Annotated in this window: 161 protein-coding genes, 1 tRNA gene, 2 pseudogenes, 2 riboswitches and 1 other annotated feature (1 of these 167 only partly in view); of the genes and pseudogenes, 50 read left to right on the plus strand and 114 right to left on the minus strand. The window is 48.6% G+C overall.

Annotated features, from left to right (window positions below; all coding sequences use genetic code 11):
* Positions 1–430: the 3' portion of a dihydrofolate reductase family protein gene (locus L6H98_RS05580; protein ID WP_236413513.1), read on the plus strand. It extends 104 nt beyond the left edge of the window; only the last 430 of its 534 coding nucleotides appear in the window; its start codon lies off the left edge, out of view; its stop codon occupies positions 428–430.
* A 79-nt stretch (positions 431–509) separates the two neighbouring features.
* Here L6H98_RS05580 and L6H98_RS05585 read toward each other — a convergent pair whose 3' ends face one another.
* From L6H98_RS05585 to L6H98_RS05600, 4 genes are all read right to left on the minus strand, one after another.
* Entirely contained in the window at positions 510–1,352 is an 843-nt protein-coding gene (locus L6H98_RS05585) for a hypothetical protein (RefSeq protein ID WP_236413514.1), read from the minus strand.
* Positions 1,353–1,386: 34 nt separating this feature from the next.
* Positions 1,387–2,508 carry an SGNH/GDSL hydrolase family protein gene (locus L6H98_RS05590; protein WP_236413515.1) on the minus strand — a complete coding sequence of 374 codons (1,122 nt, stop codon included), beginning with the start codon at positions 2,506–2,508 and terminating at the stop codon, positions 1,387–1,389.
* A gap of 54 nt (positions 2,509–2,562) precedes the next feature.
* On the minus strand, positions 2,563–3,060 hold the full coding sequence (locus L6H98_RS05595) for an SRPBCC family protein (protein WP_236413516.1): 498 nt from the start codon (positions 3,058–3,060) through the stop codon (positions 2,563–2,565).
* Positions 3,061–3,267: 207 nt separating this feature from the next.
* On the minus strand, positions 3,268–4,581 hold the full coding sequence (locus tag L6H98_RS05600; RefSeq protein ID WP_236413517.1) for a sensor histidine kinase: 1,314 nt from the start codon (positions 4,579–4,581) through the stop codon (positions 3,268–3,270).
* A gap of 306 nt (positions 4,582–4,887) precedes the next feature.
* On the opposite strand from L6H98_RS05600, the gene L6H98_RS05605 reads away from it, so the two are divergent.
* Positions 4,888–6,255 (plus strand): DUF2252 family protein, encoded by a 1,368-nt coding sequence (locus tag L6H98_RS05605; protein ID WP_236413518.1) that lies wholly within the window; start codon positions 4,888–4,890, stop codon positions 6,253–6,255.
* A gap of 184 nt (positions 6,256–6,439) precedes the next feature.
* Here L6H98_RS05605 and L6H98_RS05610 read toward each other — a convergent pair whose 3' ends face one another.
* From L6H98_RS05610 to L6H98_RS05625, 4 genes are all read right to left on the minus strand, one after another.
* Complete coding sequence (locus L6H98_RS05610; RefSeq protein WP_236413519.1) at positions 6,440–7,150, minus strand: SDR family oxidoreductase; 711 nt, start codon at positions 7,148–7,150, stop codon at positions 6,440–6,442.
* Between the two features lie 31 nt (positions 7,151–7,181).
* Positions 7,182–7,742 (minus strand): NAD(P)H-dependent oxidoreductase, encoded by a 561-nt coding sequence (locus tag L6H98_RS05615; protein ID WP_236413520.1) that lies wholly within the window; start codon positions 7,740–7,742, stop codon positions 7,182–7,184.
* 68 nt (positions 7,743–7,810) lie between these two features.
* Entirely contained in the window at positions 7,811–8,389 is a 579-nt protein-coding gene (locus L6H98_RS05620) for a TetR/AcrR family transcriptional regulator (protein WP_236413521.1), read from the minus strand.
* 206 nt (positions 8,390–8,595) lie between these two features.
* Entirely contained in the window at positions 8,596–9,273 is a 678-nt protein-coding gene (locus L6H98_RS05625) for an HAD hydrolase-like protein (RefSeq protein ID WP_236413522.1), read from the minus strand.
* A gap of 217 nt (positions 9,274–9,490) precedes the next feature.
* On the opposite strand from L6H98_RS05625, the gene L6H98_RS05630 reads away from it, so the two are divergent.
* Positions 9,491–10,210, plus strand: a complete 720-nt coding sequence (locus L6H98_RS05630) for a class I SAM-dependent methyltransferase (protein WP_236413523.1) — start codon at positions 9,491–9,493, stop codon at positions 10,208–10,210.
* Between the two features lie 292 nt (positions 10,211–10,502).
* Here the strand turns inward: L6H98_RS05630 and L6H98_RS05635 are convergent, their stop codons facing one another.
* Positions 10,503–11,387 (minus strand): AraC family transcriptional regulator, encoded by an 885-nt coding sequence (locus L6H98_RS05635; protein ID WP_236413524.1) that lies wholly within the window; start codon positions 11,385–11,387, stop codon positions 10,503–10,505.
* Positions 11,388–11,609: 222 nt separating this feature from the next.
* A complete protein-coding gene (locus tag L6H98_RS05640; RefSeq protein WP_236413525.1) occupies positions 11,610–13,727 on the minus strand; it encodes a TerD family protein in 2,118 nt (705 codons plus the stop codon).
* A 352-nt stretch (positions 13,728–14,079) separates the two neighbouring features.
* Here L6H98_RS05640 and L6H98_RS05645 point away from each other — a divergent pair, with 352 nt between their 5' ends.
* Entirely contained in the window at positions 14,080–15,159 is a 1,080-nt protein-coding gene (locus L6H98_RS05645) for a hypothetical protein (protein ID WP_236413526.1), read from the plus strand.
* A 208-nt stretch (positions 15,160–15,367) separates the two neighbouring features.
* Positions 15,368–18,373, plus strand: coding sequence for an ATP-binding protein (locus tag L6H98_RS05650; protein WP_236413527.1), 3,006 nt, complete (start codon positions 15,368–15,370; stop codon positions 18,371–18,373).
* A 25-nt stretch (positions 18,374–18,398) separates the two neighbouring features.
* Here the strand turns inward: L6H98_RS05650 and L6H98_RS05655 are convergent, their stop codons facing one another.
* Complete coding sequence (locus L6H98_RS05655; protein ID WP_236413528.1) at positions 18,399–19,235, minus strand: helix-turn-helix domain-containing protein; 837 nt, start codon at positions 19,233–19,235, stop codon at positions 18,399–18,401.
* A 378-nt stretch (positions 19,236–19,613) separates the two neighbouring features.
* On the opposite strand from L6H98_RS05655, the gene L6H98_RS05660 reads away from it, so the two are divergent.
* Positions 19,614–20,063: an SRPBCC family protein gene (locus tag L6H98_RS05660; protein WP_236413529.1), complete on the plus strand. Its 450-nt coding sequence runs from the start codon at positions 19,614–19,616 to the stop codon at positions 20,061–20,063.
* A gap of 113 nt (positions 20,064–20,176) precedes the next feature.
* On the opposite strand, the gene L6H98_RS05665 is transcribed toward L6H98_RS05660, so the two are convergent.
* The 11 genes from L6H98_RS05665 to L6H98_RS05715 form a co-directional block, all read right to left on the minus strand.
* Positions 20,177–24,106 (minus strand): collagen binding domain-containing protein, encoded by a 3,930-nt coding sequence (locus tag L6H98_RS05665; protein ID WP_236413530.1) that lies wholly within the window; start codon positions 24,104–24,106, stop codon positions 20,177–20,179.
* A gap of 280 nt (positions 24,107–24,386) precedes the next feature.
* Entirely contained in the window at positions 24,387–25,187 is an 801-nt protein-coding gene (locus L6H98_RS05670; protein WP_236413531.1) for a transglutaminase-like domain-containing protein, read from the minus strand.
* A 13-nt stretch (positions 25,188–25,200) separates the two neighbouring features.
* Positions 25,201–25,289: riboswitch (cyclic di-GMP riboswitch) on the minus strand.
* A gap of 60 nt (positions 25,290–25,349) precedes the next feature.
* Positions 25,350–25,437: riboswitch (cyclic di-GMP riboswitch) on the minus strand.
* Between the two features lie 245 nt (positions 25,438–25,682).
* On the minus strand, positions 25,683–27,197 hold the full coding sequence (locus L6H98_RS05675) for a malate:quinone oxidoreductase (protein ID WP_236413532.1): 1,515 nt from the start codon (positions 27,195–27,197) through the stop codon (positions 25,683–25,685).
* A gap of 255 nt (positions 27,198–27,452) precedes the next feature.
* Positions 27,453–27,818 carry a dihydroorotate dehydrogenase (quinone) gene (locus L6H98_RS05680; RefSeq protein WP_236413533.1) on the minus strand — a complete coding sequence of 122 codons (366 nt, stop codon included), beginning with the start codon at positions 27,816–27,818 and terminating at the stop codon, positions 27,453–27,455.
* A 15-nt stretch (positions 27,819–27,833) separates the two neighbouring features.
* Positions 27,834–28,256, minus strand: a complete 423-nt coding sequence (locus tag L6H98_RS05685) for an Imm7 family immunity protein (protein ID WP_236413534.1) — start codon at positions 28,254–28,256, stop codon at positions 27,834–27,836.
* A 38-nt stretch (positions 28,257–28,294) separates the two neighbouring features.
* A complete protein-coding gene (locus tag L6H98_RS05690; protein ID WP_236413535.1) occupies positions 28,295–28,750 on the minus strand; it encodes a hypothetical protein in 456 nt (151 codons plus the stop codon).
* A gap of 376 nt (positions 28,751–29,126) precedes the next feature.
* Positions 29,127–30,854 (minus strand): GGDEF domain-containing protein, encoded by a 1,728-nt coding sequence (locus tag L6H98_RS05695; RefSeq protein ID WP_236413536.1) that lies wholly within the window; start codon positions 30,852–30,854, stop codon positions 29,127–29,129.
* Between the two features lie 299 nt (positions 30,855–31,153).
* Positions 31,154–31,936 carry an AAC(3) family N-acetyltransferase gene (locus L6H98_RS05700; RefSeq protein ID WP_236413537.1) on the minus strand — a complete coding sequence of 261 codons (783 nt, stop codon included), beginning with the start codon at positions 31,934–31,936 and terminating at the stop codon, positions 31,154–31,156.
* A gap of 148 nt (positions 31,937–32,084) precedes the next feature.
* Entirely contained in the window at positions 32,085–33,509 is a 1,425-nt protein-coding gene (gene araA, locus L6H98_RS05705; RefSeq protein ID WP_236413538.1) for an L-arabinose isomerase, read from the minus strand.
* 66 nt (positions 33,510–33,575) lie between these two features.
* Positions 33,576–34,271, minus strand: a complete 696-nt coding sequence (locus tag L6H98_RS05710; protein WP_236413539.1) for an L-ribulose-5-phosphate 4-epimerase — start codon at positions 34,269–34,271, stop codon at positions 33,576–33,578.
* Between the two features lies 1 nt (position 34,272).
* Positions 34,273–35,889, minus strand: coding sequence for an FGGY-family carbohydrate kinase (locus L6H98_RS05715; RefSeq protein ID WP_236413540.1), 1,617 nt, complete (start codon positions 35,887–35,889; stop codon positions 34,273–34,275).
* 440 nt (positions 35,890–36,329) lie between these two features.
* Here L6H98_RS05715 and L6H98_RS05720 point away from each other — a divergent pair, with 440 nt between their 5' ends.
* Both L6H98_RS05720 and L6H98_RS05725 read left to right on the plus strand, forming a co-directional pair.
* Positions 36,330–37,421: a GntR family transcriptional regulator gene (locus L6H98_RS05720; RefSeq protein ID WP_236413541.1), complete on the plus strand. Its 1,092-nt coding sequence runs from the start codon at positions 36,330–36,332 to the stop codon at positions 37,419–37,421.
* A gap of 39 nt (positions 37,422–37,460) precedes the next feature.
* Positions 37,461–37,769, plus strand: a complete 309-nt coding sequence (locus tag L6H98_RS05725; RefSeq protein WP_236413542.1) for a hypothetical protein — start codon at positions 37,461–37,463, stop codon at positions 37,767–37,769.
* Here the strand turns inward: L6H98_RS05725 and L6H98_RS05730 are convergent.
* The 3 genes from L6H98_RS05730 to L6H98_RS31360 all read right to left on the minus strand — a co-directional run bounded on the left by L6H98_RS05730 (position 37,736) and on the right by L6H98_RS31360 (position 40,952).
* The gene (locus tag L6H98_RS05730; RefSeq protein ID WP_236413543.1) at positions 37,736–38,959 is read right to left on the minus strand and encodes a HAMP domain-containing sensor histidine kinase; all 1,224 of its coding nucleotides are present in this window, start codon (positions 38,957–38,959) and stop codon (positions 37,736–37,738) included. The two genes, L6H98_RS05725 and L6H98_RS05730, sit on opposite strands and share 34 nt — an antisense overlap.
* A 378-nt stretch (positions 38,960–39,337) precedes the next feature.
* A complete protein-coding gene (locus L6H98_RS05735) occupies positions 39,338–40,801 on the minus strand; it encodes a class I adenylate-forming enzyme family protein (protein WP_236413544.1) in 1,464 nt (487 codons plus the stop codon).
* A complete protein-coding gene (locus L6H98_RS31360) occupies positions 40,770–40,952 on the minus strand; it encodes an AMP-binding protein (protein WP_356722654.1) in 183 nt (60 codons plus the stop codon). The genes L6H98_RS05735 and L6H98_RS31360 overlap by 32 nt, the downstream gene beginning before the upstream one ends.
* 514 nt (positions 40,953–41,466) lie before the next feature.
* Between L6H98_RS31360 and L6H98_RS05740 the strand changes: the two genes are divergently transcribed.
* Both L6H98_RS05740 and L6H98_RS05745 read left to right on the plus strand, forming a co-directional pair.
* A complete protein-coding gene (locus L6H98_RS05740; RefSeq protein ID WP_343261346.1) occupies positions 41,467–41,976 on the plus strand; it encodes a sigma-70 family RNA polymerase sigma factor in 510 nt (169 codons plus the stop codon).
* A 19-nt stretch (positions 41,977–41,995) separates the two neighbouring features.
* A complete protein-coding gene (locus tag L6H98_RS05745) occupies positions 41,996–43,417 on the plus strand; it encodes a DUF4179 domain-containing protein (protein ID WP_236413545.1) in 1,422 nt (473 codons plus the stop codon).
* Between the two features lie 84 nt (positions 43,418–43,501).
* Here L6H98_RS05745 and L6H98_RS05750 read toward each other — a convergent pair whose 3' ends face one another.
* Positions 43,502–43,855 carry a helix-turn-helix domain-containing protein gene (locus L6H98_RS05750; RefSeq protein WP_236413546.1) on the minus strand — a complete coding sequence of 118 codons (354 nt, stop codon included), beginning with the start codon at positions 43,853–43,855 and terminating at the stop codon, positions 43,502–43,504.
* Positions 43,856–43,993: 138 nt separating this feature from the next.
* Here L6H98_RS05750 and L6H98_RS05755 point away from each other — a divergent pair, with 138 nt between their 5' ends.
* Positions 43,994–44,353 (plus strand): DoxX family protein, encoded by a 360-nt coding sequence (locus L6H98_RS05755; protein WP_236413547.1) that lies wholly within the window; start codon positions 43,994–43,996, stop codon positions 44,351–44,353.
* 342 nt (positions 44,354–44,695) lie between these two features.
* Positions 44,696–45,544, plus strand: a complete 849-nt coding sequence (locus L6H98_RS05760; RefSeq protein ID WP_236413548.1) for a hypothetical protein — start codon at positions 44,696–44,698, stop codon at positions 45,542–45,544.
* 222 nt (positions 45,545–45,766) lie between these two features.
* Here the strand turns inward: L6H98_RS05760 and L6H98_RS05765 are convergent, their stop codons facing one another.
* From L6H98_RS05765 to L6H98_RS05780, 4 genes and pseudogenes are all read right to left on the minus strand, one after another.
* The gene (locus L6H98_RS05765; protein ID WP_236413549.1) at positions 45,767–46,648 is read right to left on the minus strand and encodes a phosphotransferase; all 882 of its coding nucleotides are present in this window, start codon (positions 46,646–46,648) and stop codon (positions 45,767–45,769) included.
* A 73-nt stretch (positions 46,649–46,721) separates the two neighbouring features.
* Positions 46,722–47,246 carry a hypothetical protein gene (locus L6H98_RS05770; protein ID WP_236413550.1) on the minus strand — a complete coding sequence of 175 codons (525 nt, stop codon included), beginning with the start codon at positions 47,244–47,246 and terminating at the stop codon, positions 46,722–46,724.
* Positions 47,247–47,385: 139 nt separating this feature from the next.
* Positions 47,386–48,390 (minus strand): annotated as a pseudogene (locus L6H98_RS05775) (SMI1/KNR4 family protein); the annotation flags it as partial.
* A gap of 65 nt (positions 48,391–48,455) precedes the next feature.
* Positions 48,456–48,815 (minus strand): MerR family transcriptional regulator, encoded by a 360-nt coding sequence (locus tag L6H98_RS05780; RefSeq protein WP_236413552.1) that lies wholly within the window; start codon positions 48,813–48,815, stop codon positions 48,456–48,458.
* A gap of 120 nt (positions 48,816–48,935) precedes the next feature.
* On the opposite strand from L6H98_RS05780, the gene L6H98_RS05785 reads away from it, so the two are divergent.
* Complete coding sequence (locus L6H98_RS05785; RefSeq protein WP_236413553.1) at positions 48,936–49,574, plus strand: nitroreductase family protein; 639 nt, start codon at positions 48,936–48,938, stop codon at positions 49,572–49,574.
* Positions 49,575–49,699: 125 nt separating this feature from the next.
* Positions 49,700–50,125 (plus strand): exosporium protein C, encoded by a 426-nt coding sequence (locus tag L6H98_RS05790; protein WP_236413554.1) that lies wholly within the window; start codon positions 49,700–49,702, stop codon positions 50,123–50,125.
* 157 nt (positions 50,126–50,282) lie between these two features.
* On the opposite strand, the gene L6H98_RS05795 is transcribed toward L6H98_RS05790, so the two are convergent.
* Entirely contained in the window at positions 50,283–51,161 is an 879-nt protein-coding gene (locus tag L6H98_RS05795) for a helix-turn-helix transcriptional regulator (RefSeq protein ID WP_236413555.1), read from the minus strand.
* 205 nt (positions 51,162–51,366) lie between these two features.
* Between L6H98_RS05795 and L6H98_RS05800 the strand changes: the two genes are divergently transcribed.
* The gene (locus tag L6H98_RS05800; RefSeq protein ID WP_236413556.1) at positions 51,367–51,669 is read left to right on the plus strand and encodes a Dabb family protein; all 303 of its coding nucleotides are present in this window, start codon (positions 51,367–51,369) and stop codon (positions 51,667–51,669) included.
* A gap of 196 nt (positions 51,670–51,865) precedes the next feature.
* On the opposite strand, the gene L6H98_RS05805 is transcribed toward L6H98_RS05800, so the two are convergent.
* Positions 51,866–53,245 carry an FAD-binding oxidoreductase gene (locus L6H98_RS05805; RefSeq protein ID WP_236413557.1) on the minus strand — a complete coding sequence of 460 codons (1,380 nt, stop codon included), beginning with the start codon at positions 53,243–53,245 and terminating at the stop codon, positions 51,866–51,868.
* A gap of 277 nt (positions 53,246–53,522) precedes the next feature.
* Between L6H98_RS05805 and L6H98_RS05810 the strand changes: the two genes are divergently transcribed.
* Positions 53,523–54,287, plus strand: coding sequence for an SDR family oxidoreductase (locus tag L6H98_RS05810; protein WP_236413558.1), 765 nt, complete (start codon positions 53,523–53,525; stop codon positions 54,285–54,287).
* A 158-nt stretch (positions 54,288–54,445) separates the two neighbouring features.
* On the opposite strand, the gene L6H98_RS05815 is transcribed toward L6H98_RS05810, so the two are convergent.
* Entirely contained in the window at positions 54,446–56,245 is a 1,800-nt protein-coding gene (locus L6H98_RS05815; RefSeq protein WP_236413751.1) for a hybrid sensor histidine kinase/response regulator transcription factor, read from the minus strand.
* A gap of 203 nt (positions 56,246–56,448) precedes the next feature.
* Between L6H98_RS05815 and L6H98_RS05820 the strand changes: the two genes are divergently transcribed.
* Genes L6H98_RS05820 through L6H98_RS05830 form a run of 3 tightly spaced genes read left to right on the plus strand, consistent with a single transcriptional unit; the run spans position 56,449 to position 59,047 of the window.
* Positions 56,449–57,360: an ABC transporter ATP-binding protein gene (locus L6H98_RS05820; protein ID WP_236413559.1), complete on the plus strand. Its 912-nt coding sequence runs from the start codon at positions 56,449–56,451 to the stop codon at positions 57,358–57,360.
* Entirely contained in the window at positions 57,357–58,292 is a 936-nt protein-coding gene (locus L6H98_RS05825; protein ID WP_236413560.1) for an ABC transporter permease subunit, read from the plus strand. Before L6H98_RS05820 ends, L6H98_RS05825 begins: the two co-directional genes overlap by 4 nt.
* Before the next feature lie 44 nt (positions 58,293–58,336).
* Positions 58,337–59,047, plus strand: a complete 711-nt coding sequence (locus L6H98_RS05830) for a DUF4097 domain-containing protein (RefSeq protein ID WP_236413561.1) — start codon at positions 58,337–58,339, stop codon at positions 59,045–59,047.
* Between the two features lie 203 nt (positions 59,048–59,250).
* On the opposite strand, the gene L6H98_RS05835 is transcribed toward L6H98_RS05830, so the two are convergent.
* The gene (locus L6H98_RS05835; RefSeq protein WP_236413562.1) at positions 59,251–59,697 is read right to left on the minus strand and encodes a MarR family transcriptional regulator; all 447 of its coding nucleotides are present in this window, start codon (positions 59,695–59,697) and stop codon (positions 59,251–59,253) included.
* Positions 59,698–59,872: 175 nt separating this feature from the next.
* Here L6H98_RS05835 and L6H98_RS05840 point away from each other — a divergent pair, with 175 nt between their 5' ends.
* The 4 genes from L6H98_RS05840 (at position 59,873) to L6H98_RS05855 (ending at position 63,351) form a co-directional block, all read left to right on the plus strand.
* Positions 59,873–60,625 (plus strand): SDR family oxidoreductase, encoded by a 753-nt coding sequence (locus tag L6H98_RS05840; protein ID WP_236413563.1) that lies wholly within the window; start codon positions 59,873–59,875, stop codon positions 60,623–60,625.
* Between the two features lie 57 nt (positions 60,626–60,682).
* The gene (locus tag L6H98_RS05845) at positions 60,683–61,603 is read left to right on the plus strand and encodes an alpha/beta fold hydrolase (protein ID WP_236413564.1); all 921 of its coding nucleotides are present in this window, start codon (positions 60,683–60,685) and stop codon (positions 61,601–61,603) included.
* A gap of 291 nt (positions 61,604–61,894) precedes the next feature.
* Positions 61,895–62,632, plus strand: a complete 738-nt coding sequence (locus tag L6H98_RS05850) for a glycosyltransferase family 2 protein (RefSeq protein WP_236413566.1) — start codon at positions 61,895–61,897, stop codon at positions 62,630–62,632.
* On the plus strand, positions 62,632–63,351 hold the full coding sequence (locus L6H98_RS05855) for a glycosyltransferase family A protein (RefSeq protein WP_236413567.1): 720 nt from the start codon (positions 62,632–62,634) through the stop codon (positions 63,349–63,351). The genes L6H98_RS05850 and L6H98_RS05855 overlap by 1 nt, the downstream gene beginning before the upstream one ends.
* An 88-nt stretch (positions 63,352–63,439) precedes the next feature.
* On the opposite strand, the gene L6H98_RS05860 is transcribed toward L6H98_RS05855, so the two are convergent.
* Positions 63,440–64,381: a YafY family protein gene (locus tag L6H98_RS05860; protein WP_236413569.1), complete on the minus strand. Its 942-nt coding sequence runs from the start codon at positions 64,379–64,381 to the stop codon at positions 63,440–63,442.
* Positions 64,382–64,506: 125 nt separating this feature from the next.
* Between L6H98_RS05860 and L6H98_RS05865 the strand changes: the two genes are divergently transcribed.
* Positions 64,507–65,280: an alpha/beta hydrolase gene (locus tag L6H98_RS05865; RefSeq protein WP_236413571.1), complete on the plus strand. Its 774-nt coding sequence runs from the start codon at positions 64,507–64,509 to the stop codon at positions 65,278–65,280.
* Positions 65,281–65,335: 55 nt separating this feature from the next.
* On the opposite strand, the gene L6H98_RS05870 is transcribed toward L6H98_RS05865, so the two are convergent.
* The 7 genes from L6H98_RS05870 to L6H98_RS05905 form a co-directional block, all read right to left on the minus strand.
* The gene (locus L6H98_RS05870) at positions 65,336–66,007 is read right to left on the minus strand and encodes a YdeI/OmpD-associated family protein (RefSeq protein ID WP_236413573.1); all 672 of its coding nucleotides are present in this window, start codon (positions 66,005–66,007) and stop codon (positions 65,336–65,338) included.
* A gap of 161 nt (positions 66,008–66,168) precedes the next feature.
* A complete protein-coding gene (leuA, locus tag L6H98_RS05875) occupies positions 66,169–67,833 on the minus strand; it encodes a 2-isopropylmalate synthase (RefSeq protein WP_236413575.1) in 1,665 nt (554 codons plus the stop codon).
* 79 nt (positions 67,834–67,912) lie between these two features.
* Positions 67,913–68,177 (minus strand) — a binding site (T-box leader).
* Between the two features lie 62 nt (positions 68,178–68,239).
* Positions 68,240–69,091 carry an alpha/beta hydrolase gene (locus L6H98_RS05880; protein ID WP_236413577.1) on the minus strand — a complete coding sequence of 284 codons (852 nt, stop codon included), beginning with the start codon at positions 69,089–69,091 and terminating at the stop codon, positions 68,240–68,242.
* A gap of 517 nt (positions 69,092–69,608) precedes the next feature.
* Positions 69,609–70,388 carry a class B sortase gene (locus L6H98_RS05885; protein WP_236413578.1) on the minus strand — a complete coding sequence of 260 codons (780 nt, stop codon included), beginning with the start codon at positions 70,386–70,388 and terminating at the stop codon, positions 69,609–69,611.
* 19 nt (positions 70,389–70,407) lie between these two features.
* A complete protein-coding gene (locus L6H98_RS31255; protein ID WP_290371421.1) occupies positions 70,408–76,788 on the minus strand; it encodes a carboxypeptidase regulatory-like domain-containing protein in 6,381 nt (2,126 codons plus the stop codon).
* 720 nt (positions 76,789–77,508) lie between these two features.
* On the minus strand, positions 77,509–78,078 hold the full coding sequence (locus L6H98_RS05900; RefSeq protein ID WP_236413753.1) for a YdeI/OmpD-associated family protein: 570 nt from the start codon (positions 78,076–78,078) through the stop codon (positions 77,509–77,511).
* Between the two features lie 98 nt (positions 78,079–78,176).
* Entirely contained in the window at positions 78,177–78,641 is a 465-nt protein-coding gene (locus L6H98_RS05905; RefSeq protein WP_236413579.1) for a VOC family protein, read from the minus strand.
* A gap of 100 nt (positions 78,642–78,741) precedes the next feature.
* On the opposite strand from L6H98_RS05905, the gene L6H98_RS05910 reads away from it, so the two are divergent.
* Positions 78,742–79,650 (plus strand): YafY family protein, encoded by a 909-nt coding sequence (locus L6H98_RS05910; RefSeq protein WP_236413580.1) that lies wholly within the window; start codon positions 78,742–78,744, stop codon positions 79,648–79,650.
* 18 nt (positions 79,651–79,668) lie between these two features.
* Here L6H98_RS05910 and L6H98_RS05915 read toward each other — a convergent pair whose 3' ends face one another.
* The 5 genes from L6H98_RS05915 to L6H98_RS05935 form a co-directional block, all read right to left on the minus strand.
* Positions 79,669–80,268, minus strand: a complete 600-nt coding sequence (locus L6H98_RS05915) for a uracil-DNA glycosylase (RefSeq protein ID WP_236413754.1) — start codon at positions 80,266–80,268, stop codon at positions 79,669–79,671.
* Positions 80,269–80,445: 177 nt separating this feature from the next.
* The gene (locus L6H98_RS05920; protein ID WP_236413581.1) at positions 80,446–81,852 is read right to left on the minus strand and encodes a PLP-dependent aminotransferase family protein; all 1,407 of its coding nucleotides are present in this window, start codon (positions 81,850–81,852) and stop codon (positions 80,446–80,448) included.
* Positions 81,845–83,113, minus strand: coding sequence for an MFS transporter (locus tag L6H98_RS05925; RefSeq protein ID WP_236413582.1), 1,269 nt, complete (start codon positions 83,111–83,113; stop codon positions 81,845–81,847). The genes L6H98_RS05920 and L6H98_RS05925 overlap by 8 nt, the downstream gene beginning before the upstream one ends.
* 272 nt (positions 83,114–83,385) lie before the next feature.
* On the minus strand, positions 83,386–83,931 hold the full coding sequence (locus tag L6H98_RS05930) for a 50S ribosomal protein L25 (RefSeq protein WP_236413583.1): 546 nt from the start codon (positions 83,929–83,931) through the stop codon (positions 83,386–83,388).
* Positions 83,932–84,152: 221 nt separating this feature from the next.
* Complete coding sequence (locus L6H98_RS05935) at positions 84,153–85,055, minus strand: AraC family transcriptional regulator (RefSeq protein WP_236413584.1); 903 nt, start codon at positions 85,053–85,055, stop codon at positions 84,153–84,155.
* 217 nt (positions 85,056–85,272) lie between these two features.
* Between L6H98_RS05935 and L6H98_RS05940 the strand changes: the two genes are divergently transcribed.
* Together L6H98_RS05940 and L6H98_RS05945 are read left to right on the plus strand one after the other, a co-directional pair.
* Complete coding sequence (locus L6H98_RS05940) at positions 85,273–85,527, plus strand: Atu4866 domain-containing protein (RefSeq protein ID WP_236413585.1); 255 nt, start codon at positions 85,273–85,275, stop codon at positions 85,525–85,527.
* A gap of 26 nt (positions 85,528–85,553) precedes the next feature.
* The gene (locus tag L6H98_RS05945; RefSeq protein WP_236413586.1) at positions 85,554–86,291 is read left to right on the plus strand and encodes an SDR family oxidoreductase; all 738 of its coding nucleotides are present in this window, start codon (positions 85,554–85,556) and stop codon (positions 86,289–86,291) included.
* Positions 86,292–86,532: 241 nt separating this feature from the next.
* Here the strand turns inward: L6H98_RS05945 and L6H98_RS05950 are convergent, their stop codons facing one another.
* The 3 genes from L6H98_RS05950 to L6H98_RS05960 form a co-directional block, all read right to left on the minus strand.
* A complete protein-coding gene (locus L6H98_RS05950) occupies positions 86,533–87,000 on the minus strand; it encodes a PAS domain-containing protein (protein WP_236413587.1) in 468 nt (155 codons plus the stop codon).
* A gap of 1 nt (position 87,001) precedes the next feature.
* A complete protein-coding gene (locus L6H98_RS05955) occupies positions 87,002–87,841 on the minus strand; it encodes an alpha/beta hydrolase (protein WP_236413588.1) in 840 nt (279 codons plus the stop codon).
* A 261-nt stretch (positions 87,842–88,102) separates the two neighbouring features.
* The gene (locus L6H98_RS05960; RefSeq protein WP_236413589.1) at positions 88,103–88,741 is read right to left on the minus strand and encodes a TetR/AcrR family transcriptional regulator; all 639 of its coding nucleotides are present in this window, start codon (positions 88,739–88,741) and stop codon (positions 88,103–88,105) included.
* A 194-nt stretch (positions 88,742–88,935) separates the two neighbouring features.
* Between L6H98_RS05960 and L6H98_RS05965 the strand changes: the two genes are divergently transcribed.
* Together L6H98_RS05965 and L6H98_RS05970 are read left to right on the plus strand one after the other, a co-directional pair.
* The gene (locus L6H98_RS05965; protein WP_236413590.1) at positions 88,936–89,694 is read left to right on the plus strand and encodes an SDR family oxidoreductase; all 759 of its coding nucleotides are present in this window, start codon (positions 88,936–88,938) and stop codon (positions 89,692–89,694) included.
* 157 nt (positions 89,695–89,851) lie between these two features.
* Positions 89,852–90,718, plus strand: coding sequence for an SDR family NAD(P)-dependent oxidoreductase (locus L6H98_RS05970; protein WP_236413591.1), 867 nt, complete (start codon positions 89,852–89,854; stop codon positions 90,716–90,718).
* 381 nt (positions 90,719–91,099) lie between these two features.
* Here L6H98_RS05970 and L6H98_RS05975 read toward each other — a convergent pair whose 3' ends face one another.
* Complete coding sequence (locus L6H98_RS05975) at positions 91,100–91,849, minus strand: SDR family oxidoreductase (RefSeq protein WP_236413592.1); 750 nt, start codon at positions 91,847–91,849, stop codon at positions 91,100–91,102.
* A gap of 229 nt (positions 91,850–92,078) precedes the next feature.
* Between L6H98_RS05975 and L6H98_RS05980 the strand changes: the two genes are divergently transcribed.
* Entirely contained in the window at positions 92,079–92,906 is an 828-nt protein-coding gene (locus L6H98_RS05980) for a helix-turn-helix transcriptional regulator (protein WP_236413756.1), read from the plus strand.
* A 153-nt stretch (positions 92,907–93,059) separates the two neighbouring features.
* Here the strand turns inward: L6H98_RS05980 and L6H98_RS05985 are convergent, their stop codons facing one another.
* Together L6H98_RS05985 and L6H98_RS05990 are read right to left on the minus strand one after the other, a co-directional pair.
* Positions 93,060–93,965 (minus strand): AraC family transcriptional regulator, encoded by a 906-nt coding sequence (locus tag L6H98_RS05985; protein WP_236413593.1) that lies wholly within the window; start codon positions 93,963–93,965, stop codon positions 93,060–93,062.
* Positions 93,966–94,224: 259 nt separating this feature from the next.
* A complete protein-coding gene (locus L6H98_RS05990) occupies positions 94,225–94,644 on the minus strand; it encodes a VOC family protein (protein ID WP_236413594.1) in 420 nt (139 codons plus the stop codon).
* A 220-nt stretch (positions 94,645–94,864) separates the two neighbouring features.
* Between L6H98_RS05990 and L6H98_RS05995 the strand changes: the two are divergent.
* A pseudogene (locus L6H98_RS05995) lies at positions 94,865–94,993 on the plus strand (IS3 family transposase); the annotation flags it as partial.
* A 100-nt stretch (positions 94,994–95,093) separates the two neighbouring features.
* On the opposite strand, the gene L6H98_RS06000 reads toward L6H98_RS05995, so the two are convergent.
* From L6H98_RS06000 to L6H98_RS06020, 5 genes are all read right to left on the minus strand, one after another.
* The gene (locus L6H98_RS06000) at positions 95,094–96,167 is read right to left on the minus strand and encodes a hypothetical protein (RefSeq protein WP_236413596.1); all 1,074 of its coding nucleotides are present in this window, start codon (positions 96,165–96,167) and stop codon (positions 95,094–95,096) included.
* 79 nt (positions 96,168–96,246) lie between these two features.
* On the minus strand, positions 96,247–97,320 hold the full coding sequence (locus L6H98_RS06005) for a hypothetical protein (protein WP_236413598.1): 1,074 nt from the start codon (positions 97,318–97,320) through the stop codon (positions 96,247–96,249).
* A gap of 115 nt (positions 97,321–97,435) precedes the next feature.
* Positions 97,436–98,497, minus strand: a complete 1,062-nt coding sequence (locus tag L6H98_RS06010; protein WP_236413599.1) for a hypothetical protein — start codon at positions 98,495–98,497, stop codon at positions 97,436–97,438.
* Positions 98,472–99,059 carry a sigma-70 family RNA polymerase sigma factor gene (locus tag L6H98_RS06015; RefSeq protein WP_236413600.1) on the minus strand — a complete coding sequence of 196 codons (588 nt, stop codon included), beginning with the start codon at positions 99,057–99,059 and terminating at the stop codon, positions 98,472–98,474. Before L6H98_RS06015 ends, L6H98_RS06010 begins: the two co-directional genes overlap by 26 nt.
* A gap of 230 nt (positions 99,060–99,289) precedes the next feature.
* Positions 99,290–99,625, minus strand: coding sequence for a helix-turn-helix domain-containing protein (locus L6H98_RS06020; protein ID WP_236413601.1), 336 nt, complete (start codon positions 99,623–99,625; stop codon positions 99,290–99,292).
* A gap of 105 nt (positions 99,626–99,730) precedes the next feature.
* On the opposite strand from L6H98_RS06020, the gene L6H98_RS06025 reads away from it, so the two are divergent.
* Positions 99,731–100,114 (plus strand): RidA family protein, encoded by a 384-nt coding sequence (locus L6H98_RS06025; RefSeq protein ID WP_236413602.1) that lies wholly within the window; start codon positions 99,731–99,733, stop codon positions 100,112–100,114.
* An 85-nt stretch (positions 100,115–100,199) separates the two neighbouring features.
* Here L6H98_RS06025 and L6H98_RS06030 read toward each other — a convergent pair whose 3' ends face one another.
* The gene (locus L6H98_RS06030; protein WP_236413603.1) at positions 100,200–101,948 is read right to left on the minus strand and encodes an ABC-F family ATP-binding cassette domain-containing protein; all 1,749 of its coding nucleotides are present in this window, start codon (positions 101,946–101,948) and stop codon (positions 100,200–100,202) included.
* Between the two features lie 103 nt (positions 101,949–102,051).
* Positions 102,052–102,519: an SDR family NAD(P)-dependent oxidoreductase gene (locus tag L6H98_RS06035; RefSeq protein WP_236413604.1), complete on the minus strand. Its 468-nt coding sequence runs from the start codon at positions 102,517–102,519 to the stop codon at positions 102,052–102,054.
* Positions 102,520–102,763: 244 nt separating this feature from the next.
* Between L6H98_RS06035 and L6H98_RS06040 the strand changes: the two genes are divergently transcribed.
* Together L6H98_RS06040 and L6H98_RS06045 are read left to right on the plus strand one after the other, a co-directional pair.
* On the plus strand, positions 102,764–103,627 hold the full coding sequence (locus L6H98_RS06040) for a helix-turn-helix transcriptional regulator (RefSeq protein ID WP_236413605.1): 864 nt from the start codon (positions 102,764–102,766) through the stop codon (positions 103,625–103,627).
* Positions 103,628–103,723: 96 nt separating this feature from the next.
* Positions 103,724–104,596 (plus strand): SDR family oxidoreductase, encoded by an 873-nt coding sequence (locus L6H98_RS06045; protein ID WP_236413606.1) that lies wholly within the window; start codon positions 103,724–103,726, stop codon positions 104,594–104,596.
* A 288-nt stretch (positions 104,597–104,884) separates the two neighbouring features.
* Here L6H98_RS06045 and L6H98_RS06050 read toward each other — a convergent pair whose 3' ends face one another.
* The 6 genes from L6H98_RS06050 to L6H98_RS06075 all read right to left on the minus strand — a co-directional run bounded on the left by L6H98_RS06050 (position 104,885) and on the right by L6H98_RS06075 (position 110,315).
* On the minus strand, positions 104,885–105,838 hold the full coding sequence (locus tag L6H98_RS06050; protein ID WP_236413607.1) for an alpha/beta hydrolase: 954 nt from the start codon (positions 105,836–105,838) through the stop codon (positions 104,885–104,887).
* An 80-nt stretch (positions 105,839–105,918) separates the two neighbouring features.
* A complete protein-coding gene (locus L6H98_RS06055; RefSeq protein WP_236413757.1) occupies positions 105,919–106,884 on the minus strand; it encodes an alpha/beta hydrolase in 966 nt (321 codons plus the stop codon).
* A gap of 439 nt (positions 106,885–107,323) precedes the next feature.
* Positions 107,324–107,962: a peroxiredoxin-like family protein gene (locus L6H98_RS06060; protein ID WP_236413609.1), complete on the minus strand. Its 639-nt coding sequence runs from the start codon at positions 107,960–107,962 to the stop codon at positions 107,324–107,326.
* A gap of 18 nt (positions 107,963–107,980) precedes the next feature.
* Positions 107,981–108,412, minus strand: a complete 432-nt coding sequence (locus L6H98_RS06065; RefSeq protein WP_236413611.1) for a MarR family transcriptional regulator — start codon at positions 108,410–108,412, stop codon at positions 107,981–107,983.
* A 796-nt stretch (positions 108,413–109,208) separates the two neighbouring features.
* Entirely contained in the window at positions 109,209–109,487 is a 279-nt protein-coding gene (locus L6H98_RS06070; protein ID WP_236413758.1) for an alpha/beta-type small acid-soluble spore protein, read from the minus strand.
* A 393-nt stretch (positions 109,488–109,880) separates the two neighbouring features.
* A complete protein-coding gene (locus L6H98_RS06075) occupies positions 109,881–110,315 on the minus strand; it encodes an Lrp/AsnC family transcriptional regulator (RefSeq protein ID WP_236413613.1) in 435 nt (144 codons plus the stop codon).
* Positions 110,316–110,485: 170 nt separating this feature from the next.
* Between L6H98_RS06075 and L6H98_RS06080 the strand changes: the two genes are divergently transcribed.
* Positions 110,486–110,950 (plus strand): VOC family protein, encoded by a 465-nt coding sequence (locus L6H98_RS06080; protein ID WP_236413614.1) that lies wholly within the window; start codon positions 110,486–110,488, stop codon positions 110,948–110,950.
* 288 nt (positions 110,951–111,238) lie between these two features.
* On the opposite strand, the gene L6H98_RS06085 is transcribed toward L6H98_RS06080, so the two are convergent.
* Positions 111,239–111,475: a hypothetical protein gene (locus L6H98_RS06085; RefSeq protein ID WP_236413615.1), complete on the minus strand. Its 237-nt coding sequence runs from the start codon at positions 111,473–111,475 to the stop codon at positions 111,239–111,241.
* Between the two features lie 448 nt (positions 111,476–111,923).
* Between L6H98_RS06085 and L6H98_RS06090 the strand changes: the two genes are divergently transcribed.
* On the plus strand, positions 111,924–113,372 hold the full coding sequence (locus L6H98_RS06090) for a serine hydrolase domain-containing protein (protein ID WP_236413616.1): 1,449 nt from the start codon (positions 111,924–111,926) through the stop codon (positions 113,370–113,372).
* A 104-nt stretch (positions 113,373–113,476) separates the two neighbouring features.
* On the opposite strand, the gene rlmH is transcribed toward L6H98_RS06090, so the two are convergent.
* The 4 genes from rlmH to L6H98_RS06110 all read right to left on the minus strand — a co-directional run bounded on the left by rlmH (position 113,477) and on the right by L6H98_RS06110 (position 116,980).
* Positions 113,477–113,956 (minus strand): 23S rRNA (pseudouridine(1915)-N(3))-methyltransferase RlmH, encoded by a 480-nt coding sequence (gene rlmH / locus L6H98_RS06095; RefSeq protein ID WP_236413617.1) that lies wholly within the window; start codon positions 113,954–113,956, stop codon positions 113,477–113,479.
* A gap of 463 nt (positions 113,957–114,419) precedes the next feature.
* Positions 114,420–114,587, minus strand: coding sequence for a CxxH/CxxC protein (locus tag L6H98_RS06100; RefSeq protein ID WP_236413618.1), 168 nt, complete (start codon positions 114,585–114,587; stop codon positions 114,420–114,422).
* Positions 114,588–114,816: 229 nt separating this feature from the next.
* Complete coding sequence (locus L6H98_RS06105) at positions 114,817–115,344, minus strand: hypothetical protein (protein WP_236413619.1); 528 nt, start codon at positions 115,342–115,344, stop codon at positions 114,817–114,819.
* 364 nt (positions 115,345–115,708) lie between these two features.
* Positions 115,709–116,980: a trypsin-like peptidase domain-containing protein gene (locus L6H98_RS06110; protein ID WP_236413620.1), complete on the minus strand. Its 1,272-nt coding sequence runs from the start codon at positions 116,978–116,980 to the stop codon at positions 115,709–115,711.
* A gap of 690 nt (positions 116,981–117,670) precedes the next feature.
* Here L6H98_RS06110 and L6H98_RS06115 point away from each other — a divergent pair.
* A complete protein-coding gene (locus L6H98_RS06115; RefSeq protein WP_236413759.1) occupies positions 117,671–117,856 on the plus strand; it encodes a hypothetical protein in 186 nt (61 codons plus the stop codon).
* Here the strand turns inward: L6H98_RS06115 and L6H98_RS06120 are convergent.
* The 26 genes from L6H98_RS06120 to rpsF form a co-directional block, all read right to left on the minus strand.
* Positions 117,825–118,631 (minus strand): MBL fold metallo-hydrolase, encoded by an 807-nt coding sequence (locus L6H98_RS06120; protein WP_236413621.1) that lies wholly within the window; start codon positions 118,629–118,631, stop codon positions 117,825–117,827. The two genes, L6H98_RS06115 and L6H98_RS06120, sit on opposite strands and share 32 nt — an antisense overlap.
* Positions 118,632–118,637: 6 nt before the next feature.
* Positions 118,638–119,381 carry a two-component system regulatory protein YycI gene (yycI, locus tag L6H98_RS06125; protein ID WP_236413624.1) on the minus strand — a complete coding sequence of 248 codons (744 nt, stop codon included), beginning with the start codon at positions 119,379–119,381 and terminating at the stop codon, positions 118,638–118,640.
* Between the two features lie 56 nt (positions 119,382–119,437).
* A complete protein-coding gene (gene yycH, locus L6H98_RS06130) occupies positions 119,438–120,718 on the minus strand; it encodes a two-component system activity regulator YycH (RefSeq protein WP_236413626.1) in 1,281 nt (426 codons plus the stop codon).
* The gene (gene walK, locus L6H98_RS06135; RefSeq protein ID WP_236413628.1) at positions 120,702–122,552 is read right to left on the minus strand and encodes a cell wall metabolism sensor histidine kinase WalK; all 1,851 of its coding nucleotides are present in this window, start codon (positions 122,550–122,552) and stop codon (positions 120,702–120,704) included. The genes yycH and walK overlap by 17 nt, the downstream gene beginning before the upstream one ends.
* Positions 122,552–123,283 carry a response regulator YycF gene (gene yycF / locus L6H98_RS06140; protein WP_236413630.1) on the minus strand — a complete coding sequence of 244 codons (732 nt, stop codon included), beginning with the start codon at positions 123,281–123,283 and terminating at the stop codon, positions 122,552–122,554. Before yycF ends, walK begins: the two co-directional genes overlap by 1 nt.
* Positions 123,284–123,803: 520 nt before the next feature.
* Positions 123,804–125,339, minus strand: coding sequence for a peptidoglycan DD-metalloendopeptidase family protein (locus L6H98_RS06145; RefSeq protein WP_236413632.1), 1,536 nt, complete (start codon positions 125,337–125,339; stop codon positions 123,804–123,806).
* Positions 125,340–126,086: 747 nt separating this feature from the next.
* Positions 126,087–126,854, minus strand: a complete 768-nt coding sequence (locus L6H98_RS06150) for a hypothetical protein (RefSeq protein ID WP_236413634.1) — start codon at positions 126,852–126,854, stop codon at positions 126,087–126,089.
* Positions 126,855–127,030: 176 nt separating this feature from the next.
* Entirely contained in the window at positions 127,031–128,317 is a 1,287-nt protein-coding gene (locus tag L6H98_RS06155) for an adenylosuccinate synthase (protein ID WP_236413636.1), read from the minus strand.
* A 421-nt stretch (positions 128,318–128,738) separates the two neighbouring features.
* Positions 128,739–130,100 carry a replicative DNA helicase gene (gene dnaB / locus L6H98_RS06160; protein ID WP_236413638.1) on the minus strand — a complete coding sequence of 454 codons (1,362 nt, stop codon included), beginning with the start codon at positions 130,098–130,100 and terminating at the stop codon, positions 128,739–128,741.
* Position 130,101: 1 nt separating this feature from the next.
* On the minus strand, positions 130,102–130,545 hold the full coding sequence (gene rplI, locus L6H98_RS06165; protein WP_236413640.1) for a 50S ribosomal protein L9: 444 nt from the start codon (positions 130,543–130,545) through the stop codon (positions 130,102–130,104).
* Complete coding sequence (locus L6H98_RS06170) at positions 130,542–132,533, minus strand: DHH family phosphoesterase (protein ID WP_236413642.1); 1,992 nt, start codon at positions 132,531–132,533, stop codon at positions 130,542–130,544. The genes rplI and L6H98_RS06170 overlap by 4 nt, the downstream gene beginning before the upstream one ends.
* A gap of 11 nt (positions 132,534–132,544) precedes the next feature.
* A complete protein-coding gene (locus tag L6H98_RS06175) occupies positions 132,545–133,456 on the minus strand; it encodes a DUF2232 domain-containing protein (RefSeq protein ID WP_236413644.1) in 912 nt (303 codons plus the stop codon).
* Between the two features lie 5 nt (positions 133,457–133,461).
* Complete coding sequence (locus L6H98_RS06180) at positions 133,462–133,764, minus strand: MazG-like family protein (protein WP_236413646.1); 303 nt, start codon at positions 133,762–133,764, stop codon at positions 133,462–133,464.
* A 170-nt stretch (positions 133,765–133,934) separates the two neighbouring features.
* The gene (locus tag L6H98_RS06185) at positions 133,935–134,366 is read right to left on the minus strand and encodes a CBS domain-containing protein (RefSeq protein WP_236413647.1); all 432 of its coding nucleotides are present in this window, start codon (positions 134,364–134,366) and stop codon (positions 133,935–133,937) included.
* A 182-nt stretch (positions 134,367–134,548) separates the two neighbouring features.
* A complete protein-coding gene (locus L6H98_RS06190; RefSeq protein ID WP_236413648.1) occupies positions 134,549–135,583 on the minus strand; it encodes an LCP family protein in 1,035 nt (344 codons plus the stop codon).
* Between the two features lie 374 nt (positions 135,584–135,957).
* Positions 135,958–137,547, minus strand: coding sequence for an MFS transporter (locus tag L6H98_RS06195; RefSeq protein ID WP_236413649.1), 1,590 nt, complete (start codon positions 137,545–137,547; stop codon positions 135,958–135,960).
* Positions 137,548–137,805: 258 nt separating this feature from the next.
* Positions 137,806–138,696 (minus strand): D-alanyl-D-alanine carboxypeptidase family protein, encoded by an 891-nt coding sequence (locus L6H98_RS06200; protein ID WP_236413650.1) that lies wholly within the window; start codon positions 138,694–138,696, stop codon positions 137,806–137,808.
* Positions 138,697–138,981: 285 nt separating this feature from the next.
* Positions 138,982–140,814: an oligopeptide ABC transporter substrate-binding protein gene (locus L6H98_RS06205; protein WP_236413651.1), complete on the minus strand. Its 1,833-nt coding sequence runs from the start codon at positions 140,812–140,814 to the stop codon at positions 138,982–138,984.
* Positions 140,815–140,832: 18 nt separating this feature from the next.
* Positions 140,833–141,738, minus strand: a complete 906-nt coding sequence (locus L6H98_RS06210) for an ABC transporter permease (RefSeq protein WP_236413652.1) — start codon at positions 141,736–141,738, stop codon at positions 140,833–140,835.
* Between the two features lie 28 nt (positions 141,739–141,766).
* Positions 141,767–142,729, minus strand: coding sequence for an oligopeptide ABC transporter permease (gene opp4B / locus L6H98_RS06215; RefSeq protein ID WP_236413653.1), 963 nt, complete (start codon positions 142,727–142,729; stop codon positions 141,767–141,769).
* 7 nt (positions 142,730–142,736) lie between these two features.
* Positions 142,737–143,669, minus strand: a complete 933-nt coding sequence (locus L6H98_RS06220) for an ATP-binding cassette domain-containing protein (RefSeq protein WP_236413654.1) — start codon at positions 143,667–143,669, stop codon at positions 142,737–142,739.
* Positions 143,670–143,673: 4 nt separating this feature from the next.
* Positions 143,674–144,672 (minus strand): ABC transporter ATP-binding protein, encoded by a 999-nt coding sequence (locus L6H98_RS06225; RefSeq protein ID WP_236413656.1) that lies wholly within the window; start codon positions 144,670–144,672, stop codon positions 143,674–143,676.
* A gap of 717 nt (positions 144,673–145,389) precedes the next feature.
* A complete protein-coding gene (locus L6H98_RS06230) occupies positions 145,390–145,986 on the minus strand; it encodes a M15 family metallopeptidase (RefSeq protein WP_236413658.1) in 597 nt (198 codons plus the stop codon).
* Positions 145,987–146,156: 170 nt separating this feature from the next.
* Positions 146,157–146,429, minus strand: coding sequence for a 30S ribosomal protein S18 (gene rpsR, locus L6H98_RS06235; protein ID WP_062327715.1), 273 nt, complete (start codon positions 146,427–146,429; stop codon positions 146,157–146,159).
* A 56-nt stretch (positions 146,430–146,485) separates the two neighbouring features.
* Positions 146,486–146,974, minus strand: a complete 489-nt coding sequence (gene ssb / locus L6H98_RS06240) for a single-stranded DNA-binding protein (protein ID WP_236413659.1) — start codon at positions 146,972–146,974, stop codon at positions 146,486–146,488.
* A gap of 49 nt (positions 146,975–147,023) precedes the next feature.
* Positions 147,024–147,314 carry a 30S ribosomal protein S6 gene (rpsF, locus tag L6H98_RS06245; RefSeq protein ID WP_236413660.1) on the minus strand — a complete coding sequence of 97 codons (291 nt, stop codon included), beginning with the start codon at positions 147,312–147,314 and terminating at the stop codon, positions 147,024–147,026.
* Between the two features lie 200 nt (positions 147,315–147,514).
* Between rpsF and L6H98_RS06250 the strand changes: the two genes are divergently transcribed.
* On the plus strand, positions 147,515–147,709 hold the full coding sequence (locus L6H98_RS06250; RefSeq protein WP_236413661.1) for a YjzC family protein: 195 nt from the start codon (positions 147,515–147,517) through the stop codon (positions 147,707–147,709).
* 405 nt (positions 147,710–148,114) lie between these two features.
* Here L6H98_RS06250 and L6H98_RS06255 read toward each other — a convergent pair.
* The 4 genes from L6H98_RS06255 to L6H98_RS06270 all read right to left on the minus strand — a co-directional run bounded on the left by L6H98_RS06255 (position 148,115) and on the right by L6H98_RS06270 (position 149,737).
* Positions 148,115–148,205: transfer RNA gene (locus L6H98_RS06255), tRNA-Ser, on the minus strand.
* Between the two features lie 95 nt (positions 148,206–148,300).
* On the minus strand, positions 148,301–148,528 hold the full coding sequence (locus L6H98_RS06260) for a DUF951 domain-containing protein (protein WP_236413663.1): 228 nt from the start codon (positions 148,526–148,528) through the stop codon (positions 148,301–148,303).
* Positions 148,518–149,459 carry a mechanosensitive ion channel family protein gene (locus L6H98_RS06265; protein ID WP_236413666.1) on the minus strand — a complete coding sequence of 314 codons (942 nt, stop codon included), beginning with the start codon at positions 149,457–149,459 and terminating at the stop codon, positions 148,518–148,520. The genes L6H98_RS06260 and L6H98_RS06265 overlap by 11 nt, the downstream gene beginning before the upstream one ends.
* 14 nt (positions 149,460–149,473) lie before the next feature.
* Positions 149,474–149,737: a DUF3343 domain-containing protein gene (locus L6H98_RS06270; RefSeq protein WP_236413668.1), complete on the minus strand. Its 264-nt coding sequence runs from the start codon at positions 149,735–149,737 to the stop codon at positions 149,474–149,476.
* Between the two features lie 96 nt (positions 149,738–149,833).
* On the opposite strand from L6H98_RS06270, the gene yyaC reads away from it, so the two are divergent.
* Positions 149,834–150,439 (plus strand): spore protease YyaC, encoded by a 606-nt coding sequence (gene yyaC, locus L6H98_RS06275; RefSeq protein WP_236413670.1) that lies wholly within the window; start codon positions 149,834–149,836, stop codon positions 150,437–150,439.
* On the opposite strand, the gene L6H98_RS06280 is transcribed toward yyaC, so the two are convergent.
* The 12 genes from L6H98_RS06280 to rpmH form a co-directional block, all read right to left on the minus strand.
* Positions 150,414–150,914, minus strand: coding sequence for a DUF4446 family protein (locus L6H98_RS06280; protein ID WP_236413671.1), 501 nt, complete (start codon positions 150,912–150,914; stop codon positions 150,414–150,416). The two genes, yyaC and L6H98_RS06280, sit on opposite strands and share 26 nt — an antisense overlap.
* Before the next feature lie 245 nt (positions 150,915–151,159).
* Positions 151,160–152,314 (minus strand): aminotransferase class V-fold PLP-dependent enzyme, encoded by a 1,155-nt coding sequence (locus L6H98_RS06285; protein ID WP_236413760.1) that lies wholly within the window; start codon positions 152,312–152,314, stop codon positions 151,160–151,162.
* Positions 152,315–152,455: 141 nt separating this feature from the next.
* Entirely contained in the window at positions 152,456–153,301 is an 846-nt protein-coding gene (locus L6H98_RS06290) for a ParB/RepB/Spo0J family partition protein (RefSeq protein WP_236413672.1), read from the minus strand.
* On the minus strand, positions 153,294–154,055 hold the full coding sequence (locus tag L6H98_RS06295) for an AAA family ATPase (protein WP_236413674.1): 762 nt from the start codon (positions 154,053–154,055) through the stop codon (positions 153,294–153,296). Before L6H98_RS06295 ends, L6H98_RS06290 begins: the two co-directional genes overlap by 8 nt.
* A gap of 185 nt (positions 154,056–154,240) precedes the next feature.
* Positions 154,241–155,059, minus strand: coding sequence for a nucleoid occlusion protein (gene noc / locus L6H98_RS06300; RefSeq protein ID WP_236413675.1), 819 nt, complete (start codon positions 155,057–155,059; stop codon positions 154,241–154,243).
* Positions 155,060–155,971: 912 nt separating this feature from the next.
* Entirely contained in the window at positions 155,972–156,697 is a 726-nt protein-coding gene (gene rsmG / locus L6H98_RS06305; protein ID WP_236413677.1) for a 16S rRNA (guanine(527)-N(7))-methyltransferase RsmG, read from the minus strand.
* The gene (mnmG, locus tag L6H98_RS06310; protein ID WP_236413679.1) at positions 156,697–158,586 is read right to left on the minus strand and encodes a tRNA uridine-5-carboxymethylaminomethyl(34) synthesis enzyme MnmG; all 1,890 of its coding nucleotides are present in this window, start codon (positions 158,584–158,586) and stop codon (positions 156,697–156,699) included. The genes rsmG and mnmG overlap by 1 nt, the downstream gene beginning before the upstream one ends.
* Before the next feature lie 69 nt (positions 158,587–158,655).
* Entirely contained in the window at positions 158,656–160,032 is a 1,377-nt protein-coding gene (gene mnmE, locus L6H98_RS06315; protein WP_236413681.1) for a tRNA uridine-5-carboxymethylaminomethyl(34) synthesis GTPase MnmE, read from the minus strand.
* 146 nt (positions 160,033–160,178) lie between these two features.
* Complete coding sequence (jag, locus tag L6H98_RS06320) at positions 160,179–160,880, minus strand: RNA-binding cell elongation regulator Jag/EloR (protein WP_236413683.1); 702 nt, start codon at positions 160,878–160,880, stop codon at positions 160,179–160,181.
* Complete coding sequence (locus L6H98_RS06325) at positions 160,877–161,752, minus strand: YidC/Oxa1 family membrane protein insertase (RefSeq protein ID WP_236413684.1); 876 nt, start codon at positions 161,750–161,752, stop codon at positions 160,877–160,879. Before L6H98_RS06325 ends, jag begins: the two co-directional genes overlap by 4 nt.
* A gap of 74 nt (positions 161,753–161,826) precedes the next feature.
* Positions 161,827–162,177, minus strand: a complete 351-nt coding sequence (gene rnpA, locus L6H98_RS06330; protein WP_236413685.1) for a ribonuclease P protein component — start codon at positions 162,175–162,177, stop codon at positions 161,827–161,829.
* A 315-nt stretch (positions 162,178–162,492) separates the two neighbouring features.
* Positions 162,493–162,627 (minus strand): 50S ribosomal protein L34, encoded by a 135-nt coding sequence (gene rpmH / locus L6H98_RS06335; RefSeq protein WP_019914530.1) that lies wholly within the window; start codon positions 162,625–162,627, stop codon positions 162,493–162,495.
* Positions 162,628–163,251: 624 nt separating this feature from the next.
* On the opposite strand from rpmH, the gene L6H98_RS06340 reads away from it, so the two are divergent.
* From L6H98_RS06340 to gyrB, 9 genes are all read left to right on the plus strand, one after another.
* On the plus strand, positions 163,252–163,926 hold the full coding sequence (locus L6H98_RS06340) for a GntR family transcriptional regulator (protein WP_236413686.1): 675 nt from the start codon (positions 163,252–163,254) through the stop codon (positions 163,924–163,926).
* 196 nt (positions 163,927–164,122) lie between these two features.
* The gene (locus L6H98_RS06345; protein WP_236413687.1) at positions 164,123–165,484 is read left to right on the plus strand and encodes a GntP family permease; all 1,362 of its coding nucleotides are present in this window, start codon (positions 164,123–164,125) and stop codon (positions 165,482–165,484) included.
* Between the two features lie 49 nt (positions 165,485–165,533).
* Positions 165,534–167,087 (plus strand): gluconokinase, encoded by a 1,554-nt coding sequence (gene gntK, locus L6H98_RS06350; RefSeq protein WP_236413688.1) that lies wholly within the window; start codon positions 165,534–165,536, stop codon positions 167,085–167,087.
* 639 nt (positions 167,088–167,726) lie between these two features.
* Positions 167,727–169,073, plus strand: coding sequence for a chromosomal replication initiator protein DnaA (gene dnaA, locus L6H98_RS06355; RefSeq protein WP_236413689.1), 1,347 nt, complete (start codon positions 167,727–167,729; stop codon positions 169,071–169,073).
* A gap of 235 nt (positions 169,074–169,308) precedes the next feature.
* Positions 169,309–170,451 carry a DNA polymerase III subunit beta gene (gene dnaN / locus L6H98_RS06360; protein ID WP_236413690.1) on the plus strand — a complete coding sequence of 381 codons (1,143 nt, stop codon included), beginning with the start codon at positions 169,309–169,311 and terminating at the stop codon, positions 170,449–170,451.
* Positions 170,452–170,467: 16 nt separating this feature from the next.
* On the plus strand, positions 170,468–170,692 hold the full coding sequence (gene yaaA, locus L6H98_RS06365; protein WP_236413692.1) for a S4 domain-containing protein YaaA: 225 nt from the start codon (positions 170,468–170,470) through the stop codon (positions 170,690–170,692).
* A gap of 54 nt (positions 170,693–170,746) precedes the next feature.
* Positions 170,747–171,859 carry a DNA replication/repair protein RecF gene (recF, locus tag L6H98_RS06370; RefSeq protein WP_236413694.1) on the plus strand — a complete coding sequence of 371 codons (1,113 nt, stop codon included), beginning with the start codon at positions 170,747–170,749 and terminating at the stop codon, positions 171,857–171,859.
* Between the two features lie 14 nt (positions 171,860–171,873).
* Positions 171,874–172,122 (plus strand): extracellular matrix regulator RemB, encoded by a 249-nt coding sequence (gene remB / locus L6H98_RS06375; RefSeq protein WP_017691405.1) that lies wholly within the window; start codon positions 171,874–171,876, stop codon positions 172,120–172,122.
* A 96-nt stretch (positions 172,123–172,218) separates the two neighbouring features.
* The gene (gyrB, locus tag L6H98_RS06380) at positions 172,219–174,129 is read left to right on the plus strand and encodes a DNA topoisomerase (ATP-hydrolyzing) subunit B (RefSeq protein WP_236413696.1); all 1,911 of its coding nucleotides are present in this window, start codon (positions 172,219–172,221) and stop codon (positions 174,127–174,129) included.
* A gap of 119 nt (positions 174,130–174,248) precedes the next feature.
* On the opposite strand, the gene L6H98_RS06385 is transcribed toward gyrB, so the two are convergent.
* Complete coding sequence (locus L6H98_RS06385) at positions 174,249–175,259, minus strand: YheC/YheD family protein (protein WP_236413698.1); 1,011 nt, start codon at positions 175,257–175,259, stop codon at positions 174,249–174,251.
* A gap of 350 nt (positions 175,260–175,609) precedes the next feature.
* On the opposite strand from L6H98_RS06385, the gene gyrA reads away from it, so the two are divergent.
* Positions 175,610–178,159: a DNA gyrase subunit A gene (gene gyrA, locus L6H98_RS06390; protein WP_236413700.1), complete on the plus strand. Its 2,550-nt coding sequence runs from the start codon at positions 175,610–175,612 to the stop codon at positions 178,157–178,159.
* 213 nt (positions 178,160–178,372) lie between these two features.
* A complete protein-coding gene (locus L6H98_RS06395; RefSeq protein ID WP_236413702.1) occupies positions 178,373–179,485 on the plus strand; it encodes an HD-GYP domain-containing protein in 1,113 nt (370 codons plus the stop codon).
* Positions 179,486–179,701: the final 216 nt, after the last annotated feature.

A 179,701-nucleotide genomic window follows, 5' to 3' on the forward strand; every position in this document is an offset into this window, starting at 1 on the left:
CGGGGATAACGGCTATGGGGCCTTTTACGCCAGGATCGGAACGGTGGTCATGGGGCGCAGCACCTATGAAGAGGTGCTCACACTTACGGATGATTTCCCTTATGCGGGTAAACCGACATATGTCCTGTCCCGTACGCCTCAGCCTCCCGCTCCGCATGTGCAATTCACGGACGAAGACGTCGCGACCCTCATCCCGAAGCTGCAGCAAATCTCCGAAGGCGATGTCTGGATTGTCGGGGGCGGGAAGCTCGTACAGACGATATTGGAAAAAAGACTGCTGGACGAGATGGAAATTGCCATCATCCCGAAAATTTTAGGCAATGGCATCCCCTTGTTCCCTGTGGGTACCCTCCCCAGCGTCTGGACGATGGTCGGCACGCAAACGTTGGGACAGATCGTATCGGTCCGGTATCAATCGAAGGCAAACTAGGCGGGGAATCCCGCCTTTTCGTTGGGGAATACATCCGTGCCGCGCTACGTCCAATCCATCGATCTCGGGGGGCGCCAGATCAAAGGCTCGGATATTTATCCAGCTTAAGCCAATCGCCCATCTGTTTCCGGGTCAGCTTGCGCACAGGTTTGACCTTGCTGCTCTTCGTGTCATACCGGAACAGAGTGAAGCGGTCAGACGGATGCTCGCTAATAAAATCGAAGGCTTTCCCGTTCTTATGCCACAAAATCAGGCTTGTGCTGATATAGTTGGTCGTCCGGGGCAGCCGAAGTACGCTGTCTTTCGCGGCATCATAGATCGCAAGGGTGCTTTTGGACGGATCTCCATAGGAAAAGGCGATCTGCTCTCCGGTCGGGGACCATTGATATGCCGTAATGGTTTCGAGGGTTCCCTTCACCTCTTGTTGCAGGCGGTCGTTCAAGACGATGCTTTCCCCCGTGTCCAGGTTAACCAGCAGCAATGATGCCCCGGCGCTGCGGCTTGCCTGAATGGCCACCCATCCCGTGGCAGGCGATTCGGCGACGCTCGCAAGGTCCAGCCAGGAATCGTCGTAATCGGCCGTGTCGATCTCGTGCCGAACTGCGCCCTTCTGGATCACGATGGATTCGATGACGTTCTGTTCAAAGTCCGCTTTATCTTCCTTTACAACGGTATGCGCGGTTACGGTCAAGCCTTTGCCTGTCCAAACGATGCTTCCGGGTGCTGTTTTTTTGGCATATTGGGTTACGTTCTGGTACACCACTGACGAAGCAGCGCTGACCTGGGATACAGCCTGCTTTGACGTCTGCCCTTGTGCCGATGCCGCTAGCGTTGAATTAGGGATTGTCCCCAACACTCCCGCCATAACGACAGCTCCGCACAATAACAGCACCGACGCCTTTCTGATCGCCACGTATTTCATTGGCCAACTTCCTTTCTCCACCGAAATTATAGGTTTAGATGATGCCTTCGAGATAATCGCTTAACGCTTCGGCCGCCCTGCGATGGGACGACTCCCCTGGATGGCTTCTGGCTCCCATCGTTGCTTGCGTCGTGTCGGGAAGCTGGAAAATGGATACCTTGCGGTCTCCCGTCCGGTGGACATAACGATCCACAGCACGGTAAATCGCCGGCATCATCGGCGAGCCGAGCATGCCGTAAGCCCATACGATCCAGGCCTTGGCATTGTTGTCGCGCAGCTTGTCGAGAAACCGTTCAGCCGCCCGTTCGAACGCGGCCAGATCATCCTCGTTAAAGGAGCCGTCGTCATTCAATCTTTGCTTATGCACCTGCCCTGTCACCGGGTCCTTCCATGCCGGCGTCCGAAATGCGCCGCCATCGTTGCTGCCCAAGTTGACCACAATGACATCGGGCTGCCATGACGAAAAATCGTGAAGATTGGCTGCGCCCAGTTCCCGGTTGGTCTCTCCTGTGAGCAAGCCGCATACTTGCTCATAGTAATCCGGGATGTTGCCGTGCGGATTGTTGTCCCAACTCGTCATCACGCCCCACCCGCTCTGGGAAATGACCCGATACTCCGCATCCAGCGCAGCTGCGGTCAGGAACGTGTAATTTTGTATTGCGCTGAACCACATCGGAATCCAGTCTTCTTCCTGCCTGGCACCGATGGCACCCTCTCCGGAAGTGATGCTGTCTCCAATGAATTCGATCTTGCGCGGGCGTTCGCGCACCGGCAGAAATTCGCCATCCGTTCGCACGGCATGCATTTGCAGTACGCAGCCGGGATCGGCACTCATGGCCTGCACCTCCTTGACGATCCGCACGTTTGTCGCTTTGAGCGGATTCATTCCCCGAAAGAGGCAGATCCAATTCCGGCCTTCAGCCAGCATCTGCCTGCTGACCGGCACACCGTTCACCAGCACGCTGATCCAGGACTCGTATAGTTCATAACGCGACTCGACCTCAAGCCACAGCTCGCTTCCTTGCACATTCAATTCCAGTGCGCTTCCCGTCCAGAACAGGGTCAAGGGCGACAAATTTCCCGTCGTGCGGCCATGCACCTTGAGATGTTTCACTTCTGTTAGCTCGAAATGCTGCAAACGATCATTGGACTTCACGCTAAATCCTCCCGCCGATATAAAATCTATCCCTACCCTAGTAAACAACAAATATTATGATTCGTTGCCATTCGTTGATATATAACGCTGAAAAAGCAGCTTGTACTTTTCATACCAGTGCTGCCATTCCTCTGTTCGAGGCTCTACCGTCCGCCCGTCAAGAAGCTCTTCAATGACGCGGAGGCAGACATGCCAGCCCGCAACGTCTTTGGGCGTATGGCTTGTCACACGGCCGATCGATTCCTGCAGCAAGAGGCGGCAGCCTTCCGTTTCAGGGTATAGTTCAAATCTCACCAGATCCTCGCCCCATGTAAATTCGAGCACCGAGTTCGCCTGGACTTCCGTAATCTTCATTTCCTCAAACGTGCCGTCCTGCATGTCAAACCGGATGATACCGCCGGCATCCAGTTCCATGACCTCCAACTCGGGAAACCACCATTTTAGTTTGTCATTGTCCGTTAGATACGACCACACGTTTTGAACCGAATGCTTCCATAGACGTTCGAATCGAACAACCACGCCCTCCGGAGTTTGCTGCACTTCCGCGATCATGATCGGCCTCCTTATTTGTATTTTCATGCGGCATGTTCAACGGTTGCTTGAAATCGCGCTTGCGAACGAATCCACCCGCCAATATCATCCATATATTGGTGGATTTTGTTTGTCCTGATTGTTGCACAGCCCTGGCGTAAAAGCAATACAGCGCTTTCGGCCTTTCCGGAGCTCGTGACACCCCGCGATCTGCCCTGCCTGCCCTATCTACTCTGAACCAAACGTATCGTGCATCTCAGATGACTTCAGCAGCTTCGCCTTCGGTATGCATACATCGAATTTGGCCCCCTGCTCCCCTTCCACACCGTCGCTGACCGTGATGCTTCCACCCAGGGACTGCACGATATCCCTCACATGGGATAGACCGATACCGGTGGCCGCAATGCCTGCCTCATTGAACTTTGTCGTGTAACCCGGCTCGAAAATGACTTCGCGTTTGGCAGCGGGAATTCCCTTTCCGGAATCCATGACGGTGACATGCAGGTTCTCCCCCCGCTCCAGCACGCGGATGTCGATGGTGCCGCTTTTGTCGACGGCCTCTACGGCGTTCGCCAACAGATTGTTCACTACCGTCAGCAGCGGTATGTAATAGGCCGTCTCGCAATCCATCTGCTGCTGTACGCGGATCTGAATCCGTTTGCCCAACATTTCGCCGTATTTCCGGTTTCCCCTTATCGCAAAATGAATAACCTCCGACACGCTCATATGGACGGCTTTCCCGTTATCGTACAGTTTCAACAACCCCGCCAGTATGCGTTGCGAATCCTTCTTGACCTCATGAATCTGCTGAGCAATTCCCAGCATGCGCTGGCTGTACTGCCCCAGCCCCTGCTCACGCAGATCGCGATAAAGCTCATAGCTGTCTGCGGCGATGCTTTCGATCGTTTTCATCGACTTCTTAAGGTAAAACACTTCACCATACAGGCCCGAGTCCACGCTGAGCATCTGCTCCATCCGCTTTTCCTGCTCCGCATGGAGAAGGCGCATCTGTCGTACGGTGATGCTGCTATACAGACCAATCACGAAGTAGCTTCGCAAGCAGGCTACCACAAGCAGATACAGCCATCCGCGGATGGAAAATATATCCGATCCCACCAGCACACCTCGAAAAAGAAGCTCCACGAGGTTGGAGGAAAAGTCGATGACGGCAATCATTCCTCCCAGCAAAAGCGGCTGCAGCTCGTTAAAGCGATACTTGAGCTTGCTCAGCATCCACGCGAATACGATGTAATACATGCCGGCCCCGATATTGTTCAGCACGCCTTCCAAAATGGCCCAGTCATGCTGCTGGAGCAGCCAATCACCCGTCTGGAATGCAAAGCTGGCAGCCCCCGTGGTGATTCCGGTCTTCAGGTAAGGCAGATTGGGCAGAATCATCAGCAGCAGTAAAAAAATGCTTACGCCCAGACCGATGCGAAACACATCTTCCCGAAAAGGGTAAATTCTGAATTGTGCACCGACTGCCGTAGCCAAGGCTACCGCACTCATCTGCACATTTTCGTTCCTGAACCAATTGCGCATAAGATCCTCCGACGATTTCTTGTTCCACGCCGCTGTGTACACAGCGACTATGAGATTACACCATCTAATATACAGCAGTCTTAGCATGATCAAGCAAAAAATAAGTGTCGCGCATCGCGTAATCGTTAGAAATTTTCCGAAAACCTTGTTATGCTGCACAGGAATCGGGCTTCTTTTGTCCAATATTTCTCAATATCTGGTTTGCCTTCCGATTTCCCAGGTCCAAAAGAGCGTGTATGATGAAGGTAGAAAGTTCAGTTCAGATTCTCGGCTTAACATGTCCAGTTACATAAGGGAGAGATGAAGATGGTGCATGAATCGATTACAGAAGGCGTTATGCGCACGCGCAGCAAGCTGCGGAAAGATTTGCTGGTTTCGGTTTTTAACGAGTTCGACGAAAGCATGATGCAACTGGACTCTCTTAAACGAGAGGAGAAGTACCGCAAAATGTCGCTGTCTCCGTTTTCTTTTTTCCGGGGAAGTGCCTACCTGTTCTATTTCGATGCCACGCGGCAGTATTTCCCCTATCACACGCGGGCGGACCGTCCAACCTGGATTCAGGGCGACCTGCACTTCGAGAACTTCGGCGCGTTCCATATTCAAGGCAGGCAGATCGTATACGACGTCAACGACTTTGATGAAGGGTACCTGGGCAGTTATCTGTATGACGTGCTCCGCATGTCCAGCAGCGTGGCTCTTGTGGGCAGGCAGTTCGGTTATGCCGAGGCGGAGCAAAAGGAACTGATTCAAACCTATCTCCGCGCCTACGCGAAACAGATTCGCCGTTTTGCCGCCGGAAAGGACGACCCCGCCACCTTTATGATGAACGTACAGACGGCGAAGGGTCCTGTACGCAAGCTGCTGCGCAAATTAGAAAAACGCAAGCAAGCCCATTTTCTCGAAAAGGTTACGGCACAGATGCAGGACGGCCGCGCATTCCTGGAAAATTCCGAGCTGGTCGTGCCGGAAGCATCGGAACAACGCCGGTTGGAGCAAGCTTGGACCGATTATCTGGATACGGTGGCGGAGCGGCATCCCGACGATGGCCATTATGCCATTAAAGATGTTGCGGTCAAACACGGCTCAGGCACGGCTTCCATCGGCCTTGATCGGTATTATCTGCTGATCGAGGGCGAGAAGGGCCATAACGATGAGGACGATACGATTCTGGAGGTCAAAGAGGTTCGCGTGCCGGTTCCCGCCTATTTCCTGCCCTATTCCGAGTCGTTCTGGGCGCATTTCGGACATCAGGGCAAACGTGTGGTTACCACCCAGCAGGCGATGCATCATCAGGCCGATGCTTATCTTGGCTATCTCACCGTCGAAGGCCGCGATTTCTATGTCCGGGAACGCTCGCCTTACAAAAAACGGCTCAAGCCGCAAAACATCCAGAGCATTCAGGATATGCGCCAGGTACTTCGAGCCATGGGCAAATTAACGGCCAAAATGCACGCCCGCGCCGACATCGATGTCGCGAGCGGCATTCTTTCTTACCATAGCGAGCAGGAAATCGCCCACGCCATAGGAAGCGATACAGATGCTTTTGCCCGCTATATCGCGGACTGGAGCTATCTGTACGCGAATCAAGCGGAGCGGGACTATGCCTTGTTTACCGAGTGGATTGAGGAACGGTTCGGCATTGCCAAAGAGGAGAAGCTTGTGCCTAACATGTAGGTTCTGTCATCTTCAAAAAAACAGTGGTTGCCTGTAGGAAGCGCTATGCCTCCCCGGCAACCACTGTTTTTTCATGATCATCCCGTATTTCCTAAGGCTCCGCAGGTCAATTCGGCAATTCGGGGCACCGGGACGTCAGCCCCATTCAGCACGGGAGGGTGCATTTACTGCAAAAGCATAATTATCACCACGGAAGCTCGTTATCCATATAGTAGAATCCGCCGGTAGGGCCGTCCGCAGGCAAGGTCGCGAGGCGAACCGCCGTTGTCGCCCCTTCCTCTGGCGACAATTCCGCTTTGTTCCCGCCCATCTGCGTTTTCACGAGGCCCGGATGTACAGAGTTGACCTTCACGTTGGTTTCTGCTGTTTTCTGAGCCCAGTAGGCAGTCAGCATGTTAAGCGCGGCTTTGGACGCTGCATAGGCCGGCGTGCCAATCCGCTGCACAAGCGCTTCCGTGGACATCATGCGGATGGAGCCGATGGCACTGCTCTGGTTGACGATTCTGCCCGCTTCGCTCTTGAGCAGCAAGGGGAGCAAGGCCTCCGTAATGTAATAGGGAGCGAACGCGTTGACTTCAAATGTATCCCGGAACGCATCCCCTGCGTAATCTGCATTTTCAAGCCATACCCCTGCATTGTTCACCAAAATATCGAGTCGGCCATACGTGCTTGCGATATGCTCGGCCAGCGCTTCGATATGGGCAGCATTGGTGACTTCAAGCTCCACTCCGCTCGCCGCAATTCCTTCTTCCCGGAGCCTGGCTGCGGTTTCGTCCGCCGCCGCTTGGGTTCGAGCCGCAACCAGTACCGTAATCCCTTGCTGTCCCAACTGTCTGGCCACCTCGTAGCCGATGCCTTTATTCGCTCCGGTAATTAATGCGATTTTATTTTCCATTTCAATCTCCTCCTCTATGTTTAACCACGTTTTATTTGTTGATGGTGATCAGACCGCCTGTTTGAACATGACGGACATGCTTCAGATGGCTTGCATAGGCGATTTGGCTTTCCTCGATCTGTTCGTCTGAAATGTGGTTGGCATTATGCACGGCAAAAGGCGGCAAATAATGTGCGCTCACATAGTTGGCCAGCGCCTCCATCGGCTTCGCGATATCGCGAATGGTGAACAGATTGTATCCTCCAGGCTGATATGAAGCCGCTGTGCCCGCCGTCGAGATGGCGATGCCGATTTCCTTGCCTTTCAAATGTTCTCCCTCCGGGCCAAAAGCCCACCCGTATGCCAGCACTTCGTCGAACCATTGCTTCAACAACGGTGGCGTGCTGTACCAAAACAACGGGTATTGGAAAATGATCCGGTCATGGCTGTCCAGCAGTTCCTGCTCACGTTCCACGTCAATCTTGCCATCGGGATAAGCTGCATATAGATCGTGTACGACAATGTCCGTTTCTTTTTGTATGGCTTCAACCAAAGCGCGGTTGACGCGGGAATGCTGTAAGTTCGGATGGGCAACGACAATCAAGGTGTTCATGGTTATCTCTCCTTCACATTTTATCGAGAACGATCATTCTAATTGGGCGAAAAAAAATTGGTCTCTGCTTATTTCTCTAAAATTCGCATAGCCTGATTGGCAATCCGCTCAATCTTTTCCTTGGAAACCGAGGTCCGAACCATCACCCGAATGCCGGTCATGGCATTGTGCAACGATTCAGCGAGTTCCTTTGCTTCATAATCCGTGGTGAATTCGCCGTTTTGCTGGCCCCATGATACGATTTCGGTGAGCAGCCCTTCCGACTTTTCGAATGCGCACACGGCTTTGGCATCCACTTCGCCATCCCGCATCGCCAGCTCTGCCGCAGAATTCACGATCATGCAGCCTGGCGGGACGTCTTCTTCGCCGTAAATCATGAAATCAAACACGAACCGAACCGCTTCCTTCGCCGTCTTCGACCGCTTTACCCCAGCCGTTAATCTGGCGCTAATACGCTCGTCGAATCGATCGATGGCTCTCAGGAACAACGTGTGTTTGTCCGTAAACGTGTCGTATAGGCTCCTGCGGTGAATGCCCATATGTTCGACGAGATCGTTCATTGACGTTTTCTCGTACCCTTGTTCCCAGAAAAGCTTCATGGCCTTATCCAATACGGCTTGCTCTTCGAACTCTTTGCTTCTGGCCATTTCATTTCCCTCCAGTGATCTCATCTTAGCATATTGGGAACGATCAGTAAAGAATTATTTTTACTGCTCGTTCTAATATTGCACTCTAGCCATTGGTGTCAGACTTTTACATCTATATACGCCACACTAATTAATCACACAAGGCCACTGCGAGTGCAGTACCATCTTCCGATCGCTGTTATCTCCAGATTGGTTCTGCCTCTCCGTTAACGTGTGTTTTTTTGCAATTTATATAGCTTCGGCAAAACGGTGAGCAGTTCCCGCAAGTCATTGATCACAATGTCCGCTTGAGCCAACTCGTCTTCTTGGGCAAAGTCGAAGCTGCACCCAATGGCCGTCAGTCCGTTGTCTTTGGCGGCTCGGATATCCGATAAACGGTCGCCGACTACGGCCCCCTGATCGATCTCGTATTTTCGCAAGATACTGCCTACCAGATCCGACTTATTCAAGGATGGAATGCGCTCAATGCTGAACACTTCCGTAATCCAGCGAGTCAGATCATAGTGATCCACGATGGTTTTCAAGTATTTTTCCAATCCGTTGCTGGCTATAAAAATGGAATATTGCTGTGCCCGCAGGCCGCGGAATACCTCCTCGACATGGGGATACAGTTCTCCCTTGCCCGCCTCGATATTCGAAATTAACCTTTCTAGAAAAAAACCGTCCGTCTGGGCTCGTACATGCTGATCGTGCTCCGGCAACAATGTTTCCCACACTTTTGGCAGGGGAGCTCCCATGATTTGACGGTACTGATCGATCGGCGTCTCTCCAACCCATACACCCATGGAACGCAAACGTTCAAACGTGTCTTCCAAAGAACATTCCAGAATCTTATCGGTTTGAAACAACGTCCCGTCCATATCGAATATGATCGATTTCTTCATGCTGCTCTCTTCCCTTCATATGGATACGGATAAACGTATCGCTCACTATTTGGTGTTCATCATTAGATTATATTTTTTGATGATTTAGAAGATATCCCCATACTATCATTTAACGTAAATATACAAGGTGGATTTCAGAAAAAAATCATATGAAGCAAACTGTTTTTTCGATATAGTATCTCTGGGGAGTTGAGAAATATGGAATGGAGGGCTGTCTTTGGAGCCATTGAAACATCTCTTGGAAACGCGGTCAGCCGGACACCTGTTGGACATTGGAACAGGAACGGGAAAATTCATCCCCACCCTGCTGAATGCATTTCGGAATGATTATGCTCGAATTACAGGAATCGATACCGATATCCGAGCCATAGAACAGGCTAATCAGCAATACAGCGATGACGGTAACATCCATTTCCTCGTCATGGATGTGGAGAGTTTGCAGTTCGGCGAGCATACCTTCGACACCGTGTGTATATCGAACACCTTGCATCATTTGCCCACCCTCACAAACGCTCTGACCGAAGCCGTCAGGGTGCTTAAACCCGATGGCCTGATGTTGATCAATGAAATGTTCCAGGATCACCAGACGGAGGCACAACAAAATCATGTCCTGTACCATCATCTGGAGGCGGACATCGATTCGGCCCTGGGCATCTTGCATAGACACAACTACAAGAAGCAGGAAATTCTCGATCTGATCGAAACGCTGAATGTAACGATTATCGATACGATAGAGTACGTGGAGCCCAAATCAGACTTAAAAAATGAGCAGGAAATGACCATCGTGGCACATGCCTGCGACAACCATGTTGCTCGAACCATTCACCTGCCCAACCACGAGCATTTCAAACGACGGGGCGAAGAATTCAAAGCGAGACTCCGTGCATATGGCATTCTGCGCGCTACGCAGTTGGTTGTAATATGTACGAAACACTAAATAAGAGTTCGAGGGGCGACGCTGCACCTTGTCGCTGCGGGAACCTACGGTTCCGCTTATGAAAAGAAACGCCCATTCCTAAGGAATGAGCGTTTCTGCCGTGACCTTTACTATATAGATTGAACCGTAAATTTACACGATAACGAAGAGGGCAGAAAGAATCTGGAGAAGCGAAGCGGTCGCATTTATCGCCGGATTTTCCCCTTGAAAAAGGGGATCAAAGAAATCAGGGGATAAGAGCGATCGAAAGATGGTTCTGACCGCGTAGTGACTCTGTGTAAAAATCATTGGTTCAACCTATATAGCTCTTTTTCTGTACAGGTATCCAAATCTCGCTTCGATATTGCGGCGAAGTCACGTCCGGGTGTTCATTCCACAGCATTTCCGGTCCTTCCGCCAATTCAAAATTCGATGAAGGAAGCCATTCCGCAAAGATTCGCCCCCATACCTCCTGAAGCGTATCGGGAAAAGGACCAACGGCAGTAAACACCGCCCACGTTGAAGCCGGCACCTCCAATGCTGCCAAACCCTCCGGAGCTTTCAACGTCGTCGCCGCTCCTATGAAATGATCCAGCTCGCCCTTCTCCTCCATCCTTCCCTCACCAAAGTGAGAAGAAGCACTGATGATGCCTGAAGGTTCGATATTGGACAATCCCTTGATCGTGCCGATCAGCTCCGGCGTCAGGCTCTGGTACATTGCAGCGATATCCGGGTTCACTCCATGAAACACGATAGGTACCCTTTTGCTGATGCCCACGATGCGAAATGCTTCCTTTTGCTCCACACGGTAATTCATTTCTCCGCCTCCCTGAATGGTCAATTGAAATGTCATCCGCGGGAAGGCTTTGAGCGATGAACCACGGCCCCTAGCCTCGGAGGGCGTAACCCCATGCACGGCCTGAAAAGCTCTCGCAAACGAATCCGGCGAAGCGTATCCGTATTTGATCGCAACGTCAATAACTTTGCTGCCGTCCCGGCTTAGATCGAATGCAGCCAGCGTCAACCGCCGGCGCCGGATATATTCGGATAACGTCATTCCGCTGAGAAAGGAAAACATGCGCGTGAAATGGTATTCGGAACAGCAGGCAATCCGAGCCACCTCTTTCATATCCAGCGTGCTGTCCAGATTCTTTTCCACGTACTTCAAAGCTTCGTTTAATCGAGCCAGCATATCCATGCCCTCACCTCCCCGTACATTCAGCATAACAAAGCCGTTCGCTGCCGACCCGACATTCCCTGCACCATTTTGCAGGCTGCACCGCTTTTGTTGCCGACTCAAACGGTATGAATAAACCAGGCGGATACAGAAAGACAGGCAAAAGAGCAGCCTTGCAGCAACGCCCGAATGCCTGTTTTGCCTTCGCAATGATTTTTGACAAATCTCAAATCTCTCGCAATTTCATATCAAATACTCTGCCATGATCCGCTCAATTTCAAATGGTGTGATTCCTTGATCCACCGCATAGACGGTATCGGCCTGATCCGCTGCATCCACCAGTTCACCCCGGGCCTTGGCATGCATCATGAACAGCTGGTACAGGTCCGGCTTACGCAGTGACGTCATCGCTTTGCCGATCAGCACCATACCTTTCTGGTTGCCTTCGACGTTGTTGGAATACTGGGGTTGGCTCGTCAGCGCCAGATCGGTCCAAATGACCGTTCGCTCTACCAGATCGAGAATGACGGGGATCGCAATCTGGGTGTCGGCTGCAACGTCGATTTTGTTCGATACCGTCTTCGGCTCAAACGCCTCGCCGGAACCCGGCTTTTTGCGCATCATCCAGCCCACGAAGCACTCCGGCAGGTCGCAATACGGATGGCTGGTGTACGAGAGCAAACTCGCCACGACATAACGCCCGCCATACTGGACGATCGAAGGAATATGCAGATCGATGAACTCGCACGCGCCATGTGGCGCAGTCACGATATCGCCGCTGTGGACCGCCTTGTACTTGGAAGAGCGCAGGTTCGTATATGAAATATGCTCGACGTAGTTCCACTGGTCGTCATACATTACCGCAGACAGGTCAATATCGACACGTCCGGTGTCCTGTCCATTGACCTTGCCTTCTTTCCACCAGCTGAAAAAACGGATGGTGTCCCCCTCAGCCATCGGCATCCGAGACCCGCGTACGACTGTGTGCAGTGCCTTGCTTGCGGATCTTTGAGAAAATGGCACAACATAATCATTCAGACGCGGATCAACATACGTCTTCCCAAGCGCAGGCAGGTCAGTGAATCGCCTGATCAGTGCCTGCTCGCACAACTCGACCACGTCCCGGCAGGTCTCCTCATCGATGACAGGCAGCTCATCCGGAATGGCAAACGCTTTGGCGACATTGCCTTTCGGGAAAAACACTCGTAAATCCTGCGGTTCATTCCTGCGCGCAAAATGCTCCTTCACCTGCAGCAATACAGGTGTCGATACCTGATGCACGACTTCACCAAACGCCAGCAGCACATACACCTTGTCTTCGGTTAACCGCAACAGCTGATCCAGTCTTCTCGCAAATTCGCCAGGGCGCTGCGACAGCAGGTCGATCAGGCTCCACACATTTTCATACTGGAACGCCAACTCTACACTACCGTTAAACGTGGTGAAAGGTTTATCGTTCCGCAGGACGTCAAAAGCCTCCTGACAGCGCGGATAACGATGCCTATACTCGGAAGGATGCAAAATCTCGCCGAGGCGAATCCAGCGTTCTTTATAACGAAGCATATCCTCGGTCATTGAACCGCATTGCTCCAGTAATCCAAGCAAAAAGCGCCGCTCACGGCGTTTGAATTTGCGAAAGCGCGAAGCCGAGGCAAGGCTCACGTCGCCATCCGACCAAGCAACGGCCAATCGCAGAACATCCGTGGCTGTTTTGAAATAACCCCCGACGAGGTCCATGCTTGCCTTTTCGTGTCTCAATAATGCTGCTACGACGAATCCGGCGTTTTCCTTGAACGGGATCTCGTCAGGCAATAACGCCTGCAGCTGTTCGGGACCGGCTTGCTCCAGCACCGCATCAATGTCTTTTTTGTCCGTTTCCGAGATGGAGCCCTTTGCTTCGATCAACTGGCGGATCAGGCCAATGAAATGATACTCGCTTCCCAGGTCGATGACTTTCAAGTCCACACGTTCCAACAATGGCAGCGGCTCTCGTTTTGACACCTTCTGTTCCGGCAGGATATTCGTCAGATAATGAAGGATGGCATTCAGGTATAACTCGGCTTCGTCCGCCTCCATGACTTGTGCCGGAAATCCGGCATACATCGGTTTGTACTTCACATGCGCTCCGACCATAAGCTTCAAATCGACGACAAGCTGCTTAACCAACGCTTCGAATTGATCCTGGGAAAGCTGGCGAACAGCCTGGATTAACTGATCCGAGAAGGTGAAACCAAGCGACTCGATATTTTTCAGGGCAGTGGCCAGCATGTCGTTTGCCACCCGGTTCTCCTTGTTCGTTTGTTCTATATACGGTTCTACAATAAGTTTTTTTGCTCTTCTTACATAAATGGTATTCATCATGATTAAAGAGTCCAGGAAAGCCATGTCCCTATCAAACATAAAGGTTTTGGGTTAGAAGGAAGGAACATGATAGCCTGGACGCCTCCTCTCTGAAACAGAATCTTCAGGAGACCTGCAACCCTAAATCTCCAATGATGTAGAAGGAAGGATCGCAATAGCCTGAAGACCAAAGACCCGAAGCTCGTGGTCCGAACCTTTGATGAACCCATCTTCCCATATTCCTGCAATTCCCAACAGGGCAAAAGTATTACGACTCGAAATGGACGCTCATGGTTTGATGACGATGAGGGATTCATGTACACTTTTAGATGTGATTTCCAATGAATCTGATAAGAATCGAGGATAAGATTCGATGCATATACAACATCTGTATCATAGTTATTTGAATATGAAATACAACCGGGCGCTGCCGTTACTGGAAACCCGACCATTCGAGTACGCTTTATGCGAAGACGGCGGGGCGGAACTGTTTTTCACCGATCACCCGGAAGAAACGTTTGCAGAGTGGCTGTCGGAGCTGCAGCCAAGAGATCCGAATTACGTTGCAAACCCGGATTGGAAGCCCATGCTTCATGAGCAATTTGCGCAACTGGACGTTTATGAGGAGCTGATTCTGTATTATCTGCTGTACACCATCAACGCCACAACGTCGATCGCCAGCCTGAATCCGTACAATGCCATGAACGACTTTATGAAAAACTATGCTTTCTTTCAACTCAACCCATTGACGGGCATAAGCAGACTCAGCGATGAGCAAAAAGGACAGTTAAGGGAATTTTTCTTCTTTTTCTATCTCTACGCCCATCCCGTAAACGAGGAGACGTTATACGCCTTTTCGTTCAAGGGGCATACACTCGTCCATAACAAGACTAATATCGAGGTAGAACGGTATATTTCCGCCTTCCATGACCATTGCATCCACAACTTTGCGGATTTCGAAGACCAGCTGTCCATTCTCCCGTCCAACATCAAGGCGTGCAAACAACTCACGCTGGAATTGCTGCGATCCATTGAAGGCCATGCGCCCAAGCTGACCATGCCGCCGGAAGAGGGAATCGAGCCCATATTGCGCCTCATCAACGACGTCGATGAAATGCTGCGCATGCATTCGGAGAACAACGCCGAGTTGTTTGCGGTGATGCGTGATTTTATGGAGAACAACCCCGGCGCTTCAACTCCCTATTCCGAACACTGTTTCCGCATCCTGTTGCAAAACTATGTTTCGTACATCCTCTTTTTTAACTTCGATGCCATTCGTGATCTGGTGAAGTACTTCAAGGATGACCCGCTGTGGGGCAAAACGATCATCAACCATATGTTCACGGACGCGATTTTGATTCAAAAAATCATGCGGCAGCTCCGGATTGATCTTGCCTTCTACCCGGAGGTCACTGCATTGTTCGAGGAGCAGGCGCGCCGGATTTATTTGTGAGTCCGTCCTTATTCCTTAAAGCGCATTCCCTCCAAAAGACGTTTGAAAGGATGGCTCTTTATATGCAGGATTTTGGCTTATTATGTCGAAAAGCATGTGTACTATGAAACCATTAAAACGTATGCCCATCCCTAGATATGTAGTCTTGTCCATCCTGTTTCTAACCCTTTTGCTTGGATCCCGCTTCGTTTGGTCGGAAGGCTTCACCATGCCGCCATCGCCGCAGCCGGTGAATGGCACCTTGGATTTGCGCGGCTGGGATCTATCATCCGCATCGCCTGTTTCGTTGGACGGGGAGTGGATGTTTTACCCGAACGCCCTGTTTTCCCTCCAGAAATTACTCTCGTCCCCCAATCCACCCCGATCGATTACCGTGCCCGGCGATTGGCAGAGCGAGATGTCCACCTCATCTTCGTCGTTCGGGTATGGAACGTATCGGCTGCGCATCCTTATCGACTCTTCGGTGAAGGACGTCGCCCTCTGGGCCCAAAAAATCCAGGCCTCCTCCATCGTGGAAATCAACGGGAATACCATCGCCGGATTCGGCCGTCCTGCCGTCCGCGAGCAGGACTACAAACCCGAAAGGACAGCCTTCACGGCAACTTACGCCACGAACGGAGCCACGGAGCTTGAGCTTCTCGTGCAAGCGGCGAACTTCGATGATCCGTATAGCGGCGGTTTAACGCGCTCGCTCTATTTCGGCACCCCGGAGGCTATTGCCCGTGATCACGGTCTCTCGGTCGATTTGCAGAAAATCACGTTTGCCATTTTGCTCTTGCATAGCTTGTATGCCCTTGCCATGTTTTTTTTCAATCGCAAACAACGCGCATTGCTGACATTTTCCCTATTGACCTTTTCAGCGGCGCTTACTGTCGTATCCGACCATGACGGCTTATTGCTGAGCTGGCTGCCGCTTAATTTTACTTGGATGGTCAAGGCCAAGGCGCTTTCCTATCCGTTGTTTTCGTTTTTCATGCTGCTGCTTGCCAGAAGCTTTTCCAATAGCTCCAAAGCCATTTCGATATTTCGCATGTATGCTGGATTGCTTGGAGCCCATTGTGCATTTTTGCTGGTTGCTCCGGTGCGCAGCATCTATTTCTGGCTCGAAACCGGAATATCCGATGTGCTATACCTGTTCCCGATCGCATGGTCGGTCGTTCTGTTCATGAAAATGGCTGCCGACAAACGGGATGACGCGACATTCCTTCTCTTTGCAGCGACAAGCAGTCTGTCCAGCGTGTTATGGGGAATGGTTAATTCGCATAACGAAATTACCAACGTCTACTATCCCATCGACGTCATCGCTGCCATATTCGGTTTTTCCGCGTACTGGTTCAAGAAGTATTTCCGAAACGCGTCGAAAATCCAACATTTATATGATCAGCTCAAAGAAGAAGACGCGCAAAAAGATCAGTTTTTGGCCAACACGGCCCACGAGCTCCGCACGCCGCTGCACGGCATGATCAACATTGCCGAAAGCATTGCCGGGGAGGAGAGGCGCCGTACCGGAAAAGCGCATTCGGAAGACATGAAATTGTTGATTACGATTGGCCGACGGATGTCGCAGCTGGTCGACGATTTGCTTGACGTTATTCGGCTCAGGGAGAAACGCATCGAGCTGCAGTATAAAGACGTGTCCCTTGCCTCAGTCGTTTCGGGCGTGGTCAGCATGTTCCGATATATGGCTGAGGGCAAGCCAGTCAACATCGTCATGGAAATTCCGGATACGCTGCCGCTTATTCAGGCAGACGAAAGAAGACTGGTTCAAATCCTGTACAACCTGCTGCACAATGCCCTCAAATTCACCGATGAAGGGACGATTACCGTTGCCGTCGAAGCAACGATGGGAGTACATGCAACCATGCGGGTCTCCGATACGGGCATCGGCATGAGCGAAGAGATGCAAAACAGGATATTCGACGCTTATGAACAAGGGACTTCCAGTGCCCGCCTGAGCGGAGGACTTGGATTAGGGTTGAGCATTTGCAAACAACTCGTTGAGCTGCACGGAGGGAGCATTGCGGTACATTCCGTTCTTGGACAAGGTTCTACCTTCGTCGTACATCTCCCATTGGGGCAACCGGCTGCTCAGATTATTCCACCGGGACAACGGCAAACGCCAATCCGCCATGAACCCACGGAGACCAGTAATCGTTTGGATGATGAAAACACATTTCCCCAGCCCCACCCTTTCAACGCAGAATCCCATGAAAGGGCGGCAGCTCGAATTCTCGTCGTCGACGATGACCCCGTCAATCTGCGTGTGCTCGTATCCATGTTATCGAGCGAGTCTTATCTGATCCAGCCTGCGGCCTCTGCGCGGCAGGCCCTCGAATGGTTAGAGGGAAAACATTGGGATTTGGTCATTGCCGACGTTATGATGCCGCAAATGTCGGGTTATGAACTGACGGAGAAGCTGAGGGGACGATTCTCGGCTTCAGAGCTTCCAATTCTGCTGTTAACGGCCCGAAACGAACCAGCCGATATTTATGCAGGCTTTCTGGCAGGAGCTACCGATTACGTGACCAAGCCGGTAGATGCCATGGAGCTGAAACATCGTATCCGATCGCTGGTCGATTTGAAACAGTCCGTCGATGAAAGGTTCCGGATGGAGGCCGCGTATTTGCAAGCCCAAATCCAGCCCCACTTCCTGTTCAATACGCTGAATTCCATCATGGCGCTGAGCGACCTGGATACGGAACGGATGCAGAAGCTTGGCGATGCTTTTATTTCATATTTGCAGACGAGCTTTGACTTCCTGAATTCCGAAAACCTGGTTCATATCCAGCATGAACTGGAACTTGTCCGGGCCTACCTGTACATCGAGAAGGAGCGCTTCCCTGACAGACTCAACATCGTATGGGACATACCGGATACCATTGACGTGCTCCTGCCCCCGTTAACGATCCAACCCCTCGTTGAAAATGCGGTGAGACACGGCGTTCTTAGCCAAGCAGAAGGCGGGACGCTTCGCATTCAAATGGAGGAGCAAAAGGACGGAATTCTCATTGAAATCCAAGATGACGGCGCAGGCATGGACGAGTCCCGGATTGCACAAGCACTTACTTGGCCCAAGCCAAGAACCGGGCAACCGGGCGGGATTGGATTAACCAACACGAATCGAAGGCTCAACCAGATTTATGGTCAAGGGCTTCATATCGTCAGCAAACCAGGGAAAGGTACGAAAGTTTCCTTCATCATTACGAATGGTTGAGATGTGCTCTCAACTTCAGATCATTTTAAAGCCTCAATGTCTGCTCCAATAAATACCGCTCAGGCGTTTTGCCGATCACAGTCTTGAAATCTTTGCTGAAATGCGCCTGATCATGATACCCCAGCTCCACGGATAAACGCGCGAGGTCGGTGACCTGTCCAAGGTCCATCGCCTCCGCTGCGTTCTGCAACCGAAACAGCCGAATCACCGACTTCGGGTTAACGCCAACGTATTTCGAGAATAGGCGCTGCAATTGCCGGAGGCTGATATCAAAGCACTGCCCCAGCTGCTCCACTTTCGTGATCTCCCGGTTTCCTTCCATATGGTCGATGATCTGGTTAACAAGCGTAATGTTCTCGTCATACCGCGGCACTTTGGCTGCGAAACAGTCATCCAACACCTTGACCATCCCCGCATCATTGGACTGTGCCAGTACCCTCTCTTCCAATTCGGAACCCTGGATTCCCAGTACAGCAACCACGTCGATGGGTTTAACGATACATTCCGACATCTCCCTTTTTATATACGGGTAAAGCCCTCCCGGTCTGAATTTGGCACCAAAAACGACTCCTCTCCCTTCCAAACGCTGGGTGTATCGCTCCTTTGCCGGCCCATAGAAACACGTTTTCCCTTTTTCCACCACCAGGTTGGCGCAAGGGTTGGGGACAACATCTTGAAGGTGAGGCTGCTCCCCCTCCAAGTTCCATTCGACGATCCAGTAATGCTTGATGAATGGGGATATCGGTCCCGTAGCGGGATAACGATCCAAACGGAATTTGCCCCCGGCTCCGTAAAGTCCAAGAACGCCCATACTTGGGCGGGATTTCGAAATGCCCATGCTTTCTTCGCTCCGTTCCGTCAAGATTGTGATCCTTCAGTAATAGGGACAAGTTTCTGTCGCGTTTTTACAATACGTCTGCGTAAGGGTCAATTTATAATGAGTGTACCACACAGCCTCTGACAAACGCAGAAGTTATCTATATAAACCGCATAAAACAAACACACGTTAACGGAGAGGCAGAACCAATCTGGAGAAGCGAAGCGTTCGTCTAAAAGCTTTCTGAAAGAAAGCTGCATCGGAAGCATAGGCCTATCACCGGATTTTCCCATTGAACAAGGGAATCGAAAAAATCTGGGGATAACAGCGATCGGAAGATGGTACTGCACTCGCAGTGCCTTAGTGTGAATGATTAGTGCGGTTTATATAAAAAAAGTTGCACACTTAAGGAGGAGCATGATTATGGAATTACAGTACATTTTTTATATCGGCGCAACGCCAGAAAACGTATGGAATACCCTGGTGAGTCCGGAGGGCACGCGCAGCACGTTTTTCGGCGCTGCCCTCAACACAACCCTGGAACCGGGAGCGGCTTTCCAGTATGTAGGCCCGGGCAACGACGGGGACGAGACGGTGCATGTCTACGGCACCATCCTGCAAGCCGTTCCCGGGAAGGTGCTCAGCTACCTTGAACATCCCGGAGCATCCTACCGTGACAACCACGCCGATCTTGAATCACGGGTAACTTTTACCTTGGAACCCGTAGGCGGCTGCACCAAACTGACATTGACCAATGACCAATGGACCCCTGGGCACCCGTCCTTTGCCAATGCAAAGGAGCATTGGTGGATGATACTTAGCAGCATTAAAACGTATGCCGAAACGGGAAAAACGTTGGACTTCGGCTGGTAACGGACGGGATCAAACGTATTGACGCTGGACCTGCGTTGATTATGAATTAATACGTCAAATAAGCCCCTATGTCCTGTCTAACAGAACAAAGGGGCTATATTCAATGCACAATGTTATGATTTCATAGCTTTTCGTTGAAGACCTAACCATGCTCCGATCAAAATCAGCCCCACACCCGCGAAATAAAACGGATATCTGCTTGCTTCGCCCGTTTGCGGAAGCGTCTTGATCGTAATTTCCGATGACGGTGTTTGTGGTATTGCAGTCTGCTGATCCGGTGTTTGCGGTTTCGCAGGCTGCTGATCCGGCGTTTTAGGTTCATTCGTCTGCGGTTCCGGCTCAACGCCGCCGCGCGGAATCTCACCCTCCTCGATCTCGATGGTCGGTGTCTCCGGATCGTTCGTCGAAGGCGTTTCTGGTATCGACGGTTCACCTCTCGGGGTCTCTTCATCCGGTACGTCTACTTCATCAGTCGGCGTTCCTGGCGTTGATGGTGTCCCCGGATCCGGCGTATTTCCAGGAGTTCCCGGGTTAACCGGAGTACCTGGATCCGTTGGTGTGCCCGGATGGGTAGGATTCGTTGGATCCGTCGGGTTCGTCGGATTTGTTGGATCCGTTGGGTTCGTTGGATCTGTCGGATCCGTTGGGTCCGTTGGGTTCGTTGGATCTGTCGGATCCGTTGGGTCCGTCGGATCTGTTGGATCCGTTGGGTTCGTTGGATCTGTCGGATCCGTCGGATCTGTTGGATCCGTTGGGTCCGTCGGATCAGTTGGATCCGTTGGATCCGTCGGATCAACAGGCTCTTCTTTTTCGTTCGTTACAGTTAATTTCACGACATTGCCCTTACTCACGATACTGGAGTCAATCTTGACGTCCCAAGTTGATTGACCAATCTTATATCCTTCCGGAGCCGCAAGCTCCTCCAACACATAATCGTCATAGAGCAGTTTCGTAAACAGGATCTTTCCTTCTTCATCCGTCGTTTTCACCATTGGGGCGCGTTTGCCTGCTTTGTCGTAAAGCACGAATTTCGCTCCTGCCAACAATTTCGTATCGTCATCCTTATCCACCTTCGTCACTTCCAGGCTGCCTGTTACGCCGCCGCCGGAACCCGAACCCGAAGAGGTACGAACGATGATTTCTTTCGTCGTTTCCCGCATCTCCGTCTTCAGCTGGTCGCCTTCAAGTGCCACCTTATTTCGCACGGCTTCCTTGTCTGCGGCAATAATGAATGACTGATATTCCAGAATATAGGCTGAAGAGATATCGTTCTTGAATTTCAACTCGAATATTTCCTGATCGCCTTCAAGTCTCGTGAACGTTAACGTATAATCTTTTCCTTCAGTCAACTCTCCGGCTTTGACCGCTTCTCCATTCTTATTAACGGATGTTGCATACAAATGGAAAGAGTCCTCGATCAAGATCTGATTTGCACTCGGCTCGTCAATGATCTTGGCGTTTGAAATATGGGATTGGCCTTCATTGATACGAATCGACCAATCGATTTTATTTCCATTTTGGGCACCGCTTTTTGTTACATACTCACCGCCGTGAGGAACAGATACCTTAGCATTCCAGGTAGCGGCTTTGTCGCCAACATTCCACAGTTCGGCCGTGTTATTCATGTCTTTGGTGATCACTGTGCCTTGCAGCGACGTTTTGAACTCGATCCAATACGCCGAGGAGGTTGGACCCTTGAAATGAACGGACAACTCGTTGCCATTCGTTTCGGTAGGTTCGGTTACTTCATACTCGGAAGCCGGTACCTCGGCGCCTTTCGAAACACCGTTCCACCACCCCAGCAGCTTCATCTCGTATACTTTGACCGAGTTCGGGACAAGCTTTTGCCCATCCTTCAGAACATCCTTCACAATCGCATCATTCAACGTGTTGAGGTTGTAGTTCATCTTGATGTTCCATGTGATTTCCTTGTCGACAGGATTGTAGCTACCATCTTTCCCGCCGTTGTTTTTGGTATATCCGTCGGAGGCAAAGCTCGCATCCCTTTGAATGGGTCCTTTATCCACTCCGTTTTCGCTCCAAGTCATTGAAGCCCGGTTCATGTAATCCAAATTGCTTTTCGTCAACCATTCAATATTAAACTTGGTTTTGTATTCAATGGTGTATGTGGTCTTTATGGTATTGAGGAACTTAATGACAAAACCCTGACGAGCATTATCATACGCGACCTCATATTCACGATCGGAAACCTTGGTCCCATCCGCCTTAATGATCACCGAATCGGGAATAAATTCAAGACCGCCCTGCGGGAACGTATCTTTAATGACCACGTTTTCCATATGGTATTTGCTGCCGTCCGGTTTGCTGTCGCTGTTAACCGTAATCATCCATGTTGCCGTTTTGCTGGCAAAATCGATGTTCCATGTTCCTTTCGTCAGCGCACGGCTGCCTTGAGCCGGAACCGTCACTTCTTTAATCGAATCGCCGGAGGTGACTTTATTTCTGACCTCTTTGCCGTCGGCAGTCGAACGATCGACCGGTTGGGTTTGGTAAACGATAGTGTATGCGGAATCAACATCATTATTAAATTGAAGTTTGAATCCGTTCGTTCCCACGGGCACGGCTTTATATTCCGTCGATGCCAACAAATTCTTCGCGTCGGTAGAATTGCCGTTATACACTTTCAGCGAATCGGCAACCCATTCATGAACGTTGCTGAACTGATCCGTGATGACCGCCTGCTCTTGTGGAACGTGCTTTCCATTGAAATTATATTTGACCGTCCAAGTGATAACCCCTGTGTCGTTATTTTGCTTATATGTCTTATCCAGGAATTTCCCCAAATCCACCGTTACCGTTGCGGTCGCTTGGGCATCCTCGATGCCTTCGCCGGACAATACGGCCTTATTCTCAAAGCGGGCCTGTTCGCCGATTCGATTCGTCGTAAAACGAATTTCATACGCCTTGTTGATCGATTCGTCCTGGAATGCCAGTTCCAGCTTGGTGCCGCCGTTCGATTCAACCGTGTACTTTCCGGCGTCTACTTTGCCCCCCAGGACGGTCGACCCGTCACCATTCACCTGCAATTGATACACCTCGACAGTGTCGGCTGCAAGCTCCAGACCTTCAGGCATGACGTCGGTAACAACCGCATGGTTGATCTTATTCAACGATTTGTTGATTTGAATAGTCCAATCAATGCGATCTTTACCAACCGCTTTCCCCTGTTTCTCGATCAATTTGCCGCCTTGCGGCTTCAGGTTCACGATAATCGTCTGAACTCCGCTTCTGACCGGAATAGCGATAACGACCTCCGTGCTCCCTGTAAGAACTTCTTTTTTGAATTCCGTGCGGATTTCCAGTTTGCCGCTGATGTTGGAATGACTCTCGACGTATTCATTGAAAGTCATCACCACTTTGCCGCTCCGGTCCACCGTGAATCGGCCGACTTCGCCTTGGTCAGCAACGAGCGGTTCGTCGATCTCCGTGTAAATTTCGAACTGCTGCGGCAGATCAAACGTAAACGTACTGCCATTCTTATACCCGTGTCCGTTCGGGAGTTCCCATTCGTAACTCAGGTTTACCGCTGCGCCAATGTCCAAAGTGCTGTCTGGATTATATACTGCATCAATGACGGTACCGTTAATATCGGTTAGTACCAGTTTGGTTAAAATATCGTCTGAAACCGGAATTGTCGTATCGTCGTTGTTACCAGCTTCCGGTTTCTTGATTTCTTCATCTACCGCCTCGTTCGTATCACTGCCCGGTTCTGCGGCATCCACAGATCCCTCAGTGCCCTTGCTCGGATCTTCTGTTTCATCTACCGACTCATCGGTGCCCGTACTCGGGTCTTGAACTTCGTCTACCGATTCATCCGTACTGCTACCGGGTTCCTGATCATTGTCAACCGATGGTTGGACGCCTCCCGGTACTTGATCGCCATTTTCCAATTGCTGGGCCCCGACATCCGTTCCCTGCCCCTGCACGTTTTCCGCTGCACTGGCGATCCCAACAGATGCGCCAAACAGCGTTTGGATCATAAGCAGCAGTACCATTACGATTCCACTTACTTTTTTCTTCATAATCTCTCCCTCGGACTCGTCATTACCCTCGTTTTTTCGGTTCCAATCTCGCTTTTGGTGCGCAATTCGAGACATGTATCCAGTGAACTACATGCCTATAAGGGACGTCTGAGTCCATCACCTCCACCTCGTTCAATTGGCGCACGATTCAAATGGTGTCTATATTTTCGTTCAGAACCAAATGGGCTTCCTGCATTATAACGCCATCGCATAGACATTTTCTTAACAAACCCGAAAAAGCCTTGGACATGTGCGTCCAAAGCTTATATTCACGAGAATATTAGTAAATTTTCGATGCTGTGTAGTGCGAAGCGTCTTTAATCATTTTGAACGAAGTACCTTGCGTTTTCCAAGCGGCATCGACGGTAGTATCGATGGTGATCCACTGCCCGTTGAGGTAAACTTCATTCCATGCATGGTATACATCTACATAATCCGAAGTACCCATTACCAATTTGGTCGGTATATCGAGACTCCGCAGCATGGATGCAAGCAAGGAAGCATAATCGTAGCACATCCCTTTGAGATCCATGATCGTGCGGACGTTATCTGGAAGATAGTCCGTTAACTCTCTCGATGCAAGTACTTTGTCATAACGAATGTTACCGATCACATAGTCGTATACAGCTTGTACTTTTTCTTGGTCCGTTTTTGCAGACCGGGCTAACTTTTTAGCAAGCTGTGCAGCTTGTTCATTATCAGACCAATCAATATTCTGAATCGAGTTCAGATATACGTTGTTGCTGTCCTTCAGATGAAGCTTGACGGCTCCTTCTTGAACGACCTTGTATTTGGTGCCGCTGACTTGTTCCAACACAGTGATTGTATAGTCTCCGTTCCCCATTTGCAGCGGGAAAACGTCCCGAGACTTACCCGGCAGCAGCGTATATGTATATTTTTCCTGTCCTTTGGCGATCATAAGCTTAGTCTTTACATCGGATTTCACGTCATAATGGATGACAACTGCTCCGCGATCAAGCTGGTCCAAACCCAGCCAATCTTCAGACTGCGCAGCTTGTACAACCGGTGCGTATAAGAGTAAGACAAATAGTCCTACCATGGCGAACACAGCGTTACGCATGCTGTAAACCCCCTTCGGTAGCCAGGCTGCCATTTGATCATGCATCAAGAAGGCCCTATAGCTTTGCGTCCCTGCCTTTCGACAGGTTTGCCATTATCGTTATTGAGTTTTACTGCGTTTTAGTGGATATTTGTCCAATAAAAAACAAAAAAAGCACTTTCGTTCGGTAGCTGGCTGCCATTTGACAATATGTCAAGAAGACCCTGTAGCTTTGCGTCCTTGCCTTTCGACAAGTTTGCCGTTATCGTGATTTGCTTTTGGTGATTACATCATATCAAATACCGCCCCATTCGACAAGTAGAAATCTTCCAAATCGCGCCGCTTTTGTCGAATAATCAAGGTTACATTTCGAACGTTCCCATCTCATAGACCAATGGTATGCTGCCAGGGAGGAATTGTTGGGAGATTCGAACCATTAATATAAAAAACAAAGAGCTAAACGCGGCTTGAAACCGGCTTAGCTCTTTCCTTGTATATGCACTTCAACGACAACGGTTACCCGTTCATCACCGAACTGGAGCCCCTCTTCTCTGCCAGGCCTAGGGCTTTGGCGGTCGAAGCATGAATTCTGTTGAGCAATTCCACGTTCTCCACCAATGACTGGCCGTAGGAAGGGATCATCTCTTTGATCTTAGGCTCCCATGCGCTTATATGCTGCGGGAAGCAGCGCTGAAGGATTTCCAACATGACATGCACAGCAGTGGATGCCCCCGGAGAAGCCCCCAGCAAGGCAGCGATCGAACCATCCGACGCAGTCACTACTTCCGTACCGAATTGAAGCGTGCCTTTGCCGCCTTGAGCGGTATCCTTGATTACCTGCACGCGCTGGCCGGCAACGACCAAATCCCAGTCCTCGCTTTTGGCATCCGGTACAAAGTCACGCAATTCTTCCATGCGCTGCTCTTTGGACAGCATCAGCTGCTGGATCAGATACTTCGTCAGCGAAATCTCCTTCACGCCGGCTGCCAGCATGGTCAACAGGTTATGCAGTTTCACCGAGGTGATCAGGTCAGTCATTGAACCGGTCTTCAGGAACTTCGGCGAGAAACCTGCAAACGGCCCGAACAACAACGACTTTTGGTTATCGATGTAGCGGGTGTCCAGATGCGGCACCGACATTGGCGGGGCACCTACCGAGGCTTTGCCATATACCTTGGCATGGTGCTGCTCGACGACCTTCGGGTTTTTGCAAGCCATGAAAATACCGCTTACCGGAAATCCACCGATGTGTTTGCCTTCCGGAATACCCGACTTCTGCAGCAAATGCAAGCTGCCTCCGCCCGCTCCGATAAAGACGAACTTGGCCCTGTGGCGCTCGGTCGCCCCGCTCTTGAGGTTTTTCACCGTCAATTCCCATAAGCCATCGCTCGTACGTTTCATGTTTTTGACGCTATGCTGATAGTGGATACCCACATTGCTTTTCTTCAATTGTTCCATCAGCATACGCGTTAAAGCACCAAAGTTAACGTCCGTACCCGAGTCAATTTTGGTCGCTGCAATCGGCTCGTTTCCGGTACGCCCTTTCATCATCAGAGGAATCCATTGCTTCAGCTTCGCCGGATCGTCCGAAAACTCCATGCCTTTGAACAAAGGATGGTTCGACAAGGCTTCATAACGTCTTTTCAGAAACTGGACGTTCTGCTCGCCATGCACGTAACTCAAGTGGGGAAGCGGCATGATGAAATCCTGCGGATTTCGAATCAGGCGGCTGTTGACGAGATAAGCCCAAAATTGCCGTGAAATCTGGAATTGTTCGTTAACCTTAATGGCTTTGCTTATATCTACGGAACCGTCCGGCCGTTCGACGGTATAATTGAGTTCACATAGCGCAGCATGCCCTGTTCCGGCGTTATTCCATTCGTTGGAGCTTTCTTCTCCCGCAGTGGCGAGCTTTTCAAATACCTTTATCTTCCAGTCGGGTTCCAATTCTTTCAGCAAGGTTCCCAATGTTGCACTCATAATTCCGGCACCAATCAAGATCACATCTGTACTCGTTTGTCCGTGGCTCATTATTAACCGTCCTTATACCCTAAGATTTGCCGAAAGGATGTAAGCGCTGTCGATATGGCATTGAAGCAAGCCGGTCTGTGGAGCTGGCTCACACCTTTTCTGTATAAATAATGTTCTACACATAGTGTATCAATATTATGGATAGAGTTAAATATGTAATTTGAAGATATTTGCTCTAATAGTTAGTATACTCTAATTTGTTCCCCTCCGCTAACCCGCTTATATCCCTGAAAGATTTCTTTTTTCAAGTGAAGCTTACTCATCAGCAATCCATACAGATTCGTTTGATTCCCAGGAGTTGGACAATATATTACAAAGCTCTACAAGTAAGTCCTTGGCCTCCGCATTCAAATGCTCGGTTTTTATTTCTTGTAGCTGTTTTAATACGATTTGTATATTTGGAATCTTCCATGGTTTTCCCCACCAAGGCTCTTCAACATGGTAATAATATGCCAAACCTGTCCACCCGTCTTGCTCCGGCTGTATTCCCCCCATTATTTCGTCAAAATAACCATCCCATATTCTTATTACATACTTATCTCCATTTGAGAAGTGCCTTATAAACTGTATTTCTCCTTCGCCCTCATAACCTTCATAATATTTACTGTTTATTATTTCCATAGTCCTATCTCCTTGTTACGGGTATGATTCTGAAAGACATTCTGGGTCCGGGTCTTCTAACTTCGGTATAAACGGCGATAGAAACGGATCATCATGCCCCCTTACTTCTCCTCGAATTAGTGTATACACCTTAAATATATTAAATGACTCAACGTCATCACTATCCCTTATGTACAAAATTCCGTATGAACCCGGAGCCACATCTCCAATCTTCTTGAATACATTGATCGGATCAACTCTTTCCGAAGGCTTATGATTATCTAGCCCAGCGATCCAAACTTGGAAATCCCCGTTTACTGCCCTAATATCCAACACGCCGCTAGTCCAATTCATTTCATGAATGTAATCTTGTATTTCTTGAACAATCGGGGCTTCATCCATATCATTATCAAAAGAAGCACTCGCTCGAATTGTCGCCCAACCATGGTACTCATACATCGCATTTTCACCCTTCCACGCTTGTAGATGCTTACTATTTAACTCTCAATCATATCGATCGCTACGATTGTTTCGTTTATCCAATCTTCGAATAGTTCCGCATGTCCTTGATCCATGACGCCTCGGTGTCTTTTATATTGAACATTTCTCTTGGCCCACACAAGAATTATTCTCATGTATTCTACTGTATCAATAGTACACGTAGAATCTTCCACGCCTTCTTCAGCGAATATGTCTTCAAAGGTAGTGTACTTCGCATCAGAATGGATTAGGTTCACATTGCCACCGCCGCCATGAAAGGTTGCTTTCCCGGTAAACAGCTCGAGTAACCCTCTGATCTCTTCCTGAATAGCAGCAAAATCTCCAAAGATATCAGTCCCTAGCGAATTAGTGATCAGATAACCATTTTTTAATGACTTATCCAAACTAAAATCGAGTATCACTTCGTTGAAATGCTCATTATATTCAATACTGTATATATATCTAATATTCATACTCCCCCCAAAACCAAAACTCACCCTTTTAGTGCTTGTATTTTATAAAATAAAAAGTAAAACACGGGTAACTGACGCATCTCTAACTCTCGAATATTGGGCGCAATCTTTAGAATGCATAAGCTGCTGACCCTAATGGTATATCTGAGCGCTTTATTGATTCACCTAGACGTATGCCTCCTATTTTTTTGTCAGTTGGTGAGCTAGTGAGATGGGTAAGGCTCCTGAGACCATCCCGTCTTGTCACAAGCATATTCTGATACAACGAAAAATACAGGCCAATTCTTTGACGAATGGCCTGTAAATAACAAAATAATGCTTTCATCACAGCGGCTTTATCACCATAGACCACAGTCCCGTCGGCAGCCTTCACTTCTCAAGAGACTTCCGTCTCAGACGAACCATCTCCCGCTGCAATCCATTTCAATTCCGCAAATTCAACTCGATTTCGTCCGTTATGCTTGGCTTGGTACAAGGCTTTGTCCACGGCGGCGAACAATTGAACCAAAAATCCTTCCGGACTGTCAGGCACTTGAACGGTTTGGAAATCCTCCACCGATAAAATTCCCATACTCACTGTTATGGAAACCGGTTCCTCGTCCTCCCCCAGTGCCATAGGATTTCTTTCCACCGATAATCTCACGCGTTCCGCGACCTGTTTGGCCAAATTGCTGCCTGCATGCGGAAGATAGATCATAAATTCCTCCCCGCCGTACCGGGCCAGAATATCGGTGCTGCGGATGGACTGTTTGACGATGAGCGCCATGCGATGGAGAACTTCGTCGCCGATGACGTGCCCGTGCTTATCATTAATCCCTTTGAAGAAATCAATATCAAAGAGAATCATTGAAAACGGGATTCTGTACTGCATGTTAGTGATCACTTCATGCGTCAACTGCTGGGTCAAGTAACGGCGATTATAACTGTCCGTCAAACTGTCCGTAACGACCAGTTCTTCCAGCTTCTGATTAGCTTTGGACAACTCGCTGCTAATGCGGTCCAATGAATGGTTTCGTTCTTGAAGCACTATGTTCTGTCGATTCAATTCTTCAACGAGATAACGCTCCTGCGAAACATCCTGAAACGTAAGGATATGTCCGATAGGGACAAGGCGCGAATCAACGATTGGCGAGGATTGCAAAATAAACCGGCGAACAAAGTCCCTCTCCACGATGATTTCGATCTGGGACAAAATGTTTTCTTTTCGTTTGTAATGTTCCGCAAACTCGCGGACCTTGCCCTCCGCCCGCACGGATTCCAAAAACGCATCCAAATCAAACGTATCGCCCACGTTCATATCCATGAATGACCGCAGTGCCTTGTTGACTTCAACAATGGTTTCGTTCTCGTCCAATACAAGAATTCCATGGGGAATGGTGTTAATGACATCCTCGTGCGCAATGGAGACGAGATCAAACACATTGTATTTTTTAATGACATAGACAAAGAACAACCCGGACAGAAAGATGCCCAATGAGGTCAGTCCCGGAATAATCGGCAGCCATGGTCTGAATACGACGTTAAGCAGGGCATCCAAACCGGCGAAAGAAGCCAGCACGAAGAGACCCCACAATGTGAAAACGACCTGCTTCTTGATCGCAGGCAGCGTCCGGGAAGAACGAAGCGCTCCGAACAAGACGGAGAGGGATGCCAGAAAGTAGCTCACGAGAATTGCAAGGATCACCCAAAACCATGGGCCGTAGGAACGTTCTGCATATCCGCCGCCCAGCGGCGTCACGAACCAGTTCCACGGATTCAGCACGACGCCTGTAGCTCCAATGACCGCAGGGACGAACAAAAAGACGGTTTTCCTTTTCCTATTCCTTAATCGATCTGTTTCGCCTGTCAGGAAATAGGTTAGCAACAACCACCCGCTTCCGAGGAGCGATACGGCAACAAAGGAAAGCGTCACGTAAAACCATTGCAAGCTGAGATTGCCCGTCAGGTCAATGGCAAACTGGCAGAACGGCCAGATCATCATCAAACCGTGAAAAAGAAAGTACACCTTATGTAAGTTCGTAATTCTAACGGTAACAAAAACATAGACATATAACGCAAACAAGAGGACGAATAGAAAGAGATCATACCACGCTGATGGGCTCACAAATCTTCTCCTTTGTCGATTCAACAACTACGATATCATGGAACAGTATACTCCTTGAATCTGAAATGAACCTTTAATAAGACTTCAATAGCCTTCAGAAAGGGATTGCCTCACAGTTGTTATTGGTTAATTAAACCACATCTTATCACACCGCAAAGGGACTGAGTAGCCCACACAATGGCAGTCCAGCCAACCTCTGAGCATTTCTGAAATCAATTCCGTGAAGTTTTGACGACTTTTGAACGTTTCAAACCAGGCTTGGCACACCCGGAGGAAATTCCGCGATTCATGGTCCTCCGTTACCGCGTATGGTCGTACAAATCGTCTTTCAGCGGTTCATTATCCGAGAACAGATCGGGATTTTCCCGCAGCATCCCTGTGATCACCTCTGCTACTTTTGCAGCATTACAAACCCTCACCACCGCATCGCCAAGTTTCCCCTTGTACATCGCCCCTTCTCGCTCCAGCACCTCGTCCACCTTCCAAAAGTGCTCGGACCAGGACAATCCGCAATGTCTGCGTGAAGGTACCCGTATCTTCGTTCCATCGGGCAGAACGGTGCATAACGGTTCATGTCCGTCCGTCAACCGGCCTGGGATGTCCACCCACTCCTCAACGCCATGGATAAACGTATTCCGTTTCAGATCTACGCCCACCAAAATAATGGTCGCTTGCCGATCCAGCAGTTTGCCCCATGCCGAACCTCTCGCACAAGGCGTGTCGAACAGATGATCATCTTTCGTAAACGCTTCTGCATCCCGACCGAGAGCGGCTACCGAGTGCGTCGGATGCCATGAACGAACCACGCCAGGGCGTTTGCGGAAAAGCTCTGGCAAAATGCCGACGCAGCATGGCGATGATTCCACGTGGAACATTGGGTTGCTCGCATTGATCGTGGACCACGTATGCGTGGGCAAAACGAGCAGTCCCTCTTTCATGTATTCGGTTAACGCATCAAGTACCGTGTCGGCTCCGCCCTCGACTTCACCTATGCTTTTCATGGAAGAATGCATGAGCAACGTGCCCTTGCCGTCGATGCCGAGCTGTTGGAGCTGCTGAAGCAAGCTTGCTTGAGTATGCATAACTATCAATACCTCCTTTTAAGTATTATAAAAGAAAACCGTTGACCGTTGTACAATGGAAGGATAAATTATCCAACCACATAAGAAAGGGCCGGAGGGTTGCCTCCGGCCGCTTCATAAGAAATCGTATGCGTGAATGATGGCCAAATTACTTAATGACCACGTACTCCAAATTAACCAGTTTGGCATAGGTCACGATTTGATCTGTCGTCAAATTCAGGGATACCACGGTATGATGACCGCCGCCATTTTCGATCCAGGCTTTGACCCCATCCTGGAAGTTCGGCTTCACGTTCCAAAGCACGCGGGCCACCGGCAGTTTTGGAGCCGGAACCGTCGGTTCGAAGGCAGAGACTTCGTTAATCAACAATTTGTAGTGTGTCCCGAAGTCAGCCATGGAAACAACTACGCCTTCGCCGGCTTTACCGTCAAATACGAGACGTGCCGGATCTTCGCGATCGCCAATCCCAAGTGGGGACACGATGATTTTTGGCTTGTTGCTCGCCAGCGTCGGATCAACTTCAAGCATGTGGGATTGCAGAATCGCTTCCTGACCTGCTGCCATCTCGTAGGTGTAGTCTTCCATGAAACCGGTGTTTTCGTTATGAGCCATCACTTTCAGCAAACGGTCAAGCGCAGCCGTTTTCCAGTCGCCTTCGCCGGCGAATCCATAGCCTTGGGCCATCAAACGTTGAACGGCCAGACCCGGCAGCTGCTTCATGCCGTGCAGGTCTTCGAAGTTTGTCGTGAAAGCGGTGTATCCGCCATCATCCAAGAAACGTTTGATCGCGATCTCGTAGCTCGCTTGCACGCGCACGCTGGCTTCCCAATCTTCTTTACTGTACGTGCCGTAGTCGAATTCATACAGCTCTGCATACTCGCTCATCAGATCGTCGATCTCTTGCTCGGTCACAGCATTCACGTACTGCACGAGGTCGCCGATGCCGAAGTAGTCCACGGTCCAGCCGAACTGGATTTGGGCCTCCACTTTGTCGCCTTCCGTAACGCCCACGTTGCGCATGTTGTCGCCGAACCGAGCCACTTTAATGTTGAAGCTTTCGTTATAAGCAACGGCTACGTCCATCCAATCCGCGACTTGCTTCTGCACTTCAGGACGCTCCCAGTAGCCAACGACGATTTTATTTTGTTTTTTCAGGCGGGCATTGATGAACCCATACTCGCGGTCGCCATGCGCCGCTTGGTTCAAGTTCATGAAGTCCATGTCGATCGTCGCCCAAGGGATGCTCTCATTGAATTGGGTTGCCAGATGGAGCAGCGGCTTTTGCAGCAATTTCGTGCCGCGGATCCACATTTTCGCCGGGGAGAACGTATGCATCCACGTGATTACGCCCGCCACCTCGTCGCGATAGTTGACTTCCTTCATGATGCTTGTGATTTTGTCCGCGCTGACGGCCAGATCCTGCAATACGAGCGGGTATGGCAGAACGCCGCTTGCGTTCAGGGCATCCGCGATTTTTTGTGCATTCGCTTTAACCTCGCCCAGCGCCTCATCCCCGTACAGATGCTGCGAACCTACAACGAACCAAAATTCTTTAGCTGCTGTTGCTGTCATATCGATCATCCTCTTTTCCATGGTTTATGTTTTTCAAACATTGTTCCGCTTGTGCTGATGTCCGATTTATTTCTGCCCGTAATAGGCGTCTTTGCCGTGTTTGCGCAAATAGTGTTTATCCAGGATGCCTTGCGGCAGCTCCTTCGCAAAGTTGTTCAATTGACGGGCGTACAGATTCATTTTGCACACTTCCTCCAGCACGACACTGTTCACGACCGCCGACTTGGCATCTTTGCCCCAAGTAAACGGTGCATGGCCATGAAGCAGTACCGCCGGGATCGCCATGACATCCAAACCGCGTTGCTCGAAAGTTTCAATGATGACGCGGCCGGTTTCGGCTTCGTACCCGCGGTCGATTTCCTCCTGGTTCAAAAAGCGTGCGCAAGGCACGGGGCCATAGAACGTGTCTGCATGCGTCGTACCCATCACCGGCACGTCCAGTCCGGCTTGCGCCCAGATCGTCGCCCATGTGGAGTGGGTGTGCACGATACCGCCGATCTCCGAGTAATGCTTATACAATACGGCATGCGTCGCCGTATCGGAGGAAGGTCTCATCTCGCCTTCCACCACGTTGCCGTCGAGATCGACAACGACCATGTCGCTTGGTTTCATTTTGTCATAGCTGACGCCGCTCGGTTTGATGACGAACAGACCGCTTTCCCGATCGATCGCGCTGACATTGCCCCAAGTGAATTTGACGAGGCCGTGCTTCGGCAATTCCAGATTCGCCTCGTAGACTTCCTGTTTCAGTTGTTCCAACATGTTAGTCCCTCCCGTTCTCTACCAGATGGTCGACGGCGGCCTGCTCGATGGCCAATCCCTTCCGGTAGCGCTCGATAAATGCTTCGAATCCTTTGACGTCGGATGCATCCGGCGCAACTTCCTCTCCAGCAACATCGCTGAACACTTTCTGCTCAAGGAAGACATCCAGGCTCTCTTCTTGATCCTTGTTGATCAGATAGGAAGCCAGGAGCGCCATGCCCCATGCTCCGCCTTCGCCTGCGGTGGACATGACCGATACCGGCACGTTCATGGCCGCAGCCACGATGCGTTGTCCGACGACAGGCGTTTTAAACAGCCCGCCATGGGCCAAAATGCTATCAATGGCCACATTCTCGTTCTTCGTCAAAATGTCCATCCCGATCTTCAGCGCGCCAAAGGCGGTAAAGAGGTGCGTGCGCATAAAGTTCGCCAGGTTGAAGCGGCTTTCGGGCGAACGGACGAACAACGGACGGCCTTTGTCGATGCCCGTGATGTTCTCGCCGGAATAGTACCCGTAACTCAACAAACCGCCGCCATCCGGCTCTGCTTCAAGCGCCTTGTTGAACAGGACGCTGAACAGCTTGCCGGTATCGGCTTCGAATCCCATCGCTTCCGAAAATTCGCGGAACAAGCCGATCCATGCGTTGATGTCGCTCGAGCAGTTGTTGGCATGCACCATGCCCACAGGGCTGCCGTCCGGCGTCGTGACCATATCGATCTCGGGATATACTTTGGACAGCTCCTTCTCCAATACGATCATCGCAAATACGGACGTGCCGACCGAGATGTTACCCGTGCGCTTTCTCACGCTGTTCGTCGCAACCATGCCGGTTCCGGCATCGCCTTCCGGAGGACAGAGCGGAATGCCTGCCTGCAAATCCCCCGATGGATCGAGCAGCTTGGCGCCCTCCTCGGTCAAGTCGCCTGCACGTTCTCCGGCGAGATAAACTTTGGGAAGCAGATCCTCGACCTTCCATGGATATCCTTTGGCAGCAATCAGCTCGCTGAATTGCTTGATCATGGATGGATGATAGTCATGCGAGGCCTCGTCGATCGGGAAAATCCCCGAAGCATCGCCGATGCCGATCGCTTTGCTGCCCGTTAACAGCCAGTGGATGTATCCGGCAAGCGTGGTCAGGAAATCAATGCGAGGCACATGTTCTTCCCCGTTCAGGATGGCTTGGTACAAGTGGGCAATGCTCCAGCGCTCTGGAATGTTGAACTGGAACAGCTCGGTCAACTCTTTCGCTGCGGCGCCGGTCGTGGCGTTCCGCCATGTCCGGAACGGTACCAGCAGCTCGCCTTTGTTATCGAACGCCATATATCCGTGCATCATGGCGGAAAATCCGATGGAACCTACGGTCCGCAGGGCCACTCCATACTTTTGCTCGACCTCTTGCTTCATTTCGCGATAGGCCGTCTGCATGCCGGCGATGATATCTTCCTGGCTGTATGTCCAATATCCGTCTTTCAGGAGATTCTCCCATTCGTAGCTTCCGGACGCGACGGTTTCAAAACGCTCGTTGATCAACACGGCCTTGATCCGCGTAGATCCAAATTCGATCCCAAGCGAAGTCGCTCCCTTGGCAATCGCTTCTTTCATGTCCAAATGACTCATGATCACGCTTGTCCCCTCTCTGATCGCAAGTTTTAAATCCGAAGGATGGCATCGCTAAAAAAGCGCAAAAAATATATTGAATTCATGAATTCGTATCGAAAATAAGCGGCCTTTTACTCGAAGAACTTTTTCGTCCCCTTCAAGAAGGCGCTTTCTCCAACTGACAGCCTTAGTATATTTTTTGTACGTACATTTGTCAATAAAATATAATAGTTATACCTACATAGTCCGTGAAAATTGCCGCTATAGTGGACTATTCTTACATTTACCAGGCTATACTGTTAAGTACACATCCCTGTTTCACCCGCAAATTGTACGGTTCATTTCAAAAATATGTACCTTTCGTTCCCATCCCGCCGCAATCATGATAAAATATGTACGTACAACTATTTCGATAACGACTTTTTATATATGAAACGACAATGAAAGAAGTGGATGACGTGAAGCCAAAGTATCAAATCATCATCGATGACATCAAAAGCGATATCCTCGCCGGGACATACAACGTGGGAGAACAAATCCCGACCGAGTCGGCGTTGCAGGAGAGCTATAACGTAAGCCGCCAGACCGTACGGAAAGCCATTTTGGAGCTGTCGAACGAAGGTTTTCTGCGAAGCGAAAAGGGCTCGGGGACCTATGTAAGCAACCAATACAGGCTGCGGTCCGGCGGCCACGCCTCGAAAAGAACGATCGGTGTCATCACGACCTATATCTCGGATTACATCTTTCCTTCCATCATCCGCGGCATTGAAAGCCGATTGAATGAAGACAACTATTCGCTGCTGCTTGCCAGCACCAACAATGATGTCGCCCAGGAGAAAAAGGCGCTTGAAATGATGCTGTCCTACGGCGTGGACGGTCTCATTGTCGAGCCTACCAAGAGCAATTTATACAACCCTAATATCGCGTACTATCTTTCTTTTAAAGAACAGGACGTGCCGTTTACGATGATTAATGCCTATTATGAGGAGTTGGAGGTGCCCTTCTTCTGTCTGGATGACGTGCAGTCCAGCTATCTCGCCACGCGGGAACTGATCGCCAAGGGCCACGCCCAGATCGGCATTATCGCGAAAATGGACGATTTGCAGGGGAAATACCGGATGAAGGGATATATCAAGGCCCTGGGAGAAGCCAAATTGCGTTTTCATCCCGAGCAGGTGCTTTCGTTCGATACCGCATCCAAACCGGATCTATCGACCAGCCTGGAAACGTACTTAAGCGAAAACAGGGACGTTCTGACCGCCATTGTCTGTTACAACGACGAAGTGGGGCTGGAGGTGGTTCATACTTGCCGCAAACTTGGCATTTCGATCCCTGACGAGCTTTCCATCATCGGCCAGGACAACTCGTATATCGCCAAAAACGCCAACATCAAGCTCACGACGCTGACCCATCCCCAAGAGCAGATGGGACGCGACGCCGCAGACTGGATCATCAAAACACTGCAAGGCAAGAAAGACTTGGCCGCCCATACCTATTATCAGCCTGTGCTGGTCGAAGGGGAAACCGTTAAGGAAATCGAAGTGGAGTAACGCAGTGGCAAACGCCAAGGCGGATGAGTGGCAGAAAGCATGCATGATTGGTTGCGATCTGCAAGGGTGTACCCCGCACTGCATGATACATTGGGATTCAGAGGGAGGGAAGCGGAATGGCATGGTTTGGACGGCAGCATCGACAAGCTCGTTCAGTCCACCGGACAGTTTGGCGAAACGGCAACCGAGCTTTGTCTGGTCAATGCCATTTGCGATTACCGTGAAGTGGAAGGCGAACATACCTTTCCGTATATGCTGTTCGCCCACAAAACCGACAATGACGGAGATCTCTGGGAGATCTCCTTTTTGGTTGGTTATGGGCGGCTCCCCTTTGCTGCAGGAAATTGAATCGTAACCGTGGTGCCACGCCCTTTCGCACTGTTATAGCGAATCTTTCCATCATATTTTTCCACGATGTTAAAACAGATCATCAATCCCAAGCCGGTTCCGCTGCTTTTCAACGAATAATAGGGCGTGCCCAGCGACCTTACCTCATCTTCGGACATTCCACTTCCTTCATCCATGACTTTAATCTCAATGAATTCATGGTCTTTCTTCGCCATCACCGCAACCGATTGTCCTGCATCGGAAGCTTCCAACGCATTTTTGATCACATTCATGAGCAGCTGCTTGAATTCGATTTCGTTGATGAAAATCAAGCAATCTTCCTCCGCTTGGATACGGAGGTGTTTGTCGGACAGCATCGCGTAGGAGCCGATCAGCCCCTCAACGCTCTCCACGACATCCTTTACATTTACCTCCTCCGGACGCTGGTCTACACTGGGCTTCGACAAGGTCAGAAATTGGGAAGTAATATGTTCCACCGTATTCAGTTCATCGATCATCAATTGAAATTTGTTCTTGGTTGACTCGGAGAATGAAGGGTCCTCTTTAAAAAACTGCAAGAACCCCCGGACTACCGTAACCGGGTTGCGAATTTCATGGGCAACGGCGGCCGTCAAATGCGCGACCATTTTCAGCCGCTCGGATTGTTGCAATTGTTCGTAATAGTGCTGCTGTTTCCGCATCCTCACGAAGGAGAGATGAAAGATCAGGAACATTAATAGTTGAATCGCCACGATGTTGATCAGATTGCCCACCACGTCCTGGTGCAAGTAGGCATAGGCATTGCGCTGATCCACCAAAAGGATGTACGAGAACGTGAAGGCGATTAAAATGCCGTTGACCGTGAACGAGAAATAGAACAGCTTGGAATCAAAAAACAGGATCGATAATGCGGGAAAGAGAGAAATGAAAATATACGTGGTCCACGTCTCCGGATACATAAAGAACAGGGTGTAGAAATAAGCAAACCCCGCCAGAATGATCACTTTTCGAAAAAAATGGGTCTCGCGCCTGGGATACATCCATAAACATGCCGATATTCCTGCTACGCACAACAAATGGATGATGTATCCGAGGTTAATCTCCTCCAGCTCGGTCGTAGACAGAATCAATCCGCCGAACATCAGCACGATGACGACAGACATGATGATATAATATGTTTTGCGGTTCACTTGACTGTAAAATTCCTTCATGAATTCACCACTTAACCCTTTTATTGATGTCCTTCCTTTTCAATGAATGAAAAGATCATCCATATAGCCCAGTTTCATCTTTGGTTGTGTACAATATAACAAGCTTTTTATTATTATGTAATTTTAATTTTTCCACAGCTGGGCAGGAAATACAGGGAGTTGCCATGAACCTCTTTATTATTACGAGTTTTCAGGAGGTTGTTACGTGCAAAAGGCATGGGGTTCAGTGTTATTTGAGCAAATATTCGGGGAAAACGTGAATCGGGAGGCCGGTCCATCCAAACTTGTGGAATTTGCCGAAACGATGCTGGCAAAAAATAAAGCGGGAGTTGGCAAACGCATAGCGTATTGGTTTGCACCCCCGCTTCAAACTATGTTTCAATGCAGGTCCACCTTCGAGGAAAATGAAGTTGGTTCTATTTCGGGCGTGGATATCGACCGGGAAATCAGCTCGCGAAGCCGTTTTTTGTCTACCTTGTCAACGATCGTTCGAGGCAACGTATCCAGAATGATCAGATGTGCCGGCCACTTGTGGCGAGCAAGGCTTTTTTCGCAGAACGCATGCAATTGTTCCAGACTCAAGCTGTCCCTCTTTTTCTGCAATACTACGCAAGCGACGAGAGCCTCTCCCTCCAGAGGAAGCGGGATTCCCACCACTGCCACATCAGCCACTTGGGGGTGAGCTAAAATCGCCTGCTCCACTTCGGCGCTGTATACATTGGAGCCGCCAACGATCACCATATCCTTCAGCCGATCCAACACATAGAGATACCCTCCCTCATCCACATAGCCAAGATCGCCGGTACGGAGCCAGCCGTCGATCATCGCTTCACGGGTGGCCTCCGGCTGACGCCAATATCCGATCATCGTCTGCGCGCCTCGAACGACGATTTCGCCGGGTTCATTCACTTGCGCCTCCCGCCCATGCTCGTTCACGATGCGTACTTCGAAAGCCTGCTCGCCTTGAAGTCCCAAATCTGCAGGACGTCCTACCGATTGAAGCCGGATCGGATCATGCAGATGTTGAGCGGGAAACAGTCTGCTGATCGACATGCCGCATTCGGCCTGCGAGTAGTTGTTGACCATCAAGGCGCCAGGAAACTTCGCAACCGAATCCCGCAGCGTTTCCGGTGCGATTATAGATCCCCCGCAGCCGATCACCTTCAGGCTTCGCCTATCTCGATCGGTCGCGGAGAACTCACGATTGAGGTCACGGAGCAGTTGTCCCACCGTGCTTAGATGTGTAATCCGGTCGCGTTCCACCGCTTCCAGGATGCGGTGTACATTTGCCGGATATTCATCCAAAAAGATAAGACATCCTCCTGCAGCCATAGTGGCCCATATCTGAAACTGGCCCACCAAATGCGAAATGTTGAGTACCAGCACGCGACGGCCAATGTCATATCCGAAACCGGCAGAAGGCGTGACCTGGTTCCAGGCAGCGATGCCGCGATGCGAATGCATGACCCCTTTCGGTCTGCCCGTCGTTCCCCCCGTATAGACCAATACGGCCACGTCGTCCTCACTTCGTCCGCAAGTGCTAACGGACGACGTTTCGATGCTGCTTTCGTTAAGGGAGTCCGCGAAAACAGCGACTGCTCCCTCCTCCGCGGTAATGAAGCGGGGCGGATTCGCCAGCAACGCTGCCGCCGATTTCGCAGCATCGGCATAGCGGCGATCGTGAATGACGATCTTTGGTTCGGCATCCTTCAGAATGGCCGCAAGCTCTGGAGCTGTCAGTAAAGGGGATGGTGCTAATGGAACGGCACCAATCCCAACAGCGGCATATAAGGCAATGACCAATTGAGGATCAGGGGTGTCCCAACAAAGCGATGCGATCACCAGGCCGCACCCCCTCTGCATAGAGGACTTGGCCTACTTGTTCTGCATTTTGGTGAACTTCCCTATAATTCATAACTTTACCGTGCCTTAAAAGCGCTGGTTCCTCAGGGTATAGACTGGCTGCCAATGGCAGGCGTTCCGACAGAAGCATAGTACGGCCCTCCACGTATGGGATTGAATAACCGGATCAGGAAACTCGGTATTGCTCGAACATACCACACATAAGGAGTTTATAGGCATATATTGTTTTGATCGAATTGATTAGTCATTGAAATAAATGGTTTGGAATCCTATCTAGCACAGTGCTGAATAGCAGTCACGAGTGGAATTAGGTCCCTTCCCCTACGCTTTGTCCACTCCAAACCGTCATTTTACCCGCCATTTAATTGGACCAATTTTACATAAAGATGAGCGATTTTCATACAAACATATACTTCCATTGGCAGATAAGCCTCTGTTGGCCCGTCCGGCCTCAGCAACCCATTCACCGTGAGGTGGGTGGGCTTTTTCTTTTTTTTATGTATACAGTCGCCCGGAGGAATAATTTTTTTTGAAAAAATTCATCGTTTTTCCGTGCTGACACGTCTTTCATACGAACAGAATTTCAATTTCAAGGGGTTTCTGCCGCATACCGGAACAAAAAAGACAGAAGGGGGCGGTGAGGGTTGGAAAACACGGGAAATCAATACGTAGAAGATACGCCATTTTCGATCATGGATGAAGACGTTTTTTTCGAACGCTTAACCCGCGAACAGCACAAGTTGTATTCCGTCGCCTACAGCTACATGCGGAACGAAGCGGATGCGCTGGAGATCGTACAGGAAGTGGCCTGCCGGGCATGGATGAAACGAAAGAAGCTCAAAAACGAACAGTCGTTTACGCCATGGCTGATCCGAATCACGACGAATTGCTGTATGGACGAGCTTCGACGCCAAAAGCGGGTTTCCCCGACGGATACGATACATGAGGAAGCCACCCAGGAAATGAAGCATAACGACCAAATCGATTTGGAGCGGGCCTTCGTGAAATTAAAGCCTAAACACCGTCACGTCGTGATGCTGAAATACTACCAGGACATGACGACCGCGCAGATCGCCAAAGTGCTCCAAAGGCCCGAAGGCACGATCAAAAGCTGGCTCCGGGAAGGGCTGAAGCAGCTTCGAAAATATCTGTAGAGACAGGAGGCGTGTCCATATGTCGGAAAAAGAACAGCGCATGCTGGCGCAAGATTCCAGGGACGTACATAGAAAGGCACAGATTGCGGAGATCAAACTATCGACGGCGATCCGCAAAGGAATAGCGGAAGGCAAGAGACGCGAAATGAAACGACGCAGGGTTGCATACGGAGCCGGGGTCATTGCAGCCGCTGCGGCATCCGTGTTCTTCACGACTTCACCGCTGGGAGCTCCCTCAAGTGAAAAAACGTATGAAGTGGTTCAAACCACAACTACGCAGCAGCCGATCGATGTCGAGCTGTTCCGGCCGATGGCCAAACAGGATCAAGGCATTGCAGCCGCGCTGGATCAGGGGCTTGTAAAGCCGATCAACCAAAGTGTGGAGAAAGACGGATTCCGCATCGATGTTGCGGGTGCGTTTACGGATGGACGTAAATCGTACATCATGTACAGCGCGCAAAACAATACCGATCATACAGCCTATCCCCTGATCGATTCGCTGGCCTTCGGCGGCGTCGAAGCCTCCTCCTTTAAAGCACAATCCATGCAGGCCACGAGCAGCAGCGAGCTCCTTCCCGGCGAAACGGGTTACTACGTGTACACGGCCAGCCTGGAACCTGCTGCTTCCTACAAGGAAGGTGCCACGATCGGCTTGAAAATTTGGGATGCCGTAAGCAACGAATACCGGAGCCGTTTGAAGTTCACGATCCCGCTTGAACCTGACCTGCTTGAGGAAAAGGATCGAATTTATCACCCAAGGAGCACACTGGTCGTGGATGGGCAAAAAATAAACGTGAGCCAGGTTCAATTCACTCCACTGAATACGTACGTCGATCTCGAATATGACGCAAGCAATGACCAGCAAATTTTCAAGCTGCTGAACCCTGTCCTGGTCGGCGAAAAGGGGGAGGAACGGGAGAAGGTATATTACCCGGACACCATGTTTTCGGACGACTCCAAGGTCACGCTTGTATTCAGAAGCAACTCATTCGATCACATGGACGGCGTTTCATTGAAGGTATCCGGCATTGCCGCGCTGCCTAAAGAAGAGATGCACATCGCCATCGACCTGGGTCAAAAACAGATCGTTGCGGCGCCGGACCAATACGTTCAAATCATCGAACCCGAAGAACCGGCGGCAGATGGAGAGATTTTGCTGTATTTTAAACGTGAAAAAGCGATGGCTGCCCAAAGCTTCGGCATGTCGCTTGAGCATAACTTCACGGATGCGGAAGGTAACAAGCACGACTTGTTATCACCGGAAACCATTAAGCAAGGCGGGCATTCCGTGTCCACTACAGCCGATAGTTCCATTGAAGACTACTATGCCGTAAATTTTGGAAAAGAGGCTTTGGATTATCGGCAACCTTTAACGATTGCGATCGAGCAATACTGGAATCCGATCATGGATTCGCAGTCTGTTGAACTGGTCTCGAACTAAGAAAACATGTAACACAACAGAAAGGCATGATGGGGGGTATTAATCTCCCATTCATGCCTTTTTCGGGTGCACCGATAAGCGGCTTCATTCCGATTTCTTTTCTAAAGGATCGTTTTTATATAACTTGCTCATATGTTCAAGATGAGTGACGCCCCAATCATTTAATGCCTGCAACACGGAGCTTAAACCTCTGCCGTACTCGGAAATGGAATACTCCACCTTCGGAGGAATCTGATTGTACACCTCGCGATGCACGATATCGTTGTATTCCAGCTCTCTTAATTGCTGAGTGAGCATTTTTTTGTTGATATCCGGTATCGCCTTTTGCAGTTCGCTAAACCGCATGGTGCCTTTCGAAATAAGCTGCAGCAAAATGACCGGTTTCCACTTTCCCACCAAAATGTTCAATGCCGATTCGAATTTACAATATTCTTCCATGGAACGCTTCACCCCCTTATGTTTCATAAGGTCACTTTTTGTTAACCAGGTTTAGATAAAGTGCCTACTTCCTGAGTCTTGTCGTTAGGCTCTATTATACCTTGTGTAACGAATAAAGTGATCAGGAGGTCTATGTTCATGAATGTTGTATTATGGATAATTCAAGGGGCTGTGGCATTCGGCTTTGTTTACTCCGGGTGGTTGAAGGCGTTTCAGCATGAAAAAGCCAAAGCATCTTGGGGGTGGGTCAAAGACCTCCCCAAAGGTCTCGTCATCATGATCGGATTGGCCGAGTTATTAGGAGCGCTAGGCGTTATCCTGCCTCAGGCCACGAATATTTGGCCTGTTCTGACGCCAATCGCCGCGACTGCGCTGGCAATCATCGTTCTTTTGGGCGCTCTGCTGCACATCACACGCAAGGAATATCGGGAGATCGGCGTGAACGTCGTCTTTTTCGTCCTGGCTGCATGGGTTGCCATCGGTCGTTTTTTAGAATGATATGCCCTTCTGATGGCGAAAAGCATCGTATGAGCAGCGCTTTGATTGTTTTTACTACGCTTTAATGGTAATCTGAACCATAGAGATGCAAATAAAGGAGCATATACCTTATCATGTGGACTACGCTGTAGAGATTACGAATTCAAAAGGATGCCTTCAATTATGGGTGAATACACTCGTTGATTTGGCATGCTTGGAATTCATCTTGCAGGGTATGCAGGAAAGGTGCATCATACACCCATTCTGCGGATACCTGACGGTATCTGCTTTTTATTTTTTGGGAAACCGCGTCTCTATGATTCTTGCCTGCTTATCCTCCAACCACGAAGGAGGAACTTGATTATGCAATCGAAATTAGTGCTCATCGAAGGGCTGCCTGGTTTCGGCAAAACGACGACGGCTGGGCTCGTCCATGAAATTTTAGCGGAAATGAACGTTGCATCCCGATTGTTTCTGGAAGGCAATTTGGATCATCCTGCCGATTATGATGGCGTTGCCTTTTTTATAGAGCATGAATTCATTGAATTACTGCGTTCATATGGACCATTTCAAGATCTATTGAGCGATCACGCTATTCGAGAGGGTCATCATTACTTTTTGGAATATCGAAAAATGCAAAATAAATTCGGTGAGAGCTTGCCCGATGAATGGATGAAATCCATTTTCAAACACGATATCTACGAGCTGCCATTTGAACAGAACAGAAAGCTGATCACGGATCGGTGGAAGAGGTTTGCCGAGCGCGCGTGGGCCGGCCCCGATCCCTTTGTGTTTGATTGCTGTTTCATCCAAAACCCTGTAACGATCGGGATGATTAAGCATCATGCTAAGAAAGAAGACGTGATGGGCTATGTTACGCAACTGGCGCACATCGTGGAACGTTTGAATCCATTATTGATTTACGTGGAACAGCAGGATTTGGGTTGTTCTTTCAAGAAGGCCATACAAGAACGGCCGCGGGAATGGTCCGAGGGGTTTATCGATTATTACACGAACCAAGGCTACGGCAAACGTCATAACCTCACAGGCCTGGAAGGCACGTTAAAGGTTCTTGAAGCACGGCGTGAACTGGAACAGGACATATTCGCCGGCTTACATATAGCCAAAAGAAAAGTCGACAACTCGTCCTATGACATGGAGGAATACAAACACGTTTTACGCGGGATTTTGGTGGAACATTTTCATGGATAAATGATGTTTCCGTACTTAATGTTGAGGCAAAACGTAGGGCCATCCTTTAGAGGACGGCTCTTTGTTTGAGAAGCGGATAATTTCATCGCCTCCTTGTTGTACGTATACTGCTTGAAGGAATATGGCAGGTAGGTTTGTATATGTAAAATGGTTATATATTTCCATGTAGTAAATGTCGTTTCTTCTGAATGCACTTCATTTTTCCGAAAAGCTTTCCCCCTTTCAGCCATCCACTGCTTTGCGCAAAGTTAAAATATTTTCCTCCAGAAACGTTCGATTTTTTTCGATCCCTCTGTTCTTACACCAAACCACTGCACTGAAAGCGTCGTAAAAGTCATAAAACGGCAGCACCGTTTCCAGATCCAACATCGGTCGAATCGTTTGGTAACCTTCGATGTACGACGCTTTTGTTCCCGGATTGACCTCCCAAATATACCGATTAACCTTCGTAAAATCGATTTCCGAGGATCCGCCGCGAGCGCTCTCGAAGTCGATCATGCCAGCAACGTCGCTACCGTTCACCAATATATTGGCGGGTCTGAAATCCATATGAACAATGCATGGTCCATCAGGATCGGGCAAAGCTGAGAAAACGCGATCAAAGTGCAGAACACTTCTTTCGTATAATTCGGGGTCAAGCATTTCTTGGCATGGCTCTTTCCACTTTTCAAAATTGTTTTGGATATGCAGCCGCCAATCATTTGGATCAAAAACTTTAAATCCATCGGTCACATGGCAGCCGTACCCTGGCATGCTGACTTCATGGAGCATGGCATGATGCATCCCGATCTGAAAGGAAAGTTTCTCGTCAATGTTTTCTGTACAGGGCATCCCTTGAATCGCCGAAAGCAGCAATGCTCCAGTCATATGTTCATCCCCAGACCAAAAGTCCAACACTTCTGGAACAGGCAGCACGTTCTTCAACGTCTCAAGCATCTGAAATTCACGAAACAGTTTATTTCGGTTAAACGGAATTTTGACATAAACATGTTCACCGCCAGCAAGCGTAAGTTTGTACACTTCTGAACTAAACGAATTCGGAACGCCGTCGATGCTTAACACGTTCAATTTCATCTTTTCAATGACGTTCATAATGGAACTCATGGGGCACCTCCTGTTTAAATATAGCCTCAAAACGGAAAAGCCCCTTCCGTCTCCAAAGGGGCTGAGTATCGGACTATCCCTCTTGCTCTTCGTCCTGACTAGGCGGAGCCATCAGGCTTTGGACGGCACCCATAAACGGCCGGATGGACTTGATCATGCCATACCCCATCTTTACGACCGGGACGAATCGTTGGATCATGCCAAACAGCCGCATACCGTTGCCAAGTAAGCCTCCAGCCGAAGCCGCACCGCCAAGTCCTCCGAAACCGCCGAACAGCGAACCAATCATGGGCATAAAAGACGAAACCTGCGCGCGCTGTGCCTTGCGCGAATGGGTTGGCATCTTGCGCGTGCCGTTCACCCGTCCCCGGTTCTGCGAACGAGCGCCCTTGCTGCGTGAACCGGTCTTGCGCTTGGAAGAACGTGAACCCTCCCCTGTCGCCTTGTGCGGTAGCGTTCCTCCACCAGTGAGCACTACGCCTCCGTTATTTACGTCAGTTATATAACCGACATATGTCTCGCCACTGTGAAGAGTGACGCAGACAGGCCGATTTTTGTACCGCTTAGCCTTTACGCGTATTGAGTTGGTTTTAGCCATGAAATCTCACCTCGCTCCACTGAAATCTAATTCAGTTTACGCGCTGGGTGGACTACTTGCCTGTGCGAATAGGACATCCGCATGCCGAAATGGCCGGGACAAGAGTAGTTCCGTCCTATCCAACATCATGTTCACAAGCCTCCAAGATATACCCTGCATAACGCAGCGTTTCCTGGTCCTCAACCCGGTCAAGCTTTTTTAAAATCACGGGAATAAACCCCGTCAAATCCTCGGTTTTACTGTACGCGTGCAGAATCCTTAAAGCTTCCAGAAAACCCCCATGCCCATCTGATTGCAATAGTCTCAAAAGATATTCTGAACCTGCACCAAAAGAAGTTTTGCAGATGAGCCGAATGGCTGTGGCGTGATTTTTGGAGCCTTGAGCCGCGATATTTTGCAAAAAACCAAGGGTTTCCTGAGAGACCTTCTTAAACTTGAACATTCCATCAAGCGCCTTAGCCTGGATTTCTTCGTTTGGAGCGGTTTCATAAATCCTGATCAACGCCTTCTCGTCACCCGGCATTCGGCTGCCAAACCACCCGATATCATAATCCAGAATAATTTCATCAAGCCAGCGCTCATACCAGTCCAGAAAGCTGTCCTCATAGACAAAGAAAAAGGGATGATCGGGATGGAAATCGGAAGTGTATACTACTTTCCCCCGGTGTTTGCCTTCAAGTACGAGATACATATCATATTCGCAGCCTTGTGTCCCTATGCACAGCATGCCGCCCAGCACCTTATTACGGGTATCGTCGTATTCCTCATCCGAGATGTCCTCATCCTTGGTCAGAGGTTCAATCAGATCGTTCCATTCCTCCTTAGCCATTCCGGGATACAGCACGGATTTTGCAAGGAGAGCCTGACTTTCGGTATAGGAAGTCGCCTTTTCGATCGAATAGATTCCATAATAGGGTCCGGCGCCTCCATTGCCGACTTCTGTCAAAAACGATGCGAAAGGCTCTGGCAGGTTGACCTGATTACGGGCTTGCCATTCAGCCAGCTCTTTTGCTGTAAGCCTATCCTTCACTCTGTACCGATGTGAGGATGCCCCAAACACGGAGAACGATGTGTCTTTGCACATGGCTTGATTCAGTTTGTCTTTTATGCGCTCCAGCTGCGTTTCTGTATTCCCCAATCCCATCGATCGGCCCCCCGTTAACTAGCCTGTTTTCGTATTCATTTTCCTTTTCCTCTTATTCATCCATTTTAGCATTTGGTTTGGAAACTTGTTTTTCCTTCCAATGTGGCCTGCAGGAATTTTTTCGACTTTTTCAACCGCTTCTGAATCTCTTCAATTTCTTTGATTTTCTGTTCAACCAGCTCTTTCTTTACCTCATACGATAGATTGAGTTGTTGATCGACTAGTGAACGTAACTCTTCTACAGAAAATCCTACGGATAAAAGGGCCTTCACATCCTCTAGAAACTCAACAATATTCTCCGAATAGATCCGATAATTATTTTCATCTCTCTTCACAAATGTGTCCGGAATCAGGTTTTTACGTTCATAGAATCTCAATGTCGATATAGGCAGACCCGTTAATTTGGAAACATCATTGATTCTCATCCTATGGCCTCTCTTTATTGATTTGCTATAAACCTAGGTTCATAGTCCATAATGCGAATATGATAACGAACGACATACTCAATGTCAAAAAAATTGGCCGTTATCCAAAGGAGAGATTTGATGTTTAACCACATTGTTAATAACGATTTCGCAAGTATAGTCAAGGGACGACGTTCTGTGCGTCATTATGATGAACATATTAAAATATCGAAAGAGGAGCTCAGCGAAATCATCTCGGAAGCTAGTTTGGCTCCATCCTCTGCAAATATGCAGCCATGGCGGATCGTTGTTGTTGAAACGCCGGAAGGAAAAGAGAAGCTACGACCTCTGATGCGTTTCAATACCTTACAAAACGATACTTCATCTGCCATGGTAATCATTTTCGGTGACACCCAGAGCTATTTACATGTTGAGGAAATTTACAATACAGCCGTGGAACAAGGAAAAATGCCAGCTGAAGTGAGAGACAGCCAACTTGAGACCATTCTATCGATGTATCCAACTCTCCCCCAACATATCAAAGTTGAAGTTGCAAAGATCGATAGCAGCCTCTTTGCTATGCAGCTCATGTTAGCAGCGCGCGCACATGGGTATGATACGAATCCAATGGCAGGCTTTGAAATGGATCAAGTCGCACAAGCCTTTGATTTGGATGGAGAACGCTATGTTCCCGTCATGGTTATTTCTATAGGTAAAGCCAAGGAGGAAGGATATGAGTCCGTTCGATTAAGTTCCGACAAGATTACATTCTGGAGATAACGGGCTATTCTAAATCTATTCACTACTTTTTCTTCAAAACAACTCTTCTAAACAGGCTAATGGTGCCCAATCATCCTCTCTGAATCTCACATACATTGGAGCATCATATAAGAGGGGTTGATATTGTGGTACGTATCCTTGATAAAGCGGCAGTTCAGCCGCTTAATCGCTTTAACCCGGCCAAATCGTTTACGATTCGACGTTCCCCGCAAAAATCCGGCATAGCAACGATTCCAATACGGATTCCAGCGAATTCCCAGCCGAACCGGGTAGATTTGGTAGCCTCCATTGGGGTAAGAGGTGTCAAAGGCATTGCTCAAGTTCGCTTTAGAGTCTTCCGCGGCAATAAAGAAATTTTCAACACACAGCAAGGGATCGAATCTACGGGTTCAGAACAAAATTATATCGTTACTTTCCAGGCTGAGGATCGAAATGTCCCAGCAGGTACGCATGCATACACGGTTACAGCCGAAAACCGTACTCCAAATACAAGAGTAGATGTCGTAGGACCCATATCATTTAGCGGGTTGGCGGTTAAAACCAGAAACTAACACCGCCTCTGATCCCCGACCTAGCTCTCAATATCTTTCTGCTGCTTAAGATGGTTCGAGCAGGAAAAGCAAACACAGTGCGCCTCAATAGAAGGTGCACTGTGTTTGCTTTTCCTGCTTCTTGTGGGATGGTTCAGCTTAGTCTAGTTACCTCATATTACACTCTTTGAGAGGGTTCAAGCTCCCCTGAGTGCTGGCTCCGATAATCGAATAACAGCCGCTGCATCTTTTCAACGGTGCCGTCTCGATGAGGAACATGAATGGAAACGGTCAAATTGGAATCGTTTAAATACTGAAACGAAACCAGATCAAAATTCAATGTCCCGAGATTCGGACATTGGAGTGCCTTTGGGGCATCGATGGCATCCAGAACCTCATAGGATTCCCAGAATTCCTGAAACTCGCTGCTGGCTTCGCACAGCGCCTCGAACTGCTCTGACCACCAAGGGTCATCTACGTGCCTGGCGTACCCGGCATGGAACTTGGCGGCGATCCTCCGGGCATGCAGCTCCCATTGGTCCCCCTTGATGTAGCGAAAACGGGGAGAAGTAAACGTCATCCAGACAAAATTCCGTTCCCGTTCAGACATCGCCGCAAGGTTCCCGTTCAGCGCGCAATAGGCTTCATTCCATGCAATAATGTTCATGCGCTCATCCATGACATTCGCCGGAGATACGTTTTGACTATCCAAAAAACGTTGGAGTTCCGGTGTTGCCTTAGAGGTTTTCCATGTTTCGTTCAAAGGCAGCTGCTTGCGGGCAAGGTAAAACAGATGCCTGCGTTCCGATTCATTCAACCGCAGCACTTCGGCTATTCGATCAAGAACTTCAGCCGACACATTGATATGACGCCCTTGTTCCAAATAGGTATACCAATCCAAGCCCACATCTGCCAACATCGCCACTTCGCTGCGGCGAAGTCCGGGTGTCCGTCTGCGTCTGGTCTCCGGTAATCCAATCTGCTCCGGAGTAATCCGTTCCCGGCGCATGCGCAAAAAGTGAGACAACTCCTCATAACGGTCCAAGCTGAACGTCATGATCCCTCTCCCCTCCTTCGAATTCATGAACGTAGGATTCCCCATCCTACGATAACCAGATCTCTTCCTAGCCTCTTCAGGTCCATTTATACTCAGTTTATGTCTTCCTTCGGGAGAATAGCAAGAATGGAAACGACAGCGTACATCGGCTATCTAGGCGAAAACTGCAAAGTCGAATATAACCAGAATTTGAGGAGGGAAAAGGATGTTTGAGCATATCGTGCTTTTGAAATTTAAGCCGCATGTCTCCAACAGCGAGAAAGAAGAAGCGGTAAACCGCGCTCACGATTTCAAAGGAAGCATTCCGGGGATCATCGATCTTAGCGCGGGGATTAATGTTACGGAGGAAACAGAGCACGTTCAGGGCTATACGCTGGGAATCAGAGTTACCTTTGAGAATCAGCAGGCTTGCCGGGATTATATTCAGCACCCCCTGCATCAACGTTTATTGCAATCCATCGGACCGCTAGTTGAGGGCATCGTCGTTATGGATTATCCGGTTGCTTAGACCGAAGAAATGGAAAACAAGGCGGTCGCCTCCGGAAGGGCAGCCGCTTGTTTTGATGGCTATTTGGATTTGGAAAAACCTCTCTTTGTAACTCGCTCTCTAGCGATACGGTTCACCGTAACGGCTCTCTCGACGAAATGGCCAGAGGAGCTGCGCCCGACAGCTCTTTTTTTAATTCGATCTGGTGTGCATATTGTCATTTTCTGACCTGTTTGCCCACTGGAATACTCTGAGCAAAACGAAACACATTATGGGGATCGTACTTTCGTTTCACCTGCTTCAATCTGCCAAAGTTCACGCCATAATATGCCTTGGGCCAATTCTTAATCTGCAGGTCGGGAAAATTCACATAGTCCCCTTTAACAAAGGGGCGCAACGCTCTACGGAACCTTTTTACCCACTGAATATTCCGCTTCTGCTCCTTGTCGTTTCTCCAGCGGGCTGACAGTTCGTAGATTGTCTCCGCCTTCCGATGAGGATAAGCTGTTGCAGTAGGCGATACTCGACTCACCGCGCTTCTTGCACCACCCAAGCTTTGACTCCACACGCTAGAATGCCTGTTAGGTGCTTTGGATAAAAAGTCCCGTATAATTCGTATTCCTTCAGGCGGCAAAGGTCGGAACCCGTAGGCCCCGGTTATTTTAAATTTCGGTTCCAAGTTCAGGTCAGATTCGGCAAAGAATTTGGTTGCTTCAATAAAAGGTACAGTCTTCACCATCACCTTCACCGGCGTGCCTGCTCGCAAGAGCGGCCTAATCCATCGACGCAGCTCCTCTGTACCGCCAAGCAATTGCCCGGTAGATACAATGGTTCCTACCTGCTTGGCAGCTACCTCAATGGTTGAGGTTAAGCGGTTTGTAACCGATGGCGCCCAGCGCTGCCAAGCCGGTAACACTTTCTCAAGATCACTCCATTTCCACGTAATGCTGTATATAGAAACCGATGAAATCGGTCTAACCCGAAATGTATATTCTGTGGCAACGCCAAAGTTCCCTCCCCCTCCGCCTCGTGATGCCCACAACAGGTCGGAATGTTTCTTTCGGTTTGCCACAATCGTCTTTGCCCCATACCGCCCCGAAGCTACGACCATCTTCACTTGTTTCAAGTTATCGCACGTAAGTCCATATTTGCGGGAAAGCAGTCCAACGCCACCTCCCAGGGTAAGCCCAGCTACGCCTACGTCGGGCGCGGTCCCCGCCGGAATTGTCACACGTTTATTCCACAGCTTTTTGTACACCCGGGCAAGTGGATTTCCCGTTTGCACAATGGCCACTCTATTTTTTCGATTAACCTTAACTTTATTCATCTCGCTCACATCGATAATAATACCGCCATTTACAGCTGAAAATCCTTCATAGCTATGGCGTCCGCTGCGCACTCGCAGCCGTATGCCCCGCTCACGAGCCCATTTGACGGCGTTGACCACATCCTGAGTTCGCTGGCAAAAAACAATGACCCTTGGAAATTTGGAGAAGCGCCTATTGTACTCCATTCTGGCCGTATTGTATGACGGATTTCCCGGAAATACGATCCTTCCGGTTAATCGTGTACTTTTCTTTTTCAACTTTCGTGTCATCTACTTTACACCGTCCCTGCTCATGACATAAGCCTTCCTCATCAGCTTATTCCTATGTAGGGACACCTGTCCTAGTTACGGCAAACGCCCAGCTCCTTTCGCTTTAACATCAATCCACCCCTGTATGAACAGGAAGCAGGTTAATGTACGCATGGCTTTTCATTGATCCATCAGCGATTGAACACTTACCGCTAATCCATAGTAATAGGATAGCAACATTTCAACAACACTCCTATGTTAAAACTGTAGAGGAAAGAAGATAAGGAGCTGAGGACAGATGAGCAAATTGACAGGAAAAATAGCGTTAGTAACGGGGGCCAGCCGGGGGATCGGGCGCAGCATCGCTTTGCGTCTTGCACAGGAGGGCGCTTTTATCGCCGTACATTACGGTCAACGCCGCAATGAAGCGGAAGCGGTCGTACAACAAATCGTCCAAAACGGAGGAAACGCCTGTGCGATTGGCGCCAATTTGAGCACGTCTGTCGGCATTCGTGAGTTGATCGCGGCGCTGGACGAAGCAATTCGAGAGCATGGAGACGGCGGCGGATTCGATATTTTGGTCAACAATGCGGGAATCGGGCAAATTCTTACTTTTGAAGAAGCGACAGAAGCTACTTTTGATGAAGTGATGACGATTAATGTCAAAGCGCCGTTTTTTGTAACGCAACAGGCTTTGCCGCGGTTGAAGGACGGCGGGCGCATCATTAACATTTCTTCCCTCGTGACGCGGGCAGCTTCCCCGGGTGTCTTCACTTACAGCATGACAAAGGGAGCGATCAATACCTTTACGCTATTGCTGGCCAAACAATTGGGGAGCCGAAATATTACGGTCAACTCCATCTTACCCGGCATCATCAACACCGAGATGAATGAAGGAACGTTGAGCGATCCAGACGGACAGAAGTATGCGGCAGATCTATCCGTTTTCAACCGGTGGGGAGAACCCGAAGACGTTGCGGATATCGCCGCTTTCCTCGCTTCTCCGGACAGTCGCTGGGTAACCGGTCAGTTGATCGATGCAAGCGGCGGTTCGCATCTGTAAAACACGGAAAACAACACGCGTGTATGTCACACTACGTGTTGTTTTCTTCGTTAGAATTGGACTACTCCAGTTGATCATATTGTTAGGCGCTTTCCACAATTAAACTCTTCGCTGTAACTTATGATACGGTTCCCCGTAACGGGTCGATCGGCCAAATTTTAGGGGGACCTGTTAAGCAGCAGAAATTCTGCCTTTACCTTCTCTACAGCCTCTTCGCGGCCACCTACCTGCAGTTTCAGGTAGATGGATGAGATATAATTCCGAATGGTTCCCTCCGATAGATGCAGTCTCTGCGCGATCTCCTTGTTACGAAGCCCTTCTGTCAGGCACCGGAGAACATCGATTTCCCGTTCAGTCAGCTCGTACGGATTCGGCGCTTTATCCCCCTTCTGGTTTTGGAATAATTGATGGGCTACATCTTGCGAGATAAACGTCCCCCCGCCGTATATGAGCCGGATGGTTGCTGCCAGCTCCTTAGGGTGTATGGATTTCAGCATATAGCCTTCCGCCCCGATTCGAAGCGCCTCCGACGCCAAAGAAATATCTTCAATCGTTGTGATCATAATGATCCGAATGTCCGGCCATGTCTCTTTAATGGACCTGGTAGCCGCGATGCCATCCATTTCCGGCATGTTGATGTCCATCAAAACAATGTCGGGACGATCTTTCCCGCATTGCGCAACGGCCTGTTTGCCGTCGCCAACAACCACGACTTCAAAATCCTTCTCTTCTCCCAACAGGAGCCTCAGGCTCTCACGGATCAAAGGTTGGTCATCAGCCAAAAGAATTTTGATCTTCTGTCCGCCTTCACGAGATGGATTGGGAATCGTGCAGGTGACCATCGTGCCCGCCTCCGCTTGCGAATGGATATAGAGTTGGCCTTGCAATGGGGCCAGTCGCTCCTTCATGCCTGTCAGACCAAATCCATATTGAAGGTTATCGTCGCCTTTGCCGTTATCCTGGACCTGCAGCATCACCTGCAGATGATCGTACTGAAGCAGGACTTGAATCGTGCTGGCTTGCCCATGACGGCTGGCATTGGTCAACGCTTCCTGGAGGCAGCGATACAAAACAAGCTTGGCTTGCTTCATGACAGGGTAAGGCTCGCCCATCGTACGAAATACAACTCGAATCCCGGTGTTCTCCTTGAATTCGTCCAGCATCTGAAGCAGCGATCGATCCAAAGGCAGCGCCTCCTCAACCGGATCCATCTGATGCACCTGATGGCGAATATCGTCCAGCCCCGTTCTCGCCAGCTTGAGCATGCCCTGCAGCTTGGCTTCTCCCTCGTCCGAATGAATATGGGACTTCAATGTCTCCATCCCCAAAATCAAGGAAGTAAAGGTGTGTCCAATGATATCATGCAGCTCGCGAGCCATGCGGTAACGTTCCTCCAGCAGCGTCATTCTTTCGATCTGCGAGGAATAGTGCTCCAAAATCGTATATTGTTCTTTGATTAACGCCAGCTTCTGCCTGATGGCATTGATCGCCAAAGCCCCCTTTTGCAGCGCATAACTGACACCGTAGAGGATCATCGCGTCGAATAAGCTTTGCCATATGACAGAGTGAGACAACGACGAAATGACGGAATTCCCCGCGCTCAGAACAAACAATGTTACAGCTGCGGGCAGCGAGTACCAGTGGGCTCGCCCCCGGCTATAGAATGCAATCGTAAAGAGAGCCGGCGGAAACAATCTTATCAAACCAAGGTCGTAAGCAAGAAATAAGGATACTCCTCCAGCCAGCAAGCATTCCGCAATCAGATATTGGGAGTATCGGCCCTTCACAAAGAAAAAGGGGATAAGATTACATAGCAAAAGTGGAACAAACACCATCCAAAAAGGAAAGGCTGGCTGATCTTGATACATCAAAATGATCACGGCGACGACCCATAAGATGCGAATGGCAAGCATGGTCCAATCCGGCCATGACCACCGTTTTGGGATAAGAAAACGCATATGTACAACTCCGTTCACTCTTTTTGAATTGAGCGACAAACCGGCGGGAACAGGCCCGATTTTACTTGTCATTCGAGAGTATGACTCCTTGTCACTCGGCTTTATGACAGCTGTTCTGTTACGTTGAGGGCGGTTGAGATGAATCCCCTAGAATACGGAAAATTATATCTCATTCCAATTGCCAATAAAAGGAGCTGGTTGCATTGTCGCTGCTGCAAATTCGCGAACTCACAAAAAGGATAGGAAACAAAGTCATTGTTGATCGGGTAACGCTGGATATGGAAGAGGGGGAAATCTTGGGGCTCCTCGGCCCGAACGGAGCAGGAAAAACGACGACGATTCGGATGATCGTGGGCCTCATGTCCAAATCGGGAGGTGAGGTTCTGATCAACGGTATGGATGCTCATACACATTTTGAACAAGCCATGAAACACGTTGGCGTCATCGTGGAAAATCCGGATTTATACAAATATCTATCAGGTTATGACAATTTGATTCACTTCTCCCGCATGACGCCGGGCGTGACAGAGGCAAGAATCCGGGAAGTCATCGCTCTTGTCGGGTTGGAGGTCAGCATTAATGATAAAGTGTCCACCTACTCTCTAGGCATGCGGCAGCGGTTAGGCCTCGCCATCGTTCTCGTCCATAAGCCTTCCCTGCTTGTCCTTGATGAACCAACTAACGGACTCGACCCGGCAGGGATCCGGGAGCTGAGAGGCCACTTGAAGTATCTCGCGCACAAAGAAGGCGTAGGCATTATGATCTCCAGCCACCTCATGTCCGAGATGGAAATGATGTGCGACCGGGTCGCGATTTTGCAAAAAGGGAAGCTGGCAGGCGTTCATCAAATATCGGATATGGCGGACGACGAACGAACCCAAGTCCGATTCGAGGTCGACCGGCCGGATTTAGCAGTACAGATCCTGCAAGCGATCATGGCAGGCGATGAAATAACGGCCGATCAACACCACATTCAAATCCGTATCGCCAAAGGGCATATCCCTGAGATTAGCCGAAAGCTGATGGAGGCCGGAATTAATGTGTATGGTGTGAGCACGATCAAGAAGACGCTGGAAGACAAGTTCATGGAGGTAACAGGAGGAGAACAACATTGATTCCACTTATTCGCAATGAAAACATGAAGATTTATAAACGAAAGCGTACGTGGGTGATGATTGCCATCGTTTTGTTATACGTGCTGCTTCAAATCGTAAATTTGAAGACAGCCGGAAACAGCTTGACAGGTGACAATTGGCGAGCACAGCTGGAACAAGAAAATGTGCAATACAGCCAGGAAGCTGCCAAGCCGGATGCGCTGAAGATTGAAATCAAACAGGCCGAGAAACATATCCTGCTGAATCAATACTATTTAGATCGCAACATCCCGCCTAGTACTAATGCCTGGAGCTTTGCAGTAGGCCAAGTGCAGAATATCATTTTTGCGGCTTCTTTAATTTCGGTCATTATTGCCGGCGAAATCGTTGCCGCCGAATTCGTATCCGGCACGATCAAGCTGCTGTTGACCCGTTCCGCCAGCCGCACCAAGATCTATCTGTCCAAGTACATCGCCGCCATTCTGTTCGCCCTGTTGTTATCTGCGGCCGGCATACTCTTGGCCACCATCTTAGGAGGTTTCATATTCGGTTTCGATGGATTAGCGGACAGCTATTTCTATGTCAAAGACCAAGCCGTAAGGGAAGTACCCACGCTGCAGATTTTGTTGGCTGGATATGTTCTTCATATTCCATTCTTGCTGATCGCAACTACGCTCTCTTTCATGATTTCCGCTGCTTTCCGCAGCACGACCTTCTCCATCGTGATTTCCCTGCTTGTTGCATTGGCTGGATTCGTAATCGCGATCGCGATGGACGGCTGGGCATGGACGAAATACTTCGTCTTCTCCCACACTGACCTAACACCGCTCCTGTACGGAAATCCTTCTGTTGATGGGGTAACGTTAGGATTCTCCCTTGTATTTATCGTGCTTCATCTCGCACTCATGCATTTGATATCATACCCCTTGTTTGTAAAGCGGGATGTAACCTAAGAGCAAACCTGTTTAAAAACCTCATTAAGAAAAGGGTGATATATATGAAAAGAACGAGATCAATCCAAGGCTTGATGATTTTAGCGGCATTATTGCTGCTGATAACAGCCTGCCAAGCAAAAGAAGAAGCGGAGAAAAAGACCCTGGAATTACCCGCAAACAATTTATCCAAGCTCGTCATTGACCATCGAAATGGGGAAATTCAGATTACAGGCAGCGCCGATTCGGATAAGATCGAAGTGATTGCTCTTGCTAAAGCAAAAGGAATAAGTATGGACAAATTGAAGTTTACACTGGAAGCGCAGCAAGAAAATGCTTATCTGGATGCTCGGTTTGGAGAGCAATTCCTTGCCATGGGGTCTGGAGCGGTCGATTTGGTCATCAACATTCCGGAACAACTCCAAGTGGACATTACTTCACATCGCGACGGAAATATTCACCTCTCGGATTTATCATCCAGCGCCAAGCTCGACAATATCAATGGCGATATTCACGTGTCGAACCTATCCGGGTCCCTTGAAATCGACAATCGCGACGGTAACCTGACCGTTCAAGATATCGGTTCAGATGTAATCATTCATAATATCAATGGACATATTCAGATCGATCGCGTAGATGGTTCAGCCGAGATACATGTCGGAGACGGCAGCCTGGATATGGATCACGTGATGAAAAATGCAACCATAAAGCAATCCGGTAACGGAAAAATCAACATCGGCGAGGTCAAGGGCGAAATCTTCCAAAATAAAGAATAGCAAATGAACCAATCTACTCCATATGTGGTTTATTTCCCGCCTGTAGAGGAAGGCGTCCTCATCACATAAAAAACAAATAAAAGGAGCTGCGTATGGCAGCTCCTTTTATTTGGATTCGAGATCAGTCATTCAGGGGTTTTCCTGATGAAAGCAAAAGCCCTCCGCCGTTTCGGGGGAAGGGCCTGTTCATATGTCCATCATGATCAAGGCGACGGGGCATTGCAAGACGAAGACTTTGTTTTTTCGGCCAGCCTGGAAATTGACTCGATGTCTTGCTCCGTTAATTGATCAAAAAAATGTCTGCGTATTGCCTTCGAGACGACGGGACGTGCATCATCAAGCGCTGATTTCCCTGCCGGAGTGATGGTGACTTGAACGCCACGATCCGTGTTCAGCGGTTTCCTCTTCACGAGTCCACGTTTCTCCATCCGCGTCAGATGATGTGACAATCGGCTCTTATCCCAACCCATCGAGTCGGCTAAATCCTGCTGGCGAAGGCTGCCTTCCCCTAACAGGTCTAACCGGTCCAAGACTCCAAAGTCCCCTTCGGATAGCCCTGTATTCTCAGACATGTCTTTGATTACGCGGCCGAAGATGGTCTGGAAGGAACCCTTCCACATATGCCATATTCTCATTTCTTCTTTGTTCATCTCGTTCTTATCCATGAAAACATCATATCATGGTTGACGCATCAACCACAACATGTTACAGTGGATACCAGGTTGACATATCAACAATAACAAATTCTGATCATCAAGTTGATACATCAACCTTAAGAAATTTACTAAATACACACTTCGATACACAAAAAAGGAGACGATTACGATGCAAAATAAACCGGTCGCCCTGGTTACCGGGGCCAACAAAGGAATCGGTCTTCAAATTGCAAAGGATCTCGCGGGGCACGGCTTTACCGTGCTCGTCGGATCTCGCAATCTCGAGAATGGAGAAACGGCGGCGAAGAGCATCGGAGCGGATGCCCGCGCCCTCCAACTCGACGTCACGAGTCAGGCCTCCATCGCAGCCGCTGCAGAGCGCATCGGCAGCGAGCTCGGCCGTCTTGACGTGCTCGTCAACAATGCCGGCATCTCTCACGCGGGCAAGCCAGGCCGGACGCTTGAGGAGATCGGGAATTCAGGTCGGCCTAGCGCTGCGTCTCTGGACGAGGTGCGGGCAGTGTTCGAGACGAACGTGTTCGGCGTGATCGCCGTCACGCAAGCGATGCTGCCGCTCTTGCTTAAGGCACCGGCTGGACGCATCGTCAACGTATCAAGCGGCGCAGGCTCGCTGACGTTGAACGCGGACCCGACCAATCCGCACCGTCCGATGTTCGGCGCCGTTTACAGCCCGTCCAAAACCGCCCTGAATGCGATCACGCTCGCTTTTGCCATCGAACTCGAGTCCACAGGCATCAAGGTCAACGCCGTATGCCCGGGCTTCACTTCCACGGACCTCAACAACTTCGAGGGTACGGGCAATGTCGAGCAGGCCGCACGTCAACCTGTGCGCCTCGCACTCCTCGATGAGAACGGCCCGACGGGTACGTTTTCGAACGAGAGCGGCCTGCTCCCATGGTGATACAGCCTGGACGTTATGACTTAAAACCAATTTCTCTCCAAGAAAGGAACCTTATTTATGAATATCAACGTTAATACGCCTACTCCGGTCATTTCAATAAAACCGGTAGTGCTAACCGCCCCGGATCGGGGTGAGGATCTGCAAGTGCGGGTATCTGCGCCCGCGACGGGACACAACCTGCCGATTGTGGTTTTCTCCCACGGCTTTGGCTCGTCGATGGACGGTTATGCCCCGTTGGCTGACTTCTGGGCCGCTCACGGCTTCGTGGTCATCCAACCTACCCACCTCGACTCCAGAACGCTGAATCTTCCTCCTGAAGATCCCCGTACACCGCTGATCTGGCGCGTTCGAATCGATGATCTGAAACGCGTCCTCGACCAGCTTGACCAGATTGCGGCTTCTATTCCCGGCCTCAGCGGGCGCCTGGATCGAAGCCGCATCGCCGCAGCCGGCCACTCTTGGGGAGGCCAGACAGTGAGCACGCTGCTCGGCGCGCGGGTCCTCGATGCCGACGGCGAGCCGGGCGAAGACATGTCCGATCCGCGGATCAAGGCAGGCGTGCTGCTTGCCACGACGGGCAAAGGTGGAGCTGATTTGACCCCATTCGCAGCCGAGCATTTTCCTTTCATGAACCCGAGCTTCGAGGACATGAATACGCCGACCCTCGTGGTGGCAGGAGATAAGGACCAGTCCATGCTTTCCACTCGGGGACCGGACTGGTTCGCCGACCCGTACTTTCTGAGCCCAGGCAAGAAGAGCCTGCTTACCCTTTTCGGGGGAGAACACTCGCTTGGCGGAATCCCCGGGTACAGCGTCACGGAGACAACGGACGAGAGTTCCGAACGGGTCGCCCTGCTCCAACGAATCACATGGGCTTACCTGCGCAGTGCGCTGGGCATCGACGATTCCAGCTGGCAAGCAGCCCTGGCAGATCTTGAAGAGGACGACAATGCTCTGGGTCGCATCGAATCCAAGTAAGGGCCTGGCGGCTATACCGACTTTATGCAATGACCATGGAACATAGCAGATGCACCATTTCGAAGGTGCATCTGGCGAACTTTATATACCGTTTCCACGGGTACAAATCCAAAACAATACTCTTGAGCGGACACTCTTAAAGTGTTCGCTCTTTTATGCTTTTTCCTAATTGCTTTATCGCGCAGTCAAGCTTGAAGATGATTATCTACTAATAGCCGTTCCTCTTTTCTACCGTTCACATAGATTATAGGAAGATAGTAAACGATCATCACTGGTAAGGGGAGCGATAGGATGGGAACCCGCACAGGAAACACCATAAAACAGCAGGGAGTCTCTATTATTGCCTGCACGAAACGCCAAAGCTATATACGAAACTTGTTTAATAATTTCAGCCGGCAGAACCATGCAAAGAAAGAGCTTATTATTATCGTCAACAACGATAAGATCCCACTTGAACCTTATCAGACGTTAGCCAAAAAGCATCAAAACGTACAAGTCTATCGGGTTCCGGAACGCTCCTCGCTCGGTGCTTGTCTGAACTTTGCCGTCAAGAAATCAAAGTACAGCTATGTGGCCAAATTCGACGATGACGATTATTACGCTCCCTACTATTTGACGGAAAGCCTTGAGGCCTTTCAAAGAACCAACGCCGATGTGATCGGAAAGCGGGCGCATTATATGTATTTGCGTGGATCAAATACCCTGGTCCTTCGTTTCCCGCAGGATGAAAATCGCCCCGTAACCAAGCTCCCTGGCGCAACGCTTGTCATTAAACGGAACGTTCTTAACAACGTTCGCTTCCCGGATCGAAATGTCGGCGAAGACGATCTTTTTTGCTTAAGAAGCAAGCGGAAGGGGTACAACGTTTATTCTGCTGGAAAGCATAATTTTGTCGCCATTCGCAGGAAAAACTCATCCAACCATACATGGATCATCAGCGATAAAAAGATCCTCGCTCACAGCAGAAAAATTCCGCCTGTAAAAAATTACGAAAAGTTTGTGCAGAAAAAGCCAAAGGGTGCATTATAATGCCAAACCCGGATATTTCCCGTGAGAAGAATGCTGTTTCCATCATTACGTGTACCAAAAGGCAGCAGTGCATGGATACCCTTTTTCATAACTACAGCAGACAAAATTATAAGAATAAAGAGCTGATCGTCATATTAAATCAACGTAATCTGAAGGTCAGCGAGTATATAAAGGCGGCAAATCAACATCCAAATGTGAGGATCTACAGCTTGCCGGAGCATGTATCGCTTGGCCATTGCCTTAATTACGGGGCCTCTTTAGCTAAATACGGGCTTATTGCCAAATTTGACGATGACGACTATTATGCTCCCGGCTATTTAACGGACAGTGTGCGAACCCTGTTAAAGACCAACGCCGATATTGTGGGAAAGCGGGCCCACTATATGTATTTGAGCGGCAAAAAACTCCTCCTGCTTCGCTACTATAACAGGGCCAATCAATATGTTTCCCTCGTTCAGGGAGCAACCCTTCTCGTCAAACGGCATGTGCTAAGCCAGGTTGGGTTTCCCGATCAAAATCGAGGGGAGTGCGTAAAGTTTTGTGCCGACTGCCTTGCAAAGGGGTACAAGATTTATTCGGGCAGCCCATCCAACTTCCTCGCGATTCGCAGCAGGAACGCCCAAGACCATACATGGATCGTAAGCGAAAAAGAGCTTTTATCCCGCAACGTTAAAATATTGAAAGCGAGAAACCCCAAAAAATTTGTATGTCAAAATTAAATTGATCGCCGTATTGGTGAAAAATACAAAAGGAGCTTGTCGCAACCCGACAGCTCCTGAAAAAACGCTCCATGATCGACGTGAATGTCTAGCTGTATAGTAACCGTATAGCCTCTGCTTTTTCCTGAATGTACGTTATCGCTTCGAGCGGCCCCTTTATTTTGACTTCACTGCCGAGATTCCAGATCAAGTCTACATAGAAATGCAGATCCTCCGTGGCGATCTGTACCGCTGCCGTTCCGCTGCCGTCTTCGTTGCGCTGTATGCCTGAAGCAAAACGAGGATTGGATTCCAGCAGCCATATCCCCTTCCGTGTCAGCTCCATATGAAGCGTCGTCTGATCCAGATGCCCTTTTTCCGGCTTATTCATCAAAGTCATCTTGCGGATGTCCTCCCGCGAAGGGACCGATTCGTTGAGTGATACAGAAAGGATCCGATCCGCCCTGAACTGGCGAATATCTTCCCGATGGAAGCAATAAGCCGGGCAGTACCAATAACCCGAGCTTGTATAGAGACCAATGGGCTGAACATCCCTTAGGCCAACCCCGCTGCCGGAATTGTACTCCAGAGTGACCACGCTGCCAGTCATGATGGCCTGCAGCAGTGTTTGAAGAATCCCCGGGGCCATGGAACGGTACGGACTCCACAACATGATTCTCCCCTTCAGGCGGTCGATCTGTTCCTTAATATCGGCAGGCAGATAATGATAGAACTTGTGCAATGCAGACTCGGCCCCATCTCCAAAAGGCAGGGAACTGAAGAAATCCAATGACTGGCACGCAAAAAACATGGCGATGGCTTCGCTTTCAGAAAGGCTGATAGGCGGGAGCATTCTTTCTTGAAGCAGTTTATACCCTCCGCCTCTTCCTTGGATGGAATAGATCGGTATACCGAGTTCACTCAGTTCCTGCAAGTCCCGAGTAATGGTTCGGGTGGATCGCCCAAATTCATCGGCAAGTTCCTTCACGGTAAATGACTTTTTGGCATTGATCGCCATAATTAATTGAATGAGACGCTGGGGCTTGTGCATGGTCATCTCCTCCTCAAGGTTTTTCCATTATACCCTCCAAATAAGACATGAACTGTCTTATTTATGTGATACGCTCTTCACGTAAAGCAATCTCAACCATTAACCTGCGAGGAGAGTTAACTCATATGCATAAGCACACAAATGAAGAAATCGGTTTTGTATTCGTCCATGGTGCGGGATTAGGGAGCCAAATATGGAGCAGCGTCGTGAAAGGACTGGATCATCCTGCTTTGCTTCTTGAGTTTCCTCTTAGAGACAACTCCGCGGATTCCGGGAGCAGTCTGACTTTAGAAGATTATGTGGTCCATATGAAAAAACAAGTGAATGAATGGAGCATTCCAAGGTTTGTTATCGTAGCCCATTCGCTTGGGGGAGTTCTTGCCCTGAGACTCGCATCGGAGTTCGCTGATCGAGTGGCGGGATTTGTTGCTATAGGGGCGGCTATCCCCAAGAACGGCGGTTCATTCGTATCTGTCCTTCCATTCCCGAAAAGAATGATCATGTCGGCCATAATGCGCAGATGGGGCACAAAACCTCCCGAATCCGTAATCCGCGCGGGATTATGCAATGACTTGTCCGAGGATCAGACAACGGAAATCGTAAAAGCGTTCATCCCCGAGGCCGTACGCGTATACACAGACCGGGTTGATGCAGGCGTCCCGCTTGTTCCCAAGCTGTACGTCAAGTTAACGGAGGATAAGGAATTCCATCCTTCCTTGCAAAATAAAATGATCGCAAACCTTTCCCCGCAATCTGTCCAGCATTTGCAGGCCGGGCACTTACCGATGATCAGCAGTCCGGATCATTTGAGGCAGCTATTGCGGTCTTTCCTGAACAGCCTGGATGAATCGCGCAGGCCCGCTGCCCAATCGTTCAATGCCCGTGAACAGCGAACGTAACCCTTTGCCCTGATCCGGAACCAACCGGCCTTATGCCTGCAACGGTCTTCCTGCTTTACGGGTGGTCCCTTCGGTAAGTATCGATGCTTTTGTACCCTTCGCCTAAAATCTTTTTCATTTCGGTTCGTCGTTTGGCCCGGGTTGACTCCTGTACGGCACTGTAGACATAACGAGCCCAATCCTTCCGGTATCCTGGAGTAAGGGATCGATAGAAAGCCAGTGCCTCAGGACGATCGCTCAAATCCTTTTCTATAGCAGGAATCAGCGCTGCATAATCATCCACGCGTTGACTTGGCTTAGAGGGTGCATCCTTCTTCTTTTGTGCCTCCGCTTTGAAACCGACAACGGTAAACACATCGTTCAAGCCCACCATACGTGCAAACTTCAGGCTGCTCGTTCCAATGTAGCCGTCCTCATCGGCTCCCACCCCTTCAAAAAGACTGTCTCTATGAATATAGGTTGAGTACACTTTGTTCCCCTTCTTGGGGTAAGCTGCGTACAAATAGCCTCCTTGATTCAAGTTGTTCTGATCAATCACTTGATGGACGAGGTCCCGAAGCGATTCGATATTAAACACGTAAGCAAAAATAAGATCATAGGGGCCGCCCGTTAATTCGGTATCATAGTCAGATAACCCCGATAAGCCGTGTTCACTCTCCGGTCTGTACAACACTGCAACCCTCTTGAATTTATGCAGATTCAACTTTTCCACAATCGTTTTTGTCATGTACAGAGCCCCCTTCGTAAATATCTTGATTATACGAGATAGAAAATATGCATTCCAGTTAACTACCCCGACCTTTCCTTCATGGCAATGAATAAGAAAGAAAATCCCCGTCTGGACGACCAGACGAGGAAATTATGCGAGACGAATTTTTGTATTGTTGTTTACGCATTACGGCTGAATTGATTCACTGCACTGAACAGGGCTTTGACAGATGAAGTCATGATATCAACGTCAATGCCGCATCCCCAATATACGCTGCCATCCGAAGCCGTGACCCCGATATAAGAGACCGCTTGGGATTTGGAGCCTGTTTCCAGAGCGTGCTCCGTATAGGTCAAATCGCTATAAGCCGTTCCTAGCTCGGTTTGCAGAGCATTGCTGATCGCATCAAGTCTTCCGTTTCCGGTACCTGTAATTTCCTTGATTTCATCACCGACACGGATCGTAACGATCGTTTGAAACTCCTCATCGTCCGCAGAGCGATATTTGACAAACTCCACCGGGGTTTTTATGTTTACATATTCCTTCAAGAAAATATCGTAGATTTCATCAGGCATCAGTTCCTTCTGCTGCTGGTCCGATACGTTTTTAACAAAGTATCCGAAATTTTCGCGCATTTTCGCCGGGAGATCGAGCCCGTATTTCAGCTGCAGCACGTAACCGATCCCGCCTTTGCCGGACTGGCTGTTGATGCGAATAATGTCGCCTTCATACTCCCTGCCGATGTCCTTGGGATCAATCAGCAGATAAGGGACCGACCAATGCTGAGGCTCCTGTTCCTCGCGATGTTTCATTCCTTTGGCAATGGCGTCTTGATGAGAACCTGAGAAAGCGGTAAATACCAGCTCGCCTCCGTATGGATGTCTCTCGCTTACTTTCATTTTGGTCAGCCGTTCATAAACGGAGATGATCGCAGGGATATTCTCAAAATTCAGCTTCGGGTCCACCCCGTGAGAGTACATGTTCAGAGCCAGCGTCACAATGTCCACGTTCCCTGTTCGTTCTCCGTTTCCGAACAACGTGCCTTCAACGCGCTGGGCTCCGGCCAGCATGCCCAGTTCCGCGTCTGCGACACCGGTTCCCCTGTCATTATGCGGATGGACCGACAAAATAACATGCTCACGGAAGTTCAGGTGCTCGCTCATATATTCGATCTGGCTCGCGTAGACATGCGGCATCGACATGGATACCGTCGCGGGAAGATTGATGATCACCGGGTTCTCCGCCGTTGGCTGCCATATGTCCAACACACTGTTGCAGATGTCCAGCGCAAACTCAATTTCTGTGCCTGTAAAGCTTTCCGGCGAATATTGGAACTGGAAGTTTCCTTCCGTTTCCTCCGCGCACTGCTTCAACAGCTTGGCACCGTTCAAAGCGATGTCGATGATTTCCTGTTTGGATTTGCGGAATACCTGTTCCCGCTGTGCCACGGATGTCGAGTTGTACAGATGTACTACGGCTTTTTTGGCGCCTTTCAGCGATTCAAAGGTTTTGCGGATAATATGTTCTCTCGATTGGGTAAGCACTTGGATCGTTACATCGTCCGGGATCAATTCCTGCTCAATCAATGTGCGCAAAAAAGCAAACTCCGTTTCCGATGCTGCCGGAAATCCGACTTCGATCTCCTTGAAGCCGATATCTACAAGCAATTTGAAGTACTCCAGCTTTTCCTCCAGATTCATCGGAACGATTAATGCCTGGTTTCCGTCACGAAGGTCGACGCTGCACCAAATCGGCGCCTCTGTAATATACTCCTTCCGAGTCCAATTCAAGCTTGTCTCCGGCGGCATAAAATACCCTCTGGCGTACTTGTTAACATTTTTCATGGATATCCTTCCCTTCATCGATTTTCCTGTGCTTACCCGCCTAAGATGGAACGCGCAAAAAAAGCCTTTCATCTCCATACACAGAGACGAAAGACTTTGACATCCTACGCGGTACCACTCCGAATTCATGCCATCATCGGCATGCACTCTACGGATCCGAGGCTGCATAAACGAACAAACCTTGGTTCCTCCTGATGATAACGGTCAGGCTCCGGCTCCACCTACTTAACGGGTTCAGTGAGCAACTCCAAGGCGAGTTCCGATTTCCTCCACGGCTGTTTCACACCATCCAACAGCTCTCTGTTCGCTTGGAAAACCGTACTATTCCTTTTCAACGTAGTTTAATTATTAGGAATATGCTATATCACCTATACTCTGGTGTCAAGTGTTAATTGACAACGATCGGTTAGCTGAGCGAATTTGGAATTGAAGTAAGCTTTGAAATCGCATCGATGATTATTCCCCAGTCATCCTCATGTAGCTCATGCCCTGCACCTTCCAGTGTCAATAAAACCGCGCCCGGAATTTCACTCGCTATATGTTTTCCATGTTCATAAGGGATAATGGGATCTTCCGTACCGTGTATAATCAGAGCGGGTACATTGATTTCACTCGTCCTAACCAGATAAGATTCTCCACCCGTCACCAAGCCGTGATTGCTCATGCTGGCCATATTGTCACTTCTTGCGAACTCTTTTCCGGCCAACATGCCCACTTTCTTTTCATTAAAAATATGCTTTGAACCAACCAGGATTCGGGACCGATCAATCGCAAATTTGATTACCGATTCGCTGTTAGTCCAATCGATCGCCCCCATATTCGAGAAAAAATCCATAACCCTTTCCTCCATCGGGGGGAGATGAGGCGCAAAATTGGACGTTGCCAGGAGCGTAATGGTTAGAACTCTCTCCGGATGCCGTAAAGCGATCATTTGAGTCAGCATGCCGCCCATGGACATACCCATGATATGCGCTTGCTCAATCTTGTAAGCATCCAGTACTCTAACGGCATCATCGGCCATATCTTCGAAAGAATAGCCTGGCTGACCCGGTTCGTAAGTGGTTGAACGTCCGACATCGCGGTTATCATAACGAATAACAAAACGCCCTGTGTCTGCCAGACGTTGGCAAAACTCTTCTTCCCACCAAATCATTGACGATTGAGCACCCATAATCAGCAATATAGCCGGATTACTTGGCTCTCCAAAACTGTCTGTACATATATGAATTCCATCTACCTTTACGAATCGTTCGTTCATATTCGAATCCTCCAATGACTAAATTAAAATAAAAAAACACAGGCTATTGGCCTGTGCAAACTGTAATCGAATTAGAGAATTTGAAAATGAACGCAATAAGATCATATTCCCTCTGGAGGACCCGAAGTTCGGTCACGGGACAGATCGCAAAAGGCTGCATTACATGTTCTTCAAATTCAGTTTATATGACAAGAAGGAGGAATTATTCCCTACCTTCAATTACATATAACAATCCAGGTTACCGTAAGGCAAACCATTCTTCGATTACGATGCACACTAAATAGCCTTAAACCACCGTTTAATTCATTGTGCAAAGAATATCGAAGAATTAGTTCAACACACGTAACCCCTCCGTTCATATCGGTTAGGCTGATCCTAACATAGGGTACGGATCTTTGTCAATACCTGGGAATCCACCCCGAGATAACATAGTCTGCCCAAAAAAGAAGCCTAAAAAAACGCGTCCTCCAAGGGAGAACGCGATATTAAAACAGCTTGTCGCCGGGTTTCAACATAGTCATTTGCGTTTTCGAGCGATCACTGCTAAACGACCGTTTTCGGTCGAGTACTCACAGGTAGACAGTACAACAAGCTTGTCACCATATTGGGCATTTACGCCCGTGTCATAAAGAGCAAGTTTTTTGATGTTCTGAACATACGAATCGAACTCGGCGGGCGTATTTACATTCTCAATCTGGTAGTATTTAAAAACGTCGTCCGATTTTCGATAAACTTGGGACAAGATTACGGCAACAATCTCATACTCTTCCTTTTCGTAAAGCGTGCTGAACTGGAACGCAGCATGCTCTTTATAGAAGCTTTCGTTCTTGTACTTCATTAAATCTTTAAACATCCAGCCGCTTTTCATGTGGTGTCCATGAATCAGCAAAATGTCCGAATCGTTGACCCGGCTATGCTCGTCCAAAAAGGGGAGACCGCCTTTGTTTTCCTTTTGATCGAAATCATGATTGAGATAGTACCCCGCATCCTGCGGATTCTGCATAACCGGGTACTCAATTCGAGTGCCGTCAATCTTCAGCCAGCCGACAATGTCCGAGTTTCTCTCGTAAAGCGCTCGAAATTCGGGAAGCATGACCGGCTCATTCTCCGTATTGAACAAAAGGGAGGGGAATGCATCCCCTCCGCCTTTGTCAGACCCTTCCTCCCAAACCTTGGTCAACTCTTCGATTTTCTGTTTCTCCGCATAATCCCCCAGAAAGGTTCTTGCCAGATTAACGAGGGAAAATACCAACACAAGGGAGGAAACGGCGATAAGAAATTTTTTGGTTTTGCTCATTTTCTTACCGCCTTTCCGGTCATTGGATGTGCTTTCTCTTTTTGTTGCCGAGCAGACAGAATCCGATGATCACCATGGACATCAGCGCCAAAACCATATAGAAGATTGGCGATACGCTGTTGTCTCCGGTTTGAGGAGCATCGTCCAGCTCGTTATTTGCATTGCCCGCACCCTTATCGGCCAAGTCGCCGACATTACCAACTCCGTTGTCATCGTGATCAGCCACGTCGTCGATGTTGTTAGTCCCATTGTTGACGCTGCCAGGTTGGTCAGGAACAGGGCTGACAGGACCCGGATTCACCGGCTCTGGAGCAGGGTTGACAGGGCCTGGATTCACCGGCTCTGGAGCAGGGTTGACAGGGCCTGGATTCACTGGCTCTGGTCCAGGGCTAACAGGGCCTGGGTTCACTGGCTCTGGAGCAGGGCTAACAGGGCCTGGATTCACTGGCTCTGGTCCAGGGCTAACAGGGCCTGGATTTACCGGATCTGGTCCAGGGTTAACAGGGCCTGGTACGCCGCCGGTGTTTATCGGCTTCATTGGCACGTCTTTTCTGACAATGTCAAAATCGACAGAAATCGTTTCACTCTTGTACGTCTCGTATCCGTCTTTCGTTACGATCAGATAGTAATCCGCTTCAGGAAACACCATGTATGCATAGAAGCCATTTGCGTCGCTATCCTGCTCCGGACTTTTGTTGTCGTGCGGCGCAAAATTCGGAACCGGAGGAAGCGTTACTTTCGTATCCGGAGTACGGCCTTTATCTCTATTCCGCTGCGTATCCGCATAGTACAGGGTAACTGTGGCTCCTTCAATTTTCTTGCCAGTGATGGCATCTCCTGTCGTTTCATCATAAACCGTACCGTAAGGGTCGACCAATGCCTCGGAAATATTCAGCTCTCCGTTAGCCTTCACGTTCAGCTTCGTCACGTTGAAGAGAAGTTCCTCGCCGGTCTCAGCTTGATAGCGAACTTCCATGGTGTACTGCTGCTCGCTTAACCCTTCCACGGAGAAGGTTCCGTTCGGATCCATCGGAAATGCCTTAGGAAGATAATTGCCGTCCTTGTCCTTCAAATAGATACGCATCTGGCTGGTAAACGAATCATTGAATAGCTCTTTGGTTCCATCCAGCTGCTTGAACAGAACGATCCCTACCGCCGTAATGTCCGCCGGAACGGTCTCGTCCGTCACGCCGTTGTTCACGTTTCCTTTTTGGGTGAACTCGACAGGGACATCCTTCCCGCCAACGTGATACAACTTCGTATATGTGATCGTATAGTTGGTATCCGCTGCGGCCAGGACCGAATATTCACCATTTTCGTTCGTCCAAATCGTTTGCTGTTCGTTGGTCTTCTTGTTCGTCACGATGATTTTCGCGTTCGGAATGATTTCGCCTGTGTTGTTGTCACGCAGCACGCCTTCCAGAACTGGAAGCTGACGGGTGTTAACAAAGTGTGCTTCAGCCGCGCTTTTCGCCGGAATGGAGCCCGTGCGGACGAAACTTTCAGGATCCGTCACATAGCCGTCTTCCGAATAATCATCTTGGGTCACCTTGTACTCGAGATACGTTGGAAGTCCTTGCATAACGAGCGTCTGGCTATCAGTAAGCTCGAAGGTATCCCCGCTCTTAATCTTGCCCTTGGTGCCGTCCGACTTAACATAGTCGTAGGATTCGTCCGCTCCCTCGCCTGTGAAGACGACGGTGTACTTGAACACCTTCGTTTTGTCGCCGGCATTACCTTTAACCGCGTTGCTGATGAGCAGGCCGCCCTTCAAGACTCGCGTGTTCGTGAACGGGGCATCTTCATCAGTGCCTTTCATAACTCCGGTATGGTTCCGCTCCTGAGGAGTAGTCACGTACTCATCCGCTGTGTAGTCTTTCTGGGTAACCGTGTATTTCAGATTCTTCGGCAGACCCACAATTTCCAGTGTCTCTCCATCCTTGAGTGTGAAGGATTCGCCAGACTTGATCGTGCCCGGTGTACTTGTCTCGCCATCCGACTTCGTATACGCGTAGCTTCCATCCTTGCCTGCATCCTCAAAAATGACGGTGTACTCGAATTCCTTCGTTTTGTCGCCGCCATTGCCCATGACCGTATTGCTAACGGTCAACTTGCTGACAGCCCGTTCATTCACGAAATCTGCCGTGCGATCGGCGCCCGCCATAACTCCCTCATCAGACAGCGCAGGAGTCGTCGCGTAGCCGTCGTTCTTGTAATCGTTCTGGGTAATATCATACTTCAGATTGTCGGGAAGATCCTTAATTATAAAGGTCTCACCATGCTTGAGCTCGAAAGTGGCGCCGGATGTGACCGTGCCCGTCGTGCCGTCTGAAAGCTCGTAATTGTAAGTTTGACCCTTACCTGCACCGTCAAAGGTCACGGTGTACTTGAACGGCTTGTCCGATTCTGCGCCGTCCCCGGTTACGGTATTGCTGACGGTCAGATTATAAACGTATCGTTTGTTGACAAAATCTGCTTTGTGATCACCTTTATTCTCGATCTTGCCTGACAACTCTCTCGTCTCCGGCTCAGTCGTATAACCGTCAACAGTCGTATAATCGGCCTCGGTTACGGTATAGACCAGACCCGCAGGCAATGTCGGAAATACAACAGATTCCCCGTTCTTGAGGATGATCTTATCTCCGCTCTTGAACTTAACAGTGCTAACTTCACCATCTGGCTTCTTAAAGGTGTACTCTCCGTCCTCGCCCTCTCCGGTGAAGTTCACGGTGTACTCGAACTCTTTGTTCGGATCGCTGCCGTTGCCTTCCACCTTATTGGTAATGGTCAGCTTGCCCTGGGCCGGCGTAGGCACGACCAGCGGACTATCAGAGGTTACTTTCACGCCGTCTACCCAGATGGGCTTCCCAGGCGTATTTCCTACATATACTTGATAAACTCTTGTAGTAGGCAGCCAAGTATTGGTGTCAATATAAGTTTCCTTCAGCTCATAATAGCCTGGATCTGGGAATAGGAGATTAAGTTTCCCTCCGCTATCGGTTGTTCCTTTGGCGATTTGATTTCCGCTATCCTTCTTATAGAGCGTAAACTCTACGCCTTTTAGCGGATTGCCATTGGGATCTACCTTTTTCAGGGGCAGCAGGGCGTTGGAGCTTGAGCTGCCAGCTACGTCTGAATTGTCCAGCGTGCTTTCGCTTCTGGCACTGACAGATTTCAGATTGTCATCGCCCTCCAGTTTTACCTCGTTGCCCATTTTGTCTCCGGCTTTCGCTTTAGATGGATCAACCTCTGTTTGGTACACAAACTGGTAAAACTTGTTAGGGTTTTTCATTTTGAATTTTAGAACTGTGGTGCCTCCTGCGCCTGGTGCAGCTTCTACCTGAACTTCAGCATTCGGATCGCTAAGATCCAGTGCTGCGCCCTCCCGTTCCAGAGCACCGCTGGCAGTGAGTTTGGCAGGATAGACTGCCATACTAGGCGCTGTCAGCACAAGCTTTCCGTTTTCTTCATAACGCAGATTCATGCCTGCACCTAGGGTATCCTGCAGGTAAACGTCCTGCTTCATGTTGAATGGCGGGGTATAGTTTACCGTCCATTCGAGCACCCCTGGAACTGGCTTCGTTACCGATTTGCCCAGAGTCTGAATAGGTACAATAATCTTACGTTGTTCGGTAAGGACTTTCTCCACTCCGCCCCATGTCATATGAAGGTCGGCTTTGTTATACAGCACCTGCTTGTCTGTGCCGTTGGTCGTGTACTCGTCCAAATATTTCGCCAAAGCTTCATTCGAAGGTCTTGCTTTTACCAAAATGACATAAGGGCCTTCCAATTTAGAGAAGGTGAAGGTGCCTTCGTTGCCGCTATGGGAGAAGTTTACGACGTGAGCAGGGTCGTTCGGCTCGATGATTGAAACAGCGTTGTTTCGAAACCCATATCCGGTGCCGCTGCCATTATCCGAAAAACCTTTCCAAAGCTCAAATTCCTTCTCCTCGGAAAACGGAACGAACTCCCATCCTGCCGGCAAGGTGTCCACCAACTTCACATCGGTGATGACCCGGCTTCCACCACTTTTCGCCATTTCAACCGTGTTGTAGCCCGGCATATTGACGCTTAGACGGAAGGTGACCGTCTTGGTTGTCCGGTCATAACCAGCCAAGGTGTATTCGTCGCCGCTTGATGATCCATCATAACCGATATAACGGTTAACGTTGTTCGGAGTATACCAAGTGTCGGCCGTCCCGTCCTTCTTAATAGGATAGGATGCCGTAAGCATATCCTTGTTCAGCATACGCAGATGAAGATTGGCATTGTTTTCCGCTTTTTTTACGGCTTCGCCGTCAAATAGCAAAGCCCGATTCCAGCGTGTTTTCTCTGTGTTAATATCCTGCCTAAAGAGGATATCCGGGTTGGTTTCAAGTGCACGGAAGCTGAAGGATGCAGCTTGGTCGGTGTATCCCGTCACCTTGATCAAATCTGCCACGACTTCTCCGTTCACCGTCAAAGGAATGGCTTTCATGGTCAAGCTGCTTGCATTGGTTACACCCTTCAAGGTTCCCGCATGATACTGCTTCCAAAGCTGAGCAGTATTGACATTTGCCTTGATTTTCGCAATCGTTTCCGCGCTAACCTCGCCGGTTGCATCCACTGCGTTATCCAAGACGTTCAAATCCCCGCCATGTACCAGCACGTCGTATACTACCGCATTTGGCAGAGCATACTGTGGCGCTAGATTGACAGTCCATGTGATGGCGCCGAGGTTGTAATCCTCCGTCGAAACAGCTCCGCTTTTTGTAAAAGTATGCGCACCGATCGTTACGATTGCCTCGTCAGTTACCGCGACAGGTCTTAATCCAGTTGTCGCATCATTGTTCTGAATACCGCCTGGTGTGTCTAAATTCCAGTTGGCACGAGGGTCGATTCTGAAGTCGGAGCCGCTTGTTACCTTACTCTTAATCACCAGTTCGACTTTACCGTTAATATCCCCAAAGGAATAAACGCTGTTCTCATCCGGTGTAATTGGTTTTACCTCAGATGCAACGCCATCCACCCATGTCTGCCATTCAGCCGATAAAAAGTCCAGCCCAGCAGGTAATGCATTTGTGATGGTTAAGTCCTTTAACCCTTTTTTGTTATACTGGTTAACAGTGATTTTCCATGTGATTGTTTCATTAGGATTGTCATACGAGGCGCTGGCTTGAATCCAGTCGGGAGCAAAAACAATTTCCTGATTTCTATTCGCAAGCACAGCATTGCCATCTTTGAGCTCCACTTTGCCATTCATGTTCACAGCGCGACCAGGATCGCCCGATGGACTCCGATGCTCGTAATAGTAGCCTCCCTTTGGAATCCAGGTTTTATATTCGACCTGTGGATCTACACCCGTTCCCGGCGGGAAGACATAGCTTAGAGCGCCATTGGCATCGATGGTTGGTTCTACCACCTCATTATTTACTTTGAATGAACCTGGCACATAGATACCACTGACTCGATACGAAGATGAAGGCGAATCCATATTATAGGATGCAGGGTTCGTATAGAACGTCTTCCCATCCAACGGTAGTTTAATTGTATTATCAAACTGATCGGAAGCAGACACAGTAGACTGCCAAGTAATCGCTCCCGCTACAAAGAAATCGGGGTTAATTATGCGATAAGCCCAAGAACTATTTCTCATTCCCGGTGAGGTCAATGTGAGATTGTATTTCGCTGTAACATCCGGGTTCTTTAGCTCATACGCTCCCCCGAAAATCGAGATAGGCTTTGTATCGCCGTATTCTATCCCATTCAAATCCGAATTGGCAGTGGTATCAAAGCCGAAGGTAACTGCTACTCCAATACCATTGAAAAACGAATCATCACCATTAAATACAATCTTGATGCTGTCCGGAGTGAAATAGGCGGTGCCCAGCTGTTTCTGACCATAATCAGTTGTTGCCATCAAGGTTTTGGTAGCTGTCGGCAGCACCACTTCCTTGAAGTAGTCTTCTCTTTTCAGCTCGATTGAGTCGCCCTTCTGAATGTACTTGGTGGTGTCATTTTCATGCTCCGTATTGGCAAAATCGCCTCTCACCGGAACCTTGAGGCCCTCAGATTTGAGAGTAAATGCCTGTCGGCCCTGAATCGTACCGCCTGGGGCAATGTCAGTTCCCTGCGTCACCTTCAGCGGAAAGGTTGAATTAGCTTCCATAAACACCGCTGTTTTGTCCGTCGGAACTGCCGCCATCGCTACGAAATTGTTCGGCGCATCATACACTGCCTCAGGTACTGACAGCGGTTCGTCCGCGCTCGGCGAGGCAGATTCACTGACTGCTTCCGTCGCTGAATCGTTTGGCACACTCTCCGCATATGCGCCAGCAGAGAACATCACTGTCTGCAAGACAAGCAAGATTGCCATAAATAAAGACAGCAACGGTTTACCTATACTGCGTTTTTGTTTCAATACCGAAACCTCCTCCATTCCCTAAATCTCTGGAATACTTTGGTGACAACAAGATCATCTACACGATATAACGGCTAACACAAATAAATATATGCTGTTTGCCTAGGTCCAGCGCCCCTTTCCATCGTCGAAATCCCGAGGAGTTCGGATGAATGCCGGGGTGTGTAGGCCGTTGACCTTGCCTTAGTACTTTCTTCCCCCTTTCTTTCGACTCTTCGCCACGTACATACTGTAGTGGCAAAATACGCCCAATTTACAAAGCGTGCCCTTCTATTATATGAAGGAGGACCTATACAAAAAATAGACAATGCTCGACAATAAAGCGTAAAATTCGGTGTCCAATCTCATAATCGGAGCAGATCCGATCAACAACCAAGGGCAAAACGAGAAAAAAGCCCTAAATCCTGTCTATTCCCAGTCGGTCTATGCTCTTTATAGGCACAAAGAAACATTCAAAAACGGTATTCAGGGCCTATAAAATTTTCGCAAAAACGAACAAAAAGATAGGGATTATGGAGCCGTGCCATTATTTCATTCCGGGATTTACACGCTTAATGAATTTAAAGAGATGGAGGCATTCAAACTACAGTCCTCGGCTAAACGTTGTGGAGTTACGAAAGTGGAAAAAGCCCTCTAAATGTGGTCAAGCTTTTTAATCAAACTTTGTATAGTGTAAACGTTGCAATGTGTACAGTGTACGATCCCAACCTTGGGCATATATTAATAGTCTAATAGGCGGCCATCATCGTTCCATTGACCATACATTTTGTTTTCTCTCGTGTTGGATATAAATTTGTCTAATCTGCTCTTAAATAATTCCGGCTGCTTCTTATTGCTCTGTATCGTGTCGATCCGAACCCTTTTATAAAGATCTGGAAATGACAGAAAATTTTCATATACCTGCTTTTCCTCTCTTAGCCTGTGCTCTATAACCGGATCGATGCGAAAAGAATCGTAATCCATCTCAGGTAGAACCTTTCTCCCTTCGTCTGTCATCAACCCCAACTTTTCGAGGCGGCGGACACGCTCTTTATTCAACTCAGTCCATGAGCTTTTTTTGCTTCGAGGGGACAGTCTCTGAGCCAGCTCCGTTTCGGATATTTTCTTCTTGACCCCATCAATCCATCCAAAACACAAAGCTTCCTCGACCGCATCCAAATACAAGAGCGTATCCGATTTGGGCTTCATACGAACCAGGACCCAACAAGACTTTTCCGTCTTACAATGGTTCTGCAGCCAAATCCTCAAATCTTCTCGTGATTTTACCGGAATGATATGATCCATCTCCATATTTGAAAAAGAAGAATAGCTATTTTTCATAAATCGTGCCTCCGTCGGTGTAATATAAAAAATGGCCTTTAGTTACAAGACCATTTTTTAGAATGCGTTTATTTTTTATTTGAAATTACGCTATCCAGAAACTGATCTGCATCACGATTAAATTTCCAGCAGACTCCAAACTTATCCACCAGCATTCCAAAGCACGAAGACCAGGGAGTATTGGATAACGGCATGATGACATGGCCGCCAAGAGACAACTGGCTGAAGTATTGTTCCAATTTTTTCCTATCGTCGATGACCAGACTAATCAAGATATGATTCCCTTTCACCAGCTCGCCTGTTACCGCCTTCATCGAAGGCAAAATGTCCGACATCATGATTCTCCCGCCTGCGAATTCTATGGAAGACTCCATGATCATATTTAATTCATCTTCCGACATGGGGTGGTTTGGATCTTGCGGGATATCCCCGAATTTCACTTTTTTGACTTCAGTTGCGTGTAAAGCCTCAGCATAAAATTCAATCGCTTGTTCTGCAGTTCCATCAAAATTTAAGTATGCAATAGCTGACATAAAGTAGTCCCTCCCTCTTCTGATGAATGTAGTATAATTCATGATAGGTGACATATGTATGGCACCATTCGACGACGAGACAGAAAAATAAGGAGATCCTATGGAAAAGGCTGAGAGATTAATCTCGATCATCATGATTTTGCTGAAAAAAGATATCGTTTCCTCCAAAGAGCTCGCACAATTGTTCAACGTTTCCAAAAGAACCATTCTTCGCGATATGGAAACGCTGAGTTTATCAAATATCCCGATCTACTCTGTCAATGGAGTGCACGGCGGCTACGGTCTTATGGAGGAATACAAGGTCGATAAGCGTCTTCTGAACAGCTCTGACTTGGAGAATATACTAACGGCGCTCAGCGGATTGGAACAAATTCTAATTAGCGAGGAGGTTGGCGTGACGATCAAAAAAATAGAGGCAATGGTTAACCCACTTTCTCCGAAAGGTTCCATACAACTGTCGTTTTACGATTGGGAAGGTCGGTCCGAAATTCGCCAAACCTTGAAAATATGCCAGGAGGCCATAGCCAAGAGAAGATTGGTTTCATTTGACTATATGGATAAAAACGGCGCGAAAACACAAAGAATCATCGAGCCGGTTCAGCTTCATTTTAGTGAAATGAGTTGGTATTTAAAGGGGTTCTGCCTGCAGCGTATGCAATATAGGACCTTTAAATTGTCCAGGATCGATCATCTCGATTTGGATAAGAAAACCTTTAACCCTAGGGATGATTCATTAGAGCAAGAGCGCGAAGCCGATCATCCGCAACTAGTCGCTGTAAAAGCATTGATTTCGCCCGGCATAAAAGATCATTTCATAGAAAGGTATGGCCGAAAGAGCATTGAAGACTATAGTTCTGAACTTTTCTTGGCAACAATCGCTGTTCCTCAAAACAGTATTGGATTTCAATTTTTGGCCGGTTTCGGTACGAATCTGGAAATTGTGGAACCCCAATCATATGTAAACGAATTTCGAGAGTATTTGCTTGAACTGGTAAATAAATATTCCTAAAAAGGATCCCTTTTATCATTAAAGGTTGGCGGGACCCTTACTAAATTGAATCTCCTTCCACTTCTCCTTCAAGGCTTTCAAATCTTCTACGAAGAACCTGAGTAGATTGGGGCGTCTTCTTACTGCAAGCGGGTGATAAGTGAAGCTGATGGGCCTACCCTGCCACTCATACCAGCTGCCTCGTAACTCCTTAACAGTGGCACTCTCCATATCTGTGAATAATGTTTCCGATACGACATTGCCAAATCCAAATAATACAAGCGGCTGCTTCTGAAAGATCTGCAGTTGTAGGTGTGGGAGACAAGCCGCTCTAGCCCCGGGTTTATTGTAGGCACGCATCGGTCGGCATTTCAGCAAATAGGTGACATATACATCGTTTACATCGATCCCCGCTTCTCTCATGCCGAATTGGAGCGTTTCTCGGGTACCGCATAAAAACGAATTCCCTTCCCGGTCCTCTCGCGCTCCGGGGTTATCCAGAATCAACATAAGCGGGGCCTTCGGATTTCCTTCCCCCCAGACGACACGATTCCGCTGTTTGAATAGTTCGCAAATTTCACAGTGCTCTATACCATGGGGCGCTTGTTCTTCAGGTAAGATTACATAAGGATGATCCATTTCCTTGTCGTGGCGTCTCCTTCCTTTTACACGTAATGAACCTATTATGCCCACTCAAAACAAAAACTTGCCCTTATTGATGATACGGTTCACCGTAATATATCTAAATGAGGTTTTCTAACCTTGATGGATTTCTCTCCATCCTATCTTTACCGTTACTATTTTCTGATATTTGATTTAAAACCATGTTCTGTAAAGAATCGCAATACCATTCTCGATTTCTTCTATTGTCAGCCCACCAAAGCCTAGTAAAAATATAGGATTTATAAATGGATTGTTTGCTTGTCTATACCACGTGTCACTCAAGCTATAAAGATTAATACCTGCTTTTCTAGCTTTTTGAAGTAGGTTCTCTTCTTTTTCACTTGTAATTACTTCCAAAACAATATGAAGACCAGTCTGTCCTTTAAATACTACAGCCTTATCTTTAAAACAGGCTTCTATAGCATTTATAATGGTCCCGTACTTCTTTTTATAAATTTCTTTCATACGGAACCTATGCTGTTCCCAGTGACCATTTCTCATGAATAATTCAAGTGTTTTTTGCTCAATTCTCGATGTCGTTTGCTGAAATTCATATTGACTTCGATAGTACTCTGACAGTAAATGAGGAGGTAAAATGAGATAACCTATATTAATGGCAGGTAATAAACTTCCATGAAATGTCCCTAAATAAATAACCCGTTCTTCACGGTCTAGATTCTGAAGGGAAGGGATTAATTCTCCAGAATATCTAAATTCCGATAAATAATCGTCTTCAATGATATAAGCGTTATTTGAATTTGCCCATTTCAATAAGCTGATTCTCTTTTGAATCTTCATTATGTTACCGAATGGAAATTGAAAGGAAGGTGAGGTAAAAACGATACTTGCTCCAGAATTCTCTAATTCTATTTGGTTCATTCCATCTCTCTCTATCGAAATGGGCGCAATATGACATCCATATTTTTCGAATACATTTGTTGCTAAAGAATAGCCTGGCTCACCTACAGCTACTATTTTTTCCCTTAGACCGATTAGATTGCATACGAGCATTAATAGGATTTGAGAATGTGAACCAATGATGATTTGATCTGCTGTACACTTTACACCCCTAGCGAACCTAACATAGTTGGCAATTTGCTCTCTTAATCCAAGATCCCCCTGAGAATCTCCTGTATTAAATATCTTAAAAGTTTCATCGCTTAACACTTCGTTCGTTAATCTCCTCCAAGTGGAGAGGGGGAAATGTTGGACGTCAACATGGTCTAAGTTGAAATCATACTGATAACTAGACTCCGTTTTTTCAACTCTATTCAACTTATATTTGTGATCTAGTTTATGAAAAAAGCCAATATCGATTTCTTTGATATAGTAACCACCTCTTGGCACACTCTCAATTAACCCTTCCATCATGAGTTGATCATATGCCGTTTCAAGAGTGGTTTTATTAACTCTCAATTGCTCTGACATCTTTCTAATCGATGGTAATGAGGCATTGGGGGAAAGATGCCCTTCTAAGATTTCTTTTTTGATATAATCATATATTTGAACATACAAAGGAACGGATGAATCCCGATCCAAAGTGATTAATAACTCATTCATGTGATTCTCCCAATCTATAGTCTTTCGTAGAAATCCTATTATCTATTTTACGTCTTTCCATTAAGAATAAAGAAGTACAGCATATCACGATGATGGAACAGGCAATGATGATAAAACTGGCATGGGTTCCTGAAACCCCCATAACAAAAGCAACTAATATACTAGAACCTGCTTCCCCGATAAAGGCAATCGTAGATAGAAAACTAAATACCTTACCTATTTTGTCTTCAGGTGTGAATTTTTGAATCATTAGTACCATAGGAAGATCAATGAAAGCTTCCGTAATCCCTGTGAATAACGCAAATAGGCATGCCAGATACAGGTTTGGTGAGAGCCCTACTCCCATCAAACCAAGCCCCCATAAAATACAATTAATCATAATGAAACGAGAATAATGGGACTTGATTTCAATTTTCTCTAGTAAAACAGCTCCAAGAGCATTTCCTATACCGAAAAGTGTCAACATAATCGAAAAGCCTTTTGCTCCCTTTTGCCATTGTTGATCCGAAATAATCGGGAGGCCTAAACGTTCCATCCCTGTAAAGAACAATAACACGATCCCAAAAGAAACAATCGAAATAAACAACGAATTTTTGGTTTTTAAAAACGTAAATGTTTCTTTCACTTCCTTTATTACTCGTACACTCTTGGAAGTTTTTTTATGTTCTAAAAATAAAGGTATCACAAATCCTATAGGTGCAATAGTTAAAATGAAAAAAATAAAGAACATCCATTCAGATGAAAAATGAGATAGTAGAATTCCTGAGAAAATCGGTGCAATCGATCTAGATAATTGCAAACTTAATTGAAAAATAGAATTTCCCTTTGGCCACAGTGCCTCGGGTAATGTTTTAGATACCAAGCTTCTAATAGCAGGGCTGTAAAAACAGCGCAAAGATACAATAAAAAATGAGGCAACTGCGATGTACCAGATAGACTCGATATGAAGCCAGTACATGATAAGGATGGTAAAAATCATAAAACCGGTTCCGAGTTGATTCCATATAATGATTTTTTTCTTATTCCAATGATCAGCATACACTCCACCAAGAAGGCCAAATAATAAATAGGGCACAGCACTGCTTTGCACGACAACGGCTGCTTGGAAGGTTGTCTCTGACATTTTATACGCCAACCAGAAAAGAACAACTTGAAATAATACGAAACCAAAGCTTGACAGTGTACTTGATACTAAAACAAATAAATATTCTCTATGCATTAATAATTCCCTATAGCTAGTATCATTGACTTTCTTTGACATTTCTGTTCCTCCTTATCTTTGCTGCTAACAGTATAAATAAAGTTGAACCTAGAGTAACGGTTCAACTCAAAAATTTTTTATCAGGTCAGATCTGTAATCAAACCTCTTTTCAATTTAATTTCATAAGTTTTTTCCTCATTTACTTGTGATACGGTTCAGATTAACGGACCTACCGGCACAAAAAACAACCACTGACGACTTCATGTCATCAATGGTTGTTTGCATTGCTATATTCATGCACAAAAGGCCACCGATATACTGCCTCTATCTCATTAAGGCTTCGATACGGATACGAGAAGCTCGTTTCCCCCGGAGATGACCGTCACTTCAGGCGGTAGGATCAGATCCTTCACGAAGCGTGTATCTCCGATTTCCATCGCACTGATGTCCAGTTCAACGGTAGACGGCAGGTCTTTCGGAAGAGCCTCTACTTCAACATAGGGATCCTGGATTTGCACAACGCCGGCCGACTTCGTTCCGATCGGAGTACCTACGAACTTCACCCCGAGCTTCGTACGAATGACCTCACCCGTCTGAACGAACTGAAAGTCGACATGCACAAGCGCGCCGGTTACCGGGTCTCGCTGAAGATCCTCCATCAGCACCGTCATTGACCGCTCACCTTCCATCTGCAGCTCAATAAAGCCGGACGCCCCTTTTCTCAGCCATTTTTCAAATTGTTTAGCGGAAATATGAATGATTTCGTTATCAGCGTTTTTGCCGAACACAACCCCTGGCAAACGCCCCTTTTGACGTAAATTGCGTAGTCCCGAAGAATTCAATCGTGGACGTCTTTCTGTATGAATGCATGCATCCATGCTCTACCTCTCCTTTACATGAGTGATCTTAGCGCGCTACAGCCGCCGTCGAACCTCCCCTGCCGGGGATCAATAGAGAAACATAGCATCCAGACCTCCATCCTTTTAGATAGATAGCAATACACATTAAATGTAAAAACCCACAAATATAGACGAAGGCACCCCACTCCGAAGAGTGGAATGCCTAATGGGTTTCATCTACTATATCATAGATTGGCTTGTCAAACCATAGAGCTCCGCAATCGGCGTACGTCCCGGATCGGCGGCATTCCAAACATCCGTGCATATTCCCTGCTAAAATGCGATGGGCTCTCGTACCCCACCTGGAACGCTGCTTCCGCCGCATCGATCGATCCAGAGAGGAGCAGCCGGCGCGCCTCCTGCAATCGAATTTGCTTTTGGAACTGGATCGGGCTCATGCCCGTGACTTCCTTAAAATAATCGTACAAAGACGAAGCGCTCATACGGGCCTCCGCTGCCAATTCATCCACTCGGAGGGGTTGGGCAAACTCGCGATTAAGCTTCTCAACGACCCCCGCGATTCGCTGTGCATGGCTTCCGACAACTGCAAATTGCATCAGTGATGCGCTGTTTTCGTTCTGAAGCACCCGGTAAATGATTTCCCGCATGGCATAAGGCGCAAGCACCGGGATATCCCGCGGCGTTTCAACCAGTTTCAAAAACCGCAGCACGGCATCCAGAAGCGTATCGCTCACCCGGCTTACCTTCAACCCCCGGCTGGTCTCATTGCCTGGTCGGATGACATCGCCGGATGCCTGAATGACATCAAGAATTTGACTCATATCAAAAAGGATCTGCAGGCTCAAGTACGGCGCTTCCTTCGAAGCCTCTACCACTTGCCCCGTAATCGGTAAATGTACCGAAGCGGTTAAATAGCTGCTCGGGTCATACCGATACACCTCTTGTCCTAGCATGACCACTTTGGAACCCTGCGCCACGACGCAAAGGGAAGGCTCATAGACAGAGTATACCGGCTCGGATAACCGGGAGGAACGAATCAAACGCAAACCAGGAACTTCCGTATCATGCGTACCGTCTTCCGGTGTGAACTTCTCGATGATGCGCAGCATTTCTCTCCTTTGTTTCTCGAACCATTCCTCCATCCCCTTCTCCCCTTTTTATCCATAAAGTTAACTTAAATTTATCCTCTTCTGGAGGATTAGGCAATCATTGCGTTTGATCCGGCTACCGACTTGCTTCCCGAAAGAACGATAATGAACATGTAAGACATGCGATACACCCGGCACGGAGGTCCTAACCGCAGGAAACGAGTGGCGGGCAGGATTCAGTTTAACATCACAAATGGAAGGAGAATATTCAATGAGTACTCAAAACGAACAATCCCATCCCTATGTCGGCATGTGGGTGACCAAAGACGGTTATATCCGGCATGAGCTGCTGCCGAACGGGCGGTATGACGAAGCACGCGGAAAACAAAAGAGCGCTTATCAAGGCAGATATACCATCGTAGGCGACCATATCGAATATGTGGATGACACAGGGTTTACAGCGGACGGCGATTTCCGCGATTCGGTGCTCTATCATGCAGGCATGGTTCTCTATCGTGAAAAATGAATCAAATTGAAAAGGGGAATTAAGCAATGTCTGAAATCCATGGAAAAGTCATTTTGATTACAGGAGCAAGCAGCGGAATCGGCGAAGCAACGGCGAAGCTTCTCGCCAGCCAGGGGGGCCATGTCGTCATTGGAGCCAGACGCGTGGAAAGACTGGAAGCTCTGGCATCCCTCATTGAGGCCGAAGGAGGCTTGGTCGCTTATCAACAATTGGACGTTACAAATATCGATCAGATGCAGGCATTTGTCCACTTGGCGCAAAGTCGGTTTGGTCGTGTAGATGTGGTAGTGAACAATGCCGGCGTGATGCCTCTCTCTCCTTTGGAGGCCTTGAAAATCGACGAATGGAACCGGATGATCGACGTCAATATCCGAGGGGTTCTCCACGGCATTGCTGCAGGCCTCCCCGTGATGAAAGAGCAGCAATCCGGTCACATCATTAATGTGGCCTCCATCGGTGCCTACGCAGTCTCACCGACGGCAGCGGTATATTGTGCGACCAAATACGCCGTTCGCGCCATCACGGAAGGTTTGCGGCAGGAGGTTGGCAGCAGCATCCGGGTAACGCTCGTTTCTCCCGGCGTGACGGAGTCCGAGCTCGCTGAGAGCATTTCGGACGAAGAAGCGAAGGCCCTCATGAAAACGTACCGACGCGACGCCCTCCCGGCTGCCGCCATAGCCCGCGCCATCGCTTATGCGATAGAACAGCCGACAGACGTCGACGTGAACGAACTGGTCGTTCGGCCTACAGCCCAGCTTGCCTGACGCTATCCATTGATCCCACTAACCTGCCGCTCCAAAGCGGTTGAGGTGGTTATATTTCGAAATTTAGAAAATACCTGCCGGAGCTGCCGTCCCTTGTGGTACGGTTCAGCCTTCGCGAATAAATCCCCTACTACGGATGTCTTCAAGGAAAAAGCCGCCATATCGGCGGCGGCTGCTCCGGTTATTTTCTAGAATTACTGACTTGCCTGAGTATAAGTGCATGAATACGAATCGATAAGAGTTAGACCCCGGGATTCAATAATGATGCAAGTTCCTCCTTCTTATCTTTCAGCTCCTGTTCAATCCGCTGCAGCTCACATTGCGCCTTCCGATAAGCACTCTCAGCTTGTTCAATCTGCTGTTCATACTCCTTCCTGCGCAATATGGGAATTAAGACACAGTCGTGGAACGATTCGTCTTCCCGTTCTCGAACCACCGCGTTTAGAAGAACGGGAAGTGTTCCGCCGCTGCCTGTTTTCATCATTAAATACATTTCATCCACGTGGCGATTCAGATTAATCAACGGCATAAAGTAAATCCGAAAGAAAATTTGGCTGGACCGGGTGAGCAGGGATTCAAAGCTGGTGCCTATTACCCCTTGTTTTTCATATTGTAACAAGTGACAAAAGGTCGCGTTGACGGCGCGGATCGTCCGATTTTGATCCATCGATAAGTAACCGCAGGGAGCATGATCCAACCGTTCGTCCATTTTAGGTATGCAGCTCGCTTTCCTGTCTCAATTCCATTGAGGCGAAATATTCACGGATGAGACGAATGGTTTCATCCGGATGGCTCAGGTGCGGACAATGACCCGTTGCATCCATCAGTCGAAACTCGCTCCCCTTCATCTGCTGATGGACGTAAGCACCGGCTTCCAACGGAGCGATCATATCATCGGAGCATTGCAGGATCAACGAAGGCACCACGACCTTGCCAAGTTCCTTACGGTAATCAGAGAGAAAAGTGGCTTCCGCAAAATGGCGGGCTATCTTGGGATCGGTTGCGCAAAAGCTCGTTTCCAGCTCTTCGGATAGTTCCGGCCGGTCTGCATTTCCCATAATAACAGGTGCCAGATAATTCGCCCATCCTTGAAAGTTCAAATCCATCATATCCAATAAAGCCACCAAATCTTCCCGTTCAAACCCGCCGATGTAATCCGGCAGATCGTTCATATAACGCGCAGAAGGACCTATCAGAACAAGCCGCTCAAAGTAATCCGGCCTTTGAATAGATGCCAGCATACCGATCGTTGCACCGACGGAGTGACCTACCAGAATGGCATCCTGCAATTCTAGTGCTGAACAAATGTCCAAGATATCCTGGGCATAACCGTTCAGGTCATGATAACGAGATGGATCATAAGCTTGAATATCGGACCTTCCAGAACCCACGAAGTCAAACAATATCACCTTGTACTTCTCTTCGAAAGCAGGTGCGACAAAGCGCCACATATTCTGATCACAGCCAAAGCCGTGAGCAAATATAAGAGCCTTCGAACCATAGCCGGTTACCTTGACGTTGTTTCGGATGAGAATCTGCGGGCTATCCATTGTCTCTTCCTCCTAGTTGCGATGAACTCTAGCTCTAAAAGTACATTATACCACTATATCAAGATTTACAATTTAATGCTAAAGCCCTATCCGTTGCTTGGCTCCTCGCGTGTACCCATCCCAACTAGTTGAATAAACATGGCGATCTCCCGCATCTGCCTCAAAATATATTATGATTTTGCTTTAGTTCCGGCCGCAGCAAAACGTTGCCCCAGAAATCGAACGATCCATTTTCCCCATTAGCCGATGGAGGCGACTCACTTATGAGATGGTTTGCAAAATATGGACGATTTGTCCCTCAATATTGGAATCGTCGATCATCTTGAGGTATTCAGGTTTTATCAATTGATACTGCTTCATGCGGTAGAAATCCATAATTGCTTGTTTCAAGGTGATATCATACTGAATCGAAAATGATGGCTCGATAAAGCGCCGCAGCACGGCGTCATCTTGAACCATAAACAGCACGGCATTCAATCTGTTGAAAATCTGCTGCTCCATTCCGGATTCAAAAAAAGCTTGTAAGTTTTTATTCCGATTTTGCAGGGCAGCTGACAGATTCTCAAAATGGTGCGGATAAAATTCCTTCAGATCTTGCAAGAACAAATCAGAGATATACATGGCACACATCAAAGATTGTAAAAACGTAATTTGAAACCGATCCAAAAAAGAGACGGACTCATCATTGGCCGTGGCGTCAGCTTTCTTCGAATAATCAATGTAATAATCTACAACTTGTTCGATGATGTCATCTTTGGAGGCAAAATACTTATATAGCGTCACTTTGCTGATATCCATATATTTTGCGAGATCGTCGACTTTCAGTTGGCTGAATTTCGTTCTTCTAAGGACAGGTTTTATTTTTTCTATATATGTCTCCACACTCACGGCTTTTCTCACGAATAAATGCCCCTTCCTGTGATACGTATCAAATGCATTATAACAAATTTGCCGTCTTATTATTTACACCAATAATTAAATGAATTAAGTTAACTAATTTAGTTAAATGAGTTTACTTAGTAAACTCGCTGTTGTATAATCGTTCCTGTACCTAATCATCCGATTGCGGATTATACAAAGGGAGGACGATTCAAATGGAACGATCCAGTAAAGGCAAATTCTCCGGCAAAAAAGTCGTGATCACGGGAGGCAGCAGTGGAATCGGCCTCACGACAGCGAAGCTGCTAGTGGATGAAGGAGCACACGTGATGATTACCGGACGTACTCAGGCGACGCTTGATGCGGCTCGTGAACAACTCGGCAACAACGCAATCGCGTTCTTGAGCGATGCCGCCTCATTGAAGGATATCGCCGCGTTAGCCGATCAAGTGAAGGTTGAATTCGGAACGATAGATGCCCTGTTCGTTAACGCAGGTGTCACCGGCTTTGTCCCGTTCGAGTCAACAACCGAGGAAACGTACGACGAGATTTTTACGGTCAACGCCAAAGGGTCGTACTTTACCGTACAAAAACTCTCTCCACTTCTAAGCACAGGAAGCGGGGTAGTACTGACTACTTCAATCGTAAACGTTGTGGGTCTCCCGATGCTCAGTGCGTATGCAGCTAGTAAAGCGGCGCTGCGCTCCATGACTCGAAGTCTGGCACGCGAGTTATTGCCTCGAAATATTCGCGTCAACGCAGTCAGTCCTGGCGTTATCGACACAGGTATCTTAGAGAAGGCGATGCCGAAAGAAGCTGCCGAACAGACAAAGGCACAGATGACACAGCAGATCCCGATGCTGCGTTTGGGCGATCCCGTCGAGGTCGCCAAAGTCGTAGCATTCCTGGCATTTGACGCCACCTATACCACCGGGGCTGAGTTCCCCGTCGACGGAGGCGGCTCCCAGATCTAAGGAATCCAGCATCTAACCCTGTGACCATGCGGCCGGTTCGCTTCCGTGACTACGGGGAACCGGCCGATGTCTTGCGTTTGGAGAGTTGGCAATTCCAGAACAAGACCCGGGACGCATACGCTTGAGCGTATTTTGAAATATGAGGGGGGGACATCCATTGAATACGAATCAACGGGAACATATCGCATTGATTACAGGCACGAGCCAGGGAATCGGCTTGGCACTAGCCCGAAAACTTCTATCGCAGAACTGGCAGGTCATTACTTTGAACCGTTCCGATTTACCGGCGGACGATATGCTCATACAAAATGCCCTCAAGAACGGATGGCTCCGAACCTATAAAGTGAAGGATCTCACCGATTATGGCAGCTTGAGACACACTTTGGAAGAAATCAAAAGCAAAGAGCAGCGGATAGATATGTTGTTCAACAACGCCGGAGGAGGCTTAAGTGAGCTGCGCTATTCGAAACAAGGCCGCGAAATGCATTATGAGTTGTTGACGGTCGTTCCTTATATCATTCTGATGGAATTGAAAGAGCTTTTGAAAAAAGGCAGTTTAAAAACGGTGATTAACACTTCATCGCAGGTGTTTAGATTTACGAAGGAGTTTTCGATCGAAAACTTGGAGCATCCCACAACCTTCCGCAAAATGTACGGCCCTTATGCAACTTCAAAGCTGGCTCTTTCGTTGTGGACCCAAGCCGTCGCACCACAACTTGCCAAGGAAGGCATCAAGATCCGCAGCGTTGATCCGGGAATTAATAACACGCTAAGAAAAGGGAAAGATTCCGGGCTGACCGGATCGTTTGGACTGTTTATGAAGCTCTTTGCCTCTCCGCCTACCCATGGCGCCAACCTGTTATTTGAAGCAGCACTCGGTAAACACCGCAATGAAACCGGCGTGTTTTTGTTGAAAGATCGGGTGACCGACTTGAAGTTTACAGAGCACGCGCAGGGTGTGCTGGACAGAATCTCCGACATATATAGCCGTGAGTTTCTTGGTGGGAGTGTTCTTCATGGCTGAGTTCCAGAAGAACGTTGCTTAGGAGACGATTTTCCGAGGCCATTTAGGGAGCCGACCGCTCACATCCATCGGCTAGCCAGCGTGGGTCATTACTGCCTGAAGGACGCGACGGACGAGATCGGACATCTCATTGCAGACTTCATCCGACCTCATTGAAGGCTTCTGTCGGGATATCGCTTTAAGGGACACCCTTATGGGTGCCCCCTTCATCGGTTGTGAGTATGCCTCATTTTTATGGCGGACTCACCTTGTCTAATGTAACCTGGAGTCCCCCTAATAAGGTTATTGAGCCAGCACCCGCAACAACTTCCTCCTCTATTGCCCACCTTCTAGACAACTCCTCCTAATCAAAATCTCGCTTTCCTTCACCGTACAAGAAACTTAAACCAGAGTAGATCCGCCATCTACGACAATGATTTGACCGGTGGAATATTTCTCGCGCATTAAGTAAAGAAATGCCTCAGCACCGTCCTCCGGTTCGCCGACTCGCCCAACCGGCAATGATTTCCCAGCATCTTCATACATCGCGTTCCGGTGTTCCTCTGGAATACCGTCCCACAACTCGGTACGCATAAGGCCGAAGCAAACGGCGTTGACGCGAAGCGGACTCAGCTCGACGGCCAACGCCCTGGTGAGTGACTCAACAGCGCCGCATATGCTGGCTGAGACAGTAAACCCCTTCTGCGGACGAACTCCGGCAACGCCCGTAGTCAACGTAATTGACCCTCCCCTTCTGATGTTTCGGCTGCCGTATTTGGCGGCCATAAACGCTCCCCAGTATCGCACGTTAAACAATCGGCGTGCTGTATCGACATCGGTGGTGCCCAGACTTTCAACCATCAATGGGTCGCCGGCAGTAAAGACCAAGTGATCGAATTCCCCGATTTCGCTGAAAAATTGACGAACTTGTTCCTCATCTGTCAGATCAATCGCATACCCCTGGGTACCTTCGGGCAAACGCGAAACGGCACGGTCAGCTTTTTCTTTTTGACTGGACCCGACGACTAAGGATGCTCCTTCACATGCAGCGGCTTCCGCTGCCGCAAACCCGATTCCGGACGTTCCTCCAAGAACAACAACACGTTTGCCTTTGAAACTATACCCACGTTCGATCTGTTCTGATTTCACCATAAATTCTCCTTCGTATTCTATGATTGGACTGACCTTGCAATATGATTCTCTTCAGCCGCGAACAGCTAATCCATGCGAACGGTACAGCTTGTCTTATCTCCGACTCTCCTTCACGACGGAAGATAAGTAGATTATAATGAGTCATAAAATCGGCAAATAGGTCTGGATTTATAGTATTGCCGTGAACACTGCTATAAATTCTATCACCCTATGGAGAGGGAACTTCGTGATGAATGATGAAAGAAGACGTAAACAATTGGCTGACTTTCTCCGGTCACGCCGCTTGCGTTTATCCCCGATAGAGGCGGGTCTGCTGGTTGAAACATCGCGCCGTCGCATAACGGGCTTAAGACGGGAGGAAGTCGCGAGCTTATCAGGCATTTCCTTGCCGTGGTATACCGCACTGGAGCAAGGCCGGGACATTCATGTGTCTGAGCAAGTCTTGGAAAGCTTGGTACGAACATTACGGCTTAACAGCGACGAACGCAACCACCTGCTCGTATTGGCCAATCATTCCTCGCTTCCTCAGCCAAAAGCGAATGATTCCGTCCCCACTTCCCTGCAGCGGATTCTGGACAGAATGGGGACCTACCCGGCCTACATTATCGATAGGCACTGGAACGTTCTCGCATGGAACCGAATATCAGGTACGCTGTGCGGAGACTTAAGCCGAGCCCCGGAGCTTGAAAGAAATATGCTCTGGCGCGTCTTCGAGGTAGAGGAGAACAAGTCTCGGATCGTTAACTGGGAGAATGTCGCCTCTACGATGGTGGCTCATTTCAGAAATCGGTTTGCCTTGTATATGAACGATTCGTGGTACCAAGAGCTATTCGACAAGTTATATGACAGAAGCGAAGAGTTCAAGACGTTATGGGATCGACAAGAGGTTTCCGGTATATTGGAAGGGGAACAAATAATCCGTCTTCCAGAAGCTGGCCTGCTGACTTTCCGTTACCATACGTTTACAATCTCTGAAAGCAGCGCTTTTGCAATGAGGGTGTTCACGCCACTTGAAAACTCGGGGACCGACGAACAGTTGGAAGAATTGCTAAAGTAAGTTCATGATCCCAAAACAACATTTCTTTGCTGCCGCAGTTTTCTGCATGAAGGCCCTATGTTATCGTGAATGAAAAAGTACCGCACATGCAAAAACCGCACAAATCCTGATCACGCTAGGTGGCCGGACTCGGGCGGTTTTCATTTTGAACAGCTAAATCTTCTTTTTTACCGGCCGTAACACTGCATAACCATATCCCTCTGGAAAATGCCGCTGGTAATCCTGTTTGATCTCCTCATCCCATTCATATCCCATTTCTTTGGGGTCGAATTTCGATGCAGCTTCTTCAACGGTTCTCATCACAGCACCATTATCCTTCAGGTAATCGAACGGCGGGTGGAAAAAGACCAGGTACTCCGATTCCGGGATATCCCTGCATTCCATTCCTGCCGGAATGGGTCCATCGTACTCCGATGAAACAGGGATTCCATACAAGTATCCCTTCTGACCGTTCTGATAAAACCATCCTGCCGTCTGACCGAGCTGTCCGGGGAGGACGTGGTTCGACATACTCTCTAACGTGCCACTGATTTCATCACAATTGTGGCCATGGTTCCAGAAATCTCCGTAGTTTTGTACACAAATGTCCCAGATGCCGATAAATTTGTGCGCCGGAATGAACTCGACTTTGATCCCAACCGGTTGCAAATGTACATTGCTCATCTTTTCGCGCTCCTTGATCCAATAATGATAAGGCGAGAATACCTCCTGACGAATAGCCAGCTTAATAGGCCTGGGCGCTTTTCGGTAGGCTGTCGGAGTAAGCTGAAAAGCCTTGCTGAATGCTCGTGTAAACGCTTCTTGCGATGAAAATCCGTACTTTACGGCAATATCCAGAATCCGCTGGTCCGTGTCACGGAGCTCCAAGGCGGCACGGCTGATTCTTCGGGTCCAGACGTAATCGCGTAATGTCATTCCAGTTAATTGGTTGAACTGCCTGGAACAATAATAGGGGGAATAGCCGAGCTGCTCCGACATATTTAAAAGAGACCTGCTTTCTGTTATGTTAGCCTCCACCCAATCCACCATAAGCTGCACCATTTCGTTCCATTCGTACATGGACGTCCTCCCTCCTTTCCCCTCAATCATATCACCAGCGATTGTGGCATATTTGATTCCAGTTGCATAACAAAAACTTGTCTGTAACGGTTAAGTTTTTGGGCCCTCATTTGTGGTAACAGACCAAAAGCGAGAAATGGCGGAGCAGGGATGAACTCCCTGGCGCCGCCATTCCTTTAATTCTGCTGATTTTTTTATAAAGTGAACTGAACTCGAATCGCTGCTTTTTAAGCTCTGACAATTTCTTGGGATGTATTTCTTAGGCATTCTCCGCCGTAACGGGGTTAACTGCAAAGAGGGAATGAATGTTGCCTTCTGGATCTGCAAAGAAGCCCGTGGTGTGCCCCCAGGACATCACCTTCGGCGCTGTTATCCCTGTAGCCCCTTTTGAAACAAAATCATCATACATCACATAGACATCCTCAGGAGAATCACATTCGAAGTTAAGCTCAAAAGCTTGCCCTCTACGCTCTTCTACAAAAGAATGGTGGCCGTTTGTGTTATCCGCCATTAAGGGTGCCGCGAAAATGGCCAGACGAACACCATCATTCTCAAATTCAGTGTAATGTTCTTCTTCTACAAGAACCTTAAATCCCAGGACATCACGATAAAATCTAGTCAATCTAGGGACATCAAGCGCCAAAACAGTGATTCCTTCTAATTTTACTCCCATGCCCATACCTACACCCCTCCAGCATCAATTTAATCAAATTCTGTCATCGGATATCATTACTATGAAATATTATATATCATCCTCATCCACTCTTACATATTAAAGTATAATATACAAAGTCTTCCTCAACCTCCGGTACGGTTCTCCGTGCTGTCCAATCTCCCTCTCGGAATGGAATTCCTCCAGAATCAGATACCTGCCGGCTTAACGGGGTGTCGGCGAACCGCTTAAGTCGAGAAGCATTCTCCAAAGCATGTCGCGTAAAGGGAATGGTTACTACAATACCAAACGGTTGAAGGCAAAAATAAAAATGAGCCCGGTACAGTACCGAACTCATTTTGAGAAAGCTGCCTGATGAAATCACCGCGTCTAACTTTTGGGGGCACTTCAATCATATGGCTTTTTCTTTTTCAGCGACTTGGCCCAATCGTATATCAAAATTCCTACATTTAGAATTAGTTGTTTAATACTTTTGGCTCCTCATTTGCAGGCCCTACAATCGTGTTTCCGCCGAAACTGAGATGCTGACCATACTTCTCTACGATAAAGCTGTTAAACGATCCATCTGCATTCATTGTCGCAATGACTGTGGGAGCCCCTTTTTTGGTGAACGTCATTTGATCCTTGTCCCATGCATTTGTTCCCCTTGCTCCCTTATATCCTTTCAGATCCAGATTTAGCATCGTTTTTGCGTCTTTCACTGCATTCTTCATTAATGTATCCAACGTCAGATTCTTGATCTTTGCATCTTTTGCTTTTTCATCCTTTTGGAATTCTTCGTAATTATCTATGCTTTTACCATTACTATGATGTACGCCGGCTTGGAGCAGTTCCAGCGTTTGTTCTTCAATGGCAAAGCTCACATTCATCGTTTTTGATTTATACTTATATTGATACACATTCGGTTTGCCATCGAGGACAAACACACGATCCAACTTTTCTCCTTTCTTTACCTTACCATTGGTAAGCTTGGATAATACCTGAGCAGCCTTCTTCTGCACGCTTGCCGGGGCATCGTCAGGTGCATAATTTACGCCATGCAGCTCTCCGTTGTCTTCCATATAAACTTGTTTATTTTGTTTGGCATTCGATGAGATGGTACCCACATAGTAGGTTGACTCTGAGATATCCACATACTTTGGTGTTTCCCCTGGGAACAATGCTTCCCACGTTTCCTTCAGTTTGGTTTGATATTTCCCACCGTTTAACTCTTCATAATTGATTTTAATACTGATATTTTCGAGCTTTCCATTCTTTTTATAAGAAATCGTATCATATTTGAAATTCTCTCTTTTAAAATTCACAAAATCTTTCATGGCTGTTCCCTGAACTAACTTATAGGTATTTCCTGTTAGCTCTTTCAGTTTATCCTGAGCCTGCTGCATAAGCTTTTGATCCACCTTAACATCCTGTGAAGCATTGATATTTACCTTGTTAGGCGAATCTGCCTGAACAGGTGTTTGGCACCCCAGCAAACTTCCTGATAATAAGGCTACTCCGAGTATAGGGAAAATTTTCTTTTTGTTCATATCAATGAACTCCTTTCTTTTGCTACCTCATGGTTATACTGAAATATAAGTGCATCTCCAAGCCGCTTTTCAATACATATCAGTCAATTAACAATTTGAGTTCTTCATTTGGGGGACCTACGATGGTCATTCCGTAAAAATCGATTTCCTGATTATACTTATCAATGGTAAAGCTGCTAAACGATCCGTTTTTATTAAATCTGGCAGTAACTGAAGGCGCCCCTTTTTTGGTGAACGTCATATAATCTTCATCCCATGCATCTGCACTTCTTTCTCCCTTATATCCTTTCAAATCCAGATCCAACATCGTTTTTGCGTCTTTCATTGCGTTCTTCATTAAAGTGTCCAATGTCAACTTCTTCATCTCTGTACTCTTTTCTTTTTCTTGTTCCTGGAATTCTTCATAACTATCTACACCTTTACCATCAGTATGGTATACATCGACTTGGAGCAGTTCCAGCGTTTGTTCTTCAATGGCAAAGCTCACATTCATCGTTTTTGATTTATACTTATATTGATACACATTCGGTTTGCCATCGAGGACATACATACGATCCAACTTGGCCCCCTGCTCGACATTTCCATCGATAAGCTTGGAGAATACCTGATCAGCCTTCTTCTGCACGCTTGCCGGGGCATTGTCAGGAGCATAATTTACGCCATAAACATCGCCATTCTCTTGCATATAAATTTGCTTGTTTTGCATAGCATTCGATGAGATTGTACCCTCATAGTAGATTGACTCTGAGATATTCACATATTTCGGTTCTTCCCCTGGGAACAAAGCTTTCCACGTTTCCTTCAGTTTGGTTTGATATTTTCCACCGTTTAAATCTTCATAATTGATTTTAATACTGAACGTTTCGAGCTTTCCATTCATGTTATAAGCAATAATATCGTCCTTGAAGTTCTCTCTTTTAAAATGGATAGCATCTTTCGTAGCCGTTCCTTGAATTAACGTATACGTATTTCCTGTCAATTCTTTAAGTTTATCCTGAGCCTTTTGCATAGGGGTTTGCTCTGATTTAGCACCTTGTTCGATGTTTGAATTTACGTTGTTATATGCATTTGATTGATTCGACGTATCAAATCCAAGCAAACTCCCTGATAATAAGGCTGCTCCGATGATAGGAAAAATTATTTTTTTGTTCATATGAATAAACTCCTTTATTTTTTATTTACTTACACAAAGTTTTTAATGGAACTCTTCAGCCACGTTGAAATAAATCTATGAAATCAGCAGTCACCACCCCCTCTCATTGCATTGATTAGTCCGTTCCTTTTTCAGATAACTGCTTTAGCTCAATTTTAATTGAATAGATCGTTCCTTTAGAGGTGAATAGCGCAGTCACGTCTGGAGAACCCGCTTTTGTGAACGTTAATGTATCAAACCTTGATTCAAGTTTGGATACGTTATAATCAGCCAAGTCCAAATTCATCCAGGCTTTAGCCTGTTTCACGGTTTCCTCATGAATCATGTCCAGCTCAATTGCTTTTGTTTTCTCAACTAAATCATGATATTTATTTTTATCGTCCAATTGATTAAGTTGATCCGACAGCGGAAAAGCTACAATCCTTGTGATCTGATTCGTATTTTTTTGTACATCAATGAGGATCGAACCCTCGTGTGTATGATACACGAACTTATACACCGGATTCTGATCGGGTCTTAAGACCATTTGACTTACTGACCGTTCACTTTCTTTAAAATCCCCAACTTTATGAAAAGCTTGGTCCGCTGCATCTTTTGCAGCATCTGGAACCTGCTCCTCTCCAATCGTTTGCTGCGCATAATACCATTTACCTTGGTCAAATTCGATGGATCTGTTTTCGTTTCGCGCCTCTATGTGAAATGTGTCCGGTTTATATTCGTACATAACCACATCATTAATTCCTTCTCCTTGGGGAAAAATCTCATTCCATACCTTTTGCAGCTGACTTTTAAACTCTTGATCCTCAATGTCATCAAAGCGAATCATCCCCGAATGAAATTTCTTATTCCCATCCGAGCCTTGTACATAAATTGTATCGGCCTTCTCATTTGGATTTACTTTCATTTCTTTGGCGAACGGATTAATATATTCAAGCAAGGATAGCCGCTCTATGGCTTGAGCCATGACAGGAGTTAGAGACACACAAAAAGCAACCAATGCCGCTGCGATAACTCCCACTCTTCTTGTGAAGATCGGTTTTTGTGGTGGCACGCTTTTGGATTCAAGTTTTTCGACAATCTGTTGACTCATGCTGTGCTCTGGCGTCTCCGTATCCCGAATCATTTGCTCCACCTGGTGAATACTAACGGTTTTAGATGGATTTGGTGATCGACGCATTCACTGTTCCTCCTTCACTAACTTCCTTCGTCTGCAGTTTTTTGCGAAGGCGTTCATACTTTTTGCGCACGGTTGCTGGCTTCATATTCATGATTTCACTAATCTCGTTAAAGTGATATCGATGAATCGCCCGGAGAACTAATATATGTCTCTCTTCGGTAGTCAGTAAATTTAGAAGATCCTTCAGTGTCGTTTGACTGTCTATTTGCTGAGTCGAAGTTTCAGGCTGATCATATTTATAACGATCGATAAAACGAAACCACCTTTTTCTGCTCCTGATTTGATTCAGACTGTAGTTGTAGGCAATTTTGTACAGCCATGCCGAGAAAGTCATATTTGGACGATACTTATGGATCTGTTCATACACTCTGATAAATATTTCTTGTAGAGCATCCTCGACTTCTTCTTTGTTTTTGAGCATATGGTAACAATAGATATACATTGGTTTTTCAAAGATTTTAATAATAGAAGCGAAAGCTTCCTTATCCCCAAGTTTAGTCCTTTCGACCAGCATCTCAATTTCTTCTGGGTTTGATTCATACTCTCTGTAGTCTCTATCCAAAAGTCATACCCCCTCCTGCCTACACTCTTAAAACACCAATGCAGCTCATTTTGTGACAGCAGCATCAAAAATAATACTTGGTAACATCATCAAGGCAAGTTTTAGAGCCATCCCTAATGGGATGGCTCGGGCGCTCTTTGCATCAATTACACTTTACGTACCGTAAACCAGATGCGTTCAGATTCTGGACGCTGCCAAAATTTCCGGTTCCTTGCAAAAATTCATGAACCTCACCGATTCTGTGCTCCCCACTCGCACAGCTGCTCCAACACAGGCAGCAGCGTCTGCCCTCTCGGTGTCAGCGAATACTCCACTTTGGGCGGAATCTGCGGATACTCCACGCGCTTAACCAGCCCGTCGGCCTCCAATTCCTTAAGCTGCGCGCTGAGAACTTTGTACGTCACCGCTCCGAGCTGTCTCTGCATTTCGTTGAATCGAATCGGCTGCTTGGCGGACACCAGATACAGAATTGCCATCTTCCACTTCCCGCCGATCACTGACATCGTATAACCGAACGGTGTGTCTTGGATTACCGTTTCCTTGCCCTTCAAATCGGAAATGCCCATGTTCACACTATCCTTTCGGATAGTAGCCCACTTCTTTGTGCGTACTATCCTTTTATTTTCGCCCAGTCTATACTAGCCTTACTTTAAAGTAAAGGGGCTAAAACAATGACGACCATTCAAACATACAACCATAATCTCTGGGATCACGGAATTTCGCAGGGGTACCTTGTCGACAGCACGCTGTATATCTCGGGACAGTTCTCCCATAACGCCGAGGGCGAGTTCGTCGGAGCAGGCGATATTCGGGCACAGATGAAGCAGACGCTGGAGAATTTGGATGCCGTGTTACGAGAGTTCGGAGCGACGAAGCATAATCTGGCTTACGTGGAGCTGTATCTGACGAATGCACAGGAGCACGGGGAAACCGCAATCGAACTGTTCAAAAAGTATGTCGGAGAACATCGGCCGGCGGGGAGCATGATCGGGGTGACTTACCTGGCATTTCCGGAACAGTGGGTAGAGGTTCGGGCTGTGGCGCATGTAGGCTAAGAAAAAAGAGAGGAGCTTCGCTTGAAGCTCCTCTCTTCGAATATTCGATTGTTCTTCCCGAAATCGTCTAAGCTTGTGGCGTTTGCTAGAGTGCAGACAGCTGCTTGATCCATCCTTCCAGCTCGTCGACCAATCCTTTTGCAAGTTCGAAATCGGTATCTTTCAAGGCCGATTCGATTTGCATTTCGACCAACTTTTTCTTTTGCTCCGTTTCCAAGTAGTCTTTATCGAAATGACTGGCATAGATCATCTGTCTGAATTTTCGCATACTCATTTTTCGAATGGTCTTATTGTCAACGATCAGCACATAATCCATCCCGTTTACGACGGAATAGAAATCGTGCGAGACCATAACGATCGCACCTTTGTAGTCGATGATGGCTTTTTCCAGCGCGATCTGTGTATAGATGTCCAAATGGCTCGTCGGTTCGTCAAGCAGCAGCAGGTTGGCTTGACTGGCCGCGACTTTAGCCAATTGGAGCATGTTCTTTTCTCCGCCGGACAACGATTCGATCTTCTGCTCAAGGATCTCTTCTTCGAAGCCGTAGTTCGCCAGATACGCTCTGACCTCGTCATAAGTTTTGAATCCGGCGTCGATGAATTCATGCAGGATCGTATTCGAATCTTGCAGCGTTTCGCCTTGAAGCTGAGATAGGTACGCCACTTTCGTATCCGCATGGACTCCGATCGAGTCGTGATGGTTTCGGAAGATGTCCCGCAGCAAAGTCGTTTTCCCGGTGCCGTTCGGACCGATGATCGCGACTTTATCCGTGGATTTGATCTCGAAGTTTACGTTTTCCAACAGCAGCTCGTCGAAGGACGCGCTATAATGGTCGACTTTTACAACAACTGCGTCTTCCATTTCATGCTCGATCCCGAAGCGGATATCCGGCTGCTTGATCTCGACGAACGGCGCTTTGATTCTGCGCGCTTCCAGTCTTTCTTGGAACTTGACTCTGGCTTTTAACGCTCGGCCTCTGGATGCTTCTGAATTATAAGTCGCGATCGCTCTGAGGTTGTCGATGATGTGATCGTATCGCTCGATCTCTTCTGCCTCAGCGACAGCGATCTCCTGCAGCTCGATTTTGGTCTGAAGCAGCGAGAAATGATATTCGACATAGCTTCCGTCAAACTCTTGAATTTCCGTATTTTCCAGGTGAATGATTTTGTTGAAGCAATGGTTTAGAAGATAGCGGTTGTGCGTAACGACCAGCAGCATGCCTTTGTGGGAGTTGATCAATTTTTTGAGCGCGTTCAGATTTTCGAAGTCCAAAAATACATCGGGTTCGTCCATGATCATCAAGTCCGGATTCGTCAGCATTTCCTTCATGACTTGAATGAGTTTGAATTCCCCGCCGCTTAAGGAGGTTACGCTAACATCTTTTAACTTCGCGAGATTGGCCAGATTCAGCTTCTTATGAATGCGGCTCTCGAAATCGTCCCCGCCCATCGATTCCAAAGCGTCCAGAGTGAGTTGATATTTCTCCATCAGCGAATCCATATCCGATGTCGTCGCCATTTCGGCATAGATCACGTTGAGCTTCTCCTGAATCTTGGTAAATTCTTCACTAATATATTCAAAAACGGTCATTTCTTTCGCCGGGTCCACCTGCGAGAACTGACTGACGTAACCGATTCGGCAGTTCGGTTCGATCTCCAGCTTGCCATCGAACAAATGCTTTTCCGGGTCCATCAGAATCTCGATCAGGGTGCTTTTCCCGCTGCCGCTTGTTCCGATAAAGGCGCAGTGCTGCCCTTCTTCAAGTGTGAACGAAATGTCGGTATACAGTTCTTTTTGCGGGAACGAGAAGGATAAGTGTTCAACTTTGATCATTGTGTTACCTTTCTTGGTAGCTGAAATGGGGTTGATTAGAGGTACTGCAGAACATGAATACGGAGTCTGCCGCACCTCAGATTAACACTGTTTACTGCCAAATTCAATGCTTAGACCAAGCCATGAACGCAGCCATCGAAGCCACGTTAACGATGATTCCATCCTTTCTCTCCAGCATATCGGGCAGCAGCCGATGCGTAAGATCGACTAACGCAGCCGTATTCAGCAGAATCTCCTCCTGCTCGCGCTCCGGGTCTATTTCCTCGAAACGGCCATAAGTGCCAACGCCTGCGTTGTTGATGAGAATATCGACAGACAAGCCCAGTTCGGATATTTGTTCGGCCAGTTGACGCGGAGCATTCGCTTTGGACAAATCGCAAGCGAGTGCATAAGCCTCTACACCGTACTGGCGGTTGAATTCCCTTGCCATTGCATCCAGTTTGTCCTTGGAGCGAGCTGCCAGAACGACATGACAGCCTCGTGCCGCCAGTTCTTTGGCATACACTTTCCCGATTCCGGATGAAGCACCGGTGACTACAGCCAGCTTGTTTCGATATATATATTTGTTCAAGAAGCCAACCTCCTATTTAAGCGTCTCTGACGTAAATTAGCTTCATTGTACTGTCGGTGGAGAGAAGTCAACCACATCATGCTTATACTATTAGCGGGATTAACAGCCTCTGTACTCGTTATGGTTCTCTTTTGTAGAAACGGCATTCAACAGAGATTATAATAATCATATATAACGTTCTTTTGGTCCATTTGGTACTAGCAATCTGCATCTTCCCTATAGGTAAATAGATAAGTAAATAGAGGTGACCCACTTGAAAAAGAATCATTCTCCATCCGCATTGGGTGACTTCCTTAAATCGCGCAGGGAACGGTTACAGCCTTCAGAGGCAGGGATCCAGCCGCTGCCCGGACGAAGACGTACTCCGGGTCTTCGAAGAGAAGAAGTCTCTTATCTTGCCAATATAAGCGTGACTTACTATGCCTGGCTGGAGCAAGGCAAGGAGGTTAATCCTTCGCCGGAAGTGCTGCTAAGTATCAGCAAAGCGCTTCAGCTTGACGAAGACGAGCAGAAGCATCTATTCGATCTCGCCAATGTAGATGTGGCTAGCGTCGTCACAGTGCCAAATAGCGAAGGGCCGGATACGAGAGTTTTGCAGCTAATCGTAGATCAGCTGCATTATCCTTCTTTTATCACGGACGAAGGTACGGACGTTATCGTCTGGAATCGAGCGGCAGAACTGATCGTAGCCGATTTCGGCAGTCTGCCGGACAACGAACGGAATATGATGGACATTATGTTTTTAAAGCCGGATTACCGCAATAGACTGGTGAACTGGGAAGGCGCTGCCCGTTACTCTGTAGCCGTTCTGCGGGCAGGCTTCGATCTATACAAGAACAACCCGTTATATATGGAAAGGTTTGAACGCTTGACGCGGGAAAGCGCGGAGTTCGTACATTTCTGGGAGTTATATGAAATCAAACAAAAACGCGTAGCTACCGCTTTATTCCGTGTTCCTGGCGCACAGGAGATGGAGTTCGAGCTCCACTCCGCGGCTGTAATCGATAATGGCCCGGGACTGCACTGGTGTTTCTTTGTTCCGGTGCCCGGTTCAGGTACGGAGGAGAGATTACTGCGTTTACTTGAGCGGGACAGGCAGCTACCGTAGACTGTTACTCCCGTTAATAGAATAGACGTGCTGTGGCTAGCTCCCTCCAGTTGCTTGTATGATTCAGTGGATGACAACGATTGGAGGGTGTTTAGCATGCAAACATGGTTCATTACAGGAGCATCAGGAGGCTTGGCTTCACGTATAACTCGCCAGTTGCTTGATAGAGGGGACCGTGTAGCCGCAACGGTACGCAAGCCGGGTGTGCTGGATGATCTGCAGGCACAGTATGGCTCTGGGCTATGGCAGGCTAATCTAGATCTGACAAACTCTCAGCAAATTGCTGAAGTGGTGGAACGTGCATTTTTAGAACTGGGCACGATCGATGTGTTTGTCAATAATGCAGCCTATGGCTTGTATGGCGCAGTGGAAGAAGCAAGCGACAGGCAAATTGAGCATCAGTTTATGACCAATGTGCTTGGCTCCCTACGTGCAGCGCGTGCAGTCCTGCCCTTTTTCCGCAAGCAGGGCGGCGGTCACATGGTACAGATTTCGAGTATGGCGGGTCATTATTCTATTCCGGGTATGGGGCTGTATTGCTCTTCGAAATGGGCGGTCGAAGGAGCCTTTGAAGCGCTGGCTAAGGAAGTGGCTCCGTTCAATATTAAGACCACTATGGTGGAGCCCGGCGGAATCCGAACGAATTTCATTACAAGCAACGCCGTATTCGGCGAGCGGATGGACGAATACCGGGATACGGAGGCAGGCCAATTCGTTAGCCTGATGAAGGGAGAACTGCCTGGTATAGATATGAGCATGTTCAATCAAATGGTTGTCGGCGATCCGGATAAAATGGCGCAGCAGATTATCCGTCGTGTCGACCAGGGAGAGGGCCCGATACGTATGGCGTTGGGCAGTGACGCCTATGAGCAAATCCGGGCAGCCCTGCTGGACAGACTGGCCGCTCTGGAAGCACAGAAAGAGCTGGCTTACTCCACTGATTCAGATGATGTGGTAAAACCATTTTAAAGGATACCAAAGCATTCGACATCCACGACAACTGATATGCTCCTCTGAAGTAGCCGATTTATTTATTAACCCAGTCTACTTAAAGGGGAGCTTGTTTAGGGATTTTCGTTATTTGTGATACGGTTCAGCTTAACGGGTCTACGGCGAATTTTAAAAGTACCCAATTAATTAAATGACCATTTAAGCAACTCAAAAACCGGGATTCGCCAAATAAGGTCCCGGTTTTTGACGTTCTATGTTGGGTTAATCATCTCAGATAGCAGAGGATATCTTTCTCTCCCTGATCCTTTATTGAAATCCATCTTTCAGCCAAGCGCTGGCTAATGCAGTAGCACCGCGGGCGGCCAACGTATCCGCCAAAGCATTCAACATGACGAAATCATGAATGATTCCTTGATAACGCACCGTTGTGACCTCTACACCAGCTTCCCGAAGCTTATTCCCATAGGCCTCGCCTTCATCTCGAAGAACGTCGGCTTCCGCCGTAATGATGAGAGCTGGAGGAAGATCGCGAAGCTGGTCGATGGAAGCTCTCAGAGGAGAAGCATAGATTTCATTTAACTCTTCCGGTTTGTTGATGTACTGTTCCCAGAACCAAGCCATCCCGTCACGGCGAAGGAAGTATCCTTCGGCAAATTCATGATACGAGTCCGTATCCATTCCCCCATCCGTAACCGGATAGAATAGCAGCTGGCGTTTAATCGCAGGTCCCTTTCTTTCCTTAGCAATCAACGTGATTGCCGCAGTCATGTTTCCGCCAACGCTATCGCCGCCGATGGAGATATGATCCGAATCCAGGCCATGATCCTTGCCGGAGGAAGCGATCCATTGCAGCGTAGCGTAGATCTCTTCAAGAGCTGTCGGGTATTTGACTTCGGGAGACAAGCTGTAATTAGGAAATACGATGGCCGATCCGCTTCTGACCGCTAGCTCGCGAATCAACCGATCATGAGTATGGGCATTACCGAACACCCATCCTGCACCATGTATGTACAAAACCGTTTTAAGCAGTTGGCCAGCCGTGTTCTTCGGACGCAGGATCCGAACGGACACTTGACCGCCTGGTCCGCCTGGGATATTGAGATCCTCAATGTCTACATCTTTTTTCTTGGTATCTCCCGACTGAACTTCGTCTACCGTCGCTCTCCCCTGCTCAGGTTCAAGATGGAATAAGTAGGGCGGATTCGCAGTTGCCTCAGCAAATTGTTGTGCGGCGGACTCCAGAATAATTTTTTTGGTCATTTTCAACATCTCCTCATATCACATTAGTTTTAAGAAATTAAATTGTGCACAATTATTAAGGGTAAAAAAATTCGTTTCTATTATTGGGACAGCCAAGAATTGGCCAACAGCATTGCTCCGCGTGCAGCATTTGTATCCTTTAAGGCATTCAACATTACAAAGTCATGAATAATGCCTTGAAAGCGTACAGCCGTTACAGGTACACCTGCTTCTCTGAGCTTGTTAGCATAGGCTTCGCCTTCATCTCGCAGGACATCCGCCTCACCAGTGATTACAAGCGCTTCCGGCAATCCCTTTAACTGATCCTTCGTTGCACGAAGCGGTGAAGCATAGATTTCGTTTCTTTGTTTCGGATCTGTCGTATACTGATCCCAGAACCACTGCATACCATCACGACGCAGGAAATAGCCCGTAGCGAATTGTTGATAGGAGGCGGTGTCGAATTTGGCATCCGTAACAGGGTAGAAAAGAAGCTGCTTGCTAATTTTCGGGCCTTTACGGTCTTTAGCCATCAATGTAACCGCCGCCGTCATATTGCCCCCCACACTATCTCCAGCTACTGTGATTTTCTGTGAATTCAGTCCATTATTATTTCCATCTTTGGCCACCCATAGTAGCGCTGTGTAAATCTCCTCGATAGCAACCGGATATTTTGCTTCCGGAGAGAGATCGTAGTTCGTAAAGACTACAGCTGAGTTGGAACCAACGGCTAGCTCACGAATGAGACGTGAATGTGTCAGCTCGTCTCCAAATACCCAACCTGCTCCGTGGGTGTACAATATAACCGGCAGGTCTTTCGTTACTCCCTTCGGACGAACAATAGTAAGTGACACGCTGCCTTTTGGTCCGCCTGGAATCGTCAAATGCTGAAGATCCACGTCTGGCATTTCCACGTCACCTGATTGTACTTGATCCACGGCTTTCCTTCCCTCTACTGGGCCGAGATCGAACAAATAAGGAGGTTTGGCAGTATCCTCGACAAACTTCTGAGCTGCCGGTTCAAGCACGACTTTATGATTAGAAGTGGTGGTGTTATTTTCCGACACCGTGGAACCGATCGAAATCTGCTTATTCTGAGCGTCGTAGACGGTCGAAACGTGTAGAGCATCCGCTAGGGTGCGAACCGGAAGATAAGTCAAGTTCTTATAGCTGATCGGCAAAACCTTGTTACCGTTCGCATCCGTAGGAGCATATTCCGCGCCATTGACCTTAAACTTGATATCATTGTTTAAATATGCCGTGATCTTCTCTTGATGGGTTCCTGCATATACGCCGGCCGTGCCGGTAATGGTCATGCCGAGCGCCATCATGGCCACAACGGATGTTTTGAATTTGTTCTTCATTTTCGGGTTCTCTCCTTTGTTATTCCATTCATTGGTAATCATATATTGCATCAATGGCAGGCCTTTGCCGTCCAATGTAGTTATGGCCATTATTAGTTGTTAAAAATTTAATTTTGCACAATCTTTACGGGTAAAAAAAAGATCATAACTTTTGCAGCTCCCAGAGAATATCCTCCGGTTCCATTCTTTTGGTAAAATCGGGATTCACATATGCGGAACGGATAACGGCGTATTCGTCAATCATGAACGTTCCCGTCATCGGAAGCACCCAATGATCTGTCCCATTGTACTCGTGCAGATCAATATTATGGCTTAAGTACATGTCCCTCAGATAGTCAGGCACGTCATACAACAGGTTATATTTGGCGGCAACGATTCCCTTAGGGTCGCTGAGAACTTTAAATGACATTTCTGCTTTCTCTTGATCAGACAGTGTATAATCCGGCAATTGTGGACTGACTGCGATAAGCTGCGCGCCTAGCGCCTGAATGTCGGGGAGAATCTCTTGGTATGCTCTTAACTGCCGATTGCAGTAAGGGCACCATCCTCCTCTGTAAAAGGTAAGGACAACGGGACCTTTTGCCAGTTCGTCGGCTAAATTTATTTGGTTCCCAAGTGAATCTGACAGTTCAAAGTCCTTGGCTTTCGTCCCGACTGGTAGCCCTGTGGCGTTCCCTCCCTCTTGAAGCTGCTGGATGACACGTTGGTGTATCGCCTGCACTTCAAAAGGGCTTGCTGCCGTAATCTTCTCTAACGCTGAAGTTAAGGTCATAGTTGACATGATCACACCTCGAATGGATTATTTCCCGCTAGTCTGAACGACTTTCTCTACTAACTCTTTGATCGTTTTGTTTAATTCCGAGACATCTTCGATTGACATTCCGCTGGCTGAGAGGAGTTCGGATGGAATACAATCGGATTGCTCCTTAAGGGCCAACCCTTTCTCTGTGAGCAGGACCAAGACAACCCTCTCATCTTCCGTTGATCTTACTCTCCTAATCAGTTCGTTCATCTCCATCCGTTTCAGCAGCGGCGTCAAGGTGCCTGAATCGAGGTCTAATTGTTCTCCCAGTTCTTTCACCGTCCGCCCGTTACTTTCCCAGAGGGATAGCAATACGAGATACTGAGGATAGGTAATTCCCATCTCCTCTAATAGCGGTCGATACAACCGAGAAATAGCTCGGGAGCAAGTATATAAGGAAAAGCAAAGGTGTTCGTTAAGTTGCAGCATGTGAGGTCAACCTCTCTATAATGTTGATTAATGATGTGACATGTACTTCACCTCATTTTAAGTTGTTTGCAAATTAGTTGTGCACAACTTTTATAAGCCAATAATACATACCCCTCTCTATATTGTCAACGATTTAATTTTATACAATTTAAATTTAGGGAATTTTTTTGAACACGTATTTCATGATAGGCGCTAGAGATGCCCGCTCAATAGTGAAGATTCCCAGGTAACGTGGCGGAGGTCACGTGCACCTAGAAGTTCGTCGAGTACTGGAAGAAGCGTGGATTTGAGATCGTGCAGAAGAATGAGGTGCGACTGATGCAGGATAGAGAAAATCATCCCGAGACTAACCTGACGTTTACCGACCAGGCCGTGAAGCTAGTCAAAATAGGAGCTGAGTGTAATTCTCGAACACCCAGGGGTTGTCCCACGCCCAGAAGACGCGGGCTATGAGGCTGTGCACGGGAAAAGATAGCTTTGATTTACTCGGTATGTACCCCAGAATGCAACTGGGACTTCTCTAAGTAAATAAGAACTCTACTTAAAGCGCTAAAATTGGACGGGCGGTTTGTTCTCCTATTCCTTTATCACCTGCCTCAATCCCTAGGATTCAACAACACGCCGACCCCAAAAGCCCGTCGGTTGGTGCCATCTCCTTACTCGGATTCTCCACTTGGTTGACAGTGTAAAATGAAAGACAAGACAAATACCCCTTCTTGTGAAAAGGGGTAAGTTATCTTAATAAAAACCACCGGATGTTCTTTCAAGCCAGTGCTCAGAAAGTTTCAGTTCAGGATTACTCCCTGTTCGCTATTTGCTCCTGAGCGAGACGGACCAATTCCCTAACCATGGAACCGCCAATTTTGCCACCGACATGGCCTGCTGATTCTGTTGTCAGTTGACCATTGTTTCCTGGGTGCAGAGGCACACCAAGCTCCTTCGCCACTTCGTATTTTACATCGTCTGGTTGATTCGGATTTACGGTATATCCTTCGCGCTTCATTACATCTGCTTTGAACGCTTGCATTCCCTGTTCGACCCCTGGCACCGCATATTTTCTCCTTCTTCTTGCCATCATACAGCACTCCCCTCGATGTTATTCCATAACATGCCCGGAAGCACAAAATTTCATCCCTATTCCCTAAAATTTATGAGTTAAATCATCATCTCCTCTTAATCTCCCGATCAAAGTACTTTTGATTCATTTACAAAAGACGAAGAAGCTGTTTTTGCACTTCTCACTTGCTGAAGAATCTGAAGCGACTGGATCAGTCGCCAAATTCAGCAGGCTATGAAACAATTGTTTTATTGACAATAGTCATTCGTAACGCATAATGCCTCAAACAGACGTTTTTAAAGATCTCAAGGCCAGGAAACAGCATTTTTCGCCCTACTTATGATACGGTTCAGCCCGCTAACTATTACGGCAGGTTTGATAAGCCATCATTCCAGAATAAATTTGGCAGATTTAGAGTACAACCCTGTGTTCCAATATATTTTTCAAACTGATATGAGACTTTGAGGGACCCAGCTTTAAAAGGGAATCTTGAAATTCGGCAAGTTCCTCAATCGATGCCGTTTGTACCTTGATAAGATAATTATATTCTCCGCTTATTCGATATAAATCCGTTACTTCCCTAGCCATTTCACAAAAATCAACGATCATCTGGCAATGTTCTGTTTTGACTAGTATAAACGTAGTCATGCCCCGATTCAGATTCTTTAAATTTAATTCTGTGGAATACCCGGAAATTATCTTCTTATCTTCAAGTTTCAAAATCCTCTCTTTAACTGAAGGTTGGGACATACTGACTTCTTTACTGATTTGAGAGATAGACATTCGTGCATTGTGTTGAAGCAGCTGCAAGATCTTTTTATCCATATCATCGATTAGATGATCCATCCCCATCACTCCCTTGAATTGAATTTTAAAAAACTAAGCCATATCCATTAAAATAGCTTATATTTAGTTACCATCCTTTCATTATATCCTCATATAACATATGTAATTCAACAAGTTAGTAGCTGTATACTATAAACAACATTCAAAATATACACAAGGAGAAATCAAGAATGAGCATAAACGGTCTTTCACATGTGGCGATCCAAGCCAAAAACTATAAAGCTACTATTACATTTTATATTGAAGTTCTAGGGTTCAAGGTTGGTCATCATTGGTCTCTGCCATCCTTTCAAATCAAAGAAGCCTCCATGCTAGTTTCACCTGACCAAAGAACCTGTATTGAGATCTTTGATAACGACGCTGTCATCCCTGCTCAAGGGAAGAAAGCATCGTCTGAAGAAGATATAACTTACGGAGCGTTATTACATTTAGCCTTCTACGTGAATAATGTGGATGAAATGTATCAAAAAGCCCTTGCTCATGGAGCAAAGGCTTTTATAGAACCGGATTACCTTTCACTTGGCGAACCCCCACTTGTAGTGAAGAATGCTGTCATTCACAGTCCCAACGGAGAAGTTATCGAATTTATTGAAGAGGTCGATTTTGATATGTCTACCAAGACTCATGCAAATTAAGCTTTATAACGAAAACTTGCCCTTATTTGTGATACGGTTCACCTCAACGGGTCTATCGGCGAAAAATGCGAAAAGGAGCTGTCGCGGCCAGCTCCCTTGTACTGTAATCAATCCAATTCGGCGCGAGAGAATAAATCCCTGATTGCTCTTGTTTGACATACGACCTGCTATAAAAATGAAACTATTGTCGCAGCTATAGCTCTTTTTTGTCTTATCCCAAGCAAATCAGGGCAAAAACATCCTGGTTACGGAAAATCCAGCTCATCATCGATGACACGGAATATCTCCCTATTCCGCACCGGATACCGGGCATCCAGTTCCTCCCACTGCCGCTTCGGTAAAATCAAAAAGTCGAATTTCGTATTTGTCCCGGATCAGCTCCTGAAAGCCGCGAATCGTGATATAGCGATCATTTCCGGTAAAGGTAAGCGCAATCGAATGCAGTTGTCCATTGTAGGTAACGTCCAGTCCTTTGTCCGTAGACGTCACCTCGACCGTTTCATCTGGAAGCCGTTTACCGAACAATCGGACGATCTCCTCGTCATCCTCTCCCCAATCTACAGTGACGCTGTATACAAAAGCCCATAGAAAGCCACCGAAGTAATCGGCAGCCTTATTATCGATGATTCAACTATCGTTCCGTTAGAACTATGGAGCCATTTAACGAAATGATACCAAAAACTTTATTCGAGTTTTTTCCAACTCTGTGTGGTGGCTGATCTACCATCATCATCTTCATCATTGACTCTTCCAAGTTGTTCAAGGGGCTTTTTGTGTTCCTAGCAAAATAGTTCGTAGTAAGTAGAAGATTATGATAGCAATCTAATTTTTTATATCGTATGATTCTTCACATACAATAAGATTTTGCAATAATAAGCTTCATAATATATATCTTATTACACTTTAGGGGAATAAGGCGTACTGCGGATTATTTATATTTTCCGTACGGGAGTTTTTTCGGAATGGAGAGACTATGAAAAAAAATATTGTCTTTATGATTGCATTACTTATACTGTTCACCGGCTTCGCAACACCAAGTTATGCATTATCAGACTCGCAATCTGATTCAATACAAACATTGTTGGATGATGCAAGCCGTATATCAGGTGTACCGGGAATGTCAATCTCAATACTTGCGAACAATGAAGTGCTCTACTTTTCTTCCGGGTACGCAGATCGTGAAAAGGGACTGCCAGCAAGTGAAAATACTCTATATGAGCTGGCTTCGGTAAGTAAAGCTTTTACCGGCATGGGTATTCTGCTGATGGAAGAACAAGGGCTGCTGTCAATGTCAGACCCTATCCAGAAATATTTGCCTTGGTTTACGTTAAAGTATCAGGGGAAACACGTGGATATGCAAAGTATGACACTCAATAACTTTTTACACCATACTAGCGGCTTAACAAATGGCAGTCACAGTCAAAACATTCCACAAGGCAATACGCCGGATATGTTGCAAAAAACCGTAGAAATGCTCGTAGATTCTGAATTGTCGTTCTATCCCGGTGAGCAGTATAATTACGGAACTGTTAATTATGACGTATTAGGTCTGGTTATTGAGATTGTGTCGGGACAAAGCTATGAAGACTTTATGAGGGAACAGGTATTTCAGCCGTTGGGTCTTCACCAGACGTATGTTTATAAAGAAGATGCTCAAGCCACCGGACAGTTGGCACAGGGCTACCGTTCTTCCTTTTTTATGACAACCCCATATAACGCGCCGGATTTTTCCGGGAATACACCCGCAGGCTACATCATTTCTTGTACAAAAGATATGGCGCGTTGGATGGGCATACAGATGGGTATTGTGCAGGACATACCCGAAATATTCCATACGGTTATCGAAAAATCACATCAGGGTGATATGTCTGTTCCGGCTGTCAACGAAATGTATTATGCGGCGGGCTGGTCGGTAAACGCCAACCAAACGATTATAGAGCACCCCGGGGGCAATCCCAATTTCGGAACCGAAGTGGTCATACTGCCAAATGAACGAATAGCCATCAGCTTGCTGACCAACGGCGAAAATATCAATAGAAGCATGGTACTAAAAGTTAAAGATATATTAGATGGCAATCTGACGCAGTCATATGGAATAAGCGGCACACAGCTTTTGGACATCATTTTGTCGTCTGCCACAATTATTCTTTGCCTATTGGCTGTTCTGTTCTTTCTCTTAGGATTACGCAGAAGGAAAACGAATGAGCGGCAGCCAATGACAAAAAGGCGAATAATCGTAACAGCTATTTTGCTAATTGCTACGATTGTCCAGTGTGTAATATGCTATGCATTAGATTGGTCAGAGATACTTATTTGGCGAACATATAGTGTTCTTACAGCTTTGATTTCGGCGGCCTTATTAACAGCAAGCATTACATGGTTTGTATACACTCACCGATATAATGCCTCGCTCCGAAAATAAGCATTTCATTCGTTCGCCTTATTGAAAAAACGCGAAGATTTCTTTTAATGAGAGAACAATATCAGCTTAGAAGGAATGTGTCAGGCACCCCCTATTTTTCGCCGTCACTTATGGTAGGGTTCACCGCGGTTAATCTTCACCGCCCGATAAATTTGCTCCACCAGCACCAGACGCATCAGCTGGTGCGGCAAGGTCATGCGCCCAAAGCTCAAACGCTGCTTCGCGCGGCGCAGCACCTCATCGGAGAGCCCATGGCTCCCTCCGATGACAAACACGACATGGCTCGTCCCGTACGTGCCGAGCTTGTCGATTTCCGCGGCCAGCTCTTCCGAGCTCCAGAGCTGGCCATCAATGGCGAGCGCGACGACATGCGCCTCGCTCTTCACATGCGCGAGGATGCGTTCGCCCTCGCGCTCTTTTACCGCCCGTACCTCTGCTTCGCTCAGGGTATCGGGCGCTTTCTCATCCGCGACCTCGATCATCTGAAATTTGATGTACGGGGCGAGGCGCTTGGCATATTCCTGAATGCCCAGCGTCAAATATTTTTCCTTCAGCTTGCCCACGCCAATAATCTGAATCAACATAAAACCATTTCCTCCATATCTTCAATCTCGGTATGTATCCATTTATGAGCGATGCCTCGACACACCGTATATCCTCTGACGAACCTCACACACCTTATTCAGCCTCATTTACACATTTTGCGCGCCTAATGAACTTCAGCCACGCTAATACGCAGCATTTAAGCCATATGCACATCATTCCGGGCAAATAGCGTGGCTACGGTTCGTTAGCGCAAACATCGACCCAATTTACTCCGAATAAAACGTCTGAGGTTCCTTAGCGTGATTGACTCCCCCTGCTCGACCTCTCCACAAACAGCACAAGACAGCACACCACGCCAATGCGCAAACTCCCCCACAAAACGCAAAAAGAGCGCTCCGACACGCTCTCTTTGCTTCTTGCCTGTGATGTTCATACCGGATGGAAGGCAGGCCGGGGACACCCTATCATACAGTGCCTGCGGCCGTTCGTTCCTACAGTACGCTAAACGACGAGGAATTCCGCGTGCTGTTCGCATTCGGAACATTTGGCAGGCGGGTCCCAGTCGGCAAATTCCGTCTCCTTCAGATCAACGATATCCGGAGCGTCCTCATACTCATCGACGAACTTGTCAATGGCGATGTCCACGTGTTCTTTGCATACAACGTACATCCGTTCAAGCATCCTTTCTGTAACCAGCTATGCTCCCGATTCACAACCGCTTATCCATACAGGATAGCCACTTCTCTGTTCTATCACACCTCAGGCTGAAAAGAAACCCCTAACTCCCATTTATCGTGCCCAACTTCCAGGAAACCTCTCCATTCGCCACGAGCAAACGGCAAAAAAAGCGCCCTCTCCGGGCGCTGTATCATACATATATTCGGTTAGGCAGCTCCATTTACTCCAACCCGGATTGCGCCTTCGTCAGCAGCTTGCCGCCCTGAAATGCCAATACCGCATTGGCCCCCGTATCGCCAACCCCTTTGTAGTTATAAACCACCATATTTTCTGCTTCGCTCAAGGCTTCTCCCTCACCGCCCAGGATGTCGATTACTTCGTCAAACGTCATGCCCACTTCAATTTTCTCGTACTGTGCAAACGTAATAACTACGCTATCGCCCCTGCCTGCGGAACCGTTATTGCCTGGTCCGGCAGATGAGCTGCCTCCGCCCTGGCTTGCAGCAGCGACGCTTGCGCTCAGCTCATCCAGCTTTTTTTTCAGATCCGTAATTGTAATGTTCTGTTCTTCCAGCTTGCCGGACTGTTCCTCCAGCTTTTTCTCCAACGCGGCTACGCGGTCCTCCTGCCAGGAAGCATCGCCGCCGGATGCAGCATTCGTTTCTGTCTTGCTTCCGCATGCCGACAATACGGATAACAGCATCATAAGCGAAGTTCCGCCAAGCAGCAGCTTTCTAGCGTATTTCATAGTCCCAGGGCCCCCTATATTCATGTCTGCTTCCATTCTTCCGTCCAATACAACAACCTCAGGCGCAGCACCAACGCCAACCCTCGACCATCGTCTCATGTCCTATAAGGCATAGTACTCACATGCTAACCAGTGTATCATAGCAGAAAACTTCTGTAACTGAGACTTTCGCTCTGGGCCCATCCGCTTAATCGGATAAACAAAAATCCCCTATATTCGCCAAACTGCGAGCCATGCCTGCATCAGACAAATGACAACGCCGTTCCCGAACAGGGGATACTCGCAATAATGTGCAACTGATAAACGGAGTGACTCCGCGCCTTGATCGAACAATCAAACAAGGCGGGACGATCTCCGCTTCGTTTTACTCCGGTTTATCTGCCAACGTTACGCTCACCTTTTCCACTTTTCCATCGCGGTAGAACGTCACTTCCAGTGTATCGCCGATTTTCTTTTTGTCGTACAAGTATTTCCGCAGATCCAGCGTAGAGGTAATCGGTTGCCCGTCAAATTCCGTAATGACGTCGTTCAGCTTCAGGCCGGCTTCGGCAGCCGGACCGGATGCCTCCAGCACCACCACCCCGCTGTCTACATGCGAAGGCAGCTTCAAATCCTTGCGCTGCTCATCGTCGAGCGGAGCGTACGGGTTGCTAAGATCAACGGTGTACACGCCCAGATATGGACGCGTTACCTTGCCGTGCAGCAGGAGGGCATCCACCGTTTTCATCACTTCATTCATCGGGATCGCAAAACCAAGCCCCTCTACGCCCGTATCCGAAATTTTCATCGTATTGATGCCGACGACCTTGCCGTTCAGGTCCACCAGCGCACCGCCGCTGTTCCCTTCATTGATCGCTGCATCCGTCTGAATGACGTTTTGCTCCCAATCGTACACGCCATCCTGGTTGATCGACACCGGCAGAATGCGATCCGTGTAACTGACGATGCCGGAGGTCAACGTACCTCCCAGTCCGAGCGGATTACCGATGGCCAGCACCGTTTGCCCGCGCTGCAGCTTGCTCGAATCGCCGATCTCGGCAGCCGGGCCAAGCCCTTCCGCATCCGCAGACAGCACGGCAATATCGCTCACCCTATCCTGACCGACCAGTTTGGCTTTGTGCGTTTCGCCATCTACCGTCACAATTTCCAAGTCGCTGGAACCTTCAATAACGTGATGGTTGGTCATGATGAAGGCTTTGCCGTCTTCCTTCTTGAAGATAACACCGGAACCGAGCGCGGACTCCTCCATCGACAGACTGCTGCCCGTTTTGTGATTGACGATGCTGACGACGGAAGGACGGACCTTCGCAGCCGCCTGGATAATCCGGTCATACGGATCGGCTGCTTGCGCCGCTTGAACCGAGCCTCCGCTTCCGCTGCCAATGACGTTGGACAACGGGACTGCTGTCGGCTGCGAAATGAAGCTGTAAAGCATCACCGTCACGACCGAGCTAATCACCGAACTGATGACAGCCACTTTGACGGTCGAACCGAATCCGGAGCGGGAACGCGATCTGCGCGGGTTCTGCCAGCGATCGCGCCCGCCGGGGCGGAGAATCTGAAGCTTGCCTTTCTGTACAGGCTCGGCGCGTCTTGATACCTTGGTTGAATAAAAGTCGTCTCCAAACAATCCCATCGTGATCCTCTCCCCTTCGTTGTCACGCATCAAGACCTTGACTGCCGCCTGCCCTAATGTTCGTCGCGAACATGAACCGTCGCGCATCCCCGCATCGTTCACGCAAGCGACGGACAAAATTTCCGATCACTATTCCTTCAGCATGCTGCATCCATCATATTGGCGCTTGCCCGTTTTGCTACTTCATGCTCATTTTCGGAAATCTTTCATATCGTTACATTTTCGAAGGCAGCGGATGCCATCGACTATGTATAACAACATCGCTTCCATCCCGGTTCGCCATGCTGTTTGCAGCCTGATATTTATGCATAAAGCTTCTCGATTCCACACGAACTTATGGCCTTTAATCCAGCCCTCTATATACTAAACACGAAATATTCCAAAAAGTTGCATAATCATGAAGATGATCGTAAATTCTCTGCATTTTTTCTGTCTTCCGCACCCTGCGGCTAATTAGTCACACTATCTATCACCACAAAAACAGCCCTGCTAACCGCCTATTTCCGGCGTAAATAAAATAATTTCCAGTCCTGCCGAGCCGTCCCTTTCAGCATACACGCCATTCCAGCCAATTTGTAGAGGGAAAAAGAGGAATGTTTTCCACGTCCTCTGACTACAATAATAGTAAAAGATATTCGAAGCTTCATAGAAGGAGGGTTAACGTTGAATCGCACACGCACACTCACAGCTATGGAAGAGGTTCATATGGCATCCAAACTGGCCGACCTGAAGGAAGAGCATTATCGTAACACGCTTGCGCTCAGTACGATGATCGAACTGCTGGTGGACAAAGGCATACTCACCCGCGAAGAGGTGGAACGCAAGGCTGCCGAACTCGACAGCTTTATGGCTGACCCACCCTATCCCATGGCGTAGGTCGGTCGTAATACGTGTCGCACAGCTTGAACTCATGGTCCTTATAAAAGCAACCGCGGCTCTCCATGGCATCGCGCACCGACATTCTGGCCAAATCGATCATATTATGGTCCAAGCTAAGGTGCGCCAGATAGGTGCGCTTGAGGCGCCCGTTCATCAGCTCGCTGAGCGCCGCTCCTGCCGCCTCGTTCGAGAGGTGCCCGATATCGCTCAGAATGCGACGTTTCGTATTCCACGGATAACGTCCCATGCGCAGCAGCTCCACGTCGTGATTCGCCTCCAGAACGAGCACATCCGAATCTGCAATCGCGTCGCGCACCTTATCGCTCATATAGCCGAGGTCGGTCGCCACCGCCAGCTTCTCGCTGCCGTCATCGAACGTATAGCCGACCGGCTCTGCGGCATCATGGGAGATGCCGAACGATTCGACGCGCAAGGAACCGAAATCCTTGTTCTCCCCCGTCTCGAAAATACGCCGGTTTTCCTCCGGAATGGCTCCGACCGATTTCTCCAGCGCTTTCCACGTGTTCGTGTTCGCATAGATTGGTAAATTATATTTGCGGGAGATCGCGCCTAGTCCTTTAATATGATCCGAATGTTCGTGCGTGACCAAAATTCCGTCCAGCTCGGCTCCCGAAATCTCCCGTTCCAGAAACAGCGCCTCCAGCCGCTTCGCACTGAGCCCAGCATCGATCATCAACGAGGTTCCCCCATGCTGGATGACTGTTGCATTTCCCGTCGAACCGCTGGACAACACGGTAAAATATATCCCCATAACGCATTACTCCTCTAGTTTGTCTGTCTTGGGACTGAATACATCCCCGCTGATACCCTGCACGTACAGAATCTCGCCGCTTTCCAGCACGAACCGCCATGCCGGCATCGCCACTTGCATATCCGAGTTGAATAACTGACCATAATATCCCAATTGAATATCCTTCACGATGGCATCATTGGGCAAAAAGTTCTCGATCAGCGTTCCCAGCGCCTTCGACGCCGGGAGCACCTGCTGCTCGCTGTCCTCCGTTGTCGTGATCCGCACCGGCGTCTGACGGTAACCCGTAATTTTCTGATCGCTGTAGAACAGCTCCAGGCTGACGTTGAAGAGCGGCCATTTCCCGTCCACCAACGGATGAAGAACGAAGGCCCCATCTTCGGCCATCAGTTGATCAAGTCGATAACTGCCGATTTGTACAATTTCATCTTTTAGCGCATTTTCCAACTCGCCCTGTGCAAAGATCAGCTTGCTGTCGATCGGTTGATCGAGATTGACTTCAAGGCCCGCCTTATCCTCTTCAATGAACTCATAGGACAGTTTCGGCAGCTTCGGCGTTTCACTCGGGATGGGGGCAAGCACTTGAATGCCCTTTTCCTCCATCGCCAGCTGGGTATTGTCCGCCAGGGAGGTGAAGTCCAGATTGGCTCCGGCCGTCTCCCGGGCATCCACCCAGATCTGATAACCAAGCACCAGGTTAAGCAGCAAAAAGGCGTAGATCAACACATTTTTCGCGCGTCCCCAATCCAACAACCTCACCTCCGCTATGACATGATTCAAAAGAAAACCGTTACACTAGGCCATTCCTATGACACCGTGGTCTCTTCTCCGTTCGTGAAACGGATGACCCATACGGGGATCAGCTTCAAGCCATCCTCCGTCGCAGACGGGCGGTATGCCGGATATACGTCCTCTACCTGACGAGTGGAGCCGGTCACCTTTTCGATCAGTGCCTTCAGCTTGTCCCCTCCCGAGAGCTTGACCGCCTTTTTGGTCTCCGAGCCTTCGTTCAGGTACTCCAGCGAACGTTCATAACTCGACACCGTTTCCTGCTGCATTTCCATGCTGATCGTACCGAAACGGAATTGCGCCAGATCGAGAATCGGAAAACTGCCATAGTACTGCTGGAATTGGAGACTGGTCCGGTTATCGCTAGATTCGATCATCATGCGGGACCTGCCCTTCCACCCGCCATGCTGGTTGACGAAATCCACCGCAGACAGCGCATCCTTGGCCGGGTCGCTCTGACCCGCCGGCGGTGCCGCAGGATCGGTATACGTCATCCAGCGCTGCTCCTGTTTGATTTGCAGACTGCGCTTGCTGTCCGTATAAATCTCCGATCCGTCCTTTTCCCGAATGTTTCGGGTCATGCTTGGATCGAAGAACAGGCTGCGCTGCATCTGCTCGACCGTGAATTGGCCTGTCGGCACCTCGGCTTCGATCGTTTCCAGCGCCGCCCTTGGAATGTAATATCCGCCTTCCATCAACGTATACGGCGTCCAATTGCTGCCGAAATCCACATGCTGCTGCACGTCCTGCACGGTCAGGTCGGCCTGTGCAGCTTCGTATACCACATCACCTTTGGCACTAAAGAACAGCGCATGCACCTTAGAGTCGTTTTTGGCCGTATAAATGGAAATTCGGTTGATCGTCTCTCCCTGGAACAGCGAGTCCGTGCCAAGCCGCATTACCCGCTGCAGCAATTGCACGGGAATGCCTTCTTTGAAAGACAGCTCAAAGCCTTGATTCTCCTTGCGAATCTTCTCCCAATTCACGGATTGCACGTTTCGGCGCTGGAAATCCTCAAACGTCCGGCCCTGAATCCGCGAATAGATCAACTGATAAAAGGTATTGCCCGGATAGAACACGGTATGTTTATCCCCACCCAAATGAATAATCATCTGATCGGGGAAGATCAATTCCTCAATATTGCGCTCCTGGCCCATATTCTCGGTTTTGACATAGTTTGTCTCGGAGGTGACTACCGAATCGCCGCCGCCAGGCAGACGATAAATCAAGAAATAGCTCTGCACGAGGCTCGCAGCTACCAGCGAAGCAAGCACGAGTGACTTAATGCGTTCCTTCACTGTGCTCACCTCCTTCGCTCCGCATCGGCAGCTTAAACGTAACCGTTGTGCCGACGTCCAGCTCCGATTCGAGCGAGATGCTGCCGTCATGCGCTTTTACGATTTCCCGGGCAATGGACAGTCCGAGCCCTGTGCCGCCCATGCTGCGGGATCTGGCCTTGTCTACCCGGTAAAACCGCTCAAAAATGCGGTCCAGGTCCCGCTGCGGAATACCCACCCCGGTATCGCTCACCGAAACGGCCAGCGTATTCCCGCCTTCGCGCCTTGCCGAAATCGTAATCGTGCCGCCCTCCAACGTGTATTTCAGCGCATTGGACACCACGTTGTCCAGCACCTGGTCAATCTGGTCGCGATCCAGCGGAACAAGCGGCATCCCGTTTTCCACCGACAACACGGACTGAATATCCTTCTGATGCATCTGGAAGGAGAAACGGTCCGTCACTTCCTCCAGCATTTCCAGCACATCGGTCGGCTGTTTACGGAGTCGCGCCTCTTTGGAATCGAGCCGCGACAGATGCAGCAAATCGGTAACCAGCCGAATCATACGCTCCGTCTCGTTTTGGATGACGCCCACGAAACGGCCCGCCAGCTGCGGATCTTCCAGTGCGCCGTCATCAAGCGCTTCGGCATAACTCTTGATGGTTGTGAGCGGCGTGCGCAGCTCATGGGAGACGTTGGCGACGAACTCCCTCCGCGACGCTTCCAGTTCTTCTTGCTCCGTGACGTCCTGCAGCACGGCAATCGTCCCCGTAATGCCCAGGTCGCGCCGATGCACAGGCGTGAATGTCATGCGGATGACGACAGGCTCCTCCTGCCCGGCTGGCGCAATCTGCAGCAACGTCGATCCGGTGAATCCGCTCGCCAGCGCCTCGGCATCCTCCGGATCTATGCCGAGCAGCACGGCAAAATGCCTGCCCTCGATATCCGCAGGACGCATGCCCAGAATGCTGCTGGCGCGGCGGTTCACCAGTATGACTTTGCCATATTCATCGGTTGCCACCACGCCGTCGCTCATATTGGTCAGAATCGAAGTCAACTTTTCCTTCTCTTCTTCGTTCTGGGAAAGAGCATCGCGCAGCCTGCTCGTCATATAGTTAAAGGCCCGGCTGAGCTGTCCGATCTCATCCGTGCCGAATACGGGCGTCTGCTGGTCGAAGTTGCCTTCGGCCACCGCCGTGGCCCGCCGCGTGACTTCTTTGATTGGCTGGGTGATCGTATGCGACAGGATCACGCCAAGCACTGCCGTTAGCACCAGGGCGATCAGAATGCCCGAAATGAAAATTTTGTTGATGCCTTCCATGGTGGCGTACAACTCGCTCATCGAAGCGGCGATGTACACTGCGCCGATAATTTTGCCGCCGGACATGACCGGCTTGGCGACGACCTTTTTGCGCACATTATCTTCGTCGACAATGTACTCTTCATTATCCCGAATGCCTTGCAAGGCACGACTAACTACGGTCTGCGTGTTTTTCCGCCCCACGTAATCGGAGTGCGAGCTTAAAGAGGTCGTCAGCACCTTCCCGCTGGCATCGAGAACCTGAATCTCCGCACCGTTGATATTGAACAGATTGTTCACCAACACGCGCAGGTTTTCCGTACGGTCTTCACCAGCCTCCGGGTCGCCGCCAGCCAGCGTTTCGCCCACCAGCACAGACAACATTTCAGCCCGGGCCTGCAAATCCTCCGTAAAATTGCTCGTTAACGAATTCTTCATCGCGCTGACGAAATAAACCCCGATCAGTTGCATCGCAATCAGGATTAGCAGCACATAGATAATAATCAGCTTGGCTTGAATCGTGCGAAAGAACGAAAACTTCAAGAAGCGGCTCATTACAGACCTACGCTTTTGGGGCTGCGCACCAGATAACCGAGACCGCGCCGGGTCAAGATCGTTTCCGGCTTGCTCGGATTCTCCTCAATCTTCTCACGCAGGCGGCGAATCGTCACGTCGACGGTCCGCACATCCCCGAAGTATTCGTAACCCCATACTGCCTGCAGCAGATGTTCGCGCGTCATCACCTTGCCCGAATTTTTCGCCATATAATAGAGAAGCTCATACTCGCGATGAGTCAGGTCGAGCGGTTCGCCTCCTTTGTACGCTGTATACATGTCCATATCGAACGCCAGGTCGAACAAACGCAGCACTTGCTTCTCATCATCCTCTGGTGCCTCCGTTGACGCTGCAGCGATGACCGGCTTCTGCCGCCTGCGCATCTGTGCCTTTACCCGGGCAAGCAGCTCGCGCGTACTGAACGGTTTCGTGACGTAATCATCCGCGCCCAGCTCCAGCCCGAGTACCTTGTCGATCTCGCCATCCTTGGCGGTCAGCATGATAATGGGCATCTCCAAATGAGTGCGAACTTCACGGCATACGTCCATGCCGTCTTTGCCCGGCAGCATCAAATCCAGCAGCATCAGGTCCGGCTTCTCGGATAGCGCCAGCTCAACCGCACGAATGCCGTCAAAGGCACAAATGACCTCATACCCTTCTTTCTCCAGATTAAACTTCAGAATGTCCGCGATAGGCTGCTCGTCGTCAACCACCAGAATCTTTCCCTGCATCTGCTGTATTCCCCCCTATATCCTGCATGATCCGCCGCAGCGGTCTATTTCTCTTTTCTATATAAGCAACGCTTCGCTTCTCCAGATTGGTTCTGCCTCTCCGTTAGCGTGTAAAAATTGAGTTCAGCCTATATGCATGCTCATTCTCTATATAACGCACAAACGATGCTGCTATTTCCCGGTGGCGAAGCTTGTCTCCCCATTTCGGAAATCACACATGTTTGTCCTACATTGGATGGATTATAATCAATAGTTTAACATACCTTGAGCGGCGTAACATCCCGAACCGGCGTCTCAATACTCAGAAATTGAAAGTTTTTTACATATTGATGATCATCGCAATAACATGTGCGGGAACCCGCCTGACCTCAGTCCCTGATCGGTCCAACGGTTCCTCTATCTTCCAGAACCAGAAAACCGAAGTCCTGCCATCGCAAAAAGGCCAGCCTAAGCTGACCCATAGATATAGCGGTTCGCACAGCAGCATTCGCAGCCACCACAATCCGCCTTATATTCAGTTCTAATTCAAATAAGTGAGCGGGTTTTCCACCGTTCCGTTGTTATGGATCTCAAAATGAAGATGGGTTCCGGTAGAGCGTCCCGTATTGCCCATAACGCCGATGCTTTCGCCTTTTTCGACGACTTGTCCTACCTTGACGCCGATGCTGTCCAGATGACCGTATAACGTTTCGTATCCGTTGCGATGGTTGATGATGATCACATTGCCATAACCGGTCTTCTGGCCTGCAAACGTCACTACGCCTTCGTCGGACGCCTTCACGTCCCGATTGCCGACCAGGTCGATGCCTTTATGCTGGCGGCCCCAGCGTTGTCCGTAGCTGCTGGATATGGAAGCGCTCGATACCGGCCAGGCAAACGCGCCAGTCCCTTCGCCCACGACCTTGGTTCCTTTCAGAACCACTTCCGTTACGGCAGCCTTCACGACTTCCTGACCCAGCCATTCTTCCTTAACGACCTCGCCATTCTCCTTGGTGACGCGGTACTGCATGTTTTTCAGGCCGCTCTGCCCCGGGCGGACCACTTTGGTCGTGCCAGCTTTCAGATCGGCGCTTTTGCGCACCTCGACTTGCGGTTTAATCTCGATTTGTTCCACGATCTGTTCGACCGACTTGACGGTCACGGCCGGTTTCGGCACCGTCAGCGTCAGTTTATCGCCGATTTGCATCGACGTTTCCTTGATTCCGGGATTGTTCTTGCGAATCTCCGCCTGCGTAATCTCGAATCTCGCTGCGATGGAGGAAATCGTGTCTCCTTCCTGCACAACGTAAGTTACCGGCGAGTCCTTGCCTACGGTCAAAGCCTTGACCGCTTCGGACACGTCCCAAATTTTGTTGGGATCGGCTTTTACGGCGTCGGTGGAAACCTCCTCCTGGATGTCGACCGACTTCAGCGTGGTGCTGGGTCCATCTGCCTTGGAGGAAGAATTCGCCGATACCGACTTCGTCTTGAGCGGGCTGCTCACGGCCGCTGCCGATATGTATTTGCTCTGCACCTGTTCGAGTACCTTGTTCGCCGTTTCCTCGTCTTTCACGATGCCGATGACTTCACCGTCCACCTTGATTTCGACGCCTTTGGCGTAAGCTGTCAGCATATCGCTCAACTTATCCAACGTACCCTGACTGTCCACTTGAGGCTTGTAGGATTTCGCCGTTTCCGTCGTAATGCCTTCGGTATTCAGGACCATCTCTGCGTCCGGATATTTATTTTGGTATTCCTGCGTTTTGTCTGCGAATAGTTGTTGCAATTGTGCCTCGTCCGAGATGCTTCCGACAGGATTGCCTTTAACCAATACGTTGTAATACGTAAGCGTGTTGGCCGCTATGTATTGCTTGGCTGCGAATCCGATCGAAGCTGCGATGAATATCCCGCATGATGCGGCGATGATCCATTTGCGCGAGGTCCAGGCGCGCGCTTTCGTTACACTGAAGTTGGACATGCTCATGCTGTTCTTGTCTTCGGCCTTCGGGTGTTTTCCGGATGGTTCGTGTTTCCGGATTTTTTTGCCCGGTTGGCTTATGCCTTTGAAACCTTTCATGATTCTCTCCTTTTCAGCACTTCTAAAACCGCATTCTGTAAAGACATTACCCATCGTGTCTGTCTTATGCCTGTCAATGGTTATATTGGGTGTCCGCAAAAATCAGGACTTTAGCTGCGTTTGTAAAAGTGTCAAAATTTTAACCTTTCATCACACCCGTTTACTTTAACACAGGTTTTACAGGCATTTCAACTACAGCGATCACGGCTCAAATTTGCGCTCCCAGGCCGTTTTCCTTATTTATGCATAATGTGGAAGACCATCGCCGTCTGTGTCGATGCATTTTTTCCAAACCGGATTCACCCAAAAGCAAAGCCATTAGGAGTAGGTTCTAAGACCCAGTTTAACATCTTGATGATGCGCATTCACACCTTGCCTGGCTTGGGGTTTCACCTTCTATGAAAGAGCCGACCATCCTGTACGGCCGACCTCATCATAGCGGAATTTCGATCCGTTCATCCGATGGCGTCCCAAGTTTTAGCGAATGTTCCAATGTAGTTTTGATCGTCCGGCAACCACGTATACAGTGAATTATTTTCCAGTGGAGAATGCCTGCGATGAATCGGCCACAGGATCTCAAAGATGTAATTGCGCTAATTCTCTCCCAGCTCCCAAGAGCCAAAAAAGCCACCGGGAAGGGGATAATCCCGTTCCGATGGCTTTTCTATTACATGTCCTGACCAGCATGCGTGCATAAGTCTCTATTCCGGCCCTAGGCCTTGAAAGTATCCTGCTCGTTTAACCTCTTCATTCCGCCTGCAGTACTTCCATCAGGCCGTCGTATTCTTCGCTCGTTAAATACTTGGAAATGACCTGCTCAATCTCTCGCAATTCTTCTTCCGTCAATCCGCCCTCCATGGCGCTCGATATTTGCTGCATCTCCTGTTGCGGCAGCTTGCTCATGAGCAGACTGAAGATCTTCTCTTTCTCCGCCTGCGGCAAGCTGTCTTTTTTGTTCGTAATATCGTCCGGTGATACAACGACCGCTCCGGTCTCTGCGGAAGCTTTGCCTTCCTCCGTTCCATTGGACGCGTCTGTGGTACCAGCGGTTCCATTGGACGTCCCTGCTGTACCAGCGCCAGCATTTGCACCGGTTCCCGATCCTGTTTCAGAATTGGCTCCTAGATCCGATTTTTCATTTAAGTTGCCCTGGCCTGAATCCGGGTTGCCCTGCGATGCATCCTGCGAGGCTTTTTCCTCACTCTTCGTGCTCCCGTCACCTTCGTTCCCCATCACTGAAATGGCACCCTCGGGCACCTTCTCCTCCTCGGCCCCGACGGGTTTATCGGTCGGTTCCGACTCAGGCTCACTCTTCTTTTCGTTGGTTTTGCTCCCGCCCAGAGCACCCTGAAACATGGAGGTTAATCCAAGCGATGACCCTTCCCATTCAATATTGAAGCTTGCCAGCAGCGATTTTACGTACGATTGCACTATCAGTCCGGTTGTCAGCAGCGTCAATGAGCTGACCAGCACAACCGTGAGCAGCATTTTTACAAACCATTGCAGCAGTTTCATTTCTCTTCACTCCCTCCGATGATCCGTCCTCCAGCCTGTCCGGGTGACGGCTAAGCCAAATCGGCTGTTAACCAGTATTGACGGAAAATCGGGGTTTCATATCAGATCAAATGCGAAAAAGCCCCAAGCGACGCCAGATAGGCAGTACTTGGGGCTTACTTATTTATAATGATGGATCAGACGTAGATCGGCATAACCTGATTCGTCTGTTCACGGTTACGGCCTACCGAGAAGATGGCAATCGGAATGCCTGTCAGCTCGGATACGCGTTTGATGTAGTTTTGCGTGTTCACTGGCAGATCTTCCAGCTTTTTCGCTCCCGTGATATCTTCACTCCAGCCTGGCAGCTCCTCGTAAACCGCCTCGCACTCCGCCAGCATTTTCAAGCTAGCCGGATAATGAGTGATGATCTCGCCTTTGTATTTGTATCCGGTACAGATTTTCACGGTTTCCAATCCTGTCATCACGTCCAGCGAGTTCAGGGACAGGCCAGTGATACCGCTCACACGACGGGCGTGACGAACAACGACGCTGTCGAACCAGCCAACGCGGCGAGGACGTCCGGTAACCGTACCGTACTCATGACCCGTTTCGCGGATCTGGTCGCCAACAGCATCAAACAGTTCCGTTGGGAATGGACCATCGCCTACGCGTGTTGTATACGCCTTAGCCACGCCGATGACCTGCTGAATGCGTGCCGGGCCAACGCCGGAACCGATACATACGCCGCCTGCGGATGGGTTCGAAGACGTTACGAACGGGTAGGTACCTTGGTCGATGTCGAGCATAACGCCTTGCGCGCCTTCAAACAGCACCTTTTTGTTCTCGTCGATGAACTCGTTCAGGACGACGGAAGTATCGCGCACGTATGGACGAAGAACCTCGGCATACTCCAGGTAATCCTTCAGGATTTGCTCTACATCCACCGGCTCGCCATCGTATACTTGCTCAATGACGCGATTTTTCTCCTGCACCAGATGGCGCAGCTTCAGTTCGAACTCTTCGGCATCCATCAGGTCCGCCATGCGGATTCCGATACGGGCTGCTTTGTCCATGTAACAAGGACCGATCCCTTTGCCTGTCGTACCGATTTTGTTCGGTCCTTTACGCTCTTCTTCCAGCGCATCCAGTACCATGTGATATGGCAGAATGATATGTGCCCGGTCGCTGATCGTCAGGTTTTTCGTTGTAAAGCCATTGTCATGAATATAATTAATCTCTTCAATAAGTGCCTTCGGGTTAATGACCATGCCGTTGCCGATGACGCAAGCTTTGTCAGTGTTGAAAATCCCCGATGGAATCATCGTCAGCTTATATTTTTTGTTATCGATCAAAATCGTATGGCCTGCATTGTTACCTCCTTGGTAACGTGCGACCACGTCCGCGCTTTCCGCGAGATAATCCGTGATTTTGCCTTTTCCTTCGTCTCCCCATTGCGTTCCCACTACAACTACCGTTGACATGTGCATTCCTCCGTGGGTGCCTTGCGCACCTTTTATTGATCTGTCCGTCCTCTATCTCGGCAGGCAAATGAATGTGAAAACACCGGCGGAGAAGCGTGCTAACGGACAGTGAAAACTCCTTCGTTACATTGGAAGGAAGGTTTTCGCTGCTTTAACGCAGCAGTAATAGTGTACCAGTCCCCATTTTCAAAGTCAAATCAATAAACGAACTAATCATATATTTTTCGTTGTTAATGTTCGGAAATACACCTAAGTTGCGGCTGAATGTATCCATTATTGTTCCAAAAGCACGCAAAGAAAACCGGCTATGCCTGCGCCCTGGAAGCAGGATGGCATGCCGATTTCTTATGGCAACACGGAATTGCGCAAAACGGCGCAACTCCATCATTGCATATAATGCTTTACGCATCAGAGGTCTGTACTACATCGCGAATGCATCGTTATGCGCCCGCTCGTAGTTGACGAATTTGTTGAACTGCTTCAGGAAGACCAACTCTACCGTACCTACCGGACCGTTACGCTGTTTGGCGATAATGATCTCGATAATGTTCTTCTTCTCGGTCTCCTGGTTGTAATAATCATCCCGGTACAAAAACGCCACGATATCGGCATCCTGCTCGATCGAACCCGATTCCCGCAAGTCACTCATCATTGGGCGCTTGTCCTGCCGCTGCTCCACGCCCCGGCTGAGCTGGGACAACGCGATAACCGGAACTTCAAGCTCACGGCCGATCTGCTTCAGCGTACGGGAAATCTCGGAGACCTCCTGCTGGCGGTTCTCCCCTGCTTTGCCGCGGCCGCTGATGAGCTGCAGGTAATCGATCAGAATCATGCCAAGCCCCTTCTCTTTTTTGAGACGGCGGCATTTGGCCCGAATGTCGGCTACCGTGATCCCCGGTGTATCGTCAATATAGACTTCCGCTTCCGACAATGCTGCAATGCCCATCGTCAGCTTCTGCCAGTCCTCGTCGCCCTTGAAATCCCCGTTACGCATGACACCTGCATCCAGGTTCGCCTCGGCGCAGATCATCCGCTGCACAAGCTGTGCCGCCGACATCTCCAGACTGAAGATGGCTACCGTCTCCTGCGCACGAATGGCCACGTTCTGGGCGATATTCAGTGCAAAGGCGGTTTTACCTACGGAAGGACGTGCCGCTACAATGATCAAGTCACTGCGCTGAAAACCTGCGGTCATCTTGTCCAAATCGATAAATCCGGACGGAATGCCTGTTGTTGTTCCCCTGTTCTGATGCAGCGTCTCGACACGGTCGAACACTTCCATCAGAACATCGCGGATGGCAATAAAGCCGCTGCTGGAGCGACGATTGGAAATTTCCAGGATGCGCCGCTCGGCTTCCCCGAGCATGGCCGATACATCCTCTCCGCCTGCATAACCTTCGCTCACAATCTGCGTGGCGGTACGGATGAGTCGCCGCAGCATCGATTTTTCTTCGATGATCTGGGCGTAATAATCGACATTGGCTGCCGTAGGCACGCCATGGGCCAGCTTCGCAAGATAGCTGACGCCGCCGGCCTCCTCCAGCTCGCCTTTGTCCTTCAAACGCGAAGTCAGCGTGACAAGGTCAATCGGCTGATTTTCCTCGCCAAGCTGAATCATCGTTTCATAGATGAGTTGATGCGGCTTGTCATAGAAATCCTCGGTTTGCACCCGTTCCATCGCTGTAATCAGGGCCTCGCCCTGAAGCAGGATTGCACCCAGCACGGCCTGCTCGGCTTCCAGGTTCTGCGGGGGAATCCGGTCGAATAACATTTCGCCGCCCATCTTACTCCTCCGTTACCTGTACCTTGATAGTCGCTTTGACTTCAGGATGAACCTTCACCGTTACTTGTGTTACGCCGAGCGTACGGATTGGATCGTCCAGTTCGATTTTGCGTTTATCGATTTTCAAGCCTTTGGCTGCAAGCGCCTCGGCGATTTGTTTGCTTGTGATGGCCCCGAACAGGCGACCGCCTTCACCCGCTTTGGCTTTCAGTTCGGTGACTTCAGCCTCCAGCTTTTTGCCGAGCACTTCCGCTTCCGCTTTTTCTTCTTGTTTGCGGCGCTCTTCGGCTGCATTCTGGTTCTCCAGCGTTTTCATGTTTCCGTCGGTAGCCAGACGCACCAGCCCGCGCGGCAGAAGGAAATTCTGTGCATATCCTTCCGATACTTCCTTCACTTGTCCTTTTTTCCCCTGACCTTTAACATCTTTTATAAAAATGACTTTCATTCGAACAGCCCCTCTTCCTTTTCGATTTCAGCCAGTACGTTCATCAGCCGTTTTTCTGCCTCTCCCAGCGATCCTTCCAGCTGAACAGCCGCATTGGTCAAATGCCCGCCGCCGCCGAGCCGTTCCATGACGACCTGTACGTTCATGCGGCCGAGCGATCTTGCACTGATTCCGATCAGCCCGTCCGGACGCTCGCTGATCACAAATGAAGCGACGACGTCGTTCATGTTCAGCAAGGTGTCCGCCACTTGGGCGATCATCATTTGCGGGAGCTTGCTGCCGCGTTCAGTGACCGCAAGCGCAATGTTCCCATATACCATTTTAGCATGCTTTATGATTTCTGCCTTAGCAATATATTCTGACAGATTTTCTTTCATCAGCCGTTGGATCATGATGGTATCTGCACCACTTCTGCGCAGGAAGCCGGCCGCCTCGAACGTTCTTGACCCGGTATGCAGCGCGAAATGCTTCGTATCCACCGTAATTCCCGCGAGCAGCGCCGTCGCTTCCAGCGGCGTGAACTGTACTTTGTCATGGATATATTGCAACAGCTCGGTAACAAGCTCGGCAGCCGATGAAGCGTAAGGCTCAAGATAAATCAGCACAGCGTCGTTAATGAATTCCTCGCCGCGGCGGTGGTGATCCACCACGACTACGCGCGTAGCGGCCTGTACCAGCTTGGGCTCCATCGTCATGGAGGCTTTGTGGGTATCGACAACGACGAGCAGCGTGTGCTCGGTCATGACCTGGGTTGCCTGTTCGGGCGAAATAAAGGCTTTGGCCAACTTTTCGTCCTTGTTCACCAGCTCCATCATTCGCTCAATGGACGGATTTACCCCATCCAGGACGATGCGTGCCTCCACATTGTACAGGCTGGCCGCTTTCCACACCCCGATGGAAGCGCCGATCGCATCCATATCGGGCATTTTATGCCCCATAATAATGACCCGATCGCTCTCCTGCATAAGATCCCGCAAAGCATGCGCAATGACCCGGGCGCGAACCCGCGTCCGTTTCTCGACGGCATTGGACTTGCCGCCATAGAAGGACAGCCGCTGTCCCGATTTGACGGCAGCCTGGTCGCCGCCGCGTCCTAGCGCCATATCGAGACTGGACTGAGCAAGCTCTCCCAGCTCGCTAATGCTATCCGAACCAAAGGCCAGCCCGATGCTAAGCGTCATCGGCACCTTGAGATCGGCGGTCATTTCCCGCACCTCGTCCAGAATGACAAACCGGCTCTGCTCCAGTTCCTGCAGCGCCTTGTGGTTCAGCATCATCAGGTAGCGGTCGGACGACAAACGGCGCAAATACACTTCGTACCGCTTCGCCCAAGCCGTGATTTCGCTGGTTACGCGGGCAATCAGCGAGGTGCGCTGCTGGTCGTCCATGCCTTGTGCCGCCTCGTCCAGATTGTCGAGCACCAGAATGCCCAGCGCGATTCGTTCATTTTCGTACTTATCCCGGAGAACAGCCAACTCGGTAATTTCATACACGTACACGTACCGTTCCAGCGGGTTATGGATGACGCCGTAATATCGGTCATCGAGTTGGAACTCGTCGTGCAGTTCCTTGGATGCCGCGTCTTTCGATCCGTCCTTCTTTTCTTTCGGCTGCGGCAGCTTTGGAAACAGATGGCTTAGCGTGCTGCCCACCATCGTTTTCTCCTGAAACATATCCGCCACAAAGCGGTTATGCCATTCTACCGTACGGTCTTCGCTGTACAGCACAATGCCGAAGGGAAGCATGTTTACCGCTTCCCCCTCCATCCGTTTGATGCGTATGGATAATCCGTTAATGTAATCATTCAATTCCCGGCGAAAGGCAAGCTCCGCTTTGATCATGACAATGCCGAGCGCCGAAGCGAGTATCAGGCTGATCAAACCAAGCGTCCAGTTGTAAATGGTCACGAACATGACCAGCAGGAGCAATAGAATAAACGCCCATACGGTATAGTAGCCGTGCCAGCGCTTCTTCAGAAATTTAGGCATGACTCATCACCCTATCGTTTTGGTTTCGAAATTGCCTCTCGAAGCGGGAACGCCAGATCAATGATCCCGATAATCCGAAGCGGCCCAATGAAAAAGACGGCGGCGGCCAGCAGATAGGGGATTACCGGATTCCATTTCCTCACATGGGACAAGAAAAAGAAAAAACCGATAGCTTGAATCATGAAGCCCAAATTGATTAGCGGCGACAGATTGGCCGCGATCATCGTCCAATACGTCCCGTCGCTTTGTCTTGACACGACCTCGAAGATCAATGCAAGGAAGTAGTACCAGATCAACGCGCGTGGCATTCTCCATTCGCGTGCAGGCGGCAATTTGGACACCGTCACCCCCATAACACTCAGGATGGGACGAGCGACTGCATGCGTGATAAGAGCCATCACCATAGAGGTGACAACCAGTGCAAACGGAATCATGAGCTGCGTCTGTCTCGCCACGTCCTGCGTCATTTCCGGCGTCCATACAAAACCGTTAACCATCTGTGTGGATGATCCGGTTAATGGTTCGACCGTCAGTTGAACCACATCGGTAATATAGCCGGACAGGTCGAACTGGAAAAATACAGTGCCTAAAAGCAAAAGGAACAAATATTCCCCCAGCATCGCACCCATTCCTGACATCAAAGCAAACAGAGCCGATTTCCTTTTCTTATAAGCATTACCCATAATCATGGCAGGAATCGTGAAAATCACGAGCAATAACAAATATATGGGACTGATCATCAACAAAATGACGGCTACCGGCACGAGATGCCATACAAAGGACTTCACCGATAAGGACGCGTACAATACGACTCCCGGAACCAGCACGAAAAAGATCGCGAGCACCGATAGAGGCGTTGGCAGCGAAAGCAACAAGAGCAAATACACGACGCTCCAAACGGCCGTTTTAAAGCTAAATTTCAACAATTTCACCTCTTACGCATATGATCTTCGAGCGCGGATATATCCTGGTACCAGTCTTCCAACTGGTGACCTTCCGATTTGTGCTTTTTCAGTTTCTCTACTAGCAGTGCATCCAGATCCTTGAACGGAATACCAAGCCTGCGGCCCAATATGTACACGCTCATCATCAGACTGGCGAGACTGTCCCCGATTCGGGAGGTGCTGCCTTCCCATAACGCTTTGAACAATCGGGACACCTGGTCAAGCACTTCGGTCTTCAGCCATTCAATCACTTTAGCGCGTTTGGCTACATCCAGTTCTTTAGGCATATTAGCGAAAGTCACTCTCCCCGGAAAAAGCTTTATTCTCCATTATAGCATAAAAAGGGGGGTGTAAAAATGTTCCCCCTTGGCAATGCCCCAAGCTGTCTCCTTGGATAAGGTTATGCTTAACATGATACCGAAAAGCACGGATTATCCCTTTTCTGCAACCGATTTTTTCAAATGGATTTGGCCTTGAGCGTTTCCTTGGCAACGATGCCTTCACAATATTCGATAATTTGGCTGCGCCGCACAATGCCGATAAATCGTTCCATGTCATCCACGACGGGTACAAAGTTCTGAACTTTGGCCAGATTGATCAAATCCTCCATGTTGGCATTGATCGATACCGGCTTGATATCAAGCCGCAGCGGAACGTCCTTGAGCAAAAACTTTGAAGCGTTTTCAAATGAAATCTTCCCTTCGGAGTTCTTCATGTGCCACAACAAGTCGCCCTCAGTCACGGTACCGATATATTTGCCTTCCTTATTCAAAATGGGCACCGCCGTAAATCGATGATATTCCATCCGTTCCAACGTTTGCCTGAGTGTAGAATCCGACGTTACGCATGTTACCTCTTGCTTGGGCAATAGAAAAAATGCAATATTCATACCCTTGCGTGTCCTCCCTTGTCCTACATACTCAAAAGTTTCTCCAAACTTTATTATACGGGTTATAACACGTGATGTTCCAATCGGGGGAACTCCCTGCGAAAAAGAAAAAAAACAGCAGCCCGTAAAACACGCACTGCTGCCCTGTTCTCATCACACATCGCTGGTATAGAATGGTTGGATTACTCGATCTTCTGCCGATCGGGAATCATCAGTGAGCCGACTGGGGTCGATTCATCCATCCAGTTCGTAATCAGCTCTTTGGCATATTGGACATCCTTCTCATCGGCCTTGCCATAGTAGATGCCATCCTTGCGCATCCCCTCGCCGAGAATCGTAAAGCTGGAAATTTGCGGCTTCTCCTGGGTCAACACCTGTTTGGCCAGGTCAATGATGAAGGAAGGCTGCATATCGGTCTGAAAATTGTCTCCCATGATCTGCAGCAGCTCCGGAATCTTGCCAATTTGATTGAGATTAAGCATTTCGTTCGCCATGGCGTTCAGGAAAATCTGCTGCCGTTTGGTCCGGTTAAAGTCGCTATCCTCACGGTACCTCACGTAGTAAAGAGCTTCCTGACCATCATAGATGGGTTTGCCGCCTTCAATGGTGAACTGTACATGATCCGGGTTTTTGTTCACGATATCCTCTTCAATGGGCAGCTTAACGCCGCCAAGCGCATCGACCACTTTTCGGATTCCATCAAAATTGATCGTGGCATAGTACCCGACATCGGCATCTAAAAATTTCTCCACCGTATTGATGGACATATTCTCTCCGCCAAAAGCGTAAGCATGCGCGATCTTGTCGTAATCGTCTTCGCCATCCTTGTTAGCATCCCGCCCTACAATCTGTACATAGGTATCGCGCGGAATAGATACCAGCAGCACCCTTGACTCCTTTGGACGCACAACGGCATACATGACCGTGTCGGAGCGTCCGCGGGTTTTCTCATAGGCGCGCTTGTCGGACCCGAGCAGCAGCACGGAGAATGGTTTCTCGCGATATACGATCGGATCAGGCGTTTTATTGCCTTCCTGCGGTACGTATGATCTGGAGAGCGAGTCTTCGACCGTACCGGCCAGAAACAGATCGAATGCAGCCACAGCGAGCTGCTGGCGGAACAAATAACCGCCAACTAATAGTACGACGAGTGATAAGAGCGTTATATATAGGCCTTTTCTTTTTTTCTTTTTCTTCTCTTTAGTTCTTCTTGTCATTCGCGGATTCCTTCTTCACTCTCAAAATGAATTGCCAATCTACACTTAACCGCCTGGAATGCGTTCTGACACAATGTTGCCTGACGTCCCCCGTCCTGAAACAGGGTACCTTATGCTCGTTCTATTGTAAACACTGCTGCTTCGCGAAAAGTTACAATCTGGTTAAAAGAAAAGAACAGCTTTCCCTTCATGAACGAGCCTGTGGCCATTCGAATCCCTGTCCCTGCCTGAAAGGGAGAAGCAGATCAGTTGGATCAGCCTCGAATATTTCTTCAACAGGATTTGGAAATCCGAACACACGCGGATCAGAGAATGCTGCACTCGTATAGCAGATCGCTGTCCTTTCCATCCATATATGAAATGATACACCGGATTCAGCTGTTCGTCACGGCCTCGTTTGACTGAAGGCTTTTCTCCCGGCTGCGAATGCGTCCCGTAATCAGCGCCGCCACAAGCGTAAGCACACTGAAGATTACAGCCGACCAGAATAAGCCGCTATAACCCTGTCCGGTCGTCTGATGCACAGCCTTCAGCAGCGTATCGCGAATGCCCTGATCGGGGATTTGCGCCAGTCCCTCCGTCAGACTGGATACATCGCTGCTCGCGGCCCCTTCGGATGCGAATTGATCCATCATTTCCGGCTGGACCTGGATGCCTTTGTCGGTGAACGCATGCTGGACATTCGTGCCCAGGTTCGTAAACGAGCGAGCAAGGAAGCCGGCGAAAATCGTAGGCGCAATCGCCATGGCCATCTGGCGGAACAACGAACTGGTCGCTACGGCGATCCCCTTGTTGTTCTCGCCCGCTTGCTCCGTAACAAGCACATTCACGGGTGCTCCCAGCATCATGCCGAAGCCGATACCGACCAGCACGCTCGCAATGACGAACTGCCAGAGGTCTTCCACCCATAGCGGGAAGAGCAAGAAACCGACGGCAGACAGGAGACCCGCTACCGATAGCGTCCAGATCGGCCCTTTACGATCGACAAGGTACCCGCCGCCGCCCGCGCCGATGCCGGATGCAATGGCCAGCGGCGTAAACCAATAGCCGGAAGCCGTGTTGGACACGCCCAAATACTGCTCGACGAAACCAGGGATAAAGATGACCGATGCCAGAATGGCTCCGGAGAAGAACGCGATAAGCAGCGTCCAGCGAAAAGAAGCGATACCGAGAAGCCGCGTAGACACCACAGGCTCGCGGCGTGTTCCTTCCAGCCTTTTCTCAAGGTAGTAGAAAATAATCAGGATAGCGATGCCTCCGGCGAAGAATCCGTAAAACATAGGGGATACGATGCTCTCCAGCATGTTGACGCCATCCAGATTGCTGAAACTGTACATCAGACTGAGCACCCCGAGCGTTAGGACCGCTATGCCGCTCCAGTCTACAGCCGCTTTGTTGAGTTCCTGCTCCTCCTGGATATAACGGATGCCTGCCACAAACAATAGAATCGCAATCGGCACGTTAATGAGAAACAACCAATGCCAGTTGCCCGTAACATCCAGAATAAACGAACCGACGTTAGGCCCAAGAATGGCCGCGATGCCGTTCATGCCCCCCAGGATCCCCAAAGCGCTTCCTTGTCGTTCTGCCGGAAAACGGCTTAATACATAAGAGCTCGCAATGATAAATATCCCGCCGCCGCCAAGCGCTTGAATAACGCGAGATATCAGGAAAAACGTAAAGGACGTGCTCAAGGCGACGAGCAACGAGCCGATGCCAAACAGAGCAACCTCAATCAAAAACAGCTTCTTGCGGCCATAACGGTCCGACAGCTTGCCTGCAATGGGCACGCTGACTGCAAGGCCCAGCGTATACAACGTGATCGTCCACGCCCCCCATGTTGGCGTCACGCCGAACGAAGCGTTCAGCGTTGTAAGCGACGAAGTAATAATGCCGTTATCCAATGCTGCCATAAAAACGCCGACCGCGAATAAAATGAGCGGCCATTTCATCTGTCTTTGCATTTCGCTGCCTCCTGATTCATAAAGTAGGTTTCGTTCTCTTCCTTATACATGTATATTAAACGACAACAATCCAAAATGACTCATTGGTCATTTTAAAGCAAATGGAATTCCTATGTCAATTTATGAGTAATCCAATGAAAAATGCCCCCTTGGTTTCAATAACCTGGCGGCATTCTTGACGAGCTGCACGGGTTGCCCTTAACGAGAGCCGAACCCGTATACTCTATATATGTAGATTTGTTCACGTCCGCGCTGAAACTACTGCTTGCTCGTAAAGCCATAGTTCAATAATTTGCGCGTTTCCACAAAGCGCCCTTCCTGCGTCTCGCTGCCAAACACCACCGAGATCAGGCGCTTGCCGCTCCGTTCGGCCGTCCCGACAAAATGATATCCGTCCTCTTGATCAAATCCTGTCTTGAGGCCGTCTCCTCCGTCATAGGCATACGGCCCATCTATGGAAGGCAGCATCCAGTTGGTATTGCTGACGTACATGCCTTTCTGATTCATGGATACCTGAATTTGACTGGAGATCTTCAGAATTTCCGGATGATGGCGGATCAAATAATAGGCCAGGTTGCATGCATCAAGCGCCGTCATGGAGCTATCGCCTTGGATGGCATCAGGTCTATGGGGACCAAGGAGCTCCGTGTGCAGCCCTGTGGAGTTGGCAAAGTGCGTGCGTTCCGACAAACCGATCTCGGCCGCCTTGCGATTCATCGCATCCACGAAGGCAGACTCCGATCCGCCGATATGCTCGGCGAGCGCAATCGTTGCATCATTCGCCGAATACAGCGAAACAACATTGAACAGTTCGCGTACGGTGAACCGATCCCCTTGCTTCAACGATAACTGCTTCCCTCCAACCGAGCTCGCATATTGGCTGATGGCCACCGGATCGTCCCAGTTCACCTCACCATTGGAGATGGCATCCATCACCAGCAGTTCCGTCATGATTTTACTAATGCCTGCAGGGGATACTTGATTGGAACCATTATAATCGAGAATAATCTGTTTCGTTCCTGCATCCATCAACACGGCCGATGCAGCCTTGATGGCCGGCTTGCCTACCAACATGCCAGGCTGTATTCCTACATATATAATGACCAGCAAAGCTAGCAAAATGCTTGTCCGTTTCCAACGTTTTTTCACCGACGATCACCTCTTATAGATATAGACGAACGAAAGAGGCATTTTGTCTGCGATTTTTTTAAAAAAAGTTAAATTTTTTTTATCTTTTTGTTACCAATGCAAATTAAATAAAAAAACATGGACCCTGAACACCCGTGCAAGGCGTACAGAATCCATGTTATTCAAAGCTTTTACGCACAACCGATTTCATAAAGGACCCCAAATCCTAATCGGTGTTAAATCATCAGATGTAACCTTTTCCTGTAATTAAGGCACTTATAATTAAGAACATAATTTCAAGTGAAGTTACTGAGCTACTGCTGGTTTGTCTGCATTGACAGCCAAATCGCTCAGGTAGACTCCCGTACCATCGCCAATCGCATAGTTCATTACACGTTTGTTCACTGGAGACAACTCTGCACGGTACAGTGTTGGGAATACAGGCACTTCTTCAATCATGTATTCCTGCCATTGCTTGTAGATCTCTTTGCGTTTCTCTACGTCAAATGCTTCTGCGGACAATCCTTGTGCAAGCAGCTTGTCGTTTTCTTCGCTGGACCAGCGTGGGAAGTTATACAATGCGTCGCGTCCGTACAGACCGGATGGGTCAACGTCGATGCCGACGCTCCATGCCGCCTGGTAAACATCAACCGTAGGATCGTCTTTACCTGTGTTACCTACACGGTCATAGAAGTTGTTAAACTCAACCATTTCAAGGTTTACTTTCAGACCAATCGCTGCCCAAGATTGCACATAATAACGAGCCAGTGGTTCAGCTGTATCTCCACCGGTCATGGAGATGAAGTTGATTTCCAGCGGAGAGCCGTCCGGATTCGTACGGAACTCGCCATTCATTTTGTAACCTGCTTCATCCAAAAGTTTCTTTGCCGCTTCCGGATCGTAAGTTACGCCCGGGTTGGAGGCGTCATGGAATTCCGGATGGGATGGCGGAATCAGCGTTGTTGCATTCCAGCGCAGACCGTTGTAGAAACGTTTACCTACTTGATCGTTGTCTACAGCCAGCCACATTGCCTTACGCAGGTTTTTATCAGCCATTTTGGCATCTGGATTCGTCACGACTTTGCCGTTCTCGGCATCCCATGTTCCGAGTTTGAAACCGATGTATGTGTATGCCCGATCAATCATGCCGAGGTATTCCACATTGGACATGTCTGCATTGTCTTTGTACTGATCCGTCGGGAAGGAGTCTACCATGTCTACTCCTCCGGATTTAAGTTCCTGTACAACCGTTGTCGGGCTGATGACTTTCAACGTTACTTTATCCAGCTTCGGAGCGCCGCGCCAGTAGTCCTCGTTTTTCGTGTACACAACAGACTCGCCCGGAACGATGCTTTCCACTTTGAATGGACCGAAACCGATCGGTTTTTCGCGCACTGCTTTGGAAGAAGACATATCGGCTACATCCATGTCGCCAAAGATATGTTTCGCCAAAGGATATGTCCACACGCCGCCTGTCAGCAGGGACGGTGTAGCTTCTTTATACGTAATGCTGATTTTTTTGTCGCTCAGCACTTTGATGCCGGAAATGGTTTTGGCTTTTCCAGCATGAAACTCTTCCATGCCCACAATGCTTGTGAAGTTGGAATCGTAACGGGGACCGTCATAGCCTTTGCTTCCGATCACTTCATAAGCAAACTGCAGGTCTTCGGCGGTTACAGGCTTGCCGTCATGCCAATTTACGTTGTCGCGGATCGTCAACGTAAACGTTTTGCCGTCTTCGGACGTTTCGTAGGTTGCAGCGCCATCATTGGTATATACATAGTTGGCATCCCAAGTCAGAAGCCCTTCATCAAACCACTGCAGCACCTGGGAGTCCGGGTTACCCGAGTAGAAGTTATAGTTCAGAGTTCCCTCAAAAGCCGTATCAGATACGAGACCGAATGTAATTGAACCGCCTTCGATGGCCGTTCCTTCATTCGTTTTGACATTGCTGAAATCTTTGATGTTGTAAATGCCTTCTTCATTGGCAGGCTTCTCTTCGTTCTTGACCTCACCGGAATTGGCCGGAGGCGTTGTTGGCGTCGCCTCTTCCTTCTCTGAACTGCAGGCCGCAAGCACCAGTACAAAGACAAGCATCATGGTGAAAAAAATACCCCTTGAAAATAGTCCCTTCTTCATGAACCTTCCTCCCTTTTTTTAACCTCTTCTTTGTCTTGCATCCGTCGCACGCTTCAGAGCCTGACCGACATTATTTATACTCAACATCAGTACCAGAATCAGTAATGATGCAGGTAGCCATATCCACCATCTGGATTCCAGGGTTTGCGGATTTTGAGCATAGCTTACGAGAGTACCAAGACTTGGCGTGCTTTCGGGAAAGCCAAATCCCAGAAAGGACAGCCCGGATTCAAGGCCGATGTTTGCGGCCAGATTCAACGTCATCGTCACGATGATAATGGAGCTCAGATTCGGAAGAACCTGCGAAATCATGATTTTCAAGTGGGACGAACCCAAGGTTTTGGATGCTTTTACGTATTCCAGTTCCCTCTCTTGCAGCGCTTTGGAGCGGATCAATCTCGCAATCCCCATCCATAGAAATGCCGTCATAATTAACGAAAAGGAGACAATGCTATATTTAGGCACGGCGGTGACAAACGCAATAACGATCATCAACATCGGCAGGATCATGAAGAAATCAACCACACGCATGAAAATGTTATCGATGACACCTCCGAAGTAACCCGAGATCAATCCGAAGAAAATACCGATTGCACCCGTCATCAAGGTGACGAGAATGCCGATCGTCAACGAATTCCGAGTACCGATGATGAGCTGCCCGAACACGTCGCGGCCACCATAATCAGTACCTAACCAGTAGTCGGCGGAGGGCGGTTCATATAATGCGAACAGGTCTACCTTTACGATTTCGTCCTGATCAAGAATCAGAGCCGTCCCGTACACCAGAAGAATGACCACGCCCAAAAATATAAGTGAAATGAGTGCTATTTTATCCCTTACAATTTCCCTCCACAAGATGTTCATGCTTGAGGGGCTTTTATCCACTTTATGTGAGTTTACGACGATCTCGTTGGCCTTGCTCATTTGTTTTCACCCCGAAATGTTCAAGTTCTTACTTGATCCGAATGCGCGGATCGACAACGCCCAGAATAACGTCAGACAAAAGCGAACCCAAAATCGTAGCTATGCCGTATAAAAGAACAAGCGCGGTAACGACGCTGAAATCGCGAAGCGAGATGGAATTAAGGAACAATGAACCCATGCCCGGATAGCTGAAAATGCTCTCGATGAAAATGGTTCCTCCAATCAAGCCCGTAATTTCATAACCGAAAAACGCGGCAATCGGCAAAAGGGAGTTGCGCAAAATGTGTCTGTTGTAAACCCTCGATTCCGATGCGCCCTTGGCTCTCGCCGTAAGAACGAATTCCTTTTGCTTGATATCGATAATTTCGCTTCGCAAATATTGGACGGTAGATACCGTCGTGATCAGGGCCATGGAAAGGGCCGGCAATAACAAATGGTAGAACTTGCTCATCACATAACTGAATGTCCCCGGCGTTTGTCCCGGAGCCACGCTGCCTCCGGTCGGGAACCATCCGAAATGGAATCCGAAGATCCACAGCATCACCAGCGCAAAAATGAACAGCGGTGCGGCAAAGCCCAAATAGGTATACCCCGTAATCAAACGATCCGACCACGTGTCGTTGTATCGGCCGCTGATGATTCCGAGCGGAATGGCAATCAGGTACGTAAGGATCAGCGTTGCCAATGCCAGCCAGAACGTGTTGGCCACACGTTGGCCAATGAGGTCCATAACAGGCATTTTGAAACGGAAAGACTGTCCGAAATCGCCCTGCAAAGCATTCCGGATCCAATCCCAGTACTGCACGTACCAAGGATTGTTAAGCCCCAACCGTTCCCTCTGCTCCTCAAGTGCTTTCGGATCGACGCTTGGATCGAGCAGACCCGTTAGAGCGTCTCCCGGCATGGCCTTGGCCATCAGAAAAACGAGCAGACTGAGCAATATAATTTGGGGAATCATTATGAAAATTCTGCGTACGATTGTTTTCCACATATGGCCTTCAACCTTTCTGAGGGAGAGCTACACGGTGGGTATCCGAAATGGATCGCAGCGAGTAAGCCAGCCCTTCCTCATCAAAGAAATTTCGATAAGAATTCTCGTATTCGGATTTGACCTTCCGACGGAATGCAATCATTTCGTCCCGCTTGGTCGGATCCATATCCGGAATGGCCGCGATCAGCCGCTTCGTATAGATGTGCTGCGGATTCTCGAAAATATCCGCCGTCGTCCCCTGCTCCACGTAACGACCCTTATACATAATCCCGATTTGATCACACATGTGCCGGATAATACCGAGGTCATGGCTGATGAACAGATAAGTAAGATTCAGTTCCTTCTGAATGTCCTGCATAAAGTTAAGCACCTGCGCTTGGACCGACACGTCCAGAGCGGATACAGGCTCATCCGCAATAATGAGCTTCGGCCTCAGGGCAATCGCGCGGGCGATTCCGATCCGCTGCCGTTGGCCTCCGGAAAATTCATGAGGGTATTTGTATATCGATTCGGGGCTAAGCCCCACCTTTTCCAGCAAATCTCTGACTTGCGTCTTCTCCTCTGCAGGCGACAGCTTCTCGTAGTTGCGAAGCGGTTCAGCGATAATGTCCAGAACACGTTTCTTAGGGTTCAACGAAGAATACGGATCCTGGAAGATCATTTGCACGTCGCGCTGGAGCTGCCGATCTTTGCGTCGTTCTTTGGTAAGGTCCTTGCCGTTGAACAGAATCTTACCAGCAGTTACATGGTTCAGACCGATTACAGCCCGACCCGTCGTCGTCTTGCCTGAACCCGACTCCCCCACAAGTCCATATGTTTGCCCTTCTTCAATGGAGAAGCTTACATCGTCGACCGCCTTGATGCTTCCGATCTCTCTCCTGAACAGCCCCCCGCGAATCGGAAAATGAATTTTGAGTCCTTCTACTTCAAGTAGTGCCATGTTGTTATTCCTCCTTCGCCTGATCAGGGAAATGAAAGTGCTGGTAACAGGTACACCTTACAAAGTGACCTGGTGCAATTTCATGCAACTCCGGGTTGTCTTCGTGAGCCGCATCGTTAATCCATGGAATTCTGGATTTGAAACGACATCCTGTGCGAGGTAGGTTCTTTAATGAAGGGACGATGCCCTGAATGACGTGCAGTTTTGTTTTTTCTTCGGATAAAGTCGGAATGGAGTTTAATAAGGAACGTGTATATGGATGTTTGGCATTGCTCATCAATGTGTAGATATCTGCAATCTCAACAATTTCGCCCGCGTACATGACGGCCACTCGATCAGCCATTTCAGCCACTACGCCAAGATCATGGGTAATCAGGATGATCCCCGCATGAATCTCGTTCTTCAAATCCCGGATCAGTTCCAGAATCTGCAGCTGAATCGTTACGTCTAGCGCCGTTGTCGGTTCATCGGCAATTAACAACTCGGGTTTATTGGCTATCGCGATCGCGATGACCACCCTCTGCCGCATGCCCCCGGACAATTCGTGAGGATATTGCTTATATACATGTTCAGGGCGGGGAATGCCCACTTGATTAAGCAGGTCAATGACTCTGTCTTTCTTCTCTTTGGAAGATAGCTTCGGTTCATGCAAGGTCAGTATCTCTTCGATCTGATCGCCGATGACCATAAGAGGATTTAGTGCGGAAAGAGGATCTTGAAAAATCATGGCCATCTCTTTGCCGCGGAGTTTGTTCAATTTATTGGGTGGCAGGTTGGCGATATTCTCGCCTTTGTACAAAATTTCGCCTTCAATCTTGGCCTTGTTATGGAGACCCATAATCGAAAAGGCAAACGCGCTTTTGCCTGATCCGGATTCACCTACGATGGCAAGCACTTCGTTCTTTTTAACCTTTAGGTTAACATGATCCACCGCCGGGTAGTATTCATCTTCAATTCTGAATGACGTCGTTAGATTTCTGACTTCCAATAGTTCTGTATTCAACTCGATCACCCTAACCCCAAAATTTCCGCAGATCGCTTCGTTTCAAAGGATTCATTGGATGTATATTTCCATTTTCCAGAATCATATGAACGAAAGTCTATGCAAATTACCTTTTAATTGTAAAAAGAGCTATGAAAGCTCATTTAGACCGTTGGTCAATTAATGCTCACAATTCCTAGTGGGATTATACTGGAAAATAATTAATGTAATCATACGTGTAAATTTAGATGACGTCAATCATTATTTTGAGATTTTTGGTATAAATGTTTTCTATGCTACATATATGGGTATTTATTATGCATTAAAGGTAAAATAAAGGAAGGTTGTACGTAGAGGATGTCCCTTTTATGGGATTTATTACAATTTGATTGCAAGAAGTGTTATAAATATGACATTACTGTTACATCATATCCAATGTTCAAGCATCAGGAAATGTGGTTTTCTGTAACTTTCATGTTATGTTTCGTGCCAAAAATACATTTTTCTAAATTTGTCCATGTCAGGCGGACAGCAAACAATTTTATCCAAAACTTCTTTCTTTACGCCCTTCATCAGATGATTGTAAAAATCCTAGTTATTATAGTATATGTTCATTTATTTGCTGCTGTAAAGAATGAATTGTCAACTTTTATCATTTATTTTACAAAAGGTTGAAAAAAGTCCTGCAATAAGCAGGACTTTTTTAATATTTATGCGTTTATATCAATATTTATAATATCAATGTACTCCCTCTGTTGGCGGCCGCTTCCCACGCTTTAACTCGTTGATGCTTAAGCCAAAATCCATTTGCAAGTGAGGATAATCCGGGAAATTTGCCCAGTCCCCGCCCCAAGTGAATCCCAGCTCCTTGGCAATGTCCACCACTTCCATCCAATCCGCTTTACCGTTTCCGTTATCATCGCGTTCCATATCCCATACGATGTCTCCATCCGGCGTCCGAAGGGCAAAATCAATGGCCAGTCCATAATTATGATATGATTCTCCGCCGCGGGCATTCGTAACGATGTTCCCTGCCAAGGCTCTCCCTTGTTCAAAAAGCTGATCCTGTTCCTCTATACTGCGATACCCATGCGTGATGACAACTTCAATGCCGATTCGAGCCGCCTTACGCACAAGCAATTGCTCGCCTTCCACGACCTTGGGATGAAGACCAGTAATCGGTACCGCTGCTTGCTGTTTGCCTGGCCATATTTCATGCACGCGATCCTCTTCCTGGATCCATACGTAAACGACCGAAATCAGCAATGTGGCAACAATCCATGATCCAAGCCGCCCTTTCCGCTTTTGCTTCATTCTGCGCTTTGATTTATTCATAGATTCTCCTGATGTGTGTTCTTTCGTCCAACACTGCATTCATAGACTCTATTATTATAAAACATTTCGCTGCAAAATGCCTCTCGGCGCGATTAGCGAAGGATCTTCCCGAAATGCAAAAAAGCAGCCGGCGATTAAGCCGACTGCTTCGTATCCAAGCTGAGTAAATACTACTCAGTTGTGTATGGCAGCAATGCGATTTGACGGGAGCGTTTGATGGCAATCGTCAGCATGCGTTGATATTTAGCGCTAGTACCTGTTACACGGCGTGGCAAAATTTTTCCACGTTCGCTGATAAATTTACGGAGCAAGTCCGTATCTTTATAGTCGATGTGAGTGATTTTGTTCGCAGTGAAGAAGCACACTTTACGACGTTTGTTGCGGCCGCCGCGGCGAGCCGGTCTTTTATCGTTGTCTCCGCCTTCTCTTTGCTTGAAGCTCATGCTTTTCAGTCCTTTCCTATCGTTATTCCGCCAACTCGAATGAGAAGCGGTTCACGTTAAAATGGCAAATCATCATCCGATATGTCAATCGGTTTTCCGTCATCGGAAAAAGGATCCTGATTGTTACTGCGCGAATAGCTGTTGTTGTTGTTATTCGCACGTCCGCCGCCTCCGTAAGAAGGCTCCTCACGCATTTGTCCGCCACCGCCGCTATTGTTGCTATCGCGGTTAGACTCCAAGAAACGAACGTTATCGGCAATAACTTCGGTTACGTATACACGTTTACCTTCGTTATTTTCGTAATTTCGTACTTGAATGCGTCCTTCGACTGCAGCCAGACGCCCTTTGCGCAAATAGTTTGCACACGTCTCAGCAAGCTGTCTCCAGGTTACGACCGGAATGAAATCCGCTTCCCGCTCGCCTCCTTGGCTCGTAAACGGTCTGTCTACTGCCAAAGTAAATTGCGTAACTGCTACCCCAGCCGGAGTATAACGCAGTTCAGGGTCCCGAGTTAATCGGCCGATCAGAATGACACGGTTCAACAATGTAATCCCCTCCTTCAGAGCGTGTTAGGTACAATCATCACGGGTTGTCTTAAGCAACAACGTCGTTCGTAATGAGATAACGAATGACTTCGTCAGAAATTTTCATGAGACGCTCAAGTTCGTTAACAACTGCTGGTTCAGCAGTGAAGTTAACCAGAACGTAAACCCCATCACGGAATTTCTTGATCTCATACGCAAGACGGCGTTTACCCATAACGTCGTGAGCAGTAACCTCACCACCGCCGTTGGAGATGATGCCTTGGAATTTTTCGACTGTAGCTTGAACAACTTCTTGCTCAACGTCAGGACGAATAATGTACATCACTTCATATTTGCGCATAATTTTCACCTCCTTATGGACTTCGGCCCTCAATCCGAGTTGAGAGCAAGGAACGAGCACAAACTCGAACCATATTACTATAACAAAAACAACACCCGAATGCAAGCAAACGTTCCCTTTATTCTTTGCACATGATCAATTCCCGGTTGGAGCACACTATATGGGCAGCACGAACGACCATATTCAAGGAGGGAAGCACCATGGGTGAACGAACCGAGTTTGAACCTGGAGACAAGGCACCGAACGATGGTGAATATACGGAGGTTGGGGAGCGAAGTTTTCACACGGAGATCCAAAATCCTAAACGGGTAACGCTGAAAAAAGGCGAGCCTTTTCCCGAAACGAGCAATCACAATCGCAAATGGAAAAAGCTGACCAAGGCACGCGTGCATTAAGAGCAACTTTTTTTTCTGAGGGCTGTATATAATCCGTCAACATGCACATAATACAATTAGGCGATACACAAGAGAGGTGTGGTTCCGTTGGACTACGTAGCCGAACTTGATTGGTTCGTTGGAGATGCATCACGTAATATGAAGAAGCAAGTGGTAAGTGCGTAAGACCATTCGTCTGAAGCACGTGTATTGCTCAGCAGTACGCCAGGTTTCTGACCGTTACGACCGATTGTTTTCTAACTAAACGCTGTATCGCCTTAGAGAGCCCTTCGGGGCTCTTTATCTGTTTTTGCAGCTTTTCACGTTGTCCATAAGCTTAATATGAAAGATGAACCATCAGACTAAAACGAAAAGACCTTCCATTAAGGAAGGTCTTTATCTTCATTTGATAACGTTAGTAGTTAGTGGCGGAAAGGGTGGGATTCGAACCCACGCACGCTTTGACACGCCTAGCTGATTTCGAGTCAGCCCCCTTGGGCCTCTTGGGTACCTTTCCGCAGCAATACTGATTATAGCACAGTTAATCGGATATGGCAATAGCTTATCCAATTAATTTGTAATCGGCCATTGCTATGGCTGTACTGCATTCAATTACTCGTCCGTTTTAACCTCGGTTTCTTCTTCGGCAAGCGTAGAACGCAGTACTTTTTTCAGGCTTTTTTCAAATTTGGCTCTAGGAATCAGAACACTGTGCTTGCACCCCACGCACTTGATCCGGATATCCATGCCCATGCGAATGATTTCCATCTCATTGCTTCCGCATGGGTGCTGCTTCTTCATCTGCACGATATCGCCAAGTTGAAAAATTTTACGCTCCACCTCTTCCATCCCCCTCGTCCTTTTCCTGGGCTGAAGCAAACTCCAGCGCAGCCTGACTGCTGTTATCCCGGTATTCGAACATTTTTTTCACATCGCTCTGGATTTGGCGTTCCACCGATGCCCGCGAATTGGGCATACACTCGGCTACGATTCGCACTACATACTCTGAGGTCGTCATAGACTGAATGCCGAGCACATCAGGAACCTTGACGATATTGAGATCGCGGTCCTCGATGCCGGCGAGGGCCCTTTTTACAAGATGGACGGACTCATCCAAGCTCTGCTCTGCTTTCATTGGAATATCGACAACAGCAAGGGAGTTGGACATGGAGAAGTTCGTCACGCTCGCGATCGTACCATTAGGAATGATATGAACCTCACCCTGCCAGCTCACCAATTTAGTCGTTCTCAGACCAATCACTTCCACTGTTCCTTTGTAAGAGCCGGTCTGAATGACATCTCCCACGGCGAACTGATCTTCAAGAATAATGAAAAATCCGGTAATAACGTCCTTGACAAGGCCCTGAGCCCCGAACCCGATGGCAAGACCAAGCACGCCGGCACTAGCCAATAGCGGTCCTACCTTGACGTTCAGCTCCGACAGCACCAGCAATACCATAATAAAGTTACACGTAATGGAGGTCGCATTTTTAAGCAGCTCGCCAACCGTTACGAACCTCCGTGGATTCACGCGTATCCGTCCCTCTTGTTTGCGGGACATGGAACGGTCGATGATTCGATGCACTACCTTTATGGCAATACGCGTAAGAATGAAAATAATGATCAGACGAAGCGAACTGAACAGAATGCTCATCCACATTTCGCCATCGGTTAACTGGTTCCACAATTTATCTGTCCACCGGATAGCGGTCTGAACGGCTTCCTCCGACGTGGAGGTCGGTGGTTCTTTCGCAAATTCAAAGGGCAACATGATGACTCCCTCCTCTACATCGGTATGTTATCATAGCTTGTTTCATTTTTGAAATAGAGGCCCCTGATCTCGACGAATTCATTGCGAATGATCTGCTGAACTCTGGCAAGATCCTCTTTGGGGAATTGGATGCATAATGCGCAGCCTGCCGTAATTTCCTTCGGCGTTGGAAACAAATCAATTTCGATCTCCGCAAACTCAAGCAGCATCTCTGCCCTCAGCGCCTGCTGGGTCGAATCAAAAGCAATAAGCAGCCAATCATCCAACCATTCGTCCATGTTCGATCCCTCCAAAAAAGCCTGACTGACAAAGTATAAAATCTTCTATCCTTCCATATACTGATACTACCATTTCAAGGGGAGAGGATAGATCCTATGAATCCAACTTCACATTCCTTTTCGTCTCATGATACCACCAGTCTAAAGATTTCGCATACTGATCCTGGCGCCCGCTCCGCTATTATCCACCGTTTAATGTTCCATCTATACAAAGCCCATTCCCTGCGAAATGTCGTCGTGGTATGCATCGGCACCGATCGCTCAACCGGCGATTGCCTTGGCCCGCTTGTGGGTTCGTCCCTGTCGAAATGGGACAGCCCCCTCTTTCACCTATATGGGACCCTCGACGAGCCTGTGCATGCCATGAACTTGCAGGATACGTTGAATAAAATCAACGCAGCCCATCACAATCCCTACATTATTGCCGTCGATGCCTGTCTGGGACAATCATCCAGCGTTGGATGCATTCAAGTCGTTAACGGTCCATTAAAGCCTGGAGCAGGCGTAAATAAAGAATTACCGCCGGTCGGCGATATCCATCTTGCTGGTATCGTTAACGTCGGCGGTTTCATGGAATACTTTGTTTTACAGAACACCCGGCTGAGCCTTGTCATGCGTATGTCCGAAATGATCGCCAGCAGCTTGTATTCCGCCATTCGCGAATGGCATACCCGTTCTACTCTGCTTGCTGTGCGAGACTGATAGCTTCCTTTTCCTCCGGGGATAGGGTATACGAGGATTCTCCCCCTTTAAGAGGTTTAGCGTACACATAAGAACCATCACGGTTAAAAATGCCCGTTAATACCATGCCATCTTGGCTGTCGTTGATCATGGCCACGGAGAAGCTGAGATCGCCGCCGTTTCCGCCAAAGGCATTGTACCGTTTTACGCCAACCTTGCTCTGGATGCGGGCCAGTTTCTGCGTAATCGTCTGCAACTGGTTCGTTTGCATCTGATGCCCATCCTCAATGCTATCCATTTGGATTTTGAGGTTGATCAGCAATGACTCCAAATCCTCGACGCCGCTGCCGGCCATCATTGCTTCGTATTTTCGCTTGAACTTTCGAAGTCTTGCTCCTTGGGCAATGCTCACAATCAATAAAATTACCGTCAATAATGCCAATCCGCCAATAATCCATAGCAGCTGTTCCAGAATCAGCTCGTTTATTTCAGCCATGTAGTGTAACTACCCCTCTGTTTGTTCAAATTCATGTTTGCGTCTGTTGCATCAAGACGGTATCCCACATGTTCCTATTGTTGCCTGGCGGCATTCCATTCCCTAGATTAACCTAACCCTCTTCTTCTAATCAACCCGAAAATTGTAACATGTAAACACCAAAAAGATACAAATATGGAAATCCACGCGGCGAATTTCGTATTATAAAGGTGTCTTTCAGGTGAAAAGTCGTCCCTAGTCTACTCTTATTCCATGTTTGCCAGCTCTTGTACAGCCTCGATGAGGGCATTCACCTCATCCTTTGTAGTACTGTATCCCACGCTTGCCCGTACGGCTCCACTTGCCGTCGTCCCCGCCGATTCATGCGCAAGCGGGCTGCAATGGAATCCTGCCCTTACGGCAATGCCGAAGCGCCGGTCAAGTTGAAATGCCAATTGGGCCGAATCGCAGCCTTCTAGGGTAAAGGATAACAAGCCTGTGCGTGGTTGATCAAGTTTCGGTCCCAGCATGTGTATGCCTTTAATCGAAGACAGTCCATTCATCATATGCTGAATGAGTCCCCATTCATGCTGGTATATTTGTGCCGGATCCAAGGAGGATACATGCCTCACACCTGCCTCCAATCCGGCTATGCCCACCGTATTCGGCGTTCCGGCTTCATATCGGTCCGGCCGAATAAGGGGTTGTTCAATGGCTTCGGACTGGCTCCCCGTTCCCCCGTGGATCAAAGGCTGCACATCGAGTTCCGGACCTATGTAGAGTCCACCCGTACCCTGTGGGCCGAGAAGTCCCTTGTGCCCGGGAAATGCAAGCATATCGATCTCCAACTGCCGTACGTTCAAAGGCAAAATTCCAGCGCTTTGAGCGGCATCTACAAGCAATGTCGCCTTATGTTTATGAGCGAGCAGCGCAATCTCGCCGATAGGAAGTATGCTCCCGAGCAAGTTCGAACTATGCGTGCACACGACCAGCCTGGTGTTAGGTTTGAACATGCGCTGCATTTGCGCTAAATCAACATCGCCGTTCTGATCGACACCAACATAATCCACCTCAACACAGCGAGTCCGCCGTAAATACTCCAGCGGTCGCCGTACCGAATTATGCTCGGCCATCGTCGCAATGACATGATCCCCATGACGAACCCATCCTTGGATGGCGATGTTTAACGCTTCCGTTGTATTTGCTGTAAACGAGATATCGTTGGCATTATGAATGCCCAACAAGTTGGCTATTGACTTTCTGGCCCCAAACAGCACCCGGCTTGCCTGAACGGCCATGCGGTGGCTCCCTCTTCCGGGGTTGGCCCCGGATTGTTGCAAGGCATTCACCATGGCTTCTGCAACGGCTGGCGGCTTCGGCCATGATGTCGCGGCATGATCAAGATATATAATGTCTTGCACCTGAACTACCACCTCTACTTCGATGATGGCCACTTTTTCATTATGCGAGAAAAAAAAGAATAATGACATATCAAGTCTCCAGCGTTCGGAGGCGATATGTCATTCTCATGAGAGGCCCCGCTGATGTTGCCCTACTTGGCTCTATTGCAGCAACTCTAACAGCCGTTCCAAATCCTGTTTGCTGTAGTAGTTAAGCTCGATTTTGCCTTTGTCCTTATTATGTTTGATCTTTACAGTTGTTTTGAAGCGTTCGCGCAGCGATTCTTCCAGCGTATCAATAAAAGGGTCCTTTTTCTTCACCTTGGCTTTGGCCTTCGCCTCGCCCAACTTGGAACGGTCCAGTTGTTGAACGGCTTCCTCCAGCTCACGAACGCTCCATTCTTGATCGATGGCCTGTTTGGCCAACTGTTTCATCATGTCCTGATCTTTTAACCCCACAATAGCACGAGCATGGCCCATGGATAACGTTCCACGTGAAACATAATCCTTAACTTCCTCCGGCAAAGCCAATAACCTCAAGAAGTTGGCAATATGCGAGCGGGATTTCCCTACTTTCACAGACAGTTCTTCTTGCGTTAATGAGAACTGTTCCATTAAGCCTTGGTAAGCGACAGCAACCTCCATTGCATTCAGGTTCTCCCGCTGCAAATTTTCAATAAGTGCAATTTCCATCACCTGTTGGTCACTAAAGCTGCGTACGACAGCAGGTATGGTTGTATTGCCGCAATATTGAGAAGCTCTGAAACGACGCTCACCTGCAATGATTTCATATCCTCTCAGCACTGTTCTGACAATAATCGGTTGAATAACGCCATGCTGGCGGATCGATTCGGCTAATTCGTGTATTGCATCTTCGTCAAAAACTTTGCGGGGTTGATATGGATTGGCCCGCAACTGATTGAGGGGGATTTCCACGACTTTGTCATCGTCATTGATTGAAAGCGATGGGATCAGGGCATCCAGGCCTTTTCCAAGCCGCTTACTCATAAGAAATCACTTCCTTCGCGAGCTCTAAATATACTTCCGCCCCTCTGGACCGAGGATCATACGTAATAATCGATTGGCCATGCGATGGAGCTTCGCTCAATCGAACATTACGCGGAATAATCGTCTGATACACCTTCTGTTGGAAATACTTCTTCACTTCTTCAATGACCTGAATTCCCAGGTTCGTGCGTGCATCAAACATGGTAAGCAGTACGCCCTCAATTTGCAAAGACGTATTCAAATGTTTCTGCACCAAACGAACCGTATTAAGCAATTGGCTTAATCCTTCTAACGCATAGTACTCACACTGAATCGGAATGATCACCGAATCGGAGGCTGTTAACGAATTGATGGTCAACATGCCAAGGGAAGGTGGGCAGTCGATCAGTATGTAGTCATAATTTTTTTTCACTAGGGCAAGTGACTTTTTCAAACGAACTTCCCTGGAAATCGTAGAAACCAACTCGATTTCCGCGCCAGCCAGTTGAATTGTTGCAGGGATAATATGAAGTCCTTCGATTTTCGTTTCCAAAATGGCTTCTTGGGGATGAACCTCATTAATCAACACATCATATATGCAGTTGGCCACGTCTGCTTTATTAATTCCAACTCCACTCGTTGTATTTCCCTGAGGGTCAATATCGACGAGCAATACCCTTCTCCCGAGCGAAGCCAGACCTGCACCCAAATTAACAGATGTCGTCGTTTTCCCCACACCGCCCTTTTGATTGGCTATGGTCATAATCTTAGACAATTACTTCACCTCAAATATAGGAGTCTTTTCTTGTAGGTTTAGGTTTATGAGATATCGTTAACTAAAAGCAGGTGGCGATCATCCATTACTGCAACAACCGTTTGTGCACCCTCATTCCCTTTCGTGCTGTCCATTCATGGCTTGCGTAGATAGAAAAAGCGGCCATTGCCGCCTCAAAGCTTCAATTATTTGCGCTTAGGTATATGAATGACGATTTCATAATGGTCTTCATGGTCCGATTCTTTCGTCTTAATATCCATGCCTGAACCAGTGACCATATCAATCGATTGCCTGATCGTATTGAGGGCAAGCCGTACATCCTTCGTATAGGATATGCGCTTCGATTTTTTCACTTTGGATGCTTCTTTATAAAAGGCTACCCGCGCTTCCGTTTGCTTGACGTTCAGTTCTTTGTCGATAATTTCTCCGAGCAGCTTCATTTGCAATTCCTCAGTGTCGAGGGAAAGCAGGGCCCGTGCATGCCGTTCCGATATCTTCCGTTCCATCAACGCCGTTTTCACGCCTTCCGGAAGCTGAAGCAGCCGGATTTTGTTCGCAATCGTGGATTGGCTCTTGCCAAGACGTTGAGCAAGGCTCTCCTGCGTGAGCTGGTGCAGGTCGATCAACTTTTGATAAGCAACGGCTTCTTCAATGGAAGTAAGCCCTTCCCGCTGCAAATTTTCGATCAACGCAATCGATGCCGCCTGTGAGTCATTGAATTCGCGCACGATGGCGGGAATTTGCTCCATACCCAGCTTGCGCACCGCGCGCCAACGCCGCTCTCCGGCGATAATTTCATAGGAGCCATTTCTCACCCGAACCACGATGGGTTGGATTACCCCATGGGTTCTGATCGTTTGCAACAGTTCGTCAATTTTCTCATCATCGAAAATGGTGCGGGGTTGATACGGGCTGCTCACAATTTCATTCACCGGGATTTGTTTTATTTCGTCACCGTTATTACGCTCCGCCAAACCAAACAACTTCGAAAATTGTTCTTTCATTCCGTATACTACCACCTAGTTTCATAATAGCGCTCGTCTGAAATCGAGGGCTTCTTATTCCATGCAAAGGATGCACATATTTGGATATGTCCTAAATACTCTATCATTGGTCATGCTCATAAAATCGATCTATATCATTCAACGTAAAGGCGATGTCCGCCAAGAGCCGATACTTCTATTCTACCATCTTTTCTTTCATAATCCTATGCTTACCTATTCTTTAAAACGGCTCAATTTTCCTGCTTTTGATCACTTTGAGAATCAATATTTTGGTCTGCGTCCTACGCAGGAATCTTCAGATGTCTATGTCTTTCTGTCTTGTTGAATACAATGGCTTGGCCTATTGCCACACAAGGCAAGTTGTTCCATCTTTTTTGGGGGCACAGATTTTCAGATGGATTTCTGCAAATCAATGTTTCGTTTCCATATTGGCTGCGCGAATACAGATCTAGATAACCGCAATAATAAATCGGACCAGGCGACTGCGAGTGCAGTACCATCTTCCGATCTCTGTATCTCCAAATTTTTTTTAAAATGGAAATCCGGTGATCAGTCCATGCTCCCGGTCCAGCTTTCTTTCCGAAACTTATAAGCGACCGCTTTGCTTCTTCAGATTGTCCTGCCTTTCCGATCCAGACAACCTCCAATCCAAACCGCATCTCATATTATCTTTAGCAGCACTTCTGATCTTTCATTCTTTTTCTCTTATTCAAAAACAAACCCATATCTTTTTCATAACTGGCTCCTCTCAAGGATTTGCAAACCTCATTTTACTATAGCCAACCATCGCGTGGGTTGATGCTTGTCTTCGCCCAATCCTAAGGATTGTTGCTCCTTTTACGTATAGAAAAAAAAGAGAATGTTTCACGTGAAACATTCTCTTTCCCTTTTGAACATGCCCCTCATATTCTGTTATTGAATCAACGGGGTCTTCAACGGCGTCCCCGGCTTGCGTGGATATTTATGAGGTGTCTTATCAAACTTCTGTACCAAAATAATGTGGCGTGCCGATTCCTCTACAGGAAGCTGGAACGGATGTACAGCCTTTACGCGTCCCTTCAATTGATTGAAGCTGAACTCGGCTTCCTTCATTTCATCACGAGGGTCCCCGCCTTTCATCGCGGCGAAGAATCCTCCTTTTTGCACAAATGGCAGACAGAACTCATTCAGAACGGCAAGCTTGGCGACTGCACGCGCAGTGACGAGATCATAGCGATCCCGGTAACCTTCCTTGCGTCCCAATTCCTCCGCACGTCCATGAATCAACTCAACGTCAGTCAACCCCAGCGTGTCCACCACATGCTGCAAGAAACCAATCCGTTTGTTTAAAGAATCAATGATCGTGAGCTTGATATGCGGAAAACAGATTTTAAGCGGTATTCCGGGAAATCCGGCGCCCGAACCGATATCTGCAAGTCGCTCAACCTTCTCCATATCCACATAAAAGGCGAGCGAAACCGAATCGTAAAAATGCTTGGTATACACCTGCTCCCGCTCGGTGATTCCCGTCAGATTCATCTTTTCATTCCACGATACCAATTCCTGAAAATAAAGCTCGAATTGCTCCAGCTGGCGTTCATCCAGCTCCATTCCATGCTCCTTCAAGCGTAACTGCAGCTGCTGTTGAATCGTATCCATTATTGTCCCCTTGCTGCGGTTACGCGGTTATAGTGCTCCAGGTATACGAGCAAAATGGAGACGTCCGCCGGCGTAACCCCGGAGATCCGGGATGCCTGACCAATGGAGATTGGGCGGATTTTCGACAGCTTTTGTTTCGCTTCCATCGCCAACCCATGAACGTCATTGTATTCGATGTCGGCCGGAATTTTCTTTTTCTCCATCTTCTGCAAACGTTCCACGTGGATCAATTGCTTTTCGATGTAACCCGCATATTTGATCTGAATTTCGACCTGTTCCTTCATCTCAGCCGTCAATTCAACCTCGGAAGGAGAAATGTCTGCAATCCAATCGTACGTAATTTCCGGACGGCGCATCAAAGTGAGCAATGTGCTTCCATCTTGAATCGGCGCAGATCCGACAGCCTCCAGTTTATCGTTAACATCAGCAGGACGCACTTTGGTCGCTTTCAAACGCGCAATCTCTGCCTCTACCTTCGCTTTTTTGTCCAGGAATTTGGCGTAACGTTCTTCCGTAATCAATCCGATATCGTGACCAATTTCCGTCAGGCGCAAGTCCGCATTGTCATGGCGAAGCAAGAGGCGATACTCGGCACGGGAAGTCAACAAGCGGTAAGGCTCGTTGGTTCCTTTCGTAACCAGATCATCGATCAGCACGCCGATGTAGCCTTGGGAACGATCAAGCACAACAGGCTCTTTGCCTTGCACTTTGCGCGCGGCATTAATGCCGGCCATGATTCCTTGCCCTGCGGCTTCTTCATAACCGGAAGTCCCGTTGATTTGGCCGGCAGTGAACAATCCTGGCAGCCGTTTGGTTTCAAGCGAAGGCCAGAGCTGGGTCGGAACCATGGCATCGTATTCGATCGCATAGCCGTTTCGCATCATTTCTACGTTTTCCATCCCCGGGATCGAACGCAGCATACGAAGCTGCACATCCTCAGGCAAGCTGGTGGACAACCCTTGTACGTAATACTCGGATGTATTCTTGCCTTCCGGTTCCAGGAAAATTTGATGTTTTGGCTTATCGCTGAAACGCACGATTTTATCTTCAATAGAAGGGCAATAACGCGGACCCGTTCCTTCGATCAAACCAGAGAACATCGGTGCGCGATGCAAGTTGTCGTTAATAATCTGATGCGTTTCGACCGAAGTGTACGTCAGCCAGCAAGGCAGCTGCTCGTTGTCCGAAGATTCCGTTTCATAGGAAAAGAACTTCGGTTCGTCATCGCCTGGCTGAATTTCCGTTTTGCTGAAATCAATCGTGTCTTTATGCACGCGCGGAGGCGTACCTGTTTTGAAGCGAACCAGCTCAAATCCCAACTCGCGCAGATGTTCCGACAATTTCAACGAAGGCTGTTGATTGTTCGGCCCGCTCTCGTACATCAATTCACCCATAATGATTTTGCCGCGCAGGTATGTTCCTGTGGTCAGCACCACCGCTTTGGCACGATACTCAGTTCCCGTCTGGGTTACAACGCCAACGCACTGCCCGTCTTCAACAATCAAACGATCAACCATCCCTTGGCGCATCGTCAGGTTGCGTTCGTTCTCCATCGTTTCTTTCATGGTATGCTGATAAGAGAATTTATCCGCTTGCGCACGCAAAGCATGCACTGCAGGACCTTTCCCCGTGTTCAGCATCCGCATTTGAATAAACGTTTTGTCGATGTTGCGTCCCATTTCGCCGCCCAACGCATCGATTTCACGTACGACATGCCCTTTGGCCGGACCTCCAATCGAGGGGTTGCAGGGCATAAATGCCACCATATCCAGATTGATGGTGATCATCAGCGTTTTGCTTCCCATGCGGGCTGCGGCCAGAGCAGACTCCACGCCTGCGTGGCCTGCACCCACAACAATGACATCATAATTTCCGCCATCATAAGCCATTTTCAATCTACCTCCTTATGCCTTCGCATAGCATCATCTATATCCAAATCAACCAACGACCGTTAACCCTTACTTGCCCAGACAGAACTGGGAAAAAATCTGATCAATCAGCGCATCATGCGCCGTATCGCCTACGATTTCGCCAAGCTGTTCCCATGCCAGACGCACATCGATCTGGATCATGTCGATCGGAATCAACTGTTCGGCGGCTTCGAAAGCATCGATCAGCGATTGTTTCGCCTTTTTGAGCAGGGCGATATGCCGCACATTGCTCACATACGTCAAATCCGAAGACTCCAGCTTACCGCTGAAGAACAAGGTAGAGATCGCTTCTTCCAAACGATCCACGCCCAGATCATCTTTGACCGACATCGGCACAAGCCGTTCCTCCGGAATGTAACGGAGCAGCACATCGCGCTCCACCTGAGGCGCCAAGTCCATTTTATTCATAATGACAATGGATTGTCTACCGCGGATTTGTTCCAGCAATTCGATCTCATCCTGATGCAGCGGCTCCGCCGCATTGACGACCATCAGCAGCAGATCCGCTTCATTCACCGCAGAACGTGAGCGCTCGACTCCAATCTGTTCAACGACATCCATTGTCTCACGGATCCCTGCCGTATCCAGAAGCTTTAGCGGGATATTGTTGATTGTCACATATTCCTCGATGACATCGCGGGTCGTTCCCGGAATGTCGGTGACGATCGCGCGATTATCCTGAGCCAGCGCATTCAGCAGAGAGGACTTGCCCACGTTCGGCCGCCCGACGATGGCGGTCGTAATGCCTTCACGCAGTATTTTCCCTTGTTCGGCCGTTGCAAGCAATTGATCAATTTCGTTGATGACCAGACTGGATTTTTCCTTGATAAAGTCGGCCGTCAGAGATTCGACATCATGCTCCGGATAATCGATATTCACTTCGATATGGGCTAGTGTCTCCACCAACGTATGTCTAAGATCCCTGATTTTTGTCGACAGCTTGCCTTCGACTTGTTTCAAAGCGACCGAGAAAGCGCGATCGGACTTGGACCTAATCAGGTCCATAACCCCTTCCGCTTGCGAAAGGTCGATCCGTCCATTCAGGAAAGCCCGCTTCGTGAATTCGCCGGGTTCGGCCAGACGAATGTCCAGCTGCAGCAGCAGGTCCATGACCCGTTTGACCGACACGATGCCGCCATGGGCGCTGATCTCCACGACATCCTCTGTCGTAAAGGAACGCGGTGCCCGCATTACGGTAACCAGCACTTCTTCCACCTTTTCGCCACTGGCCGGATCGATAATGTGACCATAATGTACGGTATGAGAGTCTGCCTGAGACAAAGGCGTTTTACTCCGAAAAATCTTCTCCGTCTCCGTAACCGAGTCCGGGCCGCTCACGCGAATGACCGCTATGCCTGCTTCGCCCAGAGCCGTTGATATCGCTGTGATCGTATCGCTGATCATTGCTCATCTCTCCTTGATCTATTTCAAATTTCGTCCCACAGGACGCCATGGAATTTCGTTTTATACGTAAATGCAAAAGCTTATTAGTACGAAAAAAGCAATGGCTTCTGCACCGGGCAGGAAGCCATTGCGTCCTCAATGTCATGTTATTTCGTCGTAATGACCACACGCCGATTCGGCTCTTCGCCCTTGCTGTACGTCTTGATCTGCGGGTGGTTTTGCAGCTTCGCGTGAATCACCTTGCGCTCGAGCGGCGGCATCGGCTCCAGCATGACTTCCTTGCCGGTCCGAATGGCTTGTCCAGCAAGACGTTCAGCCAGATCTTCCAGCGTTTTACGTCTGCGCTGGCGGAAGTTTTCCGCATCCAGCACAATGCGCACGAAGCTCTCCGAATAACGATTGGCAACAATGTTCGTTAAATATTGAAGGGCATCCAGCGTTTGTCCACGTCTTCCAATAATCATGCCAAGGTCTTCTCCGGCAATGTTGAACAGGTGTCCATCCCGCTGTTTCTTGATGCTGACCTCAACGCTAAGTCCCATACCTGCTGCGACTTCCTTCAAAAAAGCAGCCGCTTCCTCATAGGGATTTTTCGCCGCGACGTCCTCAGGCGTTACATCCGCGCGGGGAGCATTCACGACTGGCTCGCTCGGCTGTGGTGGTGCCTCAGGAACAGGCAGCAGCCTGACTTCAACCTTGGCCGGTTTCACCCCGATCAAGCCCAGGAATCCTTTTGACGGCTGTTCTAACACTTGTATCTCGACCTTGTCCCTGCTCACGCCGAGTTCGGCCAATCCTTGGTTTACAGCATCTTCAATGGTTTTTCCTGACGTAATGACTTTGGTCATTTCGATTTTTTGGCCCCTTTCGACCGTTTGCCAGAGACGGTTGCCTTGCCGCCATTTTTGCGTTTAGCCCCGTTGTTGGAGCTGCTCTGCTTCACGTTCACCTCGGCTACGGCTTTGTCGTTATTCCGGTAAAGGAAGAAGTTTTGCACGATGGTGTAGATATTGCTGTAGAACCAGTACAACGGCAATGCCGAAGGGAACTGGTAGGACATGACAAAAATCAGGATCGGATATACCCATAACATGAATTGCATCGGTCCAACCTGCTGGGCCGGATTCATGCGCATCATCATCCAGGTTTGGACCCAAGTCGTGATCGCTGCCAGAATCGGCAAGATGAACAAGTGGTCCGGCGCTCCGAGCTGCAGCCATAAGAAATCATGCGTTCTCAGACTGGAGTTGCCGTAAATCGAGTTATAAAGTGCGATGTAAATCGGCATCTGAATCAGAAGCGGCAGACAGCCTGCCATCGGATTAACCTTGTTTTCCTGAAACAGTCGCATCGTTTCCTGCTGAACCTTCTCAGGTGTATCTTTATACTTTGCTTGAATTTCTTTCAATTGCGGCTGAATTGCCTGCATGGCCTTGGAACTGCGAACCTGTTTCATCGTCAGCGGCAGGATCAATGTCCGTACGATAAGCACCATCACAAGGACGGCCAGTCCATATTCACCGTTAAACCAGTTGGCAAATGTATCGAGCGCCAATGAGAACCAATACACTACATTGCTTTGCCAGAAAGATTCACTGTTCCTCAAGTCTTCCGTTGTTACACCGCTCCCTTGCGGAGTACATCCGGCGAGTACGGCGACCATTGCAATGACTGCAATAAGGAGAATCCACTTCCCCTTTGATGTCTTCAATCGCGACACTTCATAACCCCTCTCTTAACCATTCCATTCCACCGTAAATCATACCATATTCAGGAGGACAAATAAACCGAATACTATCGCTTGCTTGACTTCAAGAGGCTGCCCTTGCGCAAGACATGCAGTACGCTTTTTTCCATCTCCTGATAAGACATGGCCAAGGCTCCCTTTCGCACGATGAAAATCAGATCCATCTGGGTCACGATTTCCTGCTCGTGCCGTCTGACAATTTCCTTCACCATGCGTCTCATTCGGTTGCGAACGACAGCATTCCCGATTTTTTTGCTGCAGGACACTCCGACCCGGAATTGTTCGGTATCTTTACGGCGGCAGCCATACACTACGAATTGATGATTGGCGAACGATTTTCCATACCGGTATACGCGGTTAAAATCCGCCCGGTTTCGTAAACGCAGTCTTTTGTACACGGCGCTTCTCCTTGCTATTCTCCACCGTTCAACTTGACGGGGCTCCATTACTGATTTAGTATAGGCTTTCTTGCGTGGCGGTAAACCGCCGGAGTACAACTTGTTATATATGAAAAAGTACGTCGCACCGATGCCTGATCATACACGCCTTCGCCTAAAGCTGCGTCTCTCGCAATCTTTGGCTGGCTGCTGACTCCGGCTGCTTATGCTCTTGATATATATAAGGAAGTTTCCTGTTATCTTGTCGTGCATTGCATGAAAATCGGTTTAGCTTTGTAATGAAAAAAAAGACCACCGAAGTGGTCTTCTCATGCATTAAGCACTCAGGACTTTACGGCCTTTCAGGCGACGTGCAGCCAGAACTTTACGTCCGTTTTTTGTGCTCATTCTTTTACGGAAACCATGAACTTTTTTACGCTTGCTTACGTTCGGTTTGAATGTAGGTCTCAATGTATTGCACCTCCTTACAAGGAAATACTTATGTGATGAATCATTTTCATCTTCACAGAAAACACCTTTATATATTTAACCACGTCCCCATGCAAAAGTCAACTGAAAACGTATCCCCTCTTCCTCTTTTTCAAAAATATAGAATGATCCTCTCTCAAAAAGTTATCCCCAGCCTATGAGCAGGACCGTATTCTCCAATCCGATTCGATTTATCCACACCCGCGGAACGGATCAGCTTCGTTCCCTTTTCGGCCTGGTTATACACATGTGGATAATCTTTTGTCCAGCTTCTTTTCTTTTTGCTTCAATATTCTGCCGTATTTTTTGATGATCTGTAATTTTCCGGGATTGAACTGGTTATGCTATCGTAGAAGCTTGAAATTTAATGTATTCGCTTTAATGTTCAGGTTTACAAGCTTTTGCGAAAAGTGTAGCATAAACAATGAGCTTGTATACAAGTATACTTATCGATGTCGTAAAATGTCTTTCGTGCCAAGATCGCTTCAAAAAGTCAGCGGTCCTCCGGTTGTGTTATGATCAGTATGGACGCATTCGGACTGCCTGCAAGTGGAAGTCTGTCTCGTGTACTCAAGAACTGATTATATTATAGGAGCGTTAGCCATTATGCAGTTTCCTTCTTCCTGGCTGCAGGGAGCTTCCCGCGGGGAAGCGATTGCCTGCGAATTGAGGTTGCGCATCATCAGCGGGGAACTCCGCCCCGGTGAAACATTGTCGGAAAACCGTATTGCCGCTGATTATGAAAGCAGCCGTTCTCCAGTGCGCGAAGCATTGCGTACACTGTCGAATGAAGGCTTGATTCGACTGGAGCGTATGGGCGTGGTTGTGCTCGGTTTGAAAATCAGCGATGTTGAAGAGCTATATGACGTCCGTTTTTTGATCGAGAGCTTTGTGCAGCAACGGTTGGCGAACAATGTACCCGTACAACTGCTGACGCAGCTTCGCAATACGATTGACAAAATGGAACTTGCCGGACGGCACAGGGACGCCATCGAGTTTGCCCATCAGGATCTGACTTTTCACGAGGCGATCATTGAAGCGGCCAAGCACACCCGGATCTCCCATTTATGGAGAAGCATCCGATACGTCGTCATGACGGTGATGCTGCTTACGACCCGCAGGGTTTTCGCTCAGGGCGAACAAAAAATAAGCGATGTCATTCATAAGCATCGCCTGCTCCTCAAGGCACTTGAATCGGGGGATAAAGAACAGATTCAAGCCGGGGTCCGCGCCTACTTCAAAGATTCGGGCAAGACGCTTCACGAAAGCTTTGAGTCATGATCGGCGATGTATCGCGCTTCCTTTAAACGGCACACGAAGGTCCCCGTAAGCATAACGTTGCTTTTACGGGCGGCCACAATCATTCTGCAGGGGAATGGTTGGACATTTACTTGTCGACAAGTATACACAATGCGATTTCCATTCATCCTCGGGGTCCATTGTAAGCGTTATATAAACATAAAAAGGAGCATACACCATGAGTACTCTTTTTGGTCTATCCCATAATGCCACCTTGTTGGTATGGACATTGATTGCGATCGTATTCCTGATCGTGCTGATCTCCAAATACAAATGGAACCCGTTTATAACGTTGATGCTGTCGGCCCTGATGCTTGGCTTGCTTGCCGGCATGAAACCGGCTGACGTGATTTCATCCATTACCGGCGGATTGGGCGGTACGCTCGGAACGATCGCCATCGTTATCGCACTCGGCACCATGCTGGGCAAAATGATGGCAGAGTCCGGCGGTGCCGAGCGCATAGCAACGACGCTTGTCGACCGTTTCGGAGTGAAGCGGGTACACTGGGCGATGATGATCGTTGGTTTTATCGTCGGCATCCCGGTGTTCTTTGAAGTCGGGGTTATTCTGCTTATTCCGATCATTTTCACGGTTGCCCGAAAAACCGGCATGTCCCTGCTTCAGATCGGCATTCCGATTCTGGCCGGACTTTCGACCGTACATGGTCTCGTTCCACCCCATCCCGCTCCAATGATCGCGATTGACGCGTTCAAGGCAGACCTGGGCAAAACGATTTTGTACTCCCTGATCGTCGGCATTCCGACGGCCATTATCGCCGGTCCCTTGTTCGGGAAGTTCATCGGCAAACGTATTCAACTGGAACCGCCGACCGAACTGGCCGAGCAATTTTCCACCAGCAAAACCGACCGATTGCCTGGGTTCGGGATCACCCTGTTTACAATCCTTCTGCCTGTTATTCTGATGCTGATCGGGTCGATTGCGAACATTGTGGACCCTGAGGGTACTAGCTCCTTCACGGTTTTCTGTGAATTTATTGGCCATGAGGTCATCGCGTTGCTTATTTCCGTCGTGTTCGCGCTGTTCTCCCTCGGATTCGCACGCGGGTTCAATAAACACGACATTTCCCGGTTCACCAGCGAATGTCTGGCTCCGACAGCTACCATCATTTTAATCATCGGTGGCGGCGGCGCGTTCAAACAAGTACTGATCAACAGCGGTGTGGGCAATGCCATTGCCGAAGTGGCCACGCATGCCCACATCAATGTCATCTTGTTCGCCTGGCTGGTTGCAGCCCTCATACGCGTAGCCACCGGTTCGGCCACGGTTGCCATGACGACTGCCGCGGGCATTGTAGCCCCGGTTCTGGCTCTCACGCCAGGTGCAAGCATTGAGCTGGTCGTGCTCGCTACAGGTGCCGGTTCCCTCGTCCTGTCTCATGTGAATGATGCCGGCTTCTGGATGATCAAGGAATTTTTCAACATGAGCGTTGCGCAGACCCTCAAGACGTGGACCGTTATGGAAACACTATTATCTGTTGTAGGATTGATCTTTATCTTGATTCTGAGTACGGTGCTGTAAAGCACCTGCTCAGATTCGTTTTATTTTTAGGGGAAAAGAGGTTTAAATCATGAGTAACTATATGATCGGAATCGACATCGGCACCACCAGCACCAAATCGGTATTGTTTACGGAGCAAGGTGCCGTTGTTAGTACGTGCACACAAGAATACCCGCTCTATACGCCCGCGCCTGACGTAGCCGAGCAAGATCCGGAACAAATCGTACAAGCTGCCGTCCGTTCCATTCGCGGGGTCATGGACGAAAGCGGAGTCTCCGCAAATGAGATTCTGTTCGTATCTTGCAGTTCAGCCATGCATAGCTTGATAGCGATGGACAAGGATGACAAACCGATTACCAACTGTATCACCTGGGCAGACAACCGGAGTGCTGCTTGGTCCAGCAAACTGCAGGAGAATGGCGTAGGCCATCGTATCTATCGTCGTACAGGTACGCCAATTCATCCCATGTCACCGCTGACCAAGCTGATGTGGCTTCGCCACGACGAACCAGAGCTGTTCCAACGTGCCGCCAAATTCATTTCCATTAAGGAATATTTGTTTTTCCGTTTATTTTCTTCATATATCGTGGACTACTCCATCGCATCCTGCACAGGTCTGCTGAACCTGGAACAGCTGGATTGGGACGCAGAGGCGCTTGAGCTGGCCGGAATCACTCCGGATCGTCTGTCCCGCCTCGTACCAACAACACATACTATAGAGGGAATGCATCCGGAGTGGGCTGAAAAAACGGGACTCTCCCTCTCTACTCCTTTCGTCGTCGGAGCAAGTGACGGCGTGCTGTCCAATCTCGGCGTCAATGCCATCGAGCCCGGGGTCGTAGCAGCCACGATCGGCACCAGCGGCGCGATCCGCACCGTCGTCAATCGCCCTGTCACCGATCCGAAAGGCCGTACCTTCTGTTATGCCCTGACCGATAACCTGTGGGTTGTAGGTGGTCCCGTGAACAACGGCGGCATGCTGTTTCGCTGGGTACGGGACGAGTTTGCCGCTTCGGAAGTAGAAACGGCGAAACGGCTCGGCATCAATTCGTATGACGTGTTAACCCGCATCGCCGAACGTGTCAGCCCAGGATCGGAAGGGCTGCTGTTCCATCCGTACCTTTCGGGCGAGCGTGCCCCCCTGTGGAATCCGAATGCACGAGGCTCCTTCTTTGGGCTCACCCTTCATCACCAGAAGGAGCATATGATCCGCGCTGTGTTGGAAGGGGTTATTTTCAATCTGTATACCGTGCTGCTCGCTATGGAAGAACAGATCGGGCACCCCTCCTCCATTCAGGCTACCGGCGGATTTGCCCGTTCCCCGCTCTGGCGGCAAATGATGTCCGACATCTTCAATCAGGAAGTCGTGGTGCCCGAAAGTTTCGAAAGCTCCTGCCTCGGCGCCGTGGTTCTCGGTCTTTACGCAACTGGCCGTGCGAAGTCGCTTGATGTCGTCGCCTCCATGGTAGGCACAACGCACAGACATAGCCCTGTGCCGGAAAATGCAGCTATTTATCGCGAGCTTCTCCCTCTTTTTATCCGCATTTCGCGCAAACTGGAGGAGGAATATGCCGATATTGCAGAATTCCAGCGCAAACACTCTGTTCTGAAGGAATCCAAGTAGGACTCCTCCCTCTTTATAAGCTAAAAGGCAGCACCGCGGACCGTTGGTCCGCGGTGCTGCTTTTTGCCTCCATATCAACGTGCATGGCCACCTCCGAGTTGAGCATCTGGCCTGACACGACGCTATGATGCACTCCGTCGACGACAAAAGAGTTCACTTTAAAAATCCCATTCAACATCAAAGGACATCTTTTGTGCCTCTGTTTATCCACAATAAAGTTATTCACAAAATAGTAGCCCCATTTACGCACACTCGCCAAATTCCGCCGGATAACCTGTGAATAATCACATTTAGATTTTTAGGGCTTCATGTCGAAAATTAAACAAATTATAAACAATATATAGTGTTGTGATTAAAAATTATACACAAGTTATTGAATTTGTGGATAAAATCTCGCGATACATTGAAATGCCGGGCTTCTTTTGCTATGATTGTATTACTTTTGGATGTGAATATGTGATCTGAACCATAATATTATCAACAACCTGTGGATAAAGTTGTGAACAATTTTCCGTTGTTCATTCTTTTTTTGTTTTCGGCTTGCGGGAGTTTGGGGATAAATGCAACATTATTTCTCGTATTTCGACACTGCAACATGGCTTAAGCCACACTTGTAACATGTAAAAGGAGTGACAGTCTGTGGACAGCCATACTTCCGACTTATGGCAGCAAATCTTATCAATCATACAAAGCAAGCTCAGCAAACCAAGCTTCGATACCTGGTTCAAGGCCACCAAAGCAACCAAGCTGACGGACCAGACCATCGTCATTTCCGCGCCAACAACGTTTGCCGTCGAATGGCTGGAGAGTCGTTACACCAAATTGGTCGGCTCGACAGTATACGAATTGCTCGGCAAACAAGTCGACGTGAAATTTGTCATCGAAGAGAACAAGCCGGCTGAACCGGATCCGCAGCTTCCTGCACCAACACCTACCGTTGTACAAGAGGAAGCTGTGCTTAGCATGCTTAACCCCAAATATACATTCGACACTTTTGTCATCGGACCAGGCAACCGGTTTGCCCATGCCGCATCGCTGGCGGTCGCTGAAGCGCCCGCCAAGGCCTATAATCCCCTCTTCCTTTATGGAGGCGTTGGATTGGGCAAAACGCACTTGATGCATGCGATCGGACACTATGTTCTAGAACATGACCCAAGCAGCAAAGTGGTTTATTTGTCATCCGAGAAATTCACCAACGAATTTATCAATTCCATCCGCGACAATCGCGGGGAAAGCTTCCGCAACAAATATCGTAACGTGGACATCCTGCTTATAGACGATATTCAATTTTTGGCGGGAAAAGAATCGACTCAAGAGGAATTTTTCCATACGTTCAACGCGCTGCATGAGGAGCGGAAACAGATTATCATCTCCAGCGACAGACCGCCAAAGGAAATTCCGACATTGGAGGAGCGCCTTCGCTCCCGATTTGAATGGGGTCTGATTACGGACATCCAGCCTCCGGATCTGGAAACGCGGATCGCTATCCTGCGCAAGAAGGCCCGCGCGGAAAACCTGGATATCCCGAATGAAGCGATGATGTACATCGCCAACCAAATTGACACGAACATCCGCGAGTTGGAAGGGGCTTTGATCCGGGTCGTAGCCTACTCATCGCTGACAAACCAGGATGTCACGTCCCATCTTGCTGCCGAAGCCTTGAAAGACATTATTCCATCCAGCCGTCCTAAAATGATCACTATTCAAGACATCCAACAAAAGGTCGGGGAATACTACAACCTGAAGCTCGAAGATTTTAAAGCGCGGAAGCGAACCAAGGCCGTTGCCTTTCCGAGACAAATCGCCATGTATCTCTCCCGCGAATTGACCGATTTTTCGCTGCCGAAAATTGGCGAGGCTTTTGGAGGAAGGGACCATACCACTGTCATTCATGCGCACGAGAAAATCTCCCAATCCATTAAAAGCGATCAGGAGCTCTATAAAGTTATCAACAACTTAACCGAAAAAATTAAGAACCCAACCTGAACAAGTCCAAAGCCTATGCACAACGTGTACACATGTGGATAGGCTTAATTTTATGGGTTTTAACACACTTATCCACATATTCAGTGCCCCTATTACTATTAATACTAAAAAGATTTAAAATATATCTTCTCCTAAACAGACAAGTCGAAACAGGCCTATCGGCCTTTTGAATAACCGTAGCCCATCACTTGACCACCTAATGCACACACCCAAAAAATCCGTCAGGAGTGAAACCATGAAAATCAGCATAATGAAAAGCTATTTGAACGAGTCCATACAGCATGTATCCAAAGCGATCTCCAGCCGTACAACGATTCCGATCCTGAGCGGGATCAAATTCGACGTAAATCATCAAGGCGTCACGTTGACGGCAAGCGACACTGATATTTCGATCCAATCCTTCATCCCTCTTGAGGATGGAGATCGCAGCGTAGTTCAAGTCGAGCAGCAAGGAAGCGTCGTGCTGCCTGCCAAGTTTTTTGTCGAGATCATCAAAAAGCTGCCTTCGCAGGAAGTTCACATGGAGGTCAAGGAAAACTTCAATACGTTTATTTCAGCCGGAGCTACCGAAATCCAACTGGTCGGCCTTGATCCGGAAGAATTCCCTGTATTGCCAAGCATCGAGGAGAATCAAACCGTATCGATCCCCGGCGATTTGTTGAAAAACATGATTAAGCAAACGGTATTCTCCATTTCCACTCATGAAACTACGCCTATTCTTACAGGGGTGCTTTGGAGCCTGGCGGATAACGAGTTGAAATTTGTGGCAACCGACCGCCACCGTCTTGCCACCAGATCGGCAATGTTGGATAATGCAGAAGGCGTTCGTTTCAGCAATGTCGTTATTTCGGGAAAAACGCTGAACGAGCTGAGCAAAATCGTGCCGGACCAAAACACGCTTGTGGATATCGTTGTCGCTGATAACCAGGTCCTGTTCAAAATCGACCGGGTGTTGTTCTATTCCCGCATTCTGGACGGAACATATCCCGATACTTCTAGAATTATTCCGACTTCGTACAAAACAGAACTTGTTCTCGATACAAAAAAATTGAGCGAGTCGATCGACCGCGCATATTTGCTGTCCCGCGAGGAGAAAACGAATATTGTGCGCATGCAGACGATGGAGAACGGATCGATCGAGATTTCTTCCAGTTCCTCCGAGCTGGGGAAAGTGAGGGAAGAGATCGAGCCAGCCGAATTCACCGGCGATCCGCTCAAAATTTCGTTCAACTCCAAATATATGCTCGACGTACTGAAGGTTGTGGAAAGCGAGCAGCTGATGATAGCTTTTACCGGCGTCATGAGCCCGATTATCCTCAAACCGATGGATGACAGCCATAGCTTGTATGTCATTCTGCCTTACCGTACGACGAACTAACGAAAGGAAGATTCCTTTGAAACGAGTGACCATTCGTACAGACCGTACGGAATATATCAAGCTTGACCAGTTTCTGAAACTCGCTGACTGCGTCCCGACCGGAGGTATGGCCAAAGCGTTGCTTCAGGAAGGGCTTGTGCGTGTGAACAATGAGCCGGAGGAGCGCCGGGGACGGAAGTTATACCCTGGGGATATCGTTGAGGTGGACGGAGAAGGCACTTTCGAGGTTGCCGCGGAATAAAACGATGTGCTCCTGATGCCTCCTGATGAACGGAATCACAAGGGAGGGTAACGCGTGTTTGTCAAAAGCATAGATCTGCAGCAGTTCCGCAATTACGAGCATCTGAGACTGGATTCGTTCGGTCCGGTGAACCTGCTGATCGGGCAAAATGCCCAAGGCAAGACGAATATGGCCGAGGCTATATTTGTCTTGGCCCTTACCAAAAGCCATCGCACGTCCCGAGATAAGGAGCTGATCCGTTTCGGTGAAGAACGTGCCCGCTTGTTTGCTGAGGTTGACAAAAAGTATGGCGCGGTCCAACTGGAACTGTCGCTGTCCCAACAAGGCAAGAAGGCGAAGATCAACGGCCTGGAGCAGCGCAAGCTTAGCGATTTTATCGGGGCGCTCAATGTGGTGATGTTTGCTCCCGAGGATCTGGAGATCGTCAAAGGAACACCGGGGGTTCGCCGCCGGTTTCTTGACATGGAGATCGGACAAGTGGCACCGGGTTACCTCTATCATCTGCAGCAGTACCAGAAGGTGCTCGTGCAGCGGAACAATCTGCTTAAACAGCTGTGGGGCCAGGGCGCTTCCGCCCAGACGATGCTGGACATCTGGAACGAGCAGTTGGCCGAGCACGGTGTTAAAATCGTCAAAAAAAGGAAACAATTCATAAAGAAACTGCAAAAGTGGGCCGAAACGATTCATCAAGGCATCACCGGCGGCGGAGAAGTGTTAAAACTGGCATATGTGCCATCATTCGGCGAAGCCGCCGAGGAAGATGAAGCTGTTTTAATGGACCAATTTATGATAAAATTATCACAAATGAAAGAGCAGGAGATTCGCCGGGGGACTACGCTGAGTGGCCCGCATCGGGATGACCTGTCCTTTTTCATTAACGATCGGGAAGTGCAAACATATGGTTCGCAGGGACAACAGCGCACAACCGCATTGTCCCTTAAACTTGCAGAAATCGAACTGATCCATGAAGAAATCGGAGAGTACCCCGTCCTGCTGTTGGACGACGTGCTGTCCGAGCTGGATCCTTTTCGCCAGACGCAGTTGATCGAGACGTTCCAGAGCAAGGTGCAGACCTTTATTACGGCTACCGGAGTCGAGAGCCTGAACGTTGACAAGCTTAAGAATGCCAGTATTTATCACGTTCATGCCGGACAGGTTGAACGCTAGGGAGTGAGGGTGCCATGTACATTCATCTGGGCGGCGAGAAAATTATCCGTTCTTCCGAACTGGTTGCTATTTTTGATATATCGATTGAAAAATCCTCAAAGATTTCCAAGCAATATGTTACGCATGCAGAGCAGGAAAAAACGGTGGAACACATCGGCGAAGAGGAAGCCAAGTCCATCGTGGTAACCAAAAACATTGTGTACTACTCGCCGATTTCATCTGCTACGCTCAAGAAGCGGGCGCACATCTTTCCGGACCTATGACATGTGCAAGCAACACGAGCGTTGCCTCCCGTTCCTTGGTTTTATTATGTTTAACGCATATTTAGGATATTGAATCTATAGAAGTAGGTGAAAGGCATGTCTATGAATCAACCGTCATATGATGCGAATGAAATTCAGGTCCTTGAGGGACTGGAAGCCGTACGGAAGCGTCCGGGGATGTACATCGGTTCTACCAGCGCCAAAGGTCTGCATCATTTGGTGTGGGAAGTAGTGGACAATAGTATTGACGAAGCACTTGCAGGATACTGTGACCATATCGAAGTGACGATTCATGAAGATAACAGCGTTACCGTCGTGGATAACGGGCGCGGAATTCCGGTCGGTGAGCATGCCAAAATGAAACGCCCTGCGCTTGAAGTCGTCATGACCGTACTTCATGCTGGCGGTAAATTCGGCGGCGGCGGTTATAAGGTATCGGGCGGTCTGCACGGTGTAGGGGTATCGGTCGTTAATGCCCTGTCCGAGAAAGTGGTCGTGACCGTTAAGCGTGACGGTCATATCCACCAGCAGGAATATCGCCGCGGTGCGCCGCAGTACGATCTGAAAGTCATCGGCACGACGGATGAGACGGGAACGACGGTTACGTTCCATCCAGACCCGGAAATTTTTACGGAAACGACCGTATACGACTATGAAACACTGCTGACTCGTATTCGGGAGCTTGCTTTCTTGAACAAGGGAATCGGTCTTACGCTCACCGATGAGCGCACGGGGGCAACCAACTCATTCCTGTATGAGGGCGGAATTATCGAGTACGTATCTTTCCTCAACCAGAAGCGGGAAGTGCTTCACGAGAATCCGATTTACGTTGAAGGCTCACGCGATAATATCCAGGTAGAAGTGGCGTTGCAATACAACGACAACTATACCGAGAACATTTATTCTTTTGCCAACAACATCAACACTCATGAAGGTGGAACACACGAATCCGGATTCAAGAGCGCCCTTACCCGGATCATTAATGACTATGCACGCAAAACAGGCGTTATCAAGGACAGCGCGAGCAACCTGTCGGGAGATGACGTACGTGAGGGCCTGACTGCCATCATTTCGGTCAAAATCCCTGAACCGCAATTTGAGGGACAAACGAAAACCAAATTGGGCAATAGCGAAGTGCGCGGTGTCGTTGAATCCCTCTTCTCGGAGAAGCTGCAGGAGTTCCTGGAAGAAAACCCTTCTGTATCCCGCAGAATCCTGGAAAAAGGTCTGCAGGCTGCACGCGCTCGAGAAGCTGCGCGCAAAGCGCGTGAGCTGACCCGACGCAAGGGAGCGCTTGAGGTAAGCTCCTTGCCAGGGAAGCTGGCGGATTGCTCCTCCAAGGATGCTTCCATCAGCGAACTGTACATCGTCGAAGGGGATTCGGCGGGCGGATCGGCCAAACAAGGCCGGGATCGTCATTTTCAGGCCATCCTGCCATTGCGCGGTAAGATCCTGAACGTCGAAAAGGCGCGCCTTGACCGGATTTTGGGCAATGCAGAGATTCGGGCCATCATAACGGCAATGGGGACAGGAATCGGCGACGATTTCGATATTTCCAAAGCACGTTATCACAAAATCATTCTGATGACCGATGCCGATGTCGACGGTGCGCATATCCGGACACTATTGTTGACATTCCTGTACCGCTATATGCGCAAGATTATCGAAGCGGGCTATGTATACATTGCCCAACCGCCTTTGTTCAAAATCGAACGTAACAAGGTCATTCGCTACGCAGGTTCCGAGAAGGAACGTGATGAGATCATTGCAAGCTTCGGCGAGAACGTGAAAGTCAACGTCCAGCGTTATAAAGGTTTGGGCGAAATGAACGCAGAGCAGCTGTGGGAAACGACGATGGACCCTGAGAGCCGGACGATGCTTCAAGTATCCATCAATGATGCGATGCTTGCTGACGCCATGTTCGATACGCTGATGGGCGATAATGTCGAACCACGACGCGATTTCATTCAGGAAAATGCAAAATACGTTAAAAACTTGGACATTTAATTTCGTTGATTGCGAACGGCTTAATGACAAGGATATGGGGCGCCTGATGGCGCCCCTTTCACTTTGTGATCATATAATCCGGTGGTGGTGTGGTAACCAAAATGCAATAGAGCAGACAGTCACTGTTTTTTGGACTTAGCGGCACTTGTTTTTAGCTGGCGTATTTGGCGGGCTGGCTTTGATTTTTTGGAAGGCAGTCTGCCATATGCGATGGCATAACGCTTAATCTTACGGTAGGTTTCTTTGTCGGGCAAAAGGCCGAATGCATAAATGCCGGGAAGTGTGTTGACTTCCAGAATCCAGGGTTGACCCGATGGGTCCAGCGCAATATCAACGCCGATTTCTTTGATTCCGGGATAATACTTCCTCAGTTGCCGTGCAATCAGGACCCCTAGGATATTCAGTTCGTTGCGAAGCTGCTGATAGCGCTTTGGTGTGAAGTGAGGTTGTACGAGTTCCGCGAAGGTTGCGAGGCGTCCGCCGCCGTGAATGTTGGTTATGATTTTGCCGGGGGCGGCGACCCTGCCTAAGATACCGGTCGTTTCCCAGTTTCCTTTCAAGTTTTTTTGCGTCAGCACCCGGAGGTCGAAGGGCAAATCCTCATGTTTGAGCAGGGGGATGCCTTGCTGGATGATGTAATCATGGTTTTTGATCCGTTTTTGCAGTGCCGAATCCAAATCGTCCAGACTGTGATATGAAAACTGTTCCGTACCATGTTGCAGCTCGTAAGCAAAGGTTGGGAGTGCGGAGATTTGGGCTTGGAGGATTTCGGAATTTCCCTCGATTGTGGACAATTCGGACTGTCCGACGGCTTCATCTCCAGCAGCATCATGTCGGAAATCCTGAGGAACTTGGTAGGTACGAAGCGCTTTGACTCGCATAACTCCATTCCCATAGGTGCCACGATCGGGTTTGATATAGTTCGATTCAAATAAATTTAACATTTGTTCCAGGGTCTGGCGACTATATTGGCGGGTGACTGGAATATATGGGGCTATACCATGGTTACGCCGTAAAACTGCTGTCTTGGCCCATTTGCTGGAGACGCGCTGGATACTCAGAGGGCATCGTTCCTTTCTGTTGTAATCAGAATCGCGTGCAGGCAGAATTGCAGAGAAATCAAAGGACAATTGAGGATTTCAATGGTATAATAGAGAAATATGGCGTTTTGTGCGGTTTGCTGCACAATTTGCAGTTTAGTCTTGTGAATGGGAATGGCGAATGCCTGATGGAAGCAGTATAACTGCCGCTTTTTCTAGCATTGTATGTACAAATGCCGAGGAAGTAAGGGCTAACCCCCAAACTACCCCAAGTTCCCGGAAAAAGGCTAAAACCCAGCGGACGTTTAATTGTGTAACTTTTGTGAAAGTAATATAATAAAGAGTAGCGTTTTTGTGCGGTTTTAGCCTTGTTATGCTTTTCACATATAGTGATTGAATGGATTTGGAACGTTTGTTGAAGGTCAAGAAGGAGGTCCAGCATGGCGGAAGAAATGAACTCGCAGATAAAGGATCGGGATATTGGCGTCGAGATGCGTGAATCGTTTATGGACTACGCGATGAGCATCATCGTTAGCCGCGCGCTTCCTGATGTGCGTGACGGATTGAAGCCGGTGCACCGGCGGATTTTGTACGCAATGTCAGAGCTAGGCATGACACCCGATAAACCGCATAAAAAGTCGGCCAGAATCGTCGGAGAGGTCATTGGTAAGTACCATCCGCACGGAGACTCGGCTGTATACGAAACGATGGTACGGATGGCTCAGGATTTCTCTCTTCGCTACATGCATGTCGATGGTCACGGCAATTTTGGTTCGGTAGATGGCGATATGGCGGCTGCCATGCGTTATACCGAGGCACGCCTGTCCAAGATTGCGATGGAGATGCTGAAGGATATCAATAAAGATACGATCGACTTCCAACCAAACTATGACGGCGAAGAAAACGAGCCGGTTGTTCTGCCTGCCCGTTTTCCAAACTTGCTTGTCAATGGTGTAGGGGGGATCGCCGTAGGTATGGCGACCAACATTCCTCCGCACAATCTGGGTGAGGTTATTGACGGCGTACAAGCGATGATCAAAAACCCGGATATTACTTCGATGGAATTGATGGACTACATTCAAGGGCCGGATTTCCCGACGGCTGGTTACATCATGGGCCGTTCCGGTATTCGCCAAGCTTATCAAACGGGCCGCGGATCAGTGACCATGAGGGCGAGAACCAACATTGAGGAACATAACAACAAGGCCCGCATTGTCGTTACGGAAATTCCGTATCAGGTCAACAAGGCAAGACTTGTTGAGAAAATTGCCGAGCTGGTGCGTGACAAAAAAATCGACGGCATTACCGATCTTCGGGACGAGTCGGATCGTAACGGGATGCGTATCGTCATCGAGCTACGCCGCGACGTGAATCCAAACGTTGTGCTTAACAATTTGTACAAGCATACAGCGATGCAGTCGACTTTCGGGATCAATATGCTGGCCATCGTGAATAAAGAGCCGAAAATTCTGAATTTGCGCGAAGTGCTCTATCACTATCTGCAACATCAGATTGAGGTTATCCGTAGACGGACCCAGTTTGAGCTTCGGAAGGCTGAAGCCCGTGCACACATTCTCGAAGGATTACGCATTGCTCTTGATCATATCGATGAGATCATTGCGCTGATCCGATCTTCGGCGACGGCCGATGCGGCAAGAGAAGGTTTGATTGAACGCTTCGGACTCAGCCATGACCAGGCGCAGGCGATTCTTGACATGCGTTTGCAGCGTCTGACAGGTTTGGAGCGGGAACGCATTGAGAACGAATACCAAGAACTGATGGCCAAGATTGCCGAGTATCGCGAAATTTTGGCGAATGAGCATCTCGTTCTCGACATCATCAGCACAGAGCTGGAAGAGATTCGCGAGCGCTTTTCCGATGATCGCCGTACCGAGATTACGATTGGCGAGGAAAGCATTTTGGATGAGGATCTCATTCCTCGCGAAGAGGTCATCATTACGATCACCCACACGGGCTATGTGAAACGTCTTCCTGCGTCGACATATCGCAGCCAGAAGCGCGGCGGACGCGGCGTGGTTGGCATGGATACAAAGGATACGGATTTCGTGGAGCATCTTTTCGTGACCAACTCGCATAACTATTTGATGTTCTTTACCGATAAGGGTAAAGTATACCGTCTTAAAGCTTATGAAATTCCTGAACTTGGCCGTACGGCACGTGGAACACCGATCATCAACCTGATCCAGATCGAGCAGGGAGAATCAGTCAACGCGGTAATTCCGGTGCAGGAATTCGAAAGTGACAAATATTTGTTCTTTGCCACGCGCCAAGGGGTTGTGAAAAAGACGCCGCTTGAGGACTATACCAATATCCGCAAAGGCGGTCTGATCGGTATTTCCCTGCGCGAGGACGATGCCTTGATCGAAGTGAAGCTGACCGATGGGCAGCAGGAGATCATTATGGGGACAGCCCACGGAATGTCGATTCGCTTCTCCGAAGAGAATGTTCGTTCAATGGGTCGCAGTGCTACCGGTGTCAAAGGGATCACGCTTGAAGGCGATGATGCCGTTATCGGCATGGACGTTGTCGATCATGATCTGGACGTACTCATCGTGACTGCCAAAGGTTACGGCAAACGGACTCCGGTTGCGGATTATCGTATTCAGACCCGGGGCGGTAAAGGGATCAAGACGATTAATGTTACCGATAAAAATGGCGAAGTAGTCAGCCTGAAAATGGTTAAGGATGACGAAGACTTGATGATTATCACATCCAGCGGCACGCTTATTCGTACAAGCATGGATGGCATCTCCACGATGGGGCGTTACACCCAGGGCGTGAAGCTGATCAATATTCGTGAAGAAGACGATGCGGTGGCTACCGTCAGCCGAATCGACAAAAATGAAGAAGAACCGGACGAGCAAGAACTCGAAGGATTGGAGGGCACGGATGCCGATAGCGAGGCAACTGCCCCGATGGAAGATTCAAATGCTGACACGGAAAACGATCCTTCCGATACAGAAGCATAAAACGGAATAAACATGGATGAAGAGCCCTGCATAAGGGCTCTTTTCTTTTATGCTCTGATCTAGGCAGATAATGTACAGCAGCATAGCTGTGCGGAGAAAATCCTTAGAATCTGGGATGTACAAGCCCGTTTGCTCAGTAATATAATGGGGAATATCATGCGATCCGGGACTATGGTCATACAAAATTCATAGATAAACAACGAGGGGATAAATATGGGACTAATTACCGTGTCTGAGGCCAAACCAGGCTTTAAACTGGGAAGTGACGTGCTTACTACGCGCGGAAACGTGTTGTTGCCGAAAGGCAAGGTCATCTTACCAAAGGATATTGAAGTGCTAAAAGCTTTCATGATACATAAGGTCGAGATCGAACAGGCGAAAACAGGTGCAAATGCTCCGACCTTCATCCCGAACGAAACAGAAGATCCAATCCTGAACGGAAAGAATGCTGAGCGGCCAGTTTCGGATGGAGGAGCAGCTTCAACTGTGCAGTCTTCTTTACAGGATGAGTATGAGAAGATGGTGAATTTGACTAAAAGTGCTTTTTTGGCCTCTATTGCTGCCGAATTGCCAATATATGAGCTTCGTACGCAGTTGGAATCCTTGCTAGGATATATTAAGCAGTACAATCCGCTAACCTTCAGTCCGAGAAATATGATGGATCACGATTATGTATATCACCAAGCGGTGTTAAGTGCAATGACCTCCTACCAATTGGCTCAATGGATGGATCTTCCGTCCAAAGACTGGATGCAAGTAGCTTTTGCAGGGTTATTCCATGATATAGGAAACAGCAAGGTCGATCCTCAAATTTTGCATAAACCAACGACGTTGACAAGCTCGGAACAGGAGGAAATCCGGCAGCATACGAAATATGGGTATCAATTGCTGAAGCAGGCAAAAGCGATTAATGAAGGGGTCAGACTTGCCGCTCTCCAGCATCATGAAAAAGTGGACGGATCGGGTTATCCGCTACAACTGAGTGGCAGCCAGATCCATGTATATGCGAAGATTGTTGCCATAGCGGACATTTTCCATGCGATGACACTGGAGAAGGTTTACCGCAAAGCCCAGTCTCCTTATTTGGTGCTTGAGCAGCTCCAAAGCGAAGCGTTCGGTAAGTTGGATCCGGCGATTGTAAATGTTCTGGTTCAACGTTCAACGCAAATTCATAATGGAGTAAGAGTAAAGCTAAGCAACCATCAGATTGGTGAAATTGTATTTTCGGATCGGGATCATCCCACGCGCCCAATGGTTTCTGTGGAGGGCAACATCATTAATTTGATGCAACAGCGGCAGCTACATATTCAGGAGGTTATTGGTTGAACTGAATCCTGGACAAAGCACGATGAAGAAACTAGTCAGGTTATAAAGTGTGTTTCTTTATCGTGCTTAAGTTATGTATCTTCTGCTGCCACCATAAATTTTATTCGAAATATTATTAAAAAACACTTGCATAATATTTATGTACATGGTATATTCTAATTCCGGCCAAGAAAACACCGAGAAACATGGTGCGGCAAGCAAAGCAAATAAGCTTCG

This window comes from Paenibacillus sp. JJ-223, from assembly GCF_927798175.1.
Taxonomy (GTDB): Bacteria; Bacillota; Bacilli; order Paenibacillales; family Paenibacillaceae; genus Paenibacillus; species Paenibacillus hubeiensis.

Coding starts and splice junctions, on each gene's coding strand:
- L6H98_RS05585 (WP_236413514.1), bottom strand. CDS start 1,352: ATGAAATACGTGGCGATCAGAAAGGCGTCGGTGCTGTTATTGTGCGGA.
- L6H98_RS05595 (WP_236413516.1), bottom strand. CDS start 3,060: ATGATCGCGGAAGTGCAGCAAACTCCGGAGGGCGTGGTTGTTCGATTC.
- L6H98_RS05600 (WP_236413517.1), bottom strand. CDS start 4,581: ATGCGCAATTGGTTCAGGAACGAAAATGTGCAGATGAGTGCGGTAGCC.
- L6H98_RS05605 (WP_236413518.1), top strand. CDS start 4,888: ATGGTGCATGAATCGATTACAGAAGGCGTTATGCGCACGCGCAGCAAG.
- L6H98_RS05610 (WP_236413519.1), bottom strand. CDS start 7,150: ATGGAAAATAAAATCGCATTAATTACCGGAGCGAATAAAGGCATCGGC.
- L6H98_RS05615 (WP_236413520.1), bottom strand. CDS start 7,742: ATGAACACCTTGATTGTCGTTGCCCATCCGAACTTACAGCATTCCCGC.
- L6H98_RS05620 (WP_236413521.1), bottom strand. CDS start 8,389: ATGGCCAGAAGCAAAGAGTTCGAAGAGCAAGCCGTATTGGATAAGGCC.
- L6H98_RS05625 (WP_236413522.1), bottom strand. CDS start 9,273: ATGAAGAAATCGATCATATTCGATATGGACGGGACGTTGTTTCAAACC.
- L6H98_RS05635 (WP_236413524.1), bottom strand. CDS start 11,387: ATGGATATGCTGGCTCGATTAAACGAAGCTTTGAAGTACGTGGAAAAG.
- L6H98_RS05640 (WP_236413525.1), bottom strand. CDS start 13,727: ATGATGAATACCATTTATGTAAGAAGAGCAAAAAAACTTATTGTAGAA.
- L6H98_RS05645 (WP_236413526.1), top strand. CDS start 14,080: ATGCATATACAACATCTGTATCATAGTTATTTGAATATGAAATACAAC.
- L6H98_RS05650 (WP_236413527.1), top strand. CDS start 15,368: ATGCCGCCATCGCCGCAGCCGGTGAATGGCACCTTGGATTTGCGCGGC.
- L6H98_RS05660 (WP_236413529.1), top strand. CDS start 19,614: ATGGAATTACAGTACATTTTTTATATCGGCGCAACGCCAGAAAACGTA.
- L6H98_RS05665 (WP_236413530.1), bottom strand. CDS start 24,106: ATGAAGAAAAAAGTAAGTGGAATCGTAATGGTACTGCTGCTTATGATC.
- L6H98_RS05670 (WP_236413531.1), bottom strand. CDS start 25,187: ATGCGTAACGCTGTGTTCGCCATGGTAGGACTATTTGTCTTACTCTTA.
- L6H98_RS05675 (WP_236413532.1), bottom strand. CDS start 27,197: ATGAGCCACGGACAAACGAGTACAGATGTGATCTTGATTGGTGCCGGA.
- L6H98_RS05680 (WP_236413533.1), bottom strand. CDS start 27,818: ATGGAAATAATAAACAGTAAATATTATGAAGGTTATGAGGGCGAAGGA.
- L6H98_RS05685 (WP_236413534.1), bottom strand. CDS start 28,256: ATGTATGAGTACCATGGTTGGGCGACAATTCGAGCGAGTGCTTCTTTT.
- L6H98_RS05690 (WP_236413535.1), bottom strand. CDS start 28,750: ATGAATATTAGATATATATACAGTATTGAATATAATGAGCATTTCAAC.
- L6H98_RS05700 (WP_236413537.1), bottom strand. CDS start 31,936: ATGCATACTCAAGCAAGCTTGCTTCAGCAGCTCCAACAGCTCGGCATC.
- araA (WP_236413538.1), bottom strand. CDS start 33,509: ATGACAGCAACAGCAGCTAAAGAATTTTGGTTCGTTGTAGGTTCGCAG.
- L6H98_RS05710 (WP_236413539.1), bottom strand. CDS start 34,271: ATGTTGGAACAACTGAAACAGGAAGTCTACGAGGCGAATCTGGAATTG.
- L6H98_RS05715 (WP_236413540.1), bottom strand. CDS start 35,889: ATGAGTCATTTGGACATGAAAGAAGCGATTGCCAAGGGAGCGACTTCG.
- L6H98_RS05725 (WP_236413542.1), top strand. CDS start 37,461: ATGCATGATTGGTTGCGATCTGCAAGGGTGTACCCCGCACTGCATGAT.
- L6H98_RS05730 (WP_236413543.1), bottom strand. CDS start 38,959: ATGAAGGAATTTTACAGTCAAGTGAACCGCAAAACATATTATATCATC.
- L6H98_RS31360 (WP_356722654.1), bottom strand. CDS start 40,952: ATGCTTCTGTCGGAACGCCTGCCATTGGCAGCCAGTCTATACCCTGAG.
- L6H98_RS05745 (WP_236413545.1), top strand. CDS start 41,996: ATGTCGGAAAAAGAACAGCGCATGCTGGCGCAAGATTCCAGGGACGTA.
- L6H98_RS05750 (WP_236413546.1), bottom strand. CDS start 43,855: ATGGAAGAATATTGTAAATTCGAATCGGCATTGAACATTTTGGTGGGA.
- L6H98_RS05755 (WP_236413547.1), top strand. CDS start 43,994: ATGAATGTTGTATTATGGATAATTCAAGGGGCTGTGGCATTCGGCTTT.
- L6H98_RS05760 (WP_236413548.1), top strand. CDS start 44,696: ATGCAATCGAAATTAGTGCTCATCGAAGGGCTGCCTGGTTTCGGCAAA.
- L6H98_RS05765 (WP_236413549.1), bottom strand. CDS start 46,648: ATGAGTTCCATTATGAACGTCATTGAAAAGATGAAATTGAACGTGTTA.
- L6H98_RS05770 (WP_236413550.1), bottom strand. CDS start 47,246: ATGGCTAAAACCAACTCAATACGCGTAAAGGCTAAGCGGTACAAAAAT.
- L6H98_RS05780 (WP_236413552.1), bottom strand. CDS start 48,815: ATGAGAATCAATGATGTTTCCAAATTAACGGGTCTGCCTATATCGACA.
- L6H98_RS05785 (WP_236413553.1), top strand. CDS start 48,936: ATGTTTAACCACATTGTTAATAACGATTTCGCAAGTATAGTCAAGGGA.
- L6H98_RS05795 (WP_236413555.1), bottom strand. CDS start 51,161: ATGACGTTCAGCTTGGACCGTTATGAGGAGTTGTCTCACTTTTTGCGC.
- L6H98_RS05800 (WP_236413556.1), top strand. CDS start 51,367: ATGTTTGAGCATATCGTGCTTTTGAAATTTAAGCCGCATGTCTCCAAC.
- L6H98_RS05805 (WP_236413557.1), bottom strand. CDS start 53,245: ATGACACGAAAGTTGAAAAAGAAAAGTACACGATTAACCGGAAGGATC.
- L6H98_RS05810 (WP_236413558.1), top strand. CDS start 53,523: ATGAGCAAATTGACAGGAAAAATAGCGTTAGTAACGGGGGCCAGCCGG.
- L6H98_RS05815 (WP_236413751.1), bottom strand. CDS start 56,245: ATGCGTTTTCTTATCCCAAAACGGTGGTCATGGCCGGATTGGACCATG.
- L6H98_RS05830 (WP_236413561.1), top strand. CDS start 58,337: ATGAAAAGAACGAGATCAATCCAAGGCTTGATGATTTTAGCGGCATTA.
- L6H98_RS05835 (WP_236413562.1), bottom strand. CDS start 59,697: ATGAACAAAGAAGAAATGAGAATATGGCATATGTGGAAGGGTTCCTTC.
- L6H98_RS05840 (WP_236413563.1), top strand. CDS start 59,873: ATGCAAAATAAACCGGTCGCCCTGGTTACCGGGGCCAACAAAGGAATC.
- L6H98_RS05845 (WP_236413564.1), top strand. CDS start 60,683: ATGAATATCAACGTTAATACGCCTACTCCGGTCATTTCAATAAAACCG.
- L6H98_RS05850 (WP_236413566.1), top strand. CDS start 61,895: ATGGGAACCCGCACAGGAAACACCATAAAACAGCAGGGAGTCTCTATT.
- L6H98_RS05855 (WP_236413567.1), top strand. CDS start 62,632: ATGCCAAACCCGGATATTTCCCGTGAGAAGAATGCTGTTTCCATCATT.
- L6H98_RS05860 (WP_236413569.1), bottom strand. CDS start 64,381: ATGCACAAGCCCCAGCGTCTCATTCAATTAATTATGGCGATCAATGCC.
- L6H98_RS05865 (WP_236413571.1), top strand. CDS start 64,507: ATGCATAAGCACACAAATGAAGAAATCGGTTTTGTATTCGTCCATGGT.
- L6H98_RS05870 (WP_236413573.1), bottom strand. CDS start 66,007: ATGACAAAAACGATTGTGGAAAAGTTGAATCTGCATAAATTCAAGAGG.
- leuA (WP_236413575.1), bottom strand. CDS start 67,833: ATGAAAAATGTTAACAAGTACGCCAGAGGGTATTTTATGCCGCCGGAG.
- L6H98_RS05880 (WP_236413577.1), bottom strand. CDS start 69,091: ATGAACGAACGATTCGTAAAGGTAGATGGAATTCATATATGTACAGAC.
- L6H98_RS05885 (WP_236413578.1), bottom strand. CDS start 70,388: ATGAGCAAAACCAAAAAATTTCTTATCGCCGTTTCCTCCCTTGTGTTG.
- L6H98_RS05900 (WP_236413753.1), bottom strand. CDS start 78,078: ATGGAGATGGATCATATCATTCCGGTAAAATCACGAGAAGATTTGAGG.
- L6H98_RS05905 (WP_236413579.1), bottom strand. CDS start 78,641: ATGTCAGCTATTGCATACTTAAATTTTGATGGAACTGCAGAACAAGCG.
- L6H98_RS05910 (WP_236413580.1), top strand. CDS start 78,742: ATGGAAAAGGCTGAGAGATTAATCTCGATCATCATGATTTTGCTGAAA.
- L6H98_RS05915 (WP_236413754.1), bottom strand. CDS start 80,268: ATGGATCATCCTTATGTAATCTTACCTGAAGAACAAGCGCCCCATGGT.
- L6H98_RS05920 (WP_236413581.1), bottom strand. CDS start 81,852: ATGAATGAGTTATTAATCACTTTGGATCGGGATTCATCCGTTCCTTTG.
- L6H98_RS05925 (WP_236413582.1), bottom strand. CDS start 83,113: ATGTCAAAGAAAGTCAATGATACTAGCTATAGGGAATTATTAATGCAT.
- L6H98_RS05930 (WP_236413583.1), bottom strand. CDS start 83,931: ATGGATGCATGCATTCATACAGAAAGACGTCCACGATTGAATTCTTCG.
- L6H98_RS05935 (WP_236413584.1), bottom strand. CDS start 85,055: ATGGAGGAATGGTTCGAGAAACAAAGGAGAGAAATGCTGCGCATCATC.
- L6H98_RS05940 (WP_236413585.1), top strand. CDS start 85,273: ATGAGTACTCAAAACGAACAATCCCATCCCTATGTCGGCATGTGGGTG.
- L6H98_RS05945 (WP_236413586.1), top strand. CDS start 85,554: ATGTCTGAAATCCATGGAAAAGTCATTTTGATTACAGGAGCAAGCAGC.
- L6H98_RS05950 (WP_236413587.1), bottom strand. CDS start 87,000: ATGGACGAACGGTTGGATCATGCTCCCTGCGGTTACTTATCGATGGAT.
- L6H98_RS05955 (WP_236413588.1), bottom strand. CDS start 87,841: ATGGATAGCCCGCAGATTCTCATCCGAAACAACGTCAAGGTAACCGGC.
- L6H98_RS05965 (WP_236413590.1), top strand. CDS start 88,936: ATGGAACGATCCAGTAAAGGCAAATTCTCCGGCAAAAAAGTCGTGATC.
- L6H98_RS05975 (WP_236413592.1), bottom strand. CDS start 91,849: ATGGTGAAATCAGAACAGATCGAACGTGGGTATAGTTTCAAAGGCAAA.
- L6H98_RS05980 (WP_236413756.1), top strand. CDS start 92,079: ATGAATGATGAAAGAAGACGTAAACAATTGGCTGACTTTCTCCGGTCA.
- L6H98_RS05985 (WP_236413593.1), bottom strand. CDS start 93,965: ATGTACGAATGGAACGAAATGGTGCAGCTTATGGTGGATTGGGTGGAG.
- L6H98_RS05990 (WP_236413594.1), bottom strand. CDS start 94,644: ATGGGCATGGGAGTAAAATTAGAAGGAATCACTGTTTTGGCGCTTGAT.
- L6H98_RS06000 (WP_236413596.1), bottom strand. CDS start 96,167: ATGAACAAAAAGAAAATTTTCCCTATACTCGGAGTAGCCTTATTATCA.
- L6H98_RS06005 (WP_236413598.1), bottom strand. CDS start 97,320: ATGAACAAAAAAATAATTTTTCCTATCATCGGAGCAGCCTTATTATCA.
- L6H98_RS06010 (WP_236413599.1), bottom strand. CDS start 98,497: ATGCGTCGATCACCAAATCCATCTAAAACCGTTAGTATTCACCAGGTG.
- L6H98_RS06020 (WP_236413601.1), bottom strand. CDS start 99,625: ATGGGCATTTCCGATTTGAAGGGCAAGGAAACGGTAATCCAAGACACA.
- L6H98_RS06025 (WP_236413602.1), top strand. CDS start 99,731: ATGACGACCATTCAAACATACAACCATAATCTCTGGGATCACGGAATT.
- L6H98_RS06030 (WP_236413603.1), bottom strand. CDS start 101,948: ATGATCAAAGTTGAACACTTATCCTTCTCGTTCCCGCAAAAAGAACTG.
- L6H98_RS06045 (WP_236413606.1), top strand. CDS start 103,724: ATGCAAACATGGTTCATTACAGGAGCATCAGGAGGCTTGGCTTCACGT.
- L6H98_RS06050 (WP_236413607.1), bottom strand. CDS start 105,838: ATGACCAAAAAAATTATTCTGGAGTCCGCCGCACAACAATTTGCTGAG.
- L6H98_RS06060 (WP_236413609.1), bottom strand. CDS start 107,962: ATGTCAACTATGACCTTAACTTCAGCGTTAGAGAAGATTACGGCAGCA.
- L6H98_RS06065 (WP_236413611.1), bottom strand. CDS start 108,412: ATGCTGCAACTTAACGAACACCTTTGCTTTTCCTTATATACTTGCTCC.
- L6H98_RS06070 (WP_236413758.1), bottom strand. CDS start 109,487: ATGGCAAGAAGAAGGAGAAAATATGCGGTGCCAGGGGTCGAACAGGGA.
- L6H98_RS06075 (WP_236413613.1), bottom strand. CDS start 110,315: ATGGATCATCTAATCGATGATATGGATAAAAAGATCTTGCAGCTGCTT.
- L6H98_RS06080 (WP_236413614.1), top strand. CDS start 110,486: ATGAGCATAAACGGTCTTTCACATGTGGCGATCCAAGCCAAAAACTAT.
- L6H98_RS06090 (WP_236413616.1), top strand. CDS start 111,924: ATGAAAAAAAATATTGTCTTTATGATTGCATTACTTATACTGTTCACC.
- rlmH (WP_236413617.1), bottom strand. CDS start 113,956: ATGTTGATTCAGATTATTGGCGTGGGCAAGCTGAAGGAAAAATATTTG.
- L6H98_RS06100 (WP_236413618.1), bottom strand. CDS start 114,587: ATGTACGTTGTATGCAAAGAACACGTGGACATCGCCATTGACAAGTTC.
- L6H98_RS06105 (WP_236413619.1), bottom strand. CDS start 115,344: ATGAAATACGCTAGAAAGCTGCTGCTTGGCGGAACTTCGCTTATGATG.
- L6H98_RS06110 (WP_236413620.1), bottom strand. CDS start 116,980: ATGGGATTGTTTGGAGACGACTTTTATTCAACCAAGGTATCAAGACGC.
- L6H98_RS06115 (WP_236413759.1), top strand. CDS start 117,671: ATGGAAGAGGTTCATATGGCATCCAAACTGGCCGACCTGAAGGAAGAG.
- L6H98_RS06120 (WP_236413621.1), bottom strand. CDS start 118,631: ATGGGGATATATTTTACCGTGTTGTCCAGCGGTTCGACGGGAAATGCA.
- walK (WP_236413628.1), bottom strand. CDS start 122,552: ATGAGCCGCTTCTTGAAGTTTTCGTTCTTTCGCACGATTCAAGCCAAG.
- yycF (WP_236413630.1), bottom strand. CDS start 123,283: ATGCAGGGAAAGATTCTGGTGGTTGACGACGAGCAGCCTATCGCGGAC.
- L6H98_RS06145 (WP_236413632.1), bottom strand. CDS start 125,339: ATGAAAGGTTTCAAAGGCATAAGCCAACCGGGCAAAAAAATCCGGAAA.
- L6H98_RS06150 (WP_236413634.1), bottom strand. CDS start 126,854: ATGAAACTGCTGCAATGGTTTGTAAAAATGCTGCTCACGGTTGTGCTG.
- L6H98_RS06155 (WP_236413636.1), bottom strand. CDS start 128,317: ATGTCAACGGTAGTTGTAGTGGGAACGCAATGGGGAGACGAAGGAAAA.
- dnaB (WP_236413638.1), bottom strand. CDS start 130,100: ATGGGCGGCGAAATGTTATTCGACCGGATTCCCCCGCAGAACCTGGAA.
- rplI (WP_236413640.1), bottom strand. CDS start 130,545: ATGAAAGTCATTTTTATAAAAGATGTTAAAGGTCAGGGGAAAAAAGGA.
- L6H98_RS06170 (WP_236413642.1), bottom strand. CDS start 132,533: ATGCCTAAATTTCTGAAGAAGCGCTGGCACGGCTACTATACCGTATGG.
- L6H98_RS06180 (WP_236413646.1), bottom strand. CDS start 133,764: ATGCCTAAAGAACTGGATGTAGCCAAACGCGCTAAAGTGATTGAATGG.
- L6H98_RS06185 (WP_236413647.1), bottom strand. CDS start 134,366: ATGAATATTGCATTTTTTCTATTGCCCAAGCAAGAGGTAACATGCGTA.
- L6H98_RS06190 (WP_236413648.1), bottom strand. CDS start 135,583: ATGACAAGAAGAACTAAAGAGAAGAAAAAGAAAAAAAGAAAAGGCCTA.
- L6H98_RS06195 (WP_236413649.1), bottom strand. CDS start 137,547: ATGCAAAGACAGATGAAATGGCCGCTCATTTTATTCGCGGTCGGCGTT.
- L6H98_RS06205 (WP_236413651.1), bottom strand. CDS start 140,814: ATGAAGAAGGGACTATTTTCAAGGGGTATTTTTTTCACCATGATGCTT.
- L6H98_RS06210 (WP_236413652.1), bottom strand. CDS start 141,738: ATGAGCAAGGCCAACGAGATCGTCGTAAACTCACATAAAGTGGATAAA.
- opp4B (WP_236413653.1), bottom strand. CDS start 142,729: ATGTGGAAAACAATCGTACGCAGAATTTTCATAATGATTCCCCAAATT.
- L6H98_RS06220 (WP_236413654.1), bottom strand. CDS start 143,669: ATGGCACTACTTGAAGTAGAAGGACTCAAAATTCATTTTCCGATTCGC.
- L6H98_RS06230 (WP_236413658.1), bottom strand. CDS start 145,986: ATGAATAAATCAAAGCGCAGAATGAAGCAAAAGCGGAAAGGGCGGCTT.
- rpsR (WP_062327715.1), bottom strand. CDS start 146,429: ATGAGCTTCAAGCAAAGAGAAGGCGGAGACAACGATAAAAGACCGGCT.
- rpsF (WP_236413660.1), bottom strand. CDS start 147,314: ATGCGCAAATATGAAGTGATGTACATTATTCGTCCTGACGTTGAGCAA.
- L6H98_RS06250 (WP_236413661.1), top strand. CDS start 147,515: ATGGGTGAACGAACCGAGTTTGAACCTGGAGACAAGGCACCGAACGAT.
- L6H98_RS06265 (WP_236413666.1), bottom strand. CDS start 149,459: ATGTTGCCCTTTGAATTTGCGAAAGAACCACCGACCTCCACGTCGGAG.
- L6H98_RS06270 (WP_236413668.1), bottom strand. CDS start 149,737: ATGGACGAATGGTTGGATGATTGGCTGCTTATTGCTTTTGATTCGACC.
- yyaC (WP_236413670.1), top strand. CDS start 149,834: ATGAATCCAACTTCACATTCCTTTTCGTCTCATGATACCACCAGTCTA.
- L6H98_RS06280 (WP_236413671.1), bottom strand. CDS start 150,914: ATGGCTGAAATAAACGAGCTGATTCTGGAACAGCTGCTATGGATTATT.
- L6H98_RS06290 (WP_236413672.1), bottom strand. CDS start 153,301: ATGAGTAAGCGGCTTGGAAAAGGCCTGGATGCCCTGATCCCATCGCTT.
- noc (WP_236413675.1), bottom strand. CDS start 155,059: ATGAAAGAACAATTTTCGAAGTTGTTTGGTTTGGCGGAGCGTAATAAC.
- rsmG (WP_236413677.1), bottom strand. CDS start 156,697: ATGGATACGATTCAACAGCAGCTGCAGTTACGCTTGAAGGAGCATGGA.
- mnmG (WP_236413679.1), bottom strand. CDS start 158,586: ATGGCTTATGATGGCGGAAATTATGATGTCATTGTTGTGGGTGCAGGC.
- mnmE (WP_236413681.1), bottom strand. CDS start 160,032: ATGATCAGCGATACGATCACAGCGATATCAACGGCTCTGGGCGAAGCA.
- jag (WP_236413683.1), bottom strand. CDS start 160,880: ATGACCAAAGTCATTACGTCAGGAAAAACCATTGAAGATGCTGTAAAC.
- L6H98_RS06340 (WP_236413686.1), top strand. CDS start 163,252: ATGCAGTTTCCTTCTTCCTGGCTGCAGGGAGCTTCCCGCGGGGAAGCG.
- L6H98_RS06345 (WP_236413687.1), top strand. CDS start 164,123: ATGAGTACTCTTTTTGGTCTATCCCATAATGCCACCTTGTTGGTATGG.
- gntK (WP_236413688.1), top strand. CDS start 165,534: ATGAGTAACTATATGATCGGAATCGACATCGGCACCACCAGCACCAAA.
- dnaN (WP_236413690.1), top strand. CDS start 169,309: ATGAAAATCAGCATAATGAAAAGCTATTTGAACGAGTCCATACAGCAT.
- remB (WP_017691405.1), top strand. CDS start 171,874: ATGTACATTCATCTGGGCGGCGAGAAAATTATCCGTTCTTCCGAACTG.
- gyrB (WP_236413696.1), top strand. CDS start 172,219: ATGTCTATGAATCAACCGTCATATGATGCGAATGAAATTCAGGTCCTT.
- gyrA (WP_236413700.1), top strand. CDS start 175,610: ATGGCGGAAGAAATGAACTCGCAGATAAAGGATCGGGATATTGGCGTC.
- L6H98_RS06395 (WP_236413702.1), top strand. CDS start 178,373: ATGGGACTAATTACCGTGTCTGAGGCCAAACCAGGCTTTAAACTGGGA.